Annotated in this window: 192 protein-coding genes and 2 tRNA genes (1 of these 194 cut by a window edge); 94 read left to right on the top strand and 100 right to left on the bottom strand. The window is 63.3% G+C overall.

Features of this window, described 5'->3' with window-relative positions:
* Positions 1-1,126 (top strand): OmpA family protein (locus VB672_RS10135; RefSeq protein WP_329784062.1); only part of this gene is annotated, 1,126 nt, incomplete at its 5' end.
* 45 nt (positions 1,127-1,171) lie between these two features.
* On the opposite strand, the gene VB672_RS10130 is transcribed toward VB672_RS10135, so the two are convergent.
* A complete protein-coding gene (locus VB672_RS10130) occupies positions 1,172-2,947 on the bottom strand; it encodes an adenylate/guanylate cyclase domain-containing protein (protein ID WP_329784061.1) in 1,776 nt (591 codons plus the stop codon).
* Positions 2,948-3,285: 338 nt separating this feature from the next.
* Here VB672_RS10130 and VB672_RS10125 point away from each other — a divergent pair, with 338 nt between their 5' ends.
* Positions 3,286-5,037, top strand: coding sequence for a methyl-accepting chemotaxis protein (locus VB672_RS10125; RefSeq protein WP_329784060.1), 1,752 nt, complete (start codon positions 3,286-3,288; stop codon positions 5,035-5,037).
* On the opposite strand, the gene era is transcribed toward VB672_RS10125, so the two are convergent.
* The 5 genes from era to VB672_RS10100 form a co-directional block, all read right to left on the bottom strand.
* Positions 5,034-5,948, bottom strand: coding sequence for a GTPase Era (era, locus tag VB672_RS10120; RefSeq protein ID WP_329784059.1), 915 nt, complete (start codon positions 5,946-5,948; stop codon positions 5,034-5,036). The two genes, VB672_RS10125 and era, sit on opposite strands and share 4 nt — an antisense overlap.
* Complete coding sequence (gene rnc, locus VB672_RS10115) at positions 5,935-6,645, bottom strand: ribonuclease III (RefSeq protein ID WP_329784058.1); 711 nt, start codon at positions 6,643-6,645, stop codon at positions 5,935-5,937. The genes era and rnc overlap by 14 nt, the downstream gene beginning before the upstream one ends.
* A gap of 3 nt (positions 6,646-6,648) precedes the next feature.
* The gene (gene lepB, locus VB672_RS10110) at positions 6,649-7,431 is read right to left on the bottom strand and encodes a signal peptidase I (protein WP_329784057.1); all 783 of its coding nucleotides are present in this window, start codon (positions 7,429-7,431) and stop codon (positions 6,649-6,651) included.
* 195 nt (positions 7,432-7,626) lie between these two features.
* Positions 7,627-8,025 carry a holo-ACP synthase gene (gene acpS / locus VB672_RS10105; RefSeq protein WP_329784056.1) on the bottom strand — a complete coding sequence of 133 codons (399 nt, stop codon included), beginning with the start codon at positions 8,023-8,025 and terminating at the stop codon, positions 7,627-7,629.
* A complete protein-coding gene (locus tag VB672_RS10100; protein WP_329784055.1) occupies positions 8,022-8,780 on the bottom strand; it encodes a pyridoxine 5'-phosphate synthase in 759 nt (252 codons plus the stop codon). Before VB672_RS10100 ends, acpS begins: the two co-directional genes overlap by 4 nt.
* A 499-nt stretch (positions 8,781-9,279) precedes the next feature.
* Here VB672_RS10100 and rpsF point away from each other — a divergent pair, with 499 nt between their 5' ends.
* The 13 genes from rpsF (at position 9,280) to VB672_RS10035 (ending at position 22,764) form a co-directional block, all read left to right on the top strand.
* Positions 9,280-9,684: a 30S ribosomal protein S6 gene (gene rpsF / locus VB672_RS10095; protein ID WP_329784054.1), complete on the top strand. Its 405-nt coding sequence runs from the start codon at positions 9,280-9,282 to the stop codon at positions 9,682-9,684.
* A 3-nt stretch (positions 9,685-9,687) separates the two neighbouring features.
* Complete coding sequence (rpsR, locus tag VB672_RS10090) at positions 9,688-9,948, top strand: 30S ribosomal protein S18 (protein ID WP_036353512.1); 261 nt, start codon at positions 9,688-9,690, stop codon at positions 9,946-9,948.
* Between the two features lie 129 nt (positions 9,949-10,077).
* Positions 10,078-11,043, top strand: a complete 966-nt coding sequence (locus VB672_RS10085; protein WP_329784053.1) for a DUF2232 domain-containing protein — start codon at positions 10,078-10,080, stop codon at positions 11,041-11,043.
* 23 nt (positions 11,044-11,066) lie between these two features.
* Positions 11,067-11,633, top strand: coding sequence for a 50S ribosomal protein L9 (gene rplI / locus VB672_RS10080; protein WP_329784052.1), 567 nt, complete (start codon positions 11,067-11,069; stop codon positions 11,631-11,633).
* Between the two features lie 256 nt (positions 11,634-11,889).
* Entirely contained in the window at positions 11,890-13,383 is a 1,494-nt protein-coding gene (locus VB672_RS10075) for a replicative DNA helicase (protein WP_329784051.1), read from the top strand.
* The gene (alr, locus tag VB672_RS10070; RefSeq protein WP_329784050.1) at positions 13,380-14,546 is read left to right on the top strand and encodes an alanine racemase; all 1,167 of its coding nucleotides are present in this window, start codon (positions 13,380-13,382) and stop codon (positions 14,544-14,546) included. The genes VB672_RS10075 and alr overlap by 4 nt, the downstream gene beginning before the upstream one ends.
* Complete coding sequence (gene radA, locus VB672_RS10065; protein WP_329784049.1) at positions 14,546-15,946, top strand: DNA repair protein RadA; 1,401 nt, start codon at positions 14,546-14,548, stop codon at positions 15,944-15,946. Before alr ends, radA begins: the two co-directional genes overlap by 1 nt.
* A 143-nt stretch (positions 15,947-16,089) precedes the next feature.
* On the top strand, positions 16,090-16,950 hold the full coding sequence (locus tag VB672_RS10060) for a calcium-binding protein (protein ID WP_329784048.1): 861 nt from the start codon (positions 16,090-16,092) through the stop codon (positions 16,948-16,950).
* A 528-nt stretch (positions 16,951-17,478) separates the two neighbouring features.
* Entirely contained in the window at positions 17,479-18,651 is a 1,173-nt protein-coding gene (locus tag VB672_RS10055) for a hypothetical protein (RefSeq protein WP_329784047.1), read from the top strand.
* A gap of 189 nt (positions 18,652-18,840) precedes the next feature.
* Positions 18,841-19,446 carry a CvpA family protein gene (locus VB672_RS10050; protein ID WP_329784046.1) on the top strand — a complete coding sequence of 202 codons (606 nt, stop codon included), beginning with the start codon at positions 18,841-18,843 and terminating at the stop codon, positions 19,444-19,446.
* A 217-nt stretch (positions 19,447-19,663) separates the two neighbouring features.
* Complete coding sequence (gene purF / locus VB672_RS10045) at positions 19,664-21,151, top strand: amidophosphoribosyltransferase (protein WP_329784045.1); 1,488 nt, start codon at positions 19,664-19,666, stop codon at positions 21,149-21,151.
* An 8-nt stretch (positions 21,152-21,159) separates the two neighbouring features.
* Entirely contained in the window at positions 21,160-21,903 is a 744-nt protein-coding gene (locus tag VB672_RS10040; RefSeq protein WP_329784044.1) for an SDR family NAD(P)-dependent oxidoreductase, read from the top strand.
* A 240-nt stretch (positions 21,904-22,143) separates the two neighbouring features.
* Positions 22,144-22,764, top strand: coding sequence for a LysE family translocator (locus VB672_RS10035; protein ID WP_329784043.1), 621 nt, complete (start codon positions 22,144-22,146; stop codon positions 22,762-22,764).
* Here VB672_RS10035 and VB672_RS10030 read toward each other — a convergent pair.
* Positions 22,761-23,951, bottom strand: a complete 1,191-nt coding sequence (locus VB672_RS10030; RefSeq protein WP_329784042.1) for a helix-turn-helix transcriptional regulator — start codon at positions 23,949-23,951, stop codon at positions 22,761-22,763. The two genes, VB672_RS10035 and VB672_RS10030, sit on opposite strands and share 4 nt — an antisense overlap.
* A gap of 412 nt (positions 23,952-24,363) precedes the next feature.
* On the opposite strand from VB672_RS10030, the gene VB672_RS10025 reads away from it, so the two are divergent.
* Both VB672_RS10025 and VB672_RS10020 read left to right on the top strand, forming a co-directional pair.
* Positions 24,364-26,319: a PAS domain-containing sensor histidine kinase gene (locus tag VB672_RS10025; RefSeq protein WP_329784041.1), complete on the top strand. Its 1,956-nt coding sequence runs from the start codon at positions 24,364-24,366 to the stop codon at positions 26,317-26,319.
* A gap of 293 nt (positions 26,320-26,612) precedes the next feature.
* Entirely contained in the window at positions 26,613-29,012 is a 2,400-nt protein-coding gene (locus VB672_RS10020; RefSeq protein ID WP_329784040.1) for a bifunctional diguanylate cyclase/phosphodiesterase, read from the top strand.
* Between the two features lie 51 nt (positions 29,013-29,063).
* On the opposite strand, the gene der is transcribed toward VB672_RS10020, so the two are convergent.
* From der to VB672_RS10005, 3 genes are all read right to left on the bottom strand, one after another.
* The gene (gene der / locus VB672_RS10015; protein ID WP_329784039.1) at positions 29,064-30,410 is read right to left on the bottom strand and encodes a ribosome biogenesis GTPase Der; all 1,347 of its coding nucleotides are present in this window, start codon (positions 30,408-30,410) and stop codon (positions 29,064-29,066) included.
* Positions 30,411-30,423: 13 nt separating this feature from the next.
* Positions 30,424-31,098, bottom strand: coding sequence for a tetratricopeptide repeat protein (locus tag VB672_RS10010; protein WP_329784038.1), 675 nt, complete (start codon positions 31,096-31,098; stop codon positions 30,424-30,426).
* Between the two features lie 84 nt (positions 31,099-31,182).
* Positions 31,183-31,773 carry an NnrU family protein gene (locus tag VB672_RS10005; protein ID WP_329784037.1) on the bottom strand — a complete coding sequence of 197 codons (591 nt, stop codon included), beginning with the start codon at positions 31,771-31,773 and terminating at the stop codon, positions 31,183-31,185.
* A 294-nt stretch (positions 31,774-32,067) separates the two neighbouring features.
* On the opposite strand from VB672_RS10005, the gene VB672_RS10000 reads away from it, so the two are divergent.
* Positions 32,068-32,697, top strand: a complete 630-nt coding sequence (locus VB672_RS10000) for a TRAP transporter small permease subunit (protein ID WP_329784036.1) — start codon at positions 32,068-32,070, stop codon at positions 32,695-32,697.
* Positions 32,698-32,735: 38 nt separating this feature from the next.
* Positions 32,736-34,631, top strand: coding sequence for a TRAP transporter large permease (locus tag VB672_RS09995; RefSeq protein ID WP_329784035.1), 1,896 nt, complete (start codon positions 32,736-32,738; stop codon positions 34,629-34,631).
* A 95-nt stretch (positions 34,632-34,726) separates the two neighbouring features.
* Here VB672_RS09995 and VB672_RS09990 read toward each other — a convergent pair whose 3' ends face one another.
* A complete protein-coding gene (locus tag VB672_RS09990) occupies positions 34,727-35,476 on the bottom strand; it encodes a hypothetical protein (protein WP_329784034.1) in 750 nt (249 codons plus the stop codon).
* Between the two features lie 25 nt (positions 35,477-35,501).
* On the bottom strand, positions 35,502-35,849 hold the full coding sequence (locus VB672_RS09985; protein ID WP_329784033.1) for an ArsC family reductase: 348 nt from the start codon (positions 35,847-35,849) through the stop codon (positions 35,502-35,504).
* Between the two features lie 244 nt (positions 35,850-36,093).
* On the opposite strand from VB672_RS09985, the gene VB672_RS09980 reads away from it, so the two are divergent.
* Positions 36,094-36,561, top strand: coding sequence for a hypothetical protein (locus tag VB672_RS09980; protein WP_329784032.1), 468 nt, complete (start codon positions 36,094-36,096; stop codon positions 36,559-36,561).
* On the opposite strand, the gene VB672_RS09975 is transcribed toward VB672_RS09980, so the two are convergent.
* The 5 genes from VB672_RS09975 to VB672_RS09955 form a co-directional block, all read right to left on the bottom strand.
* Positions 36,536-36,769 carry a hypothetical protein gene (locus VB672_RS09975; protein ID WP_329784031.1) on the bottom strand — a complete coding sequence of 78 codons (234 nt, stop codon included), beginning with the start codon at positions 36,767-36,769 and terminating at the stop codon, positions 36,536-36,538. The genes VB672_RS09980 and VB672_RS09975 overlap by 26 nt on opposite strands.
* A 29-nt stretch (positions 36,770-36,798) precedes the next feature.
* On the bottom strand, positions 36,799-37,005 hold the full coding sequence (locus VB672_RS09970; RefSeq protein WP_329784030.1) for a DUF551 domain-containing protein: 207 nt from the start codon (positions 37,003-37,005) through the stop codon (positions 36,799-36,801).
* On the bottom strand, positions 37,002-37,358 hold the full coding sequence (locus VB672_RS09965; protein WP_329784029.1) for a hypothetical protein: 357 nt from the start codon (positions 37,356-37,358) through the stop codon (positions 37,002-37,004). The genes VB672_RS09970 and VB672_RS09965 overlap by 4 nt, the downstream gene beginning before the upstream one ends.
* A gap of 455 nt (positions 37,359-37,813) precedes the next feature.
* Positions 37,814-39,370: a glutamine-hydrolyzing GMP synthase gene (gene guaA, locus VB672_RS09960; RefSeq protein ID WP_329784028.1), complete on the bottom strand. Its 1,557-nt coding sequence runs from the start codon at positions 39,368-39,370 to the stop codon at positions 37,814-37,816.
* Positions 39,371-39,423: 53 nt separating this feature from the next.
* Positions 39,424-40,722, bottom strand: coding sequence for an RsmB/NOP family class I SAM-dependent RNA methyltransferase (locus VB672_RS09955; protein ID WP_329784027.1), 1,299 nt, complete (start codon positions 40,720-40,722; stop codon positions 39,424-39,426).
* A 122-nt stretch (positions 40,723-40,844) separates the two neighbouring features.
* Between VB672_RS09955 and VB672_RS09950 the strand changes: the two genes are divergently transcribed.
* Positions 40,845-40,994, top strand: a complete 150-nt coding sequence (locus VB672_RS09950) for a hypothetical protein (RefSeq protein ID WP_329784026.1) — start codon at positions 40,845-40,847, stop codon at positions 40,992-40,994.
* Positions 40,995-41,032: 38 nt separating this feature from the next.
* Here the strand turns inward: VB672_RS09950 and VB672_RS09945 are convergent, their stop codons facing one another.
* Complete coding sequence (locus VB672_RS09945) at positions 41,033-41,464, bottom strand: MAPEG family protein (protein ID WP_329784025.1); 432 nt, start codon at positions 41,462-41,464, stop codon at positions 41,033-41,035.
* Positions 41,465-41,485: 21 nt separating this feature from the next.
* Complete coding sequence (gene guaB / locus VB672_RS09940) at positions 41,486-42,979, bottom strand: IMP dehydrogenase (protein ID WP_329784024.1); 1,494 nt, start codon at positions 42,977-42,979, stop codon at positions 41,486-41,488.
* 176 nt (positions 42,980-43,155) lie between these two features.
* Between guaB and VB672_RS09935 the strand changes: the two genes are divergently transcribed.
* Positions 43,156-44,592 (top strand): DHA2 family efflux MFS transporter permease subunit, encoded by a 1,437-nt coding sequence (locus tag VB672_RS09935; RefSeq protein WP_329784023.1) that lies wholly within the window; start codon positions 43,156-43,158, stop codon positions 44,590-44,592.
* Positions 44,593-44,632: 40 nt separating this feature from the next.
* Positions 44,633-45,490: a dienelactone hydrolase family protein gene (locus VB672_RS09930; protein ID WP_329784022.1), complete on the top strand. Its 858-nt coding sequence runs from the start codon at positions 44,633-44,635 to the stop codon at positions 45,488-45,490.
* A gap of 145 nt (positions 45,491-45,635) precedes the next feature.
* On the opposite strand, the gene VB672_RS09925 is transcribed toward VB672_RS09930, so the two are convergent.
* From VB672_RS09925 to efp, 5 genes are all read right to left on the bottom strand, one after another.
* A complete protein-coding gene (locus VB672_RS09925) occupies positions 45,636-46,571 on the bottom strand; it encodes a Gfo/Idh/MocA family protein (RefSeq protein ID WP_329784021.1) in 936 nt (311 codons plus the stop codon).
* Between the two features lie 40 nt (positions 46,572-46,611).
* Positions 46,612-47,310, bottom strand: coding sequence for an RlmE family RNA methyltransferase (locus VB672_RS09920; protein ID WP_329784020.1), 699 nt, complete (start codon positions 47,308-47,310; stop codon positions 46,612-46,614).
* Positions 47,307-48,341: a Ppx/GppA phosphatase family protein gene (locus tag VB672_RS09915; protein WP_329784077.1), complete on the bottom strand. Its 1,035-nt coding sequence runs from the start codon at positions 48,339-48,341 to the stop codon at positions 47,307-47,309. The genes VB672_RS09920 and VB672_RS09915 overlap by 4 nt, the downstream gene beginning before the upstream one ends.
* 196 nt (positions 48,342-48,537) lie before the next feature.
* Positions 48,538-49,722, bottom strand: coding sequence for an aminotransferase (locus VB672_RS09910; RefSeq protein ID WP_329784019.1), 1,185 nt, complete (start codon positions 49,720-49,722; stop codon positions 48,538-48,540).
* A 123-nt stretch (positions 49,723-49,845) separates the two neighbouring features.
* Positions 49,846-50,466 carry an elongation factor P gene (gene efp, locus VB672_RS09905; RefSeq protein WP_329784018.1) on the bottom strand — a complete coding sequence of 207 codons (621 nt, stop codon included), beginning with the start codon at positions 50,464-50,466 and terminating at the stop codon, positions 49,846-49,848.
* Positions 50,467-50,554: 88 nt separating this feature from the next.
* Here efp and epmA point away from each other — a divergent pair, with 88 nt between their 5' ends.
* The 3 genes from epmA to VB672_RS09890 all read left to right on the top strand — a co-directional run bounded on the left by epmA (position 50,555) and on the right by VB672_RS09890 (position 53,122).
* Positions 50,555-51,619 carry an EF-P lysine aminoacylase EpmA gene (epmA, locus tag VB672_RS09900; protein ID WP_329784017.1) on the top strand — a complete coding sequence of 355 codons (1,065 nt, stop codon included), beginning with the start codon at positions 50,555-50,557 and terminating at the stop codon, positions 51,617-51,619.
* Positions 51,616-52,665: a lysine-2,3-aminomutase-like protein gene (locus tag VB672_RS09895; RefSeq protein ID WP_329784016.1), complete on the top strand. Its 1,050-nt coding sequence runs from the start codon at positions 51,616-51,618 to the stop codon at positions 52,663-52,665. The genes epmA and VB672_RS09895 overlap by 4 nt, the downstream gene beginning before the upstream one ends.
* A gap of 91 nt (positions 52,666-52,756) precedes the next feature.
* Positions 52,757-53,122, top strand: coding sequence for a hypothetical protein (locus VB672_RS09890; protein ID WP_329784015.1), 366 nt, complete (start codon positions 52,757-52,759; stop codon positions 53,120-53,122).
* Between the two features lie 4 nt (positions 53,123-53,126).
* Here the strand turns inward: VB672_RS09890 and arfB are convergent, their stop codons facing one another.
* Positions 53,127-53,549: an alternative ribosome rescue aminoacyl-tRNA hydrolase ArfB gene (arfB, locus tag VB672_RS09885; protein WP_329784014.1), complete on the bottom strand. Its 423-nt coding sequence runs from the start codon at positions 53,547-53,549 to the stop codon at positions 53,127-53,129.
* 160 nt (positions 53,550-53,709) lie between these two features.
* On the opposite strand from arfB, the gene VB672_RS09880 reads away from it, so the two are divergent.
* Positions 53,710-54,639 carry an AEC family transporter gene (locus tag VB672_RS09880; RefSeq protein ID WP_329784013.1) on the top strand — a complete coding sequence of 310 codons (930 nt, stop codon included), beginning with the start codon at positions 53,710-53,712 and terminating at the stop codon, positions 54,637-54,639.
* Between the two features lie 91 nt (positions 54,640-54,730).
* Positions 54,731-54,970 carry a hypothetical protein gene (locus tag VB672_RS09875; RefSeq protein ID WP_329784012.1) on the top strand — a complete coding sequence of 80 codons (240 nt, stop codon included), beginning with the start codon at positions 54,731-54,733 and terminating at the stop codon, positions 54,968-54,970.
* Between the two features lie 8 nt (positions 54,971-54,978).
* Here VB672_RS09875 and dprA read toward each other — a convergent pair whose 3' ends face one another.
* The 5 genes from dprA to VB672_RS09850 are packed head-to-tail and all read right to left on the bottom strand — an operon-like array spanning position 54,979 to position 59,521.
* Entirely contained in the window at positions 54,979-56,166 is a 1,188-nt protein-coding gene (dprA, locus tag VB672_RS09870; RefSeq protein ID WP_329784011.1) for a DNA-processing protein DprA, read from the bottom strand.
* Between the two features lie 3 nt (positions 56,167-56,169).
* Positions 56,170-56,772 carry a glycerol-3-phosphate 1-O-acyltransferase PlsY gene (gene plsY, locus VB672_RS09865; protein ID WP_329784010.1) on the bottom strand — a complete coding sequence of 201 codons (603 nt, stop codon included), beginning with the start codon at positions 56,770-56,772 and terminating at the stop codon, positions 56,170-56,172.
* A gap of 10 nt (positions 56,773-56,782) precedes the next feature.
* Complete coding sequence (locus tag VB672_RS09860) at positions 56,783-58,078, bottom strand: dihydroorotase (protein ID WP_329784009.1); 1,296 nt, start codon at positions 58,076-58,078, stop codon at positions 56,783-56,785.
* On the bottom strand, positions 58,078-58,521 hold the full coding sequence (locus VB672_RS09855; protein ID WP_329784008.1) for an endonuclease domain-containing protein: 444 nt from the start codon (positions 58,519-58,521) through the stop codon (positions 58,078-58,080). The genes VB672_RS09860 and VB672_RS09855 overlap by 1 nt, the downstream gene beginning before the upstream one ends.
* A gap of 52 nt (positions 58,522-58,573) precedes the next feature.
* A complete protein-coding gene (locus VB672_RS09850) occupies positions 58,574-59,521 on the bottom strand; it encodes an aspartate carbamoyltransferase catalytic subunit (RefSeq protein ID WP_329784007.1) in 948 nt (315 codons plus the stop codon).
* 105 nt (positions 59,522-59,626) lie between these two features.
* Here VB672_RS09850 and VB672_RS09845 point away from each other — a divergent pair, with 105 nt between their 5' ends.
* The 3 genes from VB672_RS09845 (at position 59,627) to VB672_RS09835 (ending at position 64,600) form a co-directional block, all read left to right on the top strand.
* On the top strand, positions 59,627-61,267 hold the full coding sequence (locus VB672_RS09845) for an isovaleryl-CoA dehydrogenase (protein ID WP_329784006.1): 1,641 nt from the start codon (positions 59,627-59,629) through the stop codon (positions 61,265-61,267).
* Between the two features lie 137 nt (positions 61,268-61,404).
* Complete coding sequence (gene topA, locus VB672_RS09840) at positions 61,405-64,098, top strand: type I DNA topoisomerase (protein WP_329784005.1); 2,694 nt, start codon at positions 61,405-61,407, stop codon at positions 64,096-64,098.
* Between the two features lie 4 nt (positions 64,099-64,102).
* Positions 64,103-64,600: an MgtC/SapB family protein gene (locus tag VB672_RS09835; protein ID WP_329784004.1), complete on the top strand. Its 498-nt coding sequence runs from the start codon at positions 64,103-64,105 to the stop codon at positions 64,598-64,600.
* Here the strand turns inward: VB672_RS09835 and VB672_RS09830 are convergent.
* Positions 64,597-64,785: a hypothetical protein gene (locus tag VB672_RS09830; RefSeq protein ID WP_329784003.1), complete on the bottom strand. Its 189-nt coding sequence runs from the start codon at positions 64,783-64,785 to the stop codon at positions 64,597-64,599. The genes VB672_RS09835 and VB672_RS09830 overlap by 4 nt on opposite strands.
* Before the next feature lie 245 nt (positions 64,786-65,030).
* Here VB672_RS09830 and parE point away from each other — a divergent pair, with 245 nt between their 5' ends.
* The 5 genes from parE (at position 65,031) to rpmG (ending at position 71,394) form a co-directional block, all read left to right on the top strand.
* Positions 65,031-67,091 (top strand): DNA topoisomerase IV subunit B, encoded by a 2,061-nt coding sequence (gene parE / locus VB672_RS09825; protein WP_329784002.1) that lies wholly within the window; start codon positions 65,031-65,033, stop codon positions 67,089-67,091.
* A gap of 410 nt (positions 67,092-67,501) precedes the next feature.
* Positions 67,502-69,826 (top strand): ribonuclease R, encoded by a 2,325-nt coding sequence (rnr, locus tag VB672_RS09820; RefSeq protein WP_329784001.1) that lies wholly within the window; start codon positions 67,502-67,504, stop codon positions 69,824-69,826.
* Positions 69,827-69,839: 13 nt separating this feature from the next.
* Entirely contained in the window at positions 69,840-70,322 is a 483-nt protein-coding gene (locus VB672_RS09815; protein WP_329784000.1) for a DUF983 domain-containing protein, read from the top strand.
* Complete coding sequence (locus VB672_RS09810) at positions 70,300-71,025, top strand: NUDIX hydrolase (protein WP_329784076.1); 726 nt, start codon at positions 70,300-70,302, stop codon at positions 71,023-71,025. Before VB672_RS09815 ends, VB672_RS09810 begins: the two co-directional genes overlap by 23 nt.
* A gap of 201 nt (positions 71,026-71,226) precedes the next feature.
* On the top strand, positions 71,227-71,394 hold the full coding sequence (gene rpmG, locus VB672_RS09805) for a 50S ribosomal protein L33 (protein ID WP_009491004.1): 168 nt from the start codon (positions 71,227-71,229) through the stop codon (positions 71,392-71,394).
* A 584-nt stretch (positions 71,395-71,978) separates the two neighbouring features.
* Here rpmG and VB672_RS09800 read toward each other — a convergent pair.
* From VB672_RS09800 to VB672_RS09770, 7 genes are all read right to left on the bottom strand, one after another.
* On the bottom strand, positions 71,979-72,821 hold the full coding sequence (locus VB672_RS09800) for an endonuclease/exonuclease/phosphatase family protein (RefSeq protein ID WP_329783999.1): 843 nt from the start codon (positions 72,819-72,821) through the stop codon (positions 71,979-71,981).
* Positions 72,822-72,835: 14 nt separating this feature from the next.
* Positions 72,836-73,717 carry an ABC transporter permease gene (locus tag VB672_RS09795; protein WP_329783998.1) on the bottom strand — a complete coding sequence of 294 codons (882 nt, stop codon included), beginning with the start codon at positions 73,715-73,717 and terminating at the stop codon, positions 72,836-72,838.
* Entirely contained in the window at positions 73,714-74,547 is an 834-nt protein-coding gene (locus tag VB672_RS09790; protein WP_329783997.1) for an ABC transporter permease, read from the bottom strand. Before VB672_RS09790 ends, VB672_RS09795 begins: the two co-directional genes overlap by 4 nt.
* A gap of 91 nt (positions 74,548-74,638) precedes the next feature.
* Complete coding sequence (locus tag VB672_RS09785; RefSeq protein WP_329783996.1) at positions 74,639-75,772, bottom strand: ABC transporter substrate-binding protein; 1,134 nt, start codon at positions 75,770-75,772, stop codon at positions 74,639-74,641.
* A complete protein-coding gene (locus tag VB672_RS09780; protein ID WP_329783995.1) occupies positions 75,765-76,856 on the bottom strand; it encodes an ABC transporter ATP-binding protein in 1,092 nt (363 codons plus the stop codon). The genes VB672_RS09785 and VB672_RS09780 overlap by 8 nt, the downstream gene beginning before the upstream one ends.
* A 244-nt stretch (positions 76,857-77,100) precedes the next feature.
* Positions 77,101-77,682, bottom strand: coding sequence for a hypothetical protein (locus VB672_RS09775; RefSeq protein WP_329783994.1), 582 nt, complete (start codon positions 77,680-77,682; stop codon positions 77,101-77,103).
* Positions 77,683-78,136: 454 nt separating this feature from the next.
* Complete coding sequence (locus tag VB672_RS09770) at positions 78,137-78,772, bottom strand: SGNH/GDSL hydrolase family protein (protein WP_329783993.1); 636 nt, start codon at positions 78,770-78,772, stop codon at positions 78,137-78,139.
* Positions 78,773-78,905: 133 nt separating this feature from the next.
* On the opposite strand from VB672_RS09770, the gene VB672_RS09765 reads away from it, so the two are divergent.
* Positions 78,906-79,127, top strand: a complete 222-nt coding sequence (locus VB672_RS09765; protein ID WP_329783992.1) for a hypothetical protein — start codon at positions 78,906-78,908, stop codon at positions 79,125-79,127.
* A gap of 19 nt (positions 79,128-79,146) precedes the next feature.
* On the opposite strand, the gene VB672_RS09760 is transcribed toward VB672_RS09765, so the two are convergent.
* Positions 79,147-79,410 carry a hypothetical protein gene (locus tag VB672_RS09760; protein ID WP_329783991.1) on the bottom strand — a complete coding sequence of 88 codons (264 nt, stop codon included), beginning with the start codon at positions 79,408-79,410 and terminating at the stop codon, positions 79,147-79,149.
* A 141-nt stretch (positions 79,411-79,551) separates the two neighbouring features.
* Between VB672_RS09760 and VB672_RS09755 the strand changes: the two genes are divergently transcribed.
* The 3 genes from VB672_RS09755 (at position 79,552) to VB672_RS09745 (ending at position 82,216) form a co-directional block, all read left to right on the top strand.
* Entirely contained in the window at positions 79,552-79,926 is a 375-nt protein-coding gene (locus VB672_RS09755; RefSeq protein WP_329783990.1) for an SPW repeat domain-containing protein, read from the top strand.
* A gap of 327 nt (positions 79,927-80,253) precedes the next feature.
* On the top strand, positions 80,254-81,375 hold the full coding sequence (locus VB672_RS09750) for an FUSC family protein (RefSeq protein WP_329783989.1): 1,122 nt from the start codon (positions 80,254-80,256) through the stop codon (positions 81,373-81,375).
* A 34-nt stretch (positions 81,376-81,409) separates the two neighbouring features.
* On the top strand, positions 81,410-82,216 hold the full coding sequence (locus tag VB672_RS09745) for an alpha/beta hydrolase (RefSeq protein ID WP_329783988.1): 807 nt from the start codon (positions 81,410-81,412) through the stop codon (positions 82,214-82,216).
* A 4-nt stretch (positions 82,217-82,220) separates the two neighbouring features.
* Here the strand turns inward: VB672_RS09745 and VB672_RS09740 are convergent, their stop codons facing one another.
* Positions 82,221-84,056, bottom strand: a complete 1,836-nt coding sequence (locus VB672_RS09740) for an adenine deaminase (protein ID WP_329783987.1) — start codon at positions 84,054-84,056, stop codon at positions 82,221-82,223.
* A 520-nt stretch (positions 84,057-84,576) separates the two neighbouring features.
* A complete protein-coding gene (locus VB672_RS09735; protein ID WP_329783986.1) occupies positions 84,577-84,960 on the bottom strand; it encodes a response regulator in 384 nt (127 codons plus the stop codon).
* Positions 84,961-85,060: 100 nt separating this feature from the next.
* Here VB672_RS09735 and VB672_RS09730 point away from each other — a divergent pair, with 100 nt between their 5' ends.
* Positions 85,061-85,351 carry a DUF3572 domain-containing protein gene (locus VB672_RS09730; protein WP_329783985.1) on the top strand — a complete coding sequence of 97 codons (291 nt, stop codon included), beginning with the start codon at positions 85,061-85,063 and terminating at the stop codon, positions 85,349-85,351.
* 12 nt (positions 85,352-85,363) lie between these two features.
* Positions 85,364-86,632, top strand: a complete 1,269-nt coding sequence (locus VB672_RS09725) for a DNA polymerase IV (RefSeq protein ID WP_329783984.1) — start codon at positions 85,364-85,366, stop codon at positions 86,630-86,632.
* On the opposite strand, the gene VB672_RS09720 is transcribed toward VB672_RS09725, so the two are convergent.
* Entirely contained in the window at positions 86,629-87,468 is an 840-nt protein-coding gene (locus VB672_RS09720) for a cell envelope integrity EipB family protein (RefSeq protein ID WP_329783983.1), read from the bottom strand. The genes VB672_RS09725 and VB672_RS09720 overlap by 4 nt on opposite strands.
* Before the next feature lie 125 nt (positions 87,469-87,593).
* Here VB672_RS09720 and VB672_RS09715 point away from each other — a divergent pair, with 125 nt between their 5' ends.
* The 3 genes from VB672_RS09715 (at position 87,594) to VB672_RS09705 (ending at position 90,065) form a co-directional block, all read left to right on the top strand.
* Positions 87,594-88,064 (top strand): RidA family protein, encoded by a 471-nt coding sequence (locus VB672_RS09715; RefSeq protein WP_329783982.1) that lies wholly within the window; start codon positions 87,594-87,596, stop codon positions 88,062-88,064.
* Positions 88,061-88,813, top strand: coding sequence for a glycerophosphodiester phosphodiesterase family protein (locus VB672_RS09710; protein ID WP_329783981.1), 753 nt, complete (start codon positions 88,061-88,063; stop codon positions 88,811-88,813). Before VB672_RS09715 ends, VB672_RS09710 begins: the two co-directional genes overlap by 4 nt.
* A 76-nt stretch (positions 88,814-88,889) precedes the next feature.
* Positions 88,890-90,065: a GNAT family N-acetyltransferase gene (locus VB672_RS09705; RefSeq protein ID WP_329783980.1), complete on the top strand. Its 1,176-nt coding sequence runs from the start codon at positions 88,890-88,892 to the stop codon at positions 90,063-90,065.
* A gap of 8 nt (positions 90,066-90,073) precedes the next feature.
* Here VB672_RS09705 and VB672_RS09700 read toward each other — a convergent pair whose 3' ends face one another.
* The 5 genes from VB672_RS09700 to VB672_RS09680 form a co-directional block, all read right to left on the bottom strand.
* Complete coding sequence (locus tag VB672_RS09700; RefSeq protein WP_329783979.1) at positions 90,074-90,649, bottom strand: NADPH-dependent FMN reductase; 576 nt, start codon at positions 90,647-90,649, stop codon at positions 90,074-90,076.
* A 136-nt stretch (positions 90,650-90,785) separates the two neighbouring features.
* Complete coding sequence (locus VB672_RS09695; protein ID WP_329783978.1) at positions 90,786-91,037, bottom strand: hypothetical protein; 252 nt, start codon at positions 91,035-91,037, stop codon at positions 90,786-90,788.
* The gene (gene clpA / locus VB672_RS09690; protein WP_329783977.1) at positions 91,034-93,499 is read right to left on the bottom strand and encodes an ATP-dependent Clp protease ATP-binding subunit ClpA; all 2,466 of its coding nucleotides are present in this window, start codon (positions 93,497-93,499) and stop codon (positions 91,034-91,036) included. Before clpA ends, VB672_RS09695 begins: the two co-directional genes overlap by 4 nt.
* 29 nt (positions 93,500-93,528) lie before the next feature.
* A complete protein-coding gene (gene clpS / locus VB672_RS09685; protein WP_329783976.1) occupies positions 93,529-93,921 on the bottom strand; it encodes an ATP-dependent Clp protease adapter ClpS in 393 nt (130 codons plus the stop codon).
* A 276-nt stretch (positions 93,922-94,197) separates the two neighbouring features.
* Entirely contained in the window at positions 94,198-94,650 is a 453-nt protein-coding gene (locus tag VB672_RS09680; RefSeq protein WP_329783975.1) for a phasin family protein, read from the bottom strand.
* A 137-nt stretch (positions 94,651-94,787) separates the two neighbouring features.
* On the opposite strand from VB672_RS09680, the gene VB672_RS09675 reads away from it, so the two are divergent.
* Positions 94,788-96,359 carry an SPOR domain-containing protein gene (locus tag VB672_RS09675; RefSeq protein ID WP_329783974.1) on the top strand — a complete coding sequence of 524 codons (1,572 nt, stop codon included), beginning with the start codon at positions 94,788-94,790 and terminating at the stop codon, positions 96,357-96,359.
* Positions 96,360-96,438: 79 nt separating this feature from the next.
* On the opposite strand, the gene VB672_RS09670 is transcribed toward VB672_RS09675, so the two are convergent.
* The 5 genes from VB672_RS09670 to VB672_RS09650 all read right to left on the bottom strand — a co-directional run bounded on the left by VB672_RS09670 (position 96,439) and on the right by VB672_RS09650 (position 101,229).
* The gene (locus tag VB672_RS09670) at positions 96,439-97,149 is read right to left on the bottom strand and encodes a DnaJ domain-containing protein (protein WP_329783973.1); all 711 of its coding nucleotides are present in this window, start codon (positions 97,147-97,149) and stop codon (positions 96,439-96,441) included.
* A gap of 85 nt (positions 97,150-97,234) precedes the next feature.
* Positions 97,235-97,942, bottom strand: coding sequence for a glutathione S-transferase N-terminal domain-containing protein (locus VB672_RS09665; protein WP_329783972.1), 708 nt, complete (start codon positions 97,940-97,942; stop codon positions 97,235-97,237).
* A 95-nt stretch (positions 97,943-98,037) separates the two neighbouring features.
* The gene (locus VB672_RS09660) at positions 98,038-98,394 is read right to left on the bottom strand and encodes a hypothetical protein (protein ID WP_329783971.1); all 357 of its coding nucleotides are present in this window, start codon (positions 98,392-98,394) and stop codon (positions 98,038-98,040) included.
* Positions 98,395-98,762: 368 nt separating this feature from the next.
* Complete coding sequence (locus VB672_RS09655) at positions 98,763-99,200, bottom strand: DUF1489 family protein (RefSeq protein ID WP_329783970.1); 438 nt, start codon at positions 99,198-99,200, stop codon at positions 98,763-98,765.
* 52 nt (positions 99,201-99,252) lie between these two features.
* Entirely contained in the window at positions 99,253-101,229 is a 1,977-nt protein-coding gene (locus VB672_RS09650) for an acetyl/propionyl/methylcrotonyl-CoA carboxylase subunit alpha (protein WP_329783969.1), read from the bottom strand.
* A gap of 232 nt (positions 101,230-101,461) precedes the next feature.
* On the opposite strand from VB672_RS09650, the gene VB672_RS09645 reads away from it, so the two are divergent.
* Positions 101,462-102,808 carry an Nramp family divalent metal transporter gene (locus VB672_RS09645; RefSeq protein WP_329783968.1) on the top strand — a complete coding sequence of 449 codons (1,347 nt, stop codon included), beginning with the start codon at positions 101,462-101,464 and terminating at the stop codon, positions 102,806-102,808.
* 131 nt (positions 102,809-102,939) lie between these two features.
* On the opposite strand, the gene VB672_RS09640 is transcribed toward VB672_RS09645, so the two are convergent.
* The 5 genes from VB672_RS09640 to VB672_RS09620 all read right to left on the bottom strand — a co-directional run bounded on the left by VB672_RS09640 (position 102,940) and on the right by VB672_RS09620 (position 108,862).
* Positions 102,940-105,648 carry a valine--tRNA ligase gene (locus VB672_RS09640; RefSeq protein ID WP_329783967.1) on the bottom strand — a complete coding sequence of 903 codons (2,709 nt, stop codon included), beginning with the start codon at positions 105,646-105,648 and terminating at the stop codon, positions 102,940-102,942.
* A 141-nt stretch (positions 105,649-105,789) separates the two neighbouring features.
* A complete protein-coding gene (locus tag VB672_RS09635) occupies positions 105,790-106,344 on the bottom strand; it encodes a PopZ family protein (RefSeq protein ID WP_329783966.1) in 555 nt (184 codons plus the stop codon).
* Positions 106,345-106,500: 156 nt separating this feature from the next.
* Positions 106,501-107,886 carry a TolC family outer membrane protein gene (locus VB672_RS09630; protein ID WP_442931979.1) on the bottom strand — a complete coding sequence of 462 codons (1,386 nt, stop codon included), beginning with the start codon at positions 107,884-107,886 and terminating at the stop codon, positions 106,501-106,503.
* Positions 107,887-108,102: 216 nt separating this feature from the next.
* A complete protein-coding gene (locus tag VB672_RS09625; protein ID WP_329783965.1) occupies positions 108,103-108,765 on the bottom strand; it encodes a protein-L-isoaspartate O-methyltransferase family protein in 663 nt (220 codons plus the stop codon).
* Positions 108,766-108,788: 23 nt separating this feature from the next.
* Positions 108,789-108,862, bottom strand: a tRNA-Cys gene (locus VB672_RS09620).
* A 212-nt stretch (positions 108,863-109,074) separates the two neighbouring features.
* Here VB672_RS09620 and VB672_RS09615 point away from each other — a divergent pair.
* The 4 genes from VB672_RS09615 to sseA all read left to right on the top strand — a co-directional run bounded on the left by VB672_RS09615 (position 109,075) and on the right by sseA (position 112,426).
* A tRNA-Asn gene (locus tag VB672_RS09615) sits at positions 109,075-109,149 on the top strand.
* A gap of 95 nt (positions 109,150-109,244) precedes the next feature.
* The gene (locus VB672_RS09610) at positions 109,245-110,723 is read left to right on the top strand and encodes a cryptochrome/photolyase family protein (RefSeq protein WP_329783964.1); all 1,479 of its coding nucleotides are present in this window, start codon (positions 109,245-109,247) and stop codon (positions 110,721-110,723) included.
* Between the two features lie 102 nt (positions 110,724-110,825).
* A complete protein-coding gene (locus VB672_RS09605; protein ID WP_329783963.1) occupies positions 110,826-111,548 on the top strand; it encodes an alanyl-tRNA editing protein in 723 nt (240 codons plus the stop codon).
* Between the two features lie 23 nt (positions 111,549-111,571).
* Positions 111,572-112,426, top strand: a complete 855-nt coding sequence (gene sseA, locus VB672_RS09600) for a 3-mercaptopyruvate sulfurtransferase (RefSeq protein WP_329783962.1) — start codon at positions 111,572-111,574, stop codon at positions 112,424-112,426.
* Between the two features lie 65 nt (positions 112,427-112,491).
* Here sseA and VB672_RS09595 read toward each other — a convergent pair whose 3' ends face one another.
* The 4 genes from VB672_RS09595 to VB672_RS09580 all read right to left on the bottom strand — a co-directional run bounded on the left by VB672_RS09595 (position 112,492) and on the right by VB672_RS09580 (position 116,982).
* Positions 112,492-113,208: an amino acid ABC transporter ATP-binding protein gene (locus VB672_RS09595; RefSeq protein ID WP_442931978.1), complete on the bottom strand. Its 717-nt coding sequence runs from the start codon at positions 113,206-113,208 to the stop codon at positions 112,492-112,494.
* A 78-nt stretch (positions 113,209-113,286) separates the two neighbouring features.
* Entirely contained in the window at positions 113,287-114,606 is a 1,320-nt protein-coding gene (locus VB672_RS09590) for an amino acid ABC transporter permease (protein ID WP_329783960.1), read from the bottom strand.
* An 8-nt stretch (positions 114,607-114,614) separates the two neighbouring features.
* Positions 114,615-115,826, bottom strand: coding sequence for an amino acid ABC transporter permease (locus VB672_RS09585; RefSeq protein WP_329783959.1), 1,212 nt, complete (start codon positions 115,824-115,826; stop codon positions 114,615-114,617).
* 136 nt (positions 115,827-115,962) lie between these two features.
* A complete protein-coding gene (locus VB672_RS09580) occupies positions 115,963-116,982 on the bottom strand; it encodes an amino acid ABC transporter substrate-binding protein (RefSeq protein WP_329783958.1) in 1,020 nt (339 codons plus the stop codon).
* Between the two features lie 231 nt (positions 116,983-117,213).
* Here VB672_RS09580 and metC point away from each other — a divergent pair, with 231 nt between their 5' ends.
* Complete coding sequence (gene metC / locus VB672_RS09575) at positions 117,214-118,410, top strand: cystathionine beta-lyase (protein ID WP_329783957.1); 1,197 nt, start codon at positions 117,214-117,216, stop codon at positions 118,408-118,410.
* Between the two features lie 25 nt (positions 118,411-118,435).
* On the opposite strand, the gene VB672_RS09570 is transcribed toward metC, so the two are convergent.
* Genes VB672_RS09570 through VB672_RS09560 form a run of 3 tightly spaced genes read right to left on the bottom strand, consistent with a single transcriptional unit; the run spans position 118,436 to position 121,293 of the window.
* Positions 118,436-118,801 (bottom strand): lipid-A-disaccharide synthase N-terminal domain-containing protein, encoded by a 366-nt coding sequence (locus VB672_RS09570; RefSeq protein WP_329783956.1) that lies wholly within the window; start codon positions 118,799-118,801, stop codon positions 118,436-118,438.
* Positions 118,801-119,535: a glycosyltransferase family 2 protein gene (locus VB672_RS09565; RefSeq protein WP_329783955.1), complete on the bottom strand. Its 735-nt coding sequence runs from the start codon at positions 119,533-119,535 to the stop codon at positions 118,801-118,803. The genes VB672_RS09570 and VB672_RS09565 overlap by 1 nt, the downstream gene beginning before the upstream one ends.
* 48 nt (positions 119,536-119,583) lie before the next feature.
* Positions 119,584-121,293 carry an ArnT family glycosyltransferase gene (locus VB672_RS09560; protein WP_442931971.1) on the bottom strand — a complete coding sequence of 570 codons (1,710 nt, stop codon included), beginning with the start codon at positions 121,291-121,293 and terminating at the stop codon, positions 119,584-119,586.
* Positions 121,294-121,485: 192 nt separating this feature from the next.
* Here VB672_RS09560 and VB672_RS09555 point away from each other — a divergent pair, with 192 nt between their 5' ends.
* Complete coding sequence (locus VB672_RS09555) at positions 121,486-121,776, top strand: hypothetical protein (RefSeq protein ID WP_329783954.1); 291 nt, start codon at positions 121,486-121,488, stop codon at positions 121,774-121,776.
* Between the two features lie 17 nt (positions 121,777-121,793).
* The gene (locus tag VB672_RS09550; protein WP_329783953.1) at positions 121,794-122,963 is read left to right on the top strand and encodes an RtcB family protein; all 1,170 of its coding nucleotides are present in this window, start codon (positions 121,794-121,796) and stop codon (positions 122,961-122,963) included.
* Positions 122,964-123,041: 78 nt separating this feature from the next.
* Here VB672_RS09550 and VB672_RS09545 read toward each other — a convergent pair whose 3' ends face one another.
* Both VB672_RS09545 and VB672_RS09540 read right to left on the bottom strand, forming a co-directional pair.
* Positions 123,042-123,473: a hypothetical protein gene (locus VB672_RS09545; protein ID WP_329783952.1), complete on the bottom strand. Its 432-nt coding sequence runs from the start codon at positions 123,471-123,473 to the stop codon at positions 123,042-123,044.
* Between the two features lie 216 nt (positions 123,474-123,689).
* A complete protein-coding gene (locus tag VB672_RS09540) occupies positions 123,690-124,406 on the bottom strand; it encodes a sigma-70 family RNA polymerase sigma factor (protein ID WP_329783951.1) in 717 nt (238 codons plus the stop codon).
* 182 nt (positions 124,407-124,588) lie between these two features.
* On the opposite strand from VB672_RS09540, the gene xylB reads away from it, so the two are divergent.
* The 8 genes from xylB (at position 124,589) to VB672_RS09500 (ending at position 134,639) form a co-directional block, all read left to right on the top strand.
* Positions 124,589-126,058 (top strand): xylulokinase, encoded by a 1,470-nt coding sequence (gene xylB, locus VB672_RS09535; protein WP_329783950.1) that lies wholly within the window; start codon positions 124,589-124,591, stop codon positions 126,056-126,058.
* Positions 126,059-126,325: 267 nt separating this feature from the next.
* The gene (locus VB672_RS09530; RefSeq protein ID WP_329783949.1) at positions 126,326-127,855 is read left to right on the top strand and encodes a sugar ABC transporter ATP-binding protein; all 1,530 of its coding nucleotides are present in this window, start codon (positions 126,326-126,328) and stop codon (positions 127,853-127,855) included.
* Positions 127,852-128,883 (top strand): ABC transporter permease subunit, encoded by a 1,032-nt coding sequence (locus VB672_RS09525; protein WP_329783948.1) that lies wholly within the window; start codon positions 127,852-127,854, stop codon positions 128,881-128,883. The genes VB672_RS09530 and VB672_RS09525 overlap by 4 nt, the downstream gene beginning before the upstream one ends.
* A 116-nt stretch (positions 128,884-128,999) precedes the next feature.
* The gene (locus tag VB672_RS09520; RefSeq protein WP_329783947.1) at positions 129,000-129,935 is read left to right on the top strand and encodes an ABC transporter substrate-binding protein; all 936 of its coding nucleotides are present in this window, start codon (positions 129,000-129,002) and stop codon (positions 129,933-129,935) included.
* 73 nt (positions 129,936-130,008) lie between these two features.
* Positions 130,009-130,704: an L-ribulose-5-phosphate 4-epimerase gene (locus VB672_RS09515; RefSeq protein WP_329783946.1), complete on the top strand. Its 696-nt coding sequence runs from the start codon at positions 130,009-130,011 to the stop codon at positions 130,702-130,704.
* 48 nt (positions 130,705-130,752) lie between these two features.
* Positions 130,753-132,354: a ribulokinase gene (locus tag VB672_RS09510; RefSeq protein ID WP_329783945.1), complete on the top strand. Its 1,602-nt coding sequence runs from the start codon at positions 130,753-130,755 to the stop codon at positions 132,352-132,354.
* 60 nt (positions 132,355-132,414) lie between these two features.
* A complete protein-coding gene (locus VB672_RS09505) occupies positions 132,415-133,365 on the top strand; it encodes a carbohydrate kinase family protein (RefSeq protein WP_329783944.1) in 951 nt (316 codons plus the stop codon).
* Between the two features lie 17 nt (positions 133,366-133,382).
* Positions 133,383-134,639, top strand: a complete 1,257-nt coding sequence (locus VB672_RS09500; RefSeq protein WP_329783943.1) for an AGE family epimerase/isomerase — start codon at positions 133,383-133,385, stop codon at positions 134,637-134,639.
* Here VB672_RS09500 and VB672_RS09495 read toward each other — a convergent pair.
* Positions 134,630-135,565: a ribokinase gene (locus VB672_RS09495; RefSeq protein WP_329783942.1), complete on the bottom strand. Its 936-nt coding sequence runs from the start codon at positions 135,563-135,565 to the stop codon at positions 134,630-134,632. The genes VB672_RS09500 and VB672_RS09495 overlap by 10 nt on opposite strands.
* A 418-nt stretch (positions 135,566-135,983) precedes the next feature.
* Here VB672_RS09495 and VB672_RS09490 point away from each other — a divergent pair, with 418 nt between their 5' ends.
* Complete coding sequence (locus tag VB672_RS09490) at positions 135,984-136,718, top strand: PhoH family protein (protein WP_442931970.1); 735 nt, start codon at positions 135,984-135,986, stop codon at positions 136,716-136,718.
* A gap of 145 nt (positions 136,719-136,863) precedes the next feature.
* Here VB672_RS09490 and VB672_RS09485 read toward each other — a convergent pair whose 3' ends face one another.
* Entirely contained in the window at positions 136,864-137,454 is a 591-nt protein-coding gene (locus VB672_RS09485; RefSeq protein ID WP_329783941.1) for a cold-shock protein, read from the bottom strand.
* A 224-nt stretch (positions 137,455-137,678) separates the two neighbouring features.
* Positions 137,679-138,833, bottom strand: a complete 1,155-nt coding sequence (locus VB672_RS09480) for a zinc-binding metallopeptidase family protein (RefSeq protein ID WP_329783940.1) — start codon at positions 138,831-138,833, stop codon at positions 137,679-137,681.
* A 198-nt stretch (positions 138,834-139,031) separates the two neighbouring features.
* Between VB672_RS09480 and VB672_RS09475 the strand changes: the two genes are divergently transcribed.
* The 3 genes from VB672_RS09475 (at position 139,032) to VB672_RS09465 (ending at position 140,853) form a co-directional block, all read left to right on the top strand.
* The gene (locus VB672_RS09475) at positions 139,032-139,160 is read left to right on the top strand and encodes a hypothetical protein (protein ID WP_329783939.1); all 129 of its coding nucleotides are present in this window, start codon (positions 139,032-139,034) and stop codon (positions 139,158-139,160) included.
* Positions 139,161-139,244: 84 nt separating this feature from the next.
* Positions 139,245-140,291, top strand: a complete 1,047-nt coding sequence (locus VB672_RS09470) for an LLM class flavin-dependent oxidoreductase (RefSeq protein WP_329783938.1) — start codon at positions 139,245-139,247, stop codon at positions 140,289-140,291.
* A gap of 175 nt (positions 140,292-140,466) precedes the next feature.
* A complete protein-coding gene (locus VB672_RS09465; RefSeq protein ID WP_329783937.1) occupies positions 140,467-140,853 on the top strand; it encodes a response regulator in 387 nt (128 codons plus the stop codon).
* 54 nt (positions 140,854-140,907) lie between these two features.
* On the opposite strand, the gene VB672_RS09460 is transcribed toward VB672_RS09465, so the two are convergent.
* Positions 140,908-142,287, bottom strand: coding sequence for a cytochrome P450 (locus VB672_RS09460; RefSeq protein WP_329783936.1), 1,380 nt, complete (start codon positions 142,285-142,287; stop codon positions 140,908-140,910).
* Positions 142,288-142,419: 132 nt separating this feature from the next.
* Between VB672_RS09460 and VB672_RS09455 the strand changes: the two genes are divergently transcribed.
* Together VB672_RS09455 and VB672_RS09450 are read left to right on the top strand one after the other, a co-directional pair.
* Positions 142,420-143,100, top strand: coding sequence for a TetR/AcrR family transcriptional regulator (locus VB672_RS09455; RefSeq protein ID WP_329783935.1), 681 nt, complete (start codon positions 142,420-142,422; stop codon positions 143,098-143,100).
* A 276-nt stretch (positions 143,101-143,376) separates the two neighbouring features.
* The gene (locus VB672_RS09450) at positions 143,377-143,799 is read left to right on the top strand and encodes an SET domain-containing protein (protein ID WP_329783934.1); all 423 of its coding nucleotides are present in this window, start codon (positions 143,377-143,379) and stop codon (positions 143,797-143,799) included.
* A 125-nt stretch (positions 143,800-143,924) separates the two neighbouring features.
* Here VB672_RS09450 and VB672_RS09445 read toward each other — a convergent pair whose 3' ends face one another.
* The 6 genes from VB672_RS09445 to uxaC form a co-directional block, all read right to left on the bottom strand.
* Entirely contained in the window at positions 143,925-145,403 is a 1,479-nt protein-coding gene (locus tag VB672_RS09445) for a mannitol dehydrogenase family protein (RefSeq protein WP_329783933.1), read from the bottom strand.
* 183 nt (positions 145,404-145,586) lie between these two features.
* Positions 145,587-146,429 carry an ABC transporter permease gene (locus VB672_RS09440; RefSeq protein ID WP_329783932.1) on the bottom strand — a complete coding sequence of 281 codons (843 nt, stop codon included), beginning with the start codon at positions 146,427-146,429 and terminating at the stop codon, positions 145,587-145,589.
* 5 nt (positions 146,430-146,434) lie between these two features.
* Positions 146,435-147,346 (bottom strand): ABC transporter permease, encoded by a 912-nt coding sequence (locus VB672_RS09435; RefSeq protein ID WP_329783931.1) that lies wholly within the window; start codon positions 147,344-147,346, stop codon positions 146,435-146,437.
* Entirely contained in the window at positions 147,346-148,431 is a 1,086-nt protein-coding gene (locus tag VB672_RS09430) for an ABC transporter ATP-binding protein (RefSeq protein ID WP_329783930.1), read from the bottom strand. The genes VB672_RS09435 and VB672_RS09430 overlap by 1 nt, the downstream gene beginning before the upstream one ends.
* A 35-nt stretch (positions 148,432-148,466) precedes the next feature.
* Positions 148,467-149,654, bottom strand: coding sequence for an ABC transporter substrate-binding protein (locus VB672_RS09425; protein WP_329783929.1), 1,188 nt, complete (start codon positions 149,652-149,654; stop codon positions 148,467-148,469).
* A 50-nt stretch (positions 149,655-149,704) separates the two neighbouring features.
* A complete protein-coding gene (uxaC, locus tag VB672_RS09420; RefSeq protein ID WP_329784072.1) occupies positions 149,705-151,108 on the bottom strand; it encodes a glucuronate isomerase in 1,404 nt (467 codons plus the stop codon).
* A gap of 125 nt (positions 151,109-151,233) precedes the next feature.
* Here uxaC and VB672_RS09415 point away from each other — a divergent pair, with 125 nt between their 5' ends.
* Positions 151,234-151,962: a GntR family transcriptional regulator gene (locus tag VB672_RS09415; RefSeq protein ID WP_329783928.1), complete on the top strand. Its 729-nt coding sequence runs from the start codon at positions 151,234-151,236 to the stop codon at positions 151,960-151,962.
* Between the two features lie 68 nt (positions 151,963-152,030).
* Entirely contained in the window at positions 152,031-153,227 is a 1,197-nt protein-coding gene (uxuA, locus tag VB672_RS09410) for a mannonate dehydratase (RefSeq protein WP_329783927.1), read from the top strand.
* Between the two features lie 162 nt (positions 153,228-153,389).
* On the opposite strand, the gene VB672_RS09405 is transcribed toward uxuA, so the two are convergent.
* Positions 153,390-154,538, bottom strand: coding sequence for an amidohydrolase (locus tag VB672_RS09405; RefSeq protein ID WP_329783926.1), 1,149 nt, complete (start codon positions 154,536-154,538; stop codon positions 153,390-153,392).
* 236 nt (positions 154,539-154,774) lie between these two features.
* On the opposite strand from VB672_RS09405, the gene VB672_RS09400 reads away from it, so the two are divergent.
* Positions 154,775-155,680, top strand: coding sequence for an SDR family oxidoreductase (locus VB672_RS09400; RefSeq protein WP_329783925.1), 906 nt, complete (start codon positions 154,775-154,777; stop codon positions 155,678-155,680).
* On the opposite strand, the gene VB672_RS09395 is transcribed toward VB672_RS09400, so the two are convergent.
* The 10 genes from VB672_RS09395 to VB672_RS09350 all read right to left on the bottom strand — a co-directional run bounded on the left by VB672_RS09395 (position 155,645) and on the right by VB672_RS09350 (position 168,687).
* Positions 155,645-156,472 (bottom strand): uroporphyrinogen-III synthase, encoded by an 828-nt coding sequence (locus VB672_RS09395; protein WP_329783924.1) that lies wholly within the window; start codon positions 156,470-156,472, stop codon positions 155,645-155,647. The two genes, VB672_RS09400 and VB672_RS09395, sit on opposite strands and share 36 nt — an antisense overlap.
* 2 nt (positions 156,473-156,474) lie before the next feature.
* Entirely contained in the window at positions 156,475-157,947 is a 1,473-nt protein-coding gene (cysG, locus tag VB672_RS09390) for a siroheme synthase CysG (RefSeq protein WP_329783923.1), read from the bottom strand.
* A complete protein-coding gene (locus VB672_RS09385; RefSeq protein ID WP_329783922.1) occupies positions 157,919-160,579 on the bottom strand; it encodes a nitrate reductase in 2,661 nt (886 codons plus the stop codon). The genes cysG and VB672_RS09385 overlap by 29 nt, the downstream gene beginning before the upstream one ends.
* 9 nt (positions 160,580-160,588) lie before the next feature.
* A complete protein-coding gene (gene nirD, locus VB672_RS09380) occupies positions 160,589-160,921 on the bottom strand; it encodes a nitrite reductase small subunit NirD (RefSeq protein ID WP_329783921.1) in 333 nt (110 codons plus the stop codon).
* Positions 160,918-163,368 carry a nitrite reductase large subunit NirB gene (gene nirB / locus VB672_RS09375; protein ID WP_329783920.1) on the bottom strand — a complete coding sequence of 817 codons (2,451 nt, stop codon included), beginning with the start codon at positions 163,366-163,368 and terminating at the stop codon, positions 160,918-160,920. Before nirB ends, nirD begins: the two co-directional genes overlap by 4 nt.
* An 11-nt stretch (positions 163,369-163,379) precedes the next feature.
* A complete protein-coding gene (locus VB672_RS09370) occupies positions 163,380-164,174 on the bottom strand; it encodes an ABC transporter ATP-binding protein (RefSeq protein WP_329783919.1) in 795 nt (264 codons plus the stop codon).
* Positions 164,175-164,186: 12 nt separating this feature from the next.
* The gene (gene ntrB, locus VB672_RS09365; protein WP_329783918.1) at positions 164,187-165,089 is read right to left on the bottom strand and encodes a nitrate ABC transporter permease; all 903 of its coding nucleotides are present in this window, start codon (positions 165,087-165,089) and stop codon (positions 164,187-164,189) included.
* Between the two features lie 18 nt (positions 165,090-165,107).
* Positions 165,108-166,400, bottom strand: a complete 1,293-nt coding sequence (locus VB672_RS09360) for a CmpA/NrtA family ABC transporter substrate-binding protein (RefSeq protein ID WP_329783917.1) — start codon at positions 166,398-166,400, stop codon at positions 165,108-165,110.
* 378 nt (positions 166,401-166,778) lie between these two features.
* Positions 166,779-168,074 (bottom strand): CmpA/NrtA family ABC transporter substrate-binding protein, encoded by a 1,296-nt coding sequence (locus tag VB672_RS09355; protein WP_329783916.1) that lies wholly within the window; start codon positions 168,072-168,074, stop codon positions 166,779-166,781.
* A 4-nt stretch (positions 168,075-168,078) separates the two neighbouring features.
* Positions 168,079-168,687: an ANTAR domain-containing response regulator gene (locus VB672_RS09350; protein WP_329783915.1), complete on the bottom strand. Its 609-nt coding sequence runs from the start codon at positions 168,685-168,687 to the stop codon at positions 168,079-168,081.
* A gap of 332 nt (positions 168,688-169,019) precedes the next feature.
* Between VB672_RS09350 and VB672_RS09345 the strand changes: the two genes are divergently transcribed.
* From VB672_RS09345 to VB672_RS09300, 10 genes are all read left to right on the top strand, one after another.
* A complete protein-coding gene (locus VB672_RS09345; protein ID WP_329783914.1) occupies positions 169,020-169,796 on the top strand; it encodes a FadR/GntR family transcriptional regulator in 777 nt (258 codons plus the stop codon).
* A 1-nt stretch (position 169,797) separates the two neighbouring features.
* The gene (locus tag VB672_RS09340; RefSeq protein ID WP_442931968.1) at positions 169,798-170,844 is read left to right on the top strand and encodes an ABC transporter ATP-binding protein; all 1,047 of its coding nucleotides are present in this window, start codon (positions 169,798-169,800) and stop codon (positions 170,842-170,844) included.
* The gene (locus VB672_RS09335) at positions 170,844-171,944 is read left to right on the top strand and encodes an ABC transporter ATP-binding protein (protein ID WP_329783912.1); all 1,101 of its coding nucleotides are present in this window, start codon (positions 170,844-170,846) and stop codon (positions 171,942-171,944) included. Before VB672_RS09340 ends, VB672_RS09335 begins: the two co-directional genes overlap by 1 nt.
* Before the next feature lie 42 nt (positions 171,945-171,986).
* Entirely contained in the window at positions 171,987-173,486 is a 1,500-nt protein-coding gene (locus VB672_RS09330) for an ABC transporter substrate-binding protein (protein WP_329783911.1), read from the top strand.
* 75 nt (positions 173,487-173,561) lie between these two features.
* Positions 173,562-174,509: an ABC transporter permease gene (locus VB672_RS09325; RefSeq protein WP_329783910.1), complete on the top strand. Its 948-nt coding sequence runs from the start codon at positions 173,562-173,564 to the stop codon at positions 174,507-174,509.
* Positions 174,506-175,381: an ABC transporter permease gene (locus tag VB672_RS09320; RefSeq protein WP_329783909.1), complete on the top strand. Its 876-nt coding sequence runs from the start codon at positions 174,506-174,508 to the stop codon at positions 175,379-175,381. Before VB672_RS09325 ends, VB672_RS09320 begins: the two co-directional genes overlap by 4 nt.
* Positions 175,382-175,407: 26 nt before the next feature.
* Positions 175,408-177,201 carry a gamma-glutamyltransferase family protein gene (locus VB672_RS09315; protein WP_329783908.1) on the top strand — a complete coding sequence of 598 codons (1,794 nt, stop codon included), beginning with the start codon at positions 175,408-175,410 and terminating at the stop codon, positions 177,199-177,201.
* Between the two features lie 12 nt (positions 177,202-177,213).
* Positions 177,214-177,939, top strand: coding sequence for a DUF1028 domain-containing protein (locus VB672_RS09310; protein ID WP_329783907.1), 726 nt, complete (start codon positions 177,214-177,216; stop codon positions 177,937-177,939).
* Between the two features lie 80 nt (positions 177,940-178,019).
* Entirely contained in the window at positions 178,020-178,871 is an 852-nt protein-coding gene (locus VB672_RS09305) for a sulfite exporter TauE/SafE family protein (RefSeq protein ID WP_329783906.1), read from the top strand.
* A 46-nt stretch (positions 178,872-178,917) separates the two neighbouring features.
* A complete protein-coding gene (locus VB672_RS09300; RefSeq protein ID WP_329783905.1) occupies positions 178,918-179,388 on the top strand; it encodes an opioid growth factor receptor-related protein in 471 nt (156 codons plus the stop codon).
* A 5-nt stretch (positions 179,389-179,393) separates the two neighbouring features.
* On the opposite strand, the gene VB672_RS09295 is transcribed toward VB672_RS09300, so the two are convergent.
* From VB672_RS09295 to VB672_RS09285, 3 genes are read right to left on the bottom strand one after another with little or no spacing between them, the layout of a single operon-like run.
* A complete protein-coding gene (locus tag VB672_RS09295; protein ID WP_329783904.1) occupies positions 179,394-181,115 on the bottom strand; it encodes an ABC transporter ATP-binding protein in 1,722 nt (573 codons plus the stop codon).
* 57 nt (positions 181,116-181,172) lie between these two features.
* Positions 181,173-181,982, bottom strand: coding sequence for an ATP-binding cassette domain-containing protein (locus VB672_RS09290; protein WP_329784071.1), 810 nt, complete (start codon positions 181,980-181,982; stop codon positions 181,173-181,175).
* Positions 181,983-182,032: 50 nt separating this feature from the next.
* Entirely contained in the window at positions 182,033-184,240 is a 2,208-nt protein-coding gene (locus VB672_RS09285) for a TonB-dependent siderophore receptor (protein ID WP_329783903.1), read from the bottom strand.
* A gap of 634 nt (positions 184,241-184,874) precedes the next feature.
* Between VB672_RS09285 and VB672_RS09280 the strand changes: the two genes are divergently transcribed.
* Genes VB672_RS09280 through VB672_RS09270 form a run of 3 tightly spaced genes read left to right on the top strand, consistent with a single transcriptional unit; the run spans position 184,875 to position 188,780 of the window.
* Positions 184,875-185,705, top strand: coding sequence for an iron-siderophore ABC transporter substrate-binding protein (locus VB672_RS09280; protein WP_329783902.1), 831 nt, complete (start codon positions 184,875-184,877; stop codon positions 185,703-185,705).
* Positions 185,698-187,665 (top strand): Fe(3+)-hydroxamate ABC transporter permease FhuB, encoded by a 1,968-nt coding sequence (fhuB, locus tag VB672_RS09275; RefSeq protein WP_329783901.1) that lies wholly within the window; start codon positions 185,698-185,700, stop codon positions 187,663-187,665. The genes VB672_RS09280 and fhuB overlap by 8 nt, the downstream gene beginning before the upstream one ends.
* Before the next feature lie 17 nt (positions 187,666-187,682).
* A complete protein-coding gene (locus VB672_RS09270; protein WP_329783900.1) occupies positions 187,683-188,780 on the top strand; it encodes a siderophore-interacting protein in 1,098 nt (365 codons plus the stop codon).
* A 58-nt stretch (positions 188,781-188,838) separates the two neighbouring features.
* Here the strand turns inward: VB672_RS09270 and VB672_RS09265 are convergent, their stop codons facing one another.
* The 7 genes from VB672_RS09265 to VB672_RS09235 form a co-directional block, all read right to left on the bottom strand.
* The gene (locus VB672_RS09265; RefSeq protein WP_329783899.1) at positions 188,839-190,542 is read right to left on the bottom strand and encodes a methyl-accepting chemotaxis protein; all 1,704 of its coding nucleotides are present in this window, start codon (positions 190,540-190,542) and stop codon (positions 188,839-188,841) included.
* 151 nt (positions 190,543-190,693) lie between these two features.
* On the bottom strand, positions 190,694-192,208 hold the full coding sequence (locus VB672_RS09260; protein WP_329783898.1) for a carboxypeptidase M32: 1,515 nt from the start codon (positions 192,206-192,208) through the stop codon (positions 190,694-190,696).
* An 18-nt stretch (positions 192,209-192,226) separates the two neighbouring features.
* Positions 192,227-193,231, bottom strand: coding sequence for an ABC transporter ATP-binding protein (locus VB672_RS09255; protein WP_329783897.1), 1,005 nt, complete (start codon positions 193,229-193,231; stop codon positions 192,227-192,229).
* Positions 193,183-194,202, bottom strand: coding sequence for an ABC transporter ATP-binding protein (locus VB672_RS09250; RefSeq protein WP_329783896.1), 1,020 nt, complete (start codon positions 194,200-194,202; stop codon positions 193,183-193,185). Before VB672_RS09250 ends, VB672_RS09255 begins: the two co-directional genes overlap by 49 nt.
* Positions 194,199-195,110 carry an ABC transporter permease gene (locus VB672_RS09245; RefSeq protein WP_329783895.1) on the bottom strand — a complete coding sequence of 304 codons (912 nt, stop codon included), beginning with the start codon at positions 195,108-195,110 and terminating at the stop codon, positions 194,199-194,201. Before VB672_RS09245 ends, VB672_RS09250 begins: the two co-directional genes overlap by 4 nt.
* Positions 195,107-196,081: an ABC transporter permease gene (locus VB672_RS09240; protein ID WP_329783894.1), complete on the bottom strand. Its 975-nt coding sequence runs from the start codon at positions 196,079-196,081 to the stop codon at positions 195,107-195,109. The genes VB672_RS09245 and VB672_RS09240 overlap by 4 nt, the downstream gene beginning before the upstream one ends.
* 146 nt (positions 196,082-196,227) lie before the next feature.
* On the bottom strand, positions 196,228-197,808 hold the full coding sequence (locus tag VB672_RS09235) for an ABC transporter substrate-binding protein (protein ID WP_329783893.1): 1,581 nt from the start codon (positions 197,806-197,808) through the stop codon (positions 196,228-196,230).
* Between the two features lie 186 nt (positions 197,809-197,994).
* Here VB672_RS09235 and VB672_RS09230 point away from each other — a divergent pair, with 186 nt between their 5' ends.
* The 10 genes from VB672_RS09230 to VB672_RS09185 all read left to right on the top strand — a co-directional run bounded on the left by VB672_RS09230 (position 197,995) and on the right by VB672_RS09185 (position 206,993).
* Positions 197,995-198,981: a GntR family transcriptional regulator gene (locus tag VB672_RS09230; RefSeq protein WP_329783892.1), complete on the top strand. Its 987-nt coding sequence runs from the start codon at positions 197,995-197,997 to the stop codon at positions 198,979-198,981.
* Positions 198,978-199,673, top strand: coding sequence for a creatininase family protein (locus tag VB672_RS09225; RefSeq protein ID WP_329783891.1), 696 nt, complete (start codon positions 198,978-198,980; stop codon positions 199,671-199,673). Before VB672_RS09230 ends, VB672_RS09225 begins: the two co-directional genes overlap by 4 nt.
* Positions 199,674-200,687 (top strand): ketopantoate reductase family protein, encoded by a 1,014-nt coding sequence (locus VB672_RS09220; protein ID WP_329783890.1) that lies wholly within the window; start codon positions 199,674-199,676, stop codon positions 200,685-200,687.
* Positions 200,684-201,439, top strand: coding sequence for an SDR family NAD(P)-dependent oxidoreductase (locus tag VB672_RS09215; RefSeq protein ID WP_329783889.1), 756 nt, complete (start codon positions 200,684-200,686; stop codon positions 201,437-201,439). The genes VB672_RS09220 and VB672_RS09215 overlap by 4 nt, the downstream gene beginning before the upstream one ends.
* Before the next feature lie 43 nt (positions 201,440-201,482).
* The gene (locus VB672_RS09210; protein ID WP_329783888.1) at positions 201,483-202,379 is read left to right on the top strand and encodes a polysaccharide deacetylase family protein; all 897 of its coding nucleotides are present in this window, start codon (positions 201,483-201,485) and stop codon (positions 202,377-202,379) included.
* Positions 202,379-203,437 (top strand): DmpA family aminopeptidase, encoded by a 1,059-nt coding sequence (locus VB672_RS09205; RefSeq protein WP_329784070.1) that lies wholly within the window; start codon positions 202,379-202,381, stop codon positions 203,435-203,437. The genes VB672_RS09210 and VB672_RS09205 overlap by 1 nt, the downstream gene beginning before the upstream one ends.
* Positions 203,438-203,439: 2 nt before the next feature.
* Positions 203,440-204,429, top strand: coding sequence for an isoaspartyl peptidase/L-asparaginase family protein (locus VB672_RS09200; RefSeq protein ID WP_329783887.1), 990 nt, complete (start codon positions 203,440-203,442; stop codon positions 204,427-204,429).
* A gap of 62 nt (positions 204,430-204,491) precedes the next feature.
* Positions 204,492-205,448, top strand: a complete 957-nt coding sequence (locus tag VB672_RS09195) for a cyclase family protein (RefSeq protein ID WP_329783886.1) — start codon at positions 204,492-204,494, stop codon at positions 205,446-205,448.
* A 119-nt stretch (positions 205,449-205,567) separates the two neighbouring features.
* Positions 205,568-206,422: an oxidoreductase gene (locus VB672_RS09190; protein WP_329783885.1), complete on the top strand. Its 855-nt coding sequence runs from the start codon at positions 205,568-205,570 to the stop codon at positions 206,420-206,422.
* 112 nt (positions 206,423-206,534) lie between these two features.
* On the top strand, positions 206,535-206,993 hold the full coding sequence (locus VB672_RS09185) for a YbaK/EbsC family protein (protein ID WP_329783884.1): 459 nt from the start codon (positions 206,535-206,537) through the stop codon (positions 206,991-206,993).
* 80 nt (positions 206,994-207,073) lie between these two features.
* Here the strand turns inward: VB672_RS09185 and VB672_RS09180 are convergent, their stop codons facing one another.
* The 3 genes from VB672_RS09180 to VB672_RS09170 form a co-directional block, all read right to left on the bottom strand.
* Positions 207,074-208,522 carry a calcium-binding protein gene (locus tag VB672_RS09180; RefSeq protein WP_329783883.1) on the bottom strand — a complete coding sequence of 483 codons (1,449 nt, stop codon included), beginning with the start codon at positions 208,520-208,522 and terminating at the stop codon, positions 207,074-207,076.
* Between the two features lie 159 nt (positions 208,523-208,681).
* A complete protein-coding gene (locus tag VB672_RS09175; RefSeq protein WP_329783882.1) occupies positions 208,682-209,950 on the bottom strand; it encodes an MFS transporter in 1,269 nt (422 codons plus the stop codon).
* 2 nt (positions 209,951-209,952) lie between these two features.
* Positions 209,953-209,998, bottom strand: the final stretch of a protein-coding gene (locus tag VB672_RS09170) for a TonB-dependent siderophore receptor (RefSeq protein WP_329783881.1). Its footprint extends 1,979 nt past the window's final position; the window shows 46 of its 2,025 coding nt (coding positions 1,980-2,025); its start codon lies off the right edge, out of view — the gene reads right to left on this strand; its stop codon occupies positions 209,953-209,955.

Below are 209,998 nucleotides of genomic sequence, written 5' to 3'. Positions count from 1 at the left end.
GGGCATTCCCGCAGCGCCTCCGGCCGCCCGGCCAACCCCGCCCGCGCCCGCTGCGGCGCCATCGGCACCGGCCGCTCCCACGGCACCAGCCCCAGCAACCCGCGCTCAGCCGACGGCTCCCCCACCTGCGGCGCCAGCCCCGCAGGCGCCTGGACGCCTCGCACCTCAGCAGGCGGCCCCCGGCCGCGCCGAGCCGCTTGATCCGTCGCGGGTCCGCATTGAGGATCTGCGCGGCCAGCGCCGCGAGCGGCGCGACGGCAATCGGGTCATCATCGAGGAGCCCGGTAACCGGACCATCATCCGTGAGGGTAATCAGGTCATCATCCGGCACGACGAGACGGAGCGGTTCCGCCGCACCTATCGCGATGCGGATGTCCGCGTCGAACGCCGTGGTGCCGACGAGGAGGTCACCATCGTCCGCCGTCCCGACGGCTCGGAGATCGTCACGGTTCGAGACGAGTACGGCAACCTGATCCGCCGCTCGCGGCGCGAATCAGCAGGCCGCGAGGTGGTGCTGATCGAGAACAGGCGCGGAGACCGCCGTCCGACCGGCTACGGATATACCGAAGAGGAGGTCGTGCGGCTGCCGCCGCCGGTCGTTCGCATCCCCCGCGAGCAGTACATCGTGGATGTGGAGGACGCCTCCCAGGAGGACCTCGTCGAGGCATTCACTGCGCCTCCCGTAGAGCGGATCGAGCGGTCCTATACGCTCGACGAGGTTCGCCGCAGTCAGCCGCTGAGGGAACGCATGCGTCGGGTCGACGTGGATACCGTGACCTTCGAGTTCGGCTCCTGGGAACTGGCTGGAGATCAGGCCGGAGCTCTGACGGGCATTGCCCAGGCGATCCGCTCCGCCCTGTCTCGAAACCCCAACGAGATCTTCCTGATCGAAGGCCACACAGATGCCGTCGGCGCGGACGAGGACAATCTGACCCTCTCCGATCGACGGGCGGAAACCGTTGCGACCATCCTCACGGAACGCTTCCAGATCCCAGCCGAGAACCTGACGACCCAAGGCTACGGCGAACAGTACCTGAAAGTGGACACGCAATCGCCCGAGCGGCAGAACCGCCGCGTGGCCATGCGCCGGATCACACCGCTGCTGCAGGGTCAGAACCAGCAATAAGACGATGGACCGGGAGGAGAAATCCTCCCGGTTTCCATTCGACCATCATTCCGGAAGACCGGCCAGACGCAGGCCTTCCGCGAAGCGGGCCATGGTTTCCTGGCTGAAGGCCATAGCCTCGATGATGGCGGAAATACTGATCCCGGGATAATGCTTCACCAGTTCGCCGACGCTCTCCCGTGCGCGCTCAAGATCGCCCGCCAGGGCATAGGATGGCGCGAGGGTCCGATGGACCCAGGTGGCACTCGGTTTTGCCCGCCATCCCTTTTCCTGCCACAGCGCCGCCTGATCGTATCGCTTCGCAATGAAGTGAGCGCAACCTATGCCCACGTCGCAGTTGAAGGCCATCGGATCGAAGGGGCTCAGACGCAATGACCGCTCGAAGTGCAGGATCGCGACCTCCGGGTCGTGCTGGTAGTTGTGCAGCCATCCGCTCCGGTTCCACGCCCAGGCGGAGTTCGGATCCAAAGCGAGTGCCCGCTCCAGCATCGACCCTGCCCGCTGATATTCCCTGGTAATCGTCAAGGCGGCGCCGAGTACCGTCAGAATGAACGGGTCGTCATGGGCGATTGCGGCGGCGGCCTGCGCCAGACGCAGGGTCTCGCGCTTGTCTTCCGGTACACTCTTCGACCAGTTGTAGACGATCTTCTGTCCGTGGCACCACGCCGCCAGGGACAGGGCAAGCGAATAGCCCGGATCGAGCAGAAGCGCCTTGTCGATGAGCCGCGTCGCCTCCCTGTTCGCCTCGAATTCTAGCGCCCAGACGTAAGGCAAGGCGCGCATGACGAGATCATAGGCATCGAGATTTTCCGGGCGTTTGCGCCGCGCCCGCTCGATCTCCGCGGCCCGGATGGAAGGTTGGATCGACCCGACGACGCTCGTGGTGATCTGATCCTGAAGGTCGAACACGTCCGCAATGACGCCATCGTAGTGCTCGGCCCAGAGATGCATTCCGCTGATGGCATCGACCAGCTGCGCGGTGATCCGGATCTTCTCGCCAGAGCGCCTGACGCTGCCTTCGAGCACATACCGGACGCCGAGCTCGCGCCCGATCTGCTGGACGCTCACGTTCCGACCTTTGTAGGCGAAAGTGGAATTGCGGGCGATGACGAAGAACGATCGGAACCGCGACAGGGCCGCGATGATGTCCTCGACGATGCCGTCCGCGAAGTATTCCTGGTCGGGATCCTTGCTGAGGTTGACGAAGGGAAGAACGGCGATGGACGGCTTGCCCAGCAGGGAGGCGGCGGAGCGCGCTTCCGACGGCAACACGGACGGGTCCAATCCGGCCAGGAGGCAATAAACCTTGACGAGTCTCCCGATATTCTTGAAGCGATGCTCGCCGTGATCCTCGAAGGGATACGGCAGCTTGTCTCTCACCTCCTCATGTACTTTTCCGGACAGGCAGATCCCGCCAGGTAGCGCCATCTTCTGCAAGCGCGAGGCGATGTTCACTCCATCTCCGAAGATGTCCCCGTCATCCTCGACGATGATGTCGCCGAGATTGATCCCGATCCGTAATTGAAGCGGTTTCGGATGCTCTCCGCCGGAAGCCCGGGACACTGCTTCCTGGAGATCGACGGCGCAGCGAACCGCCTCGACGGGACTCGAGAACTCGCACAGGAAACCGTCACCGATCGTCTTCACCAGACGGCCGTGGTGAGAGCCGATCTTCGGCTCGATAACTTTCCGCCGCAGGTCCCTCAGACGGGCAAGCGTGCCCTCCTCGTCTTTGGACATGAGATCTGAATAGCCCACCACGTCAGCAGCGAGGACAGCAGCGAGACGTCTCTGCGCCGTCTTGTCGGAAGAGCTGCTCATGGCCTCTCCAGAACGTCGACGTCGGCACTGATGGGCTACTTCGGAAGGTCAAACCAGGGAACGACCCGCCTACCTACAATCCTTTCAGGATAAAGCCTTACGGCTGATCTGGTTGCGTTCAAACAACGATTGAAATCGGTGAAAATCATCAAGGTCGGGATGATCTTGAGACTTCTTGCAGGAGAACCGAATTTTTCCCTGCACATGCGGAAGGTCGCGAACCCCATGGGCTGGAATACTGGGTTTCTAAGACCTTAGGAGAACATCCCTCAAGTATTCTGTGTTTTTTAACCCTTTAAAGTGACGTTGGGTTAAGAACATAAAGACGAGGGAGCCCGATGATGTTCGGTATTCTGCGGCGCGCTCAACAGATCGACGCTTCTGATCATGCCGTTTCGATCGTCCCGGAGGAGCCGACGGCGGCAGCTATGCGCGAGAGCCGTCTCGACACGGAGGTCATGGATACGCTGGAGGCCGATGTCCTGAAGGCGATCCATGGGGTCACGCAGGCCATCGCGGTGGCGGCCGCCGACGTCGCGGCGGTCGAGAAGGATCTCGCCGAGATCCGCGCCCATGCCGGAGATCTTGCCTCATCGGGCCGAACGGCCTCGGAGGAGACCCTCTCGCTCGCCTCCTCGACCGAGGAACTGGCCGTCACCTCGGCCGAGATCGGCCGCGCGATGGATCATGCGAGCGAGCGGATCGACAACGCAGTCCAGGCCGCCCGGAAGGCGAGCGCCCTCATCACGCAGCTTTCGGCCGCCACGGCAGAGATCGTCGGCATTGTCGACACGATCTCGACGGTGGCCCGGCAGACCAACCTTCTGGCGCTGAATGCCACCATCGAGGCCGCGCGGGCCGGTGAGGCCGGCAAGGGCTTCGCCGTCGTGGCCTCCGAGGTGAAGGTCCTGTCCACCCAGACCGCCCGGGCCGCCGACGACATCCGCCTGCGGATCGACCACCTGCGCGAGACGGCGCAGGCCTCCACGAGTGCCGTCGCGGAAGTGGTGGAGGTGATCCAGAGCGTCGGCCCCGTCTTCGACACGGTGCGCCATGCGGTCGGCGAGCAGAATGCAGCCATCGGCGAGGCCTCCCGCCTGGCGAGCGTGACCTCCGGCAGCGTCGGCAAGGTGAGCCAGTCGGCGGGCGAGGTGGACGCCATCTCCCTCGATGCCAGCCACAGGGCCCATCAGGCGGACCAGGCTACGAAGACCGCGGACGGGCTGGCGAAGGCCCTGGGGCAGCGCTTCGTCACCGTCATGCGACAGAGCGAGCTCGGCGACCGGCGACAATCGGACCGCCTGCCGGTCGATCGTCCTGCGACGATCCGGATCGGGGGACGCAGCGCCTCCACGCGGCTGATCGACATCAGCCACGGCGGTGTCCTGCTCGCGTCCGTCGCCGACCTGCGCATCGAAGCCGGCATCAGGGTAGAGATCGAGGTCCAACCGATCGGCCGCGTCGGACTCCGCGTCGTGGCGACGAGCACCATGGGCGTCCATTGCGCGTTCGACCAATGCGATGCCGAGACCCGGGCCCGGATCGACGGGTTCATCGCGCAGGTCGAGGCGACCTTCAGACCTCGCATCCTGCTCGTGCAGGAGACCGCCCGTCAGGTCGAGGCGCTGATCGAGCAGGCGGTGTCGGACGGCACCGTCGCGCGCGAAGCGGTGTTCGACACGGATTACAAGCAGATTTCCGGCACCGATCCGGTTCAATACGCCACCGCCTACCTGCCGGTCTTTGAGCGGATCCTGCCGTCGGTTCTGGAGAAGGTTCTGGCCTCGGATCCGTCGATGGCCTTCTGCCTCGCCATCGACCGGAACGGCTATATCCCGGTCCACAACAGGCTCTACTCGCAGCCTCAGCGAGCGGGCGATCCGGTGTGGAACGCGGCCAATGCCCGCAACAAGCGCATCTTCGACGACCGCGCCGGCATCACGGCCGCCCGATCCACGCGCCCCTTCGTCGTCCAGGCCTATGCGCGCGACATGGGCGGCGGCAAGATCGTCATGATGCAGGAGGTGGACGCCCCGATCCGCATCCTCGGGCGCCACTGGGGCGGGCTGAGAACCGCCTACAAGAGCTAGCCCCGTGGAAACTCCAGGCCCATCTCGCGGTAGCGCTCGGGATCGTCGCTCCAGTTCTCGCGCACCTTCACGAAGATGAAGAGGTGCACGGGGCTTTCCGCGATCTCGGCAATCTCCTTGCGGGCCGCCTGACCGATGGCCTTGATGGTCTGCCCGCCCTTGCCGAGGACGATCTTGCGCTGGCTGTCGCGCTCCACGAACACGGTCTGCTCGATGCGAACCGAGCCGTCGGGACGCTGCTGCCACTGGTCCGTCTCGACGGTGGACTGGTAGGGCAGCTCCTCGTGCAGGCGCTCGTAGATTTTCTCGCGGGTGATCTCGGCGGCCAGCATCCGCAGCGGCGCGTCGGAAATCTGATCCTCCGGATAGAGCCAATGGCCTTCCGGCATCATGGCGGCGAGCTGGCGCTTCATCGTGTCGATCCCGTCGCCCTTCAGGGCCGAGATCATGAAGGTATGCGCGAACGGCACCTGCTCGTTGAGCCTGGAGGCCATGTCGAGAAGCTTCGAGCGCTCGATCAGGTCGATCTTGTTGAGGATGAGCACCTTGGGCTGCTTCAGCTCGGGCAGCTTACCGAGGATCGCCTCGGCCTCCTCGTCGACGCCCTTGCGCACGTCGAGCAGGAGCGCGATCACGTCCGCGTCGCCTGCCCCGCCCCAAGCCGACGTGACCATCGCGCGGTCGAGACGGCGCTTCGGCTTGAAGATGCCGGGCGTGTCCACGAAGACGATCTGCGCATCGCCTTCGATGGCGATGCCGCGCACCAAGGCGCGGGTCGTCTGCACCTTGCGGGACACGATCGAGACCTTGGACCCGACGAGCGAGTTCAGGAGCGTCGACTTGCCCGCATTCGGCGCCCCGATGAGAGCGACGAAACCGGCCTTGGTGTTGGTTTGCTCAGGCTGTTCCATGCTCGTCCTCCGTCCACACGCCCTCTCTCAAGAGAAGGCTTCGCGCCGCAGCCTGTTCCGCGACGCGCTTCGAAGCGCCCTGGCCGAATGCGCCTTCACTGCCCTTCACCTTCACCACGACCCGGAACCTGGGGGCGTGATCGGGGCCTGTCTGCTCGGCTATGGAATAAGTCGGCGGCGGGAGTCCCCTCCCTTGAGCCCATTCCTGAAGGGCGCTCTTGGGGTCGCGCAGGGGCCGGCGGGGCGCCTCCAGAAGGGATTGGAACGAGCGCTCCACAAGGTTGCGGGCGGCCTCGTAGCCGCCGTCGAGGAAGACGGCGCCGATGATCGCCTCGCAGACATCGGCCAGGATGGTCTGGTTGCGTCGCTCGCCCGAATGGGCCTCGCCGGCGCCGAGCTTGAGGTAGGGCCCCACATCCCAGGCGATGGCGATCTCGGCGCAGCTTTCGCGGCGCACGAGTTCCGCCAGGCGCCGGGACAACTCGCCCTCCGGCGCGGATGGGAAGGTCTTGAAGAGCAGCTCGGCGATGGCGAGACCGAGCACGCGATCCCCTAAGAACTCCAGTCGCTGGTAACTCTGGCCCGCAGCCTGGGGGGCGCTGACATGGGTTAGCGCCTCGTCCAGGAGTTCGGGCTTTTCAAAGCGGTAGCCGAGCTTCTTCAGAAGCTCGTCGAGATTCGGCTTGCGGCGTGCCACGGGTCAGCGGATCCGCTCGAAGAGACGATTCCAGCGGATCTTCTGCGGCCATTCCCACGGACGCCACAGGGAGGCGCTCTCGTCGATGGAGAAGAAGATGATCTCGGCGCGGCCCACCAGATTCTCGAACGGCACCTGCCCGACGCTCGCCTCGTCGCGCGAGTCGGTGGAGTTGTCCCGGTTGTCGCCCATCATGAAGAAGTGGCCGGGCTGCACCGTGTAGACATTGGTGTTGTCCCAGTAGCCCCGGTCGCCGTCGCGTTCGATCACGAAGTGGGACACGCCGCCGGGCAGCGTTTCCTTGTACTGCGGCACGGAGATCGTGCGGCCGTAGAGGTCGGTGGTCTTGTAATCCTCCACCCGCTCGCGCTGGACCGGTTGGCCGTTGATGTGCAGGACGCCGCCGATCACCTGGATCTTGTCGCCCGGCAGGCCGATCACGCGCTTGATGTAGTCGGTCGAGTTGTCCTTGGGCAGCTTGAACACGGCAATCTCGCCGCGCTTCGGCTCGGCGCCGAAGATGCGGCCGGAGAAGATGCCCGGGCTGAAGGGAATCGAGTGCTTGGAATAGCCGTAGGAGTATTTGGAGACGAACAGGTAATCGCCGATCAGCAAAGTCGGAATCAACGATCCCGACGGGATGTTGAAGGGCTGGAAGAGCACGGTGCGGACGACGACCGCGATCAGAAGGGCCTGGACGATGACCTTGATGGTCTCCCAGAGGCCGCCTTCTTCGTTCTTCGCGCTGCTGCCCGCGTATTTGCTGCTTTTTTCGCTCACGTCCATCGACCTATGCTCTTGGAATATGGCGGCGGAGGCCGTCTTCATCCGTGTGGCAGGTCGAGAGGGGTTCGCACGCAGCCCCAAGGGCAAACCCCTCTCGATAAGATTCATTCGTTACCGCAGTCTCTCCCGAGATCGGAAGCGATCCTGCCGCGGCCATGCTCTAACCTAAGGCGCGTCCTGCCGCAACGCAGCCCCTCAGGCTGGCAGTGCTTCAATGATCACGAAGGCTTGCGCCATGGGCGGATCATCCGTCAGGGAGACATGGACCACCGCCTTATGGCCGGCGGGCGTCATAGCCTTGAGACGCTCCAATGCGCCTCCGGTCAACCGCATGGTCGGCCGGCCGCTTGGAAGATTGACCACCTCCATGTCGCGCCAGAAAACGCCGCGGCTCAGGCCGGTTCCCAGAGCCTTGGCGCAGGCCTCCTTGGCGGCGAAGCGGCGGGCATAGGACGGCGCGCGAGCCGCCCGGCGGTCGCTCCGCGCCCGCTCCCCCGCCGTGTAGATGCGGTGGGTGAATCGGTCGCCGAAGCGCTCGAGGGATTTTTCGATACGACGGATGTCGCAGAGGTCGGAGCCGATGCCGAGAATCACGCCGGCACCTGTGCCCGTCCCTCGTCCATGGCCGCCCGCATGGCCCTGACCGCCTCGTCAAGGCCGACGAAGATGGCTTCGCCGATAAGCGAATGGCCGATATTGAGCTCCACGATCTGAGGGATCGCCGCGACGGGGCGGACCGAGTCGAGGGCAAGGCCGTGTCCCGCATGGATCTCGAGGCCGATCCTGGCGCCATGCTCGGCTGCGCGCTTCAGCCGCTCCAATTCATGGGCGATCCGGGCCTGGTCGCCTTCGGCAACCGCCTCGCAATACGTTCCCGTATGGAGCTCGACCACAGGCGCCTGCAGGTCGCACGCGGCATCCATGACCTCGATCTCCGGCTCGACGAAGAGGGACACCCGGATGCCCTCGCCTTTCAGTTCCTTGATCACCGGACGCAGATGGGCATGGGCGCCGACGATGTCGAGACCCCCTTCCGTGGTGCGCTCCTCCCGCTTCTCCGGCACGAGGCAGGCCGCATGGGGGTGAATGCGCGTCGCGATCCCGACCATCTCGGACGTCGCGGCCATCTCGAAGTTCAGAGGCACGAAGAGCTGGCGCTTGAGCCGCTCCATATCCTGGTCCCGGATGTGGCGTCGATCCTCCCGCAGGTGAGCCGTGATGCCGTCGGCGCCGGCCAGGACGGCGAGATGCGCGGCCCGGATCGGGTCGGGATGGACGCCGCCCCGGGCATTCCGCACGGTCGCGACATGGTCGATATTGACGCCGAGGCGTAGAGGAGGAGCTTTCATAAGGGTGTTTTAGCTTATGGCGGTCCGTTGACCATAGTCCTGCAAGCCTTCAAACAGACTATCAACGGCAAATGCTTCTCGGCGTCACATCCTGCCGGTTCGCTCAGTGGGAATGAAAACCACCCCGTCATGGCTGTCCCCGGACTTGATCCGGGGATCAGTCCCGACCGTCCCGATCGGAGGAGTACGATGCTTCTCGCACCGGGATCACCGGCACGAGGCCGGTGATGACGCCGGGAGCAGTCCGCGAGACGACTCTTGCCTTCAGGCCGCAAATCGCCTATAGCGCCCGCTTCGCGTTCGCTCCGGCCGGGGGCTGAACGGACGGCATGGCCTGCCATGCAGGGTTTTCGGACCCGTCGTCCCGTGTCTCCGCCTTCGACAACCGCTCGGGCCTTGCAGGCTCGAAGGGCTTGGCGCCGATCGGACGCGCGAAACGGCCAAGACACTCCTCAAAGCAGTGCCGCGGCTTGAACCTCAAACCTGAGAAAGGCCCACTATGCCTCTCTACGAGCATATCTTTATGGCTCGCCAGGATGTCACCCCGCAGCAGGTCGAAGCTATGGTCGACCAGTACAAGGGTGTCATCGAGCAGAATGGCGGCAGCGTCGAGAAGACCGAGATGTGGGGCGTGAAGTCCCTCGCCTACCGCATCAAGAAGAACCGCAAGGCGCATTTCACGATGTTCAACCTCAACGCCCCGGCTCCGGCCGTGGCCGAGATGGAGCGTCAGATGCGCATCAACGAAGACATCCTTCGCTTCATGACCATCAAGGTCGAAGAGCTCGAAACCGAGCCGTCCGTGATGATGCAGAAGCGCGACCGCGACGAGCGCAAGGACCGTGAGCGCCGGGAGCGCGACGGTGGCGGCTTCGACGGCGGCAACGAAGGCGAGGAGGCATAAATCATGGCATTTGGTGCAACCGGTGGCGCTGCTGGCGGCGGCCGTCGTCCGTTCTTCCGTCGTCGCAAGACCTGCCCGTTCTCGGGCCCGAACGCTCCGAAGATCGACTACAAGGACACGAAGCTCCTGTCCCGCTACATCTCCGAGCGCGGCAAGATCGTTCCTTCGCGCATCACGGCCGTGTCGGCCAAGAAGCAGCGTGAACTCGCCCAGGCGATCAAGCGCGCCCGCTTCCTGGGCCTCCTGCCCTACGTGATCCGCTAACATGACCTTGGCGGGCCGCTTCGTGCGGCCCGTCTCCCAATACTAACGATCGCCCAGCGGTGAAAATCCGACGGGTCAGTTGGGGCCGCAGCCCCTAACCCTGCCGACGAGCAGCGGGACAGCGAGACGATGAATTTTGTTGCAACAGGCATAGGCGCGGGCCTCGTATCGGCCCTTCTGACCGCGGTGGTCGTCAAGGCGACCACGCTGGCGGCCGTGCTGTATCTTCTTGCCCCCATTCCCGTTCTGATCGTCTCCCTCGGTTGGGATCACCGCTCCGGCCTCGTGGCGGCCCTCGTCGGCGGCCTGGCCATTGCGTTGATCCTGTCCCCGCTCAGCGGCTTCGGCTTTGCCCTCATCACGGCCCTGCCCGCCTGGTGGCTATCCTATCTCGCCCTCCTTGGGCGTCCTGGACGGGACGGCACCATGGAATGGTATCCGGTCGGCCGGCTTCTGGCCTGGATCGCAGGGACGGCGGCACTGACCATCATCGCCGCCGGCGTGATCTCGACGGGAGGCGATTACAGCGCCTTCGACCAGAATGCCCGCGCCGTGTCCGAGGCCTTCGTCAACGCGCAGTTCAACACGTCCGGGCCCGATGCCCTCGACGCGGAAACCCGCGACGAACTGGTCAGCATCTTTGCCCGCCTGACGCCCTTCCTCTCGGCTCAGGGCTTTGCCACCGTTCTGGCGCTCTATCTCTGGGCGGCCGCCCGGATCGTTCATGCCTCCAAGCGCTTGCCGCGCCCATGGCCCTCGGTACCGGAACTCGTGATGCCGCGCTCAGCCGGGCTGATCCTGATCGGCGCGCTCGTCGTGGCGGGCACCTTCGACGGTTTCGTCGGCGCCCTTGGGATGGCTCTGTCGGGCTCCTTCCTCATGGCCTTCGCCTTGCAGGGCCTCGCCGCCATTCACGATCGGACACGGGGTAAATCAGGCCGCTCGTTCATCCTTTCGGCCCTCTACGTCCTCATCTTCGTCACCCAGGGCATCCTGATGGTCGCCCTGGCCCTGTTCGGCATTGCCGACACCGTCCTCGGCCTGCGCCGCCGCTTCGGCTCGCAGCCGAAACCCCCATCAACCCTTTCCACCTGATCACGAACCTAAAGGAGACAACCATGGAAGTGATCCTTCTCGAGCGCGTCGCAAAGCTCGGCCAGATGGGCGAGACCGTGAAGGTCCGCTCAGGCTACGCCCGCAACTTCCTCCTGCCGCGCGGCAAGGCCCTGCGCGCCACCGAGGCCAACAAGAAGCACTTCGACGCTCAGCGCGCCCAGCTCGAGGCCCGCAACCTCGAGCGCCGCAAGGAAGCTGAAACCGTCGGCGAGAAGCTGAACGGCCAAAGCTTCATCATCCTGCGCCAATCCGGCGAGACGGGCGTGCTCTACGGTTCGGTCTCGACCCGCGACCTCGCCGAGATCATGACCCAGAACGGCTTCACGGTCGATCGCAACCAGATCGTCCTCAACCAGCCGATCAAGACCATCGGCCTGCACACGGTGCCGGTCGCCCTCCATCCGGAGGTCGAGGTTCAGGTGACAATCAACGTCGCCCGCAGCCCCGAGGAAGCCGAGCGCCAGGCACGCGGTGAGTCGGTCACGACCCGCGAGGAGACCAACCTCGATGACCTCGGCCTCGAGGTCGGCGCCGCTCTGGCCGAAGCCGGCGGCGACGAAGAGATCTAAGCTAGAGCAATTGCTCAAGTTCTTGATTTGTTCTAAAATCGCGCTCTCCGTCGATTCGACGGGGAGCGTTTTTCTTTCGGGTTTCAAGCGTGTGGGAGAGTCAAGCTGCGACGCCTGCGAAAAGATGAACGGTGTGAGAATCGAGGACAGCGAGGACAGATCGGGAAGAGTCCCGGCTTCGTGTCCGCCTGGCAACCTTTAGGACACCATTTGCGGTCTAAGAGACTCTAACACTTATCTGTTTTCGGAGCGCCAGATGGCCACCGCCAATGCCCTGATCGCCCGCCTTGAGACCGCCGAGCCGCAGTTTCGGACGCCACCCAGCAACATCGAGGCCGAACAGGCTCTGCTGGGCGCGATCCTGGTCAACAATGACGCTTACTACCGCGTCTCCGACTTTCTCGAGGCTGGCCATTTCATCGAAGACTTGCACCGCCGCATCTACGAGGTGGCCACGAGCCTGATCAAGGCCGGTAAGGTCGCGACGCCGATTACCATGAAGACGTTCCTGGGCGACCAGGACCTCGGCGGCATCACCGTGTCGCAGTATCTCGCCCGTCTCGCGGCCGAGGCGACGACCGTCATCAATGCCGAGGATTACGGCCGCGCCATATACGATCTGGCCGTGCGCCGGAGTCTGATCAATATCGGCGAGGAGATGGTCAATGCCGCCTTCGACGCGCCCGTGGATTCCTCACCGCGAGACCAGATCGAGGAGGCGGAGCGGCGCCTCTATGCGATTGCCGAAACCGGCCGCTACGACGGCGGCTTTCAGCGCTTCTCCGATGCGCTCACCGCCGCCATCGACATGGCTGCCGCCGCCTATAAGCGCGAGGGCGCCCTATCGGGCATCTCCACGGGATTGAAGGACCTCGACAAGGCCCTCGGCGGCCTGCAGCCCTCCGACCTCGTCATCCTGGCCGGACGTCCTGCGATGGGTAAGACCTCGCTGGTGACGAACATCGCGTTCAACATCGCCAAGGCCTATCGGGCCGAGAAGCAGCAGGACGGCAACCTGAAGACCGTCAACGGCGGCATCGTGGGCTTCTTCTCGCTCGAAATGTCGGCGGAGCAGCTCGCAACCCGTATCATCGCCGAGCAGTCGGGCGTGCCCTCGTACAAGATCCGCCGCGGCGACATGCGGGAAGACGATTTTTACAAGATCACCGAAGCCGCCCGCGAGATGCAATCGATCCCTTTCTACATCGATCAGACCGGCGGCATCTCCATCGCCCAGCTCGCCGCCCGTGCACGCCGTCTCAAGCGCCAGCGCGGCCTCGACATCCTGATCGTCGACTACCTGCAGCTCCTCTCCGGCTCCGCCAAGAAGGGCGAAAACCGGGTTCAGGAGCTCACCGAGATCACCACCGGCCTCAAGGCCTTGGCCAAGGAGCTGTCGGTTCCGCTCGTCGCCCTGTCCCAGCTCTCCCGTCAGGTGGAGGCCCGCGACGACAAGCGGCCACAACTCGCCGACCTGCGCGAATCGGGCTCGATCGAGCAGGACGCCGACGTGGTCATGTTCGTTTACCGCGACGAGTACTATCTGAAGAACAAGGAGCCGAAACCCGGCACCGAGGAATACTTCAAGTGGCAGGCGGAGATGGATCAGGTCCACGGCAAGGCCGAGGTCATCATCGGCAAGCAGCGTCACGGCCCGACCGGCACCGTGCAGCTCGCCTTCCAGGCCGACATCACCCGCTTCACCGACCTTGCGGATGAAGACAAACTTCCCGAACGGATTGGCGATTGACCGAACTCAACTCTCACATCAACACCTCTGGCGGTATCCCCGAGGACGCCGCCGGCGGGATCCTCCACATCGATCTCGACGCCCTCGCGTCGAACTGGCGTAGCCTGCGCGACCATGCAGGCGGCGCTGAAACCGCCGCCGTGGTCAAGGCTAACGCCTACGGCATCGGCATCGAGAGAGCCGTCCCGGCTCTCAACGGAGCCGGCTGCCGCACCTTCTTCGTGGCTCACCTGAGCGAGGCGATCCGCGTCCGAGCCGTTGCGCCCGATGCTACCGTCTACGTCCTGAATGGTCTCTTTACCGGCACCAGCTCCACCTACGCGGAGTTCGACCTGCGCCCCGTTCTCGGCTCCTTCGAGGAGATCGACGAATGGGCCGGCTTCTGCCGGGCACAAAGCCAGAAGCGGAAGGCTGCAATCCACGTCGATACCGGCATGAACCGGTTGGGGCTGACCGTGCCGCAGGGGCTGACGCTCAGGGACCGGACGGAGCTGAAGGATTTCGAGACCGCGCTCCTCATGAGCCACTTCGTCAGCGCCGAGGAGAGCGACAACCCGCTCAACAGGCAGCAGATCGAGGCGCTCGAGGCGGTCCGGTCCAGTCTTCCCGGCATCCCCGCCTCGCTTCCGAATTCTTCGGGCATTTTTCTGGGTGACAAGCCCGCCTACGACCTGGTCCGCCCCGGCTATGCGCTCTATGGAGGCAACCCGACGCCGGACCGGGACAATCCCATGAAGCCGGTCGTGGGCCTGGAGGCGCGCATCGTGCAGCTGCGCTGGGTCGAGGCGGATCATACCGTCGGTTACAACGGCCGCTGGCTTGCCCTTACGAGGCGCCGCATCGCGACCCTCTCGGTCGGCTATGCGGACGGCTATCCGCGCGCGGCGAGCGCCCGCGGCAAGAGCGGGGACGAACTGCTCGCCGGCATGGCGCTGGTAGCCGGGCGCCCCTGCCCCTTCGCCGGCAATGTCTCCATGGACCTGATCACCATCGACGTGACGGATGTGCCGGAAAACCAGGTTCAGCGCGGCGACACCGTCACTCTGATCGGCGGCGACTTGACCGTCGACGAGGTCGGCCGCCGCTCAGGCACCATCGGGTACGAGATCCTGACCAATCTCGGCCAGCGCTATGCCCGCGCCTATCGCGGGGGGCAGGGCTGATGGCGAAACGTCACCCCTCTTTCGTGTGCCAGGAATGCGGCGCCGTCTACAACCGCTGGAAAGGCAAATGCGAGGCCTGCGGCGGCTGGAACACCATCGCCGAGGAGGCAGGCTCCGCCAGCCCCATGGCGGGCCCGGCCGCCACGCGCCCGTCTCGCGCCAAAGGCCGGATCTTCCCGCTGGAAGGCCTCTCGGGTGAAACTAAGGAAGCGCCGCGCACGCCCTCCGGCATCGCCGAACTCGACCGCGTCACGGGCGGCGGCTTCGTGCACGGCTCGATCATCCTGCTCGGCGGCGATCCCGGCATCGGCAAATCGACCCTCCTCATGCAGGCCTCCGCGGCGCTGGCCAATCGAGGCGAGAGGGTCGCCTACATCTCGGGCGAGGAGGCGGTGGCGCAGGTGCGCCTGCGGGCCGAGCGCCTCGGCCTCGGCCAAGCGCCGGTCGAGCTCGCCTCCGAGACCAATGTCGAGGACATCATCGCGACCCTGAGCCAGGGCCGCCCGCCGGCGCTCGCCATCATCGACTCGATCCAGACCATGTGGACCGAGACGGTGGAATCCGCACCCGGCACCGTCACGCAGGTGCGCGGCTCCGCCCAGGCGCTGATCCGCTTCGCGAAGACCACAGGCACTGCCGTCATTCTGGTGGGCCACGTGACGAAGGACGGTCAGATCGCCGGCCCGCGCGTTGTCGAGCACATGGTCGACGCGGTGGTGTCCTTCGAGGGCGATACGGGCCACCACTTCCGCATCATGCGTGCGGTGAAGAACCGCTTCGGTCCCACCGACGAGATCGGCGTGTTCGAGATGTCGGACCAGGGCTTGCGCGAAGTGCCGAACCCGTCCGAGCTGTTCCTCGCCGGGCGTGACATGGCAACCGCCGGTACGGCGGTCTTCGCCGGGATGGAAGGCACCCGCCCGCTCCTCGTGGAGATCCAGGCCCTCGTTGCCCCCTCCTCCCTCGGCACTCCACGACGGGCCGTCGTCGGCTGGGACCAGAGCCGGCTTTCCATGGTGCTCGCCGTGCTGGAGGCCCATGGCGGCCTGAAGCTCGGCATGCACGACGTCTATCTCAACGTGGCCGGAGGCCTCAGGATCACCGAGCCGGCCGCCGATCTGGCCGCTGCCGCGGCCCTTGTATCTTCGTTGTCGGGAAATCCTCTGCCGCCGGATACCGTGTATTTCGGCGAAATGGGGCTCTCCGGTGCAATCCGCCCGGTGGCTCAAGAGCAGGCGCGGCTGAAGGAGGCGGCGAAGCTCGGGTTCTCGAGCGCGGTGGCTCCCGCCCCCCGGGTCGACAAGGGCAAGAAGGAAAAGCTGCCCCTCGCCGCCTCATCCATCGGACACATTACCGATCTCGTTGCTGGAATAGCGGCGCGCCGTCGCAAAGTTTCTTAGTCCAGCTTGCCAAATTGCAAGCAATAAGACCGCCTGATGCAATTGACACATTAGAACAATTCTACAAAGCTTCGCCCACGATTGATCTTCGAGGGTACCTCGAAAGAGATATCCAGCAGATCCAGGAGCGGAAAAGGGATTTCATGGCCACTATTGTTGTTGCGTCTACCATCGCCATTGCAGAGAACGCGAAAGCGGGCGACGTTGTCGTTGCGCTTACCGTCAATGGTGGCGCTACTGGTGAAACGTTCACTTTCGCAGTCGCAGACGACTTCGACGATCGCTTCGAGATCGTTGGTAACGAACTCCGCGCGAAGAATATTGGCCTCCTCGACTTCGAGTCCGGCGCGACCTCCTTTCAACTCGCCATCACAGCGACAAGCGTCGGCGGATCGACATTGGTTGATCCCGCCTGGGTGACCGTGACCGTCACTGATGCTCCGGAGGCCGTGACCGGCACGAACAAGAACGACAACAAGCTCGAAGGCGGCGCCTACGATGACGTCATCAATGGCTTGGGCGGCAACGACAAGCTTTTTGGCTTTGCCGGAGACGACACGCTGAACGGCGGCAGCGGCAAGGACATCTTGTTCGGCGGCGACGGCGCGGACACTTTCGTGTTCGACGCTCCCTTCAAGAAGGGCCATTTCGATCACATCAACGACTTCAAGTCGGGTCAGGACAAGATCCTGTTCGATCTCGATGTCCTGAAATCGTTTAAGGTCAAAGCCTCGAAGAGCGATCTTCTCGATCTCGCCAAGAAGGGCAAGCCGGACAAGAAGTCCTCGGTCGAGCTCGACAAGGTGTTCAAGGAAGGCAAGCTGGAGAAGAAGTTCTTCACTGTCGGGACGACCTCGAAAGACGGGAATGACTACGTCGTCTACAGCAAGAAGAGCGGAACCGTTTATCTCGACGTCGACGGCTCCGGCAGCGCCAAGCCGATCGAGATTCTCAAGCTGAAGGCCAGTACCACCCTCTCCTTCAGCGACTTCCTGTTCATCTGAGATCGCATACGATTTCGCGAAAGGCTCTGGCGGAGGCCGGAGCCTTTTCATTTCCGCAGCCTTATGACAGTCCTGCTCCAGGAACCCCGCGAGAAGGCAGAGGCTTCAAGTCCTCCTCGCTTCGCGTTCGGCGGGCCGCCCCTCGCGCCACCTGACAGGTAATCCATTACCGCCGGATACTGACTGTTTAGGCGAGATGGGGCCGTCTGCCTTTATCCGCTCGGCAGCCCAGAAGTAACCAAGGCTGGAGGGTGCGGCGACGCTCGGGTTCCGGCGCCGCCGCACCGGAGAAGGCGAGTCGGGATACTGCCGGTTGCAATATCCTTCCACCAGCTATACCACTGATTTAATTACAGGAATTGCGCTGCGACGTCGCAAAGAATTTTGACGTTTTGTGCCTTCGAAAACGGCTCTAGGCCGCCCGGCTACTTGATAATGGAATGATATTATGTATCACTAATCCATGGATCTGCCGGGCGATCTCATCGGCGGAACCAATGTAGGCCTGAGATCCTGGGGGGGGACAATATGGCGACGGTTACTCTTTCGAACACGACGGTGATCGAGAATCCTCCAATCGGCACGATCGTGGGCTTCCTCAGCATCACCGGGGAAGGTGCCACCGAGAATGCCATCTTCAGATTGATCGATCCGGGCAGCGGCCGCTTCGAAATCAAGAAAGTTTTCCACGAAGGTGTCGTGGATTACGCGCTGGTCGTCAAAAACAACGTAAGCGGCGACGGCAGCAGCCTCTTCGACTTCGAGAACGATGCCCTCAACAAGTTCACATTCAAGATTTCCGCTACTGGTGACGCGGGTACCGTCATCTCGACGATGACCTTCACGGTCTTGGTAACCGACAATGCGCCTCCGTTTGAGATCACCCTGTCGGACAATTCCGTGTTTGAAGATTCGCAAACAGGAACTGTAATCGGCTCCCTCTGGACGCTCGATCCCGATTTCGACGACACCTTCACCTATACCCTCACCGATGATGCCGGCGGACGCTTTGAGATCGTGGGCGATAATCTCGTGGTGAAGGACGGTTCTCTGCTGGACTACGAGACCGCCCAGTCGCACCAGATCACGGTCGAGGTCAGAGATTCCGAAGGTAACGTCCACACGGCCAACATGACCATCGACCTGTTAGATGTCGTCGACATCAGGAACGGCAGCACAGCGAACGACCAGCTCCTCGGCGGTGCTGGAGCAGACCTGGTCAACGGCCTGTCTGGCAACGACACCCTCTATGGCCTTGCCGGCGATGACATCCTGAGCGGCGGCGCGGGCAAGGATCTTCTCTATGGCGGCGCCGGCAGGGACACCTTCGTGTTCGATGGTCCCATGAAGAAGGGTGAGCTCGACCAGGTGATGGACTTCGTCGCGGCCGACGACACCCTGCAGTTCAGCCTTTCAGCAATCCAGGGTGCCATCAAGAGCGAGAAGCATGTCTTCGCCCATGGCAAGAAGGACGCCCCGACGCTCGGTATCGAGAAGGCTCTGCACAAGGGTAAGATCGAGAAGAAGTTCTTCACTCTCGGCGACAAGGCCAAGGACAAGAACGATTACCTCTACTGCAACAAGAAAAACGGCCTCGTGTACCTCGACCTCGACGGCTCGGGACAGAAACACCACGGCATCGCGATCATGAAGCTGAAGCCGGGCGTTGCAATCTCTGCCGACGATTTCGCCTTCATCTGACAGGACAATTCTCTTCTCTCCCTCCCCCCGGCTGACACCGCCGGGGTTTTCGTTGTCGGGGATCGTGCAGACTGCACCTTCACACCGGTTTCACCGCAGGGGTGACGAAAGCCTTTCTTAACGCTATAGAGCCAGGCTCTGAACCCGCAAAGGCGGCTCCATTCCTGTTATTTTGCGTAGGCCCGGCTCATGCCCTTTTCCGTCCTGGACCTCGTCGTCATCGGTATCGTCCTGATCTCGGCTCTCCTGGCTGCCGTGCGCGGCTTCACCCGCGAGGTGCTCGCCATCGTGGCCTGGGTCGTCGCGGCGGCCGCCGCCTGGTACCTGCATCCGACGGCCCTGCCGATCGCGCAGCAATATATCAGCAGCAACACGGTGGCCCTCGTGGCGGCCATCGGCGGGATTTTCGTGGTCACGCTGATCATCGTGTCGATCATCACGGTTCAGATCTCAGACCTGATCCTCGATTCCCGCATAGGCGCCCTCGACCGGACGCTCGGGCTCTTCTTCGGTGCCGCCAGAGGGTTCCTCATCTGCGTGATCGGCTGGGCCTTCCTGGGCTGGCTGCTCCAAGGCAAGGAACCCGACTGGGCGACCTCCTCCCGCACGCGCCCGGCGATGGAGAACACCCGGGACAACATCATCGCCATGCTGCCGGAGAATGCCGAGGCCCTGCTCCAGCGTCTGCGCAACAAGGAAGCGCCCACGGAAGCCGAGCCCGCCGAGCCCGATCCGCAACGCCCTGCGACTCCTGCAGCTCCCGCGGCACCCCAGCCGCCCCAGCGGCGGAGTTGAGCCGTCTGCCGATCGCACGGGGACGCGGTTTGATTTTGCTGCGCAACTCTCTGGCAGGACTTTGAAATTTAGAATGGGCTGCAACAGTGCAAACATGGGTTTGCATCCGCTGCCGGCTAACGTTTCCGACAGCGTCAGAATAGCCATTGGCGTTTAGTCGAATGCCGACTACATAAGGGCGGCTCCGGTGGGGGCGCGAATCCCAAAGGTAAGATCGATGTCTGCTTTGTCAGAGACGTGGCAGGTCACCCCGAAGCAGGTGAACCTCGACCTCGACGGCGATACCCTGCGCGAAGAATGCGGCGTCTTCGGCATTTACGGGCACCCGGACGCGGCCGCCATCACGGCGCTCGGCCTCCACGCGCTCCAGCACCGTGGCCAGGAGGCGGCAGGGATCGTTTCCTATGACGGGTCGGTCTTCCATTCGGAGCGCAAGCTCGGCCTTGTGGGCGACAACTTCTCCGACCGAGCCACCATAGAGCGCCTCGAAGGCTTATCGGCGATTGGCCATACCCGCTACTCGACCACGGGCGAGACGGTGCTGCGCAACGTCCAGCCCCTCTTTGCCGAACTCGACGGTGGTGGCTTCGCGGTGGCCCACAATGGCAACCTGACCAATGGCCTGACCCTGCGCCGCAACCTTATCCGCGACGGCGCTATCTGCCAGTCCACCACCGACACTGAGGTGATCGTTCACCTCGTCGCCCGCAGCCGCAAGGATCGGGTGATCGACCGCTTCGTCGAGGCGATCCAGAAGCTCGAGGGGGCCTATGCCCTCGTGGCCCTCACCAACAAGAAGCTGATCGGCGCCCGCGACCCGCTGGGTATCCGCCCGCTGGTGCTGGGCGAACTCGATGGCCGCTACATCCTCGCCTCGGAGACCTGCGCGCTCGACATCATCGGAGCCCGCTTCGTCCGCGACATCGAGAACGGCGAATGCGTTGTGATTTCGGACGACGGTATCGAATCCTTCCGTTTCGTGCCGGAGCAGACTCCCCGCCCCGACATCTTCGAATACATCTACTTCGCCCGTCCCGATTCCGTCGTGAATGGCCGTAGCGTCTACGAGGTCCGCAAAGGCATGGGCCGCGAACTCGCCCTGGAATCGCCTGCGGCCGCGGACGTGGTGATCCCCGTGCCGGATTCCGGCGTTCCGGCGGCGCTGGGTTATGCCCAGACCTGCGGGCTCCCTTATGAGCTCGGCATCATCCGCAACCACTATGTCGGCCGCACCTTCATCCAGCCGACCCAGTCGGTGCGTGAGCTCGGCGTGCGCATGAAGCACTCCGCCAACCGTTCTGCGATCGCCGGCAAGCGCATCGTGCTTGTGGACGACAGCCTCGTGCGCGGCACCACCTCGGTGAAGATCGTGCGCATGATGCGCGAGGCCGGCGCCAAGGAGGTTCACTTCCGCATCTCCAGCCCGCCGATCACCCATCCCGACTTCTACGGCATCGACACGCCGGAGAAGGAAAAGCTGCTCGCCGCCACCCATGACCTGGAGCAGATGCGTCAGTACATCGGGGCGGATTCGCTGGCCTTCCTGTCCATCGAGGGCGTCTACCGCGCCATGGGCGAGAAGGGCCGCAATTCGGCGCAGCCGCAATTCACCGACCATTGCTTCACGGGCGATTACCCGACGCCGTTGACCGACCTCACCGTCGCGACCCCGCGCCGCCTCGCCGTTCTCGCCGAAGCCGACTGAGCATCTCTATGGACAAGCCCCTTCAGAACCGCGTTGCGGTCGTCACCGGCGCTTCGCGCGGCATCGGCCGCGCGGCGGCGCTCGCCCTGGCCGAGGCCGGCGCTCACGTGATTGCGCTGGCCCGCACCCAGGGTGCGCTCGAATCCCTCGACGACGAGATCCGCGCCAAGGGCTCCTCGGCGACCCTCGTGCCGGTGAACCTGAAGGACTTCGAGGCTCTCGACCGGCTCGGTGCTGCGATCTTCGAGCGCTGGGGCAGGCTCGACATCCTGCTCGGCAATGCGGGACAGCTCGGCGAGCTGGCGCCGATCACCCATGTCGACCAGCCGGTCTGGGACGAGGTAATGGCGGTCAACGTCACGGCCAATTATCGCCTGATCCGCTCGCTCGATCCGCTCCTGCGCAAATCGGACGCTGGCCGCGCCATCTTCATCACCTCCGGGGCCGCCCATAAGCACAAGGCCTATTGGGGGGTCTATTCGGTCTCCAAGGCCGCCCTCGAGGCGCTGGTGCGCACCTACGCGGCGGAAACGGCAACGACTCCGGTCAAGGCCATGCTGCTCAATCCAGGCCCCCTGCGCACCGCCATGCGCCGCACGGCCATGCCCGGCGAAGACCCGCTGACCCTCAAGACGCCGGAAGACCTCGCGCCCCATATCGTGACGCTCGCCCTGCCGTCCTGGACGGAGACCGGCAAGATCTACGACTTCACCCAGGACGGGAAGGTGATCGAGCCGCAGCCGCCGGCCTGATCGCCCGATCGAACATGCGCCCTTCGGATAGGTTGAGGACTGGGCGGCGTCCGCTCCGTTTCGTCCGGCGCGCCTGAAAATATCCTCCTTTCGCCTCTGCCCGGACGCTCCGTCTCCACCAAACGGTGGACGCCGGCAGCGCCTTGTCACGCTAGCGTCGATTCTCCTGCAAGGGGCGGTGTTCCGACCGACTTGCACCGGGACGAACCGCCGCTCGACGCGATTTGGCGAGGCATGAACATGACGGGCATGTCGGCATTTTTGTCTGGAGCGACAGTGGGGTTCGTGATCACCGTGCCGGTCGGTCCAATGAGCGTGCTCTGCATCCAGCGGGCCCTGATCTACGGGGCCGTGACAGGCTTCGCGACCGGTCTCGGGGCCGCGACGGTCCTGGTCATCTACACGACCTGCGCGGTGTTGGGCGTCGGACCGGCGATCGGTCCCGTTCTGGGCGACAGTCAGGCGTTTCTGTGCGCCGTCTCGGCCTGCCTCCTCTTCTGGTTCAGCGTCCGCGTCCTGAGGCGGACCGTATCGCTCGCCGGATCCGTCGCGCAGGATCAGGGAGCACTCTCTTCCTATTGCAGCGCCGTGGCCTGCGCGCTCCTCAATCCGCTCACGCCCGCCCTCCTGGCGGCCGTCCTGCCGGCGGTCGCATCGCCTGCGCCGGCAGCCGCCTCCACGATGATCGCCGGCGTCTTCGCCGCATCGGTCACGTGGTGGCTGATCGTGAGCGGCAGCGTCGCCGCCCTGCGCTCGAAACTTAACGTGACGATCCTCAACTTCATCAACAAGGCGTCGGGGCTGATCCTCGGCGCGCTGGGCGTGCTGATGGCGGCGAATGCCTGGGAGATGAGAATCTAGCTCGGAGGGCCGAACTGATGCGGCCAGGGATGGGCCATGTCGAAGGCGCTGTGGACCGGCTGGGACAGCTGCATGGTCATGCGGACGAGCTCAGTCTGCCGCGACACGCCGGTCTTGGAGAAGATGTGGTCGAGATGGGTTTTGGCGGTCGACCGCGCGATGCCGAACTGCTGCGCGGCCTCGGCCAGGGTGTGGCCGGCCATGAGGCTCTCCAGGATCCTGACCTCCGCGGCGGTGAGGCTGAAGGCCCTGGCGAGCAGGCCGATCCCAGTCTGCTCGTCGGATGCACCGACGAAAACGGCCGCGACCGCATTGGGCTGGAGCCGCGTGCGCAGATCTCCCGTCACCATGGGGAGCACATGGGCATAGGCGGGAGGCTGGTCGACATCGTTGAGGCGGATCGCCGTGCTGGTCTCGCCGGGCTGCGTCTCGTTGCGGGCCGCGTGCTGGATCGCCCTGCGCAATTCGCGGCTGGCGCACGACGTGCTCGCCGCCAGGACGCGGCGAATGCTGCGGATGGGGGACCCATGGCTCATCATCCGTTCTGCGGACCGGTTCGCGTGCAGGATCGCGCCGCGCTCGTCTGTGAGCACGACGCCGCACCGGAGCGCATCGAGGGCCTCGGCCATGTGGGCCTGCTCGATCGAACTCACGTCCAGGATGTCGCTGATCGTCACCGCCTTGCGAAGATGCGGCAGCAGCAGGCGGCCCAGCTCGATCTCCCGCGCGGTGATGACCCCCTGGCGGGCATGTCTGCCCAGACCGATCTCCGCGAATTGCCGGTGCGTGTGCATCAGGAACATGTGCATGATGTCCACGATGCCCTGAGGCTTGAGGCATTCCTCCACGTAGGGCGACGCCTGGATGTAGTCGGGACTCAGATGGGACGAGGTCACGAACATCTCGTCGATGGACGATTGCAGGGCCAGCCACTCGGTGAGCCGGGCGTTGATCTCCGGCACATGGCGCTCCGATTTCAATCGCAGCAGCTCCGGTTCCCAGCCGGCGGCCTTGTTGATGAGGAAGCGGTTGCTGGGAAGATCGTTCAGGGTCAGGGACACGACAGTGCAATCGAAGGTGTCGGCAACGTCCGCGAGGGTACCCTCCCAGCGACCGGGATCGAGGGCGCAATCGTAGATTGACCCGATCAGTTCCGACAGCCTGCGATGCGACAGCACCTCGCCCATCGGTCTCCCCTCCAGGGCTGGACCTTTTCCCAAGGGGGCGCGTCCAGGCCTCGAAAGCCATTCCTGAAACGAAATTATTCCAAGGAAATCCTTATTATGCAAGGTTTTCAGGACGTCCGAAGGCCGAAGTACCGGAAGAATTTCGCTCTGCTCGACCCGTAAAACCGAGTCACGCCGGTCCCTCCAGCCCTGCAGGGCGGACCAAAGGTGAACTGCCGACAGGGTAATGTGCCCCTCGAAGAGGCACCGCATGACCCACATTTCTGCTCTACGGGGCCCGTGATGGCACGCCTGGCAGGATCGAAATCGGGCGCGAACTGACCGCGATCATGGGCGTTGTAGGTGCATCGAACCGGACCTCTTATTGGCCGTTTCTCCCCTATTGTAAACGTTTCCTCAGAGAAGAAGGCCGATGAGACGGATTTCCGAGCAGAACGGAATCGTCGAGATTCCCCCTGCTCAACACATCCTCGATGCCCTGATGGGACCGGTAGCCGTCCTCGACCCAGCCGGCACCATCGTTACAGTCAATCGGGCTTGGCGCGACTTCGGCAAGGCCAACGGAGCCGAGGAGGCAACATCCGTCGGCATCAATTATCTCGACATCTGCGAAGGCGCCACAGGAGGGGACGCACCCTGCGCCCGGTCGGCGGCGGCGGGAATCCGGTCCGTGCTCGCGGGCAAAGAGAGTTTCTTTCTGGAATATCCCTGCCACTCGGCCGACGAGAAGCGCTGGTTCCAGCTTCGTGCCTCCCGTCTCGACCATCAGGGCACGACCTTTGCGGTCGTCGCCCACCACGACATCACGGACCGGGTTCTGGCTGAGCAGGAACGGCAAGGTCTTCTGGCACGGGCACGACGGCATCAGGAACAATTGGAGGCGCTGGCCGCCACCTGCACCCGGGTCGCCGCAGCGGGCGCGCCCGAGACCGTCTTTCGCGAAATTACCGAGCAAGCCCGCCTCATCATCGGCGCCCAATGGGCCGCGACCCACACGAATCCCTATGTCCTGTGGCCGGCGGACTCCGTCATCGTCTCGGTCTCGGAGAAATACAGGGACGTGCCCCGATCGGCGATCGCGCAGAGCGGCGTCGGCATCTACGGGCATGTGGTTCAGTTGGGGAAGCCTGTGCGGCTGACCGCAGCAGAGCTGAATCTGAATCCGGAACTCCAGGGGGTGCGGAACACGGCGGACGACCTCCTCGTGACCGAGGGGCTGCTCGCCGTGCCGATCACCGGCTTGCAAGGCGGCGTCCTCGGAGTGCTCATGCTGTCGGACAAGGCCCATGGCATGTTCTCGCCGGACGACGAGGCCATTCTCATCCAGCTCGCCCAGATCGGCGCCGTCGCGGCGGAAAACGCCGTCCAGACGCGCGCCGAGCGGGAAAGCCGGGAGCGCCTCTGGGCGACCCATGAGCATGCGAGCATCGGGATAGGCGAGACGAACGCGACCGGCAGATTCCTGACGGCGAATAAGGGACTGGCATCGATCACCGGCTTTTCGCATAACGAACTGCTGAACCTGAGCATCTTCGACCTCGTTGCACCTGACGACATCGAGACCGAAAAGGCTCTCTATGAGCGGCAGGTTGCAGGCGAATTGAAGACCTACACGCTGGAGCAGCGCCACATCCGCAGGGACCGGTCGAGCATTTGGCTGCACGTGTCGTCGACCGCGGTCTTCGACGAGGACGACCGTTTCCAATACAGCGTGCGGGTGATCCAGGACATTGACCAGCGCAAGCGATTCGAGCAGCGGCAGGCGTTGCTCGTGCGGGAGCTCCATCATCGGGTGCGCAACACCCTTGCGGTCGTCGAGGCTCTGGCCAGCGCTACGGCACGCACGACGACCAACGTCAGGGACTTCAACCGCGTCTTTTCATCGCGCGTCGCAGCTCTGGCCAGAACGCAGACGCTGCTGACCGAGGATTACTGGCAGACAGCGCTCCTGCGCGAGATGCTGATGTGCGAGCTCCAGCCGTTTCACGAGACCCGGCATCAGCGCTTCACGCTCCAGGGACCGGAGGTGAACCTGACGGCCGATCTCGCGATTCCCCTGAGCATGGCGCTGCATGAGCTGACGGCCAATGCGGCGCGCTACGGCGCGCTTTCCATCCGCAAGGGCTGCGTCGCCGTAACATGGGACGTCGGGTCGGCCGATGGCAAGCGAACCCTTCATCTCACATGGACGGAGCGAAATGGCCCGCCGGTTGCGCCTCCCACGCATCACGGCTTCGGCCTCACCCTGCTCGAGCGCGTCCTTCAGGCGCAATGCCGGGCACAGGTGAGGCTCACCTTTGATCCGGGAGGGCTGCAGGTGGAGATCGATCTCCCCCTGATCACCCATCGCGTTGTGCCGGACTATTGAGACGTTCAGATTTCGGCCAAGCCCGATCATCGGGCGTTAACCCTGACTCCGGATAAGCGCCACCTGCCCGTCCACCCTTCGTTGACATGGGCAGGCGATGGCTCATGTTACCGAGCGGGATAAAATCCCGAGAAACATGGCGGATTGGAGCCCACCCTGCGTGAGCCCGACCAAAGGCATGATGCCGCCCCGCCATCCCGGTGAGAGACCGGATTCTTGCTTTCCCGATCTTTCATTTCCCACAGGCTTGCCGCGCGACTCCAAGACCGCGACACTAGCCTGAAAAGGCCCGTATGCTGACCGTCTATGATTGTATCGTTTCCGAGCACGATCTCCGGCTCGTCGCCCTGGCGGCTCTGGTCTGTGCGCTGGCCTCGCTGACGGCAGTCAACCTGCTGCACCACGTGCGCCGCTCGGACCGCAGCGGCCGCATCGCATGGCTCGGCATCGCGGCGGTCTCGACCGGCTTCGGGATCTGGGCCACGCATTTCATCGCAATGCTGGCCTTCTCCCCGGCCTTGCCGACCGCGTACAATGTCATCCTGACGGTCGTCTCTCTGATCGCCGCGGTCGTGCTGACCGGAATCGGCCTCGGGGCCACGTTGCTGCCCGGCCTGGCGGCCGCACCCTGGATAGGCGGGGCGATCGTCGGCGGTGGCATTGCCGTGATGCACTACACCGGCATGGCCGCCTTCGAGGTCGCAGGCACGCTCGCCTGGGACTGGGTGCTGGTGACGACCTCGATCCTGCTCGGCGCCGCAATCGGCGCGGGTTCCCTGTTCCTTGCGCTGCGCAGCTCTTCGCTCGGCTCCAAGCTCATTGGAGCACTGCTCCTCACGCTGGCGATCTGCAGCCATCATTTCACCGCCATGGGCGCGGTCGCCATCACGCCTGACCCGAGCATCCAACTGTCACCCTCCTCACTCCGTGGCGAATGGCTCGCCATCGGAGTGGCGTTCGTCAGCCTCGGCATCCTTCTTCTCGCCGTCGTCGCCCTGAGCCTCGACATCCGCGAGCGCAGGCGCGCCTCCCTCGAGATGGAGCGCATGCGCGACCTCACCGATGCGGCGGTCGAAGGTCTCGTTGTCTGCACGGGCGACACGATCGTGACGGTCAACCAGAGCTTCGCGCGGCTGACCGGCCTGGAAGCCGAGCATATCGTCAGGCAGAGCCTGTCGACCTGGGTTCCGGATGGTGCCAAGCGCGACACGCTGTTCGCCTCTCTCGGTCAGGCCATGGAGACCGAGCTGCGCCATGCGGACGGCGCGCTGATTCCCGTCGAGCTGATCGCCCGGCAGATCAGCTACAACGGCGCACCGCACAACGTAGTGGCGTTCCGCGACCTGCGTGATCGCCGCAATGCGGAAGCCCAGATCCGCTACCTTGCCCATCACGACCCGCTGACGGGCCTCGGCAATCGGGCGAGCTTCGATCACCGTCTCGACCGCGAGATCCGCTTCCATCGCCGGGCCCGCCGGCAGCTCGCCCTGTTGTGCCTCGACTTGGACGGCTTCAAGGACGTCAACGACATCTACGGCCATGCCACGGGCGACCGTGTGCTCCAGGATATTGCGAAGCACTTCTCGTCGGTTCTCGGCGAGGGACAGATGCTCGCCCGCCTGGGCGGCGATGAATTCGCCATCATCCTTCCCCTCGTGGCGGATCCGGCTGAGGTGGGCCACCTCGCCGACAGGCTGCTGAAAAGCCTTAAATGGGAACAGGATGGGGTTCCCGCGGGCCTCGTCTCCGTCAGCGTCGGCATCGCCTTCTATCCTTCGGACGGAAAGGACCGCACGGAACTCCTCTCGAGCGCCGATGCGGCCCTATACCGTGCCAAGACCGAGGGCAAGGGCACCTATCGGTTCTTCGAGGCGGCCATGGGGGTCCAGATCCGCGAACGCCGAAGCATCGAGCACGATCTGCGAAGCGCCGTCGCCAACGGCGAGCTGAGCCTGGCCTACCAGCCGCAGGCCCAGGTCGACACGGGCGAGGTGAACGGCTTCGAAGTCCTGCTGCGATGGACTCATCCGACGCGCGGCAACGTCCCGCCCTCCCTCTTCATCCCGATCGCCGAGGAGAGCGGGCTTATCCTGAAGATCGGCGAGTGGGTGATGCGAGAGGCCTGCCGCGAGGCCGCGAGTTGGATGCGCCCGCTGACGATCGCCGTCAACGTCTCGGCGCTGCAGCTGACCAGCGACGGCTTCGTCGAGTTCGTCGAGAATGCCCTGGAGCAGGCGAAGCTGCCGCCGGAGCGGCTGGAGATCGAGATCACCGAGACGGCGCTGATCCGGGATCCCAATCGGGCACTCCAGTCACTCCAGAGGCTGAAGGCGCTCGGCGTGAACATCGCCATGGACGATTTCGGAACAGGTTATTCTTCGCTCTCCAACCTGCGTGCCTTCCCGTTCGACAAGATCAAGATCGACCGGTCCTTCATCCATTCGGTGCACGCGAACCCGCAGGCGGCCGCCATCGTGCGCGCCGTGCTCGGCCTTGGGCGCGGCTTGGGACTTCCCGTGATTGCCGAAGGCGTCGAGACCCGCGAGGAGCTGCGGTTTCTCGGACTCGAAGGATGCACCGAGGCTCAGGGCTACCTGTTCGGCCGGCCGGCGCCGATCCGTGAATTCGTGCCGCTGATCTCGGCCAACGTGATCACGCTGCCGCAGCCGCTCCGGTGGGCGGTGGCCGATTGACGAGTCATTCTTGCAGCCTTGCCTCGGGTGGGACGGCCGCCAGGTTCCGCCCTACTTCCGCTCCTTGTCGAACGGGTTCTGCCCCATGCGCAGAGAGACGCGGATCGGCGTGCCGGGAAGGTCGAAGGCCTCACGCAGACCGTTGACGAGGTAGCGGGTGTAACTTTTCGGCAGGGCGTCGAGCTGGTTGCCGAAGACGGCGAAATGCGGCGGGCGCGACTTGATCTGCGTCATGTAGCGGATCTTGATCCGCCGACCCGACACGGCGGGCGGCGGATTGGTCTCCAGGGCCTCGGAGAGCCATTGGTTGAGCTTCGCCGTCGGGATGCGGGTGTTCCATGTCTCGTAGACCTGGACGACCGCCTTCATGAGCGGATCGATGCCGCTGCCGGCGAGGCCAGAAAGCGGCACTACCGGCGCACCGCGCACCTGCGGCAACAGGCGGGTGGCCTTTTCCTTCAGGTCCTTCAGGAGGCCCTGCTGATCGGCCACGAGATCCCACTTGTTGAGACCGATCACGAGGGCTCGTCCCTCCTGCTCCACCAGATCGACGATGGAGAGATCCTGCTTTTCGAACGGGATCGTGGCATCGAGAAGCACCACCACCACCTCGGCGAAGCGCACGGCGCGCAGGGCGTCGGCGACGGAGAGCTTCTCGAGCTTGTCCTCGACGCGGGCGCGCTTCCTTAGGCCGGCGGTGTCGAACAGCTTCACAGGGCGTCCGCGCCATTCCCAATCGAGGGAGATGGAATCGCGGGTGATGCCGGCCTCGGGACCTGTCAGCAGGCGTTCCTCGCCCACCATGCGGTTGATGAGGGTGGACTTGCCCGCGTTCGGGCGCCCGACGATCGCGACCTGCAGCGGCTTGTTCGGATCGTCCTCTTCCTCCTCCATCTCGTTCGGATCGGGGAAGTGAGGCATCAGGGCCTCGAAGAGATCGGCCATGCCCTCGCCGTGCTCGGCGGAGAGCGGAACCGGCTCGCCAAGACCGAGCGAGAAGGCCTCGTAGGCGCCGGCCATGCCGCCGGTGCCCTCAGCCTTGTTGGCGATGAGGATCACGGGCTTGCCGGAGCGGCGCACCATCTCGGCGAAGGGCCGGTCGGCAGGCAGAATGCCCACCCGGGCATCGATCACGAAGAGGATCACGTCGGCATCGGAAATGGCCGCTTCGGTCTGGGCGCGCATGCGGCCCAGCAGCGATTCCTCGGTCGCCTCTTCCAGGCCCGCCGTGTCGATGATGCGAAATTCGAGGTCGCCGAGCCTGGCTTCGCCCTCGCGCCGATCGCGGGTCACGCCCGGGCGGTCGTCCACGAGCGCCAGCTTCTTGCCGACGAGACGGTTGAAGAGAGTCGATTTGCCGACATTCGGCCGCCCGACAATGGCGACGGTCGCCGTCATGTCTTGTCCTATCTTACTGGGTGGCCTGCACCGGACCGCCCGCCACGAGAGCGGTATAGACGGCGAGGCGCTGCCTCAGGGCAGAGGGCGTCTCGCGATCGGCAGCGATCTGGTCGAACCAGCGACCCGCATAATCCATATCACCGGCCTTAAGGCCGGACAGTCCCAAGAGTTCCCGTGCCGAGTGGCGCCAGGCGTTGGACGGCGCCGCCAGCGGCTCCACGGCCTGTCGCAGGCGCGCCGGCTCCGCGGTGTCGATGCGCAGCCAGGCGGCGCGCAGGCGCGCTAGATCCTTCCATAGCGGCGGCACGGAGGCGTCATTGGCGAGCGCGTCGAAGGCCGAGGCGCCGTTTTCGGCGTTCTGCTGACCGAGTTCGGCGGCGAGACGGAATCGCGCGAGCATGGCGTAGCCGGTGGCGCCGTCCTCCTTCAGGACGGTTTCGAAAGCTCCTTGAGCTTCCTGGCCCTTTTCCTCCGAGGAAAGGCGCAGGGCCTCCTCGTAGCGCGCGGCCGCTTCCTGCGCGCGGGTCTCCTGTGTATGTTGCCAAAAGCGCCATCCGCCGACGCCGGCCACGATCAGAACCACGACGGCGATGATGATTCCGTTGTAGCGCTTCCAGATCTGGGCCATCTGGTCGCGGCGGTATTCCTCATCGACTTCGCGAATGAACTCGTCGTTCGGGGCCATCGTCTCACTCATGCGGCCCAAGCGGCCGCCTCCTGCAATCGAAGGAGGTCGCCTAGCACAGGCTCCCGCACAAGGCGAGAGGCTTCATGCCCGCATGGGCAGGACGGGAACCCCGATCAGCCAGGGGTGCAGCCAGAACACGAAGGCGAGATAGACCGCGGTGCCGATGACCACGGCCAGCCCGTCGTTCCGCCATCCGGCGGGTGCCGCCGTGCCCCCGTGCTGGGCCGCCACGTCCCGGCGCTTGGCGCTGATGCGGGCCAGGACGGCCCAGACCAGCAAGGAGCCGAAGAGCATGATCGAGCCGAGGTCTCCGTTGGCTAGAAGATGCGCCAAGGCCCAGATCTTCACGCCCGCGAGCATCGGGTGCTTCAGCCGTTGCTTGATATGCCCCGGCAGATAGGCCGCCACGAAGCAGATGAAGGCCACCCAGACCAGGAGAAGAGCGAGATGGCGGGTCCAGACCGGCGGATCCCAGACGGGAACGTAGCCGGCCGCGCGATACTGGCCGTAGCCGACCGCAATCAGAATGATGCCGACAAGAGAGACAAGGGAGTACAGGCCCTTGTATGGCCCCTCCCCGATTCTGGCGATCAGCCCCGCCCGGCTGGCCCGCGCCATGCTGAAGGAATGCATGCCGAGAAAGATCACCAGTCCGAGGATCAGCAGCGTCACGAGGGGGAGTCTCCGCAGTCTAGGAACTTATAACCATTCCAAACGGAGAAAACCAAGTGCTGTGAACGAAAGAGGCAACGTGGGACGAAAAGCCCGCTCTCCCAAGTCGCAAGTTTCCTATCGTCGTCAAACCCTTGGACTGCCTAAACTTTTAACACGGGGCATCTTGCAGCATGAAAATTTCTCCGCTACGGACCGCGCAAACCTTGCTTTAGACTAAATCGGCACTAGCGACGCCGCCCCAAGTCCGATAGCTAGGCCACAATATTCCAACAGGTTACAAGGGGGAGACAGGTGACGGCACTTCTTGGGCTATCCCGTGTCATCGACTCGATCAACGAACGCATCGGCAAGGTCGCTGCCTGGGCCATCGTGGTGGCCATCCTGGTCTCGGCCGTCAACGCCATCATCCGCCGCATCTTCGGCGTCTCGTCCAATGCCTGGCTCGAGCTTCAATGGTACCTTTTCGGCGCCGTGTTCATGCTCTGCGCCGCCTGGACCCTGAAGGCGAACGAGCACATCCGCATCGATATCGTCTCCAACAAGCTCACCAAGCGGGGGCGCGACATGATCGACCTGATCGGTCACCTGTTCTTCCTGCTGCCCTTCGTGGCCCTGATGCTCTACTTGTCGTTCCCGTATTTCATCGGTTCGTACCGCTCGGGCGAGGTTTCCTCCAACGCGGGCGGCCTTCTGATCTGGCCGGCCAAGGGACTCATCCTTCTCGGCTTCATCTCGCTCGCCTTCCAGTGGCTCAGCGAGCTGATCAAGCGTGTGGCGATCATGAAAGGCCAGCTGGTCGACGAGCACGATCACGCCGGCGCCCACGCCGCTGCCGAGGCCGAGGCCGAGCGGCTGATCGCCGAACTGGCCGACACTAGCACCACCAAGGGCGGCGAGCCTCCGGGCGACGCATTGCGCTGACGCCTCTCGCCCTGATCTGATTTCGGAGTTTCGCGCCCATGGCCGCCTTCATTGCCCAGAACCTCGCCCCGATCATGTTCGGCGCGCTGGTTATCTTCCTCCTCCTCGGCTACCCGGTCGCCTTTTCGCTGGCGGCCAACGGACTTCTCTTCTTCTTCATCGCGGTGGAGCTCGCCCCTCTGGCGCCGGAGAGCATCAACCTGTCCTGGCCGCTTCTCCAGGCCCTGCCCGACCGCATCTTCGGCACCATGTCGAACGAGGTGCTGCTGGCGATCCCGTTCTTCACCTTCATGGGCTACATCCTCGAACGCTCGGGCATGGCCGAGGACCTGCTCGACACGATCGGCCAGCTCTTCGGCCCGCTCCGCGGTGGTCTCGCCTATGCGGTGATCTTCGTGGGTGCGCTGCTGGCCGCTACCACGGGCGTCGTGGCCGCTTCCGTGATCTCCATGGGCCTGATCTCGCTGCCGATCATGCTGCGCTACGGCTATGACCGTCGCCTCGCGTCGGGCGTCATCGCCGCCTCGGGCACGCTGGCCCAGATCATTCCGCCCTCCCTCGTCCTCATCGTGATGGCCGACCAGCTCGGCCGCTCGGTGGGCGACATGTACGAGGGCGCGTTCCTGCCCGGTCTTATCCTCGCCGGTCTCTATGCCGGCTATGTGCTCATTGCCTCGCTCATCGACCCGAAGGCTGCTCCCGGCCTGCCGCTGGAAGCCGTCGGCTTCCGCGAGCCCAACGGCTCGCGCGGCGTGTGGCAGCTCGGCGTCCTGGTCGTGTTCTCCGGCCTCGTCGGCTACTACATCCTCTCGCAGACCAATACCCGCGCTGGCGCCGACTTCGTCATTCTGACGATCTGCGTGGGGACCGTGGTGGCGCTCATCTGCGCCCTCATGAACAAGATGCTCGGCGCCAAGCGCATTGCGATCTCCGCCGTGCTGACGGCGCTACTCGTGGGTGCCTACGTGGTCCTGCACCGGCAAGGCTACGAGAATCTCGCTCTCACGATGGAGATGATCCTGGCCGGCGCGATCTATGCGCTGGTGGTCGGCATCGTCGAGCGGTTCACGGGCGTTCGCCTCATGTCGAACATGGCCCAGCAGACCACCTTCGTCATGGTGCCTCCGCTGCTGCTGATCTTCCTCGTGCTCGGCACCATCTTCATCGGTCTGGCCACCCCGACCGAAGGCGGCGCCATGGGCGCGCTCGGCTCGGTCATCCTGGCAGCAGTCAAGCGCAAGCTCGACAACAACCCGAACCGCTTCAACTTCACGATCGTCCGCCAGGCGACGGAGGCGACAGCGAAGCTCTCCGCTTTCGTGCTCTTCATCCTGATCGGCGCCCGCGTGTTCTCGCTCACCTTCTACGGCGTGAACGGGCATATCTGGGTCGAGCACCTGCTGACCTCGCTTCCGGGCGGTCAGGTCGGTTTCCTCGTGGTGGTCAACATCCTGGTGTTCCTGCTGGCTTTCTTCCTCGACTTCTTCGAGCTGGCCTTCATCGTGGTGCCGCTGCTGGGCCCCGCGGCCGAGAAGCTGGGTATCGACCTGATCTGGTTCGGCGTGATGCTGGGCGTGAACATGCAGACCTCGTTCATGCACCCGCCCTTCGGCTTCGCCCTGTTCTTCCTGCGCTCGGTGGCGCCCAAGCATGCCTATACCGACCGGGTCACGGGCAAACGCATGGAGCCTGTCACCACGGGACAGATCTACTGGGGCGCCATTCCCTTCGTCATCATCCAGCTGATCATGGTGGCCATCGTGGTCCTGTTCCCGCAGATCGTCATGCACTACAAGGCGGCCGGTCCCGCAGTCGATCCGGCTGCGGTCCAGAAGAAGCTCGACGAGCTCCTGGTTCCAGGCCTCGGCGCTCCTGGCAGCGAGCCGGGCGGGCTCCCCGGCCTGAACTTCGACGAGCCGCCGAAGATCCAGTAAGGCCGGCTGGCGCAACTCATGAAAAGGCGGGCCTTGCTGCCCGCCTTTTTGCTTTCTCGTCTTCAAGAAGATTTCGCCCGCTTTGTCGGACCTCGTCACTGACGCCGGTAAATACCCGTGAAGGTGACGTTATGGCCGCCACACCTGTTGTTGTCTTTCACGAGCAGGTACGGGCCAAGGCGGCGCATCTGAACCCTGCAGTCGTATTCATCGGCTTCGTCATACGGCAATGGTCCGTTCTCGCCCATGCCGAAGGAGAGGCTGTCACCGGTGCCGGTCACAGGCGCCTCCCCGTCCAGTTCACCGCTGTTGACGGCACCCCGCGCGACACGACCCGGATCGGACGCGCCCCAGGTGGCATCGCCCTTGATCTTCAGCTTGCCTTGGTCGCCGCCTGCTTCGATGACGATGCTCTGCTCCGGACCGCTCTTCCACTCTCCGGTCCAACCGCCGGGCAGCAGGATGGGCTCTTCGCGCACCAGTGAGATGGCGGCTCGCGGCAGCCAGCCATCCGTCACCGCCCCTGTCCGGTTGGCATAGCTGGCGCACACGAAATCGCCGCTGCTGCCCGAGATCACCACGTCGTCGCTGGGAACGAGGTAAGCCTTGTCCTTGCAGGCGGCGCTGCTGTTGGGGCAGCCCTTCTGGAAGATCTCGCGCTTCACGAAATTCACGCGCGGAGAGAGATTGTTGATCCTGCCAAGGGAAACAGAGTCGTTCGAGTCGAGATCTCCGAGCTCGTAGCCGAAGTGGAAACACCCGGCGCTTTCCGCAAAGGAAGGACTGGCCCAGGCGACGCCCAGGAGCACAATCAAGGCAGGCTTCACCTTGTCTCGTCGAGCCATGCCCCTTCCCTCGTCTGGTCGTGCCTTAAGGCACAGCTTCCTCGTACTGCTCCGGCTTGAAACCGATGAGGATCTGCCCGCCGAGATCGAGCACCGGACGCTTGATCAGGGAGGGCTGGTCGAGCATGAGGGCGATGGCCTTAGCCTTATCGATACCCGCTTTATCGGCATCCGGCAGCTTGCGGAAGGTCGTGCCGGCGCGGTTGAGGAGCGCCTCCCAGCCGGCCTGACCAGCCCAGGCTTCGAGTCGCGACCGGTCGATGCCTTGAGCCTTGTAGTCGTGGAAGGCATACGGCACGCCCCTGGCGTCGAGCCAGGCCCGCGCCTTCTTCATCGTGTCGCAGTTCTTGATGCCGTAGAGGGTCATCGGCATCGGCCTACTCCCACTCAGTTGTTTCCTGGCGGAAACATTTCATGTATTTCAATGGTTTAGAGGTTTGCTGTGGATACGATACCATGAAGAGTGCCATGGCTCAAAAACCCGATTCTGGCCGATTTTTATGACTTCAGATCAAGACACTCAACTGCTTCACAAGCTGATCCCGTACCGGATGCGTGCCGTCAACACGCTCAACTACGCGCTGAGACTTCGGTCGGAGTGGACGGACGCGCCTCCCATGACGATGCACGTCAATGGCAAGCAAGTCATGGAAGGCAACCTAAACGCCTTCACCAACCCTGCTATCGAGGCTGGGCTGGTTCACTGCCGTGCCCTGCTCGAATTCCTTGGATTGAATGAGCGGGACGGCCAGTTGCGTCAAAGGGGCGGCAGGCAGCCCGACGACATCGGGATCGAGCATTTCAGCAATGATCACGGGCCGCTTAAAAAGGTCGACCCCGAAGCCGCCCTGAGTAGGTATGACGGCGGGCAGGAAGAGGCCCAAGAAGCTCTCCTGACCATCTTTCGGCTCACCAACAAGGGACTGGCCCACATCACGGAGTATCTGACTGCCCACCCTGAAAGCGGCAGGCTGGTCGAAATTGCCAGCCGCGGCATACCAGTCCTGGTGATCAACTATCTTTACATCCCGCTTGGACTGCCGGCTCCCGACTACAAGATCAGCTCGCGGCCAAGGGAGGGTTAGGGTCGATCCCGGCTTCCTTCAGCTTGAGCCGCAGCCGGGCGATCTCGAAGGCGGCGTCACTCGTCAGGCGATGGTAGTGATCGGCCTCCTGGATACTCCCGCCACAAGCATTCCGGCGCCAGCGCTTGATCTCGTCGGCCCGCTTGGCTTCCTCCTGGCGCAAGCGATAGAGAATGTCGTCCGAGCTAACCCGTAGAATTTCGTCCATTTCAGTCTCCAGTCTTCGGCCAGTGTCTATCACGACGCCGGCGGGGCTGGCAGCGGCATCCAGTGCGTGAAGCCGGTTGGAGCATGCGTGCTTTCCATCTCCGGGTTCCACTTCTGGCTCACCGTCCAATAGGCTATTCCGACATTAAGTCGTCCGTTGCGGCCGGGCCTGCAGTACACAACCGGCTCCCCCTTCTCAGGCGCGCGATCCTTCACGCTGATCCAGTCGGCGCTCATACGGCCTCCGGCAGTGGCGACCACAGCGACCGCAAATGCTCCCAGCGCGGCTTCAGGAACTCGATCACGGTCGGCTCGTCGTTGCGGCAGACTTCAACGGTGCTGTAGCAGTAGCGACCCTTGCGCTGCCCCATCCAGAACAGCTTCAGCTTGCCATTGCGGTAGTTCGGATCGCCGTCGTAGGTCGGCTCATCGTCTTCGCTCTGCTCGATCCAGTCCCAGCGGAACAGTAGATTGTAATCCATGTCCGAGTCGCTCCACTCCACCAGGAAATCGGCAAACGACTTGTAGTAGCTCTCGACGCTTTCGCTGGCGTAGTAGTTGCCCTCGTTGCAGTAGTAGGAGTGATCCACTTCCCACAGGTGCTTGGCTTCCATACCTCTCCTTTGTTTGGTGTTGTTGATGGAGAGAATTGTACCGCTACCGAGCTGGGCGCGTGATTGATTGTTCCTATCGGAAATTGCGGTTCGATTTAGAAACCAGCTCCAGCGCGATACCATGAACGAAAAGCGCTGAAAAAATCGTCCTTAGTTCTGGAGTCTGAAAGGCTTACGCTTTCGCGATACCATGAATTTGGTACTCTGGTGCGGCATGGTATCAGCGCTCGCCTAGTGAGTAGTCGAATTCCGTACCATCAAAAGTGCCAAGAATAATTCGAGCTCCATCGTGTTTTGCTCGGGTTTGAACCGCTACGACACCGCGTAAGAACTGTCGCATTCTCCAAGAAAAAAGCCCGTGAAATCACGGGCTTGAGCTAAATACTTCATTCTTCTGTGAGATCATCTCGGAAGTATTAGGAATATTAACATCACTCCCACTCGATGGTCCCGGGCGGCTTCGAGGTGATGTCGTAGGTGACGCGGTTGATGCCCTTCACCTCGTTGATGATGCGGGTCGCGACCCGGCCGAGGAAGCCCATGTCGAAGGGATAGAAATCTGCCGTCATGCCGTCGATGGAGGTGACGGCGCGGAGCGCACAGACGTGGTCGTAGGTGCGCGCATCGCCCATGACGCCGACGGTCTTGACGGGGAGCAGCACGGCGAAGGCCTGCCAGATCTCGTCGTAGAGGCCCGCATTGCGGATTTCCTCGAGATAGATCGCATCCGCTTTGCGCAGGATGTCGAGTTTCTCCCGGGTGATCTCGCCGGGAACCCGGATGGCGAGGCCCGGACCTGGGAACGGATGGCGGTTCACAAAGGCATCGGGCAGGCCGAGCTCGCGGCCGAGCACCCGCACCTCGTCCTTGAACAGCTCGCGCAGAGGTTCCACGAGCTTCATCTTCATGCGCTCGGGCAGCCCGCCCACATTGTGGTGGCTCTTGATGGTGACCGAGGGGCCGCCGGTGAAGGAGACGCTCTCGATCACATCGGGATAGAGCGTCCCTTGCGCGAGGAAGTCGGCCCCGCCGATCTTCTTGGCCTCCTCGTCGAACACGTCGATGAAGAGCTTGCCGATAGTCTTGCGCTTGACCTCCGGGTCGGACACGCCTTCGAGCGCACCGATGAAGAGATCCTGCGCCTGCACGTGCACGAGCGGGATGTTGTAGTGATCGCGGAAGAGCGTCACCACCTGCTCGGCCTCAGCCGCGCGCAGCAGGCCATGATCGACGAACACGCAGGTGAGCTGGTCGCCGATGGCCTCGTGGATCAGCACCGCAGCCACGGCCGAGTCGACGCCTCCCGACAGGCCGCAGATCACCCGGCCGGTGCCGACCTGGGCCCGGATGCGCTCGATGGCCTCCTCGCGGAAGGCCTTCATGGTCCAGTCGCCCTTGCAGCCCGCGATATCACGCACGAAGTTCCGGATGAGCTGGGCGCCCTGCGGAGTGTGCACCACCTCCGGATGGAACTGCACGCCGTAGAACTTGTGCTCCTCGTCGGCCACGACCGCGAAGGGAGCATTCTCGGAGGCGGCCAGTACCTCGAATCCTGCCGGCAGCTTGGTGACCCGGTCGCCATGACTCATCCAGACCGGGTATTTCCTGCCGACCTGCCACACGCCCTGGAACAGCGGGCTTTCCGTGAGCACCTCGATCTCGGCGCGACCGAACTCGGAATGGTGGCCGCTCTCGACCTCTCCCCCGAGCTGCGCCGCCATGGTCTGCTGGCCGTAGCAGATGCCGAAGACAGGAAGATCGGTGTCGAACAGCTCCTGCGGGGCGCGGGGCGACACGTCCGATGTGACCGATTCCGGCCCGCCCGACAGGATCACACCCTTCGGTTTCAAGGTCCGGATCGCCTCGGCGGCCTTCTGGAACGGCACCACCTCGGAATAGACGCCATCCTCGCGCACGCGCCGTGCGATGAGCTGGGTCACCTGGGAGCCAAAATCGACGATGAGGATCTTATCGTGGGTCTGGGTCATGGCGGGTTCTTAGAGCCTTCCGGGTCGGGACAACAATCGAAATATGAGGCTTTTCATGGGTTTCGCACCAGGATCGCGGCATAAAAGCCGTCCGTGCCCGTCCTGTGCGGCGTCAGTTGGAGCCCATGAGCCGTGGGACGCACGACATTCCTGAGATGTCCGAGCCCCGTCTGCTCCAAAGCCCTGTCCATCGTCATGGGCGTAAAGCCATCGTGGCGTTCCATGAACGCCGACAAGGCGTCGTCGTTCTCCTCCGGCAGGATCGAGCAGGTGATATAGACGATGCGCCCACCGGGCTTCACAAGCCGCGCCGCCCGGTCGAGAACCGCTTCCTGCTCTCTGCGTCGGATTTCCAAACTGCCCGGACGCAGGCGCCATTTCGCATCCGGGTTGCGCCGCCACGTCCCGACACCGGTGCAAGGCGCATCCACCAGAACGCAGTCGATCTTTCCGTCAAGATCGGTCACCGCGTCGGCCCTGGCCCGCGGCGTGCGGACCTGGACGTTGCGAACCCCGGCCCGCGCGAGCCGGTCGTGGATGGGCGCAAGCCGGCGGGCATCATTGTCCGTGGCGTAGATCTGGCCGTGATTGTCCATCTGGGCTGCCAGCGCCAGGGTCTTGCCGCCGCCGCCCGCGCAGAGGTCGACCACCTGCTCGCCGGGTTTGACGCCGGACAGGAGCGCCACGAGCTGCGAGCCCTCGTCCTGGATCTCGATCCAGCCCTTCAGGAACTCCGGCTCCGACTGAACGGCCGGTCCGCGCCCGTCCTCGCTTGGGGCAATCCGCAGGCCCAGAGGCGAGAGCGGCGTCTCGACCGCGCCCAGATGCGGCAGCGCATCGTGAGCCTCCTCGCGGGAGGAGATCTTCAGGGTATTCACTCGCAGATCGAGCGGAGCCCGTGTGGTGAGCGCCTGCATTTCCGGGACCAGATCCTCGCCGAAGAACTCTTGGAGCGAAGGCTCGATCCAGTCCGGGAAGTCGCCGGCCACATGGGCAGGCGCGCCTTCGAGATTTGCGTTCTCCAGCCTAGCCCGCTCGTCGGCCGTCAGCGGCTCGGGGGCGAAACGTTCACCCGAGCACAGGGCTGCAATGGCATCGGGCTCCATTCCGCGCTGGAGCCTGAGCATGCCGAGCATAATGGCGCGGGGCGTGGTCTCGCCCATGATCCACCCGGCGGAGGCTTTGCGCCGCAGGGCGTCGTAGACCAGGCTCGCGATGGCGGCGCGGTCCTTGGAACCGGCGAAACGATGCGACAGGCCCCAATCCTTGAGGGCGTCAGCCGCGGGACGACGGCGGGCGTCGATATCGGCCAGGACCTCGAAGGCGGCGGAGATGCGGGCGGCAGGTGTCATCGAAAAAACACACTTAAGCTTGGCCGTAGAAACGACACATTGTTTCCTATTTTCCGTCCTCATCGAGAGTGGATGGTGAGGCTGCGTGCATTCCGCACGATTCCTCTTGGGAGCCACTCTCTATGTTGACCCGACTGACCCGCGGCCTCATCGCCGTCGGCCTGACCCTGACCATCGCTGCTTGCGCCACGGCCCCGGCTGCCGACCTCACCCCGCCTCCGATGAAGCAGACCGACGCCAAGACCCAGCTCGAGAGCGGTCGCCGCTACTAATGCGATGTGCGGGATGGGCGCAACGCCCATCCCGCTCCTCAAACGCCTGTCTCGGCAGCCAGCACCCGAATGCCGAAGATCACCCACATGGCGGCCAGAACCAGCACCCCGACCACGAAGGCCATGAAGCGGTGGGACACCTTATTCGAGGTTGTGTGGATCGCCGCATGAACCAGTCGGCTCGCTACGAACATCCAGGACATCACCACGAAGAGCATATCGGCCTTGCGGGTGATCAGCGCCAGCACCACCAGCACATAGAACAGCACCGGCAACTCGAACTGGTTGTGGTACGCGTTCTGGATCTGAAGGATGCGTGTAGGCCAGTTGCGCTCGCCAAGAGCAATATCCTTCACCTTCACCTGCCCGGTCCGAAGGGTGCCCAGCCGCGAACTTCCCATCCAGAGGAGCAGGAGGACGGTCAGCGCGACCTGGACATAGACTGGGAGAAGGATGGCGGTGATGCTCATGAACAAAAACTCAACTGAAGCTTAGCTGCGTGTCGGATAATTAGGGCTTTCCCGCGTGATCGTCACGTCATGAACGTGGCTCTCGCGAAGGCCCGCGCTGGTGATGCGAATGAACTGAGCCTTTTCCTGGAATTCCGGCAGGGTCGCGGCCCCCACGTAGCCCATGGAGGCGCGAAGGCCTCCGGTGAGCTGGTGCAGCACCGCAGAGACCGGGCCCTTGTAGCCCACCTGGCCCTCGATGCCTTCCGGCACGAGCTTGAGGGTGTCGCGCACCTCCGCCTGGAAATAGCGGTCCGCCGAACCGCGGGCCATGGCCCCGACCGAGCCCATGCCCCGGTAGGACTTGTAGGAGCGGCCCTGGTACAGGAACACCTCGCCCGGAGTTTCGTCCGTGCCGGCGAGCAGGGAGCCCACCATGGCGCAGGAGGCGCCCGCCGCGAGCGCCTTGGCGAGATCGCCCGAGAATTTGATGCCGCCATCGGCGATCACCGGGACATCCGCCTGGGAGGCTGCCTCGACGGCTTCCATGATGGCGGTGAGCTGGGGCACGCCGACGCCCGCCACGATCCGGGTGGTGCAGATGGAGCCCGGACCGATGCCGACCTTGATCGCATCGGCACCGGCATCGATGAGGGCCTGAGCCCCTTCCCTGGTCGCTACGTTGCCGGCGATCACCTGGACCGCATTGGAGAGCTTCTTCACACGGGAGACGCTCTCCAGAACCTTCACGGAATGGCCGTGGGCGGTGTCGACCACCACCACGTCGCAGCCCGCGTCGATGAGGCGCTCGGCGCGCTCGAAGCCCTGCTCGCCCGTGGTCGTCGCAGCGGCGACCAGGAGGCGGCCCTGCGCGTCCTTGGCGGCATTCGGATAGGCCACCTGCTTCTCGATGTCCTTCACCGTGATCAGGCCGATGCAGCGGAAATGGTCGTCGACGACCAGGAGCTTCTCGATACGGAACTGGTGCAGGAGGCGCCGGGCCTCGTCCTGGCTCACGCCCTCGCGGACCGTGATCAGACGGTCCTTGGTCATCAGTTCGGAGACCGCCTGGCCAGGATTGTTGGCGAAGCGCACGTCGCGGTTGGTCAGGATGCCGACGAGCTTCCCCTTGGTTCCGTTCGGTCCGCGCTCGACCACCGGAATGCCGGAAATGCCGTGATGCTTCATCATGGCGAGCGCGTCGGCCAAGGTTTCGTCCGGGTGGATGGTGATCGGGTTCATCACCATGCCCGACTCGTAGCGCTTCACGAGGCGGACCTGCTCCGCCTGGGCTTCCGGCTCGAGATTGCGGTGGATCACCCCAAGACCGCCGTTCTGAGCCATGGCGATCGCCATGCGGGCTTCCGTCACCGTATCCATGGCGGAGGCGATAATCGGCATGTTGAGGCGGATCGTCCGGGTCAGCCGGGTCGCGACATCCACGTCGCCGGGCAGGACTTCGGAGCGGCCGGGCCGGAGGAGCACGTCATCGAAGGTCAGTCCTTCGATGAACTTATCGGCGAATACAGAGGCCATGACCAACTCCTTGAATGGGTGCGCGGATAAGAGAAACACCGCTTTGGTGAGTTGGCACGGGTCCGTAGCACGAGCTTGTCGTTTCGCAAAGGGTGGAGAAGCGCTTCTCCAGAAGACCTGCCTTGCGCCTTTTTGGTCTTTGCAAGGGGGTTGCAGGGCGCTAATTCCTGCGAGTCATGCGTCAATCCCGCCTTCTCCCGCTGATCATCGCCACAGCCCTGTTCATGGAGAACACGGATTCGACCGTCATCTCCACGTCGCTGCCGATGATCGCGCAGAGTCTGGGGACAGACCCGATCGCCCTCAAGCTGGCGCTGACCTCCTATCTGGTCAGCCTCGCCATCTTCATCCCGATCTCCGGATGGATGGCTGACAAATACGGTGCCCGCACGATCTTTACGGCCGCCATCGGCGTGTTCATGGTGGGCTCGCTTGCCTGCGCGGCCGCCAATTCCCTCGAATGGTTCGTGATCTCCCGCTTCGTCCAGGGTGCCGGTGGAGCCATGATGGTGCCGGTGGGTCGCCTCGTGCTGCTGCGGAGCGTTCCTCGCAGCGAGGTGGTGCAGGCGCTCGCGACCCTGACCATCCCGGCCCTCGTCGGTCCCATCGTGGGTCCCCCGCTCGGCGGCTTCATCACAGAGTTCTTTCACTGGCGCTGGATCTTCTTCATCAACATTCCCATCGGCATCCTCGGCATCGTGATGGCGACGCTCTACGTGCCGAACATCAAGGAAGACGATACGCCGCCGCTGGACTTCATCGGCTTCCTGCTCTCTGGATTCGGCTTCGCCCTGCTCATGCTCGGCTTCGCGTCGGGCGGGCGGCATCTTATCCCGGCGGAGATCTCCACCGGCTGCGTGGTGATCGGCGCGGCCTGCCTGGTTCTCTATGTCTTCCACGCGCGGCGCACCCCCTACCCGGTCCTGCATCTCGGCCTGCTGAAGATCCCGACCTTCCGCATCAGCGTGGTCGGCGGCTTCCTCTTCCGTGTGGGCATCGGGGCGATCCCGTTTCTCCTGCCCCTGATGCTGCAGGTGGGGTTCGGCCTGAGCCCGCTGGCTTCCGGCTCGCTCACCTTCATCGCGGCAGTCGGAGCTCTGTTCATGAAGACCATGGCCAAGCGCATCCTCGAACGAACAGGTTTCCGCAGGCTCCTCATCATCAACGCCTTCATCGGAGCGGCCTTTGTGGCTGCCAACGGGTTCTTCGCGCCCGAGACGCCCCACTGGCTGATCATGATCATCCTGCTGGTCGGCGGCTGCTTCCGCTCGCTCCAGTTCACCAGCCTCAACGCCATCGGCTATGCGGAGATCTCCAACCGCGAGATGAGCTATGCCACGAGCCTGTCGAGCGCCCTGCAGCAGGTCTCGCTCAGCATCGGTGTCGCCTTCGGGGCCTTCGTGTTGGAGGCGGCGGCAAGCCTCGACGGCGATGTGGCGATCACGGCCGGGGATTTCGGCCCCGCCTTCTGGGCGGTTGCCGCCGTGTCCGCCCTGTCCGGCTTCGTCTTCATGGGGCTTTCGCCGAACGCCGGCGCCGAGATGTCGGGACACAAGATTGTGAAGGACAGGCCACCGTCGACAGGCCTGGGGGACGGTATGTCCGGCCGCTAAGCTGCGCTAGCATCGCCGCCGCGAAGCGGGAGGCTACCCCATGGACCAGCGCATCATCGACCTCTACGACGACTTCACCCATGGCGGCATGAGCCGCCGCTCCTTCCTCGACAAGCTCGCCGCCCTGGCGGGCAGCACAGCCGCCGCGACGGCTCTTCTGCCCATCCTGCAGAACAACTACGCCCACGCCCAGACCGTGCCGGAGAACGACGGGCGGATCACCACAGAGACCGTGGACATTCCGGGCGCCCAAGGGCTCAAGGGTTATCTCGTCAAGCCGAAGGACGCCGCGGGCAAACTGCCGACCGTCATCGTCATCCATGAGAACCGGGGCCTCAACCCGCATATCAAGGACGTAACCCGCCGCATGGCGACGGAAGGCTTCATCGCCCTCGGGCTCGATTACCTCTCGCCCATGGGCGGCACGCCGGCCGACGAGGACAAGGGCCGGGAGATGATCGGCCAACTCAAGCAGCCGGACGTGATCGCCAACGGAAAGGCCGCGGTGGCTTATCTGAAAGGCCGTCCTGACAGCAACGGCAAGGTCGGCGCCATCGGCTTCTGCTGGGGCGGCGGCGCGGTGAACAATCTCGCGGTCAACGAGCCGAACCTTAATGCAGGTGTGGCCTATTATGGCGGCCAGCCGAAGGCCGAGGACGTGCCGAAGATCAACGCGGCCATGATGATGCACTACGGTGGTCTGGACGAGCGCATCAATGCCGGCATTCCGGCCTACGAGGCGGCACTGAAGCAGGCGGGCAAGACCTACGAGATCCACGTCTACGAGGGCGCCAATCACGCCTTCAACAACGACACCAACGCGGCACGCTACGACAAGGAAGCGGCGGATCTCGCCTGGAGGCGGACGGTCGGGTTCCTGAAGAAGAACTTGGCTTGAAGATCCTGCATTAGCGCGTCGTCCGAGCCATTCGCCACGTCATCACCGGCCTCGTGCCGGTGATCCCGATCGGAGAAGCGCGTGCTTCACGCGTGCTTCATAGGATCGAGATGGCGGGGACAAGCCAGGCCATGACGTAGACAGGTCAATCCTCGAACGCCTCGACCTGCACGCGTTTCCCGATCAAGAAGGCGTCGCCCACGAGACGGAACGGGGCATCGTCCACTTCCGACTGGCGGGCGTTCAGCAGCTCGTCGAACCGGCGATAAATGCCCTGATATTCCGCGGGCTCTTCCTGCACGACTTGGCGGCCGCCGATTTCCAGGCAGCTTCCGCCATGGGTGAGCTTGAGGCCCAGTCCCGCTTCCGTCTCCACCTCGATGTCCCAGGTCTGCGGCCCGGTCTGGCGCCAGTCGAACACAGCCTGCAGGTCACCCTGCCCGTGGCTCATGGAGAACGTCAGATGGGCGGCGATCGGCGCATCGCGGTTGGCGGGGAATTCCAGCTCGGATGCCTTGATGAAGACCGGCTCGGGCATGATCCGGGTGACGATGGAGAGCGCGTTGATTCCCGGATCGAACACGCCGAAGCCACCGGCCTGCCAGATCCATTGCTGGCCCGGATGCCAGTGCCGCACGTCTTCCTTCCAGGTCACCAGCAGGCGCTTGATCGTCCATCCGGCGAGCGCCTTCTTCGCCTCATCGACGGCCTTGTTGTACTGGGCATGCCAGGTGGTGAAAACGACCTTTCCCACCTTCGCGGCGAGCTCCTTGAGGTCCTCAAGTTCGCTCAGGGTTGCGGCAGGCGGCTTTTCGAGCAGCACGCTCTTGCCCGCCAGAAGCGCCTCGCGGGCGATCTGATGGCGCACCTGGGGTGGGGTGCAGATCGACACCGCCTCCACCTCCGGGATTTTCAGGAGCTCCCGATAATCCTGGAAGCTGTACTTCGCCTCATCGGGCTGCAGCCCGCGCTGGCTCGCCACCGCCAGCAGCTCGAAATCCGGATTGGCCTTGATGACGGGCAGATGCTGATCCTGGGCGATCTTGCCGAGGCCGATGATACCGATCTGGTGCGCTGCCATCGTCCTATCCCTTGCAAAAGAGGCCTCTGGTCGAAACCCGTCAGGCCGGAAGCGTCTCGTCCGCCCGCCCCCGAAAACCGGTTGCCATGACATAGAGTTCCGCCGAGTCGGCCCGGCTCGCCGCCGGCTTCACATGGCGCACCACGGCGAAGTCGCGCTTCAGGTCGGCCAGAAGCTGGTTCTCGGTGCCCCCCTGAAACACCTTGGCCACGAAGGCGCCGCCGGGAGCCAGGATCTCGCGCGCGAAATAGATGGCGGCTTCGGCCAAGCCGATGATGCGCAGGTGGTCGGTCTTCTTGTGGCCGGTGGTATTGGCCGCCATGTCGGACATGACGACATCGGCCGGACCGCCGAGCATCTCGATCAGCTTGCCGGGCGCGCTCTCGTCCAGGAAGTCGAGCTGGATGAACTCGACTCCTGGCATGGGATCGATAGGCAGAAGGTCGATGCCGACGACCTTGCCCTTGGGACCAGCCTTCTTGGCCGCGATCTGCGACCAGCCGCCGGGAGCAGCACCTAGATCGACGATCCGCTGACCGGGCTTGAGGATGTGAAATTTCTCATCAATCTCCAGCAGCTTGAAGGCCGCACGGGACCGATAGCCCTCGCGCTTGGCGCGGGCGACGTAGGGATCATTGAGCTGGCGCTCAAGCCATTTCTGGGACGAAAGAGTCCGCTTATGGGCCGTCTTCACGCGTTGCTTGAGATTGCGGGCTCCGGAACCGGTTTTGGCAGTCACCGCTGCCCCCCTCGCCACACGGAATCCTCTCGCATCATCTTCATCAAAATTCCTTCGCGCAATCCGCGATCCGCGATGCGCAGGCGCTCCGAAGGGAACGCCCGCCGGATCGCTTCCAAGATGGCGCAGCCGGCCAGAACCAGATCGGCACGATCCTTGCCGATGCAAGGGTTCGCGGCCCGCTGCGTGAAATCTGAACGCAGCAGACGCTGCATCACGGTCGAGATCTCGCCGTTGCGCATCCACATCCCGTCCACACGGCGCCGGTCATAGCGCGCAAGACCAAGGTGAATGCCGCCGACCGTGGTGACGGTTCCCGACGTTCCGAGGAGATGAAAGTTGTGGGCGCGCCCCGCCGCAGCCGCCACGAGGGCGAAATCGAGCAGAAGCTCGGACACCTCCTCGACCATGCCTTCGAAGGTCTCAGGCGTGACATCGATGCCGCCATGGCGTTCGGCCAGCGTCACCACGCCGACCGGCAGCGAGTCCCAGGCACGAATGCGTTTGCACGGATCGGCAAAGGCATGGGGCGCCTGACCGTCGAGCCAGGCGATCTCGGTCGAGCCGCCGCCGATATCGAACACGATGACGGATTGTGCCTTGGGATCGACGAGGGATGCGCAGCCGGTGACCGCCAAATAGGCTTCCGTCTTGCGGTCGACGATCTCAAGCTCGAGATCGAGCTCGTCGCGCACGCGCTCGATGAAGGACGGGCCGTTTTCGGCCAGCCGACAGGCTTCCGTGGCCACGAGGCGCGCCCGGGTCACGTCCTTGGCGGCCATCTTTTCACGGCAGACCCGCAGCGCATCGAGCGTGCGCGAGATGGCATCGTCGCTCAGGCGATTGCCGAGGCCGAGGCCTTCGCCGAGCCGCACGATGCGTGAGAACGCATCGACGACGCGAAAGCCGAAATGCGCAGGCTCCGCAATGAGAAGCCGGCAATTGTTCGTGCCGAGATCGAGCGCCGCGTAGCTCCTGGAGGATCGTCGCCGAGGATCCGCGCGTGCCGACGAGGGACGTTCCGCAACCAAGGACGCGCCGTTTGCGGATCCGCTCAACGGATCCGCATGTCGGTCTCCTGGTTCTGGTGCAACGTCCACTTTGACGGTCAAAACGAATCCCCGAGCACTCCAAGCGGGTGCGTTGTTGGACGAAGAGAGTAACCATCGCGCCGCCGTCCTGCCAAGGGCAGGCTCCGCAGATTGTAGCCTACCTCCTCGGGGAGGGTCAGAGCCGCAGGGCCACGAAGCGCTCCGTCAGCCCCTTCAGGACATCGGCCCCCACATTGGCGATGGCCACGCGCAGATGCCCTTCCTGACCAGGACCGAAATAGCTTCCCGGCAGGCACAGCACGCCTCGCTCGGTCGCGAGCTTCTCCGCCACCTGCTGCGCCTTGGCCTCCGGAAACGGGTGGCGCAGATAGGCGAAATAGGCCCCGACCGACTCGATCTTCCATTCCGGCATGGGCGCGAGAGCGTCCTGAAAAACCTGTGCACGCCGGTTGATCTCGGCCCGATTGTCCTCGCGCCAGTCGCGCAAGGACTCGATAGCCCATGGCAGCGCCGCCTGAGCGGTCCGCGGCGCGCAGATCTGGATGCAGTCGAGGATCTTGGCCACCTGCTCTATGAGCCCGGCATCGGCCGTGATCGCTCCGGTCCGGTGGCCCGGGATCGCGTAGGATTTCGAGAAGGAATAGAGCTGAATTACCGTGTTGCGCCATTCCTCGCCAATGAACAGGCCGTGCGCGCGGTTCATCTCCTGCGGCAGGAAGTCCCGGTAAGTCTCGTCGATCACGAGATAAATGCCGTGCTTGGCGCAGAGCTGAGCGAAGCTCTCGATCACATGGCCGGGATATACGGCCCCGGTCGGGTTGTTGGGAGTGACGAGCACGATCGCCCTGACCTTCTCGTCGATCATCGCCTCCGCATCCTCGACGCGCGGCACGAATCCGTTCTCCGCCCGGCAGGGCAGCGGACGCGGCTCGATGCCCAGCATGTCGAGGGTCATCTGGTGATTGAAATACCAGGGCGTCGGCAGCAGCACCGCTTCGCCGCGATGGGCGAGCAGCATCATGGCGGCGAAGAAGGCCATGTTGCAGCCGGCGGTGACGGCGGTGTCTTCGGGTTCGATCCGCCCCTCGTAGAGGCGGGAGAGGTCGGCCGCATAGGCTTGGCGTAGGCCCGCATCGCCATTGATCGGGCCATATTGCGAGCCGGCTGCGGAGCCTGCGGCCGCGGCCATCCGCTCCAGCAGACCGGCATGGGGAGCGTTGCCCGGAACGGCCTGCGAGAGGTTGATCAGCGGCCCGAAGGATCCGTCATAGCGCTTGGTCCAGCTCTGGGCCTCCGGGATCGGAGGGCTGCCGACGTCGGCGACGAGAGGGTTGATGAGCTTGGCAGGACCGTTCGTCATGAAATCATCCGAGTGCAGCAAACGAGAAAGGGCAGGAGTTCCGGGGAGCCTTCCACCGAAACGGCCTGCCCTACAAGGCTTTATCAGCCCGGCCGTGACGGTCGGGCTCTCGTCCGGAGACCTTTAGTCCTTCGCGCGCTCCACGTAGGAGCCGTCTTCCGTCATGATCACCACGCGGGTGCCGGCCTGGATGTGGGGCGGAACCAGGGTGCGCACGCCGTTGGACAGTATGGCGGGCTTGTAGGACGAGGATGCCGTCTGCCCCTTCACGACCGGCTCGGTCTCGGTGATCTCGAGGGTGACGCGGGCCGGCAGTTCGATGGCGATCGGCACGCCGTTATGGGTCGAGAGCATCACGGCCATGCCTTCCTGGAGATAGGGCTTCTGGTCGCCGATGATGTCTTCCGGGACGACGACCTGGTCATAGGTCTCCGGGTTCATGAAATGGAAGCCTTCGCCGTCCTGGTAGAGGAAGGTGTGCTCGCGGTCTTCCACGAAGGCGCGCTCGACCTGCTCGGTGGTCCGGTAGCGCTCGGAGACCTTCACGCCGTCCGAAATGCGGCGCATGTCGAGCTGGGTGACAGGCGTGCCCTTGCCGGGATGGATGTTCTGGGCGGTGAGGACCACATAGAGCTTGCCGTCCATATCGACGACGTTGCCTTTGCGGAGCGTAGAGGCGATGACCTTCACGGGAAGCTTTCCTTGTGACAGATAAGGGCGCGTCGTGAGGGGCGGGTCGCCCATCCCCCAGTGGCACCGAAAACGGTTTTCGGTGCCGCAAGTAGCCTATCTTCGCAAAAATCGCCAGTCCGACCTTAACGAGCCCTTTGGAATGGATCACCCCGCACCTTCCTCCTCTCCCTGGTGGACGCCCCATGTCCATGCGGACCGCCGGCCGTTTCTCCTGGGGAGGAACCGCATCCAAGCGGCCCTGCGAGGTTTCTTCGGCTCACGGGACTTCGTGGAGGTCGATACCGCCACACTGCAGACTTCGCCGGGCAACGAGGCGCATCTCCACGCCTTCGCGACGGAAGCCGTCGGCCCCGACGGCTCGCGGGCGCCGCTTTACCTCCACACCTCGCCGGAATTCGCCTGCAAGAAGCTGCTCGCCGCCGGCGAGTCCCGGATCGCCTGCTTCGCCCATGTTTACCGCAATCGGGAGCGCGGCCCCCTCCATCACCCGGAATTCACTATGCTCGAATGGTACCGGGCCGGTGAAAGCTATGAGGCGCTGATGAAGGATTGCGCCGAGATCCTGGGCCTCGCGGCCGAGACCATCGGCACACGCACCCTCACCTATCGTGATCGCGAGATCGACCCGTTTCGGGAGCCGGAGCGCCTGAGCGTGGCAGAAGCCTTCGAGCGCTTTGCCGGGATCGATCTTCTTGCCTCCATCGACCGGAACGGCGCGACGGACAGGGAGCATCTGGCCGCCAGCCTGAAAGCGGCGGGGCTGCGGGTGGCGGGGGACGACACCTGGTCGGATCTATTCAGCCGCGTCATCGTGGAGCGGGTCGAGCCCAATCTCGGTCTCGGGCGTGCCACGATTCTGGACGAGTACCCGGTCGCGGAAGCGGCCCTCGCCCGCCCGGCTGCCCGCGACCCGCGGGTGGCTGAAAGGTTCGAGCTCTATGCCTGCGGCGTGGAACTGGCCAATGCCTTCGGCGAGTTGACGGATGCGGCCGAACAGCGGCGGCGGTTCGAGGCCGAGATGGCGGAGAAGGTGCGGGTTTACGGAGAAAGATACCCGGTGGACGAGGATTTCCTGGCGGCACTCGCCCAGATGCCCGAGGCGAGCGGGATCGCGCTCGGCTTCGACCGGCTGGTGATGGTCGCCACCGGCGCCTCGCGCATCGATCAGGTGCTCTGGGCGCCTGTGCCGGAGACGAGCCGTTGAACGCAATCCGCACCGTCCGCACACCTGCCGAACTGGTTGAGACAGGTCTCGTCGCACCCGAGAAGCTCTCTGGAATCGAGGCCGTGGCCGAGCGTTATGCCGTCTCGATCAGCCCCGCCATGGCCGCCCTGATCGACCGCAGCGATCCGAACGACCCCATTGCGCGTCAGTTCGTGCCGGACGCGGCCGAGCTGACGATCGCGCCCGAGGAGCGCGACGATCCCATCGGGGATCTTGCGCACAGCCCCGTCGAAGGCATCGTCCACCGCTATCCCGACCGGGTTCTGCTCAAGGCCGTTCATGTCTGCCCGGTCTATTGCCGCTTCTGCTTCCGCCGGGAGATGGTTGGCCCGCAGGGGCTCGGCACGCTCTCGCCGGACTCGCTCGACCGGGCGCTCGCCTATATCGCCGATCATCCGGAGATCTGGGAGGTCATTCTCACCGGTGGCGACCCGCTGGTGCTCTCCCCCCGTCGCCTCGCCGAGATCATGCAGCGGCTCGCCGCCATCAAGCACCTGAAGATCGTCCGCTTCCACACGCGCGTGCCCGTCGTCGAGCCGGAGCGGATCGACGAGGCGCTGATCACTGCCCTGAAGGCGAGCGGAAAAACGGTTTACGTGGCCCTCCACGCCAATCATCCGCGCGAGCTGACGGCCGAGGCGCGCGCAGCCTGCGCCAGTCTCGTGGACGCGGGCATCGTCATGATCAGCCAATCTGTTCTTCTCAGGGGTGTGAACGACGATCCGGACACCCTCGCGGCGCTCATGCGGGCCTTCGTCGAGACCAGGGTTAAGCCCTACTACCTCCACCACCCGGACCTCGCACCCGGCACGAGCCACTTCCGCGTGACCATCGAGGAAGGCCGTGCCCTGGTCGCCGGGATGCGGGGCCGGATCTCGGGACTGTGCCAGCCGGCCTACATCCTCGATATCCCTGGTGGGTACGGCAAGGCCGTTATCGGACCTGACGCCATCCGCGAGACCGGCAGCGGCTACACGGTCTCGGACTTCAAGGGCGATGAGCACGCCTATCCTCCCTCGGAGTGAGGAGCCGGCGCCGGTTTCGCCACTTGGTTGGCCGCAAACTGCGGTAAGATCGCTCTCGGTTGCATGATTGCCGACTTGAGGTGGCCTGACGATGGCGAACGATGCGGTTGAGCCGGCCGAACCCGAGGAGCAGCGCGTCGACTCGACCTTCCGCAACGGCTCCATCACGGCCATCGGTGTCGTCGTCGGCTTCTCCCTCGGGTTCTTGAGCCGCTGGTCGGCGCTCCCGGGCGAGTGGATGCATTCGGACCTCGTCTCGGTTGGTTTCATCACTCTGGGTCTTGCCCTGCAGGTAAAGGCCCTGGCCGATCTTCTGCTGGTCTCCTCGCTCCAACTCAAACGTTACAACCGCTCCATCCGGTTCTTCCTGGTCGGCTTGACCCTGGTCGGTACCGGAGTGGTGTTCGCCGTCTTCGCCGACCTTTTCGGCTTCGGCGGCATCGTCCTTCAGGGGTGAAGTCTCAATCAAAGCCCGGCTTGCCGCTACGTCCCTTCTTGATCTCGGACCGGCGGCCTTTCGCCTCGAGCCTGCGCTTCTTGGAGGCCAGGGTCGGTCGCGTGGGCCGGCGCGGTTTAGGGCGTTCGGTCGACTGACGGATCAGCTCGACCAAACGTGCGACTGCGTCCTCACGGTTTCGATCCTGACTGCGGAAGCGCTGGGCCGTGATCACGAGAACGCCGTCGTTCGTCATGCGTTTGCCGGCAATCCGCTCCAGCTTCTCCTTCACGTAATCCGGCAGAGACGGCGAATTGCGCACATCGAAGCGCAGCTGGACGGCGGTCTCCACCTTGTTGACGTTCTGGCCGCCCGGGCCGGAGGCGCGGATGAAGCTCTCCTCGAGTTCCGCCTCGTCGAGCGCAATGGAGTTCGTCACCTGGATCATCAAGGGCCTCGGTCCGGACGCGAAAAACATAAGTGGAGCATGTGGGCCCATTCCTAATGCGAACTTATCCGGCGCTTGTCGATGGCCGCAATCCGTCATAAGCGCCTAATGCACCTCGCCTTCCCCGGATCACCTCGTCCGGCCTCTTCCTTGGCTCTCCATGTCCGCCGTCCTCGCCAGCCTGATCCCGACCTTCCTGATCATCGCCACCGGCTGGCTCTGCCGGGCGACGGATTTCGTCAGCGAGCAGCAATGGGCTGGACTTGAACGGGCCACCTACGTGCTCTTCTTTCCGGCGCTCATCATCGACACCCTGTCCCGTGCCGACCTTTCCTCCGTACCCGTCCTGGGTGTCGGCGGCGCGCTGATCGGCGCCATCGTCACCATGGCTGTCCTGGTGCTCGCCCTTCGGCCGATGCTGGAGCGCAGGCTCGGGGTCGACGGCCCGAGCTTCACCTCCATCTTCCAGGGCGCCACGCGCTGGAACACCTTCGTCGGGCTTGCGGTCGCGGGAAGTCTGTTCGGGCAGCGCGGGATCGCCCTGATCGCGGTCGCCATCGCGGCCATGGTCCCGCTCCTCAACCTGCTGGCCTTCTACGTCTTCATCCGGTTCGCGGGCAGGCCCAAGCAGAACCCCTGGGACATTCTGCGCTCGTTCGTGACCAATCCTTTCATCTGGTCCTGCGCGATAGGCCTTGCGCTGAACCTTTTGGCGCCGCCGCTGCCCAGGCCGATTGCCACCTATATCGAGATCATGGGACGCGCGGCGCTGGCGGCGGGTTTGCTGATCGTCGGTGCCGGCCTCGATATTCGCAGACTTGCCCGCCCCGGCGTGCCCCACCTGCTCGCCGCAGGTCTCAAGCTCGTTCTGATGCCTGTCATCGCCGTGATCTATGCCCGCTTCGTCGGCGTGGACGGCAGCGACCTGACCGTGACGATCATCGCAGCCTCCGTACCATCGGCCAGCGCCGCCTATGTGCTTGCCCGACAGATGGGCGGCAATGCGGGACTGATGGCCGAGATCCTCACGCTGCAGACACTTCTGGCTCTCGTGTCGATGCCACTGCTGATCACCCTTTTAGGCATATAATACAACCTATGAGTTAGTTGAATCGCCTTGTTTTATTTTTGGTTGTGTTGCTATCTAGATGAATTGAAACATAGAGACAGTGTCGGCCTCGATGTCAAAGCCACCGCAGCGATTCCTCAAAGGCCCTTCCCATGACGATCCGCCGGCGGCCGGGGCAGCTGGTTCGGGTCAGGAAGGCATGTCGGCCACGGAAACAGCCCGGTACATTTCGGAATTTTCGGCAGAGCTGTCCTATCTTGCACGGGAGGCGAAGCTCGATCTGCTGGCTTACCTGCTGGACATGGCTCGACTCGAGGCCGGCAGACTACTTCAGGCGCCTGAAAAGGACTGATGAAGAGCCTACCGTCCGGCGATCAGGGACACGGCATTGCCCCCATGGCGTTCGAGACGTCCGGCAATCTCAAGCTCCAACAAGGCCATCTGAACATTGCGGATCGGCAGGCCCGACTGCCGGACCAGATCGTCGATGGCAACCGGCGAGGGACCTAAAAACGCAACCAGGTCAGCTTCGCCCTCACCCGCTTCTTCGTCGATTCCTGCCTCTGGCAGGACCGGCCGCACAGGAGCGCGGACCATATCCGGAAGGTCCAGCTCGTCCCAGAGTTCCTCGGAGCCGAGGGTGTAGAGCGGCTCCTCCGCGCTTTTATCGAGCCGGGGACCGGAGGCGATGAGCGGCTCCAGGACGCTCGTCACATCCTCGACGCCGGCGCACAGGGTGGCGCCGTCACGGATCAGATCGTTCGTGCCTTCAGCCCGGGGATCGAGCGGTGAACCTGGAACGGCAAAGACTTCCCGCCCCTGCTCCAGGGCGAAGCGTGCCGTGATGAGAGAGCCCGAGCGGCGAGCCGCTTCGACGACCACGACACCGTAGGCGAGGCCCGACACGATTCTGTTGCGGCGCGGGAAATCGCGTCCGCGCGGCTCCCAATCCATCGGCATCTCGGAGATGACTGCCCCGCCCTGCTCCACGATGGCCTCGACCAAGGGTGCGTTCTGGGCCGGATAAACCCGGTCGTGGCCTCCGGCCAACACGGCGACGGTTCCGGTCTCCAGGGCTGCCTTATGAGCTTTCGTGTCGATGCCCCGCGCTAGGCCGGATACGACCATATAGCCGGCTTCGCCGAGCTGGCGCGCCAGGCGCTCGGCGAAGGTCAAGCCGGACGCGGAGGCGTTGCGCGATCCGACAAGGGCGACGGCGGGCTTGGCCAGAACCTCCGCCGATCCACGAAGGCCGATCAGAGGCGGCGCGGTATCGATAGCTTGGAGAGTCTTCGGATAGTCCGGCTCGCCCATTGCGATGAAGCGGCCGCCGAGGCGTGCCGCGGCGGCCATCTCCTTCTCGGCCTCGGCCCGGCTGCAGACCTTCAGCATCAGGCGCCCGCCGCGGCGGGCGAGGTCGGGCAGAGCCTCCAGCGCCGCCGCCGCTCCGCCATATTGATTGATCAGGGCCCGAAAGGTGCGCGGACCCACGTTTTCCGAACGGATGAGGCGAAGCCAGTCGAGACGCTGCTCATCCGTCAGGATCATGGATTATCCCTTCTGGCCGATCTTGCCTTCGGTCCCGGCCAGAAGGCGGCTGATGTTCTGGCTGTGCTTCCACCACAGAAGCGCCACGAGGATGATCGCCATCCCGGCCATTCCGGGTTCGCCCAGGAGCCACAGCACGACAGGAGTCGTGGCGCTGGCGATCAGGGCGGAAAGCGAGGAGTACTTGGAGGCGAAGGCCACGCCAAGCCAGATCAGGCAGAAGATGAGGGCCGCCAGAGGCTTGAGGCCGATCATAACGCCGATGAAGGTGGCAACCCCCTTGCCCCCCTTGAACTGGAGCCACACGGGGAAGAGATGGCCCAGGAAGGCGCCGAGCGCCGCGAGCGTGGCGAATTGCGGCCCCCACTGCGCGGCAATCAGCACCGCGGCGGTGCCCTTCAGGGCATCCGCCACGAGCGTCGCCGCTGCCAGCCCCTTCCGGCCGGTACGCAGCACGTTGGTGGCGCCGATGTTGCCGGAGCCGATCTTGCGCACATCGCCCAAGCCCGCCATGCGGGTGAAGATAAGGCCGAATGGGATCGAGCCCAGAAGATAGCCGAAGATCAGGGCGGCCAGGAGGTAGAGAAGGTTGGCTTCGTCAGACATTTAGCTCTCGTTACATCGTATCGCGCTGAAACACCACCCTGCCGGCAACCATTGTGATCATCACCTGCCCTTCCAGGCGGGCCTCGTCGAAGGGCGAGTTCTTCGACAGCGACTTGAGATGACGCTTGTCGAGCACGTAGGGCGCATCGGGATCGAAGACGATGAGATCGGCCGGAGCGCCGACCGTTAGCCGCCCGCCCGGCAGACCAAGGATTTCGGCGGGTTTCGTGGACATGGTGCGCAGGAGCCTGGGCAGGGAGACGCGCCCGGAATGGACCAGTCTAAGCGCTGCCGAGAGCAGCGTCTCCAGCCCGACGGCCCCGTTGGCCGCCTCGGCAAAGGGCAGCCGCTTGTTTTCCACATCCTGTGGATTGTGGTCAGAGACGATCACGTCGATGGTGCCGTCGGCCAGAGCCTCGATCATGGCCTGCCGGTCGTCCTCGTGACGCAGGGGCGGCGAGAGCTTGAGGAAGGTGCGGTAATCGCCGATGTCGTTCTCGTTGAGCGCCAGGTGGTTGATGGAAACGCCGCAGGTGACCGGCAGTCCCTTCTCCTTCGCGCCCCGCACGATCTCCGCCGAATCGGCGCAGGAAATCATGGCCGCGTGGTAGCGCCCACCCGTGAGGCGCACGAGGCGAATGTCGCGCTCGAGCATCACCGTCTCGGCCTCGCGCGGAATGCCGGGCAGACCAAGTCGCGAGGCGAACTCGCCCTCGTTCATCACGCCCTGGCCGACGAGGTCGGGATCTTCCACGTGATGGATGATCAGCGCGTCGAAGTCGCGCGCGTAGGTGAGCGCCCGCCGCATCACCTGGGCATTCGTGACCGAGCGCGCGCCGTCCGTGAAGGCGATGGCGCCGGCTTCCTTGAGGCGTCCGATCTCCGCCATCTCGTGCCCCTCCAACCCCTTCGTCAGGGCGGCGGCAGGGCGGATGTTGACGACCGACGTATCGCGCGCGCGGCGCACGATGAAATCGATGACCGCCGGATCGTCGAGCGCCGGGCTGGTATCGGGCATGGACACCACGGTGGTGACGCCGCCCGCCGCAGCCGCCTCGCCGGCGCTCTTCAACGTCTCGCGATACGGCCCTCCCGGCTCGCCGATGAAGGCGCGCATGTCGATGAGACCGGGTGCCAGCACCTGCCCTCCGCAATCGATCACCTGCGCGTCGGCCGCTTCCGTCACCTGCGGTCCGAAGGCCCGGATGACGCCGTCGCGCACCAGCACCCCGCCCCGCTCCTCGCGGTCGGTGGCCGGGTCGATGAGACGGGCATTCTTGAAGAGGATCGGCTGTTCAGAAGGCATTACAGGCGGTCTCCTTTCCCTCTCCCCTCCGCGGGAGAGGGTGGCCTGCGAAGCAGGTCGGGAGAGGGGTCGAGTTCGGATTCAATCGCTTGGCGCACGGTGTCAAGAACCAGATTGCCGTTGCCCAGGATGAGATCATTGGAAAAACGCATAACCCGAAAGCCTTGGCTTTTGAGGAATGCGTCTCGCCGTTCGTCATGCGCTCGCTGCTCAGGATTGTCGTGAGGAACTCCGTCCAGTTCCTCGATCACCTTGGCTTCGGCACACAGGAAATCGACGATGTAGGGCGTAATCGGTACTTGGCGCTTGAACTTGTAGCCGTGGAAGCGGCCCGCCCGGACCTGCTGCCAGAACAGGGCCTCCGCCCGTGTGGGAGTCGAGCGCTGCTCCTTGGCGAAGGAGCGGAGGTTTGGGGTGACTTGGTTCTTTCGCGTTCTGTCCACGGCCCTCTCCCGGCCCTTCGGGCCACCCTCTCCCGCTTCGGGAGAGGGATTTTCACCTATTCGGCAGATGGCTCGCCAGAGCCTCCAGCACCGCCATGCGGACGGCGACACCCATTTCGACCTGTTCGCGGATGAGCGACTGCGCCCCGTCCGCCACGTCCGACGAAATCTCCACGCCCCGGTTCATCGGCCCCGGATGCATCACGAGCGCGTCGGGCTTGGCGTAGGAGAGTTTCTCCTGGTCGAGCCCGTAGAAGCGGAAATACTCCTTCACGGAGGGCACGAAGGAACCGTTCATGCGCTCGCGTTGCAGGCGCAGCATCATGACGATGTCCGCGTCCTTCAGGCCCTTCTCCATGCTGATGAAGGTTTCGAACCCGAGGCGCGCGATTCCGGGCGGCAGCAGGGTCGAGGGAGCGACGAGGCGTACCCGCGCGCCCATGGCAGCCAACAGGATCATGTTGGAACGCGCCACCCGCGAATGGAGGATATCCCCGCAGATCGCGACGGTCAGGCCTTCGATCCGTCCCTTGTTGCGGCGGATGGTGAGCGCGTCGAGCAGCGCCTGGGTCGGATGCTCGTGCGCACCGTCGCCCGCATTGACAACGGCGCAATCGACCTTCCGCGCAAGCAGATGCACCGCCCCCGCCGCGTGATGGCGCACGACGATGATGTCGGGCCGCATGGCGTTGAGGGTCACGGCCGTATCGATGAGCGTCTCGCCCTTCTTCACCGAGGACGAGGCGACCTGCATGTTCATCACGTCGGCGCCGAGCCGCTTGCCCGCGATCTCGAAGGAGGATTGCGTGCGGGTGGAGGCTTCGAAGAAGAGATTGATCTGGGTTCGGCCCTTGAGGCTCGATTTGCTCTTCTCGACCTGCCGACTCACCTCGACCTGTTCGTCGGCCAGATCGAGAAGCGCCTGAATGTCCAAGGGAGACAGCCCCTCGATGCCGAGGAGATGCCGGTGGGGAAAAACGGATCGGGGGGCGTCTGTCATCTTAAAGCGATGGCTATAGGCGCTCCGGGAAACGGCGGCAAGCAGGCTCTCTACGCGACACGCCGTTCAACGCTAGAATAAACAAGGATTGTGCTGTGAGGGGCGATGGCCATGACCACGTTCGAAACCCATGACGTCCTCAACCAGACACCGCCCTTCGGCGACGTGAACCTGATCGCCGCCAACCGGCCCCTGCTCGATGCCCTGAAAGCCAGCGGCGTCGACACGGAAACCGAAGGCCTGTCCGCCTTCGGTGCAGCATGGGGATCGGCGGAACGGCTCGACATCGGCCGGCTTGCCAACGAGAACCCGCCGAAGCTGCGCACCCACGATTCCAGGGGCTATCGGATCGACGCGGTGGAGTTCCACCCGGCCTACCATCTGCTCATGCGGGCCAGCATGGAGGACGGCCTTCACGCCTCGACCTGGGAAGAACCCGAGACCGGCCATGCCCATGTGGCCCGGGCGGCAAGGCTCTATACGGCGGCAGGCGTCGAGAGCGGACACATCTGCCCCATCACCATGACTCACGCGGCGGTGGCGGCGCTTGCAGCCTCCCCAGGGCGGCTTGCCGAGTGGCTGCCACGGATACGCTCACGGGATTACGATTCGCGCTTCATCCCCTTCTGGGAGAAAACAGCCGTCACCCTCGGCATGGGCATGACCGAGAAACAGGGCGGCACCGATGTCCGGGCCAACACGACCCGCGCCGCTCCGAAATCTGGAGACGAATACCTCCTCACGGGCCACAAATGGTTCATGTCGGCCCCCATGTGCGATGCTTTCCTGGTGCTGGCCCAGGCGACCGGCGGGCTCACCTGCTTCCTCGTTCCCCGGTTCCGGCCCGACGGCACGCTCAATGCCCTCCGCCTGCAGCGCCTGAAGGACAAGCTCGGCAACCGCTCGAATGCCTCCTCGGAGGTCGAGTTCCAGGATGCTTTCGCCTGGAGGATCGGCGAGGAAGGTCGCGGGGTGCGCATCATTATCGGAATGGTGCAGCTGACCCGGCTCGACTGCGCCGTGGCCTCGGCCGGCCTCGTGCGGATGGGTCTGGCGCTCGCCGTGCATCATGCCCGGCACCGAAGCGTCTTCCAGAGGAGGCTTCTCGACCAGCCGGCCATGCGGATGGTGCTGGCGGACCTCGCCCTCGAGAGCGAGGCCATGACGGCGCTCGCCTTGCGGGCGGCGCACAGCTTCGACCTCCAGCAAGCCGACGATCACGAGGCTGCCTATGCCCGCCTCATCACCCCGGCTGCCAAGTTCGGCATCTGCAAGGCCGCTCCACGCCTGCTTTACGAGGCCATGGAGTGCCTCGGCGGCAACGGCTATGTGGAGGAGAGCGCCCTGCCCCGCCTGTACCGGGAAGCGCCGGTCAACGCGATCTGGGAGGGTTCCGGCAATGTGATCGCCCTCGACATCCTGCGTGCCGAGAACCGGGAGCCGGAGGTCGCGGCCTCCGTTCTGGAGCGCCTGATGGCAGAGGTTGCCGGCCTTCCGGGCACCTCGGACGCGGCACGCGACATCGTCCTCGCCCTCCAATCCCCTGATCCCGAGGCGAAGGCCAGATTCGTGGCCGAACGCCTTTTCGCCCTGGCCGCGACAGCGGCCCTGGCCCGCGCGGCACCACCTCAGATTGCCGAGTCCTATGCCGTGACCCGCCTTGCCGCTCCTTCCCGGATGATCGGCGCCAACGACCTCGGGGAGGCGGTGGATGCCTTGCTGGAGCGGTCATTCGTGGCCATATAGGGAATATACGGACAAGTCCGATTTGACTTGTCTGCGATCATCAACCACTTATCCCGCCCTGCGCCGGTCAGGGGCTGACCGGCGTTCTCGCTCTGGCGACAGAGCGTCCGCCTGCTCCCGCTTTTAGGAAGTCGTCCATGAAAGTCCTCGTCGTCGAGTCGCCTGCCAAGGCCAAGACGATCAACAAATATCTCGGCAAGGATTACGAGGTCCTGGCCTCCTTCGGGCATATCCGCGATCTGCCCGCCAAGGACGGCTCGGTCGACCCGGATGCCGACTTCCGCATGATCTGGACTCTCGAGGACAGGGGCTCGAAGCGGGTCGCCGACATTGCCAAGGCGGTCAAAGGGGCCGAAAAGCTCATCCTCGCCACCGACCCGGACCGCGAAGGCGAAGCCATTTCCTGGCACGTGCTGGAAGCCCTGCGGGAGAAGCGCGTCCTCAAGGACCTGCCCGTCGAGCGCGTGACCTTCAACGCCATCACCAAGGACGCAGTGCAGACGGCGCTGCGTAACCCGCGCCAGATCGATCAGGCGCTGGTCGACGCCTATCTGGCCCGCCGCGCCCTCGACTATCTCGTGGGCTTCACCCTCTCGCCCGTGCTCTGGCGCAAGCTCCCCGGAGCCCGCTCGGCCGGCCGCGTGCAATCGGTGGCGCTGCGCCTCGTCTGTGACCGCGAGCTTGAGATCGAGACCTTCAAGCCGCGGGAATACTGGTCACTGATCGCCACGCTGGCCACGAAGGACGGTGGCGTGTTCGACGCGCGCCTCGTCGGTGCCGACGGCAAGAAGATCCAACGCCTCGACATCGGCAACGGAAAGGATGCGGAAGCGTTCAAGAAGGACTTGGAGCTCGCGACCTTCTCGGTGGCGAATATCGAAGCCAAGCCCGCCAAGCGCCATCCCTACCCGCCGTTTACCACCTCGACCCTGCAGCAGGAAGCCTCGCGCAAGCTGGGCCTGGCTCCGGCCCAGACCATGCGCATCGCGCAACGCCTCTACGAGGGTGTCGACATCGGCGGCGAAACGGTCGGCCTCATCACCTATATGCGTACGGACGGCGTCGATATGGCGCCCGAGGCCGTGCAGGCTGCCCGCCGGGTGATCGGCAAGGAATACGGCGACCGCTATGTGCCGGGCGCACCCCGCAAATACACGACCAAGGCCAAGAATGCGCAGGAGGCCCACGAGGCCGTCCGTCCGACGGATATGAGCCGCCTGCCGAAATACGTGGCCAAGTACCTGGAGCCCGAGCAGGCCCGCCTCTATGACCTGATCTGGACCCGCACCATCGCCAGCCAGATGGAATCGGCAGAGCTGGAGCGCACCACGGCTGACATCGCCGCCCAAGTCGGCCCGCGCAGGCTCGATCTGCGCGCCACCGGCCAGGTGATCAAGTTCGACGGCTTCCTCACGCTCTACAACGAGAGCAAGGACGACGAGGCGGACGAGGATGAGGGCCGCCTGCCCCCGATGAAGGCGGGCGATCCTTTGGAGCGCCGCCGCATCAATGCCAGCCAGCACTTCACCGAGCCGCCGCCGCGCTATTCCGAGGCTTCCCTCGTGAAGCGCATGGAGGAGCTCGGCATCGGCCGTCCCTCTACTTACGCCGCCGTGCTCCAGACCCTCCGCGACCGTGAATATGTGCGCATCGAGAAGAAGCGGCTCGTGCCCGAGGACAAGGGCCGCATCGTCACGGCCTTCCTGGAGAGCTTCTTCCGCCGCTACGTGGAATACGATTTCACGGCTGATCTGGAGGAGCAGCTCGACCGGATCTCCAACTCCGAGATCGATTGGAAGCAGGTGCTGCGCGACTTCTGGCGCGACTTCTCCGCCGCCATCGGCGAGACGAAGGAACTGCGCACCACGGAGGTGCTCGACGCCCTCAACGACCTGCTCGGACCCCACATCTTCCCGGACAAGGGCGACGGCTCCAACCCACGCACCTGCCCGACCTGCGGCACCGGCCAGCTTTCGCTAAAGCTCGGCAAGTTCGGCTCCTTCATCGGTTGCTCGAACTATCCCGAGTGCAAATACACCCGCCAGCTCGCCGCCAATGGCGTGGACGGCGACGGCGAGGGCTCGTCGGAGAACGGCGGCCAGTCTGGCGTGAAGGTGCTGGGGACGGATCCTGAGACAGGCCTGGAGGTCACCCTGCGCGACGGCCGCTTCGGCCCCTTCGTCCAGCTCGGCGAAGGCGAGAAGCCCAAGCGCTCGTCGCTCCCCAAGGGGCTGTCGCCGGCTCAGGTCGATCTGGAGAAGGCCTTGAAGCTCCTGGCCTTGCCGCGTCAGGTGGCGATCCACCCGGAATCGGGCGAGCCCATTCTGGCGAGCATCGGCCGCTATGGACCCTACGTCCAGCATGGGAAGATCTACGCCAATCTCGGCCCTGGCGACGATGTGCTTGAGATCGGGGGGAACCGTGCCATCGACCTGATCGTCGCGAAGGAATCCGGCGGAAGCGGCGCCCGCCGTGGTGCAGCCGATCCGGGCCGGCCACTGGGCAACGATCCGGAATCCGCCAAGTCCATCGTGGTGAAGGCCGGACGCTTCGGCCCGTACGTGACCGATGGCGAGACCAACGCGACCCTGCCGCGAGCCCTTGCTCCGGAAGCGGTGACGCTGGACGAGGCGGTCGAACTTCTGAAGGCCCGCCGGGCCGCCGGTCCCGCGAAGAAGTCGGCCCGCGGCCGCAAAGCTCCGGCCAAGAAGACTGCGATCAAGGCACCCGCCGCGAAGAAGGCCGCTACCAAGACTGCGGCGAAGAAAACGGCCGCTAAGAAGCCGGCGGCAAAGAAGGCCGCAGCCAAGAAGACCGCCAAGGCAGGTTGATCCCATGCGGGAGTGGCTGTCCTGGCTCTCGGTGGAATATGCCGATCAGATCGAGATGATGCTGCGCCTGTGCGGCGCGGCCATCGCCGGAATGGCGGTCGGGATCAACCGGGACATCCACAACAAGCCGATCGGGATGCGGACGCTGGGCCTCGTCGCCCTCGGCTCCGCGCTGGTGATCCTGTCAGGCTCGGTCTATGAGGGGCTCCACTTCGGCCAGGATGCCGTCAGCCGTGTCGTACAGGGCATCATGACAGGCCTTGGCTTTCTGGGCGCGGGAGCGATTCTGCGCGGACGAGACCAGATGGAGGTTCAGGGCCTGACCACGGCGGCGACCGTCTGGATTGCGGCCGGCCTGGGCGTGACGGCGGGATTGGGCGCCTGGTTCATCACCATCATGGGCACCCTGGTGACGCTCTTCCTGCTGACTTACGGGAAGCGAATCGAGGAGTTCCTGATCCGGATCTTCGGCAGGGGCAACGGCTCCGACGAGGACGATTAGAAAACGAGGCTGAGCCCCAGCACCGCAACGGCCGCCATGGAGATCCAGATCAGGCTCGACCCGTAGGAGCGATGCGCGACAGGGGTCATGTCCGGCTCGTCGAAGGCGAAGGCCTCGCCGGCGTTGCGCGCGGCGCGGTCCAGGTGAAGCTTCTGTGCCGGTCCCAAAGTCATCCGCGTTGTCACGCCCGTATCTCCCGTTAAGCTCATGCTTAACCTTTCCAACGTGAATGGAATTTAAACAGTTCCTTGTGACACCGGAAAGACATCCTTTAGAGGAAAGCGTTGGTAACCTTTACGGCCTAACCTGATTTCACTTTTGTCGCCCGCGACAGCAGACTGCCCTTCCCGTTTCCGTTTTGTTCTCGTATAAAAACGGAATGAGAAATAGTGTAAAGAAACGCGAATCATCATCCCGGACCAAGGTCCCAATGACAGACAATGACGATCTCTTCGGGGGTGCAGCCGCCAAGCGCGCGGCGCCTGCCTCGGCTCGCAGCGCTGCCGTGAAAGTATCCCGGCCCACGCTCCAACAGGGCACGCCCGGGGAAGCCGGCTATGACGCTTCGGCCATCGAGGTGCTGGAGGGGCTCGAGCCCGTCCGGCGCCGCCCCGGCATGTATATCGGCGGCACGGACGAGAAGGCCCTGCACCATCTCTTTGCCGAGGTGATCGACAACTCCATGGACGAGGCGGTGGCGGGACACGCGACCTTCATCGAGGTGGAGCTGGAGGAAGGGGGCTGGCTCTCCGTGATCGACAACGGACGAGGCATCCCGGTCGATCCGCATCCGAAGTTTCCGAAGAAGTCCGCCCTCGAAGTCATCATGACGACGCTGCACGCGGGCGGTAAGTTCGATTCGAAGGTTTATGAGACCTCGGGCGGCCTGCACGGCGTCGGCGTATCGGTCGTCAACGCCCTTTCCGAAATCCTGGAGGTCGAGGTGGCCCGTGGCCAGACCCTCTACCGGCAGGTCTTCGCCCGCGGCCTTCCGCAAGGCAAGATCGAGACCGTAGGCCGCGTGCTCAACCGGCGCGGCACCAAGGTGCGCTTCAAGCCCGATTGGCAGATCTTCGGCAAGGACGCTCATTTCCAGCCCCGCCGCCTGTTCAAGATGGCCCGCTCGAAGGCCTATCTGTTCGGCGGCGTCGAGATCCGCTGGAAATGCGCCCCGTCCCTGGTCCAGGGCATCGAGAACGTCCCAGCGGAAGCGACCTTCAAGTTCCCGAACGGCCTGAAGGACTACCTGCTCCACGACATCGAAGGGAAGGAACTGGTCACGGATCAGATCTTCTCCGGCAAGATCACCAAGCCCGGCAGCCACGGCTCCATGGAATGGGCGGTCGCCTGGATGGCAAACGAGGACGGGTTCTCGACCTCATACTGCAACACGGTGCCCACCCCTGAGGGCGGCACCCACGAGAACGGCCTGCGCATTGCGCTCCTGCGCGCCCTGCGCGAGCACGCCGAGCGTGTAGGTCAGTCCAAGCGCATGGCGGCGGTGACAACCGACGACGTGATGGCGACCTGCGCGTCCATGCTGTCGGTCTTCATCCGCGAGCCCGAGTTCCAGGGCCAGACCAAGGACAAGCTGGCGACGGTCGAGGCCGGCCGCATCGTCGAGAATGCGATCCGCGACACCTTCGACCACTGGCTCGCGGCGGCGCCGCAGCAGGCCAACAAGCTGCTCGACTGGGTGATCGACCGGGCGGAGGAGCGCCTGCGCCGCCGCCAGGAGAAGGAGGTCGCCCGCAAGACCGCGACCCGCAAGCTGCGCCTGCCCGGTAAGCTGGCGGATTGTTCCAACGCCGGCGCCAAAGGCTCGGAGCTCTTCATCGTCGAAGGCGACTCGGCCGGCGGCTCCGCCAAGCAGGCGCGCGACCGCGCCACCCAGGCCGTGCTCCCGCTGCGCGGCAAGATCCTGAACGTAGCCTCGGCTGGGCGGGAGAAGCTGCACCAGAACCAGCAGCTCTCGGACCTCGTTCAGGCGCTCGGCTGTGGCACAGGCTCCCACTATAAGTCCACCGATCTGCGCTACGAGAAGGTCATCATCATGACCGACGCAGACGTGGACGGCGCCCACATTGCCTCGCTGCTGATCACCTTCTTCTATCGGCAGATGCCCAAGCTCATCGACGACGGGCATCTGTACTTGGCGGTCCCACCCCTCTACCGGCTGACCCAAGGCTCGAAATCGGCTTATGCCCGCGACGATGCGGACCGGGAGAAGCTCATGAAGACGGTGTTCAAGGGCAACGGCAAGGTCGAGATCGGTCGCTTCAAAGGCCTCGGCGAGATGCTCCCGGCCCAGCTCAAGGAAACCACCATGGATCCGAAGAAGCGCCTGCTTCTGAAGGTGGTCGTGGAGGCTGACGACAAGCCGGAGGCCAGCGACGCGGTGGAGCGCCTGATGGGCAACAAGCCCGAAGCCCGTTTCGCCTTCATCCAGGAGCGTGCAGCTTTCGCCGACGAGGCCGATCTGGATATCTAGGCCGTTAGCGAGGAGCGTCGTGCTGTTCCGAATCGGGATGGCCGGGACCGATCCCCGGATCCAGTCCGGTGACGGTTATGACGGGAGACGATGTTACGAGGTTCAGGGCGATCGTTTGAAGCGAGCGCGCCAGACGGTGCCGGACCCCCACCGAAACTTTTTTGAAAAATTTTCGGAAAAGATCGGAACCATCCCGAAACCGGCGCGTTTTATGAACTCACCGGCTCATTCTGCCCCCACGGGCCGGTCCCTCAAAGGCTCCGTTATCGGGGCCTTATTTTTTGGCCGTTCGGCGTCGGTCTCACATGGATCTCTTCCCCCATGCGGGAGTCTTCAGGATGGGGCCGACCAGACTAGCCCTGGCCAAGCTTGCATGCGACAAGATCCTGTAAACCCGATGAGCATCTCCCTTGCCCAAACGTCCGAAAGCTGACCCATCCGCCACCCTGCCCTCCCGCGAGGACGTCGTCTCTTTCATCAGCCGTGCCCAGGGCAAAGTGGGCAAGCGGGAGATTGCGCAGCGGTTCGGCATCAAGGGCAATGACCGGATCTGGCTGAAGCAAGTCCTCAAGGACCTGGAGATCGACGGAATCGTCGATCGTCGGGGCAAGGCCGTCCACAAGGCGGGCCAGCTCCCGCCGGTCGTTCTCGCGGATATCACCAAGCGGGACCGGGACGGAGAGCTGATCGCGGTCCCGACGGAATGGGACGAGGAGGAGCACGGGTCCATCCCGACGATCATCATCCTGTCGCCGCGCAAACCGCGCCCGGGCATGCCAGTGGCGGGCGTCGGGGACCGGGCCCTGCTCCGCGTCGAACCTCTCAAGCCCGGCGACATTCACCGCTATTCCGGTCGCGTGACCAAGATCATCGCCAAGAAGCAGGCCCAGGTGCTCGGCCTCTTCCGGGCCATGCCCGAAGGCGGCGGCCGGCTTGTGCCCGTGGACAAGAAGGCCCGCGAGCAGGAATTGCAGATCAGGCCGGGCGATGAGGGCGAGGCGCTGGACGGTGATCTGGTCTCCGTATCGGTCGTGAAGCACGGTCGCTTCGGCCTGCCCACCGCCAAGGTGAAGGAGCGGCTCGGGACGATCAAATCCGAGAAGGCCATCAGCCTCATCGCGATTTATGCCCACAGCATCCCCAATGAATTTCCGAAGGCAGTCTTGGAGGAGGCAGAAACGGCGAGACTCGTCTGTCTCGACGGTCGCGAGGACTGGCGCACCCTGCCCCTCGTGACCATCGACCCGCCGGACGCCAAGGACCATGACGACGCGGTCCATGCAACGCCGGACGACGATCCGGGCAATGCGGGTGGCTACATCCTCACCGTCGCGATCGCTGACGTAGCCGCCTATGTGCGCCCCGGCTCCGCCATGGACCGGGAGGCGCAGGAGCGGGGGAACTCAGTCTATTTCCCGGATCGGGTCGTGCCCATGCTGCCGGAGCGCATCTCCAACGATCTGTGTTCGTTGAGGCCCCGGGAGGACCGCCCGGCCCTCGCCGTGCGCATGGTGATCGGCCCCGACGGGAGGAAGCTTCGCCACAGCTTCCATCGCATCATGATGCGCTCGGCGGAGAAGCTCTCCTATGCCCAGGCCCAGGCCGCTATCGACGGCCGGCCGGACGAGGTGACCCAGCCGATCCTCGATACGATCCTGAAGCCGCTCTGGGCCGGCTACGAGCTCGTCAAAAGAGCCCGCGACGTCCGCGAGCCCCTGTTTCTCGACCTGCCTGAGCGCAAGATCGTGCTCAATCCCGACGGCACCGTGGACCGGGTCTTCGTCCCCGAGCGGCTTGAGGCGCATCGGCTCATCGAGGAGTTCATGATCCTCGCGAACGTCGCCGCCGCCGAGAGCCTGGAGAAGGCGGATTCCGACCTGATCTACCGGGTCCACGACGAGCCATCGCTGGAGAAGATGCGGGCACTGAGCGAGGTGCTCGCATCCGTCGGCCTCAAGCTCCCGAGCCAAGGGGCGCTGAAACCGGAACTGTTCAACCGCATCCTGCGCAGCGTCGAGGACACGGAGCATCAGGTCTTCATCAACGAGGTGGTGCTGCGCTCGCAATCCCAAGCCGAGTACTCGGCTGAAAATTACGGCCATTTCGGCCTGAATCTGCGCCGCTACGCCCATTTCACCTCGCCGATCCGCCGTTATGCGGACCTCATCGTCCACCGCGCCCTGATCGGGTCGCTCAAGCTCGGCAAGGACGGCCTGCCGCCGGACACCACCCGCGCCGAACTGATCGAGATCAGCGCCAAGATCTCGGCAGCGGAGCGCCGCGCCATGGCGGCGGAGCGTGAGACAATCGACCGCCTGATCGCGCACTTCCTTGCCGACCGGATCGGGGCCACATTCAACGGGCAGATCTCGGGCGTATCGAAGGCGGGGCTCTTCATCAAGCTGAGCGAGACTGGAGCCGACGGCTTCGTTCCGGCTGCCACCATCGGGGATGACTACTACCGCTACGACGAGAGAACCCACTCCATGCGGGGCGACGACACGGGTGAAACCTATCGTCTCGGGGATAAGGTAGAGGTGCGACTGGTGGAGGCGGCGCCCGTGGCCGGTGCCCTGCGGTTCGAGATTCTGACCAAGGGACGCTTCACCGGAAGGAACGGCCCATCCAAGAGAGGCGGGAAGCGTCCGTCACACGGCGCAAAGCCGAGCGTCGGGGCAGCTCCCAGAGGTCGTTCGCCGACGCGCGTCAAGGTCAAGCGGCGCGGACGAATCTGATTGAAGGATCGAGATGTCTTTGACGATTGAGACGGCCTCTCCGGCAGCCCGGCACGAGGTGAAGGTCATCCCGGCCATGAGGCGCGGGTTTCTCGGCCATTGCCCGGCCTGCAACAAGGGCCGGCTCTTCGGACGTTTCCTGAAGGTCGCGGATCATTGCGAAGTCTGCGGGACGGAGTTTCACCATCACCGGGCCGACGACCTGCCGCCTTATCTCGTGATCTTCATCGTCGGACACCTGATCGGTTACGGCATCCTCATGACCGAGACCAAGCTCGAGATGCCTCTGTGGCTACATCTGGCGACTTGGCCGGCCCTGACGTTGGTCCTATGCCTCGCCCTGCTCCAGCCGGTGAAAGGCGCTGTCGTGGGCCTGCAATACGCGCTAGGTATGCATGGCTTCGGCGCCGCCCGAGCCAAGAAGAACGCCGATGAGGACAATGGACGTGACGGACACCGAGACCCTGGCGAGGATGGATCGCCTCGTTTCCGCTGAGACCAACCCGAAGCTTCCGACTCTCCGTCCCGTCGACGCCGCGACCCTCATCATCATCGACCGCAAGGGCAAAAATCCGAAGGTCCTCATGGGCAAGCGCCACGAGGGCCTGAAATTCATGCCGGGCAAGTTCGTCTTCCCCGGCGGACGGATCGAGCCCGGCGACCGGTCGATGACGGTCGCCGGCGCTCTCCACCCGCGCGCCGAGCAGGCGCTCATGGCCCGGGTGACCCGCCCCTCGGCCCAGCGCAGTCGTGCCCTGGCGCTCGCCGCCATCCGGGAGACCTTCGAGGAGACGGGCCTGCTGCTTGGCACCAGGGATTACGGCGCACCGGAGACCGTCCCCACAGGCACCGCCTGGACCGCCTTCCGGGAGAGAGGCGTCTTTCCCGACCTGGAGGCGCTGCATTTCATCGGCCGGGCCGTCACGCCGCCAAAGCGCGTGAGGCGGTTCGACACCCGTTTCTTCGCCGTCGACCGGACGGCGATCGCCGATGAGGTCCCGGGTGTCGTCGGGCCCGAGGCGGAGCTCGTGGAACTCGCCTGGGTCACCCTCCCGCAGGCCAAGGCCCTCGACCTGCCGCCGATCACGACGGTGATCCTGGGCGAACTGGAGGCCAGGATCGCAGCCGGATTCGGCCATCAGCTGCCGGTTCCATTCTTCCACCAGCAGCGTGGCCGTTTCATTAGGGAACTGCTGTAAGGGACGGGTGCCGTTTAATCCGATCCGCGGCTTGCCAGGAAGGACCTGGAAAGTATGCGAGACCCGCCTTCTACCCTTGACTGTCACCCGATAATCAGGCATGGGAACGGCACGATTTTCCGGCCGGGTTCGCCCGGCCTTTGCGTTCCGGCCAGGCCGCGGGGCCAACCGAGCGCCTGAACCGAATAAGAGGTCCCGACCATGGCCAAAGCCGCAACGATCAAAGTGAAGCTCGTCTCCACCGCCGACACGGGCTATTTCTACGTGACGAAGAAGAACTCGCGCACGATGACCGAGAAGCTCAACCTCAAGAAGTACGATCCGGTCGCGAAGAAGCATGTCGAGTTCAAGGAAGCCAAGATTAAGTAATCGCTTAGCTCCGCAATAATCCGACTTATCTAGAAAGCCGCCTGATGAGGCGGCTTTTTGCATGTGATAACCCGTACAGGCAGTCGCTGTCTGGGGATTTTATCCTCACAGGACCGACCCGTTGGCAGAAGAACGGCAATCTCGTCTCGGCTCCCGGCATTTTGGAGCGGTCGGTCAGGTGAATGAGATTCCGAGCCAGAGCGCGATGAATGCGAAGGAACTCGCGACGATGGCCCACTCTGCCACGGTCAACCGGCTCGAATCTGTCGATGATTTTCCTTGAGTCACCCTGGGCCCCCTTTGGCTTATCGAGGGGCGGACAAAGCTGTTCAGAGCCCCTGATCGAATGCACCTCACAATAGGATGACCTGCGTACCATCGATGTGCTTCGTCACACATTCGAATCGCGGCTCTCAATTCTCGAATAGAAGGCGATGGATAAGCCGTCGACACCGGCTGCGAACACATCGTGGCAGGCAACATGGCCGATTGAGATTGTTTCCAACGCCAGGCCTGCGTCAGCCTCTCGCTCGCGTGTTCGCCCTCGCAGTGGACCGATCAAGGCAGCACCTCCGGCAAGCTCCTCACAGATCAAGCTCCAGAAGCACCGGTTGATGGTCCGATGCCTGTGTCTCCTGGTTGTAGACGATCCGACGGACCTTGGACGCGAGATCTTCGGTGACGAATACGAAGTCACAGCAATGCGGCGGTCCATTCGACTGTTCGAAGAGGCAGAACGAGGTCGGGTGAGGATCCTTGCCATGGGCGACCTGCCATGCATCAAGAAGAGCCGGCACTCCATTGCCAAACGGTTCCGAGATCCGCCGCTTCGACGGATCGGGTGGACGCATGTTGAAGTCGCCGGTCAGAACGGCCGACGCGGAGGTGGGGTATCCAGCATAGGTGCCAGGTCCGTCCTCGCGGGGCGTAGCGACGCGCTCGCAGGCCGTGCGATGAGCCTCGCGAATGCCCTCGACCTGCGCCCGCCGCAGCCTGTCGGACGAGTACTCCAGATGGGTGGTCATCACCCGAAGGGTCCCGGAGGGCGTTTCGACAACTGCCTCGATCAGGAGGCGTGGCATGTTGCGGGTAGAGGCCGCCTCCCACGGCAGCGTGTATCGCAGCACCTGGGCCACCGGCAGGCGGGACAGAATCATGTTGCCGAAGCGGCGCCGGCCCCCTGCCCCGTCCGGAACATCGAGGGCCACGCCCTCGACAGCCGTGTAACCCGGCAGGAGCCGTGCCAGCTCGGCGAACTGGTTTCCCCCATCATTGCCCCTGAGAGCGGAAAAATTGTCCGAAACCTCCTGAAGGCAGAGCACATCGAAATCTGCGATCGCGCGGGCCTCGTTCACCATTCGCCCGAGATCGACCGTTCCGTCGATGCCCAAGCCCCATTGAATGTTCCAGGTGATGATTCTGAGCATGCCGTTCCGATGCCTTACTGACCGACCTTGCTGAGCACGTCAGCCTTCAGGAAGCGCTCGATGACGAGCATGAAAACGACAGACGGCACAAGCAGGATGAGAGCCGTGATCGAGGCGATCTGGTAGTTGCCGCCCATGCTCGCGTTGTAAAGGAGGAGCGGGAGCGTCGTCACCTGAGGCACGCCGACGAAGAAGGTGCCGGTGAATTCGTCAAGCGATTCCAGGAAGACGAAGATCGCGCTCGCCATGATGCCGGGCAGAGCCAAGGGCAGCGTTACGGTGAAAAAGGTCCGCAGCGGCGAGGCGCCGATGTTGCGCGCGGCGAGTTCGAGATCCCGGTCAACGGCCGCGAAGGCTGCGGCTGCAATCCAGACCGAATAAACGAGGCCGTGGGCCGCGTGCACCAGTACGACGCCGGTGATGGTTCCCGTGAGCCCGATGCTGTAGAAAACCCGGGCCACGTTGATGTAGATCGCCACCGACGGAAAGGCCTGGGGCAGCAGGAACAGGATCATCAGGGCCGTGCGCCAAGGCAGCTTGAGGCGGGCCAGGGCATAGCCTGCAGGGACCGAGACGGCGAGCGCCACCAGGACCGTCAGGCAGGCGATTCCGACGCTCGTCATCAGCGACGTCATGGCGTCGCCGGTCGGACGAAAGACCACTTCCCAATAGCGCAGGCCGTAGGAAACCGGGAGCTTGAACGGCGTGTACCACCGCTCCGCCAGGGACCACAGGACGAGGTTGGCCAGCGGTCCGAACAGCAGGAATGCAAAGATCGCCAGACCCGCAACTTTCAGGATCGTGGATCCGAGGGCCCAGACCCTTGCGCCGCTTCCGGAGCGAGCAGCTTCATCAGGCAGCGAGAGCACGGATGAGGTCTGCGTCTCGACGCTCATGCCTGCACCTCGCGCTTGACGCTGTGGCGAAGGTAGATCCACGCAACGGTCCCGGCGATAGCATAGGAGATGACACCGAGCGCGTTGGCCGTGGCATAGTCGCCGTAGGAGTTGATGCGGAACGCCATGTCCACCGTGAGCATGGTGGGCTGGGAGCCTGCGACCATCATCGGCACCGACAGCACGGACAGCATGGTGACGAAGGACAGCACGAGGCCAACGAGGAGCGTCTGCGACACCTGCGGCAGGACGAGTTCGATCAGGACGCGGACCCGCGACGCTCCGAGATTGCGCCCTGCCTCGATGGTGGCGCGGTCGATCGAAGCCATGGCACCGGCGAGCATGAGCGTCACGAAAGGCACCTGTTTCCACACGAAGGTGATGATGATGCCGCGCCAATCGAGAAAGCTCGTGGCCTGAAGCGGCTCCATCAGCCCGAGCGCCACAAAGGAATTGTTCATGAGGCCATTCTTGGCGAGGAAAGTCCTCATGCATTGAGCCGCGACGATGAAGGGGATGAAGAGCGGCCAGCGGTAGAGCGCGCGCAGGGCGGCCACGAGCCAGGGCGTCTCGCCGAGCGTGAGGATTCCCGATATGACGATCGCAAATAAACCCGTCAGAAGCGTCGAAACGACGACGATGAAGAGCGTGAAGAGAATGTCGGTCGAGTAGAGCTCATAAGCCTTCTGGAAATGCGTGAGCGACAGCCCGCCTCCCGGCTCCGTAAAGGCCGAAGCGAGCGAGAAGCCAAGCGGATAAAGAAACAGCGCACCGATCATCGCGAGCGCCGGCGCGATGAGCAGAAGGCCGAAGAATGAGGGTTTCGCCATGATCTGGAATGATCCCAGTCCCGATGAAAGCGCATCGGACAGATGAGGCGCGGGCGGCCTGTCAAAGGTCGCCCGCATCTGAACAGACGGCCTAGTTGGCCACCTTCTTCTCATAGGTTTCGAGAATATCGTTGAAGTACGGGCCGATCGGGAACGGCTTGCCGTTCGACGCAAGCGTGTCCGGCGGAATGTCGGCGAAGAGCTGGTTCCAGGCCGCCTGATCGAGCTTGCCTTCCAGGTTCTTGGCATCGATCCCCGGATACCAGTTGAAGCGCTTCACGATGCCCTCCGCCTGCACGTCAGGGCTCGTCGCAAGAGCGATGAACTCCGCCGCGAGTTTCTCCTGCGCCGTCTTCGATGGGATGGCGTAGTACATCGGCTGGCCGGGCATGCCGGGTGAGACGAGTTTCAGGCGCATGTTCGGGGGCAGCTTCCCGTCGGCCTTCCAGGTATAGAACATATCCACCCAGACCGGGCCCATGGCGATCTCGCCGCGATTGAGCATGTCGAGCGTGCCGGCATTGCCCGGGGTGATGACGACGTTCTGGTTGAATTCCTTCAGATCGGCCATCGCCTTGTCCCAGGTCGCCTTCGTGGCAGCATCGTAAGGACCTTTTTCGAGCTTCGCCGCATCGCCTCCGAACGCAGAAATCCACCCGGTGACGAAGGCGACCCCCGACATGCCGCCCTTGATGCCGTTATAGCCGAATTGCTTCGGGTTCTTCTTCACCCACTCGCGCAGCTCGGCATAGTTGTTGGGCGGGTTCTTGATCAGATCGGGATTGTAGGCGATGGCCGTCTGCGAATGGAACATGGGCATGACGTAGCCGGAAACGTCGGTGCCGAGCGCATTCGTGGCCGATTCCCGCGTGACCAATTTTCCGGTCGGGAGAGAATCCCGATATTTCTTGATCAGCCCTTCCTGGACCATCGTGCCCGCGGCCTTCTGGTGAACCACCACCACATCGAAGTCCGCGTTGGCGCTGGCCTTCTTCTGCGCATCGAGTTTCTCGAAGATCTTCTGCGATCCACCGTCGCCCGGGCCGGTGCCGACGGCCACCACCTTCACGCCCGGGTGGCTCTTCTCGAAGAGAGGTCCTAGGTAATCCTTGATGTAATCGACCATGTTCTGGTCGCCGGCAGTTGCAACATTGAGCGTTTGCGCACTTGCCGCATTGCTCAAAAGGAGGGCTGCGAGTCCCGCAGCCAGTAGGCTTTTACGCATTGTGTCCTCCCGAAGTCTGGGTTTGGGGAAACAGGTGCAACGACGCCAACGGCAGGCGCAGGCCTACCGAGCGGTCGAGCTCGTGGTAGCGATCGTCCGTCACAGTGAAGTGACGATCGCCAATGGCGACCACATACCTGTAATGTCCTCCCGGATACGTTCTCTGCGTGATTTTCCCGGGAAGGACGATCGACCCGTCGATTCGCGCCTGCGGATCGTCGAGCGATGCGATGTCGTCGCGGAAATAGGCCGTGACGGAGCCAAGGGGCACATCGGTGCCGAATGTGGAGGTGCTGCCGTCAGGGGCCCTCACCTCGACGCCCGCGCCCGAGGGGCGGATGTCGAGATTGAGCGTGTTCTCCGCCCCCATGAAGCTGGCCACGAAGGGCGAGTTCGGATGGTCGTAGACCTCTTTCGGGGCTCCGACCTGCGCGATCCGTCCGGCATCCATCACGACGATCCGGTCGGCCATGGTCATGGCTTCTTCCCGATCATGCGTGACATGGATCGCCGTGAAGCCGAGGCGGCTCTGAAGCGACTTGATCTCCGATCGAAGCTGGATGCGCACCTTGGCGTCGAGATTGGACAGAGGCTCGTCGAGAAGCAGGATTTCCGGCTCAATGGCCAAAGCCCTTCCCAGGGCCACGCGCTGGCGCTGACCACCCGATAAATTCGTCACCTTCCTGTCCTCGAGGCCGGACAGGTTCAGCATCTTCAGCACGCTGGCGACGCGCACACGGATCTCCTCTTTCGGAACGCCGCGCAAGCGAAGGCCATAGCCGACATTGCCGAGAACGGTCATATGCGGCCAGAGAGCGTACGACTGGAACATCATCGCCATGCCGCGCTTCTCCGGCGGCGTGTTCACCACATCGCGGCCGAACAGGCGGATTGCGCCCCCGGCGGCTTTCTGAAATCCGGCGATGGTCCGCAAGAGCGTGGTCTTCCCGCAGCCCGACGAGCCTAGGATGGCTATGAACTCGCCAGGGGCGACCGAGAGGCTGACCCCATGAAGCACGCGTTGGCTGCCATAGCTGACCTGAAGGCAATCGACGTCAATCGCGGCCGTGACAGAACTGTCCACGTCTCAATATCCTCCCGAGGGCGCTTTTCCGCGCCTCTTGTGAAGGGAGGAGATCACATTTGAATGTCAGTGGAAAGTGTAACCAAGCGTCATCTGCCCGCTTTGCCTCTCCAGACTTAATCCGATCTAGGATGCGAACGAGCACAACGGGGTGGATTCGGCCCTAAACGAAAACCGCCCTATCGGGGCGGTTCCCTGCTTCAACCTGGGAAAAACGGCAACCCGTCGGAGCTGCCTTCCGACCCTAGCGATAAAAACCCTCGATCCTGCGGATCCGTTGGATATCGCGCCGGTTGATTGAGCCCGTGGTCACCACATCGCGCCGGACCGAGCGTACGACGCGGGCGCGATCGCGGTCGCGATAGACGACCCGGGTCACCGTCCGGGGCTGCCGATAAACGACTCGGGTTCTGTACACCGGCTCGCGGTAGACTACGCGGGTCTGATAGACCGGAGCCGGCTGATAGACCACTCGCGTCACGGGAGCCGAATAATAGCCGTAAGCAGGGTAATTATAGGCCGGGTAGCTGTAGGCTGCCGGATAACCGTAGCCATACCCGTAGCCGTAGGCCGGAGATCCATAGGGATATCCGTACCCTGGGTAGCTGTAGGCCGGGGTCGCAGCTGCCGTGAGAAGACCGCCAAGCACCGCACCGCCGATCAGGCCCGCGGCAACCGCGCCGCCATTCCCCCAGCCACCACTGCGGTAATAGCGAGGATAATGGCCACCACGCCATCCGTCACCACGCCACCTTTGGGCTTCAGCAGTCCCGATGCTCGCCACAGTGATGACTGTGACACCAGCCAATAAAGCAAGCTTCTTCATGGTCGACCTCTTGAGAAGTGACGAATAGCAATCCTCTCGAAATCAATTCAGAGCTTGGATTTTGGTTCAGAGCTTGACCAATGAATTCCTGGAATTTCTTGATTAAAAACAATGATTTCTGACAATTCGTTCATTATCAATAACGACTACAGGACTAGCGGCTTGATCATACTGTGCTAGGCCTCAGGCTTGAGCATAGCGATCCGGTTGACGGCTTTGCGCCAAGCTGCCTCGCGCCGTTTGGCCAGAGAGGAATCGTGCCGACGCTCGAAGGCCACGGGATCAAGAAAAAACGGCGAGATCTTCGATCCGCTGATGAGAAATATCTTTCCCGTTCATGACAGAACCCTACACCTCCAGACAACAGTCAAAAAAGACCGAGACACTGAGGCCGGTGGCCTCGAGATCCTGGAGCCGTTTTGCAGACGCTTCGATTCTGTAGGACGAGGATGCTCTAGTGCGCGTAGATCTGCGACCGCGGAAAGATCGTGTTCCCTGCCACAACCTGGGCAATGACCGCAGAAATCTTGTCCCCGCCTTGGGCCGATGGTTCGATGGGATTGGCGTAATCGTCCACTTCGTCGCAGATCAATCGCAGATCAACGACATGGAGCCGTCGCGCAAAGGCCTCCCGCATGATGACGTCATTGAAGATCGACAGAGCGGTAACGACCAGCCGCTGCTCCTGAGGGTCCGGAAATCGGGCATCGTAGATGGTGCACAGTGCCGTCGGAAGGCGCCGCTCTAAGACGGCGTCCAGCATGGTCCGGTAATTGCTGGCGAAATGGTCTCTCACATCAGCGAGCTTCGTCATCACTTCTGCCACTGAACGGGCCGGATCCCGTAAGATTCCGCTGTTGCGCAAAGCATCGTTGCCTCCGGCACTGACAATCAGATGGGTCGCACCGGACGGAACGCGGGCGAGCTGCTGCTCGACCCCCGTCGTGACGGCCCCGTCGACAGCGCACAGGGTGGCCTTCCAACCCTGCGGCAGCTTGGCCTGAAGCTGCGCCGTCACATCCGGTTCGCCACGTCTCACATAGGCTCCGTTGTCGAAGATGCTGTCGCCGAGTAGTACGATATGGCTCATCAGGCCCCTCCTGTGGCGCAACAACCTCGCGGGCAACGCCCTTGTTCCTGGCGACTCTGGCAGGGCATCTGCGGAACGGGCCTTCCGGGGCAGACGTTGATCTGATGCCCAATCATGGGCAAGGAGAGATCAGATGCTGGCAAAACTCGAAGCATCGATGCTGACCGTGATGCTGATGGCTTGGAGCAGCGTCGCCTTGGCTCAAACGACCCCGGGCGGAGCGGCGCCACCGGCTGGAGCTACGACTGACACCGCAGCCGGCGGTATGGATTGGCTTTGGATCATCGCTCTGGTGGCGGTGGTCGCCGTGGTACTCTTCTACTTCCTCGGCCGCGGCCGCAGCACGCGGATCTGAGACGCACAAGCCTTACCGATCAGGCTGGGGGCTCGCCGCCAGCCTGAAAGAACGGTCTGAAATTGCCGAGCCAGGAGATCAGCCAAACCTCCAGGGCAGCCTTGGCGGCCTGTTCCGTCGGACCATAGCCCCAGGCGTCCTCTTGGAGCGGCGTCGACCAGATCCAGAAGCGATTGCTCCCATCATAAGCCACGCTTCCGACCTCGACGGGGCCGACAAAACCGACATGACGGTTGAGCGGCACTCCCGCCACGTGGTCCTGCTGCCATCGGATCCTGCCCATTCACCTTCTGCCGTTTGCCCGAAATCCCAAGCGAACTAGAGCATCCCCGCCATCTCACAAGCCGGCCCGCAGAGAACAATGGAACGCCAAGGACCGGAGCAACGTTGGTGCAAACGCGACACGGCACAGGGGACTTCCGTCATGCGCTTTCTTCCCACTAGAGTGCATGGTGTGATCGACTATCTCTGGGGCCTCGCGCTTCTCTCAAGCCCGTGGCTCTTGGGCTTTGCGGATATCCCAGCGGCCAAGTGGACAGCCGTCATCTTCGGCGTGGGTGCGATCCTGTACTCCGCCATCACGGCCTATGAGTTCGGCCTTCTCAAGCTCCTGCCGATGCCCCTGCATCTGATCCTGGATGGGTTCGGCGGACTCGTGCTCGCGGCGTCACCTTTCTTGTTTGGCTTTGCCGCCCAGGTCTATTGGCCACACGTCGTCTTCGGTCTTTTTTCCGTCGTGGCGAGCCTCGTCACTCACACGGAAACGATGCTGCCGACCGGCCACCGCGAGCCCGCCTGACTACCTAGAAAGCTCGGTTGACGGGTGCTTTCGACAGGCGCAGCATCGGGTACTCAAGGGAGGCGCCCATGTTCGAACAGGCCGTCCAAGTGAGCGAGGCGTTCCGCGAAAGTGCTCCTCAGATGCAGGGATCGCTTCATATGGCCCTGAAAGGCTGCCCCGAATGCCAGACGACGCAGATGATTGCGTCCCCTATCCTCGGCGTGTGTGAGGATTGCGGGTCGAGCCTGGTCGTACTGCCCCGTGAGTAGGACCTGTCGGCGCGGATCGTCTTTCCCGTAGCCTGCCCCGCAAACCACCCACTATGCTCTGCGTCCGGAGAATCGGATGGCATCGTCTGGGTGGATCGAACGGATACGCAGCCGCACTGGGACCGGTCCAGCAGAAGCGAAGCTGGCGTTGCGGGTCACCATCGCGGGCTCCCTCGCCTATGGCGTCACGAAGGTCTTCGACCTGCCGCAGGGGTATTGGGCGGTCATTACAGCGGTGGTCGTGATGCAGGCGAGCGTCGGCGGCTCGCTCAAGGCAGCCATCGAGCGGTTCAGCGGCACCTTGGCAGGAGCTGCATATGGCGGCCTGATTGCAGCCTTCGTTCCTCACGGATCGCCGTTGAGCCTGGGCTTTGCGATCGTGGTGGCGCTGTTTCCGCTGGCACTTCTGGCCGCCGTCAAGCCAGCTTTCCGCGTCGCGCCTATCACCTCGCTCATCATGCTTCTCCCGCCCACCGGACAGGCCATCGGCCCTCTGGCCTCAGCCTTCGACCGGGTGCTGGAGATCACTCTGGGCAACATCGTCGGCGTCATCGTTTCCCTGTTCGTCCTGCCTGCGCGAGCTCACACCCTGATGACCGACGCCGCGGCAAAGGTCATCTCCCTCAATGCGGATCTGCTTTCGGTTTTTATTGAGGAGCTGACAGCCGGTCCCAATGGCCGTTCGGCGCTGCAGAAACTCCATCCTCAAATCCGTTCCGCCTTGAAGAAAGCGGAAGCTGCGGGCGAGGAAGCGGCGCGGGAAAGAAAAAGCCACCTGACCGAAGCCCCGAACCCGGAACCGCTCATCCGCACCCTCTACCGGGTGCGTCATGATCTCGTGATGATCGGCCGGGCCTCTTCGAGCGCTCTGCCTCAGCCTGTCCTGGACCGGCTTGGGCCATCGCTCATGGCCCTCCATCATGCAACGCGCGAGTTGCTCCTCAATCTCGCCGAGGCTTTGCACCACCGCCGGATTGCGCCAGATGCCGAGGCATTCCGCTTGGCTCTAGGTGCGTTCATCGGCGAAGCGGAAGCGCTGAGATCTGCTTCCCTGGTTCGCGAGCTGCCCGGAAAGACCTTCGGGCAGATCTTTGCCTTAGGGTTCGCCTTCGAGCAGTTCCAAAAAAATTTGGACGACCTGCTTGCTCGTACCGACGAGTTGGCTGTGCGACGCACCAATGATCCTACAGGGAGTTGATTGGCCGGTGGTTCGAAAATCCAGGTCGGCATCCATGTGGCTTGTTACCGTCATTCTCGGCATCGCATGCGTCTATGCAGGTTTTGTGCTGCTTGCGGCGCTGCTCCAGACGAAAATGCTCTTCCCGGTGCAGGTTGCGGCTGCCAACCAGCCGCCCCTTCCGCCTTCAGCCGAGAGGCTGGATGTGACGACCCCTGACGGCGATCGCCTCATCGGGGTGCGGCTCGGGACTTCATCCCAGTCGAAGCCTTGCCTGCTCGGCTTCGGCGGCAATGCCTGGAATGCGGCTGCCGTAGCGCTTTATCTTCATGGGCTCTTCCCGGATCGTGAGGTAATCGCCTTCCATTACCGCGGCTATCCTCCAAGCAGCGGCGAGCCGAGCGCGAGGGCCTTGCTGGCGGATTCTCTGACGATCTTCGATCATCTCCAGCAGGAGCGCACACGTCCCCTCATCGCCATAGGCCTAAGCATCGGCAGCGGCGTGGCGTCCTATCTGGCGCGCCATCGTCCCGTGAACGGATTGATCCTCGTCACGCCCTTCGATTCATTGAAGGCATTGGCGAAGGAGCATTTTGCCTGGGCACCAACGGGACTGCTCCTGCGCCATCAGATGCCTGTCATCGATCTGGTGAAGGACCAGCGGACGCCGACCGCAATGATCGTGGCGGGCCGAGACACCATCGTTCCGGCGCGTCGCAGCGAGCCCCTGCGAAGCGTCATCCCTAATCTCGTCCTGGACCGGACAATCGCCGATGCCGGTCATAATGACCTCTATGATCACCCGGCCTTCGTGTCCGCAGTGCGTGAGGCGGTGGCACAATTCGAGGCCGCCTCACCCTGAACGCTCACACCTCGTAGAGCGGCACCAGCTCCATCTCCGGCACGAGGACGAGCCCCTTGTCGGTGATCCGGATTTCCGGGATGACCGAAAGCGGGATGAGGTTGAAGCCCATATAGGGGATCTTGCAGCCTGCCTTGTCCCATGCTGCCTTCAGGGCACGGGTCTCCTCGGCGACCTCCGTCACCCGCTTGTCGGAGAGGAGTCCGGCGATGGGCAGCGGCACCATGGCGACGACCTTGCCCTGATCGACCACGCAGACGCCGCCCTGCACCTCGATGATAGCATCGAGAGCCACCTGCATGTCGCCCTCGTTCGTTCCCGACACGATCAGGTTATGGGAGTCGTGCCCGACGCTGCTGGCGACCGCGCCGCTCTTGAGGCCGAAGTCCTTGAGCAACCCATGGGCGACGCCGGCGGTGCGGCCGTGGCGCTCGATGACGGACACGAAGGTGAGATCGTTCCGGGCGAGCAGCGTGTCCCAATCCTTCCCGGGCTCGAGCCGCACCTTGTCATGGAAGAGCACGATGCCCGGCAACGCGACACGGATCACATTCGCATCGCACGTCGAGGTGGGCAGGTCCGGGATGAGCTTCGGGCGCTTCGAAATATGGACTGTACGGTACGCCTGGGCGGGATAGCGATAGCGGTTGGAGAGCGCCTCCTCGAGCACCGGTGTGATCTTCTTGCTTTCAACCACGAGCTCGCCGCCGTACCAGGTGTTCTGCACCTCGAGACCATCGTTGAGCAGCACCACATCCGCGCGGCGTCCGCCACCGAGGCCGCCGATCTCGCCCTCCATGCCGAAGCGCGTAGCCGGGTGCAGCGAACCCATGCTCCAGGCCTGCTCGCGGCTCATGCCTGCGCGGCGCGCCTCGCGCGTCACCCAGTCCATGCCGAACATCATCAGGTCGTCGGCGTCGCGATCGTCGGTACAGACGCAGATGCGCTTGTGGGAGGAGCTCAGCTCGGTGATGGTCTTGATGGCCTCAGGGAGCGAATGCCACGGGGTGGTGGGCGGCCCCCCGCGCAGGAAGATCCACACACCGGCATCGAGCAGGTCGTCGGCGATGTCCCGGTCGATGGCTTCATGCGTGTCCGTGACGCCGCTTGCCGCATAGGCCGCCACGAACTCGCGGCCGTAGATGTGGCCCGAGACCGGCTTCCCGCGTTCCAGGGCGGCCGCCAGAATCGCATGGCTCCTCTCGTCGCCCATGGTGACGGGCACGAAATCCATCTTCTCGCCGAGCGCAGCCGCTTCGGGCCAGCGGTCGAAAAGAGCGGCGATCTTGTCAGGGGTGAGGTCTCCACCGGCGGTTTCCAGCTCCGGCGAGGTGGCCGGCACCGTACTCGGCACCGTGAGAAAGATGGAGAGCGGCGCGTGACGCGCATCTTCCAACATCATCTCGATGCCGGCAGCATCCATGACGTTGCCGATCTCGTGGCTGTCGCAGAAGATCGTCGTCGTGCCGTTGAGCAGCGCCGCCTCCGCATAGGCACAGGCGGTGATCATGCTGCTCTCGATATGGATGTGCGGGTCGACGAGACCCGGCGCGACGATCCCGCCCTTCGCGTCATAGATCTGGCCGGGCGCGCCGTTGACCTGCCGGTAAGCCCCTGCAGGCTTCACGGCGGCGATGCGACCGCCCACGATCCAGATCTCCCGCTCCGGGGCAATACGCTCACTGTAGGTCGAGAGCACCCGGGCGCCTGTGATCACCAGATCGGCGGAAACTCGTCCCGAGGCGACGTCGGCGAGGCGCCGGGTCATGGTCGACAGGGGAGCCACGGAGAAGCGGGTCAGCGCCGTCTTGGGCGGCAGCGAAGGTGTACGATGATCCATGATCCCTCATCCCGTTTGGACGTTGTTGCCTCAAGGTAGCAGGGCCGAATTGGAACCGCACCTTGGATCGGATCGCTCTCGGCCAATTTCCGCAACGGCACGCATTTTGGCCATTGATCACCGCGATAGATAGGAAAACAAGCCGATTCGCTGGAGGACGATGAGCCTGGCTTTCTGCAACGAGGGCTGGAGCCAAAACAAAAGGCGCCTTGCGGCGCCTGCAGTTAGGAAAGTGAGATTGGTGGCCAGCTGGGGACAGCGTTGAGGAGGCAACGATCTGCCCCCAAGCTGGCCGAGCCCCCGAACTCCCAGGAGATGCGGCGGACCTGAGCATCCGTAGGGCATTACTTCCGCTCGAAGGCGGAGACTTGGGCTGAACGTATAGGAAACATGGAGTGATGCAAGCGCCCATGTGGCCAAAAAACGGCGTTTTCCCAAAAAAGTTAAAGCCAAGTCATCTCAAGAACATGAATCCGTCTCTTGAAGCTTCGGCTCGGGTTCCGCCATGGATTCGGCCCAGTCATGAGGACTTGCCGTCCGCCTCCAGGTAGGTTTTCACGGTGGCGATGAACTTGGAAACGGAGATCGGTTTCGACATGTAGGCCTCGCAGCCCCCTTCCCTGATCCGCTCCTCATCGCCTTTCATGGCGAAAGCCGTGATGGCGATGACGGGGATCGATTTGAGCTCCTCGTCGGCCTTGAGCCAGCGGGTCACCTCGAGGCCCGAAACCTCGGGCAGCTGGATGTCCATGAGGATCAGATCCGGCTTATGGGCCCGCGCCAGCTCCATTGCCTCGATGCCGTGGCTGGTCTTCAGAGTCGCATAGCCATGGGCCTCGAGCAGGTCGTTGAAGAGCTTCATGTTGAGTTCATTGTCCTCAACGATGAGCACAGTCTTCGTCATGGCTGCTTTCCCCGGGGCTCCGGATGTACTTCACCGGCCCAATGGTTCATTTGATGGTATAGTTAGGTGCAAACCTATTGATGAAATGCAAACTGACAGAATGAACACTCCCTTAAAAAGAGTTACCCGCGAGGAGGCCGAAAATGTCGCACTCCAGGCTTTTTCCTTCCTGACGAGCGATGAGGAGCGTCTCGAGCGCTTCCTGGCCGTCTCCGGCCTGCAACCGGATACCATCCGATCGGCAGCCTCGTCTCCCGGCTTCTTTGCCGGGATCCTGGATTACGTCGTCGCCGACGAGCCGCTGCTGGTTGCGCTGGCCAAGGAGCTGAACACCAAGCCCGAGCACATCATGGAGGCCCACTGGACCCTCTCCCCGTCCGAGTTCGAATAACCCCGATCGCCCATGAGCGAAGCGCCCTTTTGCCGTGACTGCCTGACGCTTTCCGCCAGTTTCCTGGCGGAACGGTGCTCGGCCTGCGGGTCCCCTCGTCTTCTTCGGCACAAGGAGCGCGACAGCCTCTCGATCGCCCACGTGGATTGCGACGCCTTCTTCGCGGCTGTGGAAAAGCGGGATGATCCGAGCCTGGCCGACAAGCCGGTGATCATCGGCGGCGGCAAGCGCGGGGTCGTCTCCACCGCCTGCTATGTGGCGCGCACCTACGGCGTGCGCTCGGCCATGCCCATGTTCCAGGCGCTCAAGCTTTGCCCCCAAGCCACCGTGATCAAGCCCAACGGAGAGAAGTACAGCAAGGCAGGCCGCGAGGTGCGCCAGCTGATGCGGGAGCTGACCCCGCTGGTCGAGCCTGTCTCCATCGACGAGGCCTTTCTCGATCTGACCGGCACGGAGCGGCTGCATCACGGCAGCCCTGCTCTGACCCTCGCCCGCTTCGCCCACAAGGTGGAGAAGGAAATCGGGATCACCATCTCGGTCGGGCTCTCCTACAACAAGTTCCTGGCCAAGATCGCCTCCGACCTCCGGAAGCCGCGGGGCTTCTCCATTATCGGGCGCGAGGAGGCGGCGGACTTCCTCGCCGACAAACCGGTTGGGATCATCCCCGGGATCGGGGCCTCAGCCCAGAACAGGCTCGCAAAGGTCGGCGTGACCCAGATCGCCCACCTGCGCGACGTGTCGCTGAAGATCCTGTTCGAAGCCCTCGGCCGCGACTCGCAACGCCTCTCACGCCTCGCTTGGGGCGAGGACCGCCGCTCGGTCAACCCGGAGCGGGAGACCAAGAGCATCTCGGCGGAAACAACCTTCGAGACGGATCTGCGGTCGTTCGAAGATCTGGAACCGATCCTGTGGCGGCTCTCCGAAAAGGTTTCGCGCCGTCTCAAGGCATCGGGCCTTGCCGGTCAGAGCGTAACTTTGAAACTGAAGGACAAGGAATTCCGGCTTCTGACCCGGACGCGCTCGGGCTTGGCGCCCACCCAGCTCGCAGCTCGCCTCTTCGACCCGGCCCGACAGCTGCTGAAAGGCGCCTGCGACGGAACGGCCTTCCGCCTCATCGGGATCGGCGCGGCCGACCTCTGTGATGCGGCAGATGCGGACAAGGGCGACCTGGCGGATCAAAGTGTCGTGCGCCAGGCCCACATGGAGGCGGCCATCGACAAACTCCGCGACAAGTTTGGGGCGAATGCCGTGCAAAAGGGGATCGTGCTGCGCAAACCTTAGCGCTGGCAGGGGCTGGGCGCTTGAACGTCCAGGCTCTTGAGGTCGCCCCTCAAGGCGAAATCGCCGTAATCGAGTTTCAGGGCACGGCTGACGCCGTTCTCGTAGAGTTCGAACGAGATCGTGTAGACGGGCGTCCTGTCGGCTTTCCCTTCCTCGAAGTAGCTGATGGTGACAGGCCACCGCGCCACCGAGGCGAGCTTTTCGCCCTGGGTGACGTCCTCGAGGGACGCCGCGGCCGCTCCCGGCTCGATCCTGCGCCCGATCAGACCAAGAGTGTCATAAACTTTGTCGCCCTTGTTGGATCCGTCATAGACCTTCACCGACAGGGTACTGTCCCCCCGGCGCCCCGCCTCGATCAGACGCTTGAGATGCTCCGTTGGAAACACCGTCTCGCCTGCGGCTTCGAACGCCTTTCTCTTAGGCTGTTTCAGGTCGACGTTGAGGTTCCCCTGGGGTGTGAGCCTGGCGTCCCCGTCGACTTCGCCGTCCTTGATCATGCCCTGCCGGAACGACGTAGACTTGAAGTGCATGGAGCGGCCATCGCCGGTCTCATAGGTTGCGGTCTGGATATCGAGCGTGTTCGAGCCGGACTCGCTGCTGTTGAGGATGGTGACCTGCCGGTACTTGAGCGTGTAGCCGTCGCAGGCATCGCCGCCGAACTCCATGGCGATCCGCCCCGTGGCGTTATCAACGCCATTGGAACCGCCGGCCCGCAGCAGCGAGAGGTCATAGACAGCCCTGTGAGGCACCAGTTGAACCGAAGGCTTCGGCGTTTCCGCAAAGACGGGGTCAAGCAGGGCGATGGACAGGCCACAGGCTACAACGAGGAAACGCATATCTTCTCCCGATCCGACGCGAGCCAAGATAGGACCCTCCTGCGAACAGAGCAATGTTCTCGCTTGCGTCCTTACGGCTCATCCGCCACTACTCCGTCCGGATGATGTCACAAAACGAGGCCTCCATGAGCGCTGTGGACAAGAAACTTCAGGAATTGGGTATCACGCTTCCAACCCCGGCCACGCCGGTTGCAAATTACGTCCCGTTCGTCCGAACCGGAAACCTGATCGTCATTTCCGGGCAGCTCTGCCTCGGCCTCGACGGCAAGCTTTCCGACGCGCACAAAGGGAAGCTAGGGGCCGAGATCTCTCCCGAAGTCGGCCAGGAGGCGGCACGCCTTTGCGCGATCAACCTGCTCGCCCAGCTCAAGGCCGCTGTGGGTGATCTCGACCGGGTCACGCGCTGCGTGCGCCTCGGCGGCTTCATCAACGCCGTGCCGACCTTCGCGGCTCTTGCCCCCGTGATGAACGGCGCCTCCGACCTGATGGTCGAGGCCTTAGGCGACGCGGGCCGCCATGCCCGTTCCACCGTCGGGGTCGCGGAGCTGCCGCTTGATGCCTGTGTCGAAGTCGAAGGAATGTTTGAGGTCCAATGAGCACCCCGAGCTGGCTCGTCGCGAAGCCCATCGCCCATCGCGGCCTCCACAACAAAGCCGAAGGCATCATCGAGAACACGATCTCGGCTGCGGAAGCCGCCATCGCGCGGAGCTTCCCGATCGAGCTCGACGTCCAGCTGACTGCCGATAACGAAGCCATCGTGTTTCACGACTTCGAACTCGATCGCCTTACAGGCCAGACCGGTCTCGTGGCCGAGCGCAAGCTTTCGGAGCTGAGTGGGATCGAGATCGCCGGCGCCAAGGGCGGGGACAAAATTCCGGCATTCACGCGCTATCTCGGCACGATCGCCGGACGCACGCCCTTGATCGTCGAGATCAAGAGCAGGTTCAACGGCGACATGCGGTTGACCAAGCGCGTCATCGAGATCCTGGCAGGTTATAGCGGCCCCTTCGTGGTGAAGTCGTTCGACCCCGACATCGTGGCGTTTCTGCGCCAGCATGCGCCTGATATCACGCGCGGCTTCATCGGCGAGTTGGAATACGCCTCGAAGGCTGACAGCTTCCTGACGCCTGAAAAGAAGCACCGCATGGCGAACCTGCTGGACTTCGAAGAGATGCAGCCACACTTCCTGTCCTGGCGCGTGAAGGACATCCCCTGCGCGTCGACCCATCTCAGCAGGATCCTGAGCAGCCTGCCGGTGATGACCTGGACGGTGCGGACGCCCGAGGACCGCTCTCACGCCGAGAAGCACGCCGACCAGATGGTCTTCGAGGGCTTCCTGCCCTGACGCCTTGCCGCAGCGGTTGCAAGGATCTCGCCGAGCGATTAGCTCTTAAGCCTGAACGGCGAGATCCCTGCCCCCAGTGACCTTCCAAGTCAAAATCGCCCAAGGCCTGAACGCGGTCTCCGCTGCCGACTGGGATGCCTGCGCCGTCAATACCGGCTCCGGCGACGACGATCCGTACAACCCGTTTGTGTCTCACGCATTCCTGTCAGCCTTGGAGGATTCCGGCTGCGTCGGGGCGAAGACCGGCTGGGCGCCGCTTCATGTTCTCGTCGAGGACGAGACGGAGAGGCTCCTCGGGGCTGCCCCCTGCTATCTGAAGTCCCATTCCATGGGCGAGTACGTGTTCGATCACTCCTGGGCCGATGCGTATACGCGCGCCGGCGGGCGCTATTACCCAAAACTCCAGGTCGCAGTTCCGTTCACGCCGGTCACGGGCCCTCGCCTCCTCGCTCCGAACGGGCCACATGCGGCAGAGATCCGCTCCTACTTGGTTGCTGGCCTGAGGGCCTTGAGAGACCAGACCGGCGCCTCGTCCATTCACGCCACCTTCTTGCAGGAAGCGGACCTCAAAGCGCTGATGTCAGAGAGGTTCCTGCAGAGGGACGATCAGCAGTTCCATTGGTTCAATGACCGCTACGGCAGCTTCGACGATTTTCTCGGCATGCTGGCCTCGCGCAAACGCAAGGCAATCCGGCGTGAGCGGCGTGACGCCCTGGCGAACGGCATTTCCATCGAGTGGGTTACCGGACGCGACATCACGGAGGCGCATTGGGACGCCTTTTTTGCCTTCTACATGGATACGGGATCGCGCAAGTGGGGCCGGCCCTATCTTAACCGCCGCTTCTTCTCCCTCATCGGCGAACGCATGGCCGACCGGGTCCTGCTCGTCATGGCGAAGCGCAATGGGCGCCATATCGCGGGCGCGATCAACTTCATCGGGGATAAGCGGCTCTATGGACGCAACTGGGGATGCATCGAGGATCATCCCTTCCTGCACTTCGAGGTTTGCTACTATCAGGCCATCGAATTCGCCATCGCCCGCGGCTTGGACCGGGTGGAAGCCGGCGCTCAGGGAGAGCACAAGCTCGCACGGGGCTACAAGCCCGTCATCACGTCTTCGGCACACGACATCGCCGACCCTTCCCTGCGCAGAGCCGTTCAAGCGTATCTCGATCAGGAGCGACTTTATGTGTCCGAGGCCTCCGAGGAATTGGCGGCAGCCACCCCGTTCCGGCACCGGGATGAGGACTAGAAATCGGCTCAAGGCGCCGTCGCGCTCTGCCGGGAAGCGCGAATATAGGCGGTAAAGCTTTCGAGATATCGGCGCAGCTGCTCCTCGATCTTCTGATCTGCGAAGGTGCCGTCCTGGTTGAAGACCGTTTGTGCCCGGGACACCATCAGGCGCCCTCCGGCCCAGAAATCCGCTCTGAGCGTCCGCAGGACCGGAAGCCATGCGGTCTGGGACAGGATCGTCCCGAAGCTCCCGGGCGAGGCGCCGATGATGGCGACCGGCTTGTTGCCGAAAACACGCTTGATGTCCGTGTCCGGCCGGGAGAGCCAATCGATGGCATTCTTGAACACGCCCGGAATGGAGTTGTTGTACTCTGGCGTGACGAGCAAAAGGCCGTCCGCGGACGCGATGGCCTCCTTCAACTCGGTCACCCGCGGCGGAATTCCTTCATTGATCTCGACGTCGCCATCGTAGAGCGGGATTCCACGGATCGTTTCGATGACGAGCTCCGCGTTCGCGGGCATCAGGCCCGCAGCGTTCCGCAGGAGGGTGGAGTTGTACGAGGCCTGGCGCAGGCTTCCCGAAATGCCGATCAGTTTCGTCACGTCGATCCCGTTGATGGTCAGGCGCTCAACCCTGGACGCAGGTCGCGGGCTGAAAGCCGCTCTTCAAAACGTCAAGCCGCACCGGCGGTGACCCGGTGCGGCTTGAAAGACAGGCTGGGTCGAAACCCGGTTGACCTCAGAGACTGGAGATGATCGCGTCGATGCCTTCCATGATCGCAGCCGGCGAGGTGCCGACTGCGTTCAGGCCGATGGTCAACAGCCAGTAGCAGCCGAAGACGATCAACGGCACGAGGATCCAGCCCAGCAATTCCTCGAACCAGACACGCCGGCGTCGACGCTGGTAGCGCTTCTCGCGCCAGGACAGCTTCGCCGGAGCGTCCAAGGTCCGGGACGCCTCCAGGGGTCCCTCGTGAATCTCACTCGTCATGCTCTAACCAATGGAACTTTCGGAACGGTGCGGACACCTCCGCCCCCATTACCATCGGATCCTTTCGGTTTCACCGCCTTTTTCGACTTCGAAGAAGCGGTCTTGGCCTTGGGCTTCTTCTTGGCGGCATTCGTGACGTCCTTTTCGGGCTTCGGCTTCACCGGACCGTCGACGTATTCGAAGCCGAGGTTCTGCAGGCCGATTTCGTCCGTTTTGACCACCACGCGGACGGCTCCGCCATTTTTCAGGCGTCCGAAGAGGACCTCATCCGCCAGCGGCGTCTTGATGGTCGACTGGATCAGGCGACCCATCGGGCGGGCACCCATGGCCTCGTCATATCCGTGCTCGACCAGCCAGTCGCGCGCCTCGTCGGTGAGCTCGATCGAGACGTTGCGGTCGGCAAGCTGCGCGTCGAGCTGCATGACGAACTTGTCGACCACCTTCTGCACCACTTCCTTCGGCAGATGAGCGAAGGAGATGACCGCATCGAGACGGTTGCGGAACTCGGGCGTGAACAGCTTGTTGATCGCTTCCGTATCGTCACCTTCACGCTTGGTTCGGGTGAAGCCGTAGGCCGGACGGGCCATGTCGGCGGCGCCCGCGTTCGTGGTCATGATGATGATCACGTTGCGGAAATCGACCTGCTTGCCGTTATGATCCGTCAGCTTTCCGTGGTCCATGACCTGGAGCAGGATGTTGAACAGATCCGGATGGGCCTTCTCGATTTCGTCGAGCAGGAGCACGCAATGCGGATGCTGGTCGACGCCGTCCGTCAGGAGGCCGCCCTGGTCGAAGCCCACATAGCCGGGAGGGGCGCCGATGAGGCGGCTGACGGTATGGCGCTCCATGTACTCCGACATGTCGAAGCGCAGGAGCTCGACTCCGAGCGAAGTGGCCAGCTGCTTGGCGACCTCGGTCTTGCCGACGCCTGTGGGGCCGGCAAACAGGTACGAGCCGATCGGCTTTTCCGCATCGCGCAGGCCAGCACGCGCCAGCTTGATCGCCGAGGACAGGGCCTCGATGGCCTTGTCCTGGCCGTAGACCACCCGCTTCAGGGTGTCCTGAAGGTGGGCGAGAACCTCCGCATCGTCCTTCGATACGGTCTTGGGCGGGATGCGGGCCATCGTGGCGATGGTCGCCTCGATCTCCTTGATGCCGATGGTCTTCTTGCGACGGCCTTCGGGCAGGAGCATCTGGGACGCGCCGGTCTCGTCGATCACGTCGATCGCCTTGTCCGGCAGCTTGCGGTCATTGATGTAGCGAGCCGACAGTTCCACGGCCGCCTTCACGGCGTCGTTGGTATACTTGAGCTTGTGGAAGTCCTCGAAATAGGGCTTCAGGCCCTTCACGATCTCGATGGCATCCGGCACCGAAGGCTCGTTGACGTCGATCTTCTGGAAACGGCGCACGAGGGCCCGGTCCTTCTCGAAATACTGGCGGTATTCCTTGTAGGTGGTGGAGCCGATGCAGCGGAGGCTGCCCTGAGCCAGGGCCGGCTTCAGTAGGTTAGAAGCGTCCATCGCACCGCCAGAGGTGGCACCGGCGCCGATCACCGTATGGATCTCGTCGATGAACATGATGGCGTTCGGGTGCGCCTCGATCTCCTTCATGACCTGCTTCAGGCGCTCTTCGAAGTCGCCGCGGTAGCGGGTGCCGGCCAGGAGCGTGCCCATGTCGAGGGAGAAGACGGTAGCGCCCTTCAGAACCTCCGGCACCTCGCCCTGGACGATCTTGCGGGCAAGCCCCTCCGCGATGGCGGTCTTGCCGACGCCGGGCTCGCCGACGAGGAGCGGGTTGTTCTTCTGCCGGCGGCACAGGACCTGAATGGTGCGCTGCACCTCGGATTCGCGCCCGATCAGCGGATCGATCCGGCCTTCCTTCGCCTTTTTGTTGAGATTGACGCAGTAAGCTTCGAGCGCATCGCCTTTTTTCTTACCCCGCGCATCGCTCTCGTCCTGGGTCGGACGCTCGGTCGAGGATTCCTCCTCGGATCCGCGCGGCGAGCGGCTCTCGGTGAGGCCGGGGCGCTTGGCGATCCCGTGGCTGATGTAGTTGACCGCGTCGTAACGGGTCATGTCCTGCTCCTGCAGGAAGTAGGCGGCATGGCTCTCGCGCTCGGCGAAGATGGCCACAAGCACGTTCGCGCCGGTCACTTCGTCGCGACCGGACGATTGGACGTGGATCACCGCCCGCTGGATCACGCGCTGGAAGCCGGCCGTCGGCTTTGAGTCCTGGCGCCCGTCAGCCACGAGATTGGCGAGTTCGCTGTCGACGTAATCGACCAGATTCCGGCGGAGAACTTCGATGTCGACATTGCAGGCCCGCATGACGGCCGCGGCATCCTGGTCGTCGATTAGCGCCAGGAGGAGGTGTTCGAGGGTTGCGTATTCATGCCGGCGCTCGCCTGCGAGAGCGAGGGCTCGGTGAAGGGCTTGTTCAAGACTGCGAGAAAAGCTCGGCAAAGGCTTGTCCTTTATGAGACGGGGCTCGGCTAATTCTTTTCCATGACACATTGCAGAGGGTGCTGGTGCTTCCGGGCAAAGTCCATGACCTGGGTCACCTTCGTCTCAGCAACTTCGTAAGTAAAAACTCCACATTCCCCCACGCCGTTCTGGTGTACGTGCAACATGATCCGGGTCGCATCCTCGCGGTTCTTGTTGAAGAACCGCTCCAGCACGTGCACCACGAACTCCATCGGGGTGTAATCATCGTTCAAGAGGAGAACGCGGTAAAGGTTCGGCCGTTTCGTGCGCGGTTTGGTTTTCGTGATGATGGCCGTATTCGAGCGACCGCCATCATCGCCTCCAGGAGGCTGTGACCCGCCGGCAGCGGAAATCGGACGTAACTCCGACTGGGTCAAAGTACCTTGAGCTAACCGCAGCATAATCGGACGACCGCCCCTTCTTCTATTCTTGGCCCTCGGCCTCCGGCCCTTCCTGTTTCGAGCCGCCGGCACCAAGCCAAATGTATAGTCGCTCCATTCGGTTCGCTAGATCAACCAGATGGGTGGTCGCAGCCCTGATGGAAAGAGCGACATCTTGGTCAATCCTGCGCGAGCGGCCAAGCGGGAAGCCAAGCTCTGGATGCATGGCAGCCCCAATGCAAAACGCCCGGGACATGCCCGGGCGCTCCGTGAGAGAGGATCTGGCTGTCAGCCGCCTTACGCAGCCGTGGCCTTGGAGAGGAGCCCCTCGTAAGGCTTGACCGTCTCCGTCGCGAGGGCCGAGTAAAGCGCACCCATCTTGGCCGTCTGGCTGACGAGGCTGTCATAAGCGCCTTTCACGTAGGCGGCCTGGATTTCAACAGCCTTATCCAAGGTCTGCACCCCGAGCAACTTCTCAACCGTGGACGAGGTCTGCTCAAAGGATTTGCGGGCAAAATCTGCCGCCTCGGCTGCGATCGCCTGGCTGTTGCTGGAGAAAGCGCCGAGCGCCTTTACGGTGGCATCCAGGTTGTCCTGGCCGAATTTCTGAATCTGGGTAAACGGCTGAAGCATTGTGAACCTCGGCAATAAGGCGTTAGATGACGGTTGGCGCAACTGGATAGCCAACGAATTCAATATGTGCAGTGCACAAATTTTGTCAAGTTTTATTGTGCAGCGCACAATGTCCATGTCAACCGATCTTCCTCCGTTAACGGCCCCGTAACCGCGATCTCTTACCGTCAGGATATGTGTTGCGCCGGCAACGGTTCCTACCAGAGAGCCGGGTGCAAGGGCCTAGAACCAAACGAAACAGGGATTTTTGCAGCATGAATTCGGTTTGGATGGGACGCCGAACGACATGGGCTCTTATTAGTATCGTTGCGTCAGTCGCCGTTGCGATTACCTCCCCGGCGGAAGCCGCGCGCCGCAAGGTCAGGTCGTCCGGTGGTGGTTACAGTCCCCTGGCCGCGTCCATTGTCGTCGACACTAAGACCGGCAAGATCCTGCAGGGCGAGAACATCGACGAGCCGCGCATCCCGGCTTCGATCACGAAGGTCATGAGCCTCTACCTGCTGTTCGAGCAGCTCGAACGCGGCCGCATGCGCCTCGATACGCCCCTCACCGTCTCGGCCTATGCCGCAAGCCAGCCGCCGACCAAGCTCGGCCTGCGCCCCGGATCGACCATCGAAGTCGACGATGCCATCAAGGCGATGGTGACCCTGTCCGCCAACGACGTGTCCGTCGTAGTGGCCGAGAACATCGCCGGTTCCGAGGATGCCTTCGCTCAGATGATGACCCGCAAGGCCAGGGAGCTCGGCATGAGCTCGACCGCCTTTTACAACCCGCACGGCCTGCCGCACGAGCCGCCGAACATCACGACCGCCCGCGATCTGTCCGTCCTGGGGCGAGCCATCCAGGACCGCTTCCCGAAGTACTTCGCCTATTTCCAGACCCGCTCCTTCCAGTACGGTAAACGCACCATCCGCGGCCACAACCGGTTGCTCGGCAAGGTCGAAGGCGTGGATGGCATCAAGACCGGCTATACGCGCCTGTCGGGCTTCAACCTTCTGACCTCGGTCAACACCGACACCCGCAGCATCGTCGCCGTCGTGCTCGGCGGCCGCTCCGGCGCTTCCCGCGACCAGAAGATGGCGGCTCTTATCGACAACCATCTGCCCCGCGCCTATGCCGGCGCCCGGACGACGCCAGCGATGGTCGAGAACCAGCCCGCCATGGTTGCCGAAGCTCCGGCACCACGCTCCGTCGAGCCTGCTCCCATTGCAGCCCCTGTGAAAGTGGCTTCGGCCACCCTTCAGGCGCCCATTGCGCAGGCCTCGACGCCTCAGGCCGCGCCGGAACGCAAGCCGCTCGACCTGAACACCCTTCGTCCGGTCGTCGCCTCGGCAGCCGGCGCCAGCTCGACCACCACTCCTTCCTCAGTGCGGTGGCAGAAAGGTCAGGAGCCACTGCCCCTGAATGCTCAGGCCTATGCGGCCCTTCCGACGCCCGCTCAGATCCCGGCCACTCAGAAAGCTGCTCTGCAGGCCAAGATCGAGGCGAAGGCCGTCGAGCCTTCGCCTGCCGCGAACAAGACCGCCTCGCTCAAAGCTGACGTTCCCAAGGCCGAAGCACCCGAGCCCAAGAAGGCCGTGACTGGCTGGGTCATCCAGCTCGGGGCTACGGACGACGAGGACAAAGCCAAGGCCATGCTTGACTCCGCCCGCAACCGGTTCGGCAAAGTCCTGGCCAAGGCCGCTCCGTTCACCGAGAAGGTGACGGTCGACGGCAGCACCCTCTACCGCGCCCGTTTCTCCGGCTTCTCCGAGTCCGACGATGCCGCAAGCGTTTGCAAGCAGCTCAAGAAGGGCGGCGTGAACTGCTTCGCCGCACGTGGCTGACCCAAACTGAAGATCTCTGCGACGGCGCGTGTGTTAGCGCCGTCGCAGCTCGAAAACTCACCGGATCGCGCGTGGAGTATCAGCGATGTCGGCCAAGCAAGACTTCTCTCGCCTCGTTCACGCGAGCCGCGAGGTACGCCGTCCCTCCTTGGTCGGGATGGAGTTTCTTCATCAACGTCCGATGCGCTTTTCGGATCTCGTCGAGGCTCGCACCCGGCTGAAGCCCCAGGATCTGATAGGCTTCCTCTTTCGTCATTACGCCCGAATGCGCATGGGTGCGCGTCCGCGTGTCACGGTCTCCCTGAGCGTTTTCACGCCAGCCGGCAAACCGGCGATCAAAATAAGCCTCTAGGAGCGGGACGCCCTGGGGATCGTGGGCGCTGCACTCGTCATAGAGACGGCGCAGGGCCTCCGGGTCGAGGCTGGAGAGGCGGCGGCCCGCTAAGGCCCCGACCAGAATGCTGCCTTCGACAGCCCCGGTCGCGTGGTCGATCTCCATCTCGATCATCGCCGACCGAATGCGGGAGAACCGGCCGGTTGCCTGCTGGAATTTCCGCCAGGGCCCAGGAAGGTTCAAGGCCTCCCAACCCAGCGCCCAGGCGCCGAAGCCGCCGAGCAGAAGGGCCATGTCGAAGCGGCCCTTGATGCCCAGGAGCACGGCTGCCCCCAGCGCAGCGATGCCGGCCAGAGTTTTGAGGCTCTTCGCCAGAGCCTTGGTGTCGCTACGCGTATAAGCTTTGGCGAGCCACCATAGAAGGGCGACCGCGGCGATTCCAAGAAGCAGCATCATCGTTTTCTTCCCCATCCCAAGATGTGGGCCGGGATGGGGCGGATGTAAATTGCCATCTCCGAAGAATGGTGGCGGAGGCCGATCTCTAGTCAGGCCGCTTCGGGATCTCGAGGCCGCGCTGGACGGCAGGACGAGCCAAGCCCCGCTCCAGCCAAGCAGGCACCCGTTCCAGGCTGTCGAACCCCACCAGTTCCCCTGCGCCATAAAATCCGATCAGGTTCCGGACCCAGCCCAGCAGCGCGATATCGGCGATGGTATACTCCTCGCCCATGATCCAATCGCGACCTTCGAGCCGCGTTTCGAGCACGCCGAGCAGACGCTTGGATTCGTTCCGGTAGCGTTCGAGCGGGCGCTTGTCCTCGATTTCCCGCCCGGCAAACTTGTGGAAGAAACCCAGTTGTCCGAACATCGGGCCGACGGCTGCCATCTGGAAGAACACCCACTGGATGGTCTCGTAGCGCCGAGCAGGATCGGATGGCAGGAACTTGCCGGTCTTTTCCGCAAGATAGAGAAGGATCGCGCCGGATTCGAACAGAGGCAGCGGCTTCCCACCCGGTCCATCGGGATCGATGATGGACGGGATCTTGCCGTTCGGGTTCAAGGATAGGAATTCAGGCGTCCAGGTCTCGTTCTGGCCGATATTGATGAAATGCGGCTCATAAGGGAGGCCGGTCTCCTCAAGCATGATGGAAACCTTCACCCCATTGGGTGTGGGAGTTGAGTAGAGCTGGATCCGATCGGGATACTGGGCCGGCCAGCGGGTCGCAATCGGGAAGGAAGAGAGATCGGCCATGGGAACTCCATCATCGGGGTGAGTCGTGATGGAGCGATGCTAGAGGGAGCAGCCCGGCTTGCAAACGCGAGGCCGGTTGCTGTCCCGATCAAGTTTCAGTGCAGCAGACCAGCCCGGCTGCGCTGGCTTTCCCGTTCCCAGGCCTGAACGACGACGCCATTGATGCCGGAATCGTGCAGACGATCGCTCAAATCGATGAAATGGCGCTCCGTCGCTTCGACATCGATCTCGATCTGCTCGTCTTCGACGTGCTCGAGCTCAGAGGCCGCGTAGCGCTCATAGGCAGCCGACATCTCGGCATAGGCGAAAGCGACCGGCAGGGTGCGGAAGATCGTGGAGAATTCCTCGTCCAGTTCGCCGGTGGCAAGGTCGCGCATTTGGACGAGATAACCGTCGTCATGCTCACAGACTTCGTAACGCCAGTGCCGGCCTTCGGATGCACACATCAGCATCGGAACCTCCACTCAACTGTACTGCTGAGCCAATGCTATACGAGCCAGCGCGGTTCCAAGATGATCCCCAGCAAAAAAGTCTAACGCCGAGCTGTGCCTTCGGCCCGAATCCGGCCTCCGATCCGCACCTGCGTACCATTGCCTAAATCGATAAACCCCTGGTCCGCCCTTAGGGAATCCTGCCTCTTTGCCTCCAGGCGGCCGGATTCGAAGCGGTCTCGACATTCCGGAGGCAACTGAATGCGCACGCCCGTCGGAACGTCGGGCATGCGGCACTCTTTCGCAAGGACAGGGTTGCCAGCGCTCATCAAAAGTGCGGCACTCACGACGAGAGATCTCATCAAGCCATCTCCACTGATTCACATAGGTTATAAGAGACCCAGTTCAGCCAACTCCCGCCGCATGTCTTCCGGCATCTTGGCAAGATCGCCCGCTTTCAGATCGATATCGCGCGGAGCGTCCTTTGCCACCAGATAGCGCCAGCCCTGAAACGGCCTATAGGGACGCGGCTCAACGGCGACCACCTTCGGCTCAAGCACCAGGCGGCAGCGGCCGATGCCGTCTGCATCGGTGAAGGGACGCACATCCAGAAGCGTCTGACGGGCCGCCACCTGTCCCTTGATGACCCAGAACAGCGAGCCGCCGTCCAGAAGCTCGTCGACGCGCTTGGGGACCATACGTGTCGTGTGCGTCTGCTCGTACTCGCGGCCGAGCCTCCGGTGCAGCGCACGGTTCTCCTCGATCCATTCCTCGAGATCCGTGATCGAGTCGCAGCCGACACAGAGTTTGATCAGGTGAAGGGTCATGTCCGTTTCAACCATGCGCTCGCCGCGCTGTCACCCGGCGATGCGCCGCAGGTCATTCCTCCGTCTTGAGCACGATCAGGCGTGCGCCCTCCGCTACCTGCGCTCCCGGCTCGGAGGCGATTTCCGCCACCTCGGCATCGGACGGTGCGACCAGCACATGCTCCATCTTCATGGCTTCGACGATGGCAAGACGCTGCCCCTTTTCGACACGGTCGCCCGGCTGCACGAAGACGGCGATGAGTTTGCCATGCATCGGGGCCTTGACCGTCCCGCCCTCGTCCATGTGCTCCAGATCGACGTCGAAGGGATCGTAGGTCTGTACCAGCGTCTGCCGACCGTTGCGGATGATGTAGACGCCATGGGGCGCTTCCACCTCTTGATCGATCTCGGCATCGGCCCAGGGGTCGCTCTTGCCGAAGGCAACGGTGCTTGCGCCGGGATGCTCATGGCTGAACACCTCCCGGGCCTCCACCCGCTCGCCATCGACGCGCAGCGGAACGCCGACGCTGCGAATGCCGAGGAGCTGAAATCCATCAGGGACAGACCAAGGCGACGACGGTTCGTCGCTCTTTTGCAATTCGGCCATGCGCAGCCGCTCGATTGCCTGCGAGATCAGCGCCGAAGCGCCGAAGGACACGGCAACCTCGTCGAGCGGTTGCGGTCCCACCCCGAGGCTCTCGATATTGCGGTCGATGAAGCCGGTATCGAATTGCCCTGCCCTGAAGCCCTCAGCCTCGCAGAGCTTCTTCAAAAAGGCCGCATTGGTCTTCGGGCCCGCCACGATCGTCCGTCCGAGCGCCTCGGCCAGCTTGTCCAAGGCGTCCTCGCGGGTTGGGGCATGCGCAATGACCTTCGCGATCATCGGATCGTAATAGGGCGTCACCTCGGCTCCGGCTTCGACGCCCGTGTCAATGCGGATCCCCTCGGCTTCCGGAAATTCGAGTGCCCAGAGCTTGCCCGTCGACGGGAGGAATTCCTTCTCCGGATCCTCCGCGTAAAGGCGGGCCTCGACCGCGTGACCGTCGATGGCAAGATCGTCTTGTGAGAAAGGCAGCGTCTCGCCGGAGGCGACGCGGAACTGCAGTTCCACGAGATCGAGCCCTGTGATCGCCTCGGTGACCGGATGCTCCACCTGCAGGCGGGTGTTCATTTCCATGAAATAGAACCGATCAGGGCGCAGCCCCTCGCGGCCGTCGGCGATGAACTCGACGGTGCCGGCGCCCACATAGCCGACCGCACGGGCAGCCTCAACGGCCGCTTGCCCCATCACCTGGCGCATCTCGGGCGTCATACCCGGAGCCGGCGCCTCCTCGATCACCTTCTGGTGGCGACGTTGGAGAGAGCAGTCGCGCTCGAACAGATGCACAACGTTCCCATGGCCGTCGGCGAAGACCTGGATCTCGATGTGGCGTGGCGAGAGGATGTATTTCTCCACCAGCACCCGCGGATCCCCAAAGGAATTCTGTGCCTCGCGCTGAGCGCTCTCCAAGGCTGCGTCGAAATCGGCCGCCTTCTCGACCCGTCTCATGCCCTTGCCGCCCCCGCCGGCGACGGCTTTGATGAGAACCGGGTAGCCGATCTCATAGGCCTTCTGGCGCAGGAAATCCGGATCCTGCTTGGACCCGTGATAACCGGGCACGATCGGCACTCTGGCCTGCTGCACGAGCGCCTTGGCAGCATCCTTCAGACCCATGGCCTTGATGGCGGAGGCCGGGGGGCCGACGAACACGATCCCGTTCGCTGCGCAAGCCTCCGCGAACTCGGCCCTTTCGGACAAGAAGCCGTAGCCCGGATGGATCGAGGCCGCCTTGGTGCGCTTGGCCACCTCGATGATCTTGTCGATCTGGAGATAGCTCTCGCGGGCCGACGGTGGACCGATGAAATGCGCCTCGTCGGCCATCTGCACGAAGAGAGAATCCGCATCGGCCTCAGAATAAACCGCAATGGTGCGCATCCCCAGCCGCTGGGCGGTGCGGATGATGCGGCACGCGATCTCGCCGCGATTGGCGATCAGGACACTCTCGAGCATTTCGATCCCTTACCAGATTTTCCAGTCCGGATTTTGAAGAACCTAGAGCAAACCTCGCGGGACTTGTCACGCCTGAACAATGTAGAGACATCCGCCTCCAACAGGCTCCCTCGCCCTCCCATGAGGGGTAGACCGGCGTCCAGATGCAACTTTGTGCAACTCTCCTCTTGCCGAGACGTTTGATCCAAGTTAGCCTCTTATTGCAAATAATTTGCAACTGCAGAAAGAAGCCATGGATCAGTCCGCTCCCGTTTCCCTTGTGCAAAAGGCTGCCTGGAGGCGCTCTTCGGAACTGCCGTCCCTACCGGAGGTCAACCGCTCGATCGCGGTGCGGCCCGGATCGGTCTGGCGACGGGCGGCCGCATTCCTGGGGCCGGGCTATCTGGTGGCCGTGGGGTACATGGACCCAGGCAACTGGGCCACGTCCCTCGCCGGCGGCTCGAAATATGGCTACGCCCTGCTCTCGGTGGCGCTGATCTCCAACATCATGGCGATCATCCTGCAGTCGCTGTGCGCTCGGCTGGCAGTCGCCACGGGGCGCGACCTCGCCCAGGCCTGCCGGGACGCTTATCCGAGGCCGGTATCCTGGGTTCTGTGGCTGCTGGCGGAGCTCGCCATCTGTGCGACGGACCTGGCGGAAGTCATCGGCACGGCCATCGGCCTCAATCTGCTCTTCGGCATTCCGCTCGAAATCGGCGTCGTCATCACGGCGCTCGACGTGTTCCTGATCCTCTATCTGCAGAATCTCGGCTTCCGTTGGGTCGAGGCCTTCATCATCACCCTCCTCGGTGTGATCGCCGTGTGCTTCGGCATCCAAATCGCGATGGCGGATCCAGACTGGGCAGGCGTTATCACGGGATTTGCCCCGACGACCGAGATCGTCACCAATCCCGATATGCTCTATCTCGCCCTCGGCATCCTCGGCGCGACGGTCATGCCCCATAACCTTTATCTGCACTCCGGCATCGTGCAGACCCGGGCCTATGGCGAGACGCTGCCGGAACGCCGTGAAGCGTTGCGCTTTGCGACCCTCGATTCGACCATCGCCCTGATGTTCGCGCTCACCATCAATGCCTCGTTGCTCATCCTCGCGGCGGCCGCCTTCCACCATACCGGCCGAACTGAGATCGCAGAGCTCGGAGAGGCGCATACCCTCCTCCAGCCGATTCTCGGCAGCGCCATCGCGCCCATGCTCTTCGGCCTGTCGCTCCTGTGCTGCGGTCTGAACTCGACGGTGACGGCCACCATGGCGGGCCAGATCGTCATGGAGGGCTTCATCAACTTCAAGATGGCGCCATGGATGCGCCGTCTCATCACTCGCGGCATCGCCATCATTCCTGCAGCGGGTGTCACCATCGCCTATGGCGAGAGCGGAACGGCCAAACTCCTGATTCTGAGCCAAGTCATCCTGAGCCTCCAGCTGCCCTTCGCAGTCATCCCGCTTGTGACCATGACCGCCTCGAAAGCCAAGATGGGCGCTCTCGTCACGCCGCGCTGGCTCACGGTCATCGCAGGCGTGATCGCAGCAGTGATCGTCGTGCTGAACGTGAAGCTGCTGGTGGATTTCGTGCTCGGGTGAACGGCGCCAGCTTCACACCCGCCCTATGGCCGGGCTCGTCCCGGCCATCCTGACTTTGCGAGCGTCAGCGCTTCTCCACATCGAAATCACCGGCGCAGGGCCGGTGATGACGAAGGATTGAATGGGCTGCCTCAGGCGTCCTTCAGGCGCCCGAGCGCCTCTTCCATCTTCGCCTTGCGGGTCAGCGCTTCCTCGCGGCGCTCGCGCTGCTCCTCGACAACTTCCTCGGGCGCACGCTTGATGAAATCCGCATTACCGAGCTTCGCGTCGATTTTGCCGACATCCACGTCGATCTTCTGGATCTCCTTGGCAAGGCGCGCACGCTCCGCGTCGAGATCGATCACGCCCTCCAGCGGCAAGGCAGCCACTTCACCGCGGATGAGAAGCTGGATCGAGCTCTTCGGCGCCGTATCGGCAAAGGAGATGTCGGAGAGCCGCGCCAGGCGCTTGACGATATCACCCCAGCGCCCGGCCCGAGCCTGCACGTCCGCAGACGATGCCACGAGGACGAGCGGGATCTGCGCGCCGGCTGGCACGTTCGTCTCAGAACGGGCGGAGCGGATCTCGGCGACGAGATCCACCACCCAGCCGATCTCGGCCTCGGCCTGCGGGTCAATGAGGTGATCGAGATTTGACCAGGGAGCCAGAGCCAGGATGGTTTCGCGCTTCGGTCCCTCCTGCCCCTTCACATCCCACAGCTCCTCCGTCAGGAACGGCATGATGGGGTGCAGGAGCTTGCAGATCTCGTCGAGGATGAACGCGATGGTGGCGCGGGTCTCGTCCTTGGCAGACGAATCCGCGCCCTGCAGCACGGGCTTGGAGAGTTCGAGCGTCCAGTCGCAGAACACGTTCCACACGAAGCGGTAGGCCGCGCCGGCAGCTTCGTTGAACTTGTAGCTCTGAATCCCTGACGCGACCTCGTTGATCGCCTTGGCGCATTCGCTGAGCGCCCATTTGTTGAGCGTCTCCTTCACCGACTTCGGATCGAAGCCAGCGACGCGCTTGCATTCGTTCATCTCGGCGAACCGGGCCGCGTTCCAGATCTTGGTCGCGAAATTTCGGTAGTTCTCGACACGCTGGACCGACAGCTTGATGTCGCGCCCTTGAGCTGCCATCGAGGTGAGCGTCATGCGCAACGCATCCGCGCCATACTGCTCCACCACGTCGAGCGGGTCGATGACGTTGCCTTTCGACTTCGACATCTTCGCACCCTTCTCGTCGCGGACGAGGGCGTGGATATAGACCGTGTCGAAGGGCACCTCGTCCATGAAGTGCAGGCCCATCATCATCATCCGGGCGACCCAGAAGAAGATGATGTCGAAGCCGGTGACGAGGGTATTCGTCGGGTAGTAGCGCTTCAGCTCCGTCGTCTCTTCCGGCCATCCCAATGTCGAGAACGGCCACAGTGCCGAGGAGAACCAGGTGTCGAGCACGTCCTCGTCGCGCCTGAGCGGCACGTCACGGCCATTCTTCGCGCGTGCTTCGACCCTGGCATCCTCCTCGCTCATGGCGACGAAGACATTGCCTTGATCGTCGTACCAGGCCGGGATCTGGTGGCCCCACCAGAGCTGGCGCGAGACACACCAGGGCTCGATGTTCTCGAGCCATTGGAAGTAGGTCTTCTCCCAGTTCTCGGGCACGAACTTGGTCTGGCCCTTGCGCACCACGTCGAGCGCCCGATCGGCGAGAGGCTTCACGTTCACGTACCATTGGTCCGTGAGGTAAGGCTCGATCACCACGTTGGAGCGGTCGCCATGCGGAACGGTGTGGGCGTGCGGCTCGATCTGAACGAGGATCTCGCGCTCCTCCAGCATCGCGATGAGGCGCTTGCGCGCCTCGAAGCGGTCGAGACCATCGAGGGTCAGAACGGCATTGAGATCGTCGGTCTGGTCGAGGCCCGCCAGGAAGGCTTCGTTTCCGGCAAGCGTTAATTGCGCCTCGGTGCCGAAGATGTTGATGAGCGGCAGCTTGTGGCGCCTGCCTACCTCGAAGTCGTTGAAGTCGTGCGCAGGCGTGATCTTCACCGCGCCGGTGCCCTTCTCGGGATCGGAATATTCATCGGCGACGATCGGGATGCGCCGTCCGACCAGAGGCAGTATGGCGAACTTGCCGACGAGATCCTTGTAACGCTCGTCCTCGGGGTGAACAGCCACGGCCACGTCGCCGAGCATCGTCTCGGGGCGCGTGGTTGCGACCGTGATGAAGCGGTTGGGCATGCCGTCCACGGCGTAGCGAATGTGCCAAAGATTGCCTTTGACCTCCACCTGCTGGACTTCCAGGTCCGAGATCGCGGTCTGGAACTTGGGGTCCCAGTTCACCAGGCGCTTGTCCTTGTAGATGAGCCCTTGCTTGTAGAGATCGACGAAGACCTTGAGCACGGCGCGGGAGAGGCCCTCGTCCATGGTGAAGCGCTCGCGCGACCAGTCGCACGAGGCGCCGAGGCGCTTGAGCTGGCGCACGATGGTGCCGCCGGACTCCTCCTTCCACTCCCAGACCCGGCTCACGAACTCCTCGCGGCCGAGGTCGCGGCGCTGGATCTGGCGCTCTGCCAGCTTGCGCTCGACAACCATCTGCGTGGCGATGCCCGCATGATCCATGCCCGGCTGCCAGAGCACGTCCTTGCCCCGCATGCGCTCGAAACGGCAGAGAATGTCCTGGATCGTGTTGTTGAGGGCGTGCCCCATATGGAGCGAACCGGTCACGTTCGGCGGCGGAATGACGATCGTATAGGGTACCGCATCCTTGCGATCCGCACGGCCGGCCTTGAAGGCCTCAGCCTCTTCCCAACGGGTGGAAATGCGTGCTTCGACAGAGGAAGGATCGAACGTCTTGTCCATCATGGTAAGTACCGGCCTTTGGGCGCGAACAACGCGCGAGCAAGACGGCTACAAACCGGACGGATGGGACGAAGTCAACAGAGGCGCGGCAATCTGAGCCTGCCGAGCCAGAAACTGCCCCGGTTTCAGTCCGGGAGGCCTGCTCTACCCGCGGCAGCGGGTCACCCGCTCGATCTCGTTGCGCACGAGCCGCTCGACCAGGGAAGGAAGATTGTCATCGAGCCATGCCTTCAGCATGGGACGCAGCATCTCCTTCATGAGATCCTCGACGGTTTGCGGCTGGCTGGGCTTCAGAGAAGCGCTGAGCCGGTCGAAGGCGCCGGAAACCGAGGTGCTGACCTCGTTCGAGAGGAGAAGATCCGCCGTTGCAGTCTGGCGGACCCCAATCGGCCCAGCTGCCATCGCGGGTGATTGGGGAATGACGATCGGGGCCGGAGCCGCCCGTTCAGGTTCACTGGACACCTGGAGACGCTCGACACCTTCATCCTCAGCAGGCTGCTCGTCGAGCAAAGCCTCTCCGCGGCTCCACGGCCCGAGAACCGACTCGTTGGCCCCGGAGGCGACCAGTGGCGATACGTGAAGCTCCGCAATGTCGAGGACATTCTTCAGCGGTGAGGATACCGGCTCCTCGAGCTCGGGCGATTGCAGCGCCTCATCGTCAGCGATGATACGCCGGATGGAAGCCAAAATTTCTTCCATCGATGGCTCATTAACCTTCAGGCCCGCAGAACCCATAGCCGCATCCAAATTGAAATACGCAAGAATCACATTCGAATGAATGTAGTTGAAGTATTTTACGCAACCTTAAAGAAAACAAGCGGGGCCAGAACTTTTTGGTTCTGACCCCGAAACTTATCAACGACCGTCAGGCGTCCTTGTTCCGACCCAAAGATCCTTGACCTGATCGTAATGGATCTTCGGGCTGTAATGATTGACCTTGAGGCCAAGCGCCCGTGAGTTGAGGCGTCCCATCGCATTGACGAGGCTGTAGGAAGCCACCACCCGATCGCGTTGAGCCGTGATGAGATTGACGCGGGCATTCAGCAGTTCCTGCTGCGCGTTCAGCACGTCCAGGGTCGTGCGCTGGCCGACGCGAGCCTCTTCACGCACGCCGCTGAGCGCGGTCTCGGCCGCATCGATCTGAGCCTGAGCGGCGACGATCTGGGCGCGTGCCGCTTCCAGCCGTCCCCAGGAAGAGCTCACGGCGGCACGAACCTGATCGCGGACAGAATCGGCCTCGAGGCGGCGCTGACCGGCCGTTTCCTTGGCCTGACGGGTGGCAGCATAAGCCTGGCCACCCTCATAGATCGGGACGGTCAGCCGCGCGACCACGGAGGCCGACAAAGAGGCGTCGCCTTCCTGCTGGCGGTCGTAGCGCTGGTCGACGGCGCCGGCGACGCCCAATTGCGGAGCCAGGGCCCCCTCTTCGATCTTCACCTGCAGCTCGGCCACGTCGACCGAGTGCTGGCGCGCCTTGATGGCCGGGTGTTCGTTGAGAGCGACTTTCAGAGCCGCATCGACGGTCCGGGGCGTCAGGCGATCCAGGGGACGGCCGGGCGCCAGCTGGGCCGGCTCGACGCCGACGACCTGGCGATAGACCGCAATGCTGTTGCGCAGGGTCGCCTCGGCCAGGCTGGCCTCGGACCGCGCGGCCGCCAAGCGGGCCTCCGCCTGGGCGACGTCCGTCCGGGTCACCTCGCCGACATTGAACCGATCCTGTGTCTGGCGCAGCTGCTCGTCGATGACCTCGACGTTGTTGCGCTGCAAATCGAGAATGGCCGTATCCCGCAGAACGTCCATATAGGCCGTCGCGGCATCGAGCAGGATGCTCTGCTCGGTGCTGTTCAGAGTTTCGCGCGAGCCGAGGACCGAGGATTCCGCAGCACGGACCCGGTTCTGGGTCCGATACCCGTCGAAGATCGTTTGATTGAGCTCGACCCCGAACCCGCGGGGGGTGAGCGCACTCTGGGTCGTCGTATTCGGGGCGAAACGGGACGCGGGGTTCTCGACAGATGCCCAGCTCCGGCCGACATCGGCCGTTCCGTTGATCGTGGGTCGATAGCCGGACTTGGCCTGGGCGACCGTCTCGTCCGTCGCGCGGACGTTCGCACGCTGGGCATTCAGGTCCGGATTGTTGCCGTAAGCGCGTGCCAAAGCGCCTTCCAAGGTCTCTGCCGACACCCCAGCCGGGCCCATCAGCACGAATACCGAGGTCATTGCCCCACCGAGCCAGCGATACATCTTCTTGGAATGCTTTTTCTTCACGCGCACCTGCCTAGCGACCCAAACGGAATATCCGCAAGAGGCGCCATTTTCAGAAACCACTGCGACTCAAAGCGCAACAATACCCAAGGGAACAGAGTCGGCAACAACGCGTTGGGGCCAGCTCGATTTTAGCTTGGGAGTGGCGCAAAAAAGCGACACTAGGAACCGAGGAAATTAAGGATCTGGAAGGAATTAGAACGTGAAGCCAGGGGCCTGGACGAAGGCGGCTAGGAGAGGCGCCGCAGCTTCGAAGAGGCTGCGTTCGCCGATAGCGTCGCCGGAGCGGACATAGAGCGTCGCCCGAGCGGCACGCCCTCGTCCCTTCACGCACACGAGACGCCCGCCCTCACCGAGTTGCTGGAGAAGCCCTTCCGGGCGAACCTCGACGGAGCCGTTGACGAGGATGGCGTCATAAGGAGCGTGAGCGGCGTAGCCCTGCTCGAGGGACCCCGCCACGACAGCGACATCGGCCGCACCGGCAGCGGCCAAGCATTGCCTCGCAGCAGCCGCGAGGGTCTCGTCCGATTCAAGGAACGTCACCCGAGCGCCCAGCCTGTGGAGAACCGCCGCGGCGTAACCGCGGCCGCCGGCGACGTCGAGCACCCTGTCGCCTGCCTCGATCTCGAGAGCCTGGATCATGCGACCCAGGATCATTGGGGCGACCATGTAGCGGCTCTCACCGCTTTCGCTGACGAGGATATCCTGATCGATATAGGCGAGCATTTCGCGGCCCGGGAGCACGAAAAGCTCCCTCGGAACGCTGTCCATGGCATCCAGGAGGGGCATGTCGTTCACGTCGAAAGTGCGCAGCTGGCCATCAACCATCATGCGGCGCGCTTGGGTGAAATCGACCATGGATAGTGCCTTCAGAATTTTGTTGGAGGCCTCGCCCGGAATCGAACCGGGGTGCAAGGATTTGCAGTCCTCTGCGTAACCACTCCGCCACGAGGCCATCCGGGGCGTGTCACGAACGCGACGGCTGCTCCATAGCAACCATCCCCCCAAAGAGCAACAGCCCCTTTTCGGCCCCTCGCGCCAACAATGCACTTGCAACCGTCGAAACCCGTGCTATATGCCTCCCACCTCGCCGACGGACACGTCCCAGGACCTTCCGCGGCGCTCAAGAAGCCCGAATTTGAGGCTTCTTCGAAAGGTATGGCTTATTCCGGCGTGGCGCAGCGGTAGCGCAGCGGACTGTTAATCCGTTGGTCGTAGGTTCGAATCCTACCGCCGGAGCCAACCTCTCCAATGCTCATCCTCAGCGCAGACAATCAGCTCGACATGATCGCGAAGCCCAGTTTCGTGCGTCCGGAGCTTGGCTATGATCCCGCGCCATGAGCACCGATTCACGTCCCCCCGTCCTGGTCTGGTTTCGCGACGATCATCGCCTCGGCGACAACCCTGCCCTCGCGGCCGCGGCTGCGACCGGATCGAAGGTTCTATGCTTTGCCGTTGTGAACGACGATTCGGAGGGATTGCGCCCGTTGGGCGGCGCAGCGCGCTGGTGGCTTCACGGCTCTCTCCGGGCGCTGGGAGAGGCATTGGAGCAAGCAGGTTCCAGACTCCTGCTGTTCGAAGGCTCGGCACATTCGGTTGTCGAGAAGATCGCCGTCGAGACCGGCGCCTCCGCGATCTTCTGGAATCGGCGCTACGGATCGGCCGAGATCGCCCTCGACAGCGCCATCAAGAAGCGCCTGACCGATCGCGGGACGAGGGTCCACAGCTTCAACGGGCGGCTCCTGCATGAGCCGTGGGAGGTCACCAATCAGGCCGGAACGCCCTTCCAGGTTTTCACCCCCTATCTGCGGACCGTCAGGGCCCGCCCCATTGCAATTCCGGTCGCACCGCCGAAGCGGATCGAGGGTGGCGCCTGGCCGTCTTCGCTCCTCCGTGCAGCCACTCGCCTCGAGGAGCTTGGCCTCGAACCTTCATCCCCTGATTGGGCCGGCGGGATACGCGCGCAATGGCAGCCGGGTGAGCAGGCCGCGCGGGCGAGCTTCGAGCGATTCCTCGAGGGAGGTCTGAAAGGCTATGCGGCCAACCGGGATCGGCCAACGCTTCCCGGCACGTCGCGCCTGTCGCCGCATCTTCGGTTCGGAGAGTTAAGCCCCCGGCAGATCTGGCATGCGGTGACGGCTCAGGCCGCTCACGAACCCGCTCTGGCGCACGATGCCGAGAAGTACCTGAGCGAAATCGTGTGGCGCGATTTCAGCCACCAGCTTCTCCATTTCCACCCGCACCTGCCCGAAAGATCGCACAGCAGCCGGTTCGACGGCTTTCCCTGGATCGAGGACCCGAAAGCTCTCGAAGCTTGGCAAAGGGGCCGGACCGGCTACCCCATCGTCGATGCCGGGATGCGCCAGCTCTGGCGGACCGGCTGGATGCATAACCGGGTGCGCATGATCACCGCCTCGTTTCTGGTGAAACATCTCCTGACGGATTGGCGTCGGGGCGAGGCGTGGTTCTGGGACACGCTGGTCGATGCGGATGCGGCCAACAATGCCTTCAGCTGGCAGTGGATTGCGGGATCAGGACCGGATTCGGCGCCGTTTCACCGAATCTTCAATCCCGTCACACAAGGGGAAAAGTTCGATCCGGACGGTGACTATGTCCGCGCCTTCGTGCCCGAGCTGGCAGAACTCCCTCCGGCGCTCATCCACAGGCCCTGGGACGCGCCTTCGGACGCTCTCCAGAGAGCGGGAATCAAACTGGGCGAGAGCTATCCGGCACCTGTCATCCCCCATGGCACGGCGCGGGAGCGCGCGCTGCAAGCCTTCCGCGGCCTTCGTGCGGCGTCTGACGCACTTTCCTGACGTTCGAGCGCGAGAGCGGCTTGACCCGCAAAGCTCCTTGCCGTCAGCATCGCGCCTTGTTTTCGCACGGGGCGATGCCGCCTCGTCAAGCCCGAGACGATCATGACTGCGACCACGCTCCTCTTTCGCGACGATGCCTATGCCACCTCCTGCGAAGCCCGCGTTCTCGGGACAACCCCGGAGGGCGGAGTCATTTTGGACCGCACGGTGTTCTACGCCCAGGGCGGCGGGCAACCGGGCGACGCCGGCGCGATTGTGAAGGCGAGTGGCGACAGGTTCGACATCACGAACACGGTCTACGGGGCCGATCGCTCGCAGGTCGTTCATCTGGTCGGAGCAGAGGCGGCTTCCCGTTTCGCGGACGGTGAAACCGTGCAGTTGCAGCTGGATTGGCATCGCCGCCTGAAGCGGATGCGCATCCACACCGCGCTCCATCTGCTCAGCGTCGTCCTGCCCTATCCAGTGACCGGCGGAGCCATCGGCGAGGGCGACGGGCGGCTCGATTTCGACATCCCGGATGCCGGCCTCGACAAAGCGGACATCACAGAAAAGCTGAATGCGCTGATTGCCCGCAATGCACCGGTCACGGAGCGCTGGATCACCGATGAGGAGCTCGACGCTAATCCGGGGCTCGTGAAGACCATGTCGGTCAAGCCGCCCCGCGGATCGGGACGTGTCCGTCTGGTGGAGATCGAGGGTATCGACCTCCAACCCTGCGGCGGCACCCATGTGCGGCGCACCGGCGAGATCGGCGCGGTCACGGTCACCGATATCGAGAAGAAGGGCAAGCAGAACCGCCGCGTCCGCGTGTCCCTGGTCGATTAAGTCAACGTCTTGAGGAGCAGCCGATGTCCCAGCCTTTCGTTTCGACCTCCTGGCTGCAGGAGCACCTGAACGATCCCAACCTCGTGGTCGTGGACGGCTCGTGGTACCTGCCGAACCAGAACCGCGATCCTGAAGCCGAATACCTCGCGGGCCATATTCCGGGCGCCGTGCGCTTCGACATCGATACGGTGAAGGATACCTCGTCCTCCCTGCCCCACATGCTCCCCTCGCCCGAGGACTTCGCAAGAGCCGTGGGTGCGTTGGGCATCAGCCAGGATATGACGATCGTCGTCTATGACGGTGCGGGTCTCTTTTCGGCACCGCGCGTCCGCTGGACCTTCCAGGTCTTCGGTGCGCGGAACGTTTCCATCCTTGAAGGCGGCTTTCCGGCCTGGACATCGGAAGGACGTCCCGTCGAGACGGGACAGGAAATACCCCGCGCGCCTCGGATCTTCGTACCCTCGTTCGACGCCGCTGCCGTCGTGGACGCTGCCGCAATCCAGGAAGCGCTGCGATCCGGTTTGGCACAGGTGGTTGATGCGCGCCCGGCCGACCGTTTCCGCGGCGAAGCACCCGAGCCGCGCCCTGGTCTTCGGGCGGGCCATATTCCTGGCAGCCTCAGCCTGCCCTTCGGGCATGTAATCAAGGATGGCAAGCTCAGAGACAAGACCGGGATCGAGCAAGCCTTGAGAGAGACCGGGATCGATCCCGAGAAGCCCGTGATCACCACCTGCGGCTCCGGCGTGTCGGCGGCCATCCTGGGCGTTGCGCTTGAGGTGGCAGGCCATCCCATCAAGGCGATCTATGACGGATCCTGGGCCGAATGGGGAGCGCGGGAGGACCTGCCGGTGGAAACCGGTCCGGCCAAGAAAGCCTGAACAAGCCGGTCAAGAAAAAGGCCCCGAGACTTCTCGGGGCCCTTTTGGGTTCCAAATGAGCCGCCTCAGTGCAGAATCTGAGACAGGAAGAGCTTGGTGCGCTCGTGCTGCGGGTTTCGGAAGAACTCGTCGGGCGTGTTCATCTCCACGATCTGCCCGTAATCCATGAAGATCACCCGATCGGCCACCTGACGGGCGAAGCCCATTTCGTGGGTGACGCAGAGCATGGTCATGCCCTCGTCGGCGAGCCCCACCATGGTGTCGAGCACTTCCTTCACCATCTCGGGATCAAGCGCCGAGGTCGGCTCGTCGAACAGCATGATTTTCGGGCTCATGCACAGTGAGCGTGCGATGGCCACGCGCTGCTGCTGGCCGCCGGAGAGCTGGCCCGGATACTTGTTCGCCTGCTCGGGGATCTTCACCCGCTTCAGGTAGTGCATGGCAATCTCTTCCGCCTCCTTCTTGGGCATCTTCTTCACCCAGATCGGAGCGAGCGTGCAGTTCTCGAGAATCGTCAGATGCGGGAAGAGGTTGAAGTGCTGGAACACCATGCCGACTTCGCGACGCACCTCGTCGATGCGCTTGAGGTCGTTGGTCAGTTCCGTGCCGTCGACGATGATGCGGCCCTTCTGGTGCTCTTCCAGGCGGTTGATGCAGCGGATCATCGTGGACTTGCCGGAGCCCGAGGGACCGCAGATCACGATGCGCTCGCCGCGGCGCACGTTGAGATTGATGTCCCGCAGCACGTGGAACTCGCCGTACCACTTGTGCACGTCGATCATCTGGACGGCAGCTTCGGCCTTGGGGTCGACGTCGACGGTACGGAGAGTTTGAGATGACATTGTGGTCGCCATGAGTGTTTACCGATTCTGACCAGCCGCAAGGCGCCGCTCGACGCCGAGCGAGTACCGCGACATGCCAAAGCAGAAGATGAAGTAGAACAGAGCCGCGAAGGCATAGCCCGTGATGCCGATGGTCGGAGCCGCCCAGTTCGGGTCGATGCGGGAGGCCTCTATGGTCTTCACCAGATCGAAGATGCCCACGATGGCCACGAGCGACGTATCCTTGAACAGGCCGATGAAGGTGTTCACGATGCCGGGGATCACGATCCGCAGAGCCTGCGGCAGGATGATGAGGGTCATCATCTGCGGATAGTTCAGGCCCAGGGACATGGCGCCCTCGTACTGCCCCTTCGGCATGGCCTGGAGACCGCCGCGCACTACCTCGGCCATGTAGGCGGAGGCGAAGAGCGCCGTGCCGATGAGGGGCCGGAGCAGGCGGTCAACCGTCATGTCGCCGGGCAGGAAGAGCGGCAGCATGGTGTTGGCCATGATCAGCACCGTGATCAGCGGCACGCCGCGCACGAACTCGATGAAGATCACCGAGGCCATGCGCACGATGGGGAGCTTCGAGCGCCGCCCGAGTGCGAGAACGATGCCGAAGGGCAGCGAGACCACGATTCCGACGGTCGCCACCAGGAGGGTCACGAGAACGCCGCCCCACAGGGACGTGGGCACATGGGCCAGACCGAAGTCGATGTCCACGAGGGCCAGGGTGATGCCGATCACCGCGACGATGCCGCCGCCCATGATGAGCGCAGGACGCATGGCAGTCTTGAGCAGGGCCGCGAAGAAGGCGAACAGAGCGATCACCAGGGCGCCGAAGATCGCGAAGCCCATCCAGAAGCGGAGGCCGAAATCGGCATTGCCGCCGGTCAGGAGCACATAGGAGACGATCGGGAAGATCCAGAAGAAATAGACCGCCCCCAGATCCCGGCGCGGCGCCCTGAGCCACAGCAGCCAGACGACGCCGACGGCGAGCAGGGCGAAGAAGATGTCCACCCGCCAGCGCTGTGAAACCGTATAGGAGCCGTAGATGAAGTAGTTGATCTTGTCCCAGATGAAGGCCCAGCAGGCGCCGGCCTCGCTGCCGCCCGTATCGGCACGGCAGGCCGCCCGATCGGTGCCGGTCCAGACCGCATCGATGAGAAGGAATCTCACCAGCGGGGGGACGGTGACGTACAGGAGGTAGAACACCACCAGCGTCAGGATCGTGTTGAAGGGTCCGGAAAAGAGGTTTTCGCGGATCCACGCGATAGGGCCCCGGGCCAGGTTCGGTGGTGGCAGTGCCTCCACCTGATTGGCGCGGACGAAGCGGGGAATGTCGACGGCGGTGCTCATGCGATCTCCTACCGTTCGACGATCGCCACACGGCGATTGTAGATGTTCATGATGAACGAAGTCACGAGACTGATCGTCAGGTAGACGCCCATGGTGATGACGACGACTTCGATGGCCTGGCCCGTCTGGTTCAGCACCGTTCCCATGAAGACCTGCACGAGGTCGGGATAGCCGATGGCCACAGCCAGGGACGAGTTCTTCGTCAGGTTCAGGTACTGGCTCGTCAGAGGCGGAATGATGACGCGCATGGCCTGCGGGATCACCACCAGACGAAGGGTCTGGCCAGGCGTGAGACCGAGGGAGCCTGCGGCTTCCGTTTGCCCCTTCGACACGGCCAGAATGCCGGCGCGGACGACCTCGGCGATGAAGGCCGCCGTATAGGTGACGAGGCCCAGGAGCAGCGCCACGAATTCCGGCAGGATCTGCATTCCGCCTGTCAGGTTGAAGGTGCCCTTGCGCGGCAACTCGAAGGTGATCGGGTTGGCGCCGGTCAGAGCAAGGACGATCCAGGTCAGGATCGGCAGGCCGAGGACCAGGGCCAACGTGACCTTGCCGACGGGATATTGCCGCCCGGTCTGCTCCTGCTGCTTCCTGGCCCAGCGGCGGTACACGAGGGTCCCGACGAGGCCGATCACGAGCGCTGCGAGGACAACCGAGATGTTAGGCCCCCAGATGGGCTTCGCCATGAAGAGGCCGCGGGAATTCAGGTAGAATCCCGCTCCCATCTCGAGGGAGTTGCGCGGCTGCGGCAGGGTCCCGAGGACCGCGATGTACCAGAACAGCAACTGCACCAGGAGCGGGATGTTGCGCAGCACCTCGACATAGACCATCGCAACCTTCGCAACCATCCAGTTCTTGGACAGACGGGCGATGCCGATGACGAAGCCCAGGATAGTCGTGAAGAAGATGCCGATGGCGGAGACCAGCAGCGTGTTCAGGAGGCCGACGATGAAGGCATCGCCATAGGTCCCGCCCGCCGCGCTGAACTGGATCAGCGTCTGGCTGATGTCGAAACCGGCGGTATTGTTGAGGAAGCCGAAGCCTGAGGCGATCTTGGCGCGCTGCAGGTTCTCGATGGCGTTCGTCGCGGCGACATAGAAAAGATAGACGATCGCGAGAACGAGAACGACCTGATAGAAAATCCCACGAACCTTGGGATCGTACAGGAACGATCTTTGGGGCGGCGACGTCTGACTGACAGCGGTCTGCACTGAGTTCATCCTCTGACGGCTTATTATTTTTGGCCCTGCCGTCCTCCCCTGCTCATGTGATCACAACCCCATGAACGGGCGGCTTTTTGTTGTTTTGTCTGAGAAGGGCGCCCGGGATGTCCGGGCGCCCTGATCTCGGTTCGGCTTAGCGGACCGGGATGCCGTATTGCAGGCCGCCCTTCGTCCATTGGGCGTTCTGGCCGCGCTTGATCTTCAGACGCGAACCTTCGCCGACGTTCTTCTCGAACGTTTCGCCGTAGTTGCCCACGTGCTTGATCACACGGACGGCCCAGTCGTTGGTCAGGCCGATGGCTTCGCCGAACTTGCCTTCCGTGCCGAGGAGACGCTTGATCTCCGGGTTCTCGGAGGTCTTCATCTGCTCGACATTGGCCTTGGTGACGCCGAGCTCTTCCGCGTTCAGCATGGCGTTATGGGTCCAGCGGACGATATCGCCCCATTGGTTGTCGCCGTGGCGGACTGCCGGGCCGAGCGGCTCCTTGGAGATGATCTCCGGCAGAACGATGTGATCGTCCGGAGCCGACGCGCGAAGGCGCTCGGCGTAGAGACCGGAAGCGTCCGTCGTGAAGGCATCGCAGCGGCCGGCGTCATAGGCCTTGAACGTCTCGTCCGAGGTGGCGAAGGCCACCACTTCGTACTTCATGTTGTTGGCACGGAAGTAGTCGGCGAGGTTCAGCTCGGTCGTGGTGCCCTGCTGGGTGCAGATCGAAGCGCCGTTGAGCTCCTTGGCGGACGACACCCCGAGCTTCTTGCGCACCATGAAGCCCTGGCCGTCGTAGTAGTTGATGACCGGGAAGTCGAGGCCGAGCTGCGTGTCGCGCGACATGGTTGCGGTCGAGTTGCGGGACAGCACGTCCACCTCGCCGGACTGGAGCGCGGTGAAACGATCCTTGGCGGCGAGCGGAATGAACCGAACCTTGGTCGGGTCGTCGAAGATGGCTGCAGCGATGGCGCGGCAGAGATCGACGTCGAGGCCCGTCCAGTTGCCCTGAGCGTCCGGCTGGCCGAATCCGGCGAGACCCGTGTTCGAGCCGCAGGTCAGGAAGCCCTTCTGCTTCACGCTGTTGAGTGTCGCCTGGGCCGATGCGCCCGTCGCGAGCAGACTGGCTGTCAGGCCGAAGGCAATCGATACGAGAGCCTTTTTCATGTTGGTATCTTCTCCCAATAGTTCGACATGGCTCGGCCGTTTTTGGTTATTACCCCCCAGCCGGGCCCCAGATAGACCGTTCCGCGCCGTCTCGGCTGAGACGGCATCGAGATCCATCACATTCCATGATTAATCACTGGTCAAGTCTTGATGGAAGGCATTTCTTGCCTGACTTGACGGCAGGGGCTGCCCGGTTTCAGATCGAAATCTCCTCAGCAAGCCCTTGAAGCGATGTCAAAACTCCCTCCAAAGCCCCAAAACCTATCCGAACGAACCCGCCTTGTTCATGCCGGCCGAGAGCCGTTCGAGCAGCACGGCTTCATCAACACGCCCATCTACCGCGGCTCCACCGTCCTGTACCAGACCACGGACGACCTGCTGCACCGGCGTGGGCGGTATTCCTATGGAACGAAAGGGACTCCGACTACGAACTCCCTCGAGACGGCCTGGACGGACCTGACCGGCGCGGCCGGAACGGTGCTTGCGCCCTCGGGTCTGGCTGCCGTCACGGTTGCCCTTATGTCATGCCTGAAGGCCGGCGACCATCTCCTGATGACGGATTCGGTCTACCTGCCGACCCGGCAGTTCTGCAACGGGATCCTCAAGAATTTTGGTGTGGAAACCACCTATTACGACCCGCAGATCGGCGCCGGGATCGAGGCTCTGATCCGACCGAACACGACGGCGGTGTTCACCGAGGCTCCCGGATCTCAATCCCTTGAGATGCAGGACATTCCCGCCATCGCCGAGGTGACGCACCGGCACGGCGCCGTGGTCCTCATGGACAACACCTGGGCAACGCCCCTGCTCTTCCCGCCCCACGAGCGAGGCGTCGACATCGCCATCGAGGCCGGCACCAAATATCTCAGCGGCGGATCGGACATGCTGCTCGGCATGGTCTCGGCCAACGAGCGCTGCTTCAAGCGTCTCCGTGAGACGTACGATTCATTTGCCATGTGCCCCGGCCCGGAGGACGTCTTCTTGGGGTTGAGGGGCCTGCGCACCATGGCGCTGCGGTTAAGGGAGCACGGGATCCAGGCCCTGGAGATGGCCCGCTGGCTCGAAGCCCGGCCCGAGGTGGCCCGGGTGCTGCACCCGGCGCTGGAGTCCTATCCCGGCCACGACCTCTGGAAGCGCGACTTCAAGGGCTCGTCGGGCCTGTTCTCGGTCATCCTCGAGCCCTGCTCCGACCGGGCGCTGGCCGCCATGCTCGACGGCCTGTCCCTCTTCGGCATGGGCTATTCCTGGGGCGGGTTCGAGAGCCTCGTCATTCCCTTCAACTGCGCCACCTACCGCACGGCCACCAAATGGGAGCCCGGCGGCCACGCCTTGCGCTTCCATATCGGGCTGGAAGACCTGGACGATCTGAAGCGGGACCTTGATGCCGGGTTCGTCCGGCTTCGGGAGACGGACGCGAAGGCGGCCTGACGGCCGTTCCAAACTTCGGCGGGAGCTACCCTGCAGATGCCTCGATCTCTGAGCCGGAGGCGACGACGCCTTCGGCTTTCCGCTTCTCCTTCGCGATCAGCATCAGGTTGCGGATATAGATGAAGATCGAGAAAGCTTGGCCCAGGATGATGACAATGTCGCTGCGGGCGAAGCCGTAGACCAGGGTCATCAGGCCGCCCGAGATGGACAGAATCCAGAAGCCGACGGGAATCACGCTCTTTTCCGCCTTCTCGCTAGCGATCCACTGCACGATGAAGCGCGCGCCGAAGACGAACTGTGCCAAGACGCCGAAGGCAGCCCACAGGTCGAATCGGGCGACGACCAGGTCATAGAAATAAAGTCCCAGATCATGGGAAAGACGCATCAACATCAGACGATTTCCTGAGCAGCGGGAACGCGGCGGCGGCGACGGATCAACCACCAGACTCCGGCTAAATCAAGGATGCCGACCCACAGACGGTCGAACATTCCGTAATTGGACCGTCCCGCGTGGCGGGGCCGGTCGATGACGTCCACATGGGCGATCTGGAACCCCTCGCGCTTGACCAGGGCCGGCATGAAGCGGTGGAGGGCGTCGAAATAGGGCAGTCGCAGATAGACGTCCCGCCGGAAGGCCTTGAGGCCGCAGCCTGTATCCCGCGTCCCGTCCTTCAGGATCTTCCCACGCACGCCATTGGCGATGCGGGACTGCCACTTCTTGTAAGTGCCGTCCTTGCGCCCCACCCGCTGCCCGGCGACGAGGGCCGTTTGAGGATCGTCCAGAGCCGTCACGAGCTGGGGGATGAAGGCCGGGTCGTTCTGCCCGTCCCCGTCGAGGGTGACGACGATGGGCCCGCGGGCCGCATGGACACCGGTGCGGACGGCGGCGCTCTGCCCGCAGCTCGCCTCATGCCGGACGAGGCGCAGCCAGGGCCGCGTGGCGCGGGCCTTCAGAACCTGCTCGCCGGTCGCATCCGTGGAGCCGTCGTCCACATAGATCACCTCGAACGGTGACAGAGGCGCGCAGGCGCGCTCGATCTCCTCCACCAGCGGGAGGACGTTGAGCGCCTCGTTCTTGACGGGCACCACGACGCTGATGCGAGGGCCCGGGGAAAGATCAGTCATCCGTTACGGGCCATTGCTGGCCGCCTCTTCAAAAACGCGACGGGGAGCTTAGAAGCCCACCGCATAGACCGCGAGATCGACCTGCCGACCACTGTTGATATTAAATCCCTCGATCCGGGTCGAGAGGATGGGTTGCTGCTTCAGGCGCTCGTTCTGCGTCCGGAACTCCGCCTCATAGCGCTTTTCCACGAAGGCGACACGACACCCTCCCTGACGCAGGAAGGCGGAGGCTTGGGCTCCTGTATCGACCATGTCGAGGTTGGTGCCGGTCAGGAAGACGAGGCTGGGTTCCCGATAGCCCAGTGTGGCGACCAGCGGGTTTTCGCACGGGACGTTGCGGGCAGCCTCGGCCAGCCGGTCCGAGATCTTGAGGGAACGCAGATCGAGTTGGGCGAACCCAAAGACCCCGATTGCCAGGAAGGCCGCGGAGACGAAGCTTGCCCAGAGGGTCGGCACCATCCGGTTCTTGATGAAGAGCCACCAGGCCCAGAGGGCGAGGAGAGAGGATAGCAGGAGAAATGGCAGGGACCGGAAGGGCGGCATTCCGTCGAAGGACCATCCGACGGCCGACAGGCCCACGGTCAGGCCGACCGGAATGAACGGGATCAGCACGGTCGCCAGCTTGGCCGCCGGGCGATGCGGCCCGACGAAGTGGCGGGAGATGGCCATCACGGTGATGATCGCGACTGCCGGCAGAAGCGGCAGCGTATAGTGCGGCAGCTTGGTCGGCACAGCCTCGAAGACGATCCAGGACGGCACGATCCAGGCAAGGGCGAAGGCCACCGGTTCCTCGCGGCGATGAATCCACGCGAAAGGTACCGCAATGGCCGCCAGAATGGCGCCGGGCCAGAAGGTTGCGAAGAACGAGACCAGGTAGAAGCCAGGCGGAGCCCAGTGGTATTTCTGCGCCGTGCCGACCTTCCCGAGCATGTCCTGACCGACCGAGGCCGAGAAGAAGGCGCCGCCGCTCTTGACGGCGATGGCGATGAACCAGGGCAGCACCACGGCCAGCGTCACGGCGAGGCCCAGCCACGGCCTCAAGGTGAGGAGCCAGCGCGCCGAGCGCTCCTTATACATCAGGACCGCGGCCGTGAGCCCGGCGAACATGATGACCAGGGGCCCCTTGATGAGGATGCCGAGGGCGAAGCCGGCCCAGAAGATCAGCAATGCCCGCCGAGGCAGGACGCCTGCTCCGCGGCTCAAGTAAGCCCGGGCGAGCCCTCCCATGACCGCGACGGAACAGGCAGTGAGCATGGCATCCGTCTTGGCAAGACGCGCCTCCACCATGAGGATGACGCAGGTCGCCATGAGTGCGGCGGTCAGGAAGGCCCCTCGCCGTCCGAAGAAGGCCAATGCCGCCCAGTAGGTCAGCAGCACCGTCGCAATGGCGCCGAGCAGGGATGGAATGCGATAGAGCGCAATGGTGGTCCGCGCCTCAGGAACACCCAGCGCCTGTCCGATGGCGACGCTGGCGCTCTGCATCCAATAGATGCCGACCGGTTTCTTGTGCCGGGCCTCGTCCTGGAAGCGGATATCCACGAGATCGCCGGTCTCCAGCATCTGCTTGGACGCCTGGGCATAGCGGGGCTCGTCCCGGTCCATCGGCTGGAGCGAGGTAAAGCCCGGCAGGAAGCAGACGAGCGAGAGCAGCACGAGAACGGCGCAGAGGCGGGCATGGCTCCGCTCGACGACGCCCGTCAGCTGGGCCACCGAGAGGTAGCGCAGAGACATTCGCTGCTGGGGGACAGAACCGTCCATCAATCACTCCGGGGCGGGCAATCCATCGTGCCGACAGGATCTCCGGTAGGCACAGGTTCATCAAACCGCGTGATGTCCTCTAAACCCGGCGGGAAGTCAAATTGACGGAAGGTAGCGGCCTGACAACCAGGAACAGGGGCCCTCGGGCCGGCATTGCCTGAAAGGTCGGGTTTCAACGCTAGAGGTGCTGGCATGAAGCAGTTTTTCAAATGGTGCGGCATGTGCCTCATCATGCTGTCAGCCTGTCCGGCCGCCGCTCTCGACCAGCCCGTGGTCTGGCGGGACGAGGACACGGGCTGCGCCTACCTGCTCACGCCTCAGGGCGGCATCGCGCCCCGGCACCGGCGGGATGGGACGCTCGATTGCCCTGACGTGGCCGCGAGCACCGGGGTGATCGAGAACATGGGCCGCGACATCGCACGCGGCCTGGACGCCCTGCAGCGCGAGGTCGAGCGCCTGCGCGAGCGATACAATCGCCCCTGAGCTTGAGGAGAGCGTCCTTGCCTCTGAATACCCGTATCTACGGCGAGCACGACGAGAAGACTATCAGGCAGCTGGACCGTTGCATGCAGGCCGGAAGCGCCGCGAAGGGCGTCCTTTGCGCCGACGGGCATCTCGGCTATGCGCACCCTATCGGCGGTGTGATCGCGTATGAGGAGCACATCTCCATCAGCGGGGTCGGATTCGACATCGCCTGCGGGAACATGGCCGTCCGGCTCGATACCCGCTATGAGGACATTGCCGACCAGGCAGGCCGCATCCTCTCCGATATCGGGCGCAGCATCAGCTTCGGGATCGGACAGAAGAACGCCGTGACCGTCGATCACGAGCTCTTCGAATCGCCCCTCTGGGACGAGGCCGGCGTTCGGGACCTCAAGAAGCTGGCATCGGGACAGCTCGGAACCGTCGGCTCCGGCAATCACTACGTGGACCTGTTCGAGGACGAGGAGGGATTCGTCTGGATCGGGGTGCATTTCGGCTCCCGCGGCCTCGGCCACAAGATCACAACCACGCACCTGGCCCTGGTCGGAGCGAAGGACGGGATGGAGGTCGACCCTGCCCTCGTTCACCAGGACAGCGAGGTCGGACGAAGCTACATCGCCGGAGTGAAGCTCGGCGGGCTCTATGCCTATGCCGGGCGGGAATGGGTGGTCGAGCGCGTGCGCCGGATCATCGGCGGACAGGTGACGGACACGGTCCACAATCATCACAATTTCGTCTGGCGGGAGACGCACGGCGAGAAAGATTATTGGGTCGTCCGCAAGGGTGCGACGCCCGCTTTCCCTGGCCAGCGCGGTTTCGTCGGCGGATCGATGGGAGACAACGCCGTGATTCTGCACGGAATCGACACCCCGGAGAGCGCCGACAGCCTCTATTCGACGGTGCACGGGGCAGGCCGTCTCTTCGGCCGGATGGACGCCAAGGGCAAGAAGAACAAGGCGGGCGAATGGGTGCGCCCTCCCCGCTTCACCCGTGACCAAATGGATGAATGGCTGCGGGGGAGAGGCATCCTCCTGCGGGGCGGCGATGTGGACGAGAGCCCCATGGTCTATCGGCGCCTGGAGGACGTGCTCGCCTATCACCAGGGCACGATCGAGATCGAGCGCACGCTCCGGCCTTTTGCCGTCGCGATGGCCGGCCCTGGCGAGTTCGATCCTTACAAGGATTGAATTGCCGGTGCATCGGATTGGATCCCAAAAGTGGACACCACTTCTGGGTCCGATGCTGAGACCAGGGCCGCTTAAGCTTTATCGAAACCAGCCGAAATAAAGCGCCCAGAGGCTTGGCGACCGGATGCCCCGCACCCGACGGGCGGCCTCATCCGCGCGCATGGATTCACCGCCATGGCATGAGCACAGGACGATATGCGCATCGTGCTCGGAGATGTCGAAGAAATCGACGGCATCGCCGAACCTGTCGCTCAGGAGCCCTGCCGTCCGGAGCACCGGGTCGGAATAGGCGACAGTCAGGGCAGAACCATCTGCGCGCAGCGCACGGCGCTGCGCCTTCGGTTTCCACTCAATCTCGTCGAGGGTCTTGAGAATGCGGTCAGGCTCCCGCTCCAGGAGCTCGACCCAGCGGTCCAAGCGCTCCCGTTTCGACAGGACCTGCGCTTTGACTTCGTCGGGGATCTTCAGGTCGGCGACGCTACTGAGTTCGGACAGAGGCCTGTGTTCCATGCTCCCCTCCTTGGCAGAAGAGCGGTTTCGAGCACCCACCAGCTACAAGCTCAACCTTGAAGCCTATGGGAAAGTTCGAGGAACAGGCCGGCGTCGGCCGCCGATATTTTAGGCAGAGCAGGCCCCTCACGGCATCCGAGATCCCATGACAGGAGGCGGGTATCCCGCAGCAAGCCCGGTGAGAAGCTCCACCGGGCTCGGCTTGCTCAGGCTTGCTCAGACACTTGCCGAGTGATCGTGGTCGACGCGGCTCGTCCCCATCAATTCGGCGAGCCGGTTTCGGGCGCGATTGACGCGGCTCTTGATGGTGCCGACCTTCACGCCCAGCGCCTCGGCCGCGTCCTCATAGGACATTCCCTCCGCGCCGATGAGAATGATGGCCTCGCGCTGCTCCTGAGGCAGCTTTTCCAGCGCAGTCGAGAGATCCTGAAGCGCGAGCTTGTCCTCCTGGTCCGGGATCGCGATCATGCTCGCGGCATGGGTCCCGTCGCCGTCCTCGACCTCGCGGCTGGTCTTGCGGTGGGTCGAGTAGAAGCCGTTGCGCAGGATGGTGAAAAGCCACGCCTGGAGGTTCGTGCCCGCCTCGAACGTATCCTGCTTCGTCAGGGCCTTGAGCACGGTATCCTGAACCAGATCCTCCGCCTGATCGACCTTGCCGGTCAGGGAAAGTGCGAAGGCGCGGAGATTCGGCAGCGCGTCCATGACGCCGTTGACGAACTCCTGGTCGACCGGCTCGGTATGGGCGCGGATGACCTGGGCGACGCGATCGGCAAGACGCGCGAGATCGCGCGGCAGCTTGTCCTCTGCGGGATCGCCGTAGAGGGCACGTAATTGCTTTCCCAGATGCAACCGCACGGCAGCGCTCAGCGCAGCCGCCGAGTTGGCGACATCGGGACGGGTGAACTCAGACTGGGTTTTGGAATTCTCTGGCATGCCGGACTATTTGGTGCATACCGCTGCCATTTAAATATCCGAGCGACATTTCGACCATGAGTTTTTTTCATGGCCGCGCCTCTGGATATCATCCCCTGTATGCCTAAGCGGCCGGGCTGGGCTATATGCTCGTCTGAACATAAGGCCAAACCAAGGCCATCCACCACCAAGGAGCATGCGGCGTGGCCCATTATCTCGGTATCGATATTGGCACTTCAGCGGTGAAAGCCATTCTGGTCGACGAGCGGCAGGCTGCGGTTGCCGAATCGGATGTTCCGCTCCAGGTCTCCCGCCCGCACGAACTCTGGTCGGAGCAGGACCCAGAAATCTGGTGGGCGGCGGTGCAATCCGCGCTCGATCAGCTGCGCGCGCAGGCCCCGTCGGCGCTCGCCGATATTCAAGCCATCGGCCTCTCGGGACAGATGCACGGCGCCGTGCTGCTCGACGAGAGCAACCGGCCGCTCCGGCCAGCGATTCTCTGGAATGACGGCCGCTCTTTCCGGGAGGCCCAGGAGCTTGGAGAAAGGCACCCGGAGCTCTCGCGCGCCATGGGCGTCATTCCGATGCCAGGCTTCACGGCACCGAAGCTCGTTTGGCTAGCCCGGCATGAGCCGGACATCTTCCGCGCCGTGCGCAAGGTGATGCTGCCGAAGGATTACATCCGTCTCAAGCTCACCGGCGAAATCGTGACCGACATGTCCGACGCAGCCGGCACCTGGTGGCTGGACGAGGCCAGCCGCGATTGGTCGGACGCGGCACTGGCTGCAACTGGTCTCAGCCGCGATCATGTGCCAAGCCTCGTCGAAGGCTCGCAACCCTCCGGCACCCTGCGCGCCGAGATCGCCAAGCGATGGGGATTGCGCAGCGATGTGGTCGTGGCGGGCGGCGCGGGAGACGCGGCGGCGGGCGCGGTCGGTCTCGGGGCCATCGAGGACGGATCGGCCTTCATTTCTCTCGGCACCTCCGGGCAGCTTTTCGCCACCACGCAGGATTTCAGCCCGGCGCCGGAGGCCGTGGTGCATTCCTTCTGCCATGCGGTGCCGGGACGATGGTTCCAGATGGCCGCGATGCTGAACGCGGCCAGTTGCCTGGCATGGGGCGCCCATCTGCTGAAACGGGACATCGGCGATCTCCTGCGCGAAGCCGAGACAGCCTATCGGAAACCGTCTTCCGTTCTCTTCCTGCCCTACCTCGCGGGCGAACGGACGCCGCACAACGATCCCTATGCGCGCGGAGTTTTCTTCGGGCTCTCGCCACAGACGCAGCCGGCGGATCTGGTGCAGGCCATCCTGGAAGGTGTGGCCTTCAGTTTCGCCGACGCAAAGCAATGCCTCCAGCAGGCAGGCACGCCCCTCACCCATGCGGGCATGATCGGCGGGGGATCTCGCAGCGCGTTCTGGGCCAGGATCTTTGCGAGCGTCCTCAACGTCCCCATGCTGCGCTACCAGGGCAGCGACAAGGGTCCGGCTTTCGGTGCGGCCCGACTGGCACGCCTTGCCGCGACGGGCGAGGCGCCGGACGCCGTTTGCACCGCGCCCGAAGTTCTCGAGACCATCGAACCCGAAGCGCCGCTCGTGGGGCTGTACGGCCCGCGCATCGAAGCTTTCCGTCGCCTGTATCGCGCCTTGAAGCCAGAATTCGTGCAAGCATGAGAGGAAACGATCAGGCGCACGATCCTCCTGAGAAGAAACAAAGTATCTCTTGATTTCGACTGTATCACACTGAACGATAAGCGATGCTGCCGAAAAGTTGTGGGTGATCATCCGCGGCTCAAAAGGAGGGATTGAAACCCAATTGAAATGAAGCATTTAGGGCAGGCACAATCCCTTCTGATCCGGTCCGACTTTTGGCATGATAGAGTCTTCAGAATTCAAGGCTGAAAACTGCCGTTTCGATAAAGCGCCTTTAGGGAAACGCTCATGACAGGATCCTCTCCGATCCTCGAAATGAAGGACATCTCCAAGACGTTTCCGGGCGTGAAGGCGCTCACGAACGTCTCCCTCACCGTCTATCCGGGCGAAATCCACGCCCTGATGGGAGAAAACGGCGCCGGCAAGTCGACGCTGATGAAGATCCTGTCCGGAGCCTACCAGGCGGATCCCGGCGGAGAGATCCGAATCAACGGTCAGCCCGTCACTATCGACGGACCGCTGACGGCACGCCATCACGGCATTTCGATCATCTATCAGGAGCTCTCCCTCGCCCCTAATCTCACGGTGGCAGAGAACATGCTTCTCGGGCGTGAGCACAAGTCCGGCCCCATGGTCGACCGCCGCTCGATGGAGAAGGCCTGCCAGACGGTGCTCGATCGGCTTGGCGTCCATTTCAAGGCTTCCACGAAGGTCAGCGAATTGTCGATGGCCGAGCGGCAGCTCGTGGAGATCGCGCGTGCGCTGATCGCGAACTCCCGCATCCTGGTCATGGACGAACCCACGACCTCCCTCTCCTCCCGCGAGACCGAGGCGATGTTCGCCCTCGTTCGGCAGCTGCGGGCGGAAGGGCTCGCCATCATCTACATCAGCCATCGCATGGCGGAAATCTACGAATTGGCCGAGCGGGTCTCGGTGCTTCGGGACGGTTCCTACGTCGGCACTCTGGTGGGCGACGAGATCTCCGCCGAACGCCTCGTTCAAATGATGGTCGGCCGCGATCTGTCGTCCTTCTACAAGAAGGAGCACGACGCCCATCAGAGCCGTGGGCGCGTGATGTTCGCGGTCCGCAACATGGGCGACGGCGTGCGTGTCCACGACTGCTCGTTCGAGCTGCATGAGGGCGAGGTGCTGGGCATCGCCGGTCTCGTCGGGGCGGGCCGCACGGAGCTGGCGCGCCTCATCTATGGTGCCGATCCCCGCACCAGCGGCGAGGTTTTCCTGCAGGGCAAGCACCTCTCGATCCACAAGCCCGAGGATGCCATCAATTCGGGCGTCGTCTATCTCACCGAGGATCGCAAGCATCTGGGCCTCTTCCTCGATCTCACCGTGCGCGAGAACGTGAACATCAGCGTTCTGAATCGGGATGCTCGCCCAGGCGGCGTCCTCAACCTGAAAGCCGCCAAGCAGAGAGCGGCGGCGGCCATTCGGGCGCTGAGCATCCGCGTGGCGGGCGACGTGGTGCCCGTGGGCAGCCTGTCCGGCGGCAACCAGCAGAAGGTTCTGCTCTCGCGCCTGCTCGAGACGAAGCCCAAGGTCCTCATCCTCGACGAGCCCACGCGCGGCGTGGATATCGGGGCCAAGTCGGAGATCTACCGGCTCATCGACAGCCTCGCCCGCAACGGCGTCGGCGTCATCGTGATCTCCAGTGAATTGCCCGAGATCGTCGGCATCTGCGACCGGGTCCTCGTGATGCGCGAGGGCCGGCTTGAGGGCGAGGTCGGCGGAGCCGGCCACCCGCCCGTGACACAGGAAAATATCATCACCATCGCGACAGGTGTAAGGGAAGCGGCCGAATGACATCCCCGAACGAGACCAGCGCTGGCCTTCAAGCCACCGGAGTCACAGGCGCCGATGCGGCGTCTCAAAGCCTTCAGCGCCGCCTGGCCTGGCGTTCGACCCTGCAGGCCCTCGGCATGCTGCCGGTGCTCATTATCCTCGGCGTCGTGTTCGAGCTCATGTCCGGACGCTTCATGAGCTTCCAGAACCTCTCGATCGTGATGCAGCAGGCGTCGATCAACACCGTGCTCGCGGCCGGCATGACCTTTGTCATTCTCACGGGCGGTATCGACCTGTCGGTCGGCTCGATCCTGGCCGCCGCCGCCATGGTGGCGATCCTGGGGTCCTTGATTCCCGAATGGGGCATGCTGGGCATTCCGGCCGCCCTGCTGGCGGGACTGGGCCTCGGCCTCGTGAACGGCGCGCTCATCGCCTTCGCGAAGCTGCCGCCCTTCATCGTGACGCTCGGCTCGTTGACGGCCGTACGCGGCCTTGCACGCCTGCTCGGCGGCGACACCACCCAGTTCAACCCGCAGCTGCCCTTCGCCTTCATCGGCAACGGCACCCTGTTCGGCCTGCCCTGGCTCGTCTGGATCGCTTTCGCGGTGGTGATCATCTCCTGGTTCATCCTTAGAAGAACCGTCCTGGGCGTCCATATCTACGCGGTCGGCGGCAATCCGGACGCGGCACGGCTGACCGGCATCAAGGTCTGGGCCGTCCTGCTGTTCGTCTATGCCTTCTCGGGCCTCGCGGCCGGTCTCGGCGGCGTCATGTCGGCCGCTCGACTCTTCGCCGCCAACGGATTGCAGCTCGGACAATCCTACGAGCTCGACGCCATTGCGGCCGTCATCCTCGGCGGCACCAGCTTCGTCGGGGGCATCGGGTCGATCTGGGGCACGCTGATCGGCGCGCTGATCATCGCCATTCTGTCGAACGGCCTCATTCTCGTGGGCGTGTCCGACATCTGGCAGTTCATCATCAAGGGGCTCGTGATCATCGGGGCCGTGGCGCTCGACCGCTACCGCCTCAAGGGATCGGCACGCACCTGATCAAGAAATACCGGCGCTCGTGATGGGCGCTCGTATATGCGATCTCCAGGCATCCAAGGCGGCTGCCGGGAGATCGTGGGGATAAAACACCTGCAATCATCACCCTGGAGGAACCCATGGCACTTTCCCGTCTCACCCTAAGCCTTGCCGTCGTCGCCGGCTTGGCCGCCCCGGCCTACGCCAAGGACGTCAAGAACGTCGGCATCTCGGTCGGCCTGCTCGGCAATCCGTTCTTCGTCGCGACCATCAAGGGCATCGAGGCCAAGGCGAAGGAGATCACTCCCGGGGCCAAGATCACGTCCGTGTCGGCGGATTACGACCTGAACAAGCAGTTCACCCAGATGGACAACTTCACGGCGGCCGGCACCGACATCGTGATGATCAACGCGGTCGACCCCAAGGCGATCGAACCTTCGGTGAAACGTGCTCAGGCAGGCGGCATGGTCGTGGCTGCTTTCGACGTGGCAGCAGCCGGCGCCGACGTAACCGTGATGACGGACAATGTGAAGGCAGGCGAGCTCGCCTGCCAGTACATCGCCGACCATCTGAAGGGTAAGGGCGACGTCCTCATCATCAACGGCCCGCAGGTCTCATCGATCACCGATCGCGTGAAGGGCTGCAAGAACGTCTTCTCCAAGTTCCCGGACATCAAGGTTCTCTCGGACAACCAGGACGCCAAGGGCTCCCGCGAGGGCGGCTTCGCCGTCGGCCAGAGCCTCCTGACCCGCTTCCCGAAGATCGACGCCGTATTCGCGATCAACGACCCGACCGCCATCGGCATCAACTTGGCCGCAAAGCAGCTCAACCGCAACGAGTTCATCATCACGGCGGTCGACGGTGCTCCGGACATCGAAACCGAGCTGAAGTCGGGCAACTCCCTGATCAAGGCCTCGGCCTCGCAGGACCCGTACATCATGGCCGCTCAGTCCTATGAGCTCGCGGTCGGCATCGTCAACGGCAAGAAGCCGGAGAAGAACGTCATTCTCCTCGAGCCCAAGCTGATCACGGCCGACAACATCAAGGACTACAAGGGCTGGCAGGCCGTCCGCTGATTTGACCCGACATCCGGCGGCCACGGCGCGTGCCGTGGCCGCCTTTTCCGTTCACCGCCCAGGGAGCGCCCCGATGTTGAAGCAGCTGCGCGAGCAGGTTCTGGAAGCCAATCTGGAAGTGGTGCGCCGCGGGCTCGTGCTTTACACCTTCGGCAATGTCAGCGGCATCAGCCGCGAGGACAACCTCGTCGTCATCAAGCCGAGCGGCGTGCCCTACGAGCGCATGAAGGCGGACGACCTCGTGATCACGGATCTCGAGGGCAAGATCGTCTGGGGCGAGCTGCGCCCCTCGTCGGATCTCGACACCCACATCCACCTCTACAAGTCCTTCCCGGAGATCGGCGGCGTGGTGCATACGCATTCCGAGCACGCCGTGGCCTGGGCCCAGGCCTGCCGCCCGATTCCGGCCCTCGGGACCACCCATGCGGACTATTTCTACGGTCCTGTCCCGATCACCCGCCAGCTAACGGACGACGAGATCAAGAACGATTATGTTCGCGCGACCGGCGTCGCGATTACGGACGCCTTCGGCAACCGCGATCCCCTGGAAGTGCCAGCGGCCCTTGTCGCCGGGCACGGTCCCTTTGCCTGGGGCAGGACGCCTGACGATGCCGTGCACAACGCGGTCGTGCTGGAGGCGGTGGCCCGCATGGCCATGTACACGGTCTCGCTGCAACCGAACGCACCGGGCGTGTCGCAGGCGCTCCTCGACCGGCACTATTTCCGCAAGCATGGCGCCACGGCAACCTATGGCCAGGCCGAAAATTAAGTTCCCTCTCCCATTTCAACTGCTGACACCCCATTCCGGGAGATACAGATGGCCGTTGTAGCCGGTGTCGATTTCGGCACCCTGAGCGTCAGGGTCACCCTCGTCGATGATCGCAAGGGCTCCCTCGGCCTTGCCACGGCGGAGTACCCGCTTCACCGCAAGCGAGAAGATCCCGACTACGCCACCCAGTCCCATGCCGATCACATGGATGCCCTGGCGCGGGCGATGCGCGGCGCCTTGGATTCGGCCGGCGTGAAAGGCGAGGACGTGGCGGCGATTGCCATCGACACCACCGGCTCCAGCGTGGTCATGGTGGGCGAAGGGCTCGCGCCGCTCGACGAATATTACCTCTGGTGCGACCACCGGGCCAAATCCGAGGCCGAGGAGATCACGCGGCTCGCCCACCAGGAAGGTCTCGAAGCCATCCAGTGGTGCGGCGGTGTCTACTCGCACGAATGGGGCTTCTCCAAGCTGCTGCACTGGCTGCGCCACAACCCGGACAAGCGCGACCGGCTCGCGACCGCCCTGGAGCATTGCGACATGGTGGCCGCGACACTCACGGGCGTCACGGATCCTCGCGATCTGAAACGCAGCATCTGCGCCATGGGCCACAAATGGATGTGGAACCCGCGCTGGGGCGGCCTGCCCCCGCAGGACTTCCTTTCCAAGGTCGACCCTCTGTTCGACGGCATTCGGGAGAAGCTTGCAGGCGAATACGCCACTTCCGACGTCATCGCCGGCCACCTCACCCCCTACTGGGCGGAGCGGCTCGGCCTGAGGGCCGGCATCCCGATCCCGGTCGGCGCCTTCGACGCCCATTGGGATGCCATCGGCGCCGGCTGCCGGGTCGGCGACGTGGTGAACGTGGTCGGCACCTCGACGTGCATCATCGCAATGGCCGAGGAGACCAGCCTGATCCAGGGCGTGTGCGGTGTCGTGCCCGGCAGCGTCGACCCCACGCTCGTGGGCATCGAGGCCGGATTGTCGGCCACGGGCGACATCTTCGAGGCGATCGCCCGGCGCGCTAACACCAATGTCAAGGAACTCTCCAAGGGTCTGGAGCAATACCGCGCCGGCCAGACCGGCCTCCTGCGCCTGACCTGGGACAACGGCGACCGCACGGTTCTCGTGAAGGCGGATCTCGGCGGCATCACGCTGGGCTGGAACCTGCTGCACACGGCTCAGGACGAGCTGTTCGCCGCGATCGAAGGCACAGCCTTCCACACCCGTATCATCCTCGAGCGCATGGCCGAAGGCGGTGTGCCGGTCGAGCGCGTCATCAATGCGGGCGGGATCCCGCAGCACAATGCGGTTCTGAATCAGGTCTACGCCAATGTCCTCGGCCGCCCGGTGCTGGTGCCGAACGGCATCCCCACCGGTCTCGGCTCCAGCATCTTCGCCAGCCTCGCGGCAGGTTCCCACCCGGATCTCGACAGCGCCCAAGCAGCGATCTGCCTGCCCTTCCGCACCTTCGAGCCTGACCCGAAGGCACACGCGATCTACGAGCAGCTCTTCGCCCATTACAGGACGCTCTATTTCGGCTTCGGCGGCGTCTCTGGACCCGTTTCGCTGGATCATATATTGCGCGACCTCAAGCGGATCGCGGCACTTCCCTCGGAGCCGGTTCCGCCGGATGCTATGCCTGCCTGATCCCAGATCGGGCCGGGCGGGCATCATGGATATCTTTGAGGTATTGGCCGGAGGCTTTCGATGATCCTGGTTTGTGGTGAAGCCCTGATCGACCTCTTTATCGGGGCGTCCGGCCCGACCGGCTTCCCGGCACAAGCCGTTGCCGGCGGCTCGCCGTTCAATGTCGCCATCGGGATCGGCCGGCTTGGGCGTCCCTCGGCCTTCCTGTCGACCCTGTCGGACGACGTGTTCGGCAGCTTCCTGGCCGAGAAGCTCGCCGAATCCGGGGTGAGCCCTGCCTATATTCGACGCTGCCCGAACTACACGACACTGAGCGTCGTCGCGACGAACGCATCGGGGCAGCCGCAATACTCCTTCTATGCTCCGAACAGTGCCGACCGAGCCCTGACGCCCGAAGCCCTGCCCGCTCAGTTGCCGGCAGACGTGAATGCCATTGCCGCCGGCTCCTATGCCCTTGGGGTCGAGCCCATCGCCACCGCCATCGAGACCCTGCTGCGCCGGGAGGCGGGATCGCGCGTGATCTCGCTGGATCCCAACGTCCGGCCGCGCGTCGTCGGCGACCTGACGGGCTATCGCGAGCGCTTCGAGCGTCTGCTTGCCCACGTCGACGTCGTGAAAGCGAGCGACGAGGACGTGGAGCTCCTCTATTCCACCCACGATCTTGCATCAGCCGCCCGCACCTGGCTTCAGCGTGGTCCGAAGCTCGTCATCGTCACCCGCGGCGAAAAGGGACCAATGGCTGTTTTCGGAGGTACTGTGCTGGAACGCCCAGCTCCGAGGATCGAAGTGGTCGACACAGTCGGTGCCGGCGATACGTTCCACGCCGGCCTTCTCTCCTGGCTCGATGCCAATAACATGCTGACGCCTGAAGGCATTGCCGGACTGACCGAGGCGCAGGTCACGACAGCCCTCGACTTCGCGGCAGCGGCCGCTGCCATCGTGTGCACCCGACGCGGCGCAAATCCACCCACCTGGAACGAGGTGGAGCAGTTCATGGCGGCCCGCGCCTGACCGGAATGGAAACGATCATGACCACGCCCCTGCCCGTTCTCCCGCCCCTCGGCCCGAGCTGGCGTTCCAACCAATCCCACCGCAAGTGGCTGTTCGAACAGGCCGACAACTTGTTCGACTTCTTCCAGCACGCCATCATCAATCCGGCGGGCGGCTTCTTCGATCTCGACGATGCAGGTCATCCCATCGAGATCACCAATCCGGTCCGGCAGATCCACAACACCACCCGCATGGTGCATTGCTTCGCCATCGGCACCCTGCTCGGCCGGCCCGGTTGCGATGCAATCGTCGATCACGGCATGACCTACCTCTGGAATGCGCATCGCGACGCACAGAACGGGGGCTACGTCTGGTCGCTCGATAACAATGGGCCGAAGGACGACACCAAGCAGGCCTATGGGCACGCCTTCGTCCTCCTTGCCGCCTCCAGCGCGAAGACAGTGGGGCATCCGCTCGCAGATCGCCTGATCCAGGACATCACTCAGGTTCTGGAGGAGCGATTCTGGGAGGAGCAGCACGGGGCCGTGACCGAGGAATTCTCCCGCGACTGGCAGCCCCTGAGCCAGTATCGGGGCCAAAATTCCAACATGCACCTGACCGAATCCCTGATGGCGGCCTTCGAGGCCACGGGCGACAGGGCCTATCTCGATAAGGCCGAGCGGATCGCCGGCCTCATCATCGGCCGTCATGCCGCCTCCCTCGGCTATCGCGTGGCCGAGCATTTCCATGCCGATTGGAGCCTGGACAAGGAATACCGCGGCTACGACGTGTTCCGTCCCTATGGCACCACGCCGGGCCATTGGCTCGAATGGGCCCGCCTCGTGCTCCAGCTCTGGACATTGGGCGGCAAGCGCCATGCCTGGATGCCCGAGGCCGCCCGTGAGCTGTTCCGGCAATCCATCGAGCTCGGATGGGACAAGGACAAGGGCGGTTTCTTCTACGCTCTGGACTGGGACGACAGGCCGAGGCTGCCCCAGAAGCTGTGGTGGCCCTGTGCCGAAGCCATCGGGGCAGCGGCGTTCCTGAACGAGCATAGCCCGAGCGACTTCCACGAACAGTGGTATCGCTTCCTCTGGGGCTTCGCAGATCGTTACCTCATCGACCACCGCCATGGCGGATGGCGGCCTGAGCTGACGGAAGACCTGCAGCCGGGAACGAGCCTGTTCACCGGCAAGCCCGATCTCTATCACGCCCTTCAGGCCTGCCTGATTCCTCTGTTCCCGGCGAACGGCAGCCTGACCAAGGTCATCCCGGAGAGCAGCCCTCAGGCCTGAGCCAAATAGTGCTCCAGAGCGTCCCTCTGGGGCATGCCTGCCTGGGCGCCTGCCGTGAGGCAGGATAGGGATGCGGCGGCACAGGCGCGCTCCATGGCGGGTCCGATCTCCAGCCCTTCAGCCAATCCGCCGGCAAGGACGCCGACGAAGGTATCGCCAGCCCCGGTGGTATCGACCGGCGTGATCGGGCGCGCCATGGCATGGGTACGGGCACCATCCGGCGCGACGGCATAGGCCCCGCGCGCTCCGGCCGTGACGATGCAGGTCAGTCCAAAGGAGCGGGAAACGGCTGATCCGGCCTCAAGGAAATCAGCGCCCGCGGACTCACCCAAGACACCGGCGATAGAGAGCGCCTCGTGTTCGTTGACGACGAGGACGTCGGTGGCGGTCAGGAGTTCAGCCATGGCGGAACGTTCCTTGACCAGGGGAACCGGTGCGAAATTCCACACGACCTTGATGCCGGCCCGTCGCGCCCGGGTGGCGACCTCAAGGGTGTCGGCGATCGGCACTTCCATCTGGAGAACCAGAACGGAGGCGTTCGACAGGAGACGATCCGGCAGGTCTGCCGATCGGAGCGCCATATTCGCGCCACTGGCGACAGTGATCGCGTTCTCGCCCGACTTGTCGACTGTGATGAAGGCGCAGCCGGTGGGCTCGTCGACAACCCGGATCGCGCTGACATCCACGCCGTTGTCTTCAAGGTTCTTGAGGCAGGCCATGCCGAAAGGATCGTTGCCAATGGCTCCAGCCATCGCGACCTGGATAGGACCGCCGCGGCTCGACCGAGCGGCTGCGACGGCCTGATTGGCTCCCTTGCCGCCGAAGAAGCTATCGGCCCGGCGCGACAGGACGGTCTCGCCCGGACGGGCGATCCGCTGAACCCGCGCGACAAGGTCCATGTTGATGGAGCCGAATATAACGATCATGCCGCAAATGCCCTCTTTTGAGGCGCTTCCCTTACCATCCGGCAAGCACGATTGGCGAGGGCCGTCGCTGTGATCCCACTCTCGAAGTAGCGCGAGATGAGTCATCCACAGCTATTCCTCCCGCCTACTCTGCAGAGGGATCATGCCCTGGAACCAAGCAGGGTGCCTCAACATTTGACTCGCAGGTACGCGTAGCAGCGGTAAACTGTCATCAGAATCAAAGATAGTTTGCCACTGGCAGCTAGAAGAACAGGCTTTGATGGGCAGGCAGGTTGATCCTCACCTTCTGGATCGCGGAAATCCACCGCCCGCAACGACTCGCTCTCGCATCCACCCTCCTCCTGCAAGTTCCCCCAGACGCCTCTGCGCGGCGCCTGGATAGGTCTCTGTGCGCAGTTTCAAAACCCGGAGTTGGTCATTGAGCAAGCATCATGAGAAGCAGAGACGCAAGACCCGCCGCTCCCTTGAAACAGCGCAGGTCTTCGACCTCACCGGATCGAAATTCCAGGCCGAGCGCAGCCTTCCTCCCATCAAGCCGCTCAATGCAACCCAGGATGACTATCTCGACGCTTTGAAGAACAGCTCCCAGGTCGTCGTCCTTGGACCTGCCGGTACCGGAAAGACCTGGATCGCAGCAACTTACGCGGCAGATCTTTTCCGCCAGCGGCGCATCCGCAAGATCATTCTCACCCGTCCCAATGTCCCGAGCGGCCGTTCCCTCGGCTTCTTTCCCGGTAGTCTCGAGGAGAAATTCGGACCCTGGGCGGCTCCGGTCATCGAGGCCATCAAGGAACGCATCGGTACGGCCGCCTACGAGATCGCGGTCAAGAACGGCGACATCGAGATGGTGCCCTTCGAGGTCATGCGCGGGCGCTCCTGGCGGGACGCCTTCATCCTCCTGGACGAAGCGCAGAATGCCACTCCGGCCGAAATGAAGACCTTCCTTACCCGCATCGGGGAGGATTGCACGGTCGTGATCAACGGAGATGTGAGCCAGTGCGACCTGCGCGAGACGTCGGGTCTGCGCACGGTCATTCACCTGATCAAGTCGCAGATGCTGCCGGTCCCGATCATCGAGTTCACGCTCAATGAGATCGTGCGGTCGGGCGTCTGCGAAATGTGGGTGCGAGCCTTCGAAGAGGTCCACTGCTAAAAACATCGGGCCCGAAAGTGGACAACACTTTCGGGCCCGATTGTGCTTTCATCAGAGGGCGCGCCGCTGGACGCGCAAAGAACGGGTCCACTTTCCGCATGACATGCGGTAGTGAACCCGACCATTCAGAAGCAGGCTGGATGCCTTAGGCGAGCTCGATGGCGCCGACTTCAGGGCCTTTGCGCCCCTCGACTATGGCCACTCGGACTGCCTGGCCCTGCTCGAGCTGGCCGAGGCCTGCGCGCTCCACGACGGAGATGTGCAGGAAGAGATCCTTGCTCTCGCCCTCGACGGACACGAAGCCGTAGCCTTTCACCGAGTCGAACCACTTGACGGTGGCCGGTACCTCCGGCGGACCGCTGACCGGCCGGGCGCTTTGGCCGCCAGTCGGGCGACCGAAACCACCGGACTGGCCGGGACCACCCTGGCCCTGACGCATCGGCCGGGCCGGACGAGCGCCGCGCGGCGGCTCGGGTTCGGCCGTGCTTGTGTCGACGCTGACGATCTCCTGGACCTGCGGGCCCTTCTGGCCCGCGCCGACCCGGATGACCAGGGTCGTACCGGATTCGAGCGCGGTATGGCCCGCCGCCTCGACCTGCCGGATGTGCAGGAAGGCCTCGCCGGAGCCGTCGGTCATCTCGACGAAGCCGAAGCCCTTGTCAGGATTGAACCATTTTACCCGCGCTTCGGTCTCGGGCCCCGAGGCCGGAGCGCCGTAGGATGTCTGCTGCCGCATGGGCCGTTCAAAAGATGTTGGCGGGGCGAATTCGCCCCAGTGATCTTCGGGTTGACCGCCAAATTGACGTCGGCGATCACGGTGATCATTTCCCCGGCCCATCAGGACTGCCTTCTAAAGTCTCAAGTTTCGTAAACGCTATAGGCGTAACGCTCCCAACCATTGAGAGCAAGAAGATAACTACTCATACCTAGACATTTCACGCAAGGTCCCAAAAGGGCACGTCATGCGGATTGTGGGGCGCCGACGCGAGAATTCAGCCCTCCGATCACGGCTTTTAGAACCTGATGGCCGTCCCCCTCCGCCTGCCGGCGGCCGCTCCAGGCATGGATACGCTCATGGATGAAGGCCAGCTTGGCGATCACCGCGGGGGCGAGCACGAAGGGATAGAGGTCCGGCTGGCCCATGCTGCGGTTCAGGGAGTTGACCGCGAAGGTCAGGGGCAGCCAACCCGTGATCAGTCGGTTCAGATCGGTTTCCAGATGCGGATCGAAATCGATCTCCGCCGCAAGCTCGGAACCTCGACTGATCCTGGGACGCACCTTCATTCCGAAAGCGCCGGCCGTCTCCAGGGTGTCGACGATATGGAGATAATGAGCCCAGGTCTCGGCAAAATCTTCCCAAGGGTGCGAGGCGGCATAGGCGCTGACGAACTCTTCCTGCCAATTTTCCTTCGGTCCATGGGAATAATGAGACTTCAGGGCTTCGCCATAATCCTGTCGCTCATCCCCAAAGATGCGGCGAAAGCGTTCCAGGCTGGGATCATCGCGCACCAGCACATTCCAGAAGTAATGGCCGACCTCGTGGCGGAAGTGGCCGAGAAGCGTCCGGTACGGCTCACCCATGCTGTGGCGCCGGCGCTCCCGCTCGGCATCGTCGGCCTCGGCGATGTTGATGGTGATCAGGCCGTTGTCGTGCCCGGTCAGGATGGACGGCCCGTTGGGAGCGTTCTCTGCCGGATCGGCCAGGAAATCGAAGGCCAGCCCCTGCCGATCCTCGGCGCGCGTCGCGAGCGGCAGTCCGAGGCTCAGCAAGGTATAGAACAGACGGCGCTTGGCCGCTTCGAGGCGACGCCACCGACTGAGCGACCGCTCGACGGAGAGATCCGGGACTGTGCGGTTATGCCGGCAAGCACGGCAATAGGGATTGCTCTCCTCCACCGGGATCAGCCAGTTGCACGCATCATATTCCGCATTGACACAGAAGCGGAAGGACCTGTCACGAAGAGCCAGTGCCCTCCAGCGCCCATCTTCCTCAGGCTCGAGAGCACTGATCTCATGGGCTCCCGGCAGGTATCCGAGCCGCCGGCCGCAGCTTTCGCAGCGGCTGTTCTCGAAATAGAGCGGCTGACCGCAGGCCTGACATTCGAAAAGCTTCATGGATCGACCTGCTGTTCGCCTCGGCCGGCTTGGCGCCACCATCACGGCAACGGTCGGCGAACCCGTTGGTTCGCAAGCCTTTGCGCCGTCATCGGCCTGTCACTGCTCATAATTTAGCCTTCCTGCAAAGCGCCTCTCCTTTCATCATGCCCGCACGACGGATCTGATGGTCCGGGCTCCCCATGAGGAGGATAACTCATGATCCATGTTGCCAAGCAGGCGACGCAGGATGGCACGTTCACCGTGTATCTCGGCGACAGGCCGGTCGCCTGGGGTCTGACCAGTCATGCCGCGGATGCCCTCATCGAAAGGCTGCTTCGGCGCTGAAGCGGCGGCCTTCCGCTCCTCGGCGCATGGCGGCCCGGCGGCTGCGGCTGCCGAAAAGGACCGGCGCGAGCGAATGGAAGATTGATGGAACTTGGTGTCTATACCTTTGGCGAACTGACGAGAGATCCTTCCACCGGGCATCTCATCTCCCCGGCGCAGCGGCTGCGCGACCTGATCGAGGAGGTCGCGCTGGCGGATCAGGTCGGCCTGGACGTGTTCGGCCTAGGCGAACACCACCGGCCCGACTATGTGGTCTCCGCCCCGGCGGTCGTGCTGGCCGCGGCCGCCGAGCGCACGAGGCGGATCCGGCTGACCAGCGCCGTGACCGTGCTGAGCTCCGACGATCCCGTCCGGGTGTTCCAGAGTTTCGCCACCCTCGATCTTCTGTCGGGAGGACGGGCCGAAATCATGGCGGGGCGAGGCTCGTTCATAGAATCCTTCCCGCTCTTCGGGTACGATCTCGCCGATTACGACAGCCTCTTCGCCGAGAAACTCGATCTGCTTCTGAGGATCAGGGACGCGGAACGGGTGACGTGGACGGGCCGGCATCGCGCGCCTCTGAAGGATCAGCCGATCTATCCTCGGCCCGTCCAGGAGCCCCTGCCGGTCTGGATTGCGGTGGGCGGAACGCCGCAATCGGTGGTGCGCGCGGGCACGCTCGGGCTGCCCCTTGCCCTCGGCATCATCGGAGGACAGCCGGAGCGCTTCGCGCCGCTCGTCTCACTTTATAGGGAGGCCGGGAGCCGGGCGGGGCACGATGCGGCGAGCCTCAAGGTCGGCATCAACACCCATGCCTACATTGCCGACACCTCGCAACAGGCCGCCGACGAGTTCTTTCCCGCCTATGCGCAGGTAATGACCCGGCTCGGGCGCGAGCGCGGATGGCCGCCCACGACCCGTCCCCAATTCGAGGCCATGCGGCAGCCCCGCGGCGCCCTCGCGGTGGGTGCCCCGCAGGAGATCATCGACAAGATCCTGTTCCAGCACGAGATCTTCCGCCACGACCGATATCTGGCCCAGTTCAGCGTCGGCACCATGCCGCATGCCCAGATCATGCGCTCCATTGAACTTCTCGGCACGAGGGTTGCGCCAGTCGTCCGGGCAGAAATTGCACGCCGAACGGCTGTATAATCGACCCGCCGCCGAGGTCTTTACTTTGGCCGCTCGGCGGCATTACGATGCATTCTTAACACATACTAACCTACGATAGTGATGGCGCGGCAAGCCATCGACTAAAGTTGTTGCAACTGATTCGTTTAATGACGCCGAAAGGCGCTTTTCAGGTGCAGTTCGGCTTGGAGGGGCTATGCACGACGGTCGCCGAAAGCGAGTCCTGATCGTCGAAGACGAGGCGATGATCTCGATGCTGATTGAGGACATGGTTCTCGATCTCGGCTGCGACATCGTCGGCCCTGCCGCGCGTTTGGACCACGCCCTGACCCTCGCCCTTCAGGCGGAGATCGACATCGGAATTCTCGACATCAACGTCGACGGAACCGTCGTCTTTCCCGTCGCGGACGTGCTGCGCTTTCGCGGAATCCCGTTCATCTTCTCGACCGGATACGATTTCCGCTCGTTGCCCGAGCGGTTCCGTGAATGCCCGACCCTGTCGAAGCCGTTCTCCTACGATAATTTCGCCGATACTCTTCGCAATACGCTCGCAGGAACCTCCGACGCGACCGAAATCGCGTAAGAACGCCGCGCGAGGACCGAGGCGAAACGTCCTCGTTACACTCCCGCGACCTGCTCACGATCCACGCGCCGCGACGCGCATCTGCGCCTCCTTCCTCGGCCTCAGGGTCACCTTCATCATCGGCGCAGGCAGGTCGCCCGACGTGCCGCGGAGCCTGACGGCCTGCAGCAGCACCGCCAGGATGGCCACGGCCTCCATGCTGGCGAAGGCGCTGCCGATGCAGATGCGCGGCCCGGCACCGAACGGCATGTAGGCATAGCGATGGCGGCTCTTCGCCTGCTCGGGCGCAAAGCGTTCGGGATCGAACCGCTCGGGCTTCTCCCAGAGCGCCGCATGATGGTGAACCGCATGAATCGGAACGATGAGAACCGCCCCTTCCGGCACCGTGAACCCGCCGAGCGGAAAGGCGCGGGTCGCCGTGCGGGTGATGATCGGCGCAGGCGGGTAGAGCCGCATCGCCTCGGAGAACACCTGCCTTGTATGGGCGAGTTGCGCGATGTGCTCCGGCCGAACGGATTCGCCCTTCGTCACCGCATCGATCTCCGCAAGAACCCGCGCCTCGTGCTCCGGATGGCGAGCCAGCAGCAGGAATGTCCAGGCCAGACCGAGCGCCGTGGTCTCGTGCCCCGCGGTGACGAAGGTCAGGAGATTGTCGGCGATCTCCTCGTCGCTCATCGTCCGGCCGCTCTCGGGGTCGGAAGCAGCGAGGAGCAGGGCCACGAGATCCTCGCGGCCATCGGGCTTCCGCCGACGCTCGGCGATCATCCGCGTGATGGCGGAACGCAGATACGCCGCCGCAGCACTCGCGCGCCGACGGCCGGGATAGGGAAGCCAGTCGGGCGCATCGAGGATGCTCAGCGCAAAAATCCAGCCGGTCGGCTTGAGATAATCGGTGATGCCGCGCTCCACCCGCGCCACGTCGATGCCGCCCGGTCCCGACATCATGGTCTCGACGATGATGTCGAAGGTGGTGCGCATCATCTCGTGGCCGATACCGATGGATGACCCGGGACCGGATGCCAGCCAGCGATCCCGGGTCTTCTCGGCAGCCGCGATCATCGCCGGCAGCAATCCCATGAGCTTCTCGTGCCGGAATGCCGGGGCGACCGACTGGCGCTGCCAGCGCCAATGGGCACCGTCCGCCGTCAGCAAGCCCTGACCGAGCGCCGGCCCGAGAGCGCGCCGGACGTCCTCGCCCTTGTTCAAGACCTCGGCATTGCGGACCAGCGCCTCATGGATCAGGGCCGGATCGGCCAGGAGAATGCGCCGGCGCCCCGCGACCTGCGAATAGACGACGGGTTCGTGGTAGATCTCCGGCGGCAAGGCCCGCAGCGGATCGCGCACCAGGGCGGGAATGACCGTGAGCGGCGAGCGGCGGCTCACCGCCACGCCGGGGCACTGCTCCGAAATCACGGGAAGGGCATCGATGCTCATGAAGGTCCTTCGCAAATGGCATATGCTCAAGCCTGATGCCGGCTGGCACCACGATTTAAGGTATTCACCTTAGACGGACTTTGAATTAAGGTGCTTACCTTAATTCCACAAGTGCGACATCGGGGACCATCCTTGGCCGAGCCAGGACCACCGCCCAAGACCCGGCGCCGCGGCAAAGCGGTCAGCACGCGCGACCATCTCATCGCCGTGTCGCTGGCGCTTTTCAACGAGCGCGGGCCCGATCGGGTGACAACCGCGCAGATCGCTGAAGCGGCAGGGGTCAACGAGGGCAATCTCTATTATTATTTCAAGACCAAGCAGGCCTTGGTTCTGACGATCTTCGACCGCTTCGAGGCGGCGGTCGACCATCTGCTCGCTCGCGACAAGGCCGCGGGTGCCGATCCGGCCGCCTATGTGGCGTTCCTGACCGATTGGTTCGAGATCGTGTGGACCTACCGGTTCCTCTATCGCGACTTCATGGGTCTCATGGCCACGGCGCCCGAGCTACGCCGCCGCATCCGGGCGATCAGCGACCGCATCAGAACGCCGGTCAGGCAGCTCATCGAACACATGCGGGCCGCGGGATTGATGGACCTGTCCGACGAAGCTCTCGATTCCCTGCTCCACAACGTGTGGATCGTGTCGACCTATTGGGTGGTTTATCTCGATGTGCAGGAAGGGGTGCGCGCACTGAAGAAGTCCGATCTCGAATGGGGTCTCAAGCAGGTTGCAAACCTGTTCCAGCCGCACCTGACCGAGGCAGCGCGCCGCTGGCTCGATGCTCAGTCGGAAGCAGGCGGTTCGCCGATTTGAAGCCGCACGTCATCACCGGCCTTGTGCCGGTGATCCCGATTGGATAAAGCGCCGCGTTCTTCTGATCGGGATGGCCGGGACAAGCCCGGCCATGACGTGGAGGATGCAATGGTCTCGCTCCCGAAAAACCACGTAGCCGAGGTGAAGCGAATCCACCCGCTCCAAGAGCGTGCAAAAATCTTGAGCAAGATCTGGTGAAGATCCGGCGGCGACCCAATTTCATCGCTCCGCGTTTATGGCTATTGAGCATTCGAATCTGCTGGAGCTTCTGCCCTCATGAGAACCAAAAAGCCGAAAGGCCCCTTTCGCATCGGGCGATCGCAAACCGGCCTCGGCCTGTTCGCCACCGATGTGATCGAAAAGGACGCCTTCATCATCGAATATGTCGGGCCGAAGATCACGAACGAGGAAGTCCAGCGCCGGCGCAACACCCGCTATCTGTTCGAGGTCAGCAGCCGCTGGACCGTCGACGGTTCGCCGCGATGGAACACCGCGCGCTACATCAACCACGGCTGCCGGCCGAACGCCCAGGCGACCGTGTCCCGGGGACGCATCCGCATCAAGGCGATCAAGCGCATCAAGCCGGGCGACGAGATCACCTACAATTACGGCAAAAACTACTTCGAGACCTTCATCAAGCCGATGGGGTGCAAGTGCCAGTCGTGCGAGCGCAAACGCGCCAAGCAGGCGGCGGCTTGAAGCGGTGACACTCACCACGCAGCGGCCGGTCTTGTGCCGGCCATCCCGATACGGAGAGGCGCGGCGCTTCAACGAAGCGGGATCACCGGCACAGGGCCGGTGATGACGTGGAGGGTGGAAGTGCGCTACTCCGCCCTGAACTCCGCGACCGTCCGTTTCGCACCCTTTTCGTAAAGACGTGCCAGGTGCGCCGTCACCGCGCCCGTAAACCGTGGATCCTTCGGAAGATCGTCCCCGAAGATCTCGCGCACAGCGAACAGGGCGCCGGCGAGCTTCTCGGCCGAGCCCCCTGCCCGGTCGGCAATCTCCCGCAGGCGCGCCGCCATGGGATCGCGCACGTCGATGGGTGCGCCCTTCTCGTCGGTGCCGGTCACATAGCGCATCCAGGCCGCCACTCCGAGGGACAGGCGCGCGATGGATGCGCCGCCCTGCAGGCGGTCGCGGACCGTTCCGAGGAGGCGCTGCGGCAGCTTCTGCGAGCCGTCCATGGCGATCTGCCAGGTGCGGTGCTTCAGGGCCGGGTTCCTGAAGCGTTGGATGAGCGCCCGCTTGTAGGATGCGAGATCGGCTCCCGGCGGCATGTGCAGGGTCGGCGTGACCTCCTCGTCCATGAGCCCTTCGATCAGCCGCACGAAGGCCGGGTCGGCCATGGTGTCGGCAACGGTCTCGTAGCCCGCGAGATAGCCGAGGTAGGCGAGCGTGGAGTGGCTGCCGTTGAGCAGCCTGAGCTTCATGTGCTCATAGGGCTCCACATCGCTGACGAACTCCGCGCCGGCTTTCTCCCAGGCCGGCCGGCCCTGCGGGAAGCGGTCCTCGATCACCCATTGGGTGAAGGGCTCGGTCACGACGGGCCAGGCATCCTCGACGCCGAGAGCCTCGCCGATGCGTTCGCGATCCTGATCGCTCGTCGCCGGAACGATCCGGTCGACCATGGTCGAGGGGCAGGACACCTCGTTGGCCACGAAGCGCCCGAGTTCCGGATCGACCAGTTCGGCGAAGCGGGTGAGCACGCGCTTCACGGTGCGTCCGTTGGACGGAAGGTTGTCGCAGGTGAGAACGGTGAAGGGCGGAATGCCCGCCCGGCGGCGGCGGCGCAGGGCCTCGATGATGAAGCCCGGCGCGGACCGGGGTGTTTTCAGATAGGCGAGATCGTGCACGATGTCAGGATGGTTCTCGTTCAGGGTGCCGGTCGCTGGGTCGTGGCAATAGCCTTTCTCCGTGACCGTCAGCGTGACGAGTCGCGTCTGCGCATCGGCCATTGCGTCGAGGAGATCGTCCGTGGCCCGCGGGGCCACGATGACCCGTCCGATCGACCCGACGACCCGAAGCGCCTCCCCATCCTGCGAGCGGACCGATAACGTGTAGAGACCGTCCTGCGGCTGAAGGGCGTCGTAGGTGTCGGGGCTGCGCAGGCTCGCGGCCACGATCCCCCATCGCGGATCCTCCCCGAGAACGTCATCGGTATAGACCGCCTGATGGGCCCGGTGGAAAGCCCCGACGCCCAAATGCACGATTCCGGTCTTCACCGCCCTCCGGTCATAGGCCGGGCGACGAATGCCCTCCGGCAGATCGCTCAGAGTGTCTTCGTTCAAGCGATCTGGCATTTTGTCCTCGAAGCCTAACCTTAATAGTATTGCGCTCGTTTCCCTCCCCTTTGTGGGGAGGGCCAGGGTGGGGGTGTGAGCGACGACCTGTCAAGCGCTGGCGCCAAACATTCTCATCGCCAACTCCTCCCCACAAGGGAGAGGAGAGACTGCCCAGCCTGATCCTTTTATGAGCCTGCCGCATCAATGCGCCGGCTGCTGCTTCGCGCGGGTGACGATCTGCGTCGGATTGACGAAGCGCAGCGCGATGATGAGCCAGACCAGGGTGGTCACCATATAGATCACCGCCATGGCATCGATCGACTGCACCGCGCGCACGCCGGCCGCGAAGACCGCGTAATAGAGCGCCACCACGAGGGTCTGGCTGGTCGGACCGGCCACCAGGAAGGTGAGCTCGAACATGGCGATGGTGCGCACCAGCACCAGCAGCAGAGCCGCCAGGATGCCCGGCAGGAGCAGCGGCAGGAGCACGTGGATGAAGAGCTTGAAGGTGTTGGCACCGAAGACGCGTGCCGCCGCCTCGATCTTCGGGTCGATCTGCTCGATGAACGGGATCATGACCAGGATCACGAAGGGCACGGTCGGCACGAGATTGGCCGCCACCACGCCCCAGAAGGTGCCGGCAAGCCCCGTCTGGTAGAGCACCGTCGCCAGCGGAATGCCGAAGGTGATCGGCGGGATGAGGAGCGGCAGCAGGAAGAGCAGAACGAGAAGCCGCTTGCCCGGAAATTCGCGCCGCGCCAAGGCATAGGCGGCCGTCACGCCGAGGGCGCCCGAGATGAAGACCACGGCGGCGATCACCTGGAAGGTCACCACGAGGACGTCCCAGAGCTGGAACTCGCTCCAGGCGGAGGAATACCAGCGCGTGGTGAAGGCCACCGGCAACCAGGTGCCGAGCCAGCGGGTGGCAAACGAGCTCGTCACCACGGTGGCGATCATGGCGAAGAGATTGATGACGAAGAAGCCGACGAGGAACCAGATGGCGGCGGCCCAGAGCTTGGAGCCGAGTGTCGTGTCGCGGATCATCGGCTTTATCCTTTCGCCCCGGAGGCAGGACCACGGTAGAACAGCCCGCGGGAAGCAAGCACCGCCACCACGATGGCAAGCTGCACGAACCCCATGATCATCGCGATCGCCGAGGCCATGGAGTAGTCGTATTCCTCGAAGGCCGCCGTGGCCGCGGCGATCGAGATCACGCGGGTGACGCCTGCGGGCTCGCCCAGCAGCACCGCCGAGGGGAACACCGAGAAGGCCTGCACGAAGGACAGGCAGAACGTGATGGCGAAGCCCGGCATCAGGAGCGGCACATAAACGTAGCGGAAGCGCTGCCACGCGCTGGCGCCGAGCGTCGCGGCCGCCTGCTCGAGGGCCGGATCGATGCCCGTCACGTAGGACAGGGTCAGCAGGAACGTAAAGGGAAAGCCCGTGATCACCAGCGAGGCAAAAACGCCCCAGTAATTATGCACGAGCTTCAGGGGCTGCGAGATCAGCCCGAAGGTGATGAGCGTGCGGTTGAACCAGCCCTGCGGCCCGAGATAGTTCAACAGGCCCTCGGCCACGAGGACCGTGCCCAGCGTGATCGGCAGGACCAGGATCGTGGTGAGAAGGCGCTGGCGCCGCATGAGGCGCACGCGGAAGGCGATCGGTACCGCCAGCAGCAGGTTGAGGAGCGTGACGGGCACCGCGAGGCGCAGCGTGTTGGCGATCGTGTCGTAGAGGAACGGATCGGAGAAGAAGCGCTTGTAGTTGGCGAGCCAGTCCCCGCCTGCCTTCGGCTCGAAGGAGAGCACGAAACCGAACGCGAAGGGATAAACGAAGAGCAACAGGGTGAAGATCGCCGCCGGGATGACGAGGAGCGTCACCGCGTCGAAGCCTCGCGCCGCCAGACGCTGGCGCAGGCTGGGGCCGTGCTCGACGGGGGCTGCTTGCGCAAGGGCGTCCATCAATGCCTCCCCTGGATCGGCTCCGCGAAGACGAGCACGCGCCCGTCGTCCGCCCGCAGATGCACGTGCGATCCGGGCTCGACCGGCTGGTGCGACCGGAACACGAAATCGAGCCCGCCGGCCGAATGGGCCGTGCCGACGAATTCGCGCCCGCGATACTCGATGGTGTCGACGGTTGCCGCGATGGCGTTCGTTCCCGCCTCGCCGACCATCAGGTCGTCCGGACGGATCGCCGCGTAGGCCGGTGATCCCGCAGACAGGCTCTCGCGGGCGACGCCGCTGATCCGCGCGCCTTCGACATCGAGCACGGCGCGGCCGCCTTCGCTGCCGACCACCTTGCCTTTCAGCTTGTTGCGGAAGCCCATGAAGTCGGCCACGTCCAGGTGGCCGGGCGCTTCGTAGAGCTCCTTCGGCGTTCCCACCTGGCGGATCACTCCGTCGCGCAGCACCACGATGCGGTCGGCGAGCGACAGGGCCTCGTCCTGATCGTGCGTCACGTAAATCGTCGTGGCGCCGAGCTCGTTGTGGATGCGCCGGATCTCCGCGCGCATCTCGAGGCGCAGCTTGGCGTCGAGGTTCGAGAGCGGCTCGTCCATCAGCACGAGCGGCGGCTCGATGACGATGGCGCGGGCGATCGCCACGCGCTGCTGCTGGCCGCCGGAGAGCTGGCCCGGCAGCTTGTTCTCCTGGCCGTTCAGGCGGACGAGGTTGATCGCCTCGTCGACCTTGCGGTCGATCTCGGCCTTGGGCTTGCCGCGCATCTTGAGCCCGAAGCCGATGTTCTGGCGCACGTTGAGATGGGGAAAGAGCGCGTAGTTCTGGAACACCATGCCGAACCCGCGCTCCTCGGGGCGAAGCGTGTCGACCCGGCTCTTGTCGAGCCAGATCGCCCCGCCCGTCACAGGCAGAAGACCCGCGATGCAGTTCAACGTGGTCGATTTCCCGCAACCGGAAGGTCCGAGCAGCGCGATGAACTCGCGCCGCCGGATGGTCAGGGAGACGTCGCGCAGAGCGTTGAGCGCCCCGAAGTCGCGGCTCACGCGATCGAGCCGGACTTCGTCGAACTGGGAAAGGGCAATGGTCATCGCGGGTCCTTGTCTGTCGTCTTACTTGCGCGGTCTTATTTTCTCTTGCCGCCGCCGACCTGCTCGTCCCACAGGCGGAAGGCGACCACCATCTGCTCGGGTTGGAGCGGCAATTCGATCGGGTTCTCGGCGATCCACTTCTCGTATTCGGGACGGCCGTATTCCTTGATCGCCGCCTGGCTTTCCGCCGGCGCCATGTCGAGGGTCACGCCCTTCACGGCCGGGCCCGGATAGAAATATCCCTCGTCATAGGTGTAAGCCTGCTGCTCCTTGGTGAGCAGGAAGCTCATGAGGTCGAGGAGGACGGCCTGCTTCTCGTTCGACAGCCCCTTGGGCACGCACATGTAGTGAGCATCCGCCACCCAGTGGAAGCCCTTGAGCGCCGCTACCTTGGCCTCCTTCGGCACGACGCCGAGGACACGCGGGTTGATATCCCAGCCGGTGGTCGACACGGTCATGTCACGGGAGCCTTCGCCGAGCTCCTTCATCACCGCGCCGGTGCCGGACGGGTAGTACTCGATGTTCTGCCCGAGCTCCTTCAGGTAGGCCCAGGTCTTGTCCCAGCCCTTGGCAGGGTCCTGCGGGTTGCTGTCGCCGAGGATATAGGGCAGGCCCATGATGAAGGTGCGGCCCGGACCGGAATTCGCCGGGCGCGCGTAGAGGAAGCGTCCTGGATTGGCCTTGGTGTAGGCCAGCAGCTCTTCCGCCGTCGTCGGCACATTCTTGACCTTGTCGGGCATGTATTCGAGCAGCGGACCCGACGGGTAATAGGTCACCACGACGCCCTGGCCTTTGGCCAGCCCCTGCATCTTGGCGGCAGCCGGCAGATAGATGTCGTCGAGCTTCGGAAGAGAATTGGCATGGTCCGGGATCAGGTCGACCCAGAGCTTCTGCTCGATGCCGGCGGAGAGCGCATCGGTTCCGGTGAGCACGAGGTCGATGTCGACGCGGCCCGCATCCTGCTGCGCCTTGATCTTGCCGGCGAGTTCCGGCGCCGTCGCCTTCGTGAAGGTGATGCGCGAAACGACGTTGGGCTTGGCCTTGCGGTAGTTCTCGATGGCCTTCTGGGTCAGCGCCAGGTTGCCGGCCACGTCGATGATGTTCAGCGTAACCGGGCTCGTGGGCAGGGTCGCCTGCGCGAAGCTCGGTCCACCGAGGGCTGCAGCGCCCGCGGCTCCGGCGACACCGCCGACGAAAGTCCGCCTGGTGATCAGGTTCGTCATGTCTTCCTCCCGTTCTGTGCGACATGGCTCATGCGCGGCCATGTCCCGTGTCACAGCTTGTAGGCCTCTTTGGCGAGGCGATAGGCGAGATCGTAGGCCACCTCGTGCGCCTCGTCCTCGTCGAGGCGATGGGTCGTCACGAGGTTGGCGAGATAGGCGCAGTCGACCCGGCGGGCCACGTCGTGCCTAGCCGGGATTGACAGGTAGGCGCGCGTGTCGTCGTTGAAGCCGACCGTGTTGGAGAAGCCCGCCGTCTCGGTGGTAAGTTCGCGGAAACGGCGCATGCCTTCCGGCGAGTCGAAGAACCACCAGGCAGGACCGAGCTTCAACGCCGGATAATGGCCGGCAAGCGGCGCGAGCTCGCGTGAATAGCTCGTCTCGTCGAGGGTGAAGACGATGAGCGTGAAGTTCGTCTCATTGCCGAAGCGGTCGAGCAGCGGCTTCAGGGCGCGCACATAGTCCGTCTGCAGCGGAATGTCGGCGCCCATGTCGCGGCCGAAGCGGCGGAAGAGCGCATCGTTGTGATTGCGGAAGGAGCCGGGATGGAGCTGCATCACCATGCCGTCCTCGACGCTCATGACGGCCATCTCGGTCAGCATCTGGGCGCGGAACAGCTCGGCATCCTCCGGCCGAGCATCGCCCGTCGAGACGCGGCGGAACAGCGCCTCGGCATCGGCCGGCGAGAGATTGGCCGTGCGTGCGGTCGGATGGCCGTGATCCGTGGAGGTTGCGCCGTATTGGCGGAAGAAGGCGCGTCGCTTGCGATGCGCCTCCAGATAGCCGCTCCAGGTAGCGGTATCGCAGCCGGTGATCTCACTGAGGCGCACGAGGTTCTCGCGGAAGCCTTCGAATTCGGGATCGATGACCGGATCCGGCCGATAGGCGGTCACCACCCGTCCCGTCCAGCCCGATTGCTGGATGGTCTCGTGGTGCTTCAGCGGATCGAGCGGGCTTTCCGTGGTAGCAATGGCCTCGATGCGGAAGCGTTCGAAGAGCGCGCGCGGGCGGAATTCCGACGTGCGCAGGGCTGCATCGATGCGGTCGTAATAGGCATCCGCATTCGCGGCCGACAGCCGCTCGGTAAAGCCAAACAGGGTCGCGAAGGTATGATCGAGCCACAGACGCGTGGGCGTGCCGCGGAAGAGATGGTAGTGCGAGGCGAAGCGGCGCCAGATCGCCCGCGGATCGCCCTCGACGGCGCTGCCGTCCTTCGCCGCGAGACCAAGATCCTCCAGCCGCACGCCCTGGCTGTAGAGCATGCGGAAGACGTAATGGTCGGGAATGACGAAGAGCGTCGCCGGATCAGGGAACGGCTCGTTCTCCGCATACCAGCGCGGATCCGTGTGCCCGTGCGGCGAGATGATGGGCAGATCCCGCACCCGCTCGTAGAGCCGGCGCGCCACCTCGCGGCTGGCGGGATCGACAGGAAACAGCCGGTCCGGGTGGATCAGCATGGCGTACTCCCTCGGCACTTCGCCCGAACCCGTTTCCACGGCCGGTCGCGAGCGCCTCATTGAGCAAACCTTAAAACGATCCACGATCCGTTGCAATGGTCTACTAGTATGGTAGTGTGCCACTTATGACGAATAGACCAGCCCTTGCGAAGCTCGATCTCAGCCGCGAACCCATGGCCCGGCAGGTCACGCGCGCGCTTCGCCAGGCCATCGTCAGCATGAAGATCGCGCCGGGCGAGATGCTGTCGGAACAGGACCTGGCGCAGCGATTCGGGGTCAGCCGCTCGCCGGTCCGCGAAGCCCTGATCAAGCTCAGCGAGGCCGGCCTCGTCCGGGTCCTGCCCCAGCGCGGCACTCAGGTGGTCAAGATCTCGCGGGCCGCCGTCGAAGATGCGCGCTTCATCCGCGTGGCGGTCGAGTGCGCCGTCGTGCGCGAAGCGGCCCTGAAAGCCTCGCCCGTGATGCTGGCGGAACTGAACGCCAGCCTGACCCGGCAACGCCGCGTGCAGCGCTCGACCTCCTCCGACGATTTCATGGACCTCGACGAGGAATTCCACCGCCTCCTGGCGGAGGCGGCCGGACGGCCCGCCGCGTGGCGCATGATCGAGGACGTCAAGCCGCAGATGGACCGGGTGCGCTATCTCGACGTGAAGCAGGCGACCCCACGCCATCTCATCGTCGCGCAGCACGCCTTGATCGTGGATGCCATCAAGGCGTCCGATCCGGTTGCAGCCGAAAAGGCCATGCATCAGCACCTCAGCGAGATCCTGCGTTCCCTTCCTGAGCTGGCCGCACGATATCCGGACCTCTTCGAGCCCGAGACAGACGTTCTGCCGGAGGTGCTCAGCGCGTGATGGTTATCGAAAAGGAATTCAGAACCTCCGCCGACGTCCACGTTCGGCCCCACCTTTGAGAGGCAATCATGGAACAGACCTGGCGCTGGTTCGGCCCTGAAGACGTCGTTCAGTTGTCCCATGTCCGGCAGACAGGCGCGACGGGCATCGTCACCGCCCTGCATCAGATCCCCTATGGGGTGATCTGGAGCGTCCAGGAGATCGAGAAGCGCAAAGCGATGATCGCGGCCGATCCTTCGCTCGGATTGCGGTGGAGCGTGGTCGAAAGCCTGCCGATCCATGAGCGCATCAAGATCGGCGAAGGCGACCTGACGGCCCTGTTCGACAATTACCGGCAATCCATGCGCAACCTCGCGCAATGCGGCGTCACCACGATCTGCTACAATTTCATGCCGGTGGTCGATTGGACCCGCACGGAACTGGCCTATCCCCTGCCCGGCGGCGGCACGGCCCTGCGCTTCAACATTCATGAATTCGCGGCCTTCGATTGCTTCATGCTGGAGCGTTCGGGCGCGGAGGCGGATTATGCGCCCGATGTTGTCAGGCGCGCGAAGGAATGGCATCTGGGCTCGTCGGAAGCCGACCGGCGCAAGCTTCTCTCCAACATCATGGCTGGCCTGCCGGGCGCCTATGACCGCTACGACGTTCCCGGCCTGCGCGTCATGCTGGACCGCTACAGGGAGATCGACGCCGCAACCCTTCGCGAGAACCTCGCGCGATTCCTTCGAGAGGTGATCCCGACAGCGGAGGAAGTCGGGATCCGGATGTGCATCCATCCCGACGATCCGCCCCGTCCGCTCATGGGACTGCCGCGTATCGTGTCCAACGCGGACGATGTCGCCTTCATCCTCGATGCGGTCGATTCGCCTGCCAACGGCCTCACGCTCTGCAGCGGCTCGCTCGGAGCCAATCCCGTCAACGACGTTCCGGCCATCGCGAAGCGCTTTTCAAGCCGGATCTGGTTTGCCCACCTGCGCAATGTCGCGAAGGAGCCTGACGGCTCCTTCATGGAAGCCGAACATCTCGGGGGCGACACGGACATGGTGGCTCTGGTCACGGTGCTGCTCGAAGAGCAGAAGCGCCGGAAGGATGCGGGCCACCCACATTGGCGCATCCCCATGCGCCCGGACCACGGGCACGAATTGCTCGATGATGTCGGCAGGCCCACCCATCCAGGCTATCCCATCATCGGACGCATGCGAGGACTGGCCGAGCTGCGCGGCGTGATGCAGGCCGTCTCGGCGCTGCGCGGTTTGCCGCTTTAAGCGTTCATCCTCGTCGCATCTGGTCCGGAACAATACCTTCAACGTCATGGCCGGGCTTGTCCCGGCCATCCCAATCCTGTGAAGCGCAGCGCCTCAATCCATCGGGATCACCGGCACAAGGCCGGTGATGACAGGAACCGACAGCGGATAGGATGCAAAAACCTACCCCAGCAAGTTGCGTAACGTCCGCATGAACACGCGGGCTCCGATGCCGATCAGGTCGTCGGGGAAATCGTAGTCGGGATTGTGCAGGCTCGGGTGGTTCTTGCCGGCCCCGAGAAAGAACATGGCCGCAGGCGCCCTCTGGCCGAAGCGGCCGAAATCCTCGGAAGCTCGCAGGGGCAGATTGCCCGTGTCATGCGACACCCCCTCTTCATCCAGCGCCCGGCGAAGATGGGAGACGGCCTCCGGTGCGTTCTCGCAATGCTGGAAGATGTCGTCGTGGGAAATCTCGACGCTGAGGCCCTTCTCCCGGGCCGCGCTCAGCACGAGATGCTCGGCACTCACGCATAGATCTTCCATGCCGCCGTCGGTCAGCGTGCGCAGGGTCGCCCAGATCTCGGCGCGCGCCGGGGCCACGCCGAAGGCGGGCTCGCCGATCTTGGCATGGGTGATTGTCACCATGGCGAAATCATCATCCATCGGGCCACCTCGGCCAAGGGCCGTCAACGCCGGCATCAGCTCGGCCACGACAGGCACGGGCGAGGTCCCGGTCTCGGGCATGGACGCATGGGCAGTCTTGCCGGTGAGGACGATGCGCATGCCCCGGGACGCGCAATTGACCGGTCCCTCCGCCAGCGCCACATGCCCGAACGGCAGGCCCGGGAGATTGTGGAGGGCGAAGGCGAAATCGGGCGAGATCTCACGGAAGCGCGGATCGGCCACGACGGCTGCCGCTCCGGACCCGTCCTCCTCCGCCGGCTGGAACAACAGGATGGCGCGTCCGCGCTGCGGGCGCCGACGGCCGAGAGCGCGTGCCAGACCGGCCAGGATGGCCATGTGCCCGTCATGTCCGCACAGGTGTGCTTTGCCTGGAATGATCGAGCGATGGGGCGCGTCGGAGATCTCCTCGATCGGCAACGCGTCGAGTTCCGCGCGGACCAGGACGGTCGGCCCCGGCGCCTTGCCTTCATAGATCGCCGCAATCCCGTGGCCGCCGAGGCCCGTGACGATCCGGTCCGGACCCGTGGGGGCCAGGAACGCCCGAACGTCCCGTGCCGTCTGACCTTCCTCCCTGGAGAGTTCAGGTGTGCGGTGGAGCTTGCGCCGAAACGCCACCAGATCGACCATGTCCTCGTTGGTCAAAACCATGGATCGCCTCCATGCCGGAGCATGACGGGAGCAGAACCGCTCGACCGACGACAGCCCGGCCTGTTTCGGCCCGACGTTATGGCCCAAAGAGCCGGCCTTGATCAAGTCGTCGAAAAGTCGGTGTCGACGGATCAATCGGGGTTCCCATCGTGGCTGGAGATCCCAGATTGCTGAGTGCGCCGGGTCACGTTAGGTTACGCCAGAAGCTCCCGGAAATTCCCATCGATGCTCGCCTCATGAACCTGTTCGCCTTTGGCCTCGGCTATTCCGTCCGCCAGTTCCTCAGCTTGTACCGCGAGCGATTCAAAGAGATCGGCGGCACGGTGCGCTCGCCGGAGAAAGCCCGGGCGATGGCGGCCGAGGGGATCCAAGCCTATCGGTTCGACGGTTCCGGCTACGATTCCGGTATTCTCGAGAGGATCGCCCGCGCGGATGCGCTCCTCGTCTCCGTGCCTCCCGCCAGTGAGACGGACCCGGTGCTGGAGCATTTTGCCGAGGCGATCGCGTCGTCGGCGCCTCGTCTGCGCTGGATCGGCTATCTGTCGACGGTGGGCGTCTACGGCGATGCAGGCGGCGCCTGGGTGGACGAGACGACGCCGCCCAACCCGGCGACGCTCCGCTCCCGCCAACGCATCGGCGCCGAACGGCAATGGCTCGCGCTCGGCGAGAGTGCTCCCTTTACGGTGCAGATCTTCCGGCTCGCTGGCATCTATGGTCCGGGCCGCAACGCCCTGGTGAAGATCGTGGACGGCACCGCCAAGCGCATCGTCAAGAAGGGGCAGGTGTTCAACCGGATCCACACGGCCGACATCGCCCAGGTGCTTATGGCCTCGATCGAACGTCCAAGCCGGAATGCCATCTACAACGTCGCCGACGACGAGCCGGGCCCGCCGCAGGACGTCATCGCCTATGCGGCCGAACTGCTCGGACGCGAACCTCCGCCTGAGGTTCCATTCGAGGAAGCCGACCAGACGCCAATGGCGCGCTCGTTCTATTCGGACAACAAGCGCGTTCGGAACACGCGCATCAAGACGGAACTCGGCGTGAGGCTCCGCTACCCCACCTACCGCGAGGGCCTGCAGGCTCTCCTCGACGCCGGCGAGGGACTACGCGGGAGCGCTGACGTCGGCGGACCGAGATAATTTTTTGCCCAAGGCCATCACGAGCGGCTTGAGATGATAGCTGTCCTGCGGCATCGCGCCGACCGGCCAACCGGCTTTCTCGACAGCCTCCGCTGTCACCGGTCCGACAGCGGCGACCATGATCCGCTGCATGGCCGTGTCGAGTTCTGCCGCCAGTGAGAACCGCCGGGCAACCTCCTGCAGCCGCCGCACCTGCGCCGTGCTGGTGAAGGCGATCAGGTCGACGGTGCCGGACGCAAGCTCACGGATGAAATGGAGGACCCGTTCGTCCTCTTCGTCCGAGGCATAGCGGTAGCTCAGGACCGGATCGACCTGCGCGCCTCTCGTTTCGAGAAAGCTCCGCAAGGTCTCCTCGCCGCCCGGATAGAGCAGCACGCCAATGCACTTGCCCTCAACGCCGAGCCCGGACAGCGTCACCGTCAATCCGGCCGTCGTCGGCTCCTCGGCCATCATGTCCGGCGCGAGCCCGATGCCGCGCAGGACCTTCGCCGGCTTCGGGCCACGCGCGACCTTGAAGGTTCTGCTCAGGGCGGAAATTACCTCCGCTTCCATGCCTCTCCGGCGCGCAAAGCCAAGAAGGCGGGACAATCCCTCCCCCGTGTAGAGAACCACGATGTCATGTCGGCCTTCGATCAGCCTGTCGAGCCAGGCGTCGACCAGGGCGGAATCCTCCACGTCGTGGATCGACACGAGCGGGCAGCGAACGGCGACGGCGCCGTGCCGTTCGAGCATCCGCGTGAACAGGTCGAGTTCCCGGCTCTCGGGTACGGCGATGCGGCGTCCTTCCAGCATGATCACGCCGTCGCGTCGAGCATGAGAGGTTGTTCGAGCCCTGGATCGAGGGCTTTGGCGGCGCGCTTAAACACGCGCCCGATGCCAATGATGACGGGCTTCGTCGGATCGCGTCGCTCGCTGGCCAGGCCGAGATCCGCAATCGATCCCGCCCAGCGCTCGTCGCCCCGCGACACGTTCGACACCATCACGGCAGGCAAGGCGGAGGAGCACCCGGCTGCCATCAATCGCTCGGCGATGGCCCCCGCCGTGCCGCCCGCCATGTAGAAGATCGTGGTGGTGTTCGGATCGGCCAGTCCCCGCCAATCGAGCCCGGCCGGAAGCTGACCGGTCTTCGCGCATCCGGTCACGAAGCGGACCGATTGCGCCATTTCGCGATGGGTGAGCGAAGTGCCCAGAGCAGACGCCAGGGCGATGCCGGCCGTGATGCCCGGCACCACGTCGACGGGAACGCCCGCCGTCTCCAAGTGCTCGATCTCCTCGCCGGCGCGCCCGAAGATCATCGGATCGCCGGATTTCAGCCGCACCACATGCTTCCCCTGAAGGGCCAGACGGGTCATCAGGTCGTTGATGTCGTCCTGTGCGCAGGAGGCTCGCCCTCCCCGCTTGCCGACCATGAGGCGCTTGGCCTCTCGGCGGGCGAGTTCCAGCACGTCCTCGGAGACGAGATCGTCGAACAGAATGACATCGGCCGATTGCAACGCCCGCATGGCCTTAAGCGTCAGCAGTTCCGCATCACCGGGCCCGGCGCCGACGAGCGTCACGCGTCCGACCGTTTGCGCCGGCCCGGATGCGATCTGCTCCAGCACCGTCTCCACGGTATCGCCGAAGGCCTCAGGCGGCCTCCCCTGGAAGGCGAAGTCAGCGAAGCGCTCCCAGAAGGTGCGCCGTGCCATTCCTGGCGACAGCTGCATGACGCGTTCGCGTATGTGCTTGGCGAAAGCCGCCCAGGAGGCGACGGAGGGATGCAGCAACGTCTCGATCTTGCGCCGGATCGCCTGACCCAGGATCGGCGCCGCGCCGTCCGTCGAAATGCCAATCACCACGGGCGACCGGTTGACCACCGACCCGAACTGGAAATCGCAGTAACCGGGCTTGTCGACCACGTTGACCGGCACGCCGGCCTCGTGGGCCGCAGCGGCAAAGGCTTCAGCCTCCCCCTCGTCTTCGAGATCAGCAACCGCGAGAGCGGCGTCTTTCAGAAGATCGGCGGACCAATCGGATCGATGCAGCACAAGCGATCCGTCGGCTGCGCCGCGCGCGAGCAAAGCCTCCATCTCGGAGGACACGTCCGAGGCATAGATGTCGACCCGGGCGCCTGCGGCGGCGAGCAGCTCCGCCTTCCAGGCCGCGCCGGGAGACCCGCCGATCAGAACCACACGCCGGTCCTTCAGGTCGAAGAAGACCGGCAGCTTGGCCAGCCGGCCGAGCCGGCCCGGCTCCGCCTCAGACGGCTTTCTTAAGGGCTGCAGCATCGATCAACCTCCTGATTTCAACGCGGCAGGAGCCGCAATTCGTACCCGCACGCAGAACTTCACCAACGGCTTCCACACTTGCGGCCCCCTTCTCGATAGCTCCCGCGATCTGGTTCGCGCCCACCGAGAAGCAGGCGCAGACGATCGGACCAGGATCAGCCTGATCCGCGCCGGGCCGCCCGCTCAGCAGGCGCAGGCGCTCGGCTCCGCGGATCTCGGGCGCGGACAGATGCGCGACTGCCCATGTCCGCGACACGGCCACCGGTTGCGGCGAGACGAACAGCGCGCCGAGCAACACATCGCCCGCGAAGCTCGCGAGCCGAAAGCTCGCCTGGTCCTGATCGCTGTAAGACAGAGTCTCCAGGCTCTCGCCGCTCCCGATCAGACCGGCCGCGTAGTCAACCCAATCGTCCACCAACCCGGCGCCGGCGAGCTCGAGGCGCCAACCTCCCTCGGCTCGGGCGAGCGCCCAGTAATCTGCTGGGATCATCGCAGGCTTGTTGCGCACCACTGCAAAGCCATACCAAGTAGCCTCAAATGGCTCGATGGATGCATGGGAAAACTTGAGGCCGGGCTGCCCGGAAATCGGATCGACTGCAGGAAGAACCGCCGTACTGATGCGCCCCTGGGCCGTTTGCTGGTCAGTCCAGTGCATGGGAACGAAGATGCTGCCCTTCTGCTGCCGTTCCGTCACGAGTGCGCGGACGACGACAGTTCCCTGCGCGCTGACGACGCGCACCAGGGAGGCGGGCGCAATGCCGGCATCCTCCGCATCGTCGGGATGGATCTCGCAGAAGCTCTCCGCGTAGTGGCTCATCAGGCGCGGCGTCTTCGCCGTGCGCGTCATGGTGTGCCACTGATCACGGATGCGGCCCGTGTTGAGGATCAGCGGGAAGTCCGGCGAGACCTCCTGCCGCGCGACCGGCGTCGCAACGAACCGCCCTCGCCTGTCGGGCGTGTAAAAGTTTCCCTCTGCGAAGAAACGCGTCGTCGCGTGATCAAGCGCCTCCCCTTGCCGGCGCGGCCACTGGAACGGCGCCAGCGTGTCGTAAGCCCTTTCGCTCAGCTCGGCACAGGCAGAGATGTCGAAATCGCGCGCTCCGTCGTTGGCGATGCCGGACAAGGCGGCGTGCTCCCGGAAGATCTCGGCTGGCGACCGATATTCGAAGGCATCGGCAAAGCCCATGCGGGCCGCCACATCGCAGATGATGCGCCAGTCCGGCCGTGCCTCGCCAGGCGGTTTCAGGAAGGAGCGCTGGCGCGAGATGCGGCGCTCGGAATTCGTCACCGTCCCGCTCTTCTCCGCCCACGCGGCCGCCGGGAGGAGCACATGAGAATGGCGGGTCGTGTCGGTGCGGGTGACGTCGCTCACCACGACGAATGGGCACGCGCGAAGCGCGTCCTGCACGACATCGGCATCCGGCAGGGAATCGGCCGGATTGGTGCCCATGATCCAGATCGCCTTCACCCGCCCGTCCCCGACTGCGCGGAAGAGGTCGACGGCCTTCAATCCCGGACGCGTGGGGATGCCCGGACTGCCCCAGAAGGACCGGACCAGCTCCCGGTGGCTCGGGCTGGTGAGGTCGAGATGCGCGGCCAGCATGTTCGCCAGCCCGCCGACCTCGCGCCCGCCCATGGCATTGGGCTGACCGGTGAGCGAGAACGGTCCTGTGCCCGGCCGTCCGATACGGCCCGTGAACAGGTGGCAGTTGATGATGGCGTTCACCTTGTCGGTGCCGACCGCCGATTGGTTCACGCCCTGCGAATAGGCCGTCACCACACGATCCGAGCGGCTCCAGAGCGTGTAGAACTCGCGAAGCTGCTCGACCGGCAGGCGTGTGGCGCTCAAGGCTCCGGGAAAGCCGCAGGCCTGCGCGGTTGTCAGAGCCTCATCCAGGCCCGACGTGTGACGTTCCACATAGTCGTGATCACGCAGGTCCATCCGGTCGAGATGGTCGAGCAGACCCGCAAACAAGGCGACATCGGAATTGGGGGCGACTGCCAGATGCAGATCGGCCGCCTCGGCCGTTACCGTGCGACGCGGGTCGACGACGACGATCTTCGTGCCGCGCCGCTCCCGCGCCGCCAGAAGCCGCTGGAACAGGACCGGATGGCACCAGGTCATATTGGAGCCGACGAGAACGACCAGATCGGCCTCTTCGAGATCCTCATAAGTTCCTGGCACCGTATCCGATCCGAATGCCCGAATATGGCCCGCCACCGACGAGGCCATGCAGAGGCGGGAATTCGTGTCGATGTTGGCTGCGCCGATGAAGCCCTTCATCAGCTTGTTGGCGACGTAGTAATCCTCCGTGAGCAGCTGGCCCGAGCCGTAGATGGCGACCGATTCGGGGCCATGCTCCGCAATCGTCGCTGAGAAGCGTCTTGCCACCAGATCGAGGGCTTCGTCCCAGCCGACGCGGCATCGGTCGATTTCAGGATAGAGCACCCTGTCGTCGAGGCTCAGCGTCTCGCCCAGAGCCGATCCTTTCGAGCAGAGACGCCCGAAATTGGCCGGGTGCCGCTCGTCTCCCCTGATTGCGACGGTGCCATCTTCCTGCTGCGTCGCGACGACACCGCAGCCGACGCCGCAATAAGGGCATGTGGTCCGGGTCGGGGTGCCGGTCGCCATGCCTCCTCCTCAGGCAGCTCGGGACATGAGCGCCGAAGCAGCGAGCAGGATGCGCGAACCTTCGATCCGCACCGGGATTTTGTGGGCGCAGCCCTGGTCCGCCCCCTGCGCCTCGCCGCTTTCCAAGCTGATCACCCAGTTGTGCAGCGGGCACGTCACCGAATGGCCGTGCACGATGCCCTGTGACAGCGGTCCTCCTTTGTGCGGGCAGCGATCCCGCAGCGCGAAGAGTGTTCCGTCCGCGGCCTTGAACACGGCGATGTCCCCGCTCGCCGCCTGCACGACACGCGACCCGAGAACCGGCACGTCATCGACGGCGCCCACATCGATCCACTCGCTCATTCCGCTGCCTCCGCCAGGGTGAAGTTGGCCATGGGCCTAAACTCGTGCGCGTCGCGGCCCGCAACACGCTCGGCCCAGGGATCGCTCTGTGCATTGCGCTGGGAGATGACGAAGCGATCGTAGAGATTTCGACGCTTCTCAAGATCGTCGACCACGGTCGCCCGGATCGAGTCCGTGCCGACCCGGTCGGCCCATTTGTACATGCGCTCGAGGTAGTGACCTTGCTCACGGTAGAGCTGCGTCAGGGCCGCAATCACCTCGATGCATTCATCCTCTTCCGGCACCTTGCAAAGCACCTGCGTGCCTTTGATGTGAATTCCGGCCGCGCCAGCAAAGTGGATCTCGTATCCGGAATCGACGCAGACCACGCCCACATCCTTGCAGGTCGCTTCGGAGCAGTTCCGCGGGCATCCGGAGACGCCCATCTTCACCTTCGCCGGCGTCCAGGAGCCCCACATGAATTTCTCGATCCTGACGCCGAGGCCAGTGGAGTCCTGCGTGCCGAAGCGGCACCACTCCTTGCCGACGCAGGTCTTCACCGTGCGCACGCCCTTGGCATAGGCGTGGCCCGAGACCATGCCGGCGTCGTTGAGATCGGCCCAGACCGCCGGCAGGTCTTCCTTGCGCACGCCCAACAGATCGATGCGCTGTCCGCCCGTCACCTTCACGGTCGGGATGTTGTATTTCTCGGCCACGTCCGCGATCGCGCGCAGCTCCCGCGGGTTGGTCAGCCCGCCCCACATGCGCGGCACGACGGAATAGGTGCCGTCCTTCTGGATGTTGGCGTGGACGCGCTCGTTGATGAAGCGCGAGCGCCCATCGTCCTCGTATTCTTCGGGCCAATCGCACAGGAGATAGTAGTTCAGGGCGGGCCGGCACTTGGCGCAGCCGCAGGATGTCTTCCATCCCAGTTCCTGCATCACGGCCGGGATCGACTTGAGCTCCGCCGCCCGGATGAGCCGCCGTACGTCGTCGTGGCCGAGATCGGTGCAGCCGCACAGGGGCTCGATCGTGGACTTCGCGAACTTGTCGCCGAGCGTCAGGGTCATCACCTGCTCGACGAGGCCGGTGCAGGTGCCGCAGGAGGCGGAAGCCTTCGTGTGCGCCCTCACCTCGGTCAACGTGCTCAGGCCCTTGTCGGTGATCGCCTGGACGATCTTGCCCTTGCATACGCCGTTGCAGCCGCAGATTTCCGCATCATCCGGCAAGGCTGCAACGGCCGCCATAGGGTCCAGGGGGGCGCCCCCCACATAGGACTGGCCGAAGATCAGGGTGTCGCGCAACTCGGAGACGTCCGTCTCCTTGCGCAGCAGGTCGAAGAACCAGGATCCGTCTCCCGTCTCGCCGTAGAGAACGGCACCGACGATGCGGTTCTCCTTGAGCACGAGGCGCTTGTAGATTCCGCGGGCGGCATCGCGCAGGACGATGTCCTGCCGATCCTTGGCCTCGCCGAAATCGCCGGCGGAGAACAGATCGATTCCCGTGACCTTCAGCTTGGTGGCCGTGACGGAGCCGGTATAGGTGGCCGTCCCGTCGCCGGCGAGCTGCGCGGCGACCACCTTTGCCATCTCGTAGAGGGGTGCTACGAGACCGTAGCAGAGCCCGCGATGCTCGACGCATTCGCCGACCGAGAAGACATCTGGATCGCTTGTGCGCATGTCGTCGCCGACGAGCACGCCCCGGTTGGTCTCGAGGCCCGCTTCCTTGGCCAGAACGGCATTGGGCCGGATGCCAACCGCCATGACGACGATATCCGCCGGAAGCTCCGTACCGTCGTCCAGTCGGACGCCGGTGACACGGTCCTCGCCCAGGATCGCGTGGGTGTTGGCCTTGCAACGAACGGCGATGCCACGGTCCTCGAAGGCCTTCTGCAGCAGGTAGCCGGCGGACGGGTCCAGCTGGCGCTCCATCAGGGTCGGCATGAGGTGGAGAACAGTCACCTCCATGCCCTGCGCCTTCAGGCCTGCGGCCGCTTCCAGTCCGAGCAGACCGCCGCCGATGACGATGGCACGCCCGCCATTTTGAGCCGCTTCGAGCATCTTGTTGACGTCGTCGAGATCGCGATAGGTGACCACGCCCGGCAGGGTGGCGCCGGGAATCGGAACGACGAAGGGCATCGATCCGGTGGCAACGAGGAGCTGGTCGTATTCCGCAACCGTGCCGTCCGCCGCAACCACGCGCTTGGCGGCGCGGTCGATCTCCACCACCTGCTTGCCGCGATGAAGCGTGATGCCGTGCGTCTCGTACCAGGCATCGTCATGGATCAGGATGTCTTCGTAGGCCTTCTCGCCGGACAGAACGGGCGAGAGCATGATGCGGTTGTAATTCACACGCGGCTCGGCGCCGAAGATCGTGACCTCGTAGGCGCCGGGTGCGCGCGCGAACAATTCCTCCAGGGCGCGGCCGGCGGCCATGCCGTTGCCGATGACGACCAGCTTCTTGGGCATCGTCACTCTCCTTACGCTGCGAGTGTCGGGGCCCGGTGGCGTGCATAGAGGAACTCCAGCACGGCTGCTCGGGCATCGTTGTAGGTGGGATTGCCGACCAGTTCGAGGCGCCTGCGAGGGCGCTCTAGATCGACCCTCAGATCCTCGCCGATCGTGGCGGCTGGCCCGTTCGTCATCATGACGATCCGATCGGAGAGCAGCACGGCCTCGTCCACGTCGTGCGTGATCATGATGATCGTGTTGCCGAGCCGGCTGTGGATCTCCATGACCTGATCCTGGAGATGGGCTCGCGTCAGCGCATCCAGGGCACCGAAGGGCTCGTCGAGCAGCAGGATCTTCGGTTCCATGGCAAGCGCCCGAGCGATGCCGACGCGCTGCTTCATGCCGCCGGAAATCTCGTGCGGCCGCTTGTTCTCGGCATGGGCCATGTGGACCAGTTCGAGATTGTGCCGGATCCAGTCGCGGCGCTCCGCCTTCGACTTCTTGCCGCGGAAAACCTTGTTGACCGCAAGCTCCACGTTCTCGCGCACCGTCAGCCAGGGCAGGAGCGAGTGGTTCTGGAACACCACGGCGCGGTCCGGTCCCGGACCGCTCACGGCCCTGCCCTCCAGGAGCACGCCGCCCTGACTCGGCTCGAGCAGGCCCGCCACGATGTTGAGCACGGTCGACTTGCCGCAGCCGGAATGGCCGATGATCGAGACGTACTCGCCTTTGTCGATGGAAAGGTTCACATCCCGCAGCACTTCGGTGCTCGCGCCGGCACGCTGGAACGAGATGCCGACATGATCGATCTTGAGATAGGCCATGATCCTTCTCCGTTATTGCGCAGCCGTGCCGCGGGTGAGCAGATGGCCGACTGCCGCGATGGAACGGTCGAGCAGGAAGCCGACCACGCCCACATAGACCAGAGCCACGATGATGTCGGAGATGAGCGAGGAGTTCCACGCATCCCAGATGAAGAAGCCGATGCCGACGCCGCCGATCAGCATCTCGGCCGCCACGATGGCGAGCCACGACAGTCCGATTCCGATGCGAAGGCCGGTGAACATGTGCGGCACCGTGGCCGGCACCATGATCCGGGTGAAGAACTCGATGGGTGAGAGGCGCAGGACCTTGGCGACGTTGCGATAATCCTGCGGGATGTTGCGAATGCCCACCGACGTGTTGATCAGGATCGGCCAGACGCTCGTGATGAAGATCACGAAGATGGCGGAGGGCTGCCCGTCGCGGAACGCCGCCAACGAGAGCGGCAGCCAGGCCAGCGGCGGGATGGTGCGCAGGACCTGGAACACCGGATCGAGGCCGCGCATGGCCAGCGTCGACTGGCCGAGCAGGACGCCTAATCCGATGCCGACGATTGCGGCCAGGACATAGCCATAGCCGACGCGGACCAGGGACGCGCTCACGTGCCAGAAGAGGCCCTGGTCGATGCCGTTGCCGATCTTGAAGGGATGGACGATGATCTCCCAGCTCTCGTCGATCACCTTCAGCGGGCTCGGCAGCGCCGAAGTCGGGCTTGATGCCAGCATCTGCCAGAGGATGAGCAGGAACGCGATGGTCAGCACCGGCGCTGCCAGCTGCGTGACGATGCCGGTGCCGGTGCGAATGGCACGGGAGAGCGCGCTGACCGGCTTCGGCGCCAGCGGATGCAGGGCGGCCTGCTGGGCTGGTGGCATTGCCTTCGGGTTCGGGAGAGCGACGACGCGGGCGGAGTGAACCATGAGCCTGTTCTCCAAGACTTACGCGATGCGTTTGATGGGCAGGCTGGCGAGATAGGCCTGCGGATTGTCCGGATCGAAGACCTTGCCGTCGAAGAAAGTCTCCTTTCCGCGGTTGTCGCTGGCCGGAATGTCGCTCGCGGCAATGCCGAGCGTCTTGGCCGCCTCGCGCCAGAGATCGGCACGGTTGACCTTGTCGACGAGCGCCCTCGCATCGGTGTTCGTGTCGAACTTGCCCCAGCGCATGTTCTCGGCGATGAACCAGAGATCGTGCGACTTGAACGGGAAGGAGGCGTGATCACGCCAGAACTTCATGATCCCGGGCGAGTCCTTCACGACCTTGCCCTCGATGCCGTAATCGTACTCGCCCTTCTGGCGCGGCAGGATGTCGGCAACGGGCACGTTGAACCAGGCGCGGGTACCGACGATCTTGCACATCTCCTCGCGGTTCTCGAGCTTGTCGCACCAGACCTGCGCTTCCATCACGGCCATGAGCAGAGCGCGTGCGGCCTTCGGGTGCTTGTCCACCCAGGCGGCGCGCAGACCAAGCGCCTTTTCCGGATGCTTGTTCCAGATCTCGTAGGTGTTCGCCGCCGTGTATCCGAGCTTCTGGTTGATGAGCTGCGCGTTCCAGGGCTCGCCGACGCAGAAGGCGTCCATGGTGCCGACCTTCATGTTGGCGACCATCTGGGGCGGCGGCACCACGATGGTGGACACGTCCTTGTCGGGATCGATGCCGCCGGCGGCGAGCCAGTAGCGGATCCAGAGATCATGCGTGCCGCCCGGGAAGGTCATGGCGACCTTTGGGTCGCCGCCTGCCGCACGCTTCTTCGCAAAGGCTTCCTTCAGAGGGGATGAATCGAGCCCAAGCTTCAGGCCGTTGTATTCGGCCGCGACCGAGATCGCCTGCGCATCGAGGTTCAGACGTGCCAGAATGTACATCGGGGTCGGCACGCCGCCCTGCGTCACCTTGCCGGTGGAGATCAGGTAGGGCATCGGCGTCAGGATATGGGCGCCGTCGATGCCGTTCGCTTCCGAGCCCAGCACGAGATTGTCGCGGGTCGCGCCCCAGGAGGCCTGCTTGAGCACCTCCGCATCGGGCAGGCCGTGTTTGGCGAAGAAGCCCTTTTCCTTGGCGATGATCAGAGCGGCCGCATCGGTAAGCGCGATGTAGCCGAGCTTGACCGTCTTCGTTTCAGGTTCCGCACTCTGTGCAAAAGCGCCGCCCGGAAAAGCAGCCTTCGCGGCGGCCAGCGTCAGGATCGCACTGGCGCCGCGAAACACGTCTCGACGGGTGATCTTCGGTGTCTGCATCGTGCTTCCCCTGTTCCTGTCGCGCCCTTCGCGGACGAGACCGATTGAAACTTCGTCTTGGTCGATCTGCCGGAAGCCTCGAGGCTCGATCGGACGCAGATCGCCCATTGCCGGGTCATGCAGAGCCGGCGAAACGCAAAAAACGCCGCGAGATGAACTGAAAGCCGCATAGGTGCGGGTGCAGCTGATCCAGCGACGTCGTTGTCGGGAAACGCCCTTGAGAGGCATCAACGGCCCGTCATCATTGACCGGCCTATCATCGAGAGAGGTCCTGACGTCCTTGTCCGACCTGTCTCACTTAGAAAAGGTATAGAGTGCCCACTTTGTGCTCAAGGTCATAATTTGTGCAGTGCGCCTTTGTTGTGTGCGGTGCAATGCCTAATCTGCGACCGCGGGATTGATCGCGGTCCGGATGTCGAATCCTTCCACGTAGCCGAGAATGTCGTCGGGCGTGAAGCTGCGGCCATCGATGAACTTCTCCGTCCCCGCTCCCTCGATCTTGCTGTCGATCGGCGGTACGGATGTGCCCATATGCCCGAGCACCGTCCGATACATGTCGGGACGATAGGCCGCCCGGACCCGAGACAACCAAGCTTCGTCGTAGGGAGCCTGTCCCCATCGGATCATCTGGCTGTAGATCCACAGGGCTTGGCTGACCCAGGGAAAATTCGCGTGCTGATCCTGGAAGGCCATGTAGTTCCGAACCTGCCGCGTTCGGCCGTCGGGATCGACCGTAAGTTTCCCCGAGAGCAGACGAAGGATCATTTCGGAGGGGACGCCCACATGTGCCGGATCCGACATCATGTCCGCTAAGTCGCCATGGTTCTGCTCGTCGTCGCACCAGCGCGCCGCGGCATCGAGCGCCACGATGAGGCGCGACAGGGTCTCAGGATTCTCCTCCGCCCATTCCGGACTGACGCCCAGCACCTTTTCCGGAGCGGAGGGCCAGATGTCGGCCTTGGTCGCCACCATGCGCCCGATGCCCTTCTCTACTGCGATCATGTTCCAGGGAGCATTGACGCAGAACCCGTCGATGGCCTGCGCCGTCATGGCATCGACCGTAAGCGGAGGCGGGACGATCGTCATGGTCAGGTCGGTGTCAGGATTGATCCCGGCGGCCGCGAGCCAGAACCGGAACTCGTAGTTGTGCGATGAGAAGGGATAGGTCATGGCAAGGACGAGGGGCTTCTTGCCGGACCGACGCCGTTGCTCGACTACCTGCTTCAAGGCCAATCCGTTGGCCAGGGCGTCTTCCGAACCGTCGAGACCGGCCAGAGCCTGCATCTCGCGGTAGAGCTCCACCGAAAGCGTGATTGCATTGCCGCCGCGCCCGAGGGCGAAGGGCGTGAAGCAGGGATAAGGATTGGATCCAAGATGCAGCTGGGACGCGACAGGCATCGGGCCCAGCATGTGGGCCACGTCGAACTGGCGGAACGCCAGTCGATCGCGGATGTTGGACCAAGAGACGTCCTTGATCAGCTCCAGGCGGATGCCTTCGCGGCGAGCAAAACCCTGCTCGGCGGCAGCCACCAGGACGGCCATGTCGAGGAGAGGAATGAACCCGACACGAACCAGACGCTCGGGGACGCAACGCCCCTTTGTTTTCGAGGGAGTGTCATTCACCGATCCGGCCTCCTGCATGGGACCGCTCTCCGCATTTTCCAAATCCCACATGTGCTTATTTCTCCAGAAGGGACGCTGCCGTCACGACGCTCTGGGCGATGTCGACGAGCTTCCGTTTCTCGTTCATGGCGGTTTGCCGAAGAAGGCCATAGGCCTCCTCCTCCGACAGTTGCCTGGTTCTCATCAGAATGCCCTTGGCCCGCTCGATCACCTTGCGGGACGCGAGTTCGCTGCGCGCCTCGAGCAGTTCGCGTTGAAGACGGTCGAAGGCGTTGAAGCGGCTCACCGCCATCTCTACGATAGGCATCACCCGCTCCTTGCGCAGCCCATCAACCACGTAGGCTGAAACGCCTGCCTCAACGGCCGCTTGAATCATCGACCCGTCGGAGCGATCCACGAACATCGCCACTGGGCGCGACACCAGCTTCGAGACCTGGAACATCTGCTCCAGAACGTCGCGGCTGGGGTTCTCGATGCCGATGATGATGACGTCTGGATCCATAGTGCTCAGGCGCCGGAGCATGTTGGTCATCGTTTCGATGACCTCAACATCAACGATCCCGGCCTCCCGCAGTCCATCGATGAGAATGGCCGCCCTGATGCTGTTTTCCTCGATGATCGCAATGCGAAGAGGCCGCTGACCGGACTGGGTATCTTTGGTCAAGTTTCTTGAAGCTCTCGCTGCATATAGGGATTCAGGTACTAGGCCCCTGAAGCAAGTTTCAGGCCAAAGCTCTGGCCTAGGCGCGAAGTGACAGGGGAAATTGACGATGCATAAAATTTGTGCACGCCTGCCATGAGGCTCGTAGCGGAATCCGCAGGCACTCGCTCATGTGGCGTCTGAAGCAGCACAGCCGACTAAGGAACCATCGCTGAACCAGTTGCAAATTGGTTCAGGATCGGTTTAGCCTTGTTTCGTCCAAAGGCCTCTCTGCGTAACAAGGCTTCGCAGTTGCTGGTCCAACGGCAAGATTGGTTCGCACGGAGCTGGATGCCATGTCCAACCCCGATCTGTTCACGGACAGCTCGAACTTAGCCCTTGAGCGATTGAGGGCTCTCCTGGATGACAGTTCTCCCGAGGGAGACAGGCGGCTTCCGCCCGAGCGCGTGCTGGCGGCACAGATCGGTATCGGCCGGCGCGCCCTGCGGCGAGCGCTCGAGGTTCTGGAGGCCGAGGGCCGGATCTGGCGCCACCAGGGCAAAGGGACCTTCCTAGGCCCCCGGCCGACCCATACGCCGACCAATCTGGAAGAGCTGGCAGAGCGCACCCACCCGCTCGAGGTGATGGACGTACGACTGGAAATCGAGCCCGCCCTTGCCCGGCTCGCGGCCATGCGGGCAACGAACGGCGATATCGAACGCCTCCGTCGGCTGGCGGAGAAGACGGCCTCCAGTTCAGACGCAGACGGTCGCGAACTCTGGGACAGCGCCTTGCACCGCACCATCGCGGAGGCCGCCGGCAACTCCCTTCTTCTGGCCATCTTCGACATGGTCGATCGCATCCGGCAGGATACGACCTGGCAGATCCTGCGAGAACGGGCTCGCTCGAGCGAACGTCAGAAGCTCTATGTCGAGCAGCACCGCCGCGTGATCGCCGCCATTGCCCAGCGCGAGGCCCATGCGGCGGAACAGGCCATGCGCGAGCATCTCCAATTGGTGCGGGACGGCCTCCTGAAGGTGATGACGGCCCCCCTGCCCGATCACATCGACGGACAGATCCCGACATTCCCCGCGACGGCTAAGAACAAGGACAAAATTCGCCATGGGACATGAAGTGGCCCGACAAACAACCGCACAGGTTCACACTCCGGGCAATGCTGCCCTTGCCGCTGAGCCGCCGCTGCTCACCGTTCAAGGCCTCTCCGTGCGATTCGACGGTTCGCCTAAAGGCGTGAACGTGGTCGATGACGTCTCCTTCTCCGTAAGCAAGGGCAAGACCCTGTGCATCGTGGGCGAATCCGGCTGCGGCAAGAGCGTGACCTCGCTCGCCCTCATGGGCCTTCTGCCCACGCCGCCCGCGAGGATCGTTGCCGGCTCGGCCCTATTCGACGGCCGGGATCTCCTGACGCTCTCCGAGCGCGAGAGGGCGGATCTTCGCGGCGACAGGATGGCCATGATCTTCCAAGAGCCAATGACATCGCTCAACCCTGCCTTCACCATCGGCGACCAGATAGCCGAGGGCATCGTCCGCCACCGCGGGGTCTCCAAAGCTGAGGCCATGGAGCGGGCGCTCGACATGCTGAAGAAGGTGCGCATTCCGGCGCCCGAGAAGCGCCTGCGCGCCTATCCGCACGAGATGTCGGGCGGCATGCGTCAGCGCGTCATGATCGCTATGGCGCTCGCCAACGACCCGCAGCTCCTGATCGCCGACGAGCCCACCACGGCTCTCGACGTCACCATCCAAGCTCAGATCCTCACTCTCATCCGGCGTCTCCAGGAGGAGACCGGCACCGCGATGATCCTCATCACCCATGACCTCGGCGTAGTGGCGGAAGTCGCGGACGAAGTCGCCGTGATGTATGCGGGCAAGGTCGTTGAGAGCGGCCCCGTTGAGGCGATCTTCGATGATCCGCAGCACCCCTACACCATTGGCCTCATGGGCTCGGTCCCATCCCTCGGGCGTCGCCAGGGCCGGCTCGCCACCATTCGCGGCACGGTGCCTCCGGCAGAGCTGATGCCCAAAGGCTGCCGTTTCACGCCGCGCTGCCCGTTCTCGGACACCCATTGCGCGAACGATCCGCCGCCGCTTGCGGAGATCAAACCGGACCACCGGGCGCGATGCTGGTACGCCCCTCTCGAACTTCACCGTGGAGCCGCTTGATGAGCGTGGTGAACGACAACGACATCATCCTCGAATGCGTCGGCCTCAAGAAGCACTTCGGAAGCGGCGGCCTGCTCTCCTCGCCGACCGTCGTGCGGGCCGTCGACGGCGTATCGCTGGGTATCCGGCGCGGCGAGACCTTCGCCATCGTGGGCGAATCCGGCTGTGGCAAGTCCACCCTGGGCCGCCTCCTGCTGCGCCTGATCGAGGCGACAGCGGGCGATGTGCGCTACGACGGGCGCTCGATCCTGAAGCTCGACAAGAGCGAACTGCGCAAGCTGCGACGCGAGCTGCAGATCATCTTCCAGGATCCCTATGCCTCGCTCAACCCACGAATGAATGTGGGCGACATCATCGCGGAGCCGATCTGGCTGCACAATCTCGCCGCCGGCCGGGAGAAGCGGGAGCGCGTGGCGGATCTCATGCGCACGGTCGGACTCCTACCGACCCATGCGGACCGCTACCCGCACGAGTTCTCCGGCGGCCAGCGCCAGCGCATCGGCATTGCCCGCGCCCTCGCGGGAGATCCGAAGCTGATCGTCGGCGACGAACCGGTTTCGGCTCTCGACGTGTCGATCCAGGCGCAGATCATCAACCTGCTCGAGGACCTGAAGGACCGATTCGGCTTGACCCTTGTCATCGTGGCGCATGACTTGGCCGTAATTCGCCATATGAGCGACCGGGTCGCCGTGATGTACCTAGGCGAGATCGTTGAGCTGTCGGATACCGATGCGCTCTTCGACAATCCGTTGCATCCCTATACCCAGGCGCTCCTCGCTGCGATTCCCGTCCCGAGCCCGACGAACCGGCAGCCCAAGGCGCTGCTCCAGGGTGACGTGCCGAGCCCCGCCACGCCCCCCTCGGGCTGCCGTTTTCATACGCGGTGCCCTCATGCCCGGGCCGTCTGCAAGGAACAACATCCTGCTCTCGAAACGACACCGGACGGGCGGCAGGTGGCCTGCCATTTCTGGCGCGAAATCCAGGGAGCGGGGGCTGGATCCATCAGCGCACCGCCCCCGAGCGCGGCGCTCGCCAAGCGCCTGGCGCTCTACCGAACTTGGCGTGAACGGCAGGATAAGCCCGTCACGGCGAGCCCTTGAACTCAGAGGACGACATCCAGAGGACGATTGGAGGACAAAGGAATGAAGAAGAGACTGCTCTTGGCCTTGGCTGCCGGGCTCATGATGAGCACCGCGGCCTCCGCACAGACCCTGCGCATCGGCCTAAACGAGGATCCCGATGTGCTCGATCCACACCGCGCGCGCACCTTCGTCGGGCGTATCGTGTTCACGTCGCTGTGCAACAAGCTCGTCGACATCACGCCCGACCTGAAATTCACGCCAGAACTCGCCACCGAGTGGAGCTGGAGCGATGACGGCAAGTCGCTCACCTTCAAGCTGCGTCCTGGGGTGAAGTTCCACGACGGCGAGCCCCTGAACGCAGCCGCTGTGAAGGCCAATATTGATCGTGCCCGCACCTTGCCGGATTCCCTGCGCAAGAGCGAATTAACCTCCGTGGACAATGTCGAGGCCGTCGATGACCTGACCGTGAAGGTCAATCTCTCCCGCCCGGACGCGACCCTGCTCTCGCAGCTCTCCGACCGTGCCGGCATGATCCTGTCGCCGAAGGCCTTCGCATCCTCAGATTTCGGCCAGAAGCCGGTTTGCTCTGGCCCCTACAAGTTCGTCGAGCGCGTGCAGAACGACCGCATCGTGCTGGAGAAGTTCGCCGACCACTGGGACGCCAAGAACTTCAACTTCGAGCGCATCGTGTTCCAGCCCATTCCAGATACGACCGTCCGCCTCGCCAACCTCCGCTCCGGCAATCTCGATTTGATCGAGCGGCTTGCGCCGAGCGACGTTCCGGCGGCGAAAGGCGATTCCAACCTGGTCTTCGCTCCGGTTTCCGGCATCGGCTACCAGGGCCTGACCATCAACACGAACAACGGCGAGCGCGCCAAAAGCCCCCTCGGCCGGGACAAGCGGGTCCGTCAGGCCTTCGAGCTGTCGATTGACCGCAACGTGATCAACGAAGTCGTCGGAGCGGGCATCTATCCGCCCGCCGGCCAGCCATTCCCGCAGGCCAGCCCCTACAACAATCCGAAGTTTGGCCCGACGACACGCGACGTCGCCAAGGCGAAGCAGCTCCTGAAGGAAGCTGGAGTCGATCGGGTGAAATTCGAGCTGACCTTCGGCACCAGCACCACAACTCAGCAGATCGCCGAGATCATTCAGGCGATGGCTGCGGAGGCCGGCTTCGATATCTCGCTGCGCCCGACCGAATTCGCGGCCATGCAGAAGGAGGCCCAGGCCGGCAACTTCGACGTGAACGTGATCGGCTGGTCCGGTCGCGTCGATCCCGACGGCAACATTCATGCCTTCGTGACATGCAAGGGCGCCCTGAACGACGGCCGTTACTGCAATGAGCAGGTGGATAAGCTCCTGAACGACGCCCGCGTCACCAACGACGAGGCCAAGCGGAAGCAGCTCTACGACGCCGCACAGGAGATCCTGAAGCAGGATCTGCCGATCATCTATACCTACTATCAGCCCTGGCCCTTCGTTCATACGAAGAAGGTCCAGAATTTCAAGCCCTATCCGGATGGCATGATTCGCCTGAAGGGTGTCAAGCTCGCTTCCTAAGACGACCAAGTCCGCGTGCCCGGTCTAACGATCGGGCACGCCCTGGCCCTTCCTTGCTACAGGTTTCACGAGCTGATGCTGCGCTACATCGGACGACGAATACTGATTGCCATCCCGACGCTAATTATCGTGTCGATCCTGGTCTTTGCCCTGCAGAAGCTCCTGCCCGGCGACCCGGTGCTGACCATGGCGGGCGAAGAACGTGATCCGCAGGTGCTCGCTTATCTGCGCGACAAGTATCGCCTGGATGACCCGATCCCGGTTCAGTACTTCGCCTGGATCGGATCAGCGCTCACCGGCAATCTCGGGATTTCGCTGCGCACCGACATCCCGGTGCTCGACCTCATCCTCAGCAAGCTTCCCGTGACGCTCGAACTCGCCATTATGGCCATGATCGTGGCGCTCGCCATCGGCATTCCCACCGGGATCATCTCGGCCGTGAAGAAGGGAACGACGGTCGACTACACGGCTAACGTCATTGCTCTGTCCGGGCTGTCCATTCCCAATTTCTGGCTCGGAATCATGCTTATCATGCTGGTTTCGGTCCGCTGGCAGCTCCTGCCCGCCTCCGGCTATGTGCCGCCGACCGAGGATCTTTGGCTCAACATCAAGACCATGCTTATGCCGGCCTTCGTGCTCGGCACCGGATTGGCTGCGAGTCTCATGCGTCACACCCGCAGCGCCATGCTCGGCGTGATGCGGTCCGATTACATCCGCACCGCCCGCGCCAAGGGACTGCTGTCACGAAAGGTCATTCTGAAGCATGCCTTGCGCAATGCGCTCGTGCCCATCGTGACTCTCTCCACCCTGCTCTTCGGTGAGCTCCTGGCCGGCGCCGTGCTCACGGAGCAGATCTTCACCATACCGGGCTTCGGCAAGCTCATCGTCGATGCGGTGTTCAACCGAGACTACGCCGTGGTGCAGGGCGTCGTCCTTTGCACGGCGGTCGGCTTCATCTTCATGAACCTCCTCGCCGACGTCCTGTACGTTCTCGTCAATCCCCGCCTGAGGCACGCAGCATGACCGCCACAGCCGTTATCGCCGATGAGGTCGCGCTGCCGAAGAAGCGCAGCCGCGTCCTCGCCAAGTTCCTGAAGAACAAGAGCGCCGTGCTCGGCGGCGCCATCGTGCTGTTCTTCGTGCTCGTCGCCCTCGTCGGGCCGTATTTCGCGCCGTATGACCCGATCAAGCCGAGCTTCACGAGCATTCGCAAGGCGCCGTCCGCTCTGTTCTGGTTCGGTACCGACGAACTCGGGCGAGACCTTCTCTCCCGCATGCTCTGGGGCGCCCGCGCCTCCATCATGGCCGGCGTGGTCTCCGTCACCATCGCGATCGTCCTCGGCGTTCCGTTCGGGCTTGTCGCAGGCTATTTCGGCGGCTGGATCGACGCCGCGATCTCGCGCGCCACCGACGCCATGCTGGCGATCCCGTTCCTCATCTTCGCCATCGCGCTGGCAGCGTTTCTCGGCCCTAGCCTCACCAACGCAATGATCGCCATCGGTCTGTCCGCCATGCCGATCTTCATCCGCCTCACCCGTGGCCAAGTTCTGACCGTGAAGGCTGAGGATTACGTCGAAGGAGCGCGGGCCATCGGTCTGCCCGATTTCTGGATCTTGGTGCGTTATGTTCTGCCGAACGTCCTGCCGCCAATCCTGGTCCAGGGCACACTCACCATCGCGACCGCCATCATCGCGGAGGCGAGCTTGTCCTTCCTCGGTCTCGGCCAGCAGCCGCCCAATCCCTCCTGGGGCTCGATGCTCAACACCGCCAAGAACTTCATGGATCAGGCTCCCTGGATGTCGATCTTCCCGGGCTCGGCGATCTTTCTGATCGTGCTTGGCTTCAACCTTCTCGGCGACGGCCTGCGCGACGCGCTGGATCCGCGCGAGCAATAATCTACGCCAACTTCGGATAAGAGATCATGTTTACGACCCGTCCAGAGATCCTCGGCACCTTCGGCATCGTTACCTCCACCCATTGGCTCGCGTCCGCGGCGGGCATGTCGATGCTCGAAAAAGGCGGTAATGCCTTCGACGCCTGCGTCGCTTCCGCCTTCGTGCTGCAGGTCGTCGAGCCGCATCTGGTCGGGCCATCGGGCGAAGTGCCGGCTGTGTTCTATTCGGCGAAGACGAAGAAGGTCGAGGTGCTCTGCGGCCAGGGCACGGCTCCGAAAGGCGCCACCATCGCCCATTACAGGAATGAGGGCCTCAAGCTCATTCCCGGAAACGGCCTGCTCGCCACCGTCGTGCCCGGCGCCTTCGATGCCTGGATGCTGCTGCTGCGCGACCACGGTCTTCTGTCGCTGAGGGATGTGCTCGAGCCTGCCATCTACTATGCCGAACAGGGTCACCCTCTGCTGCCGCGCGTGTCGGACACCATCAAGGGCCTGAAGGAGTTTTTCCAGACGGAATGGCCGACCTCCGCAGCCGTCTTTCTGCCCGGCGGCGAAGTACCCAAACCCCGCCAGCTCTTCCGCAACCCGCGGCTCGCCGATACCTGGAAGCGCATCATCCGTGAGGGCGAAGCCAAGGGCAGCGACCGCGAGATTCAGATTGAAGCGGCCCGCAACGCTTTCTACAAGGGCTTTGTGGCAGAGGCCATCGACGCCTTCGTGCGCAAGACGGAAGCCATGGATCAGAGCGGCTCGCGCCATCGCGGCGTGCTCACCGCCGACGATATGGCTCACTGGCAGGCATCCTACGACGTGCCGCAGACCTACGATTACCATAACTACCGCGTGAACAAGATCCGGCCCTGGGGCCAGGGTCCCGTCTTCCTGCAGACGCTGGCGCTGCTGAAGGGCTTCGACCTCGGCGCCATGGGCCCGACCAGCGCCGAGTTCATCCACACGGTCGTCGAATCCATGAAGCTGGCCTTCGCCGACCGCGAGGCCTATTACGGCGATCCGGATTTCGTCAACGTGCCGATCCAGACGCTACTCTCGGATGTCTATAACGACGAGCGCCGCAAGCTCATCACCGACAAGGCCTCCCTGGAGCTGCGGCCGGGCCGTGTCGAAGGCTATGAGGCCCAGGTGGAGCGTACGCTCAAGGCACTGCGGGAGTTGTCCACCACAGACAAGAAAGTGTCGGGCGGCGAGCCGACGTTGCAGTCCATGCGCTCCGCTCGCCGTGGCGACACGGTGCATATCGACGTGGTGGATCGCTTCGGCAACATGATTGCCGCCATGCCATCCGGCGGCTGGCTGCAATCCTCGCCGGTCATTCCGGAACTCGGCTTCATGCTCAATTCCCGTGCCCAGATGTTCTGGCTCGAAGAAGGCCTGCCGGCGAGCCTTGCGCCAGGCAAGCGTCCGCGCACCACACTCACTCCCACTCTCGCGGAGAAAGACGGCGAACCTTACATGGTCTTCGGCTCGCCGGGTGGCGACCAGCAGGAGCAGTGGCAGCTTCTGCTGTTCCTGCGCCATGCCCATCATGGCCTGAACCTGCAGGAGGCCATCGATCAGCCCATGTCGCATACGGCGCATTTCCCCTCCTCCTTCTATCCGCGCGAGCAGAAGCCCGGCCATCTCATGGCCGAGGAGACATATGGCGCCGAGGTGCTCGACGATCTGCGGGCACGCGGTCACGAGGTCGAGGTCGCGCCTGCCTGGACGGTCGGACGCCTTGTCGCGGCGAGCCGCGATAAGGACGGATTGCTGCACGGTGCTGCCACCCCGCGCCTCATGCAGGCCTATGCGGTCGGTCGCTGAGGGAGTTGAAGCATGACTTGGTCGATCATCGCCAAGGATCCAGAGACCGGCGCCTTCGGCGTTGGGGTGACCACTAAGTTCTTCGCCGTGGGAGCCCTCTGCCCCCACGGCGCAGCACGGATCGGGGCTCTCGCCACGCAGGCGCTCGTCAACCCGCTCTACGGCGCGGACGGCATCAGGCTCCTGGCTGAGGGGCGAAGCGCCGAGGAGATCGTCGCGATCCTCACGGCCCAGGATCCTGGCCGCGGCTCTCGGCAGCTCCACGTGATTGATCGCGACGGCCGCACGGCCGCTCATACAGGCCAAGATTGCATCGACTGGTGCGGTCATCTCACGGATGAGGGCGTCTCCGTCGCCGGCAACATGCTGGCGGGTCCAGCTGTCATCGAGGCCACGCTCGAGACCTACAAGCGGCGCATGGACCTGCCCTTTGCGGACCGTCTTATGACCGCGCTCGACGCAGGTCAGGCTCAGGGTGGCGACAAGCGTGGCAAACAATCCGCCGCCCTCAAGACCTGGCGCGACGAGCCCTATCCGATGCTCGACCTGCGCGTGGATGACCATCCGGAGCCCCTGGACGAGCTGCGCCGGCTCTACGGCGTCGCTCATGAACGCTTCCTCGCCTTCATGGACGCCATGGCCACTCGGGCCGACCCCGGCGGGATCACGGACCGGTCTTGGATCGATCAGAGGGCCCGTGAGTACCAGGAGCGGCATGCAGCAAGCGCCTCCCTGTAGGGCAGCTCTGCAACGGCCTCTCTTGCAGCCCGGTCGAAAAGATCCTACGGCGATCTCCTCCTCCTGAGATGGACCTTCAGATGTTTGGCATTCCCCTGATCGATCTGGCTTGGCTCGTGGTGGCACTCCTGGCGGCTGGTGCGATCACCGGCCTGTTGGCCGGCGTGTTCGGCGTCGGCGGCGGTGCCGTCGCCGTGCCGATCCTTTACGAACTCTTCCGGATTCTGGAAGTGCCAGAGGAGGTGCGCATGCCGCTCTGCGTCGGCACCTCGCTTGCCATCATCATTCCGACGTCGATCCGCTCCTTCAATGCCCACAAGGCCAAGGGCGCCGTCGATATGAGCATCCTGCAGGTCTGGGCCGTGCCTGTCGTGCTCGGGGTCGTCGTCGGCAGCATCATCGCCCGGTATGCTCCGGCCGATCTGTTCAAGGCCGTGTTCGTGGTCGTTGCTGGTATTTCGGCCATCCGCCTGCTCTTCGGCAAGGACACTTGGCGCTTCGGCCTCGATATGCCGGCTAAGCCCATCATGGTGATCTACGGCTGGATCATCGGGATTCTCTCCGCGCTCATGGGCATTGGCGGCGGTCAGCTCTCCAACCTATTCATGACCTTCTACAACCGCCCGATCCATCAGGCAGTGGCGACCTCTTCAGGCCTCGGCATCCTGATCTCGATCCCAGGTGCCATCGGCTACATCTACGCCGGCTGGCCTCACATGGCAGACTATCCAACCGTAACGGCGTTCCAGCCGCCGCTCGCACTGGGCTACGTGTCACTCCTGGGCTTCATTCTGTTCATCCCCACCAGCACCTGGATGGCTCCGATCGGCGCACGCCTGGCGCATCGGCTTTCGAAGCGCCGGCTTGAGGTGGCCTTTGGCATCTTCCTCCTGCTCGTCTGCGCCCGCTTCGCGGCAAGCCTCCTTACTTAAGCCACAGCGGATCTCCAATCTGGCGCTCCGGATCGAAGATCAAGTGATGGCTGAACCAACGGCAGGACCTCTCCAAGCCTATCTCGTCGGAGTCGGACGCGATGGCCGAGGACGTTTGGCAGCCGATGTGCTCGGCTTATCCGACGAGCGGCTGGAAGAGGTGCATGACTATATCCAGTGGCTCTTTCCCTTGCAGACTCGCAGCGGCGCCCAACCCGGTGCCCCGGTTCTGACGACGGCGGAAATAGACGCGATCAGGATGAACCCGAACGCGCAGAACACTCTCAAGAAGGCCGCCGAACGGATGCTCCGGTTCTACCAGGACACTCGGTGGTGGCTCACGTCTTTTGACCACAATCACCTGCGCATCACGCGGATCATTCATAGCCTGAAGCTGCTCGTCAGCCCGGTGGAGGCACAGCGCTTTCACTGCGCCATTCTCGCCATCAACGAAGCCGCAGGATCGCCCGTCAACGCGCGCAGCCTGCAGTTCTGGGCGGACGCGGCGGACAGCTGATCTGGTCAGGCGAACTGCGCCTCGCTCAGCCGCTTGTAGATCCCGCCGAGAGCCAGAAGCTCTGTGTGATCACCCTGTTCCATGATCACGCCATGATCGATCACCGCGATCCGGTCTGCATTCACGATAGTGGCGAGGCGGTGGGCGATCACCAGAGTTGTGCGCCCTATCGACAGTTCGGCCAGAGCCTGCTGAATCGCCCGCTCAGTTTGCGTGTCGAGGGCGGATGTGGCCTCGTCGAGGATCAGGATTGGCGGGTTCTTCAGGAAGATGCGCGCGATGGCGAGGCGCTGTTTCTGGCCTCCCGACAGCTTGACGCCTCGCTCTCCGATGATCGTATCGAGGCCGGCGGGCAGGGAGGCGATGACCTCGTCGAGCCGGGCCCTGCGGGCAGCTTCCAGAATCTCGGTTTCAGTCGCGTCAAGTCGACCATAGGCGATGTTTTCGCGGATCGTGCCCGCAAACAGGAACACGTCCTGCTGCACGATGCCGATTTGGCTGCGAAGGGAGCGCAGCGTCATGTCCCGGATATCGATCCCGTCAATGGTAATCGCGCCATCGTCGACCTCGTAGAAGCGGGGCAGCAGCGAGCAGATCGTCGTCTTGCCAGCTCCTGATGGGCCGACGAAGGCGATGGTCTCGCCAGCCCGAATGCTCAGGTCGAGGCCGTTGAGAATCCTGCGTTCGGGATCATAGCCGAACCGGACACTCTGATACCGTATGTCGCCGTTGAGCTTGCCTACATCTCGCGCGCCGGGACGATCGGCAATGTCCGGGCGCGTATCGAGAAAGGCGATATAGCGGTTGAACCCGGCAATGCCCTTGGGATAGGTCTCGATGACCGAATTGATCTTCTCGATCGGGCGGAAGAAGACGCCGACGAGCAGCAGGAAACCGACGAAGCCGCCGGCGCTCAGTTCGCCTTGTAGCACGAGGTAACTGCCGGCCACCATGACGACTATCTGGATGAGGCGCATGCTGAGGTAGCTGAGCGAGGTCGAAGCGGCCATGATCTTGTAGGCTTCAAGCTTCGTCTTGCGGTAACTCTGGTTGTCGACGGCGAACAGGCGCCGTTCATGATCTTCGTTGGCGAAGGCCTGAACCACGCGAATTCCGCCGACGTTCTCCTCGATCCGCGCGTTGAAATCTCCCACTCGGCCGTAAAGGGACTGCCAGTTCCGCGTCATGCGGCCGCCATAGCGGGTCGTGAGCCAAGCGGTGAGCGGCACCACGAGCGCCGTGATGATGGCGAGCTTCACGTTGACCGTGAACATCAGGACGAACGCGCCCACAAGGGTCATCACGGCGATGAAAAGGTCCTCCGGCCCGTGATGGGCGACCTCGCCGATTTCTTCCAAGTCCTTAGTGAGCCGCACCACGAGGTGCCCCGTCTTCTGGTTGTCGAAGAACCCGAAGGAAAGCTTCTGGAGATGATCGAAGGCTTTGCGCCGCATCTCGGTCTCAATGTTGATGCCGAGCATGTGCCCCCAATAGGTTACCGTGGCCATGAGGCCGGCGTTGAGGACGTAGACGGCCAGCAGCAACGCCGAGGCCAAGGCGATGAGCCCCCACTGACCGGTTGGAAGCAGGGTGTCGATGAACAGCTTGACGGCAATTGGAAAGCCGAGCTCAAGCAGCCCCGAGGCGACCGCGCAGGAGAAGTCCAGCACGAAGAGGCGGCGATGAGGCCGATAATACGCAAAGAAGCGTTTGAGCAGGGATTGCATGGCGGGACTAGGTAATGCCGGCGGCCGAGGAGAGCAAGCGGGAGCTTGGAGATGCGGTCAGCGAACGAAACTGACAGGCTGTCCGGTCACGGGGTGGTGGATGACATCCATGGCAATACCGTAGATGGCCCGCAGCTGGTTCGGCGTCATGATCTCGTCGGGCGCGCCGCGGGCAACCAGGCGGCCCATCTGCAAGGCCAGAATCTCATCGCAGAAGCGGGCGGCCATGTTGACGTCGTGCAGCACGATGACCACCCCAAGGCCGCGCTCGCGCGAGAGGCGCTGCACCAGCGCAAGTACCTCCACTTGTTGGGCGACGTCGAGCGCCGAAATCGGCTCGTCGAGCAGCAGGAAATGTGCATCCTGCGCCACCAGCATCGCCAGCCAGACTCGCTGGCGCTCGCCGCCGGAGAGGGTATCCACGAAGCGGTCGGCAAAGGACTCGATATCGGTAAGCGCCATGGCTTCCCGCACCTTCTCGCGGTCAGCCGGTCCGAAGCGGCCGAGGGGGCCATGCCACGGATAGCGCCCCAACGCCACAAGTTCCTTGACGAGCATGCCCGAGGCCGGCGGCGTCTGCTGCGGCAGATAGGCGACCCGCCTCGCGAACGGCCGATCCCCCCAGTCGACCAGCGCCCTGCGTTCAAAGGCAATAACCCCACTGGATGCCGGCTGCTGGCGGGCCAGCAGCTTGATCAGCGTCGACTTGCCCGACCCATTGTGACCGATCAATCCGATCACACGCTGGCCGGACAGGGTCAGCGTGAGAGGATGGAGCAAGGTTCGCTCCGGAATCGAAAAGCTCACATCCGTCAGCTCGAACAAGGGATCATCACCGTCAGACTTTGAAATAAAAGCCGTGGACATGAATCTCAGCATGGTCGTGCGGAGGCCGCCGTGAAACGGCGCCTCGCCCGTCACCACTTGTAGCTCGCCTTCAGGGTTGCGACGCGACCGGCGCCGTAGTTACAGGTATACTGCGTGTCGCAGGATGAGACATACTCGTTGTCAAACAGATTGTTCACATTGAGCGCTACCGTAAAGTTGTCGCGGGTATAGCGGATGGCAGCATCGAACACGGTCGCGGCAGGCACCTTCAGGGTATTCTCATTGTCCACATAGGAGAAGCCGACGTAGCGGACGCCTGCACCGAAGCCGAGGCCTTTGAGCGTGCCATCGTGGACGGTGTAATCCAACCAGCCCGACGCGAGAACCTCTGGCACAACGTTGGGACGGTTTCCGATAAGCGCGGCGTTCGGATCATCGGTGATTTCGATGTCGTAGGCCGTAAACGCAGCGATCGCCTTCAAGCTCTCGGTGATATTGGCCTGCGCTTCGATTTCGAAGCCACGGGAGCCGACCTCGCCCAATTGAGCCTCAAAGAAGAGGTGCTCAGGATCGGACGTCAGAACATTCTGGCGGGTGAGGTCGAACAAGGATGCGGTGATGAGACCGTCAAAGAAGGTCGGCTTGTATTTGACGCCGACTTCATATTGCTGGCCCGTCTCCGGTTCAAACCCTTGACCGAAGAAATCGGATCCGATGACCGGATTGAACGAGCGCGACACGGCGACATAGGGAGTCATCCCGTTCGCGAATTCATAACCCAGTCCCAGACGGCCGCTGAACTCACCGGCCTCCTCGCTGAAGTTGGCAGCGCCGACCTTGTCGGTGCTCTTCGTGGAAACGTGATCGTAACGTCCGTTCAGGGTCGCGATCCAGCCGCCATAGCGAATCTGATCCTGGGCATAGAAACCGATCTGGTTCATGGTCAGGTCTTGATCGAGATAAGGAACCGTCGGCCCCTGGGGCACGCCGTAGACCGGGTTGATCGGGCTGATCGGCGTTCCACCGCCGGACGCCTGGATGTGATCGATGTTGTAGTACTTGTAGTCCAGTCCGAGCAGGAGCGTGTGGCTCAGCGGCCCCGTCGCGAACTTCGCCTCCGCTTGATTGTCGATGGACAGGGTATTCACCACCGTATGGTGATCGAACCCGATGCGGTAGAGCAGATAGCCGGGCGCGACGGGCGCCGCCACCGGAAAGCCGGTCGCCGGGTCGAGATAGCCGTAAGGATAGGGACCGCGCTCCTTCGAATCCGTATGGGCATAGCGGAAGTTCTGCCGAAGCGTCCAAACATCGTTGACGGCATGCTCGAACTCGTAGCCGATCATCGCCTGATCGCGGCGGTAGAGATCGACATCGGGTTCGTTGTAGTAGAACCGGCGCGAAATGCGGCCAAAGGGAGCAGGAACCACTGTGCCGATATATGGCATGAAGCCGCCGGTATGGGACAAATCCATGTGCTGGTAGGATGCGAGCACGGTCAGTTCTGTACCCGCATTGGGCCTGAAAGTGAGAGCCGGCGCAATGACGCCACGGAAATCCTCGGCCTCCCGCGTTTCCCAACCACCACCTGACATCTTGCCGGTCAGGCGATAGGACCAGATCTTGTCCTTGTCGAGCGCCCCGCCGAAATCGAAAGCTGCATAACCATTGCCCCAGGAGTTGATGCCCGTCTCGACATAGCGCAACGGCTCGGTCGTCGGCCGCTTGCTTACGAGATTGACGATGCCGCCGGTTGCAGCGCCGCCATAGAGTGCGGAAGTCGGTCCCTTGAGCACCTCGATGCGCTCCAGAATGAACGGATCGATGTAGAAGCCGCCGAAGCCATACTGATAGAGTGGCAGATTGTTGAGAAAGACGCCGGTCTGCCCAGCGTCGAAGCCACGAATGTAAAACCAATCCGTGTCGGAATCCTGGCCGAAGGGCTGTGCGAAAACGCCGGCTGTGTAGCGCAGAGCCTCGTCGACCTTTTGGGCTTGACGATCCTCGATCTGCTCGCGGCCGATCACCGAAACCGACTGCGGAATTTCCTCGATGGGCGTGTCGGTCTTGGAACCCGTTGCGGTGCGATTGGGGACATAGCCGTTCACCGGCCCGGTCGCGCTGCCGCCCTGCCCCTCGACGGTGACCGTCTCAAGAGCGATCTCACCGGAGGCAGGCTGCGCCTGTGCCATGGATTCTCCGCTCGATGCCACCATCACCGCAAGTGAGGCTAGGCTCACTCCCATACTCAACACATAGCGACGCTTCATATATGTCCCCACGGCTTTCGATCGCATGGAGGCTCAGTTCGGCCTCACACGCATGCGCAATCGGCTGATTGCTTGTCAGGGCCACTGACTATGGTTTCCGGTAGGGTCAAGCAAGAGCTATGTTTTAAAACTACTCTAAACAGCGGTTTGTAACGATTTTTAGCAGCGCCTATACTCTTTAAAATCACTACAAACTGAAGCCGATCCTTACAGCTGGAAGATTTGGTTTCAGAAGTTGTGCGCCTCACAGCGCATTCGGGCAAGTGGCGCGGCTTTCCTGCGAGATGCAGTTCAACGACAATTACATTTCCAGCATTCAACAACGAGGATTCTGGAAAAGTTCTAAGTTTCTGTGGTGACTGCAACTTTACGAGAAATCTGTTGACGCAACCGCACGTACGGTTCATCAACCGCCTTTGAAGTGATGACGGATTTGGATCTCCTCGGGACGAATGATGGATGTATGTGAGAGATGATCGATCTCCGAGAAGAGGCGACGACAGAATAGTATTCATCTTAGAACTGGAAGTATAGGTTCCCTTACTATAGCAGCCTGAAGGATCATCTCCTGGTACGCCGAATGCCAATGTCGACTTTTTCAACACAAAGTGCATTCGCGTTGACCCGACGCAGCGTCCTTGGAAGCATCCTTGGCTCATCCATGCTCAGCACAGGCAGGGCTAACCCGCACGAGCGCATTGCCGTTGTCGACTGGGCCATGTTTGAAACGTTGCTCGCCTTGGGGATTGTGCCTGTCGCTGCAACCGAGCTTGTTCAGTTTCGGAAGATTGCCATCGAACCGGATGTGCCCCCGCAGGTCGCCGATCTCGGCCTTCGCGGCTCGCCGAATTTCGAGATGCTGCGTCTCTCAAATCCCCACCTGATCGTCAGTTCGCGCTGGTTTACTTGGGTGCAGCACAGCCTTGAGCAGATTGCTCCTGTCGTCTCCTACTCGGTCTATGAGCCGAACCGTCCTCCTTATGCACCGGCAGAGCAGATCACCGTAGCCTTGGGCAAAAGAATCGGACGCTTAGCGCAGGCGCGAGCCTACGTGGATGCGTCTGCCCTTGAGCTCGCACGGGCCAGCCGGCGTGTCGCCGACAAGACAGCAAGACCTGTTTTCCTGATCAATCTCGGCGACGCAAGGCATTTCAGAGTCTTCGGCGCCGACAGCATGTTTGGCGATGTCCTTCAACGCCTCGGCTTCACGAATGCGTGGACGAAGCCCACCAGTTACGCGGCGACCGCCCCGATGCCCCTAGAGGCGCTTGCAGAAGTGCCCGATGCCTGGATCGTCATCATCTCCCCGGTTCCGCCGGACGCGCGCAGCACCCTCAGCGATAGTTCATTATGGAGAGCTCTTCCGGCCGTAAGAGAAGGACGGGTCGTCACGCTGCCGCCTGTCAATCCGTTCGGCGCGCTTCCTGCCGCGCGGCGTTTCGCTCGCATGTTGGCCGAAACGCTCTCCGCGCCCGGAGCCCAGAATGGCTAGAGCAATGATCGCAAGGCCGTTTGCCCTGGCATGGCTTTTAGCCGCAGCCGTCGCCCTGGGCCTATGCTGGTATCAGGTCTTGAAGTTTCTTCCATTAGCTGGTGACCACGGTTTCGATCTCAACCGCATTCTACTGCTCAACAGCGTCCTTCCGCGTACGATCGTTGCCATGCTGTCCGGTGCGGCGCTTGGACTCTCCGGCGCCCTGTTGCAGCAGGTTCTGCGCAATCCTATCGCCGACCCGTCAACGCTTGGCATCTCCGCAGGTGCGCAATTCGCCATGACGGCGGCTACCCTGTTCGTACCGGCGCTCATGGACGCCGCACGTGAGAGTGTCGCGCTGTTCGGCGGGTTGGCAGTGGTTGCCCTACTTCTTTCGCTTAGCTGGCAGCGGGGGCTTGAGCCGGTCACCGTCGTACTCGCCGGCATGGTGATATCCCTGATCGCAATGGCCTTGAGTGCTACGCTGATCCTCGCCAACGGGGAATACATGATGTCCCTTCTCATCTGGGGCAGCGGTTCGCTCACTCAGCAGGGCTGGGATCACGCTCAAGCAATTGCCCTTACACTCGTTCCCGCCCTCGTTGCGGCCTTCCTCCTGATCCGTCCGCTGGAGATCCTTGGTCTCGATGACGCAAGCGCACGCAGCCTCGGAGTTAATCTGCTGTTCCTGCGCCTCCTGGCTTTGGCCGTCGCCGTGTGGCTTGCCACAACCGTCACGGCGGAGGTCGGCGTGATCGGCTTCGTCGGGCTTGCGGCCCCAACTTTTGCCCGGCTGGGCGGCGCACGTACGCAGCGAGACATATTTCTGGCAGCACCGCTCGTCGGAGCCACTATCTTGTGGCTTACAGACGGCATTGTGCAGCTCATAGCTGGTGGATCGGCAGAAATGGTGCCGACAGGAGCCGCAACGGCGCTGCTCGGTGGGCCGTTGCTCCTCTATCTGCTTCCGCGGCTCCAGCTCGCCCGCCATGCTTCAATTCAGGCGCTGCCTTCAGTCTCGCGGCGAATAGCCCATCCGGCTCTCTCATCTCTTGTGATCCTCATTCTCGTCCTGAGCATGCTCGTCGTGGCACTGCTCCTTGGGCGCGGTCCGAACGGCTGGAGCTTGGCGAGCGGACAGCTTCTGGAGGGCCTTTATCCGTTCCGAGCACCGCGCATTGTCGCAGCGGCTGCAGCTGGAGCCATGCTGGCTGCAGCCGGAACGATCCTGCAGCGGATGACGGACAATCCTCTCGCGAGTCCGGAAGTGCTCGGCATCAGCGCCGGCGCCGGAGTCGGCTTGGCCGCTGTGCTCTTCACGTTATCGGTTCCGACGATGGCGGCACGGCTGATCGGTGCCACCATTGGTGTTCTGGTCGTCCTGGTTGTACTCCTCGCCATCGCTCGGAATCAGGAGAAGAACTCAGAGCGTCTCCTTTTGGGAGGACTTGCCGCGGGAGCGCTCTGCAACGCAATCGTCAACGCAGCCATGATCACGGGCGATGCTCGCGCGTTCCAGCTTTTGGCCTGGATCAGCGGTTCGACGACCCACATCACGTGGACAGAAGCTTCGGTCGCGGTTGCAACGGCATTTGCCCTGCTGGGACTGCTGCCTCTCATGACGCGTTGGCTCGAAATTCTGCCATTGGGAAGTGATCAGGCTCAGGCCGTCGGATTGCCCCTCCGGACGAGCCGCATGATCCTCACCATTTTCGCTGCGGGCTTGACGGCTGCAGCCTCGCTTGTCGTCGGCCCTTTAAGCTTCGTCGGCCTTGTGGCTCCCCATATGGCGAGGCTGGTCGGGTTCGGCCGCGCTTATCACCAACTCCTGGCTGCAATTCTGATTGGGGCGGGAATGATGACTGGCGCCGATTGGCTCTCCAGGATCGTTTCCTTTCCCTACCAACTCCCGCTAGGTCTGTTCGCTTCGCTCATCGGCGGACCGTATCTGATCTGGCTCCTGCGCCGAAATCGTTAGACGGAGCAAAACTGTCCATGAGACACTCAAACACATCGCCGATCCTTCGTGCCGAGGCCAAGGTCGCCCTCACTGGCCCAGTTCAGATTATGGACAAGCTCTGCGAGCACTTCATCGAGCATGGCAAGGTCGATCGTCTCGGACGGTCCGCCCGTGTGGAGTTCGAGTACGGCAGTGCATCCGTCGAAGCAGATGACGACAGCCTCTACCTTCGTGCTGAAGGACCGGACGCAACCGGCCTCGCTTACGTCAAGTGGAGCCTCGCGGAGCACATTCTGGACTTCGTCAAGGGCGAGACCCCACGCATTGCATGGGACGGGGATGGCGCCACGGGCTCCTCTCTTCCGTACTTCCGCGAAATGTCCGTGGTCAGCGCATCGAACGTGACGCCGCGCATGCGTCGTGTACGGCTCAAGGGCGGTGATCTCGCGCGTTTCGCCATTGGCGGAATCCATGTACGCCTTCTGCTTCCGCCGAAACCCGGCGTCACGCCGTCATGGCCGGTGATGGGCGAGGACGGTCGGCCCGTCTGGCCCAAAGGAGAAGATCGCCCGGTGATGCGGATCTATACGATCCGGGACATCGACGTAGAGCGTGGTGAGATCGAAATCGATTTCGTCTTGCACGAAGGTGACGACACGCCGGGCTCGACTTGGGCCCAGCAAGCATGTCCCGGGGACATCGTCGGAGTCCTGGGTCCAGGCGGCGGCGAACTGCCCCAAGCTGACTGGTATCTATTTGCCGGAGATGAAACGGCGCTCCCGGCCATCAGCCGGATCCTGGCGGAGCTCCCCGCCGATTGCAGAGCCACAGTTCTCCTTGAGGTGGCCGATGCGAGCGAGGAACAGCCCCTTCGCTCCGCGGCTGCATTGGATATCCGCTGGCTGCATCGGAACGGAGCGGCGGCAGGAACGACGTCCCTGATTGAAGATGCCATCCGGTCGATTGCTATGCCGTCGAACGAAACCCGCCGCTTCATCTGGGCCGGTTGCGAGCAGAAGAGTTGCCGGTGCCTGAAAAGGCTCCTACGCAAGGAGTGGAAGGTGCCGACCTCGCAACATCAGGTCGTGGCCTATTGGCGTGCAGGCCATACGGCCGACCAAGTGGAACACTAAAGAGAAGCCGCAGGGGACAGTTTCCACTGCGGCTCCCGTCAACGCATCGTCCAGGAGTCTATGCGGCTTTGACGCCGGATAGGAAGTGATCAACCTCCTGTCCGAGGCTGGCGGAGTGCCGTGCCAGTTCCTGAGCGGCCGAGAGCACCTGGGTTGCCGCCGCACCCGTGTCACCGGCAGCTTGACGCACCTCGCCGATGCTGTCTGTGACGACCTCGGTGCCGCGGGCCGCTTCCTGCACATTGCGGGAAATTTCGGCCGTGGCCGCGCCCTGCTCCTCCATGGCTGCTGCAATAGCCACCGAAATCTGCGACATCTCGCCAATCGTACCGGCGATTGCCTGGATCGCCTGCACGGCCTCACCAGTCACCTGCTGCACGCTGGCGATCTGAGCCGAGATTTCGTCCGTCGCGCGCGAGGTCTGGTTGGCAAGCTCCTTCACCTCGGCCGCAACGACCGCAAAGCCCTTACCCGCCTCCCCTGCTCGCGCTGCCTCGATCGTGGCGTTCAGCGCCAGCAGATTGGTTTGGGACGCAATGCTGTTGATGAGTTGCACCACGTGACCGATCTTCTCGGCGGAGCCTGCCAGCATTTGAACGATGCCGTTCGTGCGCTGGGCGTCAACCACAGCCCGCTCGGCAATGCTGGACGACTGAGCGACTTGCGAAGCGATCTCACGAATGGAGATGGATAGTTCCTCCGTCGCTGCCGCGACCGTCTGCACGTTGGCAGAGGTCTGCTGCGAGGCCGAGGCGACACCGACGGATTGATGAGTTGCCTTGTCGGCCACCGCAGTCATGGACTGAGCCGTCGCCTCAAGGTCTGAAGCTGCAACGGACAAACGATGCGTCAATGTCGAAACCTTTGCCTCGAAGTGCTGGGTGAGCTTGTCCAACTTCTGGGCACGGCGCGCCTTCGCCTCCTGCTCAAGGGAGGCCGCTTCATCCGCTTGCCGCTGCGCAAGCAAAGCGTTCCTGAAGACCTGCAGCGACTTCGCTACTGCGCCGATCTCATCGCCCCGCTCCTGATACCCGATGGAGCTTTCGAGATCTCCCTCCGCCAGCCTCTCGACACGACGGGTGATCTCTTTCAGCGGGCGGAACAAGCGCTTGGCGATCAGCACGGCACCAAAGCAGGCAAGGACGGCAATCAACCCCGCGGCAATGGTCAGCATCGTCATCGTTGCCGAGTAGGCATCATGCAAATCTGCAACCGGCACGCCGACGTAGAGAATGCCGTTGATCTTGCCTGCATGATCGAAGGTCGGCTGATAGGCCGTGTAGAACTGGGTGCCGAACAGCACGGTCGGCCCATAGTACGGCTCGCCACGGCGGACAACCGCTTGAGCGGGGCTGTCCGGCGCCAGCGCGGTGCCGACAGCACGCTCCCCGTTCTCCTTCTTCACCGTCGTCACGCGACGGATAAACTTATCCTGCGATGTATCGAAGGTGAAAATCGTTGCGTTGCCGCCGACATAGGACACGGAATCGTCGACGACCGAGAAATCCTTGTACTCGGCCAGCGAGGGGCTCACGATACGTGCCACGCGGCCGTTCTCGACCTTTACCTCGGCGCCGGACATGCGGGCCGCATAGACAAGCGACAGACTGCGCAGATACTGCTCGGCTTTCTGCTGCTGTTGAGACTCCAGATCGGACCAGATCTGACGCGAAGCCGCAAACCACATGGTTCCAGCTGTCAAGAAAATGACCGCGGCAACCAAGGCCATGATCTTCACAGGCAATGTAACTTTATTCAACACCGAAGTGCCCCGACTTATATTGTGAGTTGCCCCACAATACTGCCCCATCGGTTAATGGCGCCCTACTTTAGTAGAAGTTTGTTCATCTTCTTCTAGGGAAGTTCATCAGAGCTGCATTGTGAGCCGCATCAAGGCGAGTTGGATTTGTCTCTCACGTTTCATATTTGCGGCGGAGATAGGCCAAATAAGGAGCGGGATCGAGGGCGCGACCTGTTTCACGCCTCAGCAACTCGTCCCGCTTAAACCGGCGACCGTGCCGCCAGATCCTGCTGCGCAGTTCTTCCGCCAAGACCGAGTACTCGCCAGCCTTGATGGCTCTGTCGAGAGACGGCAGCTCCTTCCGCAAGGTTTCCATCACCTGTGCACCCATGACATTGCCGATGGTGTAAGTCGGGAAGGAGCCGATATAGCCCGTTGACCAATGCACGTCCTGGAGCACCCCACGCGCATCATCCGGTACAACGAGGCCGAGATCGCGCTTGATCGCTGCATTCCAGGCTTCTGGAAGATCAGTCACGGGTAGCGAACCGTCCATGAGCGCGCATTCGATTTCGACGCGCAGCATGATGTGAAGGTCGTAGGTCAGTTCATCCGCCTCGACGCGGATTAAGCCAGGCTCGACGCGGGTGACCGCGCGGTAGAACTCCTCGTCGTTCACATCGCGGAGTTGATCCGGGAAGTGCTTCCACAACTCGGCAAAGTGCAGCTGCCAGAAGGTGCGGCTGCGGACGATATGGTTTTCCCAGAGGCGCGACTGGGACTCATGGGCTCCAAAGCTCGTGCCTCCGACAGCATAGAGACCGATGAGATCGGTCGCGAGCGCGGTGCGGGTATAGGCTGAATCGATGCCCTGCTCGTAAAGACCGTGACCAGTCTCATGAGCGGTGCCAAAGATGGAAGCGGGAAGATAATTACGGCTGTATCGGGTGGTGATGCGTACATCATTGCGTGTAAACGACACCTCGAATGGATGAACGGCGGTGTCTAAACGCCCACGCTGAAAGTCGTAGCCGAGCTTCTCAGCGAGACTCAAGCCGAAGGCCCGTTGCCTTTCCTCTGGATAGTCGCGGAATAGGAAGTCCGAACGCGGTTGAGGGCGAGATCGCGCAACATCTAGTATCGGCAACAGACCAGACCGCAATTCATCGAAGAGGTTCTTGAGGCTCGCCGTGGTTTCGCCCGGCTCGTAGATCGATACCATGGCGTCATAGGGATGCTCGCGCCATCCGATGCAGTCGGCATAGGCGCGCGACAGCTCGACGGTCTTGGCGAGATAGGGCGCAAAGATCGGAAAATCGCTCTTCAAGCGCGCCTCGATCCAGGCCGCCTGAGCAACAGTGCGAAGAGCCGCCCGCTCCTGAATCAGCGCTGCAGGCACCCTCTTGTGGTGCTCCACCGCATACCGCGTCTGCTGTACGACCCGTATCTTGGGAGAATCTTCCGCAAACCCATCAATCGCCTTCTCGGCTTCCTCGAGCGCCCTCTCGGTCTCGGGCGAAAGAAGCAAATCGCGCGCGATCCGGGTCAGCGTTGCAATCTGGTGTCCGCGGGTTTCCGCCCCGCCTGCGGGCATCATGGTGCGAGAGTCCCATGTCAGGACGGAAATTGCATTGAGCACATCGTTGACGGCAGCGATGCGCTCCTGGAGCGAGGCGAGCTGAGTCATAGCTATTGGTCGTCCTGATTAACCGGTACCGCCTGTGTTGAGATGGCAGGCGGAGAAGCGACCGGGGCCGATGGCGACCAACGGAGGCGTTTCCCTCTTGCAGCGCGGGCCTGCGAAATGACAGCGCGGATGGAAATGGCACCCGCTCGGCGGATGGAGTGGCGACGGGATTTCACCGGCAATCGGGCGAAAGTCTTTCCTGCCGACGCCGATGCGTGGAACGCTCTCGAAGAGTGCGCGGGTATAGGGGTGGTTCGGATCGGCGTAAAGCTCGGATGTCGGCGCGAGTTCGACGATGCGGCCGAGATACATAATTGCAACCCGGTCGGAAACATGCCGCACCACGCCGAGATCGTGGCTGATGAAGATGCCGGTCAGATCGAGATCCCGGCGCAGATCCATGAACAGATTGAGCACCTGTGCCTGGATGGACACATCGAGTGACGCCACGGGCTCGTCGAGTACCAAAAGGTCCGGCTTCATGGCGAGCGCGCGGGCAATAGCAATGCGCTGACGCTGTCCACCGGAGAACTGGTGCGGAAAACGTCGGCGATAGCTCGGATCGAGGCCAACGCGCCCGAGCAGATCTGTCACATAGGAATCGGCCTCACGCGCTTTGACGATGCTGTGCGCGACAGGTCCTTCGGCCACCGTGTCGCCGATGCGGATGCGTGGATTGAGGCTCGCGAAAGGATCCTGATGGATCATCTGGACGCGAGTGGTCAGCTTCTGCGTGCGCCGTCCCTGAGCCTTGGCAACAGGCACCTTGTCGAACAGGATCCTGCCATCGCTCGGCGTGTAGATCCCGGAAATCATGCGCCCGAGGGTCGACTTTCCGCAGCCGGATTCACCGACCAAGCCGACGACTTCGCCTTTGGCAACCGAGAGGCTGACATCGGCGACCGCGCGCACGATTTCCGTCCTGGCGCCCGCACCCAGAAGGCCAGCAATGCGCTCCCCGAGGTTGGGCTGCTTTACGAAGCGCTTCGATACGTGGTCGATGTCAAGGAGAGCGGCTGGCATGAAACGGGCTCTATCGGGTAATGGCAAAGGGCGGTACGTCCATTCTCAAAGTGCTGGACAGGCGGTGTCGTCGTGCAAGCCGGTCCCGCCTTGGCACATCGGGGAGCGAAGGCGCAGCCCGGCGGGAGATTAGCCAGGGATGGGGTCGATCCAGGAACCTGAGGAAGCTTCGTGCCGGGCGCGTGCTCGGACGGCACGGACGCGAGAAGGCCTGCGGTATAGGGATGGCGCGGCGCTGCGATGACATCTGCGGCCGGCCCGGTTTCCACCACCCGGCCCGCATACATGACGCAGATATCGTCCGCGAGGCTCGATACCACTGCGAGATCGTGCGTCACCCACACGAAGGCCGTGCCGGTCTCGTCCGCGAGGCGCCGCACCTCGGCCAGAATTTGCCCCTGAATCGAAACGTCGAGCGCCGTGGTCGGCTCGTCTGCGATGATAACGGCCGGGCTGTGCAGGAGCGCGATCGCAATGGCCACGCGCTGACGCATTCCGCCGGAGAGCTGATGGGGGTAGGCATCAAGCCGCTCCTCCGGGCTCGGAATGCCCACCTTGGCGAGCGCGTCGCGCGATCTTGCACGGGCGGCCTTGCGGGAGACGTTGTCATGCGCGCGCACGGCCGCAACCATTTGGGTTCCGATCTTCAGGACCGGATTGAGCGTCATCATCGGGTCCTGGAACACCATGGCTATCTGCGCACCGCGGATCTGCCGCATGCTCTCGCCTCTCAGACGAGTAAGATCCTTCCCGTTGAGGAGAACTTCACCGCCGGCGATCCGGCCGGGCGGCTCGACCAGTCCGAGGATGGAATAGCCTGTAACGCTCTTGCCGGAGCCCGACTCGCCGACAAGCCCCAGAATTCGGCCGCGAGCAACTTCGAAGCTGACGCCGTCCACAGCCTTCAGAACGCCAGACCTAGTCTCGAATTGCGTCTGGAGATCTTTGACGCGAAGAACCGCATCGCTCATCGGCTGCGCCTCGGGTTCAAGACATTGCGAACCTGATCGCCCACGAGGTTGATGGCGACGACGGTCAGCATCAGGGCGATGCCGGGATAGATGGAGATCCAGTACCGGCCCGACAGCAGGAACTGGAAACCATTGGAGATCAGGGATCCCAGCGAGGGCTGGGTGATGGGTAAGCCCAAGCCCAGGAACGACAGCGTAGCCTCTAGGGCGATGGAGTTCGCCACCTGGACCGTTGCCACAACGATCAGAGGCGGCAGAGCATTGGGCAGGAGGTGACGAAACAGAACATAGCGCGCGGGCAGCGGGGTCGAGAGCGCCGCTTCGATGTAGTCCTTGCGCCTCTCCGCACTGGCAGCACCATGGGTTGTACGGGCGAAGTAAGCATATTGCGCCGCCACAAGAGCGGCGACGAGTTGCATCAGTCCCTGCCCAAGCAGCGCCACGAGAACCAACGCAAGGAGGATCGCCGGCAGCGAGAGCTGCAGATCGATGATGCGCATGATGAGCGCCTCGATACGGCCGCCGTAATAGGCGGCGACGAGGCCGACAGTTGTGCCGAGCACGAGCGCAAGGGTGCTGGCCATCACGCCGACGATCAGGCTCGTGCGCAATCCGTAGAGGATGGCGGAAAAGATATCACGTCCAGCTGCATCGGTGCCGAGCCAGTGAACGTAGCCGCCGGAACCGACCTCCCCGGGTTCGAGACGGGCATCGAACAGATCGAGGGCTTCCTGGTTATAGGGATCCTGCGGGGCCACGAAAGGAGCGAGAAAGGCCATGAGAACGACCGCAACAACGACGATCAGAGCCAAGACGGCAACTGGGCTTTGGCGGAAATCGGACCAGAAATGGGAGAGCCGCGTCCAGCCGGTCTCCGCCGGCAATGGGAGGGCGGGTGAACTGCTCATGATGCCGCCTTTACGCGAATGCGCGGATCGAGCTGGCCATAGACCAGATCAACGATGAGATTGATCATGACGAAGAGGAACACCACGAGGATAAGGTAGGCCACCATCACCGGACGGTCGAGCACGGTGATCGAGTCAATGATGAGCTTGCCCATGCCGGGCCAGTTGAACACCGTTTCGGTTACCACGGCAAACGCCAGTGTCGAACCAAGTTCGAGGCCGAAAACGGTCACGATGGGGATTGAGATGTTCTTGAGAACATGAAGGCCGACGACCTTGCCCTCGGACAGTCCCTGAGCGCGGGCGAAGCGAACATAATCGGAGCCCATGACTTCTACCGTGCCCGCACGCGTCAGCCGGATCAACAAACCGAGCTTAAAGAGCGCTAGATTGAACGCCGGCAGGATGATGTAACTCCATCCCGCGAGCGAGGTGATCGACAGGTTCATGCCGAGCACCTGCGTTGTGGGGCCACGCCCGCCCGAAGGAAGCCAGCCGAGTTCAACCGCGAATGTCATGATGAGCAGAAGCCCGACCCAGAAACTCGGCACGCTGAAGCCGAGAACGGAGAACGCCATGATCGCCTTCGCCGAGAGTGATTCTGGCTTGTAGCCGGCCCACAAACCGAGCGGAATGCCGAGACCGGTGGCGATGAGCATTGCAGTCAGCGCCAGCTCCAGGGTTGCCGGGAAGCGCGACCAGATCAGGTTCAGCACAGGCAGACGGTAGATGAACGACTCGCCGAGATCCCCATGCAGCATGTTGTTCATGAACACGAAGTACTGCTCGAACAGGGGGCGATCCAGACCGTAGCGACGGATGAGGGCCTCGCGCAAAGCCTGATCGGATGCGGGATCGATCATCACGTCGATGGGATTGCCGATGGCATAAACGCCGAGGAACACGATGATCGACATCGCGATCACGACCATGAGCGCGTGCAGGATGCGCTGGATAAGAAAACCAATCATGCTGTCTCATGCATGGTGTTATGAGGCAGAGGAGCGAGGAACGGGTTGTCCGACACTCCACGGACTGCATCAATCAAAATGCCGGAGGGAAGGTTTTTCCCTCCGGAACAGGCCAGCCGGCTCGTCTCGGCTGGCTGCAGACACGATCAGCTCTTCGGCTTGATCTCATAGGCCAAGGTTTCCTGATCGACGCGCGGTGGAACGGTGAGCATGCCCTTCTTGGCGGCCCAAACAGTCTGGATCTGAACCGTTGGGATCAGAGCCCGATCGTTCATGGAGATTTCCGTTACTTTTTCAAAGAGAGTACGGCGCTTCGGATCGTCCATGGTGCGTGCTCCTTCCTGGAGCAGCTTGTCCACTTCCGGGTTGGAATAACCCTGCTTGTTGAAGGCGCCGAGGCCGATCTGCGGGTCGGCCGTGTGCACAAGCGAGCCGTAGGTATAGCTGGCCTCGCCGGTCAGCGTGCCCCAACCGCTCATCCAGAGCGAGAACTCGCCTTTCTGCTGAGCTGGAAAGAATACGGTGCCGTTGAGCGCGTTGGCATTCACCTTTAAGCCGGCGCGGGCCCACATCTGCGAAAGCGCTTCGCACACTGCTCCATCGCCCGGCAGGCGATTATTGGTGCAGTGGAAGTCGATTTCGAAACCCTTCGGATAGCCGGCGTCGGCCAACAACTGCTTGGCTTTGGCCGGGTCGTAGGGACGCTCGGGTAGGTTCTTGTTGCCGCCGAAGAAGGTGGCGGGCATCAGCTGATTGGCCGGGCGACCCAAGCCTTCCAGAACGACGCGAACGAGCGTTTTGCGGTCGATAGCGAGGTCCATGGCCTCACGCACCTTCGGGTCGCGCAGCGGATTGGCCTCGATTTCCTTGCCGTCGACCTTCGCCTTTTTTGGAAGACTCTCTTTAACATTGGGCGTGATATTCAGGAAGTAGACCGAGTCGGCCACGAAAGTGTCGACCGACTTGTCCTTCTGCATCGCGGAATAGTCGGTGGCCGGCACGTAGTTGACGAGATCGACCTGACCGGATTTCAGTGCCGCCATGCGTGCTGGATCACTCGGGATTTCCTTGCGAACGACCTTCTGCCAGGGCTGCTTCGCGCCCCAATAGCCGTCGAAGCGCTCCAATACGAGGTCGCCCTTCGGCTCCCAGGAGACGAACTTGTATGGTCCTGTGCCGATGGCGGCCTTGCCGGAGTTGAACTGTTCGTTGCGCGCTTCCATGCCCACGGACTTGGATACAACGAAAAGGCGAATGAAATCGTTGGGCAGAGTTGGCGCCGGCGCCTTGGTCTTCACGTGCAGGGTGTACTTGTCGGCGACCTTCGTCTCTGCAACCTGCTTCGTATAGATGGTCATGCTCATGGGTCCGGTGACCACCGGAATGCGATCGATCGAGAACTTCACGTCCTCCGCAGTCAGTTCCGAGCCATCATGGAATTTTACGCCCTCCCGGATCTTGAACTCCCAGGTGGTATCATCGATCGGCTTCCATGACGTCGCAAGACCTGGCTTCAGTCCGAGGTTCTCGTCCGACATCACGAGCGTATCGAAGATGTGGCGAAGGGCCTCCGCCTGACTTCCGAGGGTTGACCAATGCGGGTCGATCGAGTCGGGGCCGGCCCGAAGCCCCATGGTCAGAGTTTGCGCCGAAACAGAGCCGCCGAGAACGGTTCCAAGGACGAGAGCTGCAAAGAGCGATCCACCAAGCTTGAAGTTTTGTTTCACTTCACTTCCCCTCTTGCTAATACCCTGGCTTTTCGTCCAAGGTGTTCTTATCGATTAGAACGGTAGGTCACCCGGTTGCGAAAAGTCAACAGCGCCTTGCCCAAACCTCAATCAACTGCTGACGCTTATGAGGGCATCCGTTATAGCGGCACGGAACAGACGCCCGATGAACGTATCCTTTCCAACTTGGCGGGAGCCCTTGACCGCTCCCTCCCGGTTCCGCTTGGCATCCAGTTGCGGGGCCTGATCGAGTTTGGCATCGCCTTGGGGGAGTTGCCCACCGGCCAACGTCTGCCTTCGGTGCGGGAGCTTGCGGAGCGAGCCGGCATCGCGCACATGACGGTAGCAACGGTTTACCGCGAGTTGCGTGAGGCCGGCCTGATCGAGGCGAAGCCGGGTGCGGGCACCTATGTGGGCGATGGGCACAACAGCGATGGTCTGCGCTCGGCGGCCATCCGCAAGATCCAACGCCGCATCGAGATGCTCTTCAACGAAGCCGAGCAACTCGGCCTCGCCCCTTCCGTGGTATCGTCGCTGGTGAATGCCCGTGCTGCCCGAGGTCCGACGCCCACTCGCCCACTGCGCCTCGTCATGGTGGGCAACTTCGTCGAGACGACCCAGCAATATGCGAACAGGATTAAGGATTATCTCGGCGCGGGTGATTCTATCGCCGTCACGACGGTGGACGCGCTGCATGCGGGGGAGACCTTTCCCCTGCCCTGCGATATCTGCGTCACCCTCGCCCACCGCCGCGGCGAGGTCGAGCATCTTGTCCCCAGCGGCATCCCGGTCGTTGGCCTGAGCTTTATTCCGGCGGAGGAGACGCGGGCACAGCTCGCTATGATCGATCCCATGGCGCGCATCGGCATCGTGTCGATCTTTCCCGAATTCACTGCCCTGATGAAGCCCGGGGTGCTGCGCTTCGCGCCCCACGTTTCCGATGTGGATGTACGCCTGATCACGGCGCCCGATCTGGAAGCGTTCCTGTCCGATATCGACGTGGCGATCTACGCCAGCGGCGCGGAGGCGACTGTCAGACGGATGCTCCCGCCGGATCGCCAAGCCGTGGAATTCCGCTACGTGCCGGATCCCCATGCAATCCGAGCAACGCTGCTTCCCGTAATCGAGCGGCTGCGCTCGTCCATCGTTTCGCAAGAGGACGTTCCTTCATGAAAATCAGTGAGATGAACTGGCTTCAGGTCGAAGAATACCTGAAGGCGGATGATCGCGCCGTGGTTCCGCTCGGCTGCACGGAGCAGCACGCCTATTTAAGCCTGTCCGTCGACAGCATCCTGGCGGAGCGCGTGGCTTCGGAAGCGGCTGCACCGACCGGCGTTCCGGTCTTCCCCGTTCAGGCCTACGGCATCACGCCCTATTTTATGGCCTATCCGGGAACCATCTCGTTGAAAGCGGACACGTATCTGCGCATCATCACCGACATCCTCGATTCCCTCAAGCGCACGGGCTTTCGTCGAATTCTCTTCGTCAACGGCCATGGCGGGAACACACCTGGCCAGACAGCAGCCATCGAATGGATGGGCACAAACCCGGATTGCCGGGTGAAGTTCCACAACTGGTGGAATGCTCCCCGCACCTTCGACAAGGTGAAGCAGATCGACCCGGTCGCCTCCCACGCCTCGTGGATGGAAAACTTCCCCTGGACCCGCCTGCCCGGGGTCGAGCAGCCTTCCCACCAGAAGCCGATGGTCGACCTGGAACGCATGCGGACCTTCGGTCCCGATGGTGTCCGAGAGATCCTGCAGGACGGCAATTTCGGCGGTCACTTCCAGCGCTCAGATGAAGACATGAACGCCATCTGGGCGATTGCCATCGAAGAAACCCGCGCCCTCATTGAGAACTGGTAGATGAACGACACCATTCTGATCTGGGGCGCCGGCGCCATCGGTGGCACGCTCGGCGCCTATTTGGCCCGTGCCGGCGAAGACGTGCTGCTCGTGGACATCGTCGCGCCCCATGTGGAGGCCATGAGCGGGCACGGCCTCTCCATCGAGGGGCCGGTTGAGACCTTTCAGCAACCGGTCAAGGCGGCGTTGCCGAGCGAGGTCACAGGCCAATTCAAGCGCGTCATCCTGGCCGTCAAGGCGCACCATACCCGCGAGGCTGTGCACGACCTGAAGCCACATCTCGCCAAGGACGGAACTGTCCTATCCGCTCAAAACGGGTTGAACGAGATCATCATCGCCGAGGAAATCGGTGCCGAGCGGACCATTGGCTGCTTCGTCAATTTTGGCGCGGATTGGCTGGAGCCCGGTCGCATTCTGTTCGGCAACCGGGCAGCCGTCGCGGTCGGCGGCCTCGACGGGCAAGTCACAGATGCCGTGCGCGACTATCACCGCCTGCTCTCAATCTTCGAGCCGAAGGCGGTGCTCACCGACAACATCTGGGGCTATCTCTGGGGCAAGCTCGGGTACGGTTCCCTGCTGTTCGCGACGGCACTGACCAACGCCTCCATGTCAGAGAACCTCGCTTCCGAGAAGCACTTTCCCATCTATCACCGCCTCGGGCAGGAGGTCATGGCCGTGGCAAAGGCTCGTGGCGTGAGGCCCTTGGGCTTCAACGGTTTTGACCCCGATGCCTTCATGCCGGGCACCGACGAGGCGGCCGCACGCCGCTCCGTGGCGGACATGGCCGAGTTCAACCGGCACACGGCCAAGACCCATTCTGGCATCTGGCGCGACCTGGCCGTGCGCAAGCGCAAGACGGAAGTCGATGCCCAGATCGCGATCATTGCCACCCTGGGCAAGGAGGCCGAGATCCCGACGCCTGCCATCACCAAGCTGGTCGGCCTGATCCATGACATCGAAGATGGGCGGCGCGAACAATCCTGGTCCACTCTCGATGAGATGCTGAAGCCATGAATCTGGATTTCACCAATCGGCGCGTTGCCGTCACGGGAGCCGCACAGGGGATCGGACGAACCATCGTCCAGTCCCTTGCAGCAGAGGGAGCCCTTGTCTGGGCTCTCGACATGGATGAGGTCGGGTTGCGCATTGCTGCTGAGGCTGGAGCCAGCGCAACACGCACTCTCGATCTTGCAGATCGCGCCGCAGCCGGCCGTGTCTTCAACGAGATGGCGGATAGCCTGGGGGGCATCGACATCCTCGTCAATTGCGCGGGTGGCGTGCGCGGACAGGTGGCGAAGCCCATCGAGGAGGTCAGCGAACAGGATTGGCTCGTCCTGTTCGAAGCCAACGTCCACGGCGCATTCTGGTGCTCGCAGGCTGTGGCTCCGCATATGAAGCGAGGTCAATTCGGACGCATCGTCAATATCGCGTCCGGTGCGGGCCTGCGCCCGAGCCTGACCGGCATCCAGGCTTATACGGCCTCGAAGCATGCTCTCGTGGGACTGACAAAGCAGCTCAGCTTCGAACTTGGCCCCTATGGAATTACCGTCAACAGCGTGGCTCCTGGTTTCGTACTGTCCAATCCGGCAACGCAGCGCCAATGGGAAAGCTATGGTCCCGAGGGACAAGCACGCCTCGTGGAAAGCATCCATACGAGACGCTTAGGACATCCGCAGGATATCGCGAATGCCGTCATGTTCCTGACCTCCGACGAAGCAGCCTGGATTTCCGGACAGATCGTCTCCGTGGATGGCGGACGTTCCTGATAAGATCGGACGAACTTTTAAGCAAGACATTCAAGGAATAAGCATGGACGATATCAGCAACCAACCCTGGGCCTGGGACGAGCAGATCTGGCGTGGGAAGGTGGAGCACGTGCGCGCCGGCCGCTCGATGAAGCCGACGAAGTGGAAGAACGGTGCCCGCTGCGCGGTTGCTCTGTCCTTCGATTCCGACCATGAGACCAACGAGTTGCGTGATGGCGGTCGGTCCATCGGGCGCATGTCCCAGGGGCAGTATGGCAATCGTCAAGGCGTGCCGAGGATTCTCAAGGCTCTCGCCAAGTACGATACTAAGGCAACCTTCTTCGTTCCGGCGGTCGCTGCTCTTCTTTATGAGGACGAGCAGCGCCGTGTCGTCGCGGATGGCCACGAGATCGGCATTCATGGCTGGATCCACGAGCTTAACAGCCAACTACCTTATGAGATCGAGCGCGACTTGATGTTCCGGGCAGCAGACACCCTGGAGCGGATCACCGGCGTACGCCCCGTGGGTCTGCGCACACCATCTTGGGACTTCAGTCCGAGTACTCTGCGCATCGAGCGCGAACTCGGCCTTCTTTACGATTCCTCGCTAATGGCGGACGACGACCCTTACGAGCTGCTGGAGCACGGTAAGCCGACCGGCATCGTGGAGCTTCCCGTGGAGTGGATCCGCGACGATGCGATCTACTTCAACATGCATCGCTTCAACGGCCTTCGTCCATATACGCCGCCCACAGCCGTCTATGACATTTTCTTGCGCGAGTTCGAGCGGGCCTATGAGGAAGGCGGTCTCTTTCTCCTGACAATGCACCCCCACGTGACCGGCTACCGCTCACGCATTTGGATCCTCGAAAAGCTCCTTGAGGAGATCACCCAGCGCCCAGATGTATGGATCGCCACCCACGCTGAAATCGCCGCTTTCGTGAAGGCGGAATGCGTCTGATGGGTCGCTCCCCACGGGCCCGGGATGCCGGTTTCGCCTACGGTAATCTACCGACTGGCGCGCTCAACAGCATTGCCGATGTTCCGGGCGTGCGCGTTGGCCATCGCACGCTCATAGATGGTGATATCCGAACCGGCGTGACAGCTATCATACCGCATGACCGCAATCTCTATCGCGAGAAGCCGGTTGCTGCCGTTCATGTTCTGAACGGCTTCGGAAAGAGCGCGGGGTTGGTACAGGTCGAGGAACTGGGCACCATCGAGACGCCGATTCTCCTCACCAACACTCTTTCTGTCGGAACCTGCTGCACGGCGCTCGTGCGTCATGCCATCGAGCGAAATCCGGAAATCGGTCGCGAAACTGCAACCGTGAATCCGGTCGCTTTCGAATGTAACGACGGTTACCTCAACGATATCCAAGCTCTGGCCGTCACGGAGGCGGATGCGCGCGCTGCTCTGGAGAGCGCTTCATCGCATGTTGCGGTGGGTTCCGTGGGAGCCGGTTGCGGGATGAGCACGTTTGGCTTCAAAGGTGGCATCGGCACGACTTCCCGTCGGCTGGAACTCGACGGGCAAAGCTATCATCTCGGAGTGCTTGTTCTGTCCAACTTCGGCCGTTCTGGAGACCTCCGACTTCCCGATGGCAGGGTCGCCGCGCCCGCTGCGATCAGCGCCAGTGATAAGAGTGTCGTGGAGAAAGGCTCCGTCATCGTCATTGCAGCTACCGACATTCCACTGAGCGACAGGCAACTTAAGCGACTTATTCGCCGTTCCGGTGTGGGATTGGCGCGGTTGGGCTCCTTCTGGGGTCATGGCAGCGGCGACATCGCACTCGGCTTCACCACCGGCAATATCCTGGCACATGAGGAGAAAGCGGATCTCGTGGATCTTCGTATCCTCAATGAAAGCCGCATGGACCTGCTCTTCGAGGCCCTCGCCGACGCCACTCAGGAAGCCGTTCTCGATGCGCTCGTCGGGGCCGGTTCTATGACAGGTCGCTCGGGCCACCATCGCCCGAGCCTCCTTGATGTCCTCAATCCACTCGCACCCGAAGCATGAACATGACCGACAACAACATTGCCGACAACGCCTTCGCCCTTGCGATCCACGGCGGCGCGGGCACCATCCTGCGCAGCAAGATGACGCGGGAACGGGAAGCTGCCTATCATGCAGGCCTGCGCCGCGCCCTGGAAGCCGGGCGCGTCGTCCTAGCCGATGGCGGCAGCGCGCTCGATGCCGTGTCAGCCGCAGTCATGGCGCTTGAGGACGAACCGCTCTTCAACGCCGGGCGCGGCGCGGTGTATACCTCGGCCGGCAAGCAGGAAATGGACGCTGCCGTCATGGATGGCCGGGACCGCTCGGCCGGCGCTGTCGCTGGCATTTGCGGCCCTCGCAATCCGGTCTTGGCGGCTCGCGCCGTGATGGAACATTCCAGCCATGTGATGCTCATCGGCGAAAGCGCCCTGGAGCTCTGCCGCAAGCAGGGCCTCCCCTTCGAAGAAAAGTCCTATTTCTACACCGAACAGCGCTGGAATGCTCTGCAGGAAACGCTCGCCATGCGCAGTAGCGGCGCGGATGATCAGGACGAATCACGCAAGCACGGCACGGTCGGCGCTGTCGCACGCGATCGGCACGGCAATCTTGCCGCCGCAACATCCACTGGCGGTATGACGGCGAAAGCGCCTGGGCGTGTCGGCGACAGTCCTGTGATCGGCGCGGGGACTTGGGCGGACAACGAGACCTGCGCCATCTCGGCGACAGGCCACGGCGAGATCTTCATCCGCTATGCGGCGGCCCATGAGATCGCTTCCCGCATGCGGTATGCGGGTCAGTCTCTGGATGAAGCATCGCGTGCCGTGGTGATCGATATGCTGGCTCCGGTTGGAGGTTCGGGCGGCATCATTGCCGTCGATCATGCCGGCAACGTATCCCTGCCGTTTAATTGCTCAGGCATGTATCGCGGCATAGTCAGGGGCGATGGCAGACTCCTGACCGCGATCTACGACGAGCCTCTCGTCGATTTCCAGATTCCCGAGAGGCTCAAGAAATGAAGCATTGAACCGTGGCGCGCACGGATGAATGATGGCCAGCTCTAGCCAAGGGAGAGCCTATCGTGATCGTGAAATTCGCTTCAGCAGCCGCTTTTCTCGCCAGCACTCTCATTTCATCGGTCGTCCTCGCTCAACAGGCAGCCCAGCAACCGACAGGGCTCTGGTCCGTCTACGAACAAAGTATCAAGGGCGCCAAGCACATAGATCTGACCCATGCCTTCGCGCCGGTCCAGCCCGTCTGGCCGGGGTTCGGCCACGCAGAGTTCAGGGCCACGACGGCAGGCGCCGATATCCCGAACTACGTCCAGAAGGGCGACGAATATACCTACGCCAAGCACGGCTTCGTCGCCACGAGCTACTTGCTGACTACGGATCAATACGGCACGCAACTCGATCCGCCGGCCCACTGGGACGAGTTCGGCGCGACCATCAGCGACCTGCCTGCGACTTACGCGATTCGTCCTCTGGTGGTGATCCCAATCCATGAGAAGGTGGCGGCTAATTCCGGATATCACCTGAGCGTCCAGGATATTCGGGATTGGGAGAGCCGGAACGGGCGGATCCCGGAAGGGGCCGTCGTAATGGTCCGCTCGGACTGGTACAAGGGCTGGAACGACCCGGCCCGCTTTGCGAGCAAGCCGCATCCGGGTGTCAGCCTTGACGCTCTCAAGTTCCTGCATCTCGAGCGCAAGATCCTTTTCCATGGGCACGAGCCTCTGGATACGGACACGACGCCGACGCTCGAAGGCGAGTCCTGGCTCCTGCACAATCACTTTACCCAGGCCGAGGGCGTCGCCAATCTGGACAAGGTCCCCGAGACAGGAGCGTTGATATCCATCGGTTTCGCCAAGCCTCTTGGCGGCACAGGCGGCTATGCACGCTATGTGGCTGTTGCGCCTGCCGAATGGCCGCATGGCGTTACGGTGGCGGAGGCTCCCGGGGCTCCATTGCCGAAACAGCCTGCCCCTCTGCGTCGCGATGAGAAGGGCGTAATGCGTCCAACAGCGGGTGCAAAGTGAGCCCCTGTCCGGGTGGGTCGTTCCGCGGCCCTCCCGGCGCCGGTGCCCTGCGGCTATTCCCTCCCTTACGCAAGGGCCTATATCCCACCGGTCGCGATCCAGCCCTGAAGGAGTCTGCCATGCCGCTCAACGACAATCCTGTCTGGTTCATCACGGGATGCTCCACCGGATTTGGGCGAGAACTCGCCCAATTGGTGCTGCGGCGCGGCTGGCGCGCTGTGGTGACCGCACGCGATGCCAGTCGCGTAGAGGACCTGACCCGCGGGTATGAGGAAAAGGCACTCGCCCTGTCACTCGATGTCAGGAAGCATGATGACATTGCCGCGGCCGTCAAAGAGGCCGAGGCACGTTTCGGCGCCATCGACGTACTTGTGAACAATGCCGGGTATGGGTACCAAGCCTCCATCGAGGAAGGCGAGGATGCGGAGATCCGCGCCCAGTTCGAAACAAATGTTTTCGGCCTGGCGGCGATGACCCGCGCGGTCCTTCCCGGCATGCGGGCACGTCGGCGAGGGCACATCGTCAACATCTCGTCGCAGGCCGGCTTCATCGGCTATCCTGGATCCGGCTATTATGCCGCGACCAAGCATGCGGTGGAAGGCTTGTCGGATGCGCTATCCAAGGAGGTCGCGCCGCTCGGCATCCGGGTGACCTGCGTCGAACCCGGACCGTTCCGCACCGATTGGGCCGGGCGCTCCTTGCAGCAGCGGCGTCCGACGATCGCCGACTATCAGGACACGGTCGGCGCCCGCCTCGAGACGACAGCGAACTACAGCGGCAAGCAGCCGGGGGATCCGGTCCGGGCGGCGGAGGCCATCATCAAGATCGCTGAAGCGAACGATCCGCCCAAGCATCTGGTTTTGGGCGCCATTGCGCTCGATGGAATCCGGGAGAAGCTGAGGGAAACCCTTGCGGAAGTCGAGGCTTGGGCGGAAGCGAGCCGGGGAGCCGATTATGCGGAAAGCGAGCGCTAGAGACGCGATTGCATGATGGGCGAAGCGGCAGCCAGCCGGATGACATCAGAAGCAGCGTTCCGTTTTGGTACGCCTAACCCCTCTCTATTCCCACCACAGGAGCTTCATGGCCATGAGTCTTGAATCCGTTCGCGCCTTTCTGGCTCAAAACGCACCGGATATAGAGATCATCGAAATGCAGACGAGCACCGCTACCGTGACTCAAGCGGCGGAAGCTCATGGCGTTGGACCGGAGAGAATTGCCAAGACGCTCTCGCTGCGCGTGGGAGAGAAGAGTTTTCTCGTGGTCACGAGCGGCACGGCCCGCCTGGATAACCGGAAGGTCAAGGCCACCTTCGGCGGCAAGGCCTCCATGCTGGATGCAGAGCAGGTTCAGGCTCTCACAGGGCACCCCGTCGGAGGAGTCTGCCCGTTCGGTTTGGCAACACCGCTTCCGGTCTATTGCGACATCTCCCTGAAAGCCTTCGACGAGGTCGTCCCTGCAGCCGGCTCGATCCATACGGCTCTGCGCATTCAGCCTCAGCGGATGGCTGATCTTGTAGGCGCCGACTGGGTGGATGTGTGTCAATAGCTCCCCCAGGATGAACGGGTGATAGCGGTCACAGAGATCATCCTTCGACAGAAACGCTCACGGCATCCTCACGTTTCGAGCTAAATGATGTAAAAATTATTCTCGGCAATGGCGAGGCCGGATTTCAGCTTAAGGAAGAGGATGGGCCTGTACTTGAGACCCGAGCCATCTGCGTCATAGGAAATGTAGCCGCTTTTTTTGTTGTAGATTAGATAATCGTCGCCATCCTGCGCTTTACTGCCGACAATTACGAAATCCGGGTCCAACTTCCCCGTCTTCCGCAGCTTCTTGAAGATGCTATTTTCCAGACGGATCATATCGTCCTTCACATTGAAGTCCGTGATCGTATCCACAATGAATTTGGCATTCAGCGCGTTTTTGAAGACGAACGTGTCGCGTCCCCATCCGCCAGAGAGAGTGTCCTTGCCAGCTCCGCCATCGAGAGAATCGGTTCCGACGTCCCCGTAAAGCCGATCATTGCCATCTCCAGCTTGCAGGGTGTCCGCATGCGCGCCTCCATAGAGCGTATCGTTGCCGCTTTGCCCGAGCAGCCGATTGCTTTCGGTACCGCCATAGAGACGGTCGTGACCGGCGCCACCCTCGATGGTATCCCGTCCAGTGTCTCCATAGAGAACGTCACTTCCATCTCCGCCAGAGAGGAGGTCGTTGCCAATTCCTCCATATAAGATGTCCTGCCCGACGCCTCCGTCGATGACATCGTTGCCGCCATCTCCATAGAGGTTGTCGTCACCCTGGAGACCATAAATCACGTTGTCACCCGCATTGCCGAAGATCTCGTTGGAGAGAGCATTGCCGGTCAAGGCGATTGGGGAGTAGCCGCCGACAGCCTTCAAGACTTCGATATTGGCGCTCAACGCAAGTGATGTTTGGGTTAGAACGGTGTCGCGCCCCTGTTCGATATCCTCCCAGACGAAATCGAACGGACTGTCTATGATATAGAGATCGTCACCGGCTCCACCGATCAAGGTATCAACATCGTCCTTGCCATCGAGCTCATCGTTGCCCGATGTACCGACGATCAGATTGGAGAAACCACTTCCGATGAGGGACAACGAGCTCGTTCCGACAGCAGCTCTCAGCTCCTCGATTTCCGCATCGGATGCCAATGCGAGGCTGGAGCTCGTGTAGACGATGTCGTAGCCCCCACCGATGGCGTCAAGGACGCGGTCATCCCTGCTGTCAACAATGTAGGTATCGTTGCCCGAACCGCCGTCCAGCGTATCTGCGCCCATCCCACCGTCAAGATAGTCGTTCCCATCGTGTCCCTTGAGATAGTCGCCTTGAGACGAGCCTACGAGGTGGGCATCACCTTTCATGTTGGTCTCGCAATCCGTATGGAAGAATCCTGAAACCGATGTCCTGGCGGCAAACGGTTCGTGAAGGTGACAACAGCCATCGGCGGGTACCAGGAAGCCTTCAGGTTCAAGAGCGGTAAAAGGTGTGTCGGCGCCATCGAAGCTCGGTGCTAACGCCGAGATTCCGTCCTCAGCGGGTCGATTGATCGGCATGTCAGATTGGAATGAGAATCCAGCGAGCACCCGGTTATTTAGTCCTAACCTCTGGTCGGCGCAATACGGGCACCTGTAAGCCCTGCCCAGCGGCGGATGCGTAGGATCGTCGCATGCCTGCCTAGGATCACGCTCGCTTTTCCGTGGGAGATGAAAAAATCAGAATTGCTGCGGGAGCGGCCGACGGGGCTGGGAGCTAGCCTCGTTACCCTTGGCCCCTTTGCTCAAGATAGCCACCGGCGAAGCCGCGAGGGTGACAAGGATCGCTGCAAGCCCGAAACAAGCGCTGTAACCGAAATGCTGCGCAATCCAGCCTGCTCCGATGCCGCCGATCATGCTGACGAAGGCGTCCATGCATTGCAGAAGCGTGAAGTCGATCCCAGCCTGACGTGGATCCGACAGTTTCATGAACTGTGCATAAAGCGCTACGAACCCCAATGCCATGATGGCAGAGGAACTTGCCAGCGCGAGGCCGAGCAGAAGCACATGGTGTACTGCCCCGATCCATGCCGCTGCCCCCAGGCCCGCGAGAGCAACAGCTTGGAGAATGAGCGCAAGCACCAGGATCGCTCTTGCACCCCAATGCCGAACCAAGGCGCCGCTCAGAACCGCGCAGCCGAAGCCGAGAATCATCCCTCCGGCTCCATTGATGATCCCCAGCGCATCCAGGTCGAGACCGGAATCAATGAGAAATGGCCCGAGCATTGCCAAGCCCCACTTCTGCGAAACGGCATAAAGCGCAGCCAGCGCCAGCCCTCTGCGCATTTCCGGACGGATCAACGCGTCGCGGAGGGACGGTCGGTGGGTCCTCGCGTCAGTTGGTGTGATCGCAGGCGATAGGACGAAGGGCAGTCCAAGCAGCACGAGCAGAACCGCCATGGCGATCATGGCCTGCGTCCAGTCAACCCGTGCGACGAGAACAAGAAAGAGACCGGAGCCGATCGCGGATCCAAGATAGGCCCCACCCACCTGAGCAGCATTGCCCCAGCCATGATATCGCTCGGACAGGCTTTCCACAGCATGACCGTCGCAAGCGATATCTACCGTCGAGGCGGCAAATGCGACCACGATGAAGACCGCCATGAGCGGCACGAAGCTGGTCGGACCAATGACGGCGGCCAGGATGAAGCAGATGGCCGAGATCATTCCCCCGGCTAGGACGATGGATCGGGAGCGGCTCGGACCGTTCGACGGCAAACGGTAACGCTCGATCGCAGGAGCCCACAGGAACTTCAGCACCCATGGTAAGACCGCGAGGTAGGTGAGCCCGATCTGGTCGAGAGGCAATCCGCGATCGCGGAGAACGCTGGGAAGGGCGCTGAAGGTAACCCCGCCGATGATGCTCTGGCCAACATAGAGCCCTCCGATCGCCAGGACGGTGGCGAGCGGAGAGAAGGCGCGGACACGTCGCGCTCCGGTAACCGTCACGGTCACCACCGGTAACGCAGGCTTGCGATGACCTTGCGGCCCTCATCC

Source organism: Microvirga sp. CF3016 (assembly GCF_036314085.1).
GTDB lineage: Bacteria > Pseudomonadota > Alphaproteobacteria > Rhizobiales > Beijerinckiaceae > Microvirga.
The sequence above is the reverse complement of the archived record's forward strand: the minus strand, read 5'-3'. Positions and strand labels throughout refer to the sequence as shown.

Bases quoted from the DNA above. Each gene is read 5' to 3' on its own strand.
- VB672_RS10130 (WP_329784061.1), bottom strand. From the start codon at position 2,947: ATGAGCAGCTCTTCCGACAAGACGGCGCAGAGACGTCTCGCTGCTGTC.
- VB672_RS10125 (WP_329784060.1), top strand. From the start codon at position 3,286: ATGATGTTCGGTATTCTGCGGCGCGCTCAACAGATCGACGCTTCTGAT.
- era (WP_329784059.1), bottom strand. From the start codon at position 5,948: ATGGAACAGCCTGAGCAAACCAACACCAAGGCCGGTTTCGTCGCTCTC.
- lepB (WP_329784057.1), bottom strand. From the start codon at position 7,431: ATGGACGTGAGCGAAAAAAGCAGCAAATACGCGGGCAGCAGCGCGAAG.
- VB672_RS10100 (WP_329784055.1), bottom strand. From the start codon at position 8,780: ATGAAAGCTCCTCCTCTACGCCTCGGCGTCAATATCGACCATGTCGCG.
- rpsF (WP_329784054.1), top strand. From the start codon at position 9,280: ATGCCTCTCTACGAGCATATCTTTATGGCTCGCCAGGATGTCACCCCG.
- rpsR (WP_036353512.1), top strand. From the start codon at position 9,688: ATGGCATTTGGTGCAACCGGTGGCGCTGCTGGCGGCGGCCGTCGTCCG.
- VB672_RS10085 (WP_329784053.1), top strand. From the start codon at position 10,078: ATGAATTTTGTTGCAACAGGCATAGGCGCGGGCCTCGTATCGGCCCTT.
- rplI (WP_329784052.1), top strand. From the start codon at position 11,067: ATGGAAGTGATCCTTCTCGAGCGCGTCGCAAAGCTCGGCCAGATGGGC.
- VB672_RS10075 (WP_329784051.1), top strand. From the start codon at position 11,890: ATGGCCACCGCCAATGCCCTGATCGCCCGCCTTGAGACCGCCGAGCCG.
- radA (WP_329784049.1), top strand. From the start codon at position 14,546: ATGGCGAAACGTCACCCCTCTTTCGTGTGCCAGGAATGCGGCGCCGTC.
- VB672_RS10060 (WP_329784048.1), top strand. From the start codon at position 16,090: ATGGCCACTATTGTTGTTGCGTCTACCATCGCCATTGCAGAGAACGCG.
- VB672_RS10055 (WP_329784047.1), top strand. From the start codon at position 17,479: ATGGCGACGGTTACTCTTTCGAACACGACGGTGATCGAGAATCCTCCA.
- VB672_RS10050 (WP_329784046.1), top strand. From the start codon at position 18,841: ATGCCCTTTTCCGTCCTGGACCTCGTCGTCATCGGTATCGTCCTGATC.
- purF (WP_329784045.1), top strand. From the start codon at position 19,664: ATGTCTGCTTTGTCAGAGACGTGGCAGGTCACCCCGAAGCAGGTGAAC.
- VB672_RS10040 (WP_329784044.1), top strand. From the start codon at position 21,160: ATGGACAAGCCCCTTCAGAACCGCGTTGCGGTCGTCACCGGCGCTTCG.
- VB672_RS10035 (WP_329784043.1), top strand. From the start codon at position 22,144: ATGACGGGCATGTCGGCATTTTTGTCTGGAGCGACAGTGGGGTTCGTG.
- VB672_RS10030 (WP_329784042.1), bottom strand. From the start codon at position 23,951: ATGGGCGAGGTGCTGTCGCATCGCAGGCTGTCGGAACTGATCGGGTCA.
- VB672_RS10025 (WP_329784041.1), top strand. From the start codon at position 24,364: ATGAGACGGATTTCCGAGCAGAACGGAATCGTCGAGATTCCCCCTGCT.
- VB672_RS10020 (WP_329784040.1), top strand. From the start codon at position 26,613: ATGCTGACCGTCTATGATTGTATCGTTTCCGAGCACGATCTCCGGCTC.
- der (WP_329784039.1), bottom strand. From the start codon at position 30,410: ATGACGGCGACCGTCGCCATTGTCGGGCGGCCGAATGTCGGCAAATCG.
- VB672_RS10010 (WP_329784038.1), bottom strand. From the start codon at position 31,098: ATGGCCCCGAACGACGAGTTCATTCGCGAAGTCGATGAGGAATACCGC.
- VB672_RS09995 (WP_329784035.1), top strand. From the start codon at position 32,736: ATGGCCGCCTTCATTGCCCAGAACCTCGCCCCGATCATGTTCGGCGCG.
- VB672_RS09990 (WP_329784034.1), bottom strand. From the start codon at position 35,476: ATGGCTCGACGAGACAAGGTGAAGCCTGCCTTGATTGTGCTCCTGGGC.
- VB672_RS09985 (WP_329784033.1), bottom strand. From the start codon at position 35,849: ATGCCGATGACCCTCTACGGCATCAAGAACTGCGACACGATGAAGAAG.
- VB672_RS09980 (WP_329784032.1), top strand. From the start codon at position 36,094: ATGACGATGCACGTCAATGGCAAGCAAGTCATGGAAGGCAACCTAAAC.
- VB672_RS09975 (WP_329784031.1), bottom strand. From the start codon at position 36,769: ATGGACGAAATTCTACGGGTTAGCTCGGACGACATTCTCTATCGCTTG.
- VB672_RS09970 (WP_329784030.1), bottom strand. From the start codon at position 37,005: ATGAGCGCCGACTGGATCAGCGTGAAGGATCGCGCGCCTGAGAAGGGG.
- guaA (WP_329784028.1), bottom strand. From the start codon at position 39,370: ATGACCCAGACCCACGATAAGATCCTCATCGTCGATTTTGGCTCCCAG.
- VB672_RS09955 (WP_329784027.1), bottom strand. From the start codon at position 40,722: ATGACACCTGCCGCCCGCATCTCCGCCGCCTTCGAGGTCCTGGCCGAT.
- VB672_RS09950 (WP_329784026.1), top strand. From the start codon at position 40,845: ATGTTGACCCGACTGACCCGCGGCCTCATCGCCGTCGGCCTGACCCTG.
- VB672_RS09945 (WP_329784025.1), bottom strand. From the start codon at position 41,464: ATGAGCATCACCGCCATCCTTCTCCCAGTCTATGTCCAGGTCGCGCTG.
- guaB (WP_329784024.1), bottom strand. From the start codon at position 42,979: ATGGCCTCTGTATTCGCCGATAAGTTCATCGAAGGACTGACCTTCGAT.
- VB672_RS09935 (WP_329784023.1), top strand. From the start codon at position 43,156: ATGCGTCAATCCCGCCTTCTCCCGCTGATCATCGCCACAGCCCTGTTC.
- VB672_RS09930 (WP_329784022.1), top strand. From the start codon at position 44,633: ATGGACCAGCGCATCATCGACCTCTACGACGACTTCACCCATGGCGGC.
- VB672_RS09925 (WP_329784021.1), bottom strand. From the start codon at position 46,571: ATGGCAGCGCACCAGATCGGTATCATCGGCCTCGGCAAGATCGCCCAG.
- VB672_RS09910 (WP_329784019.1), bottom strand. From the start codon at position 49,722: ATGACGAACGGTCCTGCCAAGCTCATCAACCCTCTCGTCGCCGACGTC.
- efp (WP_329784018.1), bottom strand. From the start codon at position 50,466: ATGGGCGACCCGCCCCTCACGACGCGCCCTTATCTGTCACAAGGAAAG.
- epmA (WP_329784017.1), top strand. From the start codon at position 50,555: ATGGATCACCCCGCACCTTCCTCCTCTCCCTGGTGGACGCCCCATGTC.
- VB672_RS09890 (WP_329784015.1), top strand. From the start codon at position 52,757: ATGGCGAACGATGCGGTTGAGCCGGCCGAACCCGAGGAGCAGCGCGTC.
- arfB (WP_329784014.1), bottom strand. From the start codon at position 53,549: ATGATCCAGGTGACGAACTCCATTGCGCTCGACGAGGCGGAACTCGAG.
- VB672_RS09880 (WP_329784013.1), top strand. From the start codon at position 53,710: ATGTCCGCCGTCCTCGCCAGCCTGATCCCGACCTTCCTGATCATCGCC.
- VB672_RS09875 (WP_329784012.1), top strand. From the start codon at position 54,731: ATGTCAAAGCCACCGCAGCGATTCCTCAAAGGCCCTTCCCATGACGAT.
- dprA (WP_329784011.1), bottom strand. From the start codon at position 56,166: ATGATCCTGACGGATGAGCAGCGTCTCGACTGGCTTCGCCTCATCCGT.
- plsY (WP_329784010.1), bottom strand. From the start codon at position 56,772: ATGTCTGACGAAGCCAACCTTCTCTACCTCCTGGCCGCCCTGATCTTC.
- VB672_RS09860 (WP_329784009.1), bottom strand. From the start codon at position 58,078: ATGCCTTCTGAACAGCCGATCCTCTTCAAGAATGCCCGTCTCATCGAC.
- VB672_RS09850 (WP_329784007.1), bottom strand. From the start codon at position 59,521: ATGACAGACGCCCCCCGATCCGTTTTTCCCCACCGGCATCTCCTCGGC.
- VB672_RS09845 (WP_329784006.1), top strand. From the start codon at position 59,627: ATGGCCATGACCACGTTCGAAACCCATGACGTCCTCAACCAGACACCG.
- topA (WP_329784005.1), top strand. From the start codon at position 61,405: ATGAAAGTCCTCGTCGTCGAGTCGCCTGCCAAGGCCAAGACGATCAAC.
- VB672_RS09835 (WP_329784004.1), top strand. From the start codon at position 64,103: ATGCGGGAGTGGCTGTCCTGGCTCTCGGTGGAATATGCCGATCAGATC.
- parE (WP_329784002.1), top strand. From the start codon at position 65,031: ATGACAGACAATGACGATCTCTTCGGGGGTGCAGCCGCCAAGCGCGCG.
- VB672_RS09815 (WP_329784000.1), top strand. From the start codon at position 69,840: ATGTCTTTGACGATTGAGACGGCCTCTCCGGCAGCCCGGCACGAGGTG.
- VB672_RS09810 (WP_329784076.1), top strand. From the start codon at position 70,300: ATGGATCGCCTCGTTTCCGCTGAGACCAACCCGAAGCTTCCGACTCTC.
- rpmG (WP_009491004.1), top strand. From the start codon at position 71,227: ATGGCCAAAGCCGCAACGATCAAAGTGAAGCTCGTCTCCACCGCCGAC.
- VB672_RS09800 (WP_329783999.1), bottom strand. From the start codon at position 72,821: ATGCTCAGAATCATCACCTGGAACATTCAATGGGGCTTGGGCATCGAC.
- VB672_RS09795 (WP_329783998.1), bottom strand. From the start codon at position 73,717: ATGAGCGTCGAGACGCAGACCTCATCCGTGCTCTCGCTGCCTGATGAA.
- VB672_RS09790 (WP_329783997.1), bottom strand. From the start codon at position 74,547: ATGGCGAAACCCTCATTCTTCGGCCTTCTGCTCATCGCGCCGGCGCTC.
- VB672_RS09785 (WP_329783996.1), bottom strand. From the start codon at position 75,772: ATGCGTAAAAGCCTACTGGCTGCGGGACTCGCAGCCCTCCTTTTGAGC.
- VB672_RS09775 (WP_329783994.1), bottom strand. From the start codon at position 77,682: ATGAAGAAGCTTGCTTTATTGGCTGGTGTCACAGTCATCACTGTGGCG.
- VB672_RS09770 (WP_329783993.1), bottom strand. From the start codon at position 78,772: ATGAGCCATATCGTACTACTCGGCGACAGCATCTTCGACAACGGAGCC.
- VB672_RS09765 (WP_329783992.1), top strand. From the start codon at position 78,906: ATGCTGGCAAAACTCGAAGCATCGATGCTGACCGTGATGCTGATGGCT.
- VB672_RS09760 (WP_329783991.1), bottom strand. From the start codon at position 79,410: ATGGGCAGGATCCGATGGCAGCAGGACCACGTGGCGGGAGTGCCGCTC.
- VB672_RS09755 (WP_329783990.1), top strand. From the start codon at position 79,552: ATGCGCTTTCTTCCCACTAGAGTGCATGGTGTGATCGACTATCTCTGG.
- VB672_RS09750 (WP_329783989.1), top strand. From the start codon at position 80,254: ATGGCATCGTCTGGGTGGATCGAACGGATACGCAGCCGCACTGGGACC.
- VB672_RS09745 (WP_329783988.1), top strand. From the start codon at position 81,410: ATGTGGCTTGTTACCGTCATTCTCGGCATCGCATGCGTCTATGCAGGT.
- VB672_RS09740 (WP_329783987.1), bottom strand. From the start codon at position 84,056: ATGGATCATCGTACACCTTCGCTGCCGCCCAAGACGGCGCTGACCCGC.
- VB672_RS09735 (WP_329783986.1), bottom strand. From the start codon at position 84,960: ATGACGAAGACTGTGCTCATCGTTGAGGACAATGAACTCAACATGAAG.
- VB672_RS09730 (WP_329783985.1), top strand. From the start codon at position 85,061: ATGAACACTCCCTTAAAAAGAGTTACCCGCGAGGAGGCCGAAAATGTC.
- VB672_RS09725 (WP_329783984.1), top strand. From the start codon at position 85,364: ATGAGCGAAGCGCCCTTTTGCCGTGACTGCCTGACGCTTTCCGCCAGT.
- VB672_RS09720 (WP_329783983.1), bottom strand. From the start codon at position 87,468: ATGCGTTTCCTCGTTGTAGCCTGTGGCCTGTCCATCGCCCTGCTTGAC.
- VB672_RS09715 (WP_329783982.1), top strand. From the start codon at position 87,594: ATGAGCGCTGTGGACAAGAAACTTCAGGAATTGGGTATCACGCTTCCA.
- VB672_RS09710 (WP_329783981.1), top strand. From the start codon at position 88,061: ATGAGCACCCCGAGCTGGCTCGTCGCGAAGCCCATCGCCCATCGCGGC.
- VB672_RS09695 (WP_329783978.1), bottom strand. From the start codon at position 91,037: ATGACGAGTGAGATTCACGAGGGACCCCTGGAGGCGTCCCGGACCTTG.
- clpS (WP_329783976.1), bottom strand. From the start codon at position 93,921: ATGCTGCGGTTAGCTCAAGGTACTTTGACCCAGTCGGAGTTACGTCCG.
- VB672_RS09680 (WP_329783975.1), bottom strand. From the start codon at position 94,650: ATGGACATTGTGCGCTGCACAATAAAACTTGACAAAATTTGTGCACTG.
- VB672_RS09675 (WP_329783974.1), top strand. From the start codon at position 94,788: ATGAATTCGGTTTGGATGGGACGCCGAACGACATGGGCTCTTATTAGT.
- VB672_RS09670 (WP_329783973.1), bottom strand. From the start codon at position 97,149: ATGATGCTGCTTCTTGGAATCGCCGCGGTCGCCCTTCTATGGTGGCTC.
- VB672_RS09665 (WP_329783972.1), bottom strand. From the start codon at position 97,942: ATGGCCGATCTCTCTTCCTTCCCGATTGCGACCCGCTGGCCGGCCCAG.
- VB672_RS09660 (WP_329783971.1), bottom strand. From the start codon at position 98,394: ATGCTGATGTGTGCATCCGAAGGCCGGCACTGGCGTTACGAAGTCTGT.
- VB672_RS09655 (WP_329783970.1), bottom strand. From the start codon at position 99,200: ATGACCCTTCACCTGATCAAACTCTGTGTCGGCTGCGACTCGATCACG.
- VB672_RS09650 (WP_329783969.1), bottom strand. From the start codon at position 101,229: ATGCTCGAGAGTGTCCTGATCGCCAATCGCGGCGAGATCGCGTGCCGC.
- VB672_RS09645 (WP_329783968.1), top strand. From the start codon at position 101,462: ATGGATCAGTCCGCTCCCGTTTCCCTTGTGCAAAAGGCTGCCTGGAGG.
- VB672_RS09640 (WP_329783967.1), bottom strand. From the start codon at position 105,648: ATGATGGACAAGACGTTCGATCCTTCCTCTGTCGAAGCACGCATTTCC.
- VB672_RS09635 (WP_329783966.1), bottom strand. From the start codon at position 106,344: ATGGAAGAAATTTTGGCTTCCATCCGGCGTATCATCGCTGACGATGAG.
- VB672_RS09630 (WP_442931979.1), bottom strand. From the start codon at position 107,886: ATGTATCGCTGGCTCGGTGGGGCAATGACCTCGGTATTCGTGCTGATG.
- VB672_RS09625 (WP_329783965.1), bottom strand. From the start codon at position 108,765: ATGGTCGATTTCACCCAAGCGCGCCGCATGATGGTTGATGGCCAGCTG.
- VB672_RS09610 (WP_329783964.1), top strand. From the start codon at position 109,245: ATGAGCACCGATTCACGTCCCCCCGTCCTGGTCTGGTTTCGCGACGAT.
- VB672_RS09605 (WP_329783963.1), top strand. From the start codon at position 110,826: ATGACTGCGACCACGCTCCTCTTTCGCGACGATGCCTATGCCACCTCC.
- sseA (WP_329783962.1), top strand. From the start codon at position 111,572: ATGTCCCAGCCTTTCGTTTCGACCTCCTGGCTGCAGGAGCACCTGAAC.
- VB672_RS09595 (WP_442931978.1), bottom strand. From the start codon at position 113,208: ATGATCGACGTGCACAAGTGGTACGGCGAGTTCCACGTGCTGCGGGAC.
- VB672_RS09590 (WP_329783960.1), bottom strand. From the start codon at position 114,606: ATGAGCACCGCCGTCGACATTCCCCGCTTCGTCCGCGCCAATCAGGTG.
- VB672_RS09585 (WP_329783959.1), bottom strand. From the start codon at position 115,826: ATGAACTCAGTGCAGACCGCTGTCAGTCAGACGTCGCCGCCCCAAAGA.
- VB672_RS09580 (WP_329783958.1), bottom strand. From the start codon at position 116,982: ATGAAAAAGGCTCTCGTATCGATTGCCTTCGGCCTGACAGCCAGTCTG.
- metC (WP_329783957.1), top strand. From the start codon at position 117,214: ATGTCAAAACTCCCTCCAAAGCCCCAAAACCTATCCGAACGAACCCGC.
- VB672_RS09570 (WP_329783956.1), bottom strand. From the start codon at position 118,801: ATGTTGATGCGTCTTTCCCATGATCTGGGACTTTATTTCTATGACCTG.
- VB672_RS09565 (WP_329783955.1), bottom strand. From the start codon at position 119,535: ATGACTGATCTTTCCCCGGGCCCTCGCATCAGCGTCGTGGTGCCCGTC.
- VB672_RS09560 (WP_442931971.1), bottom strand. From the start codon at position 121,293: ATGGACGGTTCTGTCCCCCAGCAGCGAATGTCTCTGCGCTACCTCTCG.
- VB672_RS09555 (WP_329783954.1), top strand. From the start codon at position 121,486: ATGAAGCAGTTTTTCAAATGGTGCGGCATGTGCCTCATCATGCTGTCA.
- VB672_RS09545 (WP_329783952.1), bottom strand. From the start codon at position 123,473: ATGGAACACAGGCCTCTGTCCGAACTCAGTAGCGTCGCCGACCTGAAG.
- VB672_RS09540 (WP_329783951.1), bottom strand. From the start codon at position 124,406: ATGCCAGAGAATTCCAAAACCCAGTCTGAGTTCACCCGTCCCGATGTC.
- VB672_RS09530 (WP_329783949.1), top strand. From the start codon at position 126,326: ATGACAGGATCCTCTCCGATCCTCGAAATGAAGGACATCTCCAAGACG.
- VB672_RS09525 (WP_329783948.1), top strand. From the start codon at position 127,852: ATGACATCCCCGAACGAGACCAGCGCTGGCCTTCAAGCCACCGGAGTC.
- VB672_RS09520 (WP_329783947.1), top strand. From the start codon at position 129,000: ATGGCACTTTCCCGTCTCACCCTAAGCCTTGCCGTCGTCGCCGGCTTG.
- VB672_RS09515 (WP_329783946.1), top strand. From the start codon at position 130,009: ATGTTGAAGCAGCTGCGCGAGCAGGTTCTGGAAGCCAATCTGGAAGTG.
- VB672_RS09510 (WP_329783945.1), top strand. From the start codon at position 130,753: ATGGCCGTTGTAGCCGGTGTCGATTTCGGCACCCTGAGCGTCAGGGTC.
- VB672_RS09505 (WP_329783944.1), top strand. From the start codon at position 132,415: ATGATCCTGGTTTGTGGTGAAGCCCTGATCGACCTCTTTATCGGGGCG.
- VB672_RS09500 (WP_329783943.1), top strand. From the start codon at position 133,383: ATGACCACGCCCCTGCCCGTTCTCCCGCCCCTCGGCCCGAGCTGGCGT.
- VB672_RS09495 (WP_329783942.1), bottom strand. From the start codon at position 135,565: ATGATCGTTATATTCGGCTCCATCAACATGGACCTTGTCGCGCGGGTT.
- VB672_RS09485 (WP_329783941.1), bottom strand. From the start codon at position 137,454: ATGCGGCAGCAGACATCCTACGGCGCTCCGGCCTCGGGGCCCGAGACC.
- VB672_RS09480 (WP_329783940.1), bottom strand. From the start codon at position 138,833: ATGAAGCTTTTCGAATGTCAGGCCTGCGGTCAGCCGCTCTATTTCGAG.
- VB672_RS09475 (WP_329783939.1), top strand. From the start codon at position 139,032: ATGATCCATGTTGCCAAGCAGGCGACGCAGGATGGCACGTTCACCGTG.
- VB672_RS09470 (WP_329783938.1), top strand. From the start codon at position 139,245: ATGGAACTTGGTGTCTATACCTTTGGCGAACTGACGAGAGATCCTTCC.
- VB672_RS09465 (WP_329783937.1), top strand. From the start codon at position 140,467: ATGCACGACGGTCGCCGAAAGCGAGTCCTGATCGTCGAAGACGAGGCG.
- VB672_RS09460 (WP_329783936.1), bottom strand. From the start codon at position 142,287: ATGAGCATCGATGCCCTTCCCGTGATTTCGGAGCAGTGCCCCGGCGTG.
- VB672_RS09450 (WP_329783934.1), top strand. From the start codon at position 143,377: ATGAGAACCAAAAAGCCGAAAGGCCCCTTTCGCATCGGGCGATCGCAA.
- VB672_RS09445 (WP_329783933.1), bottom strand. From the start codon at position 145,403: ATGCCAGATCGCTTGAACGAAGACACTCTGAGCGATCTGCCGGAGGGC.
- VB672_RS09440 (WP_329783932.1), bottom strand. From the start codon at position 146,429: ATGATCCGCGACACGACACTCGGCTCCAAGCTCTGGGCCGCCGCCATC.
- VB672_RS09435 (WP_329783931.1), bottom strand. From the start codon at position 147,346: ATGGACGCCCTTGCGCAAGCAGCCCCCGTCGAGCACGGCCCCAGCCTG.
- VB672_RS09430 (WP_329783930.1), bottom strand. From the start codon at position 148,431: ATGACCATTGCCCTTTCCCAGTTCGACGAAGTCCGGCTCGATCGCGTG.
- VB672_RS09425 (WP_329783929.1), bottom strand. From the start codon at position 149,654: ATGACGAACCTGATCACCAGGCGGACTTTCGTCGGCGGTGTCGCCGGA.
- uxaC (WP_329784072.1), bottom strand. From the start codon at position 151,108: ATGCTGATCCACCCGGACCGGCTGTTTCCTGTCGATCCCGCCAGCCGC.
- VB672_RS09415 (WP_329783928.1), top strand. From the start codon at position 151,234: ATGACGAATAGACCAGCCCTTGCGAAGCTCGATCTCAGCCGCGAACCC.
- uxuA (WP_329783927.1), top strand. From the start codon at position 152,031: ATGGAACAGACCTGGCGCTGGTTCGGCCCTGAAGACGTCGTTCAGTTG.
- VB672_RS09405 (WP_329783926.1), bottom strand. From the start codon at position 154,538: ATGGTTTTGACCAACGAGGACATGGTCGATCTGGTGGCGTTTCGGCGC.
- VB672_RS09400 (WP_329783925.1), top strand. From the start codon at position 154,775: ATGAACCTGTTCGCCTTTGGCCTCGGCTATTCCGTCCGCCAGTTCCTC.
- VB672_RS09395 (WP_329783924.1), bottom strand. From the start codon at position 156,472: ATGCTGGAAGGACGCCGCATCGCCGTACCCGAGAGCCGGGAACTCGAC.
- cysG (WP_329783923.1), bottom strand. From the start codon at position 157,947: ATGCTGCAGCCCTTAAGAAAGCCGTCTGAGGCGGAGCCGGGCCGGCTC.
- VB672_RS09385 (WP_329783922.1), bottom strand. From the start codon at position 160,579: ATGGCGACCGGCACCCCGACCCGGACCACATGCCCTTATTGCGGCGTC.
- nirD (WP_329783921.1), bottom strand. From the start codon at position 160,921: ATGAGCGAGTGGATCGATGTGGGCGCCGTCGATGACGTGCCGGTTCTC.
- nirB (WP_329783920.1), bottom strand. From the start codon at position 163,368: ATGCCCAAGAAGCTGGTCGTCATCGGCAACGGCATGGCCGCCGGCCGC.
- VB672_RS09370 (WP_329783919.1), bottom strand. From the start codon at position 164,174: ATGGCCTATCTCAAGATCGATCATGTCGGCATCTCGTTCCAGCGTGCC.
- ntrB (WP_329783918.1), bottom strand. From the start codon at position 165,089: ATGGTTCACTCCGCCCGCGTCGTCGCTCTCCCGAACCCGAAGGCAATG.
- VB672_RS09360 (WP_329783917.1), bottom strand. From the start codon at position 166,400: ATGCAGACACCGAAGATCACCCGTCGAGACGTGTTTCGCGGCGCCAGT.
- VB672_RS09355 (WP_329783916.1), bottom strand. From the start codon at position 168,074: ATGTGGGATTTGGAAAATGCGGAGAGCGGTCCCATGCAGGAGGCCGGA.
- VB672_RS09345 (WP_329783914.1), top strand. From the start codon at position 169,020: ATGTCCAACCCCGATCTGTTCACGGACAGCTCGAACTTAGCCCTTGAG.
- VB672_RS09335 (WP_329783912.1), top strand. From the start codon at position 170,844: ATGAGCGTGGTGAACGACAACGACATCATCCTCGAATGCGTCGGCCTC.
- VB672_RS09330 (WP_329783911.1), top strand. From the start codon at position 171,987: ATGAAGAAGAGACTGCTCTTGGCCTTGGCTGCCGGGCTCATGATGAGC.
- VB672_RS09325 (WP_329783910.1), top strand. From the start codon at position 173,562: ATGCTGCGCTACATCGGACGACGAATACTGATTGCCATCCCGACGCTA.
- VB672_RS09320 (WP_329783909.1), top strand. From the start codon at position 174,506: ATGACCGCCACAGCCGTTATCGCCGATGAGGTCGCGCTGCCGAAGAAG.
- VB672_RS09315 (WP_329783908.1), top strand. From the start codon at position 175,408: ATGTTTACGACCCGTCCAGAGATCCTCGGCACCTTCGGCATCGTTACC.
- VB672_RS09310 (WP_329783907.1), top strand. From the start codon at position 177,214: ATGACTTGGTCGATCATCGCCAAGGATCCAGAGACCGGCGCCTTCGGC.
- VB672_RS09305 (WP_329783906.1), top strand. From the start codon at position 178,020: ATGTTTGGCATTCCCCTGATCGATCTGGCTTGGCTCGTGGTGGCACTC.
- VB672_RS09300 (WP_329783905.1), top strand. From the start codon at position 178,918: ATGGCTGAACCAACGGCAGGACCTCTCCAAGCCTATCTCGTCGGAGTC.
- VB672_RS09295 (WP_329783904.1), bottom strand. From the start codon at position 181,115: ATGCAATCCCTGCTCAAACGCTTCTTTGCGTATTATCGGCCTCATCGC.
- VB672_RS09290 (WP_329784071.1), bottom strand. From the start codon at position 181,982: ATGTCCACGGCTTTTATTTCAAAGTCTGACGGTGATGATCCCTTGTTC.
- VB672_RS09285 (WP_329783903.1), bottom strand. From the start codon at position 184,240: ATGCGATCGAAAGCCGTGGGGACATATATGAAGCGTCGCTATGTGTTG.
- VB672_RS09280 (WP_329783902.1), top strand. From the start codon at position 184,875: ATGCTCAGCACAGGCAGGGCTAACCCGCACGAGCGCATTGCCGTTGTC.
- fhuB (WP_329783901.1), top strand. From the start codon at position 185,698: ATGGCTAGAGCAATGATCGCAAGGCCGTTTGCCCTGGCATGGCTTTTA.
- VB672_RS09270 (WP_329783900.1), top strand. From the start codon at position 187,683: ATGAGACACTCAAACACATCGCCGATCCTTCGTGCCGAGGCCAAGGTC.
- VB672_RS09260 (WP_329783898.1), bottom strand. From the start codon at position 192,208: ATGACTCAGCTCGCCTCGCTCCAGGAGCGCATCGCTGCCGTCAACGAT.
- VB672_RS09255 (WP_329783897.1), bottom strand. From the start codon at position 193,231: ATGCCAGCCGCTCTCCTTGACATCGACCACGTATCGAAGCGCTTCGTA.
- VB672_RS09250 (WP_329783896.1), bottom strand. From the start codon at position 194,202: ATGAGCGATGCGGTTCTTCGCGTCAAAGATCTCCAGACGCAATTCGAG.
- VB672_RS09245 (WP_329783895.1), bottom strand. From the start codon at position 195,110: ATGAGCAGTTCACCCGCCCTCCCATTGCCGGCGGAGACCGGCTGGACG.
- VB672_RS09240 (WP_329783894.1), bottom strand. From the start codon at position 196,081: ATGATTGGTTTTCTTATCCAGCGCATCCTGCACGCGCTCATGGTCGTG.
- VB672_RS09225 (WP_329783891.1), top strand. From the start codon at position 198,978: ATGAAAATCAGTGAGATGAACTGGCTTCAGGTCGAAGAATACCTGAAG.
- VB672_RS09220 (WP_329783890.1), top strand. From the start codon at position 199,674: ATGAACGACACCATTCTGATCTGGGGCGCCGGCGCCATCGGTGGCACG.
- VB672_RS09215 (WP_329783889.1), top strand. From the start codon at position 200,684: ATGAATCTGGATTTCACCAATCGGCGCGTTGCCGTCACGGGAGCCGCA.
- VB672_RS09210 (WP_329783888.1), top strand. From the start codon at position 201,483: ATGGACGATATCAGCAACCAACCCTGGGCCTGGGACGAGCAGATCTGG.
- VB672_RS09205 (WP_329784070.1), top strand. From the start codon at position 202,379: ATGGGTCGCTCCCCACGGGCCCGGGATGCCGGTTTCGCCTACGGTAAT.
- VB672_RS09200 (WP_329783887.1), top strand. From the start codon at position 203,440: ATGACCGACAACAACATTGCCGACAACGCCTTCGCCCTTGCGATCCAC.
- VB672_RS09190 (WP_329783885.1), top strand. From the start codon at position 205,568: ATGCCGCTCAACGACAATCCTGTCTGGTTCATCACGGGATGCTCCACC.
- VB672_RS09185 (WP_329783884.1), top strand. From the start codon at position 206,535: ATGAGTCTTGAATCCGTTCGCGCCTTTCTGGCTCAAAACGCACCGGAT.
- VB672_RS09180 (WP_329783883.1), bottom strand. From the start codon at position 208,522: ATGCCGATCAATCGACCCGCTGAGGACGGAATCTCGGCGTTAGCACCG.